This window comes from Shewanella sp. SM71, from assembly GCF_025653905.1.
In the GTDB taxonomy this organism is placed as follows: domain Bacteria; phylum Pseudomonadota; class Gammaproteobacteria; order Enterobacterales; family Shewanellaceae; genus Shewanella; species Shewanella oncorhynchi.
The window spans coordinates 1-230,686 of record NZ_JAKKRW010000002.1 but is presented as its reverse complement, the minus strand read 5'-3'; the positions used below and the strand labels follow the sequence as shown (position 1 = coordinate 230,686).

At 45.4% G+C, this 230,686-nt stretch carries 205 protein-coding genes, 1 other RNA gene, 6 pseudogenes and 1 riboswitch (1 of these 213 cut by a window edge); of the genes and pseudogenes, 99 read left to right on the top strand and 113 right to left on the bottom strand.

Features of this window, described 5'->3' with window-relative positions:
• Positions 1-1,722: the end of a formate dehydrogenase subunit alpha gene (gene fdhF / locus L5L97_RS03505; RefSeq protein WP_263183280.1), read on the top strand. 2,544 nt of this gene lie to the left of the window's left edge; only the last 1,722 of its 4,266 coding nucleotides appear in the window; its start codon lies off the left edge, out of view; its stop codon occupies positions 1,720-1,722.
• Between the two features lie 140 nt (positions 1,723-1,862).
• Here the strand turns inward: fdhF and L5L97_RS03500 are convergent, their stop codons facing one another.
• The 5 genes from L5L97_RS03500 to L5L97_RS03480 all read right to left on the bottom strand — a co-directional run bounded on the left by L5L97_RS03500 (position 1,863) and on the right by L5L97_RS03480 (position 8,096).
• The gene (locus L5L97_RS03500; protein ID WP_113939838.1) at positions 1,863-3,527 is read right to left on the bottom strand and encodes a methyl-accepting chemotaxis protein; all 1,665 of its coding nucleotides are present in this window, start codon (positions 3,525-3,527) and stop codon (positions 1,863-1,865) included.
• Positions 3,528-3,654: 127 nt separating this feature from the next.
• Positions 3,655-4,803: a chromate efflux transporter gene (chrA, locus tag L5L97_RS03495; protein WP_263183278.1), complete on the bottom strand. Its 1,149-nt coding sequence runs from the start codon at positions 4,801-4,803 to the stop codon at positions 3,655-3,657.
• Positions 4,804-5,003: 200 nt separating this feature from the next.
• Positions 5,004-6,176 carry a 23S rRNA (uracil(747)-C(5))-methyltransferase RlmC gene (gene rlmC, locus L5L97_RS03490; protein ID WP_263178514.1) on the bottom strand — a complete coding sequence of 391 codons (1,173 nt, stop codon included), beginning with the start codon at positions 6,174-6,176 and terminating at the stop codon, positions 5,004-5,006.
• A gap of 109 nt (positions 6,177-6,285) precedes the next feature.
• Entirely contained in the window at positions 6,286-7,461 is a 1,176-nt protein-coding gene (locus L5L97_RS03485) for a glycerol-3-phosphate dehydrogenase/oxidase (RefSeq protein WP_263178515.1), read from the bottom strand.
• A gap of 137 nt (positions 7,462-7,598) precedes the next feature.
• Positions 7,599-8,096, bottom strand: coding sequence for a MarR family winged helix-turn-helix transcriptional regulator (locus L5L97_RS03480; RefSeq protein ID WP_372833095.1), 498 nt, complete (start codon positions 8,094-8,096; stop codon positions 7,599-7,601).
• Positions 8,097-8,235: 139 nt separating this feature from the next.
• Here L5L97_RS03480 and L5L97_RS03475 point away from each other — a divergent pair, with 139 nt between their 5' ends.
• From L5L97_RS03475 to L5L97_RS03465, 3 genes are all read left to right on the top strand, one after another.
• Positions 8,236-8,661, top strand: coding sequence for an organic hydroperoxide resistance protein (locus L5L97_RS03475; RefSeq protein ID WP_263183275.1), 426 nt, complete (start codon positions 8,236-8,238; stop codon positions 8,659-8,661).
• 275 nt (positions 8,662-8,936) lie between these two features.
• Positions 8,937-10,370 carry a cytochrome C biosynthesis protein gene (locus L5L97_RS03470; protein ID WP_263145197.1) on the top strand — a complete coding sequence of 478 codons (1,434 nt, stop codon included), beginning with the start codon at positions 8,937-8,939 and terminating at the stop codon, positions 10,368-10,370.
• Positions 10,371-10,456: 86 nt separating this feature from the next.
• Entirely contained in the window at positions 10,457-10,642 is a 186-nt protein-coding gene (locus L5L97_RS03465; protein WP_106651481.1) for a cytoplasmic protein, read from the top strand.
• Positions 10,643-10,645: 3 nt separating this feature from the next.
• On the opposite strand, the gene L5L97_RS03460 is transcribed toward L5L97_RS03465, so the two are convergent.
• Together L5L97_RS03460 and L5L97_RS03455 are read right to left on the bottom strand one after the other, a co-directional pair.
• Complete coding sequence (locus L5L97_RS03460) at positions 10,646-11,113, bottom strand: serine hydrolase (RefSeq protein WP_372833098.1); 468 nt, start codon at positions 11,111-11,113, stop codon at positions 10,646-10,648.
• Between the two features lie 252 nt (positions 11,114-11,365).
• Complete coding sequence (locus L5L97_RS03455; protein WP_105250113.1) at positions 11,366-11,683, bottom strand: hypothetical protein; 318 nt, start codon at positions 11,681-11,683, stop codon at positions 11,366-11,368.
• Positions 11,684-11,850: 167 nt separating this feature from the next.
• Between L5L97_RS03455 and L5L97_RS03450 the strand changes: the two genes are divergently transcribed.
• On the top strand, positions 11,851-12,168 hold the full coding sequence (locus L5L97_RS03450; RefSeq protein ID WP_263183272.1) for an ankyrin repeat domain-containing protein: 318 nt from the start codon (positions 11,851-11,853) through the stop codon (positions 12,166-12,168).
• A 119-nt stretch (positions 12,169-12,287) separates the two neighbouring features.
• Here the strand turns inward: L5L97_RS03450 and nqrF are convergent, their stop codons facing one another.
• From nqrF to L5L97_RS03420, 6 genes are all read right to left on the bottom strand, one after another.
• Positions 12,288-13,505, bottom strand: a complete 1,218-nt coding sequence (nqrF, locus tag L5L97_RS03445; protein ID WP_105250115.1) for an NADH:ubiquinone reductase (Na(+)-transporting) subunit F — start codon at positions 13,503-13,505, stop codon at positions 12,288-12,290.
• A 77-nt stretch (positions 13,506-13,582) separates the two neighbouring features.
• A complete protein-coding gene (nqrE, locus tag L5L97_RS03440) occupies positions 13,583-14,191 on the bottom strand; it encodes an NADH:ubiquinone reductase (Na(+)-transporting) subunit E (protein WP_105250116.1) in 609 nt (202 codons plus the stop codon).
• A gap of 9 nt (positions 14,192-14,200) precedes the next feature.
• Positions 14,201-14,821: an NADH:ubiquinone reductase (Na(+)-transporting) subunit D gene (locus tag L5L97_RS03435; protein WP_028761892.1), complete on the bottom strand. Its 621-nt coding sequence runs from the start codon at positions 14,819-14,821 to the stop codon at positions 14,201-14,203.
• The gene (locus L5L97_RS03430; RefSeq protein WP_131523704.1) at positions 14,818-15,624 is read right to left on the bottom strand and encodes a Na(+)-translocating NADH-quinone reductase subunit C; all 807 of its coding nucleotides are present in this window, start codon (positions 15,622-15,624) and stop codon (positions 14,818-14,820) included. The genes L5L97_RS03435 and L5L97_RS03430 overlap by 4 nt, the downstream gene beginning before the upstream one ends.
• Complete coding sequence (locus L5L97_RS03425; protein WP_113939793.1) at positions 15,614-16,846, bottom strand: NADH:ubiquinone reductase (Na(+)-transporting) subunit B; 1,233 nt, start codon at positions 16,844-16,846, stop codon at positions 15,614-15,616. Before L5L97_RS03425 ends, L5L97_RS03430 begins: the two co-directional genes overlap by 11 nt.
• Entirely contained in the window at positions 16,846-18,219 is a 1,374-nt protein-coding gene (locus L5L97_RS03420; protein WP_263183268.1) for a Na(+)-translocating NADH-quinone reductase subunit A, read from the bottom strand. Before L5L97_RS03420 ends, L5L97_RS03425 begins: the two co-directional genes overlap by 1 nt.
• A 454-nt stretch (positions 18,220-18,673) precedes the next feature.
• On the opposite strand from L5L97_RS03420, the gene L5L97_RS03415 reads away from it, so the two are divergent.
• From L5L97_RS03415 to L5L97_RS03405, 3 genes are all read left to right on the top strand, one after another.
• On the top strand, positions 18,674-19,714 hold the full coding sequence (locus L5L97_RS03415) for an NADP(H)-dependent aldo-keto reductase (RefSeq protein WP_263183266.1): 1,041 nt from the start codon (positions 18,674-18,676) through the stop codon (positions 19,712-19,714).
• Between the two features lie 353 nt (positions 19,715-20,067).
• On the top strand, positions 20,068-20,841 hold the full coding sequence (ompV, locus tag L5L97_RS03410; RefSeq protein ID WP_317629544.1) for an outer membrane protein OmpV: 774 nt from the start codon (positions 20,068-20,070) through the stop codon (positions 20,839-20,841).
• A gap of 21 nt (positions 20,842-20,862) precedes the next feature.
• Entirely contained in the window at positions 20,863-21,321 is a 459-nt protein-coding gene (locus L5L97_RS03405) for a CC0125/CC1285 family lipoprotein (RefSeq protein ID WP_028761861.1), read from the top strand.
• Between the two features lie 261 nt (positions 21,322-21,582).
• Here L5L97_RS03405 and L5L97_RS03400 read toward each other — a convergent pair whose 3' ends face one another.
• The 5 genes from L5L97_RS03400 to L5L97_RS03380 form a co-directional block, all read right to left on the bottom strand.
• On the bottom strand, positions 21,583-22,875 hold the full coding sequence (locus L5L97_RS03400; protein ID WP_263183263.1) for an ATP-binding protein: 1,293 nt from the start codon (positions 22,873-22,875) through the stop codon (positions 21,583-21,585).
• On the bottom strand, positions 22,872-23,576 hold the full coding sequence (locus L5L97_RS03395) for a response regulator transcription factor (protein WP_263180371.1): 705 nt from the start codon (positions 23,574-23,576) through the stop codon (positions 22,872-22,874). The genes L5L97_RS03400 and L5L97_RS03395 overlap by 4 nt, the downstream gene beginning before the upstream one ends.
• A gap of 1 nt (position 23,577) precedes the next feature.
• Positions 23,578-23,967: a DUF3019 domain-containing protein gene (locus L5L97_RS03390; RefSeq protein ID WP_263180374.1), complete on the bottom strand. Its 390-nt coding sequence runs from the start codon at positions 23,965-23,967 to the stop codon at positions 23,578-23,580.
• A 9-nt stretch (positions 23,968-23,976) separates the two neighbouring features.
• Positions 23,977-24,816 carry a MipA/OmpV family protein gene (locus L5L97_RS03385; protein ID WP_028761859.1) on the bottom strand — a complete coding sequence of 280 codons (840 nt, stop codon included), beginning with the start codon at positions 24,814-24,816 and terminating at the stop codon, positions 23,977-23,979.
• Positions 24,817-25,095: 279 nt separating this feature from the next.
• On the bottom strand, positions 25,096-26,796 hold the full coding sequence (locus L5L97_RS03380; RefSeq protein WP_219234440.1) for a methyl-accepting chemotaxis protein: 1,701 nt from the start codon (positions 26,794-26,796) through the stop codon (positions 25,096-25,098).
• Between the two features lie 347 nt (positions 26,797-27,143).
• Between L5L97_RS03380 and L5L97_RS03375 the strand changes: the two genes are divergently transcribed.
• The 4 genes from L5L97_RS03375 to L5L97_RS03360 all read left to right on the top strand — a co-directional run bounded on the left by L5L97_RS03375 (position 27,144) and on the right by L5L97_RS03360 (position 31,639).
• Complete coding sequence (locus tag L5L97_RS03375) at positions 27,144-28,493, top strand: aminotransferase class V-fold PLP-dependent enzyme (protein ID WP_263183259.1); 1,350 nt, start codon at positions 27,144-27,146, stop codon at positions 28,491-28,493.
• Positions 28,494-28,593: 100 nt separating this feature from the next.
• Positions 28,594-29,040: a SufE family protein gene (locus L5L97_RS03370; protein ID WP_028759335.1), complete on the top strand. Its 447-nt coding sequence runs from the start codon at positions 28,594-28,596 to the stop codon at positions 29,038-29,040.
• A gap of 176 nt (positions 29,041-29,216) precedes the next feature.
• Entirely contained in the window at positions 29,217-30,383 is a 1,167-nt protein-coding gene (locus L5L97_RS03365; RefSeq protein WP_263183257.1) for a dipeptidase, read from the top strand.
• A gap of 83 nt (positions 30,384-30,466) precedes the next feature.
• The gene (locus tag L5L97_RS03360) at positions 30,467-31,639 is read left to right on the top strand and encodes an AAA family ATPase (protein ID WP_263183254.1); all 1,173 of its coding nucleotides are present in this window, start codon (positions 30,467-30,469) and stop codon (positions 31,637-31,639) included.
• 19 nt (positions 31,640-31,658) lie between these two features.
• Here the strand turns inward: L5L97_RS03360 and L5L97_RS03355 are convergent.
• Both L5L97_RS03355 and L5L97_RS03350 read right to left on the bottom strand, forming a co-directional pair.
• Positions 31,659-31,844 (bottom strand): annotated as a pseudogene (locus tag L5L97_RS03355) (cupin domain-containing protein); the annotation flags it as partial.
• A gap of 264 nt (positions 31,845-32,108) precedes the next feature.
• A complete protein-coding gene (locus L5L97_RS03350; RefSeq protein ID WP_263139544.1) occupies positions 32,109-32,237 on the bottom strand; it encodes a cupin in 129 nt (42 codons plus the stop codon).
• Between the two features lie 180 nt (positions 32,238-32,417).
• On the opposite strand from L5L97_RS03350, the gene L5L97_RS03345 reads away from it, so the two are divergent.
• Positions 32,418-34,817, top strand: coding sequence for a toxin-antitoxin system YwqK family antitoxin (locus tag L5L97_RS03345; protein WP_263183252.1), 2,400 nt, complete (start codon positions 32,418-32,420; stop codon positions 34,815-34,817).
• A 179-nt stretch (positions 34,818-34,996) separates the two neighbouring features.
• Here L5L97_RS03345 and L5L97_RS03340 read toward each other — a convergent pair whose 3' ends face one another.
• Entirely contained in the window at positions 34,997-35,371 is a 375-nt protein-coding gene (locus tag L5L97_RS03340) for a PH domain-containing protein (protein WP_105250128.1), read from the bottom strand.
• 201 nt (positions 35,372-35,572) lie between these two features.
• Entirely contained in the window at positions 35,573-37,489 is a 1,917-nt protein-coding gene (locus L5L97_RS03335) for a peptidase U32 family protein (RefSeq protein ID WP_263183251.1), read from the bottom strand.
• Between the two features lie 202 nt (positions 37,490-37,691).
• On the opposite strand from L5L97_RS03335, the gene rluA reads away from it, so the two are divergent.
• The 3 genes from rluA (at position 37,692) to L5L97_RS03320 (ending at position 42,762) form a co-directional block, all read left to right on the top strand.
• Positions 37,692-38,369 carry a bifunctional tRNA pseudouridine(32) synthase/23S rRNA pseudouridine(746) synthase RluA gene (gene rluA / locus L5L97_RS03330; RefSeq protein ID WP_028761728.1) on the top strand — a complete coding sequence of 226 codons (678 nt, stop codon included), beginning with the start codon at positions 37,692-37,694 and terminating at the stop codon, positions 38,367-38,369.
• A gap of 95 nt (positions 38,370-38,464) precedes the next feature.
• On the top strand, positions 38,465-38,926 hold the full coding sequence (asnC, locus tag L5L97_RS03325) for a transcriptional regulator AsnC (RefSeq protein ID WP_006080290.1): 462 nt from the start codon (positions 38,465-38,467) through the stop codon (positions 38,924-38,926).
• Between the two features lie 206 nt (positions 38,927-39,132).
• Complete coding sequence (locus L5L97_RS03320) at positions 39,133-42,762, top strand: S8 family serine peptidase (protein WP_263183248.1); 3,630 nt, start codon at positions 39,133-39,135, stop codon at positions 42,760-42,762.
• 49 nt (positions 42,763-42,811) lie between these two features.
• Here the strand turns inward: L5L97_RS03320 and L5L97_RS03315 are convergent.
• The 5 genes and pseudogenes from L5L97_RS03315 to tkt form a co-directional block, all read right to left on the bottom strand.
• Positions 42,812-44,002: pseudogene (locus L5L97_RS03315) on the bottom strand (IS4 family transposase).
• Positions 44,003-44,118: 116 nt separating this feature from the next.
• Positions 44,119-45,186, bottom strand: a complete 1,068-nt coding sequence (fba, locus tag L5L97_RS03310) for a class II fructose-bisphosphate aldolase (RefSeq protein WP_028761627.1) — start codon at positions 45,184-45,186, stop codon at positions 44,119-44,121.
• A gap of 221 nt (positions 45,187-45,407) precedes the next feature.
• Positions 45,408-46,583, bottom strand: a complete 1,176-nt coding sequence (locus L5L97_RS03305) for a phosphoglycerate kinase (RefSeq protein ID WP_263183246.1) — start codon at positions 46,581-46,583, stop codon at positions 45,408-45,410.
• Between the two features lie 134 nt (positions 46,584-46,717).
• On the bottom strand, positions 46,718-47,734 hold the full coding sequence (gene epd / locus L5L97_RS03300; protein WP_105250098.1) for an erythrose-4-phosphate dehydrogenase: 1,017 nt from the start codon (positions 47,732-47,734) through the stop codon (positions 46,718-46,720).
• 116 nt (positions 47,735-47,850) lie between these two features.
• Complete coding sequence (gene tkt, locus L5L97_RS03295) at positions 47,851-49,845, bottom strand: transketolase (RefSeq protein ID WP_263183245.1); 1,995 nt, start codon at positions 49,843-49,845, stop codon at positions 47,851-47,853.
• A gap of 445 nt (positions 49,846-50,290) precedes the next feature.
• Here tkt and metK point away from each other — a divergent pair, with 445 nt between their 5' ends.
• The 3 genes from metK to L5L97_RS03280 all read left to right on the top strand — a co-directional run bounded on the left by metK (position 50,291) and on the right by L5L97_RS03280 (position 53,111).
• Positions 50,291-51,442, top strand: a complete 1,152-nt coding sequence (metK, locus tag L5L97_RS03290) for a methionine adenosyltransferase (RefSeq protein WP_028761631.1) — start codon at positions 50,291-50,293, stop codon at positions 51,440-51,442.
• Between the two features lie 155 nt (positions 51,443-51,597).
• Positions 51,598-52,083 (top strand): hypothetical protein, encoded by a 486-nt coding sequence (locus L5L97_RS03285; RefSeq protein ID WP_263183243.1) that lies wholly within the window; start codon positions 51,598-51,600, stop codon positions 52,081-52,083.
• 521 nt (positions 52,084-52,604) lie between these two features.
• A complete protein-coding gene (locus L5L97_RS03280) occupies positions 52,605-53,111 on the top strand; it encodes an Imm26 family immunity protein (protein ID WP_263183241.1) in 507 nt (168 codons plus the stop codon).
• A 291-nt stretch (positions 53,112-53,402) separates the two neighbouring features.
• Here L5L97_RS03280 and L5L97_RS03275 read toward each other — a convergent pair.
• A pseudogene (locus L5L97_RS03275) lies at positions 53,403-54,481 on the bottom strand (IS3 family transposase); the annotation flags it as partial.
• Between L5L97_RS03275 and L5L97_RS03270 the strand changes: the two are divergent.
• A complete protein-coding gene (locus L5L97_RS03270; RefSeq protein ID WP_263182005.1) occupies positions 54,411-54,755 on the top strand; it encodes a GNAT family N-acetyltransferase in 345 nt (114 codons plus the stop codon). The pseudogene L5L97_RS03275 and the gene L5L97_RS03270 overlap by 71 nt on opposite strands.
• A 38-nt stretch (positions 54,756-54,793) precedes the next feature.
• Here L5L97_RS03270 and L5L97_RS03265 read toward each other — a convergent pair whose 3' ends face one another.
• Entirely contained in the window at positions 54,794-55,144 is a 351-nt protein-coding gene (locus L5L97_RS03265) for a hypothetical protein (protein WP_263182003.1), read from the bottom strand.
• Positions 55,145-55,205: 61 nt separating this feature from the next.
• Entirely contained in the window at positions 55,206-55,748 is a 543-nt protein-coding gene (locus L5L97_RS03260; RefSeq protein ID WP_263182001.1) for a GNAT family N-acetyltransferase, read from the bottom strand.
• 168 nt (positions 55,749-55,916) lie between these two features.
• Here L5L97_RS03260 and L5L97_RS03255 point away from each other — a divergent pair, with 168 nt between their 5' ends.
• Positions 55,917-56,933, top strand: a complete 1,017-nt coding sequence (locus L5L97_RS03255; protein ID WP_263181999.1) for a GGDEF domain-containing protein — start codon at positions 55,917-55,919, stop codon at positions 56,931-56,933.
• Positions 56,934-56,969: 36 nt separating this feature from the next.
• Here L5L97_RS03255 and L5L97_RS03250 read toward each other — a convergent pair whose 3' ends face one another.
• Positions 56,970-57,200, bottom strand: coding sequence for a hypothetical protein (locus L5L97_RS03250; protein ID WP_028759411.1), 231 nt, complete (start codon positions 57,198-57,200; stop codon positions 56,970-56,972).
• Positions 57,201-57,271: 71 nt separating this feature from the next.
• On the opposite strand from L5L97_RS03250, the gene L5L97_RS03245 reads away from it, so the two are divergent.
• Positions 57,272-57,688, top strand: a complete 417-nt coding sequence (locus tag L5L97_RS03245) for an META domain-containing protein (RefSeq protein WP_113939802.1) — start codon at positions 57,272-57,274, stop codon at positions 57,686-57,688.
• A gap of 72 nt (positions 57,689-57,760) precedes the next feature.
• Here L5L97_RS03245 and L5L97_RS03240 read toward each other — a convergent pair whose 3' ends face one another.
• Both L5L97_RS03240 and L5L97_RS03235 read right to left on the bottom strand, forming a co-directional pair.
• The gene (locus tag L5L97_RS03240) at positions 57,761-59,095 is read right to left on the bottom strand and encodes a dicarboxylate/amino acid:cation symporter (RefSeq protein ID WP_263181997.1); all 1,335 of its coding nucleotides are present in this window, start codon (positions 59,093-59,095) and stop codon (positions 57,761-57,763) included.
• Positions 59,096-59,304: 209 nt separating this feature from the next.
• Complete coding sequence (locus L5L97_RS03235; protein WP_113939800.1) at positions 59,305-59,601, bottom strand: hypothetical protein; 297 nt, start codon at positions 59,599-59,601, stop codon at positions 59,305-59,307.
• A gap of 213 nt (positions 59,602-59,814) precedes the next feature.
• Between L5L97_RS03235 and L5L97_RS03230 the strand changes: the two genes are divergently transcribed.
• Complete coding sequence (locus tag L5L97_RS03230; RefSeq protein ID WP_028761639.1) at positions 59,815-60,258, top strand: GNAT family N-acetyltransferase; 444 nt, start codon at positions 59,815-59,817, stop codon at positions 60,256-60,258.
• 109 nt (positions 60,259-60,367) lie between these two features.
• On the opposite strand, the gene L5L97_RS03225 is transcribed toward L5L97_RS03230, so the two are convergent.
• Together L5L97_RS03225 and L5L97_RS03220 are read right to left on the bottom strand one after the other, a co-directional pair.
• Entirely contained in the window at positions 60,368-61,663 is a 1,296-nt protein-coding gene (locus L5L97_RS03225; protein WP_028761640.1) for an aromatic amino acid transport family protein, read from the bottom strand.
• Between the two features lie 451 nt (positions 61,664-62,114).
• A complete protein-coding gene (locus tag L5L97_RS03220; RefSeq protein ID WP_263181995.1) occupies positions 62,115-64,679 on the bottom strand; it encodes an acylase in 2,565 nt (854 codons plus the stop codon).
• 258 nt (positions 64,680-64,937) lie between these two features.
• Between L5L97_RS03220 and yjjX the strand changes: the two genes are divergently transcribed.
• From yjjX to L5L97_RS03200, 4 genes are all read left to right on the top strand, one after another.
• The gene (yjjX, locus tag L5L97_RS03215; protein ID WP_263181993.1) at positions 64,938-65,498 is read left to right on the top strand and encodes an inosine/xanthosine triphosphatase; all 561 of its coding nucleotides are present in this window, start codon (positions 64,938-64,940) and stop codon (positions 65,496-65,498) included.
• 4 nt (positions 65,499-65,502) lie between these two features.
• A complete protein-coding gene (locus L5L97_RS03210) occupies positions 65,503-66,552 on the top strand; it encodes a bifunctional helix-turn-helix transcriptional regulator/GNAT family N-acetyltransferase (RefSeq protein ID WP_263181992.1) in 1,050 nt (349 codons plus the stop codon).
• A gap of 238 nt (positions 66,553-66,790) precedes the next feature.
• Positions 66,791-69,253, top strand: a complete 2,463-nt coding sequence (locus L5L97_RS03205) for an ankyrin repeat domain-containing protein (protein ID WP_263181990.1) — start codon at positions 66,791-66,793, stop codon at positions 69,251-69,253.
• 161 nt (positions 69,254-69,414) lie between these two features.
• Positions 69,415-69,660, top strand: a complete 246-nt coding sequence (locus tag L5L97_RS03200; RefSeq protein WP_263181989.1) for a hypothetical protein — start codon at positions 69,415-69,417, stop codon at positions 69,658-69,660.
• Positions 69,661-69,974: 314 nt separating this feature from the next.
• On the opposite strand, the pseudogene L5L97_RS03195 reads toward L5L97_RS03200, so the two are convergent.
• The 4 genes and pseudogenes from L5L97_RS03195 to L5L97_RS03180 form a co-directional block, all read right to left on the bottom strand.
• A pseudogene (locus tag L5L97_RS03195) lies at positions 69,975-70,757 on the bottom strand (serine hydrolase domain-containing protein); the annotation flags it as partial.
• Positions 70,758-70,784: 27 nt separating this feature from the next.
• Positions 70,785-71,075: a hypothetical protein gene (locus L5L97_RS03190; RefSeq protein ID WP_105250069.1), complete on the bottom strand. Its 291-nt coding sequence runs from the start codon at positions 71,073-71,075 to the stop codon at positions 70,785-70,787.
• A 30-nt stretch (positions 71,076-71,105) separates the two neighbouring features.
• The gene (locus tag L5L97_RS03185) at positions 71,106-71,675 is read right to left on the bottom strand and encodes a class I SAM-dependent methyltransferase (RefSeq protein WP_263181987.1); all 570 of its coding nucleotides are present in this window, start codon (positions 71,673-71,675) and stop codon (positions 71,106-71,108) included.
• Between the two features lie 5 nt (positions 71,676-71,680).
• Positions 71,681-72,091, bottom strand: a complete 411-nt coding sequence (locus L5L97_RS03180; RefSeq protein WP_105250071.1) for a hypothetical protein — start codon at positions 72,089-72,091, stop codon at positions 71,681-71,683.
• Between the two features lie 497 nt (positions 72,092-72,588).
• On the opposite strand from L5L97_RS03180, the gene fccA reads away from it, so the two are divergent.
• From fccA to L5L97_RS03160, 4 genes are all read left to right on the top strand, one after another.
• Complete coding sequence (gene fccA, locus L5L97_RS03175; RefSeq protein WP_263181986.1) at positions 72,589-74,382, top strand: fumarate reductase flavoprotein subunit FccA; 1,794 nt, start codon at positions 72,589-72,591, stop codon at positions 74,380-74,382.
• 257 nt (positions 74,383-74,639) lie between these two features.
• On the top strand, positions 74,640-75,629 hold the full coding sequence (locus L5L97_RS03170) for a 2-hydroxyacid dehydrogenase (RefSeq protein WP_105250073.1): 990 nt from the start codon (positions 74,640-74,642) through the stop codon (positions 75,627-75,629).
• A 68-nt stretch (positions 75,630-75,697) separates the two neighbouring features.
• A complete protein-coding gene (locus L5L97_RS03165; RefSeq protein ID WP_263181984.1) occupies positions 75,698-76,435 on the top strand; it encodes a dienelactone hydrolase family protein in 738 nt (245 codons plus the stop codon).
• Between the two features lie 51 nt (positions 76,436-76,486).
• Positions 76,487-76,774 carry a hypothetical protein gene (locus tag L5L97_RS03160; protein ID WP_263181983.1) on the top strand — a complete coding sequence of 96 codons (288 nt, stop codon included), beginning with the start codon at positions 76,487-76,489 and terminating at the stop codon, positions 76,772-76,774.
• Positions 76,775-76,911: 137 nt separating this feature from the next.
• Here the strand turns inward: L5L97_RS03160 and L5L97_RS03155 are convergent, their stop codons facing one another.
• The 3 genes from L5L97_RS03155 to L5L97_RS03145 form a co-directional block, all read right to left on the bottom strand.
• Positions 76,912-77,070, bottom strand: coding sequence for a hypothetical protein (locus tag L5L97_RS03155; protein ID WP_263181982.1), 159 nt, complete (start codon positions 77,068-77,070; stop codon positions 76,912-76,914).
• Positions 77,071-77,464: 394 nt separating this feature from the next.
• Positions 77,465-77,908: a hypothetical protein gene (locus L5L97_RS03150; protein ID WP_263181980.1), complete on the bottom strand. Its 444-nt coding sequence runs from the start codon at positions 77,906-77,908 to the stop codon at positions 77,465-77,467.
• Between the two features lie 16 nt (positions 77,909-77,924).
• Entirely contained in the window at positions 77,925-78,470 is a 546-nt protein-coding gene (locus L5L97_RS03145; protein ID WP_006080363.1) for a mechanosensitive ion channel family protein, read from the bottom strand.
• Positions 78,471-78,576: 106 nt separating this feature from the next.
• Here L5L97_RS03145 and L5L97_RS03140 point away from each other — a divergent pair, with 106 nt between their 5' ends.
• The 4 genes from L5L97_RS03140 to ahpF all read left to right on the top strand — a co-directional run bounded on the left by L5L97_RS03140 (position 78,577) and on the right by ahpF (position 83,607).
• Positions 78,577-79,320 carry a spermidine synthase gene (locus L5L97_RS03140; RefSeq protein ID WP_263181979.1) on the top strand — a complete coding sequence of 248 codons (744 nt, stop codon included), beginning with the start codon at positions 78,577-78,579 and terminating at the stop codon, positions 79,318-79,320.
• An 89-nt stretch (positions 79,321-79,409) separates the two neighbouring features.
• Complete coding sequence (locus L5L97_RS03135) at positions 79,410-80,945, top strand: leucyl aminopeptidase (protein WP_263145213.1); 1,536 nt, start codon at positions 79,410-79,412, stop codon at positions 80,943-80,945.
• A gap of 357 nt (positions 80,946-81,302) precedes the next feature.
• Positions 81,303-81,872, top strand: coding sequence for an alkyl hydroperoxide reductase subunit C (gene ahpC, locus L5L97_RS03130; protein ID WP_263181978.1), 570 nt, complete (start codon positions 81,303-81,305; stop codon positions 81,870-81,872).
• Positions 81,873-82,035: 163 nt separating this feature from the next.
• Positions 82,036-83,607, top strand: a complete 1,572-nt coding sequence (ahpF, locus tag L5L97_RS03125) for an alkyl hydroperoxide reductase subunit F (RefSeq protein ID WP_113939822.1) — start codon at positions 82,036-82,038, stop codon at positions 83,605-83,607.
• A 72-nt stretch (positions 83,608-83,679) separates the two neighbouring features.
• Here the strand turns inward: ahpF and L5L97_RS03120 are convergent, their stop codons facing one another.
• The 6 genes from L5L97_RS03120 to brnQ all read right to left on the bottom strand — a co-directional run bounded on the left by L5L97_RS03120 (position 83,680) and on the right by brnQ (position 89,622).
• The gene (locus tag L5L97_RS03120; RefSeq protein ID WP_212599771.1) at positions 83,680-84,120 is read right to left on the bottom strand and encodes a GNAT family N-acetyltransferase; all 441 of its coding nucleotides are present in this window, start codon (positions 84,118-84,120) and stop codon (positions 83,680-83,682) included.
• A gap of 34 nt (positions 84,121-84,154) precedes the next feature.
• Positions 84,155-84,490: a hypothetical protein gene (locus L5L97_RS03115; protein ID WP_263181976.1), complete on the bottom strand. Its 336-nt coding sequence runs from the start codon at positions 84,488-84,490 to the stop codon at positions 84,155-84,157.
• A gap of 11 nt (positions 84,491-84,501) precedes the next feature.
• Positions 84,502-86,226 (bottom strand): single-stranded-DNA-specific exonuclease RecJ, encoded by a 1,725-nt coding sequence (recJ, locus tag L5L97_RS03110; RefSeq protein ID WP_263163785.1) that lies wholly within the window; start codon positions 86,224-86,226, stop codon positions 84,502-84,504.
• 94 nt (positions 86,227-86,320) lie between these two features.
• Complete coding sequence (gene dsbC, locus L5L97_RS03105) at positions 86,321-87,046, bottom strand: bifunctional protein-disulfide isomerase/oxidoreductase DsbC (RefSeq protein ID WP_105250085.1); 726 nt, start codon at positions 87,044-87,046, stop codon at positions 86,321-86,323.
• Between the two features lie 140 nt (positions 87,047-87,186).
• Entirely contained in the window at positions 87,187-88,089 is a 903-nt protein-coding gene (gene xerD / locus L5L97_RS03100; protein ID WP_212599768.1) for a site-specific tyrosine recombinase XerD, read from the bottom strand.
• A 120-nt stretch (positions 88,090-88,209) separates the two neighbouring features.
• Complete coding sequence (gene brnQ, locus L5L97_RS03095) at positions 88,210-89,622, bottom strand: branched-chain amino acid transport system II carrier protein (RefSeq protein WP_212599767.1); 1,413 nt, start codon at positions 89,620-89,622, stop codon at positions 88,210-88,212.
• Between the two features lie 528 nt (positions 89,623-90,150).
• Here brnQ and L5L97_RS03090 point away from each other — a divergent pair.
• The 6 genes from L5L97_RS03090 to L5L97_RS03065 all read left to right on the top strand — a co-directional run bounded on the left by L5L97_RS03090 (position 90,151) and on the right by L5L97_RS03065 (position 100,492).
• Positions 90,151-90,867, top strand: a complete 717-nt coding sequence (locus L5L97_RS03090) for a tRNA1(Val) (adenine(37)-N6)-methyltransferase (protein ID WP_263181974.1) — start codon at positions 90,151-90,153, stop codon at positions 90,865-90,867.
• 236 nt (positions 90,868-91,103) lie between these two features.
• Positions 91,104-92,363 carry an ATP-dependent RNA helicase SrmB gene (gene srmB, locus L5L97_RS03085; protein WP_105250089.1) on the top strand — a complete coding sequence of 420 codons (1,260 nt, stop codon included), beginning with the start codon at positions 91,104-91,106 and terminating at the stop codon, positions 92,361-92,363.
• 362 nt (positions 92,364-92,725) lie between these two features.
• The gene (locus tag L5L97_RS03080; protein ID WP_263181973.1) at positions 92,726-93,937 is read left to right on the top strand and encodes an efflux RND transporter periplasmic adaptor subunit; all 1,212 of its coding nucleotides are present in this window, start codon (positions 92,726-92,728) and stop codon (positions 93,935-93,937) included.
• Positions 93,937-97,128, top strand: a complete 3,192-nt coding sequence (locus L5L97_RS03075; protein WP_263181971.1) for an efflux RND transporter permease subunit — start codon at positions 93,937-93,939, stop codon at positions 97,126-97,128. The genes L5L97_RS03080 and L5L97_RS03075 overlap by 1 nt, the downstream gene beginning before the upstream one ends.
• A 228-nt stretch (positions 97,129-97,356) precedes the next feature.
• Positions 97,357-98,064 (top strand): TatD family nuclease-associated radical SAM protein, encoded by a 708-nt coding sequence (locus L5L97_RS03070; protein ID WP_263181969.1) that lies wholly within the window; start codon positions 97,357-97,359, stop codon positions 98,062-98,064.
• Positions 98,065-98,254: 190 nt separating this feature from the next.
• Positions 98,255-100,492 carry a PAS domain-containing protein gene (locus L5L97_RS03065; protein ID WP_263181967.1) on the top strand — a complete coding sequence of 746 codons (2,238 nt, stop codon included), beginning with the start codon at positions 98,255-98,257 and terminating at the stop codon, positions 100,490-100,492.
• Here the strand turns inward: L5L97_RS03065 and L5L97_RS03060 are convergent.
• From L5L97_RS03060 to L5L97_RS03050, 3 genes are all read right to left on the bottom strand, one after another.
• Positions 100,473-101,876 carry a hypothetical protein gene (locus tag L5L97_RS03060; RefSeq protein WP_028761621.1) on the bottom strand — a complete coding sequence of 468 codons (1,404 nt, stop codon included), beginning with the start codon at positions 101,874-101,876 and terminating at the stop codon, positions 100,473-100,475. The genes L5L97_RS03065 and L5L97_RS03060 overlap by 20 nt on opposite strands.
• 95 nt (positions 101,877-101,971) lie before the next feature.
• Positions 101,972-102,526: a hypothetical protein gene (locus L5L97_RS03055; protein ID WP_263181965.1), complete on the bottom strand. Its 555-nt coding sequence runs from the start codon at positions 102,524-102,526 to the stop codon at positions 101,972-101,974.
• Positions 102,519-103,268, bottom strand: a complete 750-nt coding sequence (locus L5L97_RS03050) for a transcriptional regulator (protein WP_105250092.1) — start codon at positions 103,266-103,268, stop codon at positions 102,519-102,521. Before L5L97_RS03050 ends, L5L97_RS03055 begins: the two co-directional genes overlap by 8 nt.
• Positions 103,269-103,697: 429 nt before the next feature.
• Here L5L97_RS03050 and L5L97_RS03045 point away from each other — a divergent pair, with 429 nt between their 5' ends.
• A complete protein-coding gene (locus L5L97_RS03045; RefSeq protein ID WP_168824862.1) occupies positions 103,698-104,519 on the top strand; it encodes a cytochrome C in 822 nt (273 codons plus the stop codon).
• A gap of 10 nt (positions 104,520-104,529) precedes the next feature.
• Positions 104,530-105,048, top strand: coding sequence for a hypothetical protein (locus L5L97_RS03040; protein ID WP_173497322.1), 519 nt, complete (start codon positions 104,530-104,532; stop codon positions 105,046-105,048).
• Positions 105,049-105,241: 193 nt separating this feature from the next.
• Here L5L97_RS03040 and nhaD read toward each other — a convergent pair whose 3' ends face one another.
• The 12 genes and pseudogenes from nhaD to L5L97_RS02980 form a co-directional block, all read right to left on the bottom strand.
• Positions 105,242-106,711, bottom strand: coding sequence for a sodium:proton antiporter NhaD (gene nhaD, locus L5L97_RS03035; RefSeq protein ID WP_105250095.1), 1,470 nt, complete (start codon positions 106,709-106,711; stop codon positions 105,242-105,244).
• A 232-nt stretch (positions 106,712-106,943) separates the two neighbouring features.
• Complete coding sequence (locus L5L97_RS03030) at positions 106,944-107,681, bottom strand: YdiY family protein (protein ID WP_028761626.1); 738 nt, start codon at positions 107,679-107,681, stop codon at positions 106,944-106,946.
• Between the two features lie 194 nt (positions 107,682-107,875).
• A pseudogene (locus tag L5L97_RS03025) lies at positions 107,876-109,185 on the bottom strand (IS4 family transposase).
• A 127-nt stretch (positions 109,186-109,312) separates the two neighbouring features.
• On the bottom strand, positions 109,313-110,083 hold the full coding sequence (locus tag L5L97_RS03020; RefSeq protein ID WP_006080287.1) for an ABC transporter permease: 771 nt from the start codon (positions 110,081-110,083) through the stop codon (positions 109,313-109,315).
• Entirely contained in the window at positions 110,080-111,018 is a 939-nt protein-coding gene (locus L5L97_RS03015) for an ABC transporter ATP-binding protein (RefSeq protein ID WP_263181964.1), read from the bottom strand. Before L5L97_RS03015 ends, L5L97_RS03020 begins: the two co-directional genes overlap by 4 nt.
• 203 nt (positions 111,019-111,221) lie before the next feature.
• Positions 111,222-111,752 carry a hypoxanthine phosphoribosyltransferase gene (hpt, locus tag L5L97_RS03010; RefSeq protein WP_028761726.1) on the bottom strand — a complete coding sequence of 177 codons (531 nt, stop codon included), beginning with the start codon at positions 111,750-111,752 and terminating at the stop codon, positions 111,222-111,224.
• Between the two features lie 7 nt (positions 111,753-111,759).
• Entirely contained in the window at positions 111,760-112,419 is a 660-nt protein-coding gene (locus L5L97_RS03005; protein ID WP_263163829.1) for a flavin prenyltransferase UbiX, read from the bottom strand.
• Position 112,420: 1 nt separating this feature from the next.
• Positions 112,421-113,815 (bottom strand): UDP-N-acetylmuramate:L-alanyl-gamma-D-glutamyl-meso-diaminopimelate ligase, encoded by a 1,395-nt coding sequence (gene mpl, locus L5L97_RS03000; RefSeq protein WP_263181963.1) that lies wholly within the window; start codon positions 113,813-113,815, stop codon positions 112,421-112,423.
• A gap of 447 nt (positions 113,816-114,262) precedes the next feature.
• Positions 114,263-114,901 carry a hypothetical protein gene (locus L5L97_RS02995; RefSeq protein WP_263139557.1) on the bottom strand — a complete coding sequence of 213 codons (639 nt, stop codon included), beginning with the start codon at positions 114,899-114,901 and terminating at the stop codon, positions 114,263-114,265.
• A gap of 169 nt (positions 114,902-115,070) precedes the next feature.
• Positions 115,071-115,937: a sterol desaturase family protein gene (locus L5L97_RS02990; protein ID WP_263163832.1), complete on the bottom strand. Its 867-nt coding sequence runs from the start codon at positions 115,935-115,937 to the stop codon at positions 115,071-115,073.
• 131 nt (positions 115,938-116,068) lie between these two features.
• Entirely contained in the window at positions 116,069-117,100 is a 1,032-nt protein-coding gene (locus L5L97_RS02985) for a DUF2804 domain-containing protein (protein WP_263163834.1), read from the bottom strand.
• A 215-nt stretch (positions 117,101-117,315) separates the two neighbouring features.
• A complete protein-coding gene (locus tag L5L97_RS02980; RefSeq protein WP_372833719.1) occupies positions 117,316-117,840 on the bottom strand; it encodes a porin family protein in 525 nt (174 codons plus the stop codon).
• 227 nt (positions 117,841-118,067) lie between these two features.
• Between L5L97_RS02980 and L5L97_RS02975 the strand changes: the two genes are divergently transcribed.
• The 4 genes from L5L97_RS02975 to L5L97_RS02960 all read left to right on the top strand — a co-directional run bounded on the left by L5L97_RS02975 (position 118,068) and on the right by L5L97_RS02960 (position 121,342).
• Positions 118,068-118,634, top strand: a complete 567-nt coding sequence (locus L5L97_RS02975; RefSeq protein WP_105250136.1) for a YajG family lipoprotein — start codon at positions 118,068-118,070, stop codon at positions 118,632-118,634.
• 29 nt (positions 118,635-118,663) lie between these two features.
• Entirely contained in the window at positions 118,664-119,248 is a 585-nt protein-coding gene (locus L5L97_RS02970) for a peptidylprolyl isomerase (RefSeq protein ID WP_028761870.1), read from the top strand.
• A gap of 73 nt (positions 119,249-119,321) precedes the next feature.
• Entirely contained in the window at positions 119,322-119,642 is a 321-nt protein-coding gene (locus L5L97_RS02965) for a hypothetical protein (RefSeq protein ID WP_028761869.1), read from the top strand.
• 284 nt (positions 119,643-119,926) lie between these two features.
• Entirely contained in the window at positions 119,927-121,342 is a 1,416-nt protein-coding gene (locus tag L5L97_RS02960; RefSeq protein WP_131523725.1) for an AmpG family muropeptide MFS transporter, read from the top strand.
• Positions 121,343-121,465: 123 nt separating this feature from the next.
• Here L5L97_RS02960 and L5L97_RS02955 read toward each other — a convergent pair whose 3' ends face one another.
• Positions 121,466-121,951 (bottom strand): YajQ family cyclic di-GMP-binding protein, encoded by a 486-nt coding sequence (locus L5L97_RS02955; RefSeq protein ID WP_006080274.1) that lies wholly within the window; start codon positions 121,949-121,951, stop codon positions 121,466-121,468.
• A 155-nt stretch (positions 121,952-122,106) separates the two neighbouring features.
• Here L5L97_RS02955 and L5L97_RS02950 point away from each other — a divergent pair, with 155 nt between their 5' ends.
• From L5L97_RS02950 to L5L97_RS02935, 4 genes are all read left to right on the top strand, one after another.
• The gene (locus tag L5L97_RS02950) at positions 122,107-122,469 is read left to right on the top strand and encodes a VanZ family protein (RefSeq protein WP_105250138.1); all 363 of its coding nucleotides are present in this window, start codon (positions 122,107-122,109) and stop codon (positions 122,467-122,469) included.
• A 50-nt stretch (positions 122,470-122,519) separates the two neighbouring features.
• Positions 122,520-123,476, top strand: a complete 957-nt coding sequence (locus tag L5L97_RS02945) for a ketopantoate reductase family protein (protein WP_263181961.1) — start codon at positions 122,520-122,522, stop codon at positions 123,474-123,476.
• A gap of 350 nt (positions 123,477-123,826) precedes the next feature.
• A complete protein-coding gene (locus tag L5L97_RS02940) occupies positions 123,827-124,165 on the top strand; it encodes a P-II family nitrogen regulator (protein ID WP_105250140.1) in 339 nt (112 codons plus the stop codon).
• Positions 124,162-125,475 carry an ammonium transporter gene (locus tag L5L97_RS02935; protein WP_263181960.1) on the top strand — a complete coding sequence of 438 codons (1,314 nt, stop codon included), beginning with the start codon at positions 124,162-124,164 and terminating at the stop codon, positions 125,473-125,475. Before L5L97_RS02940 ends, L5L97_RS02935 begins: the two co-directional genes overlap by 4 nt.
• 89 nt (positions 125,476-125,564) lie before the next feature.
• Here L5L97_RS02935 and L5L97_RS02930 read toward each other — a convergent pair whose 3' ends face one another.
• The 6 genes from L5L97_RS02930 to L5L97_RS02905 all read right to left on the bottom strand — a co-directional run bounded on the left by L5L97_RS02930 (position 125,565) and on the right by L5L97_RS02905 (position 131,801).
• A complete protein-coding gene (locus L5L97_RS02930) occupies positions 125,565-127,085 on the bottom strand; it encodes an EAL domain-containing protein (RefSeq protein ID WP_263181958.1) in 1,521 nt (506 codons plus the stop codon).
• A gap of 160 nt (positions 127,086-127,245) precedes the next feature.
• Complete coding sequence (locus tag L5L97_RS02925; protein WP_219250387.1) at positions 127,246-128,118, bottom strand: DMT family transporter; 873 nt, start codon at positions 128,116-128,118, stop codon at positions 127,246-127,248.
• A gap of 188 nt (positions 128,119-128,306) precedes the next feature.
• The gene (kdsA, locus tag L5L97_RS02920; protein WP_105250144.1) at positions 128,307-129,155 is read right to left on the bottom strand and encodes a 3-deoxy-8-phosphooctulonate synthase; all 849 of its coding nucleotides are present in this window, start codon (positions 129,153-129,155) and stop codon (positions 128,307-128,309) included.
• A gap of 58 nt (positions 129,156-129,213) precedes the next feature.
• On the bottom strand, positions 129,214-130,461 hold the full coding sequence (locus L5L97_RS02915) for a DUF819 domain-containing protein (RefSeq protein WP_105250145.1): 1,248 nt from the start codon (positions 130,459-130,461) through the stop codon (positions 129,214-129,216).
• Positions 130,462-130,617: 156 nt separating this feature from the next.
• Complete coding sequence (locus L5L97_RS02910; protein WP_113939759.1) at positions 130,618-131,406, bottom strand: SirB1 family protein; 789 nt, start codon at positions 131,404-131,406, stop codon at positions 130,618-130,620.
• The gene (locus tag L5L97_RS02905; RefSeq protein ID WP_263181957.1) at positions 131,406-131,801 is read right to left on the bottom strand and encodes a SirB2 family protein; all 396 of its coding nucleotides are present in this window, start codon (positions 131,799-131,801) and stop codon (positions 131,406-131,408) included. Before L5L97_RS02905 ends, L5L97_RS02910 begins: the two co-directional genes overlap by 1 nt.
• Before the next feature lie 119 nt (positions 131,802-131,920).
• Here L5L97_RS02905 and L5L97_RS02900 point away from each other — a divergent pair, with 119 nt between their 5' ends.
• Positions 131,921-132,334, top strand: a complete 414-nt coding sequence (locus L5L97_RS02900) for a GNAT family N-acetyltransferase (RefSeq protein WP_263181955.1) — start codon at positions 131,921-131,923, stop codon at positions 132,332-132,334.
• A gap of 134 nt (positions 132,335-132,468) precedes the next feature.
• Here L5L97_RS02900 and prmC read toward each other — a convergent pair whose 3' ends face one another.
• The 3 genes from prmC to hemA are packed head-to-tail and all read right to left on the bottom strand — an operon-like array spanning position 132,469 to position 135,676.
• A complete protein-coding gene (gene prmC / locus L5L97_RS02895; RefSeq protein WP_113939044.1) occupies positions 132,469-133,317 on the bottom strand; it encodes a peptide chain release factor N(5)-glutamine methyltransferase in 849 nt (282 codons plus the stop codon).
• A 2-nt stretch (positions 133,318-133,319) separates the two neighbouring features.
• Positions 133,320-134,411 carry a peptide chain release factor 1 gene (gene prfA, locus L5L97_RS02890; protein ID WP_131523734.1) on the bottom strand — a complete coding sequence of 364 codons (1,092 nt, stop codon included), beginning with the start codon at positions 134,409-134,411 and terminating at the stop codon, positions 133,320-133,322.
• A 14-nt stretch (positions 134,412-134,425) separates the two neighbouring features.
• Positions 134,426-135,676, bottom strand: a complete 1,251-nt coding sequence (gene hemA / locus L5L97_RS02885; RefSeq protein ID WP_028761678.1) for a glutamyl-tRNA reductase — start codon at positions 135,674-135,676, stop codon at positions 134,426-134,428.
• 253 nt (positions 135,677-135,929) lie between these two features.
• On the opposite strand from hemA, the gene lolB reads away from it, so the two are divergent.
• The 3 genes from lolB to L5L97_RS02870 all read left to right on the top strand — a co-directional run bounded on the left by lolB (position 135,930) and on the right by L5L97_RS02870 (position 138,490).
• Positions 135,930-136,574, top strand: coding sequence for a lipoprotein insertase outer membrane protein LolB (gene lolB, locus L5L97_RS02880; RefSeq protein ID WP_173242897.1), 645 nt, complete (start codon positions 135,930-135,932; stop codon positions 136,572-136,574).
• Position 136,575: 1 nt separating this feature from the next.
• Positions 136,576-137,430 (top strand): 4-(cytidine 5'-diphospho)-2-C-methyl-D-erythritol kinase, encoded by an 855-nt coding sequence (gene ispE, locus L5L97_RS02875; RefSeq protein WP_173242894.1) that lies wholly within the window; start codon positions 136,576-136,578, stop codon positions 137,428-137,430.
• A 112-nt stretch (positions 137,431-137,542) separates the two neighbouring features.
• On the top strand, positions 137,543-138,490 hold the full coding sequence (locus L5L97_RS02870) for a ribose-phosphate pyrophosphokinase (protein ID WP_006080255.1): 948 nt from the start codon (positions 137,543-137,545) through the stop codon (positions 138,488-138,490).
• Positions 138,491-138,675: 185 nt separating this feature from the next.
• On the opposite strand, the gene L5L97_RS02865 is transcribed toward L5L97_RS02870, so the two are convergent.
• Positions 138,676-140,538: a methyl-accepting chemotaxis protein gene (locus L5L97_RS02865; protein WP_173496755.1), complete on the bottom strand. Its 1,863-nt coding sequence runs from the start codon at positions 140,536-140,538 to the stop codon at positions 138,676-138,678.
• A 439-nt stretch (positions 140,539-140,977) separates the two neighbouring features.
• On the opposite strand from L5L97_RS02865, the gene L5L97_RS02860 reads away from it, so the two are divergent.
• Genes L5L97_RS02860 through L5L97_RS02850 form a run of 3 tightly spaced genes read left to right on the top strand, consistent with a single transcriptional unit; the run spans position 140,978 to position 143,048 of the window.
• The gene (locus L5L97_RS02860; protein WP_113939254.1) at positions 140,978-141,511 is read left to right on the top strand and encodes an RNA polymerase sigma factor; all 534 of its coding nucleotides are present in this window, start codon (positions 140,978-140,980) and stop codon (positions 141,509-141,511) included.
• The gene (locus L5L97_RS02855) at positions 141,511-142,095 is read left to right on the top strand and encodes an anti-sigma factor (RefSeq protein ID WP_219250392.1); all 585 of its coding nucleotides are present in this window, start codon (positions 141,511-141,513) and stop codon (positions 142,093-142,095) included. The genes L5L97_RS02860 and L5L97_RS02855 overlap by 1 nt, the downstream gene beginning before the upstream one ends.
• Positions 142,092-143,048 (top strand): DUF4097 family beta strand repeat-containing protein, encoded by a 957-nt coding sequence (locus L5L97_RS02850; protein WP_219250393.1) that lies wholly within the window; start codon positions 142,092-142,094, stop codon positions 143,046-143,048. Before L5L97_RS02855 ends, L5L97_RS02850 begins: the two co-directional genes overlap by 4 nt.
• A gap of 71 nt (positions 143,049-143,119) precedes the next feature.
• Here the strand turns inward: L5L97_RS02850 and rsuA are convergent, their stop codons facing one another.
• Positions 143,120-143,872, bottom strand: coding sequence for a 16S rRNA pseudouridine(516) synthase RsuA (rsuA, locus tag L5L97_RS02845; protein ID WP_263182010.1), 753 nt, complete (start codon positions 143,870-143,872; stop codon positions 143,120-143,122).
• Between the two features lie 78 nt (positions 143,873-143,950).
• Between rsuA and L5L97_RS02840 the strand changes: the two genes are divergently transcribed.
• The 5 genes from L5L97_RS02840 to L5L97_RS02820 all read left to right on the top strand — a co-directional run bounded on the left by L5L97_RS02840 (position 143,951) and on the right by L5L97_RS02820 (position 148,937).
• Positions 143,951-144,505 (top strand): sugar O-acetyltransferase, encoded by a 555-nt coding sequence (locus tag L5L97_RS02840; RefSeq protein ID WP_198571876.1) that lies wholly within the window; start codon positions 143,951-143,953, stop codon positions 144,503-144,505.
• A gap of 261 nt (positions 144,506-144,766) precedes the next feature.
• Positions 144,767-146,851 carry a M13 family metallopeptidase gene (locus tag L5L97_RS02835; RefSeq protein WP_263181954.1) on the top strand — a complete coding sequence of 695 codons (2,085 nt, stop codon included), beginning with the start codon at positions 144,767-144,769 and terminating at the stop codon, positions 146,849-146,851.
• 192 nt (positions 146,852-147,043) lie between these two features.
• Complete coding sequence (locus tag L5L97_RS02830; RefSeq protein WP_131523742.1) at positions 147,044-147,829, top strand: RelA/SpoT domain-containing protein; 786 nt, start codon at positions 147,044-147,046, stop codon at positions 147,827-147,829.
• A 169-nt stretch (positions 147,830-147,998) separates the two neighbouring features.
• The gene (locus L5L97_RS02825) at positions 147,999-148,406 is read left to right on the top strand and encodes an SMI1/KNR4 family protein (protein WP_113939053.1); all 408 of its coding nucleotides are present in this window, start codon (positions 147,999-148,001) and stop codon (positions 148,404-148,406) included.
• 30 nt (positions 148,407-148,436) lie between these two features.
• Positions 148,437-148,937: a DUF4447 family protein gene (locus tag L5L97_RS02820; protein WP_131523743.1), complete on the top strand. Its 501-nt coding sequence runs from the start codon at positions 148,437-148,439 to the stop codon at positions 148,935-148,937.
• A 128-nt stretch (positions 148,938-149,065) separates the two neighbouring features.
• On the opposite strand, the gene L5L97_RS02815 is transcribed toward L5L97_RS02820, so the two are convergent.
• A complete protein-coding gene (locus L5L97_RS02815; protein WP_113939055.1) occupies positions 149,066-151,651 on the bottom strand; it encodes a TonB-dependent receptor in 2,586 nt (861 codons plus the stop codon).
• A 242-nt stretch (positions 151,652-151,893) separates the two neighbouring features.
• Between L5L97_RS02815 and L5L97_RS02810 the strand changes: the two genes are divergently transcribed.
• From L5L97_RS02810 to L5L97_RS02795, 4 genes are all read left to right on the top strand, one after another.
• Entirely contained in the window at positions 151,894-152,433 is a 540-nt protein-coding gene (locus tag L5L97_RS02810) for a PH domain-containing protein (RefSeq protein ID WP_113939056.1), read from the top strand.
• A gap of 151 nt (positions 152,434-152,584) precedes the next feature.
• Positions 152,585-153,859, top strand: coding sequence for an Nramp family divalent metal transporter (locus L5L97_RS02805; protein WP_263181952.1), 1,275 nt, complete (start codon positions 152,585-152,587; stop codon positions 153,857-153,859).
• Between the two features lie 141 nt (positions 153,860-154,000).
• Complete coding sequence (locus tag L5L97_RS02800; RefSeq protein WP_168824742.1) at positions 154,001-154,465, top strand: DUF1456 family protein; 465 nt, start codon at positions 154,001-154,003, stop codon at positions 154,463-154,465.
• A 268-nt stretch (positions 154,466-154,733) separates the two neighbouring features.
• Positions 154,734-156,422 (top strand): NAD-dependent malic enzyme, encoded by a 1,689-nt coding sequence (locus L5L97_RS02795; protein WP_263181951.1) that lies wholly within the window; start codon positions 154,734-154,736, stop codon positions 156,420-156,422.
• Between the two features lie 132 nt (positions 156,423-156,554).
• Here L5L97_RS02795 and L5L97_RS02790 read toward each other — a convergent pair whose 3' ends face one another.
• A complete protein-coding gene (locus tag L5L97_RS02790; protein WP_105250165.1) occupies positions 156,555-156,989 on the bottom strand; it encodes a DUF3069 domain-containing protein in 435 nt (144 codons plus the stop codon).
• Between the two features lie 32 nt (positions 156,990-157,021).
• A complete protein-coding gene (locus L5L97_RS02785; protein ID WP_105250166.1) occupies positions 157,022-157,546 on the bottom strand; it encodes a phosphatase PAP2 family protein in 525 nt (174 codons plus the stop codon).
• Between the two features lie 220 nt (positions 157,547-157,766).
• On the opposite strand from L5L97_RS02785, the gene L5L97_RS02780 reads away from it, so the two are divergent.
• A complete protein-coding gene (locus tag L5L97_RS02780; RefSeq protein WP_372832218.1) occupies positions 157,767-159,623 on the top strand; it encodes a diguanylate cyclase in 1,857 nt (618 codons plus the stop codon).
• Here L5L97_RS02780 and L5L97_RS02775 read toward each other — a convergent pair.
• Positions 159,620-160,417 carry a substrate-binding periplasmic protein gene (locus tag L5L97_RS02775; protein ID WP_263181947.1) on the bottom strand — a complete coding sequence of 266 codons (798 nt, stop codon included), beginning with the start codon at positions 160,415-160,417 and terminating at the stop codon, positions 159,620-159,622. The two genes, L5L97_RS02780 and L5L97_RS02775, sit on opposite strands and share 4 nt — an antisense overlap.
• Before the next feature lie 174 nt (positions 160,418-160,591).
• Between L5L97_RS02775 and queG the strand changes: the two genes are divergently transcribed.
• Positions 160,592-161,794 (top strand): tRNA epoxyqueuosine(34) reductase QueG, encoded by a 1,203-nt coding sequence (gene queG, locus L5L97_RS02770; RefSeq protein ID WP_263181946.1) that lies wholly within the window; start codon positions 160,592-160,594, stop codon positions 161,792-161,794.
• Between the two features lie 105 nt (positions 161,795-161,899).
• On the opposite strand, the gene metE is transcribed toward queG, so the two are convergent.
• Positions 161,900-164,170 carry a 5-methyltetrahydropteroyltriglutamate--homocysteine S-methyltransferase gene (gene metE / locus L5L97_RS02765; protein ID WP_263181945.1) on the bottom strand — a complete coding sequence of 757 codons (2,271 nt, stop codon included), beginning with the start codon at positions 164,168-164,170 and terminating at the stop codon, positions 161,900-161,902.
• A gap of 199 nt (positions 164,171-164,369) precedes the next feature.
• On the opposite strand from metE, the gene L5L97_RS02760 reads away from it, so the two are divergent.
• A complete protein-coding gene (locus tag L5L97_RS02760; protein ID WP_105250171.1) occupies positions 164,370-165,275 on the top strand; it encodes a LysR family transcriptional regulator in 906 nt (301 codons plus the stop codon).
• Between the two features lie 80 nt (positions 165,276-165,355).
• Here the strand turns inward: L5L97_RS02760 and L5L97_RS02755 are convergent, their stop codons facing one another.
• The 3 genes from L5L97_RS02755 to L5L97_RS02745 form a co-directional block, all read right to left on the bottom strand.
• Positions 165,356-166,084 carry an HDOD domain-containing protein gene (locus L5L97_RS02755; protein ID WP_105250172.1) on the bottom strand — a complete coding sequence of 243 codons (729 nt, stop codon included), beginning with the start codon at positions 166,082-166,084 and terminating at the stop codon, positions 165,356-165,358.
• Positions 166,085-166,363: 279 nt separating this feature from the next.
• A complete protein-coding gene (locus L5L97_RS02750) occupies positions 166,364-168,325 on the bottom strand; it encodes a TonB-dependent receptor (protein ID WP_263181943.1) in 1,962 nt (653 codons plus the stop codon).
• Positions 168,326-168,433: 108 nt separating this feature from the next.
• Positions 168,434-168,669: riboswitch (cobalamin riboswitch) on the bottom strand.
• Positions 168,670-168,803: 134 nt separating this feature from the next.
• A complete protein-coding gene (locus tag L5L97_RS02745) occupies positions 168,804-170,246 on the bottom strand; it encodes a hypothetical protein (RefSeq protein WP_263181941.1) in 1,443 nt (480 codons plus the stop codon).
• 234 nt (positions 170,247-170,480) lie between these two features.
• Here L5L97_RS02745 and rihA point away from each other — a divergent pair, with 234 nt between their 5' ends.
• The 3 genes from rihA (at position 170,481) to azu (ending at position 173,139) form a co-directional block, all read left to right on the top strand.
• Positions 170,481-171,437: a pyrimidine-specific ribonucleoside hydrolase RihA gene (gene rihA / locus L5L97_RS02740; RefSeq protein WP_263181939.1), complete on the top strand. Its 957-nt coding sequence runs from the start codon at positions 170,481-170,483 to the stop codon at positions 171,435-171,437.
• A gap of 19 nt (positions 171,438-171,456) precedes the next feature.
• The gene (rbsK, locus tag L5L97_RS02735; RefSeq protein ID WP_263181938.1) at positions 171,457-172,368 is read left to right on the top strand and encodes a ribokinase; all 912 of its coding nucleotides are present in this window, start codon (positions 171,457-171,459) and stop codon (positions 172,366-172,368) included.
• A 294-nt stretch (positions 172,369-172,662) separates the two neighbouring features.
• On the top strand, positions 172,663-173,139 hold the full coding sequence (gene azu, locus L5L97_RS02730) for an azurin (protein ID WP_263181936.1): 477 nt from the start codon (positions 172,663-172,665) through the stop codon (positions 173,137-173,139).
• Positions 173,140-173,226: 87 nt separating this feature from the next.
• Here azu and L5L97_RS02725 read toward each other — a convergent pair whose 3' ends face one another.
• The gene (locus L5L97_RS02725; RefSeq protein WP_263181935.1) at positions 173,227-174,411 is read right to left on the bottom strand and encodes a DUF3103 domain-containing protein; all 1,185 of its coding nucleotides are present in this window, start codon (positions 174,409-174,411) and stop codon (positions 173,227-173,229) included.
• A gap of 380 nt (positions 174,412-174,791) precedes the next feature.
• Positions 174,792-175,094 carry a DUF3622 domain-containing protein gene (locus L5L97_RS02720; RefSeq protein ID WP_105250177.1) on the bottom strand — a complete coding sequence of 101 codons (303 nt, stop codon included), beginning with the start codon at positions 175,092-175,094 and terminating at the stop codon, positions 174,792-174,794.
• Positions 175,095-175,464: 370 nt separating this feature from the next.
• On the opposite strand from L5L97_RS02720, the gene L5L97_RS02715 reads away from it, so the two are divergent.
• Positions 175,465-176,742, top strand: coding sequence for a glycerophosphodiester phosphodiesterase family protein (locus L5L97_RS02715; RefSeq protein ID WP_263181934.1), 1,278 nt, complete (start codon positions 175,465-175,467; stop codon positions 176,740-176,742).
• Between the two features lie 89 nt (positions 176,743-176,831).
• On the opposite strand, the gene L5L97_RS02710 is transcribed toward L5L97_RS02715, so the two are convergent.
• A complete protein-coding gene (locus tag L5L97_RS02710; protein WP_028759331.1) occupies positions 176,832-177,398 on the bottom strand; it encodes a phosphoribosyltransferase in 567 nt (188 codons plus the stop codon).
• Between the two features lie 284 nt (positions 177,399-177,682).
• Positions 177,683-179,449, bottom strand: a complete 1,767-nt coding sequence (locus tag L5L97_RS02705) for an alkaline phosphatase D family protein (protein WP_263181933.1) — start codon at positions 179,447-179,449, stop codon at positions 177,683-177,685.
• Between the two features lie 255 nt (positions 179,450-179,704).
• On the opposite strand from L5L97_RS02705, the gene L5L97_RS02700 reads away from it, so the two are divergent.
• Entirely contained in the window at positions 179,705-180,130 is a 426-nt protein-coding gene (locus tag L5L97_RS02700; RefSeq protein WP_263181931.1) for an HPP family protein, read from the top strand.
• A 98-nt stretch (positions 180,131-180,228) separates the two neighbouring features.
• On the top strand, positions 180,229-180,834 hold the full coding sequence (locus L5L97_RS02695; RefSeq protein ID WP_263181930.1) for a DUF4274 domain-containing protein: 606 nt from the start codon (positions 180,229-180,231) through the stop codon (positions 180,832-180,834).
• 27 nt (positions 180,835-180,861) lie between these two features.
• Here the strand turns inward: L5L97_RS02695 and L5L97_RS02690 are convergent, their stop codons facing one another.
• Positions 180,862-182,223, bottom strand: a complete 1,362-nt coding sequence (locus L5L97_RS02690) for an MATE family efflux transporter (RefSeq protein ID WP_263181928.1) — start codon at positions 182,221-182,223, stop codon at positions 180,862-180,864.
• 412 nt (positions 182,224-182,635) lie between these two features.
• On the opposite strand from L5L97_RS02690, the gene L5L97_RS02685 reads away from it, so the two are divergent.
• Positions 182,636-183,553: an alpha/beta hydrolase gene (locus L5L97_RS02685; protein ID WP_263169455.1), complete on the top strand. Its 918-nt coding sequence runs from the start codon at positions 182,636-182,638 to the stop codon at positions 183,551-183,553.
• An 83-nt stretch (positions 183,554-183,636) separates the two neighbouring features.
• On the opposite strand, the gene lgt is transcribed toward L5L97_RS02685, so the two are convergent.
• On the bottom strand, positions 183,637-184,416 hold the full coding sequence (gene lgt / locus L5L97_RS02680) for a prolipoprotein diacylglyceryl transferase (protein WP_263182009.1): 780 nt from the start codon (positions 184,414-184,416) through the stop codon (positions 183,637-183,639).
• A gap of 216 nt (positions 184,417-184,632) precedes the next feature.
• On the bottom strand, positions 184,633-185,103 hold the full coding sequence (locus tag L5L97_RS02675; protein ID WP_113939074.1) for a cupin domain-containing protein: 471 nt from the start codon (positions 185,101-185,103) through the stop codon (positions 184,633-184,635).
• Between the two features lie 398 nt (positions 185,104-185,501).
• Here L5L97_RS02675 and L5L97_RS02670 point away from each other — a divergent pair, with 398 nt between their 5' ends.
• Positions 185,502-186,410 carry a GGDEF domain-containing protein gene (locus tag L5L97_RS02670; protein WP_263181927.1) on the top strand — a complete coding sequence of 303 codons (909 nt, stop codon included), beginning with the start codon at positions 185,502-185,504 and terminating at the stop codon, positions 186,408-186,410.
• Between the two features lie 160 nt (positions 186,411-186,570).
• On the opposite strand, the gene L5L97_RS02665 is transcribed toward L5L97_RS02670, so the two are convergent.
• Positions 186,571-188,760 (bottom strand): OsmC domain/YcaO domain-containing protein, encoded by a 2,190-nt coding sequence (locus L5L97_RS02665; protein ID WP_263181925.1) that lies wholly within the window; start codon positions 188,758-188,760, stop codon positions 186,571-186,573.
• Between the two features lie 258 nt (positions 188,761-189,018).
• Positions 189,019-189,249: a hypothetical protein gene (locus L5L97_RS02660; protein WP_113939077.1), complete on the bottom strand. Its 231-nt coding sequence runs from the start codon at positions 189,247-189,249 to the stop codon at positions 189,019-189,021.
• A 285-nt stretch (positions 189,250-189,534) separates the two neighbouring features.
• Here L5L97_RS02660 and L5L97_RS02655 point away from each other — a divergent pair, with 285 nt between their 5' ends.
• Both L5L97_RS02655 and L5L97_RS02650 read left to right on the top strand, forming a co-directional pair.
• A complete protein-coding gene (locus L5L97_RS02655) occupies positions 189,535-191,199 on the top strand; it encodes a methyl-accepting chemotaxis protein (protein ID WP_263146578.1) in 1,665 nt (554 codons plus the stop codon).
• Between the two features lie 200 nt (positions 191,200-191,399).
• Positions 191,400-191,579 (top strand): DUF6435 family protein, encoded by a 180-nt coding sequence (locus tag L5L97_RS02650; protein ID WP_263181923.1) that lies wholly within the window; start codon positions 191,400-191,402, stop codon positions 191,577-191,579.
• 31 nt (positions 191,580-191,610) lie between these two features.
• On the opposite strand, the gene L5L97_RS02645 is transcribed toward L5L97_RS02650, so the two are convergent.
• Complete coding sequence (locus tag L5L97_RS02645) at positions 191,611-192,027, bottom strand: ribosome recycling factor family protein (RefSeq protein ID WP_173496738.1); 417 nt, start codon at positions 192,025-192,027, stop codon at positions 191,611-191,613.
• 430 nt (positions 192,028-192,457) lie between these two features.
• Complete coding sequence (locus tag L5L97_RS02640) at positions 192,458-193,345, bottom strand: LysR family transcriptional regulator (RefSeq protein WP_263181921.1); 888 nt, start codon at positions 193,343-193,345, stop codon at positions 192,458-192,460.
• A gap of 99 nt (positions 193,346-193,444) precedes the next feature.
• On the opposite strand from L5L97_RS02640, the gene L5L97_RS02635 reads away from it, so the two are divergent.
• The 3 genes from L5L97_RS02635 to L5L97_RS02625 all read left to right on the top strand — a co-directional run bounded on the left by L5L97_RS02635 (position 193,445) and on the right by L5L97_RS02625 (position 195,381).
• Entirely contained in the window at positions 193,445-194,068 is a 624-nt protein-coding gene (locus tag L5L97_RS02635) for a short chain dehydrogenase (protein ID WP_212599698.1), read from the top strand.
• A 151-nt stretch (positions 194,069-194,219) separates the two neighbouring features.
• Entirely contained in the window at positions 194,220-194,465 is a 246-nt protein-coding gene (locus L5L97_RS02630) for a DUF3297 family protein (protein WP_006080205.1), read from the top strand.
• Positions 194,466-194,850: 385 nt separating this feature from the next.
• Positions 194,851-195,381, top strand: coding sequence for an SMI1/KNR4 family protein (locus tag L5L97_RS02625; protein ID WP_173496734.1), 531 nt, complete (start codon positions 194,851-194,853; stop codon positions 195,379-195,381).
• Between the two features lie 189 nt (positions 195,382-195,570).
• Here the strand turns inward: L5L97_RS02625 and thrS are convergent, their stop codons facing one another.
• Positions 195,571-196,809 (bottom strand): threonine--tRNA ligase, encoded by a 1,239-nt coding sequence (thrS, locus tag L5L97_RS02620; protein WP_263182007.1) that lies wholly within the window; start codon positions 196,807-196,809, stop codon positions 195,571-195,573.
• Between the two features lie 238 nt (positions 196,810-197,047).
• On the opposite strand from thrS, the pseudogene L5L97_RS02615 reads away from it, so the two are divergent.
• Positions 197,048-197,116, top strand: a pseudogene (locus L5L97_RS02615) (DUF3297 domain-containing protein); the annotation flags it as partial.
• A gap of 60 nt (positions 197,117-197,176) precedes the next feature.
• Here the strand turns inward: L5L97_RS02615 and L5L97_RS02610 are convergent.
• On the bottom strand, positions 197,177-197,992 hold the full coding sequence (locus tag L5L97_RS02610; RefSeq protein ID WP_263181919.1) for a substrate-binding periplasmic protein: 816 nt from the start codon (positions 197,990-197,992) through the stop codon (positions 197,177-197,179).
• 351 nt (positions 197,993-198,343) lie between these two features.
• Here L5L97_RS02610 and L5L97_RS02605 point away from each other — a divergent pair, with 351 nt between their 5' ends.
• The 4 genes from L5L97_RS02605 (at position 198,344) to L5L97_RS02590 (ending at position 202,905) form a co-directional block, all read left to right on the top strand.
• Complete coding sequence (locus L5L97_RS02605) at positions 198,344-199,258, top strand: nuclease-related domain-containing protein (protein WP_263181918.1); 915 nt, start codon at positions 198,344-198,346, stop codon at positions 199,256-199,258.
• 173 nt (positions 199,259-199,431) lie between these two features.
• Positions 199,432-200,349: a hypothetical protein gene (locus tag L5L97_RS02600; RefSeq protein ID WP_263181916.1), complete on the top strand. Its 918-nt coding sequence runs from the start codon at positions 199,432-199,434 to the stop codon at positions 200,347-200,349.
• Positions 200,349-200,801 carry a hypothetical protein gene (locus L5L97_RS02595; RefSeq protein ID WP_263181915.1) on the top strand — a complete coding sequence of 151 codons (453 nt, stop codon included), beginning with the start codon at positions 200,349-200,351 and terminating at the stop codon, positions 200,799-200,801. Before L5L97_RS02600 ends, L5L97_RS02595 begins: the two co-directional genes overlap by 1 nt.
• Entirely contained in the window at positions 200,791-202,905 is a 2,115-nt protein-coding gene (locus L5L97_RS02590) for a hypothetical protein (RefSeq protein WP_263181914.1), read from the top strand. The genes L5L97_RS02595 and L5L97_RS02590 overlap by 11 nt, the downstream gene beginning before the upstream one ends.
• A 311-nt stretch (positions 202,906-203,216) precedes the next feature.
• Here the strand turns inward: L5L97_RS02590 and gcvP are convergent, their stop codons facing one another.
• The 6 genes from gcvP to L5L97_RS02560 all read right to left on the bottom strand — a co-directional run bounded on the left by gcvP (position 203,217) and on the right by L5L97_RS02560 (position 211,253).
• Positions 203,217-206,105 (bottom strand): aminomethyl-transferring glycine dehydrogenase, encoded by a 2,889-nt coding sequence (gene gcvP / locus L5L97_RS02585; protein WP_263181913.1) that lies wholly within the window; start codon positions 206,103-206,105, stop codon positions 203,217-203,219.
• A 122-nt stretch (positions 206,106-206,227) separates the two neighbouring features.
• The gene (gene gcvH / locus L5L97_RS02580) at positions 206,228-206,617 is read right to left on the bottom strand and encodes a glycine cleavage system protein GcvH (protein ID WP_011845766.1); all 390 of its coding nucleotides are present in this window, start codon (positions 206,615-206,617) and stop codon (positions 206,228-206,230) included.
• Between the two features lie 25 nt (positions 206,618-206,642).
• Complete coding sequence (gcvT, locus tag L5L97_RS02575) at positions 206,643-207,737, bottom strand: glycine cleavage system aminomethyltransferase GcvT (protein WP_263181911.1); 1,095 nt, start codon at positions 207,735-207,737, stop codon at positions 206,643-206,645.
• Positions 207,738-207,990: 253 nt separating this feature from the next.
• Complete coding sequence (locus L5L97_RS02570) at positions 207,991-209,214, bottom strand: FAD-dependent monooxygenase (protein ID WP_263181906.1); 1,224 nt, start codon at positions 209,212-209,214, stop codon at positions 207,991-207,993.
• A gap of 42 nt (positions 209,215-209,256) precedes the next feature.
• Positions 209,257-210,498, bottom strand: coding sequence for a 2-octaprenyl-6-methoxyphenyl hydroxylase (gene ubiH, locus L5L97_RS02565; protein ID WP_263181905.1), 1,242 nt, complete (start codon positions 210,496-210,498; stop codon positions 209,257-209,259).
• 179 nt (positions 210,499-210,677) lie between these two features.
• The gene (locus tag L5L97_RS02560) at positions 210,678-211,253 is read right to left on the bottom strand and encodes a UPF0149 family protein (RefSeq protein ID WP_105252998.1); all 576 of its coding nucleotides are present in this window, start codon (positions 211,251-211,253) and stop codon (positions 210,678-210,680) included.
• Positions 211,254-211,488: 235 nt separating this feature from the next.
• Here L5L97_RS02560 and L5L97_RS02555 point away from each other — a divergent pair, with 235 nt between their 5' ends.
• From L5L97_RS02555 to L5L97_RS02545, 3 genes are all read left to right on the top strand, one after another.
• A complete protein-coding gene (locus L5L97_RS02555; protein ID WP_105250206.1) occupies positions 211,489-211,791 on the top strand; it encodes a cell division protein ZapA in 303 nt (100 codons plus the stop codon).
• A gap of 117 nt (positions 211,792-211,908) precedes the next feature.
• Positions 211,909-212,089, top strand: a non-coding RNA gene (gene ssrS, locus L5L97_RS02550) — 6S RNA.
• Between the two features lie 9 nt (positions 212,090-212,098).
• A complete protein-coding gene (locus tag L5L97_RS02545; protein WP_263181904.1) occupies positions 212,099-212,797 on the top strand; it encodes a 5-formyltetrahydrofolate cyclo-ligase in 699 nt (232 codons plus the stop codon).
• A gap of 137 nt (positions 212,798-212,934) precedes the next feature.
• On the opposite strand, the gene folM is transcribed toward L5L97_RS02545, so the two are convergent.
• Positions 212,935-213,681, bottom strand: coding sequence for a dihydromonapterin reductase (gene folM / locus L5L97_RS02540; protein WP_263181903.1), 747 nt, complete (start codon positions 213,679-213,681; stop codon positions 212,935-212,937).
• A gap of 253 nt (positions 213,682-213,934) precedes the next feature.
• Here folM and L5L97_RS02535 point away from each other — a divergent pair, with 253 nt between their 5' ends.
• Positions 213,935-214,333 carry a thiol-disulfide oxidoreductase DCC family protein gene (locus L5L97_RS02535; protein WP_263139676.1) on the top strand — a complete coding sequence of 133 codons (399 nt, stop codon included), beginning with the start codon at positions 213,935-213,937 and terminating at the stop codon, positions 214,331-214,333.
• Positions 214,334-214,436: 103 nt separating this feature from the next.
• Here the strand turns inward: L5L97_RS02535 and mdh are convergent, their stop codons facing one another.
• Entirely contained in the window at positions 214,437-215,372 is a 936-nt protein-coding gene (gene mdh / locus L5L97_RS02530) for a malate dehydrogenase (protein WP_105250210.1), read from the bottom strand.
• 294 nt (positions 215,373-215,666) lie between these two features.
• Between mdh and argR the strand changes: the two genes are divergently transcribed.
• Positions 215,667-216,137 carry a transcriptional regulator ArgR gene (argR, locus tag L5L97_RS02525; protein ID WP_006080175.1) on the top strand — a complete coding sequence of 157 codons (471 nt, stop codon included), beginning with the start codon at positions 215,667-215,669 and terminating at the stop codon, positions 216,135-216,137.
• Positions 216,138-216,284: 147 nt separating this feature from the next.
• On the opposite strand, the gene L5L97_RS02520 is transcribed toward argR, so the two are convergent.
• Positions 216,285-216,917: an NAD(P)-dependent oxidoreductase gene (locus tag L5L97_RS02520; RefSeq protein WP_219233867.1), complete on the bottom strand. Its 633-nt coding sequence runs from the start codon at positions 216,915-216,917 to the stop codon at positions 216,285-216,287.
• Positions 216,918-217,023: 106 nt separating this feature from the next.
• Between L5L97_RS02520 and L5L97_RS02515 the strand changes: the two genes are divergently transcribed.
• On the top strand, positions 217,024-217,926 hold the full coding sequence (locus L5L97_RS02515) for a LysR family transcriptional regulator (RefSeq protein ID WP_263181902.1): 903 nt from the start codon (positions 217,024-217,026) through the stop codon (positions 217,924-217,926).
• Between the two features lie 73 nt (positions 217,927-217,999).
• Here L5L97_RS02515 and L5L97_RS02510 read toward each other — a convergent pair whose 3' ends face one another.
• From L5L97_RS02510 to L5L97_RS02490, 5 genes are all read right to left on the bottom strand, one after another.
• Positions 218,000-218,935 carry a Dyp-type peroxidase gene (locus tag L5L97_RS02510; RefSeq protein WP_173496718.1) on the bottom strand — a complete coding sequence of 312 codons (936 nt, stop codon included), beginning with the start codon at positions 218,933-218,935 and terminating at the stop codon, positions 218,000-218,002.
• Positions 218,936-219,183: 248 nt separating this feature from the next.
• Positions 219,184-220,896 (bottom strand): gamma-glutamyltransferase, encoded by a 1,713-nt coding sequence (ggt, locus tag L5L97_RS02505; protein ID WP_263181901.1) that lies wholly within the window; start codon positions 220,894-220,896, stop codon positions 219,184-219,186.
• Positions 220,897-221,041: 145 nt separating this feature from the next.
• Entirely contained in the window at positions 221,042-222,121 is a 1,080-nt protein-coding gene (locus L5L97_RS02500) for an ABC transporter ATP-binding protein (RefSeq protein WP_263181900.1), read from the bottom strand.
• A complete protein-coding gene (locus L5L97_RS02495) occupies positions 222,121-223,752 on the bottom strand; it encodes an ABC transporter permease (protein ID WP_263181899.1) in 1,632 nt (543 codons plus the stop codon). Before L5L97_RS02495 ends, L5L97_RS02500 begins: the two co-directional genes overlap by 1 nt.
• Positions 223,753-223,828: 76 nt before the next feature.
• Complete coding sequence (locus L5L97_RS02490; RefSeq protein WP_263181898.1) at positions 223,829-224,836, bottom strand: Fe(3+) ABC transporter substrate-binding protein; 1,008 nt, start codon at positions 224,834-224,836, stop codon at positions 223,829-223,831.
• 220 nt (positions 224,837-225,056) lie between these two features.
• On the opposite strand from L5L97_RS02490, the gene L5L97_RS02485 reads away from it, so the two are divergent.
• Positions 225,057-225,458: a hypothetical protein gene (locus tag L5L97_RS02485; RefSeq protein ID WP_263181897.1), complete on the top strand. Its 402-nt coding sequence runs from the start codon at positions 225,057-225,059 to the stop codon at positions 225,456-225,458.
• A 14-nt stretch (positions 225,459-225,472) separates the two neighbouring features.
• On the opposite strand, the gene L5L97_RS02480 is transcribed toward L5L97_RS02485, so the two are convergent.
• The 3 genes from L5L97_RS02480 to L5L97_RS02470 form a co-directional block, all read right to left on the bottom strand.
• Positions 225,473-226,069 (bottom strand): glutathione S-transferase N-terminal domain-containing protein, encoded by a 597-nt coding sequence (locus L5L97_RS02480; protein WP_131525196.1) that lies wholly within the window; start codon positions 226,067-226,069, stop codon positions 225,473-225,475.
• Positions 226,070-226,161: 92 nt separating this feature from the next.
• On the bottom strand, positions 226,162-226,911 hold the full coding sequence (locus L5L97_RS02475) for a ferredoxin--NADP reductase (RefSeq protein ID WP_105250220.1): 750 nt from the start codon (positions 226,909-226,911) through the stop codon (positions 226,162-226,164).
• Between the two features lie 124 nt (positions 226,912-227,035).
• Positions 227,036-227,653, bottom strand: a complete 618-nt coding sequence (locus tag L5L97_RS02470) for a DUF5610 domain-containing protein (protein ID WP_263181896.1) — start codon at positions 227,651-227,653, stop codon at positions 227,036-227,038.
• A 226-nt stretch (positions 227,654-227,879) separates the two neighbouring features.
• Between L5L97_RS02470 and L5L97_RS02465 the strand changes: the two genes are divergently transcribed.
• The 4 genes from L5L97_RS02465 to L5L97_RS02450 form a co-directional block, all read left to right on the top strand.
• Complete coding sequence (locus L5L97_RS02465; protein ID WP_263181895.1) at positions 227,880-228,497, top strand: SixA phosphatase family protein; 618 nt, start codon at positions 227,880-227,882, stop codon at positions 228,495-228,497.
• Positions 228,498-228,508: 11 nt separating this feature from the next.
• On the top strand, positions 228,509-229,999 hold the full coding sequence (locus L5L97_RS02460) for an FMN-binding glutamate synthase family protein (RefSeq protein ID WP_263181894.1): 1,491 nt from the start codon (positions 228,509-228,511) through the stop codon (positions 229,997-229,999).
• 151 nt (positions 230,000-230,150) lie between these two features.
• Positions 230,151-230,360, top strand: a complete 210-nt coding sequence (locus L5L97_RS02455) for a hypothetical protein (protein ID WP_105250224.1) — start codon at positions 230,151-230,153, stop codon at positions 230,358-230,360.
• Between the two features lie 151 nt (positions 230,361-230,511).
• A partial coding sequence (locus L5L97_RS02450) for a transposase (protein ID WP_263148818.1) occupies positions 230,512-230,686 on the top strand: 175 nt, incomplete at its 3' end.

The window sequence follows — 230,686 nt, the reverse complement described above, 5'->3', positions numbered from 1 at the left end:
TTTGTCAGAAGCATACTCGGCACCAATAACATCGACCATTGCGCCCGTCTGTGCCATTCATCCACAGTCACAGGGCTACAGCAAAGTATCGGCAGTGGTGCCATGACCAATGACATTCCGAGCATTCAAGCATCGGATGTGATTTTTATCATAGGCTCAGACACCAGCAGTGCTCACCCGATCATCGCCTCGAAAATTAAGCAAGCCGTGGCTTTGCATGGCGCGAGACTAATGGTGGCCGACCCTAAACGTGTTGCCATTGCCGACAGTGCACAGCTTTATGTCGCCCACAGACCCGGCACTGACGTCATGCTACTCAATGCGATTATGGCGGAAATTATCCGCAACGACTGGCAGGATAAAAGCTACATTGCCGCACGCACCGAAGGCGTGGATGCTCTCTATGCTGAACTCAAAAAAGTAGATTACAGCCTAGAAAACGCAGCCTTGATAACAGGTGTTAAAGCCGAAGATATCGCCCGCATCGCACGCACCATAGGTACTGCCGACAAAACCGCAGTCTACTATGCTATGGGCATTACCCAGCACACGACGGGACACGACAATGTCACCGCCATATCTAATCTACAACTTCTATGCGGCAATATTGGAGTTGAAGGAGCGGGGATTAATCCACTGCGGGGACAAAGTAATGTGCAAGGTGCCTGTGATATGGGCGCACTACCTAACTTCTTCAGTGGTTACCAAAAAGTCACTGACATTCATGCCAGAATGCGTTTCGAGGCACATTGGCAAACGCCGTTATCGGGAGAAATTGGCGTGACCGCAACCCATATGATGCATGATATTTCCAAAGGGAAAATCAAGGCTTTATATGTAATGGGCGAAAACCCCGTATTAAGCGACCCAGATCAAGCCCATGTGCTTAGGGCGCTTAATGCAATCGACTTTTTAGTGGTGCAGGATATCTTTCTCACCGAAACCGCCGAGCTTGCCGACGTGGTTCTGCCCGCCGCAGCCTTTGTCGAAAAACGCGGTCATTTCACCAATACTGAACGACGAGTGCAGCGACTCGAACAAGCCCTGCTACCGCTAGGTGAAGCCCTGCCCGATTGGCAAATTGTCCAAGCCATTGCCAATGCGATGGGTGCCGCTTGGGATTACCCTAATGAAGAAGCGATTTGGCAGGAAATCAATGAGCTGACACCACAATATCGCGGCATTACTTGGCAGCGATTAAGCACTGGAGTTGACGGTAAAATTCCCCAAGGTATTCAATGGCCTTGCCCAGATGAAACCCATCCGGGAACGCCCATTATGCACCAAGGCCAATTCACCCGCGGCTTAGGTAAGTTCACGCCAGTGAGTTATCGCTTACCCGCAGAAATGCCCTGCAGTGAGTACCCGCTCACCCTCTCGACCGGACGTTTACTGGAACAGTTTCACACAGGCACCTTAACCCGTAAAACGGCCGGACTTGACTTACTCGGCTCGCCTAAAGTAATGATTTCAGTCTATGACGCCGAGCAACTCGGCATAGGCAATGGCGATAAAATCAAACTCACTACCCGTCGCGGCGAAATTGAAATCGACGCCTTTGTGACGAAAAGAGCCCAAGCTGGCGTGCTATTCCTGCCCTTCCATTTTGTTGAAGCGGCGGCGAATAAACTTACCATCAATGCGCTCGATCCTGTCGCTTTTATCCCAGAATATAAGGTCTGCTCGGTAAGGGTTGAGCGGGTTGCCGAGAAAATTGATTAGAATGAACTGACTAGGCTGAATTGACTAAAGTAGATGGATTAAGTGCTCTTCAAAAAGGTAAATAAGCCAAATAAAAACGGGAGACCTTAAGTCTCCCGTTTTTAATCAAGATTGCTGCAATTAAATCTTAAACTGTCACACTAAATCTTAAACTGGCCAACTAACTTGCCCAAGTTAATGCCTTCTTCCGAGACTGTCATACTGATCCTGGCGGCATCTTCGCTGGAATGAAGTAACTCGTTTACAATCTCTTGGATGGCATACACGTTACGGTTAATTTCTTCGGTTACTGAGCTTTGCTCTGTCGCCGCGGCCGCAATTTGGGTACTCATATCATTAATAGCCGTTACCGCTGAAGTGACTGAGCCTAAACTATCGGAAATCGTGCGAGAAGAATCCACCGAACGTACACAGCTTTGTTGACTCTCTTCCATGGCTTTCACTGCTTGGGTCACTAGCTTATGCAGTGCCGATAACATCTCGTTAATTTCCAACGTGCTGGCTTGAGTTCGACTGGCTAAATTACGCACCTCATCGGCGACCACAGCAAATCCACGACCTTGTTCACCAGCACGGGCCGCTTCGATGGCGGCGTTCAATGCCAATAGGTTAGTTTGCTCGGCAATACCGCCAATAACAGAAAGCACGCTGTTGATCTTCTGTGATTGCTCGCTGAGTGACTTTATACTGCCTGCCGCATTGTTGATTTGCGACATTAAAGACGCAATCTCCTCAAGCGAAGCATCAACACAGCGCTGAGCATTTGCCACATCACCAGTAGCAGCGTGAGTCGCTTCGGCTACTTGAGTGGTATTCTTAGCCACTTCGTTCGCAGTGGAGGACATCTCAGTGATTGCAGTCACCACCTGATCGGTTTCATTGTTATGACTCACCAACTGGCTCGACATGACTTTAGTTTGATCATGAATCGCATTGGCTGCCGTTTTTACTTTAGCCGTCGCAGTCGCGACATCGCCGATAATATGCTGAAGTTTATCGACAAAGAGGTTAAAGGAGCGCCCAAGTTGGGCAATTTCGTCTTCACCTTTTACGGTAAGTCGCTTGGTTAAATCCCCTTCGCCCTTAGCAATATCATTTAAGTTATCGGCCATATTCTTGATTGGCACGACCATACGGTGGGCGGCAATCATAATGATAAAGCCAGTAATACCCGTAAGGAAAAGCGCTATCAGCAAAATCGCGAAGGATTTTTCTGCCATTTGCTCAGTCACTGTCTCGCGATAATCTTCAACAACAGCTTCAATATCATCGATATATGCCCCAGTACCTAACATCCAGTCAGTACCAGGGATCATCATGGCGTAACTGATTTTTTCAATCTGTTCATTAGTATTAGGTTTTTGATAGTAATAGGAGAAACTACCATCGCCACGTTTAGCGGCATCGAGCAGACCGACGATAATTTTAGTGCCGCGAGGATCTGTCATATCCATTTTATTTTGCCCTTCTAAACTCGGTATGAGGGCATGAAAAATATTTTTCCCTTGAGAGTCATACATGAAGAAATAACCCGCACTGCCAAAACGTATGTCTCTTAGCGCTTGATTCACATTCCCTTGTTCTTTTAACGATAATTGGTAATTCACTATACCAGCGGCAATTTCGGTAGCTTCTTTAATTTGTTGTTTACGTTCACCGACGAGCTTAGATCTAAAGGTAACCACCTCATCGGCAAGCGCATTTTGCTCGACATAATAAGAAACCGACATCAACACCAATAATGCGAGGATCAAAGGAAACAGCGATAGCAATAATAATTTATTGCGCAAACTCAACTTAGACATACTTGAATGCTCCAAAGGATTACAACTTGTATCTTCGGAGTATAGCTAAGATTGTTGTATTTCTATGCGCTTAAAGTAACAAAATCTTAATCTTGCTCAATAAACATTCGATTAATAACGACTCAGTTCAAAGCATATTAAGCAGCACACCACATACACTAAAGCCTAATACCAGTTGTAGCATAGGTGGTTTAAATAACTTTAATGCACCAAAACCGAGCAATACCAAGGCCATATCTTTACCTGAGAATACCGCCTGAGAAAACACGGGTTGATAAAGTGCTGCGGCAAGTAAGCCAACAACACAGGCATTCACTCCCGCTATAGCGCCAGCAATTTTTGGTCTTGCGGCAATCGCATGCCAACTTTTCAACCCCACCAGCATGAGTAAAAAACCGGGTAAGAAAATGGCTGCGGTTGCGATGCAAGCTCCCATGAAGGGCTTATCTAACATCACTTCAGCGCCTAAAAAGGTCGCAAAGGTAAACATAGGTCCTGGCACTGCTTGGGCAAAGGCATAACCTGTCAGAAAACGATCGCCACCTATAGTATCACCCACCGCAGTTTCCAACAGAGGTAGCACAACATGACCACCACCAAATACTAAGCTCCCTACGCGATAAAACTCACCGAAGATCCAAGCTTCAGAGCCTAAATCCACGATAAAAAAACTGCCGATGAGTAACACAAAAAAGAGCAGTAAATATATATAATTCAATTCGATAGGTGCAAGCGGTGCAGTGTCATCTTGCGTCGCACTCAATTTATATATACCGATAGTCGCAGCGCCGAGTAACAGCAAGATTTGCGTCCACATCGATGGCGCAATCAAAATTGCCGCGGCACTGACTAACATTAATAGGCGTGCGGATTTGCGTTGGCAGAACTGTTTAAACATGGCGAGAACGGCATCGGCAACCACAACGACGGCCATTAACTTAAGCCCATAAATCATCCCTTGAACATAATGATTGGCGAGCCAAGCCGACGTTGTTACCGCCAGTAAGTACATCAAAATAAAGGAAGGTAGTGTAAAACCGGCAAAAGCAGCAAGCGCGCCAACAAGCCCGCCTCTTTGATAACCAATGGCGAAGCCCACTTGGCTCGACCCTGGCCCCGGCATAAATTGGCTTAAGGCAACCAGACTGGCGTAACGCTTATCATCGAGCCAACCGAGTTCATTTACGAAGGTCTGGCGAAAATAACCAATGTGCGCCGCAGGTCCGCCAAAACTCATCAAGCCCAAGGTAAAAAAGCGTAGGAAAATCTGTAGCATAAATCGCCGCCCATCAATGCATAAAGTGCTGAAGATTATGCCACTAAAAAGACACTTTGATGAAGTTTCACGCGAGCAGCGCAGATAAAAGTATTGCAAAGACTCTACATGGTAGAGTCCTTATGATTGTTTGAGCGGACTTCAAGAGTCGTAAAGCGAGTGAACACAAATGCTTAGTGATAAATTGATGAGCTAAAAAATTAATCCTTCACCAACATGACTAGTACTTCGAAGTGATCCGTGTGGGGGAATAAATCAAATAGCTGCACTTTGGTTAAGTGATAGCCTTGAATATGTTCGAGATCTTTCGCTAAGGTTTTGGGATTACAGCTTGAATAGAGAATCGCCTTAGGGGCAAACTCGCTTAAAGACTGACATAGCGCCTCGCCAATACCGCGCCTCGGCGGATTAACTATGATCAAATCCGGCTTATCGGCAGCGCTTTTACCCTTAGCAAAGTCGGTGGAATCGAGCGCCATAAATTGCACGTTTTCGAGCCCCATCATCTGCGCTGACATTTGCGCGCAGGCAATCGCTTCAGCTTCAATTTCAATCCCTGTGAGGGTAATGTCATTGGATGCACAGTGCAGTCCGAAACCGCCTACACCACAGAAGAGATCCCATAACGAATGAGGTGAAAACTCGGCAACCCATTCACGGGCAGTTTGATATAACTGAGCCGCAACGTGTGGATTAGTTTGGAAAAAGCTTTTAGGCCGAATGAACAAAGGCACATGATTAAAACGTTCTTCAAGCCTAGTATTCTCAGTTAAGAAAATCTCTTCATCACCCTCAAGTATTGCCATATGAACCGGTTGGATATTGACTGATACCACTTTTATTTGCGGATATTCAGCTAATAATGCAGGTAATTCACGTTCGATACGTTCGATACTATTGGTGGACCGCAGTACAAACCGCAGTAGATATTCACCACGCACTTGGCTGCGGGTCAGCAGAATAAATTTAAGTTCACCCTTGGCTCTATCTACCCGATAAGGAGGAAGTCCAGCCTGCTGCACAAAGCGTGTTAAGCGATGTAATAAATCTTGCATATCAGATGGATATAAAAGGCAGTCGCAAAGATCTACCGCCTCGCCACTTGGGCCCACAATCCCCAACACAGGCGCATGGGCGGCGCCTAAGGCCACCATTTTAGCTTTATTACGAAAGCCGCTGTCCTCGCCAATTACCGGCGGCTGAAAAATATCGGGCAAATTAGCTGGGATAAAAGGCGCGAGTAGTTGCTGTAAAGTTTGAGTCTTAACCGCCACTTGCTGCACCATAGGCTGTTGTATATGCCGGCAAGAAAGGCACAGACCTTGGTTAAAATAACCACATTGCTTGACGGTATTTACAATAGCAGCACTCACGGCAGATCCTAGATATCAGTAAAAAAGCGCCACACTGTAGCGGTTTTACAGGTAAAAATCACCTTGAAGCATATTCAAATCAGCATCAAGTGCATAATTCTCGGCGCACTCAAGATAGGGTGAGTTTATCAACATCAGCAATAGACTGCCGCTTACCTATGGCCTTTTCAATCCATTCAAGCACTTCGGCCGAGGTACTGCGAAACGTCGTTAACTTACCGCCATATAAACTGAGTATTCGCGGATGGGAAATCGATGTTTGCATTAAGGTATCTCGCGGTCGCTCAAAGGCTTGGCTATTTTGCTTAGGCAAGACCCGAATACCACAGAAAGTTTTGGTTATTAGCGCCTTGAGCTCATCAATATCCGGCGTTAGTGGGAAATAATGTTTGTAGATCCCCAGCAGATAATTAATTTCAGATTCGGTCGCCTCAGGCGGCTTATCTAAAGAGGTTAATTCAGTTTCTGTGGTGCCGACTAAGGTTTGACCATACCAAGGCATCACAAATATTACCCGTTTATCGAAGCATGACTCTAAGTACAAGATGCCATCGGGCGCAGGAATATCCAGTAACACATGGGCGCCTTGCACCCAATCGAGTTCAACACCCGCAAGTGGGGGCAAGACTTTGCTTAAAACAGCATTTACCCAAGGACCTGCAGCATTAATCACAAGCTTCGCTTCGGCTTTATGGATTTCGCCCCTGTGGCTAAAACTCAGCTCACAGGTCTCGCGCTTGTGTTCCAACTCAAGAAATTCAGCCTCGGCATAGACTTCAGCGCCCAGTGCCTGCGCGCTGCGCGCCACCGCTTGAGTGAGCAATTTATCGTCGGTCTGCGCATCCCAGTACTGAAATACGGCTTTTAATCCAGAGAGTTTTAATCCCTTGAAACGATGCCAATGCACAGCAGGTACTGACACAAATTGGCCTAAAGGATCAAATTCACTCAGCAGTGCATACATACTCAGTCCTGCGCGTATGGTCCAAGGACTGCGCTGACTGTTGTCGTACACGGGAATATAAAAGGGCACAGCTTTAACAAGTGATGGCGCAAGATTGAGTAAATGTCGCCTTTCAAGCAATGATTTGCGGACTAAATTAATTTGTCCGGTTTCTAAATAGCGTAAACCACCGTGGATAAGCTTGCTGGAATTAGCTGAGGTTTGGCCGCCAATTTCGCCCTTTTCAATCAGCAAGGTGGAATAGCCCGCTGCTGCTGCATATTGGGCAATGCCGACACCGCTGATCCCACCGCCAATAATGGCTACATCGAAACAGGCCATAACTTACTCTCGCTAACCTTCAATAGACAACTGACCCGCTGAGCCTCAAGCATACAACCCATTACACTCAGTCGAACCGCGAATAAGCGTTAATATGTCAATAAGTTAATCTTAGATCAAATCTCGACGATAAGAGTTTAATCAATACTGGCATGCAATTGCTTAAGTGCTTGATCGCACATGGCCTTTAAGGCTTTTAGTTCGCTCGCCTCGCCGCCGACTTTACAACGCATCAAATGAGGAATTTCACTTGCCTGTGTTTTGAGGGAAAGTCCTGCAGGCGTTAAGGCCAGCACTCTCACGCGTTCATCCTGCTCGCTACGCCCGCGAGTCACTAATCCTTTAGATTCTAGCCGCTTCAGCAATGGCGTTAACGTGCCTGAATCGAGGAAAAGTTTATCGCCTAAGGTTTTGACACTAATCCCCTGCTCTTCCCATAGCACTAGCATGACTAAGTACTGCGGATAGGTTAGATCTAATTTGTCCAACAAAGGCCGATAGGCACGCACCATAGCATTCGCGGCACTATAAAGTGAGAAGCACACTTGATTCTCAAGACATAAGGCATTCTCTGTGCTGGCATTTTCGGCCATATCAACAGGATTAATACGGGTATTGGGTTGAAGCGTTGCCATAGGAAGATCCGACAAATTAAATATATTGCGCACAATATACTTGCATTCACACCAAAGATCGAATTATAGTTTATCACAATTGAATTGCGCGCAATTTAAATCGATTTACTTAATCCTTAACCTCAGAAGGTCTAATACTATGAAAACACTTTATGAAACACGTGCCACAGCAAAAGCGGGTCGTCAAGGTCAAGTCAGCACTGATGATGGTTTACTGGATGTCGCTTTAGCCTATCCAAAAGCCATGGGCGGTAGCGGTCTCGCCACGAATCCTGAACAACTGTTTGCCGCAGGTTATGCCGCCTGTTTCTCAAACGCCATTCTGCACGTCGCAAAAATCGGCAAAGTGGATATTACCGAAGCGCCAGTCAGTGCGGTTGTTGGGATTGGTGCCAATGACGCCGGTGGTTTTGCATTAGCGGTTGCCTTAGAAGTCAGCTTAGATTTACCGCAAGAAGCCGCAGAAGCCCTAGTGCGTCATGCGCATCAAGTTTGTCCGTACTCGAACGCCACGCGCAATAATATCGACGTGAAACTTAGCGTAAATGGCGTAACGTTAGGCTAACCATAACCCATCATCGACACCTGTTGATAACGTCAGAAATAGAGCACCCTCGGGTGCTTTATTCTTTATTAGCCAATAACGACTCAAGCTGAGAGTGAGTGTGCATCACACCATTTCACAGGGAGATAAACTGGTTTCAGTTCCCAAAAAATTATTATTCGCGAGTTAACTAACACTTCTTAATATCTAATTTAATCAAAATGATTGATTTAAGTAGAGTAAGAGATAATCGAACCGTTTGACGATACTTAAACCCACTCTCTGTGGGAGGCGCTATGACAAAATATCTATCGAAATTATCTCTCTTTTGCTCGCTATTATTCCTCTTTGCCTTTTCTATCCCGAGCTGGGCCGAGACAACACCCTCAAGCTCAGCGGATCGAACGTGGCATTATGTGAATGCTCAGGGTGAACTCAAAATTAAGCTGTATTTCTTTTGGTCAAAAACCTGTCCGCACTGTGCAGAGGCCCATCCGTTCATTGATTCATTACCGCAAAAATACCCTTGGATAGAACTCGAATCCCATAGAGTGTCAGATCCCGGCGTACAGGATATTTGGCAAAATATTGCCTCCAAAACCAGTACTGAAGCACGCTCAGTACCCTATATGGCAAGTTGTGAAAAGGCCATTGTGGGATATTCAAGTGAAGCGGTAACGGGTGAGTTTTTAGTCAATCGACTGAAGAATTGTTATTTATCCCTTGGCGGTAAACTGAGCGACGCTGACCTCCCCACCAAAGGAGCCACCAGCACAACCACAAGCGCTCAAACTGATGCACCGCTCTTTGGCACTTGTGGCACGGATACTGGTGAAGGCACCTGTGATGCCACCAGCTTAAGCGAGTCCGTTGCAGAGGCAGAAGTTCAGCCCGTTGAATTACCTTTAGTGGGAGTAGTGACACCTGAGACTATGTCTCTGCCGTTACTCACCTTAGTGCTCGCAGGTGTCGATGCTTTTAACCCTTGTGCCTTCTTTGTGTTGCTATTTTTACTATCGATAATGGTTAATGCCAAGAGTCGCAGCCGCATGTTACTTGTCGGCGGGATTTTCGTATTCTTCTCCGGCTTTATCTATTTCCTGTTTATGACGGCATGGCTAAACATCTTCCAACTGCTGGGGGCAGGCAGTGATGGCGGTATGATCATTTTAGCGGCGGGTTGTTTAGCTTTGATCGCAGGAGCCATCAATATCAAAGATTACTTCTTTACTAAGGGAGAAGTGACACTATCGATGTCGGCAGAAAATCGTACGAGTCTAATAAAACGCATGGGGAAACTATCCAATTCCAGTAACTTAGGCGCGTTACTCATAGGTTCTACCGTATTAGCTATCCTCGCCAATGCCTATGAGTTACTTTGCACCGCAGGCTTCCCAATGATCTACACCAGTGTGCTATCTATGCACAATCTGCCAGACATTGAACGCTATATGTATTTGGTTTTATACAATATTGTTTATGTGATCCCGCTGGCTATTATTGTTATCGTTTTCAGTGCGACCTTAGGCAAACGTAAGTTAACCGAAAAAGAAGGCCAAACCCTGAAACTTATGTCAGGCGTGATGATGTTGGGTATGGGTATCGCACTGGTTATTGACCCAACAGCACTGCAAAATGTGAGCCTGGCACTCGGATTGATTTTAGGCTCGCTAGGCGTTACAGCAATAATTGTTATCGGCCGCAAACTGCTCACGGCCAAGGCAAAATAATTGCAAATTGGCAAATTCATGTGTAACGACTAAAGTTAACCGTGGGTTTGCCGATAAAAGGATCCAGCTTACAATTGAGGTTAGTTATGTCAATTTCACTGAATACACAAGCTATCGCACCGAATCTAGAAAATGGTGCAATTGGCGTTAAGGTTGCTCAGTTAGCCAAAGAGCAGCAAAAAGCCGAAGGTCAAATCGCGGTAGATTTAATTGCAGCTGCGGCGCCAAAACCCGTAGGCAATGCAGGCCACAACATCAACACCACGGCCTAATTGTTAGCAATACAAAATCAAAAAAAGCGCTCTGATTATCAGGGCGCTTATTCCCTTCGAATCACCAAAAAGATAATGATTAAGCGATAGGTTTAAGTCGAGTTTCCCCGCATCGAGTGCCTGCAATATCAAGGTTGCGGTGATTTGTTTAGAGAGCGATGCCATCACAAAGCGCGAATCTTGACTAATACCTTCGCCCTTTTGCAGTTCAAGCTGCGGCTTGCCCTGCTCAAGCAGGATAACACTGCCACTATATGGCTGCGGCGAATCCTTTATCGCGGTTTGGGTTAAGGTCTTAATCTCCGCCACCCTCGATACTGAAGATGCGGTTTGGCTTTCAACGGCAATCGAGTTACTGCCTTGCCCAATTTGCTCTTGTTCAGCACCTGTTTCTAATAACAGACCAAAACTATTGGCACTTAGGAATAATAAAAAACCAGTCAACAGGGTACTGATAACACTCAAACGCATGGGTTATCCTTAACGTAATTAACAAATAATGCTGCCTGCTAGAAAAAAGCAAGCTTATCACAAGCGCTTTTTATGGATAATACAATTTAATCTTTACAATTGAATTATAAAGGAAATATTCCATATAAAAATGACACAACAAAGTGATACCTAGGGCGACGAAGCTAATCCGAGCCGTATAAACCAAGTGGCAGTCTGCCCCAGTTTGTAGACTGAATATCTCAAGTTGAAGCTAATACACATTCAAAATGGCTATAAAACGACAATAGTAATAATTATCGCACCTAACATATATAAGCCTGCAGAAAGTGATATCGATTTTAGCGGGCTAAACTCCTCAACTTCCAACGTCTGTATATCTTCAATTTTGACTAGTTGCCCTTCTCCCTCGATCTGCTGTTCCGTTGCACTTTCGACTTGAAATTCCATTTGTTCGCCAGATATTGTGGTGACTTTGACCTTTTCACCTATGTAGCTGGATACCGATTGAGAATCCAATTTAACTTCATTGAGTGAAGAGCATGCGCTGAGGGAGAAACAGATAAGTGATACTACTGCTAACTTTTTCAAACAAGCCTCCTAATCCTACAACTATTACATCCATGATAAGTTATACCTGTAGACATAAGCATTTAGGTATAAGCTATTCAGCTTACGGAGTTTCGCCCACAAGTTAAAGAAACCTAGGCTAAATCCACTTAAATTAAATCCTTTGGATGAGGTTAAATAGCTATCAAATGAGCACTGAACTCATCGATGCGGTTAAAGCCAAAGATACGCTTGCTGTAAAGCGTATTATTGCCAATGGCGCTAATCTTGAAGGCGTGGACAATGGCGGGATGACGGCACTCTTGCATGCCTGTGAGTTGCAGTCTTTTGAACTGCTCAAATTATTGGTGGATGCGGGGGCCAATGTGAATCATCCAAACTCGCAGGGGTATCATCCGCTCGATATTGCTTACTGGCAGGGTGAGTTTCGCATGGGACGCTATACCGCTGAGAGTGAGCGCATGGTGAGCTATTTAACCCGCCACGGCGGCAAATCCTTTAGCTAGGTGAGGTGCTAAATAGCATCAAGATGCGAAAGCTAAAAACTGCGAAATGATAAAAAGCCCTATAAACAAAAATCGCGTTAAGCTGGGCCTAACGCGATTTTTTATTACTCACTTACAACCTAATCACCAAAGTCATCGAGTAGGATATTTTCTGGCTCAACGCCTAGGCTTTCAAGCATCTTAATCACTGAAGAGTTCATGATTGGAGGACCACACATGTAGTACTCGCAGTCTTCTGGTGCCTTATGATTTTTAAGATAATTCTCATAAATCACATTATGAATAAAGCCAGTGTAGCCAGTCCAATTATCCTCAGGCAATGGCTCAGATAACGCCACATGCCAGACGAAGTTGTCATTCTCTGCCGCTAGAGCATCGAAATCCGCTTGATAAAACACTTCACGGGTCGAACGAGCACCGTACCAGAAGCTCATTTTACGTGTGGTTTTCTTACTCTTAAGCTGATCGAAAATGTGTGAACGCATTGGTGCCATGCCGGCACCGCCGCCGATAAACACCATTTCTGCATCGGTTTCCTTCACAAAGAACTCACCGAATGGCCCTGAAATGGTCACTGTATCGCCCGCTTTCAAGTTGAAGATGTAAGATGACATCTTGCCCGCTGGCACATTGGCCGATGGTGGCGTCGCAATCCGCACGTTCAGCATAATGCGGCCCTTTTCATCGGGATAGTTGGCCATAGAGTAAGCGCGCAACACTTCTTCATTGACGGTCGAGACTATATCAAACAGACCGTATTTGTCCCAATCGCCACGGTATTTTTCAGGAATATCAAAGTCAGCGTATTTCACCACATGGGCTGGCGCTTCAATTTGAATATAACCCCCTGCTTTAAAGCGAACATCTTCACCTTCGGGTAACTCAAGCAATAGCTCTTTGATAAAAGTTGCCTTGTTATCATTAGAGATCACCTGACATTGCCACTTCTTCACCCCAAAGATTTCTTCGTCGAGTTCAAGTTCCATATCGGTTTTCACTGAGACTTGGCAGGCGAGACGACAACCTTCTTTAGCCTCTTTCTTGGTGATATGGCCCATTTCAGTCGGCAGAATGTCACCGCCGCCCGATTTGATTTTCACTCGGCACTGACCACAGGTTCCGCCACCACCACAGGCAGACGGAATAAAAATACTCTGACTCGCCAAAGCGCCGAGTAACTTATCACCCGCGGCAACTTGAATGCTTTTTTCGGCATCTTCGTTGATGCTGATCGTCACTTCACCCGTAGCCACTAATTTCTTTTTGGCGATTAGAATCACTATCACCAATAGACAGACCACTAGCGTGAACATGCCTATGCCAATTGCCATTTCCATCGTATTACCCTTTTCTAGCTCTTTTCTAAAAAGAATCTGGTTTCACTTTCTCAATTCTTGGCTCGCCTACTGTAGCGTTACAGCGAGATCCCTGAGAAAGACATAAAGCCCAGCGCCATCAAGCCTGTAGTAATAAAGGTGATACCAATACCTTGTAAGCCTTCGGGAATCGCGTTGAATTTCATTCTTTCGCGCAGTCCCGCCAGCAGTACAATCGCCACTGCCCAACCAAGACCCGAGCCCATCGCAAACACCACTGACTCACCGAAGTTGTAATCACGGTTCGCCATAAAGATCACCCCTGCAAAAATCGCGCAGTTCACTGTGAGCAAAGGTAAGAAGATCCCAAGGGAGTCATACAGACTAGGAATGTACTTATCCAAAAACATTTCAAGGATTTGCACTAACGCCGCAATCACACCAATGAAAGTGATCAATTGCAGGTAACTTAAATCGATACCGGGTAATCCCGCCCAAGACAGTGCGCCAGGTGCGAGCACTTTGACGTAAATCAGCTGGTTTAACGGCACGGCTAAGGTCATCACCACAATCACAGCGACACCTAGACCAAAGGCGGTTGACACCTTTTTAGACACGGCCAAGAAAGTACACATGCCCAAGAAGAACGACAGCGCCATGTTGTCGATAAAAGTGGCCTGCAAAAATAGATTTATATAGTGTTCCATATCTGCTCCTTAACCCCGTTTCCGCTGGATCACATTGATAGTCCAGATCAACACACCAATCAGGAAGAAGGCGCTCGGTGGTAACTTGAACATCTCGTTTGGCAAGTACCAGCCGCCATTTTCGATGGTGGTGAACACAGGGTGACCGAATAAATTACCCGTCCCTAACAGCTCGCGTACAAAGGCAACGCTGATCAAAATCAAGCCATAACCTGTCGCATTACCAAGCGCATCGACGACCGCTAAATGCGGTGGATACTTCATGGCGAAGGCTTCTGCACGGCCCATGATGATACAGTTGGTGATAATTAACCCAACGAATACAGAAAGTTGCTTAGATAACTCATAGGCTACATCCTGCAGAACCATGTCGACGATAATCACCAAGGAGGCGATAACCGTCATCTGCGCGATAATCCGCACACTGGTCGGGATAAAGTTACGAATGGCAGAGATAATCAAGTTAGAAAACACCAACACAAAGGTCACTGCGAGCGTCATCACCACAGCGGTTTGCATTGAGTTACTGACCGCCAGTGCCGAACATACGCCCAGCACTTGCATCGCGACGGGGTTATTGGCAAACACTGGCCCCGTTAACATGTCACGCATGGATAAAGTGTTGCTCATTTTGCCTCTCCCAACTCACCTTGCAATTCACCCTGCGCTGCCGACGCTTTAAGCTGGTTGAAGAAGGTTTGAAAACCTTCAACGCCAAACCAAAACTCCATTGCGCGCTGCACGCCGCGGCCCGTCATGGTCGCGCCACTTACCGCATCCACACCGTGAAGATCGCCTTCTTTAACGCCACCCTTTACAAGACGTATCGCAAATTTGCCTTTTTCATCAAATAATTGCTTGCCCTTCCACAGCGATAACCAATGGGGATCGGTCACAAAGTCGCCGATACCAGGGGTTTCACCGTGCTCGTACACGACTAGCCCTTTAATGGTGTTGAAATCGGGTTCAACCGCCACATAACCGTAGATCATCGACCATAGACCTTTGCCATAGAAAGGCACAACCACGCTGTCTAACTTGCCGTTGGCATCGAGCACTTTAAACACGCGGGCATCGTTCGCACGGGTTTTAATCTTGGCGATATCTTTTTTCGGCGCACTTGAAGTCTCAGGATTAATTGCCGCCATACGCTCATCGAAATCGAGGACGTTAGCGTCTGAGTCCACCTTACCTGTGTCTAGGTTGATCAATAATGGCTTAACAGATTTAGCAAAAATCTCTCTAAACTCATTGCCCTGACCTAAGTTCACATCGGCGGCCATCAACACATAGCGCTGCACTTCGTCACGTTTTTTGGCGACTTTACGTTCTTTCAATATGCCTGCTGTGCCTGTGATCATAAACGAGCACAGGAGGCAGAGCGTGATGGTGAAGATCATGGTCCCCACCACAGTATCTTTCTTAAAGACCATGACGTTTTAATCTCCGTTTGATGTTGGCGCGGGCCACCAGATAATCGAACAGCGGCGCCCAAAGGTTGGCGAACAGAATGGCTAACATCACACCCTCAGGCATTTTGGGGTTAGCGACACGGATAAGCACAGTCATAAAACCAATCAAAGCACCGTAGGCAAACTTGCCTTGGCGAGTGTACGAAGTGGTTACAGGATCGGTGGCCATAAACATCATTGCTAGCGCAAAACCGCCAGTGACAAGATGCCAAGTCCACGGCATTGCCATCATTTGATTGCTGCTAGAACCGATGTAATTACACAGCGTTGCTGTCGCTATCATGCCCAGCAACACACCGAGCACAATGCGCCAATCCGCTAAGCGGCTGATCAGCAATAATGAACCGCCGATCAAAATCGCTAAGGTGCTGGTTTCGCCAATCGCGCCCACGGTAAAGCCAAAAAAGTTGTTCCACCAGTTAGGATCGCTAAAGGCGCTAAACCAAGAGTAATCGGCAAAACTCAACTTGCCCGCTGCAGTTTGTGCCAGCGCTGTTGCACCAGAGAAACCATCAACGGCAACGAGCTGTTTAATGGTTGAAACTTCAGATGGATAGGCGAAGTAGATAAAAGCCAAGCCCGCCAACGCAGGGTTAAGGAAGTTATATCCCATGCCGCCAAACAGCTCTTTAGCCACAACCACACCAAAGGAAATCCCCATGGCCACCAGCCACAACGGTGTCGATACTGGCAAGATTAAGGTAAACAGCAGGGCCGTCACGAAGAAGCCTTCATGCAACTCTTGACCACGAACCCGCGCAAACACCACTTCCCAAAACAAACTGGTGAGCAGTGCTGTCAGGTAAATCGGCAGATAAAAACTAAGACCATAGAGGAATAAACCTAATATCCCAGTGTCTTGGCTAAGGCTGCCAAACAGGGTATTAAAGATTTCTAACTTCCAAATATCTGGCGTCGATAATCCGCCCGCGAGCGCAAGCTGTGCCTGTAGGCCAATGTTATATAGACCGAATAAAATGGCGGGCAGTAAGCACAAACCGACTAGCGTCATGGTACGTTTCACGTCAATCGCGTCACGCACATGCACTTGGCCCTTAGTGCTACGACCATTGGCAATGACGAGTGAGCGCAAAAAGCCCTTCATCGACTTACCCGTTGCGTAGTACTCTTGTTGTAAATCAGAGGCGTCCTGTAAATCAGGTTTTTTCACTTGTTTGGTCATTAACCTTCCCTCTCAATAACATCTAGACAGGCACGTAATTCTTTACCAAAGTCATATTTGCCGGGACATACGAAGGTACACAGCGCCAGATCTTCTTCATCTAACTCCAATGCACCTAAGGCTTGCGCCTCGTCGGTATCACGCACCACTAAGTCTCGAACGAGTAAGGTGGGTAAAATATCCAGTGGCATCACGCGATCTAACTGACCAAAAGCCATCATGGCGCGAGCAGAACCGCCCTGATGAGTCGTAAACTCGAACAATTTAGTCGCACCAAACAGACGTGATGTTACGGCACGAGTGATGGAGAATTTGTCAGAACCACCGCGCACCCAAGGGAGAACATGGTGCTGCGAATCTTCGCTCAACACTGATACTTGGTTGTGGAATCGGCCTAAAAAGTCATGTACGCCCGCCGCGGTATGGCCAGATAACACAGATCCCGATACCACGCGGTTATGGCCAGGTTTGATTTCATCACTCACTAAGGCACTTAGCTCAGCGCCCAACTGAGTGCGCAGTAAACGCGAGTTCAGCACGCTCGGGCCACCTAAGGCGACGATGCGGTCGGTATACAACTCACCGGTTTGGAATAACTTGCCGTAGGCAATCACATCTTGATAACCGATATGCCATACCTGACGCTCTAAACTCACTGGCAAGGTAAAGTGAATATGAGTGCCTACTAAACCCGCAGGATGAACACCATCAAAGCGGCGCACCTCAAGTTGTGGTAATGCTTCTTTAACAATCGCTTCGCCCTTATCCTGGCACAGGTAAACCTTGCCTTCGGTTAAACGGCTCAACACCAGCAAGCCAGCTTTAAAAGCCTCAGTTTGCTCGGCGATAATCAAACGGGGATCAGCGGCCAGTGGATTAGTATCGATAGCGGTGACGAAAATACCTGCTGGCGTGCTATCGAGCGCAGGCACGCGCGAGAAAGGCCTAGTACGCAGGGCCGTCCATAGACCGCTTTTCACTAATTGCGCCTGAACGGTTGACCTTGCTAAAGCGGCGATGTCTTGATGGATATCGAAGGAAATCTGCCCATCGCGGTTTTCACCGTCATCACAACGAATGACGACTGATTGTAGAATTCGACGCTCGCCGCGGTTAATTGCTACGACTTGGCCACTAGCAGGTGCAGTGAACAAGACTCCAGGCGTTTTTTTGTCTTCAAATAGGGCTTGGCCCTTTTGAACAAAATCACCCTCTTCGACCAACATCGTCGGCTTAAGCCCAACGAACTCTTCTCCCAGAACAGCCACTTGGGATGGCTTAGCACCGAGTTCAATGACCTGTCGCGGCTCACCAACAATCGGCAAGTCGAGGCCTTTTTTGATCGTTACAATTTGGTTTGAAAAATCTGCCATCACAAATATCAACCATGAAAAATTTTTAGATAAATTTAGGGTAGAGATTTGTTAACGCAGATTCCGATATTGGCGTCACATTCCGCTGCAAATTCGTAAGTTAGATACGTAAATTTACGCAATTTTGTGACACAGATTCACATCCTTACTTGCTGCAATCTGCAAATGTAGTTTTATAACAATTTATTCATAAATACGTCATTACTGATTTAGTAGTACCTAAGGTTTACAAAAATAAGCCAAAATCTCCATTTCAGTGCTGTAAAGCGATAAAACTGTTAAAAGTGCAACTCAGCGAACAAACTTCAACCAATGGCATGCCTCAAAATGGGGCAGGATGGCTAAACTTGCTGGCTATTTTTAGCGCACTAACATTTCAACCTATGGTTTAACCTTTGCTTTACAGCAAAAGCTTGGTAGCCTCAAACTAAGAGAGTTTCCGTAGGAGAAATAGATGGAATACAGACGCATACCGCATTCTAATCTTGAGGTCAGTAAAATTTGTTTGGGCACTATGACTTGGGGCGAACAAAATACCCAAGCCGAAGCGTTTGCACAGCTGGACTACGCCATAGGCAATGGCATCAACTTTATCGATACGGCGGAAATGTATCCCGTACCACCTAAGCCGGAGACCCAAGGGGAAACCGAGCGTATCCTAGGGCAATATATTAAGGCCCGCGGTAACCGAGACGACTTAGTGATCGCCACTAAAATTGCCGCACCGGGGGGTAAAAGTGATTACATTCGCAAAAATATGGCGCTGGACTGGAACAACATCCACCAAGCGGTCGATGCGTCTTTAGCACGCCTCCAAATAGACACTATCGACCTTTATCAAATCCATTGGCCTGACCGTAATACCAATTTCTTTGGTGAACTGTTTTACAATCAACAAGAGCATGAACATCAAACGCCGATCCTCGAGACCCTAGAAGCGCTAGCCGAAGTGATCCGCCAAGGTAAAGTGCGCTATATCGGGGTGTCGAACGAAACGCCTTGGGGCTTGATGAAATACCTGCAACTCGCCGAAAAACATGGCTTGCCGCGTATTGTGAGTGTGCAAAATCCCTATAACTTGCTTAATCGCAGTTTCGAAGTCGGCATGAGCGAAATCAGTCACCGCGAAAACTTGCCATTACTGGCCTATTCGCCACTGGCCTTTGGCGCCTTGACGGGAAAATATTGCAACGACCAATGGCCTGAAGGCGCGCGCCTGACCTTGTTTAAGCGTTTCGCCCGCTATACAGGTTCGCAAATGGCTCTGGAGGCTACAAAAGCCTATGTCGATTTGGCCCGCGAGTTCAAACTCACGCCCGCACAAATGGCGTTAGCTTTTGTTAACTCACGTAAGTTTGTCGGCTCCAATATCATAGGCGCCACCGACTTATATCAACTGAAAGAAAACATCGACAGTTTAAAAGTCACCTTATCGCCAGAGCTATTAGTACGATTAAACCAACTGTCCGATCAATTTAGATTACCTTGTCCTTAGCCCCTAGGCTTAGTCGGCAAGTTGTTTGAATGACTGACCAATAGCATCGGGTCAAATCCCCCTGATGCTATTGATTTCAAATAGCTTTAGAGGCATAACTTTTACCTTTATATCACCTCATCAATGCGCTCTCTCCTCCATTCAATCAAAAGCTACCTATTACTTAGTCTTCTTTATCTTATCCCTGTGGCTTAGCAAAAGGTCATCGTCTTCAGCTCCACGAGCTCACCAGCGCCAGGCTATGCGAGAAGGCTGCAATACATGGTCTAGGTTACATTCGGATACAGAGTCCTTTTAAGAAGTGAAATATAGTGGCATCACAGTCACTAGACAGATGTCTTAAGGATAAAAAAATGAAAAAACTTTGCTTTGTAATCACAAGTGTTTTGATGTCAAGCCACGCTCTTGCTGAAAGCAATACCTACATTCGTAACGGTAATATCTATAGTCATCAAGATCAGTTCTTTGCTGGCGCAGGTGTTGCTACTGGTAGTCAATTTTATAAGGGTCAAGATCACCAGACAGGTGCCTATCTCAATGGCGGCTACCACGGTGAAGACTTCAACGCCGATCTGTCCGGCATCAACTACCGCTTTTTAGGCACGAACGATAGTGCCGTTAATTTCAGTATCTTTGCCGTTGCCAATCCCGGCTTTGATGCCGATGATGCGGATATTTTAACGGGCATGAAGGATCGCAAATTCAGTGGCGATCTGGGTTTAAACGCCGACATTCATTTAGGAAATGGCACGTTATCGACCAAATTCCAACACGATGTCACCAATATTTATGATGGTTTTCAGGCTGATATCACATATTACCATCCAATAAATGTAGGCTTCGGTGATCTGGTGCCTTATGCGGGTGTGCACTACTTCAGTAAAGACTTCGCAAACTACTACACAGGTGTGACGTCATCTGAAGCTACGGCGCAGCGCCCTGCCTATCAAGCCGACGGCACCTTTGCATATAAGCTAGGCTACGCTTTGGTTATTCCAGTCACTAAGCATTTAGATATTATTCAAGCCACAGGTTACTCGCACATAGGTGCCAACATGGCAGACTCTCCGCTAATAGACAGTAACAACCAGTGGGTTACTACCCTTGGCGTGAACTATAGCTTCTAAACAACCTGACGAGACAAGACCATGACACTTATCAGAAAAACGTTTTTATGTGCTGGATTAGCTCTGATGCTTTCAGCTTGTGCCACTTCCTACGATACCGAAAAGCAATTTTGGTCTTTCGGTAAAGGATTTGAAACCGCACAGATTGCACCCGATAGCTGGCAGATAAGCTTTGTTGGCAATACCAACACTGACCGCGCATTGGCCCGAAAGTACGTCATGCGTAAGTCAGCAGAGTTATGCAAACAAGCGGGTTATAACTACTTCACTTTTACTCACGAACAAACCGATCGTGATGCAATTGGCCAGTTTGGAGTAGGAGCGAGCGCGAGTAAGGATATCTTGTGGGGGAGTTCGACGATGAATCAAGAAACCTCTGTCATGGTCGAAGTCACAGGTTTACATAGCAAGCCAGAAAATGCGAGTTCCCGCATCTATGAAACAGATTACATACTTAACAATGTCAATGTGAAAAGTTAATTGCTCATCAAAAATGCACCAGTCTAGATTCTCGTTAGGTATCAAGGCTGGTGCGTTTTATTTATAAATCCCCCCTGTTCAGCACCAATTCGTTAGGCACTCATTCGTATAGTGAGTTGAGTCATTCTGCCTCTATCTCTAAATCAACTCAGCAGATTAGATTACGTAGGCCTAGCCGCATTGCTCGCTTCAGCTCATGTTAAAGAAACAGACAAAAACGGCTCAAACCTCGCATTATACCAATCGTATTAAACCCCAACTTTAAACTTCAGCCTTGAATTTTAGTGACATGCGAGCCCCACCTAAGTCAGGAGCACGGCCAATACGTAATGGGGACCCCATCCAACAACCAATTCTATCGACAATCGCCAGACCCATGCCATGACCGGAATTTCCCCGGCTGTGCTGACCACGCACAAAAGGTTTAATCACTTGAGTAGATTCCTGTTCATCTATGCCAGGGCCATCATCGTCAACGTGTAACCACGCAATCCCATCTTCCGATGCCAACGTCAGCCGAATCTTTGCCTTACCAAAACGCAGCGCATTATTGAGCAAATTATTCACCTGCATTGATAAGTACTTGGGATCTGTCTTGATCTTGAGCGCTGTGGGATAGGGAACCAGTTCAACTGAAAAATCGGGGTACACTTGACCTTGATACTTTTCGAGTAACCAAGCATTGAGCTCAATCGACTGCCAATCGGGCTGGATATTCGCCTCATCGAGGCGGGCATAGCTGAGCAGTGTCATGACCAACTCTTCCATAGTGTCCAGATCGCGGTTCAATCGCTGAAAATACTTCACCCTAAGTTGTTCGCTTTGGGTTTCTTCTAACGCCGCAATACCAAATCGCAGCCGCGCAATCGGAGTTTTTAAATCATGGGAAACTGCCCGACTAAGCAATTTATTGTCATCGATTAATTGCTGGATGCGATCTGCCATACGGTTGAATTCGCTTTCTATTGTGCCTATGTAGGACGCTTTACTGACCACAATTCGCTGCTGTAATTCTCCCATACCAAATGCTTGAGTCACCTTACTGAGATGAACCAGTTGGCGGATTAAAGGAGACACCCACACCAACAAAATCACCACCACACCGCCATAAAAAAGCATGGTATACAGCTTATTCGCGTTAAAACTCACATCGGCTGGCGTCACTATCTGGGTATTGATATTCAGCACCTGACCCGTTTTAGGCAATAAATAGTGCAAAGAGATGCCGTCATCGGACTCCAGCAATAATGATTCCCCTGAATAAAACTCTGTCTTTAGGGCTGAGGGTAAGACAAAATCCGCTTCATTCACCAAAGACAATTGATCTGCATTTCGCTGATTCCAGTTGTCTATAAACGCATTATTTGGGGCGGGATCGTTATCTAACGTTTGCGCCAGTGAGCCGCCCAGCAGTTTTAATGCCGCGAGGTGAGTTGCTGGGCTAGACGTTTCATTATCAGGATCAATAAGTGTTGCAAACTCACTTATCGACCAGCCTAGGCTGGCAATGGCCACCAGCACGACCAGCACCAGAGAAGTCATTAACTTCTTCATAAAGCTTGCTCGGCCTCATCGCGGCAAAACAAATATCCCTTGCCACGAATGGTTTTGACTTTATAGGGCTGACTCAACGCTTCCTGCAACTTCTTGCGTAAGCGCGATATGCGAATATCCACCGAGCGGTCTAGGCCATCGTATTCAATGCCCCGCAGTTGAGCCACCAATTCATTGCGACTCACTATCGTGCCCGCCTTCAATGCCAGCAGCCACAAGACATCAAACTCATTGGCATTCAAATCCAGCGGCTGTTTATCAATGGTGACTGACTTTGCCGTCGCATTTAACACTAAAGAATCAAACACTAATTGCTGCTTTTGCTCCTCATCACTCACTCGGCGTAACAGGGCCTTTATCCGCGCTAACAGCACCTGTGGTCGAATCGGCTTAGTGAGGTAATCATCAGCACCGGCATCTAACCCGCGGATTTCATCGCCGTCCTCAACGCAAGCCGTCATAAATAAAATGGGCCCAGTATAAAATCCCCTGGCCTCCTTACACACATCGAAGCCATTCTTAACGGGCATCATCACGTCGAGTAGCACTAAGTCAGGCATCTCATCGGCTATCATCTCTAAGGCAAAATCACCTTGGCTGGCCACTGTGACTCCGTAACAGTGATCCAGTAAATAATCACTGATCCACTCTGCCAGAGAGGTATCGTCCTCTACGACTAAGATATGCTTTGCAACTGACATATTAGAATAACCTCCAACCGGACTGACTCTGTTTAGGGGCCTTATAAACCCATGTCACGACCACTTTAACTTGTGCGAGCGGTTGTACATCATCATTACGGATAAGACTAAAAGTCGCCGTTTTATCCCCTTCAAAACTATATTGATATTCTTGCAAAGCTTTGCCAGTCCAGCAGGTTAACTGGTGCTGACGGTCTGTCAGTATGAGGCAGTACTCGCCGCTCGCGGGTGTCTGCCATCGGAACAATACATCTTGATAGCAAGTTTGCCCTTTATGCAGTGCAATGCAGCGTTCTGGGGTCGCGGTAAAAATAACGGCATCATCCTGACTCCAAACCAAAAAAGGCGCGCTCAGCATCACTACCGCTAACAATTGATAAAATCGATTCATGCCCTCCTCCTAAAACACATAGCTAAGAGAAGCATTAAAATACGATGTATAACTCGCTTGATTGAAGGGACTGTCGGTCACTTCTTGGGATAACACATTGAAGCGATACATGGCCCGAAAGACAAAATTTTCACTCAGCGGATAGGCAACCCCTAACTCCATGCCGTAACTGAAAGAGCTATCCGGCCGATACTCAGGAAAGCGTTCAGTGGCTTCTTCCTTACTGATCCCAAAAAGATAGCGATTCAAGGTGGCAGATGAGTAACCTACGCTCCCCAATACGTGAAAATTCCAATTACGAACCTGCCAGGACTTACCCAATCTGGCAGAACTTTGAATACCTTGATCATCATAATAATCAGATACTAACCTATACTGAAAAACATAGTTATCGCCCCAATAACGTGTGGCACGAAAACCGGCACCAACATAGAGAGAATCTTCCGATAGTAGATAAGCATTGCGGCCAGCTTCATCCAGCGTACTGGGATCCACATCAGGACGGGACCATGAACCTTGCAAGTTAGCCAATAGCAGTTCTAATGACCAATCCTCTGAACTCCAAAGATTAAATCCCAGATTAATGCCATCTTGAGATTGATGGATCATCTCAACAAACAGCCCTTTGTACTGGTACATGCCACTGACTAACAGCGACAACTGTGCAGAACCAGAATCCGTTTGCCGAACATCGACTTGATTAATCCCGTAAACACTCATGCCCAGCTCAAAATCACCGCCGTCAGCAAGGCGATTAGTTCCTCCAGTAACACTGCTCGCAATATCTGATGCTGCAGCGGTTCTAGGAAGAATGCTCAGCGTTAACACAAGAAGCCAAAGAATACGCATGCCCATTTAATTCACATTTTTAGTCGTTATTTAGCGCTACATATTACAACAGTTTGTTGCAAGTCACTGCACAACCAGTATCATTTTTACGGCAATTGTGTGTCGGATAACAAGATAGACCTATATCCCAAACAACTTGAATCCTGCATCTTCAAATTGTTTGAGGATATACTCACCTCACATTGAGTTAAGGCACAAATGAGGCTCAAGCTAAGATGAAGTGGCGCAGTTAAGTTAACCGCTGTCGTCGTTAGCACACTGAATTATGGGCTAATACATTTAAACAACTCGCACCTTAAACTGCTGCATCGTTTCCCTCAATGAATTAGCCTGCTTAGACAGTGACTCACTGGCTTTCGCGGTTTCGTTAGCGCTGCAGAGAACCAACTCACCCGAATCACGAATCGCATTAATGCGCTCACTAATATCTTCGGCGGTCACGGCTTGCTCCTCACTAGCGGTCGCGACTTGAGTATTAGCCTGAGTCAGTTCAGTTAAGGCATCTAAAATCTCAAATAGGTGCTGCTTGGCTTGATTAACGAGCAGTGACGATTCACTGATTTGCTTATCGTTATTGGCGAAGGATTCAACTGAAGACTTAGCATCTTTCACGAGTGTTTGGATAAGATCGCTGATCTCCTGCGTGGCCGTTTGACTGCGCGTTGCCAATGCCCGCACTTCTTCGGCGACCACAGCAAACCCACGACCTTGATCTCCAGCCCGCGCCGCTTCAATCGATGCATTCAAAGCTAATAAGTTCGTCTGCCCAGCTATCGCATCGACCACAGAAACAAAGTTGAGGATTTTTCCCGTACTCGCCTGAACCTGTTGAATAAGTTGATTCGAATACTGGGCGCTGGCAACCAACTGCTTCGAGATTTTTTCGCTCGCATCGACAACCTCGCAACTTTCTTTCACTTTATGCTCGGCTTGTCCCGCTGAGTAAGAAGCGGTTTCTGCACTACTCGCCACTTCAGTGATCGTTGCTGCCATTTGGGTCATAGAGGCGGCGACTTGGTCAGTGTTATCCTGCTGCCTCAACATAGCCTCACGATTATTCTCGGCCACCGCATTAAGCTCAGTCACCATAGAGGCAATTTCTTCACTTCGAGCAATCACTTGGCCAACAGTTTTACTTAAGGTCCACGCCATTTGATTCATACTGACGGTAAGTTCACCTAATTCATCCTTGGAATCGACACGTAACTCTTGGTTAAAGTTGCCCTTTTCCATCATGGCGGCAGAATTACGTAACCGATTGATAGATTTGACCATGTATTGACTGCAAGCAATACCAATCAATAATCCTATGACTAAAGACACTATCGAAATAATCGTTAAGCCATAAATGGCCCTAAGCTCTTCTTCCTCTGTTACAGAAACTGCAGCTTGAGTCATCAGCGCTAAACGTTCTACGAATTGACTTAGCTCAGCATTAAACACATTTTGCGCTTCCTCTAAAGATTCAACCCGCTTAGCCAAAGCGGTATGGTCTTCTTTTTGCTGAATTCCCGAAATAACGGTGCCAAGCAGGACTTTATAATCTGCAAAATGTTGGATGATCGTGTCAATATCTTGATTTAGCTGCTGTGTTTTCTCACGTACTTGAGGAGTTTTAGCGTTTTTTAATGCCTCTCCAAGCATGGTTTGAGTCGAGAGCAACTCCTTGCTAATGTCTTCATTGTGCTGAACAACATCCGCAATAAAAGCCGCTAGAATGAGTGGACTGGATACGGCGTCAACATCCGCGGCACGAAACGCTTTTTCTAGAATGACAGAGCTTTCAAGCTGCTTAATGGTGATGTCAGTCGATAGCCTGACTAATGGAATATTCTCTTCTGCAATGCCATGAATTTCCTCCGATACACGCTGCATCTTCAACAGACTAAATCCAGACAAAATCAAGATCAGCACTAACATCACCCCAACGAGGGCGATCATCTTATGTTTAATCCGTAAGTCTTTTAAAAGCTTCACCATAAAACTACTCTCCAGCAAAACACTGACAACGAAGGACGTCCAATTTAGGATAGTCGGAGTTTTAACTTTCGGTGGATGAATTAAGCGTAAAGTATTAGCTGAATTTAAAAGAAAAACTTAAACATTAGAAAAATCGCATCATAGCTAAGCTCAATGATGCGTTAGAGTCTAAAACCGTTTAAGGCGTGCGAAATATCTATTAGGCAACAGTTTGAACAGACCTTAGTGAAATTAGGCGTTCAATACCACTGTCCGATACCAACGCCTCAACAAACCGCTAAAACTTGCATTCACATGGCAGATCACAGAAGATCCCATGGCCTTTTTCATTGCCCTTAGCCTCGCCCATGACTCAACCTGCATCGCCTACGCCAAATACTGTGACTCACACAGCGACGAATACAATGGCTGACATTGAAACATCCCATGCCTCGGCGAATGCTATGCCTGATACCACAGTGACACTTGGCTCATCTGAAGCATATCAGCAAAATGCTCAGATTCGGTCGCAATTCCCAGCGTTAAATCAAATGCTTGATGGTTATCCCCTATGTTATCTCGACACAGCAGCCACCAGCCAAAAGCCGCAAATGGTGTTAGATGCCATGGCAAAGTTTTACGCTAATGACAATGCGAATGTACACCGTGCTGCACATCAGTTATCAGCGCGTTCGACCTTAAGCTATGAGAAAGTGCGCGATCAGTTGCAGCAATTTTTGAAGGCAAAACGCCGCGAAGAAATCATTTTTACCCACGGCACCACAGAATCAATCAACTTAGTCGCCTTTGGGCTGACTGCCCAATTAAACGCTGGCGATGTGATATTAATCGACGCCGCCGCTCACCACGCCAATATCGTGCCTTGGCAGGAACTGGCGAAATGCACAGGGGCAATCATTAAACCAATCCCGCTCTGTCAGGATTGCCGCTTAGATATCAACGCCTATAAAACCTTGCTCGAGTTAAAGCCTAAAATCGTCGCCCTATGCCATGTTTCCAACGCCCTAGGTACAGTCAATCCCGTGACTCAGCTAGTGCAGTTAGCGAAAAAACAAGGTGCCATCACCTTAGTTGATGGTGCGCAGGCAGTGGCGCATTTAACGCTGGATGTGACTGAAATCGATTGTGATTTTTACGTCTTCTCGGGGCATAAAATGTATGGTCCCACTGGTGTTGGCGTGCTTTACGGCCGTTTCGACGCGTTAGATAATCTCGCGCCACTATTAACTGGAGGCGAGATGATTAAACGCGTGAGTTTTGAGGCGACAGAATTTGGCAACCTGCCGAATCGCTTAGAAGCGGGCACACCGCCGATTGCTGAAGTCATAGGTTTGGGCGCGGCCATTACATTTTTACAAACCGAGCTCATGCCGCAGGTTCAAGCTTATGAAGCAGAACTAATTAACTATTTACAAAGCCAATTGCGCGCGCTCGGTGAAGTGCATTTATACGGCGCCTTTGATGACAATATCGGTGTAGTCGCGTTTAATCTTGCCAATGAACATCACCAAGATGTGGGCATTTTACTGGACCAACAAGGGGTTGCCGTTCGCTGTGGCCATCATTGTGCCATGCCATTAATGCAGAGTCTGAATCTTAAGGGCTGTTGCCGCGCCTCTATCGGTATCTACACCAATAAAGACGATATCGACCGCTTTATTGCCGCGTTAGCCTCAGTAAAAGACTTGCTGCTGTAATCCAGCATTTAGCCACTGATCTACGCCACTCATACGATGCTCAAAATAAGTTACGCTCAAGACAAGTTACGCTCAAGTAAGTGAGACAGGATTTAGCCCTATGACAGATTCAATCATGCCTATGCCAAATGAGGCCGATTTTCACTATTTAGTGCAAGATGCCGAAACCTTACTGGCGCGTTTTACGAATGCCCCTAACTGGCAGGAAAGATATCGTCAAATTATGTTGTTAGGGAAAGACTTACCAAGCTTAAGCCCTGAGCTTCGCATCGAGGCCGCTCAGGTCAAAGGCTGCGAAAGTGATGCGTGGATTTATCATCTAGAACAGGCTGGCAAACACTATTATTTAGCCGACAGCGATGCCCGCATCGTTAAGGGATTGATCGGATTATTGCTTGGCGCCTGCCATGGTAAAAGCCGCGCTGAAATCCAAGCATTTGATCCTACAGCTTACTTCAAACAATTGGGCCTAGAAGGTCAGCTCAGCCCATCGCGCACTAACGGCCTTAACTCACTGGCAAAAGCAATGGTTGAAGCCACTCGATAATCATAACCCGAGGGTTTTCATTTACTGCGACAAGCGATAATTGAAACCACTCGGCAACAACAAATAATCACAACTCTAGCTCAGGGGCAAAGGCCAAAAAAGGGATTTAATCAAAGACTTCTACGCCCTAAAAAGGTATAAAGAAGTTACATTTGCGTTATTGATAGGAACCGAGCATGCCCATCAAGGCAGTCAATCACTACCGTCGTACACTCCTTAAAGGTCTTGGCGCAGCAACTCTGTTAAGTCCACTCGCCAGTTTACCTAGCTTTGCCGCCGCACAGAGGCGGATATATGTCGATGGTTTATCTTTCCTTCCCGATGACTTAAGTGATGTAACTGCCGCTAAGCTCGATGCCTATCTTTGCGATATTTCGGCTATTGAGACCATAGAACAAGCCGATGGCACTCAAAACTACAAACGCACTTATAAAGCTTGCATGGAAAGCATTAAGCAGGCCGCTAAACGGGTAAGTGATCATCCCGATATTTTACTGCAAGGTCTGAGGGGGCGAGATATTCAACGTGCCCGCGACAGCCAGCGCACTGCGGTATACTTTCAAATCCAAGGCGCAGATTGTGTCGAAGAAGACAGTGAAGCTAACCAGTGGGCGCGGGTAGATGAGTTACATCAACAAGGGCTACGCGTACTGCAACTCACCCACCATTACGGTAATACCTTTGCCGGTGGCGCCTTAGACAGTGATTCCAGCGTCGGGCTCAATAAGCCGCTCACCGCACACGGACGTGAACTTATCGCCAAACTCAATCACGCCAATATCTTGATCGATGTGAGTCACTCCAGCGCTCAAACCGCTTTAGATGTCGCAAAAATCACTAAGTCACCCATAGTGCAAAGCCACGGCGCAGCGCGCGGCATAGTCAACCATGCCCGTTGTTCTCCCGATGAAGTGATCCGCGCCATCGGCGATAGCGGCGGCGTATTCGGCGTGTTTATGATGAGTTTCTGGCTCACCAATAATGCCGTGCCCACGATTGATGATTATATTCGCCAACTGGAATACGTTATGCGTGTTGGTGGAGTGGACTGCGTGGCAATCGCTAATGACTTCCCACTCCGTGGCCAAGAAAACCTACTGGCACTCGGTAATGACAACGCCAAAGGCATTAAAGAATATCAAGAATGGTGGTACAGCCTGAGGGCGAAAGGCGTGCTAGGTTTTGATGCAGAGCCAAGGCATGTCGTGATCCCCGAGCTGAATCATATCGATCGCATGAGCCGTATCGACGATGCCTTAGCCAAGGCACGCTTTAAATCTACTGACCGCGACCGTTTTATGGGTGGTAACTGGCAAAGAGTGCTCAACAAAGTGCTACTGTAAATGCCATTGTTTTATCGTCATGTTTAATTTACTTTGTCGATAAATTTACTGGTTTATCAGCTTGTTTCAGTCTTGGATATTCTATGCTGACCACACTCGCTATTTTCAATTATCGCTCTCTGCGTGAAATCGTCTTGCCCCTAGGGCAACTCAATTTGATCACTGGGGCGAATGGCAGTGGTAAATCGAATCTATACAAGGCACTACGTTTACTCGCACAAACGGCGCAGGGCGGCGTTGTCAATGCTTTAGCCCAAGAAGGCGGACTCGACTCCAGCTTTTGGGCGGGACCAGAAAACCCCACCAAAAGTATGCTAGCGGGCGACACCGCCATTGAAGCCACCGTCAGGCAAGCGCCAAGACGCCTAAAACTTGGCTTTGCCGGCGAAGATTTTAGCTATCTTATTGAACTCGGTTTACCCAAACCCGACGCCACCACGCTGTTTGGCTTAGATCCACAAATCAAGCGCGAAGCCATTTGGAACGGCCCTAAGTATCGACCCTCAACGGTATTGGTTGAGCGCCGTGGTCCTATGGTGAAGAGTCGCACTGCTGACGGACAAGGCTGGATAACCTTAGGCGCACACCTGCAAACCGGCGACAGTATTTTTACGGAACTTGCCGATCCAGAGCGCAGCCCTGAAGTGCTAAAGCTTCGCGATAGTATCCGCGCATGGCGTTTTTACGATCACTTCAGAACCGATGCAGAAGCGCCAGCCCGTCGTCCACAATTAGGTACAGCCACGCCAGTATTGCACCACGATGGGCGCGACCTTGCATCAGCAATTCAAACCATTTTTGAGATAGGTGATAAAGCGGCTTTTGATCATGCGGTGAGCGATGCGTTTCCCGGTGCAGAGGTTCGAATCGAACCTCAAGAGGGCGGCATTTTAGTGCTCGCATTTCATCAGCATGGTTTATTAAGGCCACTCAATGCCAGTGAATTGTCGGATGGCACCCTGCGCTATTTGCTGTTAATCGCCGCCCTACTGACCCCAAGACCGCCAGAGCTTATGGTGCTAAACGAGCCAGAAACTAGCCTACATCCCGACTTATTACCTGCGCTTGCACGCTTAATCGCTAAGGTATCGGAAGAGTGCCAGTTGTGGGTGGTTTCCCATGCTAATCGGCTTATTAATGCCTTAAGTCAATTTGAACACTGCAATACCTTGGCCTTAGACAAAACCTTAGGCCAAACGCAGATCCAAGGCCAAGACTTACTCAATACGCCCAGTTGGCTATGGCAGAATCGTTAACCTGTAGCCTTAACCCTAATCAATCGTAAAATACCGCAAGCCATAGGGTTTCTGAACTTATAGAAGTCGAAGCGACTCGATGTTTTTGATGGGGCGGAATCGTTAAGTAATCACCAGGAGTTAGCGTAACGGGTTCACCTTGTTCAAATTCAAGCGTCGCCTCGCCTTTGAGCAGCATCACCCATTCATGTTGAGTTTGATCGTATCATTGACCTTCGGGTAGATACCCAAACCACCTGAAGATGCAGGATTCAGCGGGAATTTAACGCACTTTAGGCAAGGCGGCTATTTGCAGACCTAGTGGACTAAGTTAAAAATAGCCAACACGGCATAAAGTGCGTTAAAACCCGCCGGGACGGAGCGCTTAGGGCACTCCACTTCCGTGTTGCATCAATTCAGAAGGTGGCCGACATTCTGTCATTGATGCGCCTTGAATTGAAGCACCCTAAGCGCTCTGAAACTCGTATCTTCAGGTAGCTTGGGTATATTGCCCATTGGAAACGATGCGCTCAATGGTCACAGTGTTATTGCCCGCCAGTTTTTCAAACACTTCGGCCGATAAATCTGTGGGTAATTTTGCAAAAAAGTTATCAAGCATTTTGTCTTTATTCCTCTGCTTTTATTAATGTGCCACTCTGATTAAACGGTATTTGGAGCAATCAAGCATTGAGAAACGAATCCATAAACCGCTATGATATGCGCACAGAAATACTCAGTTACCATGAGTATTCCTCAGATAAGCTTATTGTTTTACATATGGATATGGAGATTTCCCCCAATGTCGTTGTTTCGCGCACTCAAAGCCAAGTTATTTCCCTCAAACCAAACTAGCCGCGATCCAAAAGACATTCATCTTCAAACTGAATCACAAACACTCAGCCAAGAACAAGATTTAACGCAGGAGCCGTCAGTCGCTGTACCGCTATTCCAGCGCCACTTCAGCTTAAAAATCCATGCGACAAAGGCAGACGCAACTTCTTGCGAAGAAAATGCCGACCACGGCTTAACTCTCTATCACTACGATACGCCCCAAGTCATAGAACTCTTGGGCTGGGAAAACGTCAATGAATGCTGCGAATTCCACCATACCGAATTCGACCGCCTCGAAATCAGCAATCAATTCCCTTTCCCCGAGCAGAACTTTTGGCTCGACAAGGTAAAAGTGTGCAGTATCACCCCAAAAAAGAACAACCAAATAAAGGCGTTGTGGCAAGTTGAGCTTAACAATCTCGATGCATTATTGATAAGCCACTTTACCCTCGATGCAGACAATATAGTGCAAGGCGATATTCAAGATTACGCCAGCCTAACAGGCCAACTGCACCGCACTTTTCACCAACTCAATACTGAAGATGGTGCGGGTATACTTAGAATCATCACCCAAAGCCCAGGGCTTACCCAAGCCGTCGATTCAAACTATTTTGGCGAACGTAATGGCGTGACCCGCCAATTCAATGCCCTAGGTACCCTATTATTTGAAGGCAACTTTATTAATGATCAGCAACTTGGAATACAAACGTGGTACGACCATGAGGGCAAGATCAATCAAATAGAAGATCGCCATCCCCAAGGTCAATTTATTCAATACTTTTATGGCAATGGTCAGCTTAAAGAAACCGCCGAACAAGATAGCAATAGCCATTATATCAATACGTTAACTCGCTACTATGAATCTGGACAAATACAGCTTATCCGGCCCTTAGTGCAAGATGTTATCCACGGAATTGAAAAACAATATTACCCTGATGGTTCACTAGAAGCTGAAAGATATTACAACCAAGGCTATGAATATGAAGCCGTTTGGTATCATCCCAATGGAGCAATTAAACAAAAAGTGTGTAACGATGTGACGGGCAAAGTCATTGAAGAGTTTTACGACTCAGGTAAGCCTGCATGGCGTGATCCCTTCAATACCGAAGGCCAATTACATGGCGAACATGTAAAATGGTATCCCAATGGCCAAATTGAAGAAAAAATCTATTTTGAGGATGGCAAAGAACAAGGCATGGCCCTTTGGTATCATGACAATGGTCAACTCGCCCTTGAGATCTATCTTGAAAAGGGACTCAGGGAAGGTCTATTTAGAAGCTATTATAAAAGTGGCGTGCTTTCGGCCGAAGGCCAATATAAAAATAATCTCTCGGTAGCCCCTTTTATTGAATACCACGAAAACCAGCAAATTCAGATGTACTTACCGCACACACAGGGCAACCGTGATGGCACAGCTCGCTGGTTTTATGAAGATGGCACGATACGTACAATTTCTGAATATGAAGTTCGTGATGGCCAAGGCTACCTCAAAGAGTCCAGCTTTTATAATAACAAAGGGATCCTCAAATCCTATCAGAGTCACTCGAATACCCGCTGCGGCTATAATCTTGATAATAATCAAAGGGAATACTATCAAGAAGGTATTGCCGATACTCGCATCGAATACTATGAAGATGGCGCCATTCGCTGGTTACTCACCCGTACGCAAGGAGATTTATTTAGCTCTAAATCCTTGTTCCCTCAAGGTTTAATTTTAGAAACTGGCACAATCCAAATTACTAATGGTCGTTACCTCGATATCGGCCATTGGCAACGTTTTACGCCCCAAGGAAAAGTGTACCGCGAAGCCTGGCTAGATGAACAAGGCCAACTGATAGAAAGCCGTCACTACTTTGATTTTCATGAAAATATAGCAACTCAGGAAGATGAAGAACCTGAATGGGATAGCCCAGAAAATCCTAGTTATGACTATGATGAAGACGATGCTGATGGGCAAAGTAACGGACCAAATAACCGTACGGATGACAGCGAACATCATGCTCGCAATAGTAGCAATAACGCATATTTATCTCGTCAGAAGTATCACGCACCCAATGGCAATACCACGACAAAACAGCGAGAAGATAAAACAATAGCAGTAGATGTCGCCGCTCATACCGAAGAACCCATATTGGCTTATCACTTAAAATTTGATGATGAAAGCAAGCTTTATGCAATGAAACGCTATCATCCCAATCGCCAGATTGCCGAAGAAGGTAATTTACAAATTCAGGGACAGGAGCAATTCTGGGTCGGCATCCACAATCAATACGATGAGCAAGGCAAACTCAAGCTTTCCGAAACCTATACTATGGCCGGCGAACCGATAGAGCACTCCACTAGCACAAGTAGGATAGTGTTAAATTAATCAAGCAGATTTGAATCACACTCGATAGCGAGGATAGGTAAGCCCAGATAAAACTTGGCTTACCTTACTCACATTAACCGTCAGCTTGCGATAACAATTCCAAGCTTGATAGCACTAAATGAATCTAAGTCGCAGCACTAAAACTTAAGCCACGGCACTAAAACTAAAGTGCAAAAAAACTAAAGCGCAAAAGTGGCGATGGTCTTTTGAATACCCACAACATCCGTGCCACGCTTGAGCTCTTTTACTAAAGGTTCGCTCTGGCCTGAAATCCAAATTTTAAGCTCGGCATCCATATCAAAATGCCCTGTCGTTTCCACTTCAAAATGGGTAATGGATTTATAAGGTATTGAATGGTAAGTAACCTTCTTGCCTGTAAGTCCCTGCTTATCAATTAAGATCAGGCGTTTATTGGTGAAAATAAACAAATCACGGATCACTTTGTAGGCGAGTTTTAATTCTTCTTGAATGCCCATGATAGGCCTTAATTCCTCGGCTAATTCCTGTAAATCAACCTCAGCAGCATTACCGAGTAAACCGTCTAACAATCCCATTTTAATATCCCTTATTATTAATATTATTTTCAATAAGATATCTGCTCATTACCGCATGTGCAATATAGGGCTTTGATGAAAATATGGGAGTGGCGATGGTGAGAGCAACATCAATGAGAAGTAGGCTGTTATAGGCGCGCAGATGCAAGCTGAATAGGTGCTAGGAGCATTGCACTCGGGCAATGCTCCTAATGACAAATGTTAAAGGTGCTTCTGGCCTCGCACTTGACGGTTTTCGCCGACCACCATCATTTCGCATTTAGGGCAGTCGAATACCAACTTGAGCACATCATTGCCGATTTCAAGCACCATAGGATCGGCCTTGATCCCCGGCACTTCCTTCGGACACAGATTGAAGTTAAAGCGTAGGCAATGCTTAGTGATCATCAATGGCACGTCTTCGGTGACGCCATTTTTCTCATAGGTATCTTGGATTTCAATCACGCCATGGCGTTGATAAAAATCCTTAGCCTTTTCGTTGGCAACGTTGCCTAAGTAACTCAAATGCTTGACGGGATAGACTGCATCTTGATTATGCTTCCACGGCAGTGGACGCACATAACCTTGCACACGGGCAGCCTCTAGAGCGGCCACACCATCACGGCGCAGACCATTTAACACTGATGCGGGCAAGAACCAGGCTTGAGCCGTATCGATACTGATGCTTCGGGCAACAAAGTCGGTACTGCCGAGCTTACCCAGTTGAGTGCGGGTATTTTGTAAGGTCTTATCGACATCAGTCGCAGGCGTCTTCTCGACCACTAAATTCACTGTGGCTGTAAGGCCATAGATATCGGTCAATGTCAGTGCGAGTCCGTCTTGGGTGTCGCTCAACCGTAAATCGACGCCGATAATCCGCTTAGAAGATTCTTTCGATAGCAGGGCTTCGAAGGCTTGGTTATGGTTACGATATAAAGTCATGCCAACCTTTAAATCCTTTGGCACCTGCAATATATGCAGTTTTAACCCTTCGGCGCGGTTAACCCGCAGGCCTTGCAGCTTGTCATCGGATTGTTTTGCCATAGCAAAATTCGCGGGGAAAAACGCTAAGCCATCGCCGTTATTAAACTCATGGGTCGAGCTCACTTGGATAAAGTCTTTACCTATGCTGACCACTTTACCGACTTCTTCGCCTATGTATTTGGGCGAGCGAAAATCTTTAATTCCTTGGCTACGTTCGTTAACAAAGTAATCTGTACTGCCACGGTTAAAGGTCTTTTCAGGATCAGGGGTAAAACTATGTTCGCAGCGGCCGTGGGATGAAGCCTTAAACTCAGGGCGACGCGCCATAATCGCATCCAGCTTTTGGCGATAATGCGCGGTGACGTTTTTAACGTAACTTAAATCCTTTAAGCGACCTTCAATCTTAAACGAGCGAATGCCCGCATCGATTAGCGCCTCAAGGTTTTCGGTTTGGTTGTTGTCTTTTAAAGACAATAAGTGTTCATTCTGCGCTAATACATCCCCTTGCCGGGTTTTAAGATTACCCGGCAGGCGGCACATTTGCGAGCATTCACCACGGTTAGCACTGCGGTTACTAAAGGAATGGCTCAAATTACATAAGCCACTGTAAGCCACACACAAAGCACCGTGGATAAAGAATTCGAGCTGCATATTAGTATGCGCGGCGACATCACGGATTTGGCTTAAGCCCAATTCACGGGCAAGCACCACCTGAGAAAAACCAACTTGCTCTAAGAACGCCACTTTTTCTGGGCTGCGGTTATCCATTTGGGTGCTAGCATGCAGGGCAATCGGCGGCAAATTGAGCTGCAATACGCCCATGTCCTGCACAATCAGCGCGTCAGCACCCGCTTCGTACAATTGCCAAATGAGTTTTTCGGCGTCGGCCAGTTCGTTATCCATCAAAATGGTATTGAGGGCGACGAATACCTGAGCATGATATTGATGAGCATAAGTACACAGGCGCGCGATATCTTCAACACTGTTACCCGCCGTTGCCCGCGCACCAAACGCAGGACCACCTATGTATACCGCATCGGCACCATGGCGTATGGCTTCGATACCGTAGTCAGCATTTTTTGCAGGCGCCAATAACTCAAGACGGTTATGGACGTGAGAAACATTCTCGGGAGTGTATATCTCTGGCTGGCTCATGGCTTCACAGACTCAAAATGATCATTAACGAAAAGGACGGGAGTATAACAAAAACTCAAATACAGCTCTATCAGCAAATCATCAACTAATCCGCTTTACTTTTGTCAGCGAGGATAATGGCACAGCTGATCTTTGGCCTCACACTTGCGCCCTCAAGCCGAGCAGAGTATCTTTGCCCCGCATTGACGAATAGGCACTATTTATGACTGATTTTATTTACCAACCACCGACCACTCCTTGGCTCGATATTCTTTATCAAGATAAAGACATTATCGTCATCAACAAACCTTCAGGATTGTTGTCTGTGCCCGGTCGCGACCCCGCCCATTACGACAGTGTCTATGCTCGAGTAAAAGCTGAGCATCCCCATTGCCAAATCGTCCATCGCCTCGATATGGCGACCTCAGGCGTGATAGTTGTCGCCCTTATTCGTAGCGCCGAGCGGGAATTAAAACGTCAGTTCCACGATAGAGAAACCAGCAAGACCTATTATGCAAGGGTCGCAGGCCATGTCAAAAATGACACTGGCAGCGTTGATTATCCACTGATCTGCGACTGGCCAAATCGCCCTAAACAGAAAGTCGATCATCTTGTTGGCAAACCGTCTTTGACTCACTACCAAGTAATGAGCCGCGCCAAACGCTCAACGCTGGTTAAACTGATGCCAATCACAGGCCGCTCACACCAATTACGGGTGCATATGATGGCGCTAGGACATCCGATCTTAGGTGATGGTTTTTATGCCGACTCACTGGCAAAATCCTTAGCGCCTCGACTATTGCTGCATGCAGCAGAGCTCACCATCAAACATCCCTACTCGGGTGTCAGCATGACTTTTAGCGCAGAAGTTCCTTTTTGTGAGCCTTTGGGCGAACAATGATCACTAAAATCAAATAATACGGGCAAAATCGGTAGCAATTCCCCATAAAAAAACGTAACTTTATGACAATTCACTACGTTATAGAGAGTTTATTTATGGATACCGCATTTCAGCGCGATCAACTCGATAATCATATCCTCGAAGCCCTAATGCAGGATGCCCGCACACCCTTTGCCGAACTCGCTAAACGCTTTAGCGTTAGCGCCGGCACGATCCATGTTCGGGTAGAAAAAATGAAGCAAGCGGGGATCATTACAGGTGCGCAAATCACGGTAAACCCTAAAGCCCTAGGCTATGACGTTTGCTGTTTTATCGGTATCAACCTTAAAAGCGCTGGCGATTACCCCGCCGCTATCGCCAAACTCAACGCTCTCGAAGAAGTCGTCGAAGCCTATTACACCACAGGCAACTACAGTATTTTCGTCAAGGTCATGTGCCAATCCATCGATGGTTTACAGCACGTACTCATCAATCGCATTCAATCTATCGATGAAATCCAGTCGACAGAAACCTTAATCAGCCTACAAAACCCAATCGTCAGAGCGGTTAAGCCTTAAACAGGAAAAATAGCAAATACTTGCAAACAACATAACAAACCGCAAAGTGTGATTAACATCTTTTTTACCGCAAAAGTGTTAACCATACGATATATTTGTGTTACAACTTCATTGCTACCGCCAAAGAGCGCAGCAGAAACTATAACAATTCAGCTACAAGCACATTTAGTAAAGTGCTGAAAGCATTAATTGACAAGGAAGAAGTTGTGAAGACAAAACTATCGATCGCTATCTCCGCTGCACTACTCTCAAGCGCAGCTATTGCTGACACTGCAACCAAGTACAACACGACTAACCAAGCGACAGATCAGTACGCTGGCATCAGTGCTACAAAAAATGGAAGTAATGAGCAAAAACAAGCTGTTGCCTGGATGATAAAACTTAAAGCTCCTTCTGTTGCTCAACAAAGCCAATTAAAGGGTTTTAATCGACAATCGGTCATGAGCAATATCGAAAGTTCACAATCAAAAGTTAAAAATGCTATTCAGAACATGGATGCTGATATTAAGATTGTCGCAACCACCTCAAAATTAGTTAATTCCATTGTCGTTCAAGGTGATCATAAAAAACTCGCTGCTTTACTGAAAAATGCTGAAGTTGCCGACATTTTACCTATATACGACTATAAACTCGATGTTGCAGCAAGTGCGGAGTACATCAAAGCAAAAGCTATTATCGAAGCTGGTGTAGCCTCTGGTAAAGGTCAGCGTGTTGCTGTACTTGACACTGGCGTCGATTACACTCACAAAGCTCTAGGTGGTTCAGGCTTAGTTGCTGACTATAAAGCAGCTGTTGCTGCCAAAAGTGAAACACCAAACTGGCCTCAGGGCAAAGTAATTGGTGGTTGGGACTTCGTTAACAACGATCCAAATCCAATTGATGTCACAACGAACCACGGAACCCATGTGAGTCATTCAGTAGTTGGCACGGCGCCTGATGTAGAACTACTCGTGTACTCAGTATGTAACTCAGGCTGTTCGGGTATCGCCCAGTTAAATGCATTAGAAGCATCAATGGATCCTAATGATGATGGTGATATCACTGACCGTGTTGACACTGTTAACATGTCATTAGGCGGTGACTTTGGTGATACCGATGGTGGCGCAGTTCAAGTCTTAATTGATGAAATGGTAAAACTTGGGGTAAACTTGGTTATCTCTGCAGGTAATGATGGCTCAACACCTTTCGTGGTTGGCGGCCCAAGTACCACTAATAGCGCTTTATCAGTAGGCGCTATGACACACCCAACAACTAAAGCTGGCAAAATTGATGCAATGCTAGTTGGAGAGTCAATTACTGCTATTGGTGCAGGGTTTAATAAATCAAATACATACAGCTTCACGAATGCAACTGCCCCCATAATTTACCCTGCAACTAACAAAAATGGTTGTGTTGCTTACACTGAAGACTTAACTGGTAAAACGGTACTGATTGATCGTGGAGTTTGTGGCTTCGCTGTTAAAGTTCTAAATGCGCAGTTAAAAGGTGCTTCATTTGTCATAGTGGCAAACAACGCGGCCAACACAGCTCCAATTGTTATGGGAGGTGAGGACAACAGCATAACAATTCCATCTGTGATGATTTCAAAGGAAGATGGTGATGCAATTAAAACGGCGCTCGCGGCAGGTAACGTAGCGTTCAGCGTGTCATCTACTGAAGTCACGACGGCAGGAGCAATTGCAACCTTTACTTCACGTGGTCCTTCAATTGCAGGCACTTTAAAGCCGGAGATTACCGCTCCTGGTACTGACATATTAACTGCTCACCCAGGTTTAGGAGAAGGATTAACTCCAATAAGCGGTACCTCATTCTCAAGTCCAATCACAGCTGGTGCAATTAGTATCATTCGTGAGGCATTACCACATCGCAACGCGTTTGAAATTAAAGCCACAATTATGAACGCGGCAAACTTAGACGTAACGCTAGAGCCAAAAGAAATAAACCCAGACACTGAGTTGGCACCAATCAGTTATATTGGTTCTGGATTGGTCAATGTAGAAAAAGCCATTAACCTTCCTGTTGCTGCCTGGAATAAAGAGACTAAACAAGCCGCTTTAGCATTTGGCTTATTGGCTCTCAATAAAACAACTTCAATTACTAAAACGGTTTCTGTTAAGAACTTCTCGACAGCAGAAAAAACCTACACACTAAAAGTCGACCAACGTTTCCAGAATGACTTAGATTCTGGAGCACTAAGTTTTGCAGTACCTGCAAGCGTAACGATTCCAGCAGGACAAACTGTCGACTTTGACGTTACAGCCACAATAGATCCAACAAAACTGCCAGAATGGACTCTTACATCATCCTATGAGCTTGATGGGACTGCTGCAGATGCTTCTACTGCATTAACATTGTCAGAATACGATGGTGCGATCCAATTTATGGATGGCGAAGAAAAAGCACTACATTTGGTTTATCATATTCTGCCAAAAGCAGCGGCTGCAATTTCAGTTGCAACAGAAACCACTGCCGATGGCATAGTGCGCACACTCACCAACGTAGGCGCAACTTCAATTACAGATCCATTTACGGCTCCACTTATTGCAACTAGCCCTGTTGATAATACAAAACGTCATGACTTGCTCAATGCATCGAGTGAACTGTTATTAAGCAGCTCATGTGATGCGGGTATTGCGATATATAACACGCTACAAATGCGCGATCCTATTATCCATCCTCTAGCGGGTAACTATTCAGTCGATTATGATCTTAACAATGATGGAGTTTGGGATTACACAGCAGCAACGGCGAACTTAAACTGGTTCAATGAAGCATATCCAAGATCTATCTATGGTTTAGTTTCTAAATATGGTACTTCGTCTGGAACATTAGAACCTGTATTCCACGTGACTGGTAATGACTTCCTAACGAGTAAAGCCTGTTTTGAAGATTTAGGCTTAACTCAAGCGGATTTAGGTAAGACTATAAAGGTTCGCTTCCGCGTTGAGGATAGTGACTGGGCTCCAATTCCATCGGGTGATGAAGACAGCGTGGTGGCAACACTGATGCTTGATGGTTCAGGAACTTCTGCAATGCTAGTTGATACAGAAGGCAATGAAGTTACTGAACTAAAACCAGGAGAAAGTGCAACTTTAGAAACTCAAGTTGGCGATAATGCGATAGGCTTTATGTTCCTGTCTGATTCTGGTTCTATGTCCGTTGTTGCTAATACCTCTGACGAAGGTAACTCTGCTCCAACAGTAGCCGACGTGATGCTTTCAGTAGATAAAGGTGCTGCAGCAGGAACTGTGTTAGGCAAATTAACAGCAACAGATCCAGACATGATCACAAGTCCATTCTCCGAGTTTGTCACACTGAACTCTAATAGCAGCATGGTCGTTGTCGATAAAGATGGAACAGTGCATTTAAGTACTGATGCTGTAATTAACCAACAGAGCACAACAATGGAAGTTGAAGTTATTGCACTAGATACTATGGGTAATGCTTCAGCGCCAGCAAAAGTCACTGTCATGATTAATAATACCAAACCAACCGTTGCACCTACGGGCATGGCAAGTACTGAAGGGTTTGTTGTCACAGCTAAGGCCAATGCTAAAGATGCAGATAAAGACACCCTAACCTATAACTGGGTACAAACAAGTGGTATTAAAGTCACATTTACTAATGGTGGAGACAGCATAAACTTCTCAGCTCCTAGCGGTGACCATGTTCTTACTTTCTCTGTTACAGCCTCTGATGGCAAACTTGAAAGTGATCCAGGTACAGCAACCATCACAGTTAGTGCTAAGAAAACAGAATCTTCAGGTGGCGGTGCTCTAGGTTGGCTAACCGCCTTATTGTTACCACTGGCGGCAATGCGTCGTCGTATGAAGTAACGAGAAGTTAGACAGTAAAAAGGGAGCCTTAATGGCTAATGCCGTTCACTTAAGAGTGGACGGCATTTTCTTTGGTCTAACTGGAAACTTGTTTTTGCTCATTTTAAGGACTCTTGGATAAGCCCTTTCCCGTTTACCATCCAACTTAAATTGCCGTGCATTGCGTTCTATATCCAATACGTCTCTCGGGACATTCCTCGGTGCTTGTGATGACAGTTGTGTCAACTTGAAGATGATATAACTCGTCGCATCCCGAAAACTCAGTTGATTGGGGTGGACCGATGGCAAGCTTTTAGCCATCAGTAACATCTTATATCGGATGAGATTGTAGGCCAGTAGCACGCCCCAAAGCTCTTGAGTCACCAACTCCGGCAGTTGGCTGCGGAGCGTAAAACGGCTCTCCAACAGATGTTGTTTCATCTCTCTGTAGCCCTGTTCTATTTCCCATCGATGGGCATATAAGTCGACGATGTCTTTGTAGTGGTCAACTAAATTTGTCATGTTTTCCCAGCGTTCGAACCACCTCATATTGAGTGCCTTTCTTTAATGGCAACAACCAGTGGCTATCAGGTTGCGCTTGCTGCCAAGCGTGCAGAAGGCCGAGCGAGTAAAATCCTCGGTCAAATAGGGTTAGGCTGTGATTGGGAATGCTAGGAATGAGCTGAAATGCTAAGTTCATTTCATTTTCGACAACCGAATCAAAGGCGCTGTTGACCAACAAATGGCGGCTTAACTCCATCAAGCAAACCATGCGAATTTGCGGATAAGCCGCTTCGCCTGAAGCGCTTGCGGTACGCGCAAAGGCGGCTTGATTTTGGACACTATCGGGCGTCCGCCACACTGCACCGTCAACACCATACAAGTTAAGACCGCATCAATGAGGGTGTTCAGCTCTCGCGTGCCAGGTATTAGCGCTGCGACTAAACACTTCTCGAATAACCTCACTGCCCAATCGTTTACGCGCCTAAGTCTCGGCGCTGCGCGCAACATAATCAATCTCTTGCGGCAAAACAATGTCGAGTTTGTTGATGAGTGACCGAACAGACTCCCCTCGGAACAAAGCCATTCCGATAACGGCCCAAATCATCGCATCCATCGGTAATTTACGTCGTCTTAACGTCGCAACGCCCTGAGAGTCCAAACAAGATTGAATTAACTTAGGTTCTAACACATCAGCTAAGCAGGTGAATTCGGTTAGGCGGGTAATATGAGTGCGGGCGAGTACTTCTGAGAGTTGCATAAAAAAATCCGATGACATGAGGTCATCGGATTTTGAGCTTTCAGCGAGATCGTCAAGCGATCTGTCTTAACTGATCGGCATTACGCCTTAGCGGTTTTTTATCTCAGTGATAACGCTTACATATTGATCTTAGGATCTAACGCGCCAGACTGGTACGCTTTATACATTGCTTGTAAAGACAATGGCTTAATCTTAGATGCTTGACCTGCACAGCCGAAAGCTTCATAGCGAACCGTACAGATATCGGCCATGGCTTCCATTGATGCTTTCAGGAATTTACGTGGATCAAATTCACTTGGGTGTTCAGCTAAGAATTTACGAACGGCACCCGTTGATGCTAAACGTAAGTCGGTATCAATGTTGACTTTACGTACACCGTGTTTGATACCTTCTACGATTTCTTCTAATGGTACACCGTAGGTTTCTGGGATCTGACCACCATATTGGTTGATGATCTTTAGCCACTCTTGTGGCACAGAAGATGAACCGTGCATCACTAAGTGAGTATTAGGAATACGCGCATGAATTTCTTTGATGCGGTCGATACGCAGTACATCGCCCGTCGGTTTACGACTGAACTTATATGCACCATGGCTAGTACCGATAGCAATCGCGAGTGCATCAACATGGGTATCGGCAACGAAACGCGCCGCTTCTTCAGGGCTAGTCAGCATTTGATCGTGACTTAAAATACCTGATGCACCAACACCATCTTCTTCGCCAGCTTGGCCAGTTTCTAAGCTGCCTAAACAGCCGATTTCACCTTCAACTGACACACCACACGCATGGGCAAATGCCACTGTACGACGGGTAACATCAACGTTGTACTCGTACGATGCAGGCGTTTTTCCGTCAGCCATCAAAGAGCCGTCCATCATGACTGATGACATGCCTAATTGGATAGAACGCTGACAAATATCAGGATCGGTACCGTGGTCTTGGTGAATACACACAGGGATATCTGGGTACTGCTCAAGAGCCGCTGCCATCAAATATTTTAAGAACTGTGGGCGAGCGTATTTACGCGCGCCAGCAGAAGCTTGCACTATCACAGGGCTGTCTGTTGCTTCAGCAGCCTGCATGATGGCACGCATCTGCTCTAAGTTGTTAACGTTAAACGCAGGCACACCGTATCCATGTTCTGCTGCGTGATCAAGTAGTTGTCGTAGGGAAATTAACGCCATTTTTAACTCCAATAATAGGGTGATATCTATCACCGAGGTCGCTATCGTTTGGATGGATTTTTATACCCGCATTCAACTCTGTACCTTAATTAAACAACTTAAATTAAGTACCTTAGATGAATACGGGCGGTTTTTTTATAATTTTTTACTTTTTATCAAAGCTTTGATGTTATCAGAGCTTATCGCAGCGTCTTATGCGCCGCGTTTTTAAAACTTAATGATTAAGCGCCGCGCTTTTCTAACATAGCCACAGCCGGTAATTCTTTACCTTCGAGGAACTCGAGGAAAGCACCGCCGCCAGTCGAAATGTAAGACACTTTATCGGCAATACCGTACTTATCAACCGCAGCCAAAGTGTCACCACCGCCTGCGATAGAGAACGCTTTTGAATCAGCAATCGCTTGGGCGATACGCTTAGTGCCTTCACCGAATTGGTCGAATTCGAACACGCCCACAGGGCCGTTCCACACGATAGTACCAGCAGATTCGATGATTTTAGCCAGTGCTTCAGCGCTATCTGGACCAATATCGAAAATCATTTCGCCATCAGCGACTTCGCTAACCGATTTTAACGTCGCAGTCGCAGTTGGGCTAAACTCACCTGCAACGACTACATCGGTCGGCACAGGAATATCGGCGCCACGGCTCTTAGCATTAGCCACTAAACGCTTAGCTTCGTCGATCAAATCCGCTTCATACAACGATTTACCGACATTGTAGCCCGCCGCCGCAATGAAAGTATTGGCAATACCGCCGCCAACCACTAACTGATCAACGATACCCGAAAGACTTTCTAGCACGGTCAGCTTAGTCGACACTTTAGAGCCACCGACAATCGCCACCATAGGACGCGCAGGATTATCTAATGCCTTGCCTAAGGCATCTAATTCTTGTGCCAGTAATGGACCGGCACAAGCGATTGGGGCAAACATGCCCACGCCATGAGTCGATGCTTGGGCACGATGTGCAGTACCGAAGGCGTCCATCACATAGACATCACACAGCGCCGCCATTTTTTTCGATAAGGCTTCGTTGTTCTTACCTTCACCCACGTTGAAACGCACGTTTTCGAACACAACCACTTCACCCACGGCAACGTCGACGCCGTCTAAATAGTCGGTCGCTAAACGCACAGGACAAGACAGGGCCTTTGCCAAATAATCGACCACAGGTTGCATAGAATATTCAGCATTGTATTCGCCTTCGCTCGGACGACCTAAATGCGACATCACCATCACAGCCGCACCTTTTTCAAGGGCCAACTCGATAGTTGGTAGAGAGGCGCGCAGACGTGCATCACTGGTGACGACGCCATTGCTGACAGGGACATTGAGATCTTCACGGATAAGCACGCGCTTACCTTGTAGATCCAGATCTGACATATTGATAATTGCCATGGTAACGCTTCCTTTTATAATCAAAAAACAAACTGTTTCACACATAGCCGGTATGAATTGACTGCCGCTCGGCGCTCGACATCCCGTCGAATGGGCATAAATTCAGTGACCCACAAGTGAATAATCTACTTTTATCAGCCTCGCTTGGCCGCGATCATCGCCAAACTCGTATCTAACATACGATTGGCAAAACCCCACTCGTTATCGCACCACAGGAGTAACTTAACCAACTGACCGGCGCTCACGCGGGTCTGGGTACCGTCAACAATACTGGAGCGCGGATCATGGTTGAAATCACATGAGACTAAGGGCTCATCAGTATAGCCTAAGATGCCGTTAAATCGCCCATTGGCGGCTGATTCCAGCACCTGATTGACTGTGGCAATATCGACGGTTTTTTCTAAGGTCACGGACAAATCGATGGCGGTCACGTTGATGGTGGGCACGCGCACCGAAATCGCTTCAAACTTATTTTTCATGTGCGGCAAGATCCGCTCAATACCGCGGGCAAGCTTAGTGTCGACAGGAATAATCGATTGACCAGCAGCGCGGGTTCGACGCAAATCATCATGGTAAGCATCAATCACTTGCTGATCGTTCATCGCCGAATGGATAGTGGTAATGGCACCGCTTTTAACGCCAAAGTGGCGATCGAGCACATCGATCACAGGCACGATACAGTTAGTGGTGCAAGAAGCGTTGGAAACGACTGTGTGTTCGGCGCGGAGTAAATCGTGATTCACACCATAGACAATCGTGCCATCGACATCCGCTGAGGATGGATGGCTTATCAGCACTTGTTTAGCGCCAGCATGAATATGGGCTTCGCAGCTTTGACGATCAACTAATACGCCTGTGGCTTCATAGACAATATCTATGTCCATCTCGTGCCAAGGGAGTTTTGCCGGATCGGGCTCGTGGAGAATTTTTATCGCATCGTCGCCAATCAGCATATGATCATCAACAAGCTTCACTTTATGCGCAAACCGACCGTGGGTTGTGTCGTACTGGGTCAGATGAATAATGGCTTCAGGTTTAGCTAATTCATTAATCGCGACAATCTGCATTTGCTGCCGTTTTCCAGACTCATATAAAGCTCGGAGAATAGAGCGGCCGATACGGCCATAACCATTGATAGCGACTCGGATCATTGAGGTCTCAATTTCCTCTTAATACAAAAACGGCCTGCAAACGATTGCAGGCCGCATTATACAGATTAACACTTAAAAAGTTTAACCTTTTGTATTGAATCTAATCCCTTGAGCCATTAGCCCAATGATTTTGCAGCATTCAGCACATTTTCAACGGTGAAACCGAAGTGATTCAATAGCACGTTACCCGGTGCAGACTCACCAAATGTGGTCATGCCTACAACTGTACCTTCAAACCCGACGTACTTGTACCAGAAATCGGTATGCGCCGCTTCAATAGCCACACGTTTAGTCACAGCACGTGGTAATACAGATTCTTTATAAGCAGCATCTTGCTTATCGAACTCAGTTGTCGATGGCATAGAGACCACGCGAACGTGTTTACCTTGCTCAGTCAGTGCAGCGGCTGCATCCATTGCCAATTGTACTTCGCTACCAGTTGCGATCAGGATCAGCTCTGGTGTACCCGCACAGTCTTGCAGTACATAAGCACCTTTAGCCACATTAGCTAATTGCTCAGCGGTACGCGCTTGCGCTTTCAGGTTTTGACGGCTGAAGATCAGTGACGTAGGTGCATTACGGCGCTCAATCGCAGCTTTCCAAGAAACTGCCGTTTCTGCCGCATCACATGGACGCCATACGGCCATATTTGGCGTCATACGCAGGTTAGCTAATTGCTCAACTGGCTGATGCGTTGGGCCATCTTCACCTTGACCGATAGAGTCATGGGTATAAACGAAGATGTTTTGAATGCCCATCAGCGCCGACATACGAACTGCGTTACGAGCATATTCCATGAACATCATGAACGTTGCGCCATAATTGATGAAACCACCATGCAGCGAAGCACCGTTCATAATGCCACTCATGCCGAATTCACGCACGCCGTAGTAAATGTAGTTACCGGCTGGATCGTCTTGAATACCTTTAGAGCCAGACCACAGTGTCAGGTTAGAACCCGCTAAGTCAGCAGAGCCGCCTAACAGTTCAGGTAACATGGCACCGAAAGCACCGATGGCATTTTGTGAAGCTTTACGGCTCGCAATACCTTCGGCTTTGTCCTGTGATGCTTGCACGAATGCCTGCGCTTTTTCTTCGAAATCAGCAGGTAATTCACCTTTCAGTACGCGGCGCTCGTATTCAGCAGCCAGTTCTGGGTAAGCTGCGCTATAAGCCGCAAACTTCTCGTTCCATGCCGCTTCACGGGCCGCACCGGCTTCTTTGGCATCCCAACCCGCATAAACGTCAGCAGGGATTTCAAATGGTGCGTATGGCCAGCCAAGGAATTCGCGGGCTGCTGCAATTTCCGCATCGCCTAATGGCGCGCCGTGGCAATCGTGGCTGCCAGATTTGTTGGGTGAACCAAAACCGATAATGGTTTTGCAGCAAATCATGGTTGGTTTATCAGTAACTGCTTTCGCCGCTTCGATAGCAGCACGGATTGCCGCACTATCGTGACCGTCAACACCGGCAATCACATGCCAGCCGTAAGCTTCAAAACGCTTTGGCGTATCATCGGTAAACCAGCCTTCAACATGGCCATCGATAGAAATACCGTTGTCATCCCAAAATGCGACCAGTTTGCCTAGACCTAAAGTACCGGCTAATGAACAGGCTTCGTGGGAAATACCTTCCATCAAACAGCCGTCGCCGACGAAGCAGTAAGTGTAGTGATCAACGATATCGTGACCATCACGGTTAAACTGTGCCGCTAAGGTTTTTTCAGCAATCGCCATACCGACAGCATTGCTGATGCCCGCGCCGAGTGGACCCGTTGTGGTTTCAACACCAGGGGTGTAACCGTATTCTGGGTGACCCGGGGTTTTTGAATGCAATTGACGGAACTGTTTTAGCTCTTCAATTGGTAATTCATAACCAGTCAGGTGAAGTAAAGAGTAAATCAGCATTGAACCGTGACCGTTAGAGAGGATAAAACGATCTCTATCTACCCATTTCGGATTGTTCGGGTTGTGCTTAAGGAAATCATTCCACAGCACTTCAGCAATATCTGCCATACCCATTGGGGCGCCGGGATGGCCTGAATTTGCTTTTTGAACTGCATCCATACTTAACGCACGGATTGCGTTTGCGAGTACTTTACGGGAAGACATGCTCTCTCCTGCTTGTTTGTGGGGTCTAGCGGGCAATTTGGATGCATATTTTCCCCTACATGCCAGTGTGACGCAAACTAAAATTGCCATTCACTCAGCAAAAGATGGCCGAATATGTACCCAAACAACCTGAAGATGCAGGATTCAGGTAGCTTGAGTATATAAGTCGCAGAAATAAGCTAGTCACTTTGCTAGCGTTTACTTGAGAGGGCATAGCAAGGATCACTTGTAATGGAGAAATAAATTTCTCAAAAACATAGTAAACTTAATGCTATGAAATATAAGTAAAATAATCTATTTATGACGGAGCGTAGTCGTTTTCAGGTCACAATCTGAGAGGATTTTTTATTATCGGGGGTGATCGGCAATCGGATTTAAACTAAAATAGCCGTCTAGATGTAGATGCTTCTACACGTTTGAATGCTAACGACGAGATTTTCCTACTATGGCAAAGCACTTGTTTACTTCTGAGTCGGTCTCAGAAGGTCATCCCGATAAGATTGCAGATCAGATTTCTGATGCTGTGCTAGATGCAATTCTGGCTCAAGATCCAAAAGCACGCGTAGCGTGTGAAACTTATGTCAAAACCGGCATGGTATTAGTGGGTGGTGAAGTCACTACCTCTGCCTGGGTTGATATTGAAGAAATCACCCGTAAAACGGTGCGTGAAATTGGTTATACCCATTCAGATATGGGGTTTGATGCAGACTCGTGCGCAGTATTAAACGCCATTGGTAAGCAATCACCCGACATCAATCAAGGTGTAGACCGCGCAGACCCTGCAGAGCAAGGTGCTGGCGATCAAGGGTTAATGTTTGGCTATGCCAACAACGAAACCGACATTCTGATGCCTGCACCTATCACCTATGCTCACGCATTAGTGAAACGTCAGTCTGAAGTGCGTAAAAATGGCACGCTACCTTGGTTACGCCCAGATGCGAAAAGCCAAGTCACTTTTGCCTATGATGATGGCAAAATTGTCGGTATCGATGCAGTTGTGTTATCGACTCAGCACAGAGATGACGTTTCACAAGCCGACTTAATTGAAGGCGTGATGGAAACCATCATCAAGCCAGTATTACCGGCTCAATGGCTAAACAAAGACACTAAGTTCTTTATCAACCCAACTGGCCGTTTTGTTATCGGTGGTCCAGTAGGCGATTGCGGCTTAACGGGTCGTAAGATCATCGTTGACACTTACGGCGGCATGGCCCGTCATGGTGGTGGCGCATTCTCTGGTAAAGATCCATCAAAAGTGGACCGTAGCGCAGCATACGCTGCCCGTTATGTGGCAAAAAACATAGTTGCAGCAGGTCTTGCTGATCGCTGTGAAATCCAAGTGTCTTACGCTATTGGTGTGGCAGAGCCGACCTCTATCAGCATCGAGACCTTCGGTACCGGTAAAGTATCTGAAGAAGTGCTGATCAAGTTAGTACGTCAACACTTTGAACTGCGCCCGTACGGTTTAACGGCCATGCTAGATTTAGCACGTCCAATTTATCAAGCGACCGCCGCTTATGGCCACTTTGGTCGCAGCGAATTCCCATGGGAAGCGACTGATAAAGCCGAAATATTGCGCGCTGACGCGGGTCTATAGTCTTAATTCATTTCAATTTTTACACTTAAGACCCATAAAAAACCGCTACCCAGCGGTTTTTTTATGTCTGACATTTAGTTAGATTAATAGTGCTAAGACAAATATGGCAAGATAAAAAGCAGCATATACACAGACCATTAGAGTGCACTGACCCCATGACCGATAACGCCATCTTATTACAGCAACTTCAATCTTGTGCATGGGCAGCCAACGTAGGTCAGCCAGAGGAAACAGCAAAGACATACGGCACATTAGAGGAGATCGCCGCTTTTCTTGAATCCGATCCTGAAGCCTTTTTTGAAACACCTTACGAAATCCAATATGAAAGCCTGTGTGTAACTGATCATGACTTGGCAAATTCGTTAAAAACAAAGGCAGTAGTAAATGATGTGCATGCTTGGATTTCTGACAGCGAAATCGATGAAATTTCTAAGTCAGCTTACCTCGCCACTTGGAAAATTATTCCCGTTGCAGAAATATGCGCGCTGACATCCGATGACGCTAATACGCTCGCAACACTGCTCCTAGCTGACGTTAAACTTTCAGCCTTTACGAGTGAACGCCTATCTTGGTATCTCTGTGGAAGAATCCCCTTTGGTTATATTGGTACTTATCCAAACGGACAATGGCTGATTCTTTAGGCTTATACGCTAGTGTAAAAGCGAGAAATAGGGTGTCCCGTTTCATTTTTTGATGACTCTCATTCTAAGCCATTTTAGCCAGAGCAAATTGTAGGCAAACTGAAAGTGCATTATGTTGTTTTATACTGGGTGGCTGTTTATATGTTTATTAATCCATAGAAATTTTAATGAGAAACTTACGAGTTAGAGCAAAGGGTCTATCACGTTTATGCATACAAATTCAGGAAGACTGGGCGTGGTTATGAGCTTGTAGAGGTTGAGAGCGATCTTACTCATGCACAAGTCAGAGGGTATGAACAAGCGGATATTGAACATTACAAAATGTTAGATACTTCTCAGCATGGAGTCTACACAGAAGACGGTAAATTTAATGCTGGAGCAGGCAACCGTGCTCGCTCTTACGACCCTAGCAGATTGAATGATCCTAATGATGAGAGGGCCAAAGCGTTTGATGAAAACTATAGAAATAGAATGTCAACACATTCATCTTCGAAGAAAAAATGCTAACTTCGTGGGGGCGTATGAAAAAGATTGATGTAGGTACTTGTTTTTACATTCCGCTTGAAAGCGGTGAATTTGGCTTCGGATACATTGTTTATGATGATCGGTTTCTCATCGTGAATATATTTGATTTTAAATCAAACAGTTGTAAGAAAGTTATCTCTGCTTTTGATAGGCCACTTTTGATTGAAGGGTGGCTAATTGATGTGGTTGTTTTCGCTAAAATAAAAAATGCAATGCACCCAAAGTGGGAGTTACTACGTAAAGTTATATATGACAACCCTAAGTTCCCTGTAAACCCTATAGTAATATATGGGCTGCCAAGCAGGCTCAAATGCCTAAATTATGTAACTGGCGACACGTTTGACGCTACGGATAATGATATAAATATTTATCCTAGATTTATCACGAGGCATAGTGATTATTACTCTGCTTTCGTGAGGTTAAAGTATTCTGGTGTTCAGTTTGATAATCTGCGGTTTGATGAAAAGCTTGATTGCTATATACCAGTTCTCAATGGTCTGTAATTTTTTGCCATGGCAAGCCTGTGTGAGTGGATATCAGCAAATGCTAAACTCCTAACAATTAAAGTTACAGCTCCCCCTGCACTACTTTCCAACACATTTCTGTCCCATATTAAGTTTACTGATATTTTCTATATGATTTAAAAGAAAAAAATCCACTTTAAGGAAGAAAATTAAGTGAACTTTGAAGTTATTCATGAAGAAAATAACGCGATTGTGGATGCGCTGGTAGACGGCGTTCGTCAATATAATGCAGTGCTCTTAGGACCAGAGAAATCAGTACCTTTGTAGTGGTCAAGTAAAATTGGCCACGGTTTTAGAGTCATTCCAATATAAACGTTCTGACTCATTTGGCGTTAACCCACCATTATATTGATGGGGTCTGGTCTCACTGTAATATCCAGTGATGTAATTTGTGATCTCTTTATCTGCTTCTGTAAAATTCCCATAACCATTGGCGGGTATCCACTCAGATTTCAAACTTCTAAAGAAACGCTCCATTGGTGCGTTATCCCAACAATTCCCGCGRCGACTCATACTTTGCTCAATCTGAAGACGCCATATTAATTGTCTGAATTTCAAGCTCGTGTAATGYGAACCTTGATCGCTGTGATATATCACATTCTCAGGCTTACCCCTTAACTCAAATGCCATTTTCAAAGCTTTACAGGTCAGCTCACTATCTGGTGATAATGACAAAGCCCATCCAACAGGTTTGCGGGAAAATAAGTCAAGAACAACGGCTAGATAGGCCCAACGATTACCGACCCAAACATATGTCACGTCGCCACACCACACTTGATCTGGTTGAGTTACTGCAAACTGTCGATTAAGCGTATTGGGGATTGCAACATGCTCTTGTGTCGCTTTCCGATAAGAATGCTTAGGCTGCTGACAGCTTAATAACCCAAGCTTTTTCATTAGATTACGGGCTCGATAACGACTGAGACCAATCCCTTTATTAGTCACTAATTGAGCTATCGTTCGAGCACCGGCAGAGCCATGACTAATACGATGTGCGGCCTTCACTTCACTGCATAAAATAGTAAAGTCTGCATCAATATGTTCTTTTCTTTTTAGCCAATACTTATAGCTACTTCGATGCACTTTGAATGCATTACAAATTGTGAGAATAGAGTGGCTCTGCTTGAGTGCGCTGATTAGCATAAATTGTTCATCGAGTCTGACATCAAGAGAGCGGTAGCCTTTTTTAGGATAAGATTGTGCTCCTCAAGACGAGCTATTTGCTTCTTCAGCTCACGGATTTCAATTTGTTCAGGGGTAATCGGAGATGCTTTTGGTGTGCCACCCTGGCGTTCTAGTTTTAACTGTCTCACCCATTTATCCACTTTAACTGTCATTGCACGTGATGAAGCTGGCAAGTTGATAGGTGGTGTGGGTGGCCGAACTATCTATAAAAACTTCTTAATCAATGTCGTCTGGGTTGATGACCAAACCAGAGGCACTGGGCTTGGGCATAAACTGATGGCACTTGCCGAAGCTGAGGCGAAACAGCGGGGGTGCTTGGTAGCTCAAGTGGATACCTTATCGATTCAAGCACCTGTGTTTTATGAAAAACAAGGGTTTGAGATCATAGGCACTGTCACCACTGACCCTCAGCGCATCTTTCTGATGAAGAAGTATTGATCAAAAAAGCGATTGAGAAACGGACTGAATTAACACACTCAGCAATGATCGAAATGGGCGTTTTGCATGCAAAGTAGACCGATCTGCTCTTGGGATAAAATAGCGCATTCTAACGCGCTCTTGGAGTTTACACGGCTAAGTTCCTTATCGGTCAGTCGCGTTATCGTCGCCGAATAGGCATTGGTTCGGCCACAATCGAGCCAAATATCCCCTACTTCTACCCAATAATGCTGCGCTTGCTTTGAATCGGAAACAAACTCGACTTCAAATCCCCTCGCCTCACACCCATGGTGAGCGCACTCAGATAAGACCAATCTCAAGTTGTCCCAAGCCGATAAATTGACCTTGGCATAAGTCGCTAATAATGACTCAACAAATTGCACATGCATGTATTTATCTCCGTTATTGATATCAGTAGAGATTTAACCCTTAATTCTTATCGTCGAACAACTAAGCTTGGGTCTTTGCCGCCATTAAATAATAATCCCTTGCCGAAACGGTGAAAAAATCCACAACCTGCATGTGCGCTTTACCCGAGTGAGCGGCAAAGGAACGTTCATTATCTTCGGCAATAAAGGTCAACATATAGCTAAAATGCGGAGCAACTTGGCGACGAATTTCACAGACTAATGCCTCGAAAATCCCTTGCCCACGATAGGCTTGCTGCACCCAAATCGGCCCGTATTGGCAGGAATTGGCCTTAGTTAGTTTAGGTCCATCCCAATCGAGTTGCCCCAAACGATTCAACAAATTGCGGTAAATAGGCCAATGTTCGAAAAATCCCCAACGGCCTGCAATCACATAACCGACGATCTGCTGCTCAACCTGCACCACTACAATCCAATGGTGCAGCACTAATTCGCTCAGTTCACTGTGGGAAAAAGCTTGCCCTTGCAATCCCATATTGGCGGAGGCTAATTCGTCATTAAGATGTTTTTTCTCTAGCATCGCTAATAAATCAACATCTTGAGGTAAGGCTAATCTAATTTTCACAGTGTTCTCACGGCATCATCTTGGCTTTAGGCCCAATTTAAGGCCGTCAGTATACTCGGTTGGATTAATAGGCACAGCTAGAACAAGGTATTATTTAGTGCCTTGATTTGCTAAATCCCCTTTTATTTCCCAAACTTAATGAATATTTAGCCCTAGTTAGGCGTTTGTATGTTGCCCGAAACCATTAATCCCAACTTGAGTTTACTTGATAGCGACAATCAACAAGTGAATCTCACTCGCTGGATGCACCAATGTGAGCTCATCAAAAGCTATTACAACGCTAACACGGTTTTTATATTCCAAAAGACCAGCGCAGGATTTGAGATCATTGTCAGCGCAATCACTGAAACACCACAATTTACCGCGGGCACTTTATATCCACCAGCACTCGAACTCTTCAAACAGATACAAAACAGCCAACCTGATGGTTTATATCAAAACCTCGGCAGCTTTATGTTAGAGGATTTACCAAGGGATTTTGATGGCATTCAGCACATTCTCTCGCGCCCTATCGCTTGGCCGGATGGTAGCCAATTTGGTGCCCTGTGTGTACTCAACCCGCATATAACAGAGCCACTAGTCAATGCCGCTATGCTCGAACCATTTCAGATTTTACTACAACAGGAATTATCCCTTCTGTGTCAGAACCATAGAATTGAATCCCTTTCGATGCGCGATCAAGAAACGGGCATGCTCAACCATTACGGCTTCTTGATGATGGCACCAAGGCAGCTCAATTTAGGCCGCCGCTTTGGCGCCCATGCAGGTATCATCTTCTTTGAATTACTGAGCACGGATAACACTCCAATACCACTCGAAAATAATCACCACAGACTGTTAGGCAAGTTAATCCAAGATACGATAAGAACCGCTGACGTTGCCGCCCATTACAACAGCACTCAATTTGTGGTACTTGCTTTTGTGGATGGTGAACGGGATGTTCTACATATTATGAAGCGAGTAGAAAAGCAGCTAGAACAACAAAACCATCAGCTAAAACTCGATGTGAGCTACAGTTTTTTTACCCCAGAATCCAGCGCCAAACTTGCACCTATGATGGAACTCGCGCGGGGCAAACTCGATTCAATGCGCCCACCTGTATCCCAAGCCGCAGACACGCCAGTAGAACCCGCCATTGACTCAAGCTTGTACGATAATCCCGCCGCAGATTCGGCAGAGCTTTGATTTAATGAAATTTAGACTTAATTAGACAGTACAAAATTACTTGGAATGCTCATCTTGGCGCTTCGCCCATTGGATAAACAGCACCACAGGATAGGGCGACATTAAGACCAACCCTAAACCAATCAGACTTGAGATCAATAACATGCCGCTTATCTCTAGACTCCATTGCGTCAACATATAAAACCCAAGTCCACAAACTAGCATCAATACACCTAACCAATGTAAAAACTTCAACAAATTCAGAGTACTTTTAAATGAGCCTGTCATATAAACCCCTTTAGATCTTACGAAAAACTTGTCACACTATGGCCATAATCATGGAAAAAGGAACCGCAACGATGTTAAAACAAACATTCATTTTAGGTGCATTACTCTTAGGCATCACCGCCTGCCAAAGTGCCGATATAGCACCAAATGATACTATTCCATTAGAAGGCCGCTGGCACATTGAAATGGTTCAAGGCCAACCGACTATCGATTACAGCCCAGCGCAAATTACCTTTGAGGCCGAAGGTAAATTACATGGCAACAACAGCTGCAATAACTTTTTCGGTCAATATACTCAGCAAGGCGAAGAGCTTAAGCTATCTCCTGCCGGTAGCACAATGAAAGCCTGCGTGGATGCCCTAATGCAGCAAGAGCACAAAGTGATGCAAGCTATGCCATTAGTTACCAAAGCAAAATTAGTGCAAGGCCGACTTACCTTACTTAACAGCGACGACAAGCCAGTGTTAGTGTTAAGCCAAATGAAGTAACCATAAAACTTGTCAGCATAAAAAAACCGCCAATGGCGGTTTTTTAGTTAACGAACTAGCAATAAAAGCTCCCTATGCTTTGACACTCTTAGCCGCTGCAATTTCGAGGGCGATATTCTGTTCGGCTATTACGGCGCTTTGATCTATGTCGGCATTATAATGCGCCATATCCAACTCATCTTCAGACTTTGCAATGACAGTCGTCGCCACTAAGTCACCGGAGACGTTTACCACAGTACGCACCATATCTAAAATACGGTCAATTCCCGCAATCAATGCCACCCCTTCTAAGGGAAGCCCTACGGTTGTGAGTACTAAAGTCAACATCACTAAACCCGCACCGGGCACACCCGCAGTACCAATAGAGGCCAACGTCGCCGTTAAAATAATGGTGAGATAATCGACGACAGTCAGGTCGATACCAAACGCCTGTGCCACAAACAGCACTGTGACCCCTTGGTATAACGCTGTGCCATCCATATTGATTGTGGTGCCTAGCGGTAACACGAAGCTAGAGATCTTCTTATGAACCCCCAAATTTTCACTCGCACACTTCATACTCACAGGAAGCGTGCCCGCAGAGCTCGATGTGGTAAACGCCACTAACATGGCATTGCTAATCCCTTTAAAAAACTGCAGCGGGCTTAACTTTGCAAATCCGCGCAGTAAAAAACTATAGAATCCAAGCACATGAATAATACAGCCAAGATACACAGCAATAATAACTTTGATCAGTGGCCAGAGCATATCAATCCCATACTCCCCCGCTACCCAAGCCATTAGCCCAAATACACCGTAGGGTGCGAGCTTCATCACCATGTCGGCCATTTTATACATGGCCTCAGCTAAACTTTCGAACACTTTAATTGCAGGTTTGCCATGCTCGCCAATCAGCACTAAGGCGATACCTAAAACAATCGCAAATACTATAACTTGCAAAATTTGCCCGCTTGCTAAAGCCGCAATAGGGTTCGTCGGCACTATGTCGATCAAAGTATCGACTAAAGAAGGTATTTCTTTGGCAGTTTGAGTCGCGCCTTCTGCCAATGACAAACCTAAACCTGCACCGGGTTGAAGAACATAACCGACAATTAAACCGATAGTGATCGCGATAGCCGTGGTAAAGAGATAAAACGCAAAAGATTTAAAACCAATACGCCCCATCTTGTTCGTATCTTGCATCGAAGTAACGCCCACAATCAGTGAGCAAAACACCAATGGCACAATCAGCATCTTAATGGAATTAACAAACAAGGTGCCTATCGGCTTTAAGTGAGTCGCTTGCTCGCCGAAGATGATGCCCACTAAAATACCTAGCACCATACCGATAACAATTTGCAGCCACAGCGGCACTGACATCCAGCGAGACCAAATACGGCCTAATGCTGACGACTTTTGTTTTGTCATATTGATAACCTTGAATTCGAAACTATGATGGGGCAAAGACCAAAACTAGCGCGCTAGTTTCTCAGTCTAAATGGGGCAATCGCCGAGTCTAGCAGAGGGGTTTTAATCGAGGGATGATCTGGGTCACGTTGAGCTAAACCGCCTTAAAATCAGTAATATTAGCCACACAAACTTTGTTAAATTGGCCGCTGAGATGTTAATTTTCCTGCTTAAGCATCAAAATATTCTGTGACTTTTTTTGGTGCTATTTGCTGACGATAAAGCGACGCAGGCGGTTGCTCACGCTCAATCAAATAACTCCAATAATCGTCATCAAAACCACTGAAAATAAAGTCGGACTTACCGTTAGCTTTTAAGACCAACCACCACCAAACTAAACCCCATAAACCGAAGCTCAACAGCGTTAAAATAAAATGCAGACGATGATTTATCTGTTCATCAGCAGCAATATCATAGACGGGTAAAATCTTAAGTTTATAGCGGCGAGTAGACTTAATAAATCCCATCATTAACTCACTTAGTTCAGCGAAAGGACACTAGAGATAAGCCTAGAAGATAAGACTTTAGTCGTACAAACATCCACAGCAATAAATAATATCAGTGCCTAACCTGCCACTGCCAAACTCGTTATCCCTCGTCGTTCCATGCTAAAGTGAATCACAAAATGTTGTTTACTAAACAAGAGCGGTATTGCCAAATAACCGCCTAGGAGTTGTAGTATGTTGATTCGTAAAGCTAAGGCTCAAGACCTAATCGCCTTAGTGCAGTTTAATCAGGCCATGGCCCAAGAAACCGAAGGCCTAGCCTTAGATGAAGCGACACTGACTCGAGGTGTGGGCACGCTACTTGAGAGCCCGCAAAAAGGGTTTTACCTGGTCGCTGAAATCGCAGGTGAGCTAGTCGGCTCGCTCATGGTGACATTTGAATGGAGCGATTGGCGTGCGAAGGATTATTACTGGATCCAGAGTGTGTATATTCGCCCGCAAAATCGTCGCCAAGGCATCTATGCCAAACTCTACAGCGAAGTCAAACAACTGGCCGAAGCTAATGGTGGTGCCGCCAGCTTCCGTTTATATGTCGAGCAAGAAAACCTCGCCGCACAGCAGACCTATCAAGCGTTAGGGATGAAGCAGAGTTACTACTTAATGTACGAAGAAAAATAAGTGATTCAAATCTTATACGTAATAAAAAAGGATCGGGCCAATAGCACGATCCTTTTCTTTTTACGACTCACGATTCACATTCAAACCGCGTTCCTACTAAGATTAAAACTTAACGAAAGAAGCCAAACAGAATAGCCGTCATTGCCAATAAACCCGCTATAACCACGAAGATATTGCTGATGCGACCACGGTGCGCTTTTAATGCTGGCACTTTGTATACAGCGTACATAGGCATCAAGTACAGGATAGCCGCGATAATTGGGCCACCTAAAGCTTCAATCATATTCAAAATACTTGGGTTTTTGATTGCCACGGCCCAAATCGTCACAAACATAAACACCAGAATAAATTTGTTGATTTTTTGCTCTGAAATGCCTTTTTTATTCGTGTCTAACTGCTTAACAATAATCCCCTTCATGCCTTCTGTCGCGCCCATGTAATGGCCAAAGAAAGAAGACACAATCGCGATAAAGGCGATTAATGGACCAAAGTAGCTCACAAAACCACTTGAATGCACGTTGGCGAGATAAGACAAAATCGGTAGATTCTGAGCTTTCGCTTCGGCCAATTGTGCTGGCGATAATGACAGCACACAAGAGAACACAAACAACATCACAAAGCCCACTAACATCATGGAAGTATTACGTAAAATAACATCAGCTTTGCGAGAAGCATTCGCGCCATGGTCACGTTTCAATGACACAGAAAACTGTGAAATCGCTGGAGAATGGTTAAAGGCAAACACTAAAACTGGAATCGTTAACCAAACTGTGCCTAAAAATGCACCCGCTTCTGGTACAACGAGTAAAGCATCCATTTTCCATTCAGGGATCAGGTAGATAGACATAAAGGCCAAAATACCCACCAGCGGATACACCAGCAATTGTGTCACTTTGAGCATGAATTTCTCACCTGCGACCATTACAGCCATCATACCGAGGATCAATACACCCGATAGAATGAAGCGTGGTGGCGATGCCATGCCTAACTGATTGACGATAAAGCTATCAACAGTGTTGGTAATACCTACACCGTAAATTAATACAATCGGATAGATAGCAAAGAAATACAGTACGGTAATGGCTTTACCCGCGCCAACACCAAAATGCTCTTCAACTACTTGAGTAATGTCGCTACCAGGAATGCTTGATGAACAAACAAAACGAGATAAACCACGGTGGGCAAGATAGGTCATAGGACCAATGATCACTGCCATTAACACAAGAGGCCAAAAGCCGCCCATGCCCGCATTGATAGGTAAAAATAAAATTCCAGCGCCAACGGCAGTGCCGAACAAACTCAACATCCAAGTCGTGTCTTGGCGAGTCCAAGGTAAGTGTTTCGTTGAATCTAGATTCTGTGTGCTTTGAGGTGTTCCAAGAACACTGGTCGCATCTTTTTGCATATAAAAGTTACCTTACGGTGTGACTAGCATAATAAATTCGCGCTAAGGATAACCAAAAAAAGCCCATAAAAGTTGATCTGACACGGCTTTATGTAAGGGAATTTCATAATAAACTGATATTGAGATCTAGATCGCTGATTTAATGTAATAAGTTTTCAATACAGCATCAAAACATATACATAAAAAGCCACTTAAAAATACAAGATATTCACCTCAAGCCAAATCCAGTGACATTGCATAAGCGCCGAGAAAAACAGCTAACCGGACATGTGTCACAAAAATCAACAAAACAAGACGCGTCACAGCATACTCACGTCTAAGGTAGATCGAGATCACAGTCGTTAATGTTAAATTTTTACAAATCGCTATCAGTCGCAAACACGCATAAAAAACGGCTCATCCGGATTCAACTCCGAAGTGAGCCGCTAACGATTAAAGCGCAAAATCTAACTTATGGTTTTTGTAGTGTCAGCTCAGTTGTCGACACTACAGCTGGGGCTATGTCAGCCTCTTTGAACAACAAAGGACGGAAGCTTTTAGCACTCGAGTACAAGATACTTTGATCGGCAAACGCAGGCGTTAAGATATTACTCGACTCAGAGTAAGTTAAAATCCCCCGCGCCACAGGCCCCTCGTCGGTAAAGTTCACCGCCATCATCCAACTCGAACCGTAACGCACTTGGTACCCTTTCGCCGTTAAGCCAGAACTCATTGCCTTGCCAGTAACCACATCCATCGCAGCTGCGTATTTGTGCTGCGGGATCAAAGTGTCATCCCCCGACAAACTGGTTGAAAACACGTTGAATCCACCTTCAGCATTATGACTACCCGGCCAAGGTAAACGCGACCCGCTTGGCGTTCCATCTGGCAGCGATTTCTCCACAAATTGCACATCCCCTAATGGCGCATCTAAGGCAAAGCCTGCGGCCTCAAGGTTAAGCGCACTGTGCGCCAAGGCCTTTAAGGCACTACCATCCGTAGTCAAGGTTTTAGGTGTCGTTGCCGCATTAGCGGGATCGAATCCTTGGGTCAACATGGTTGTTTGGCTGAATAGATGGGCAAATTCACGTAGTAAAGCACCACCTTTACTGTCGTTATCTTGCTTACCGTTCCACGCCTTTAATGCCGCACAAGCCGAAGAGACATCCTTAGATAAACTCGCCGACACCACCACAGGAGTACTGCCTTGGGCATCACACTGGGCAATCAAGTCAGGCAGCACTAACTCGGCGAGATAACTGCGATTCGACAGCACAGCCGCTTCGAGTTCTTCCAAGCTGAACTTGCCATCAGCCCCCGCGGCGTCCTGCATTAAACTCAAGCCCATCCGTGTCCGCAGTGATAGCTGTCCAGCCTCTGCGCCGTACATAGGCGAGAAGTAAGTCAGCGGTTCATTCAAGTTAGTCGACCAAAAGGAGTCATTGGAGTTTTGCACAAAGTCGCTGCGCTCAAGCTTGGGCGCACGCTCATAGGGCGTTGGACCATCGAAGCTAAACAGTGAAGTGTTACCGGGTAAAATCGTAAATCCGGCTTTTGCCTTAGCCGCTTTAATATCCGGTGAGGTTTTTAACAACACAACTGCCGATTCAGATAATCCTGGCACAGTTGAGTCGTCGATATAGAAAGCATTGCCCTCTTTATCGGCGTACATAGTGTTATTGAAGATAACGCCATCGTAGTCCTTAAATGCCTGTTGGAACTCTTCTTTGTTCGTCGCCATGTTCATGGCTAACCAATGGTCAACAGGGTCCATAGTCCCCATATTGGCATCTTGGATCATAAAGGCACTGCCATCATCCCAACCAAAAGGCGCTAAAGCGGGTGGAGCTTCGACCATAGGGCCTTTGGCCGTAGTATAAATATCTTTCTCGGCGACCAGCATGCCCGCAGGACCTGCATTCACTAGAACCGACACTGTCTCTTTGGTGATCGGCATAGGTTTACCATCAAACAAATACTGCATCCGATCACCCGAGACTAACTCAAGGTTATACATCACAAAATGCTCAGCAGTAGAGAAGGTATGAGTCCAAGCGAGATCTTTATTGAAACCAATATTAATCGGTCCTGGCATACCCACTAACGAGCCGCCCATCATATCTAAATGCCCTGGGATCGTAATATGGGATTGCCAAAAACGCAGGTTACCCGTATGCGGGAAATGCGGATTACCTAGCACCATGCCCTTACCATTTTCGGTTTTATCCTTGCCTAAACCCCAACCATTTGAACCTAAATCGCGGGGATTGGTCTCTGGTGTCGTGATACGAGCCGCGCGGGCAATCAACTTAGACTGCATATCGGCCACAAACGCAGTTTGGTCTTGGCTAGGCGCTGGCCCAACGATACGCGGCATGTATTCCTGTGCATCTCCTGGGTTAGCGTAAAAAATCAGATCGAGAAAGTTAGCTGCGCCCGGTAATAAGGCGATAGAAAACAAATAAGTCACCACATCTTCTGGCACTATGGGTTTCACCCAAGGCTGACCGCCACAGAAAGGTTCTGCCGTTTGTGTGCCCGCTTCAACATCAGCAATATATTGGTTATAACCAGAGGTAAAACCTTGGATAAGTGCCCGAGAATTTTCACTAAATTTCGGCCATTTTTCTTCGGCTTGCGCTCTGATCTTTAGCGCTTTATAGGCAAAATCTGAGATAAGGTTACCGTTATCTTCCGCCGTGGGTTGACCCGTAGTGAAGTCAATCGACGCATGGGGTCCAAAGTACATAGAACGCTGTGAGTTCGCCTTGATAAAACCATCGGCTAATACACATAAGTTGTCCTGTGCCTGCGCATAACCGCTACCAAAACCTAAACTTTCTAAGTTGTCAGCTTGGATATGCGGCACGCCATAGGTCGTACGGCGAATACTGGCTTTGAGTAAACCATTGGGGGCAAAAGCTTGCAGTTGAGTTCCAGGTTCGGTAGGCGTAGTGCTATCTTCGCTATCGTTACAGCCGGTCAGTATTACACCGCAGGCCATTCCCATAGCAATCACGAGTTTGTTGAATTTCATTATTATTATCTCTTGGTTTTGGTTCCTTCAATGACATAGCCTTACTGCCTATTCCAGCCCAAATTACTGAAGGAGCAATAGTTGCATGTCGCTTCCTAGTCCCTAAGGCTGGCTATTGCCTCCCCTACTGTTGGCTTTTTTACTGAGCTTCGCCGACGACTGTGGCAGAATAGAAAACCCAAACACTTAGACACCTCAGACCATTTAAGCAATGATTCAAACGAGCGTCCACATTAAAATCCAAAATAAATAACTTATATGCAACAAAACATTATTAAGATAAAAGTGGGTTCTAAAAACCCAGTAAAAATCAACGCGGCAACTAACGCCATGGCACAGCTGTTCCCTGAGAGCATCATAGAAGCCAGCGGTATGGATGCCCCTTCTGGTGTTGCGGCGCAGCCAATGACAGATCTCGACACTCGCCAAGGGGCGATCAATCGGGTGCGCTATTGTCAACAGCAGGACCCGCAAGAGACTAAAGCCGACTACTATTTTGCGATGGAAGGCGGTGTCGATTGTTTCGACTTTGGCCCTGCCACATTCGCCTATATCGCGATTGGCCATAAAGACCAGCTTGCCATTGGCCGCAGTGCGATTTTACCTTTACCAATGCAAGTTTATCGAGCATTAGAAGCGGGGGAAGAACTCGGGGATGTCATGGATAGGTTGTTCAATACAATCAATATTAAGCAAAAAGGCGGTGCCATAGGTTTACTCACCCACGGCCATGCGACCCGTGAAAGTAATTACACCCAAGCGATTATTCTCGCCATGACGCCATTATTGAATCCTGATATTTACACAGTAGATTGTTAGTAATATGTTGCAAGAGGAATTAAAGCCCGCTAACTTAGTTGTGACATGCAACCAAACCTATTCGACTATGGCTCAAACAGACGCACCATTGGCTCAAGATCCCGCGAAGCCTGTGACTCAAACTAAGCAAACGACTGAGTCAGGCTCATCCGCCCAACTCAGGCATTTGTCTCGCTATCTGGTGAGAAATTTAGGCATGCTCAACGCCGCCTTTGGGGATTTACCCCTTTCGCCCGTGCAAGCCCATGCCCTGTTTGAGATAGGCAAGCAGCCCCTGACCATCAAAGAGCTTGCAAGCAAACTCAGCATTGATAAGTCCAATGCGAGCCGCGCTATCAAGCATTTGATCGATAAACATCTTGCCCAGAGTCAGGTGCACCCACGGGACAGTCGCTGCTTAGTTGTGCAACTGACACCTGCGGGTAAGAAGTTACTCGTTAAATTGGATACTCAGCAGAATCAATTATTCCAAGGGATCTTAGCCCAACTGACTCCATTGCAAACTTCACAAATCGAAGAGGCCCTCGTGTTATATAACCAAGCCGTACATAACGCCAAGCAGCAAAGTGGTTGCCACATTCGCCAAGCCACAGCCCAAGATGATGCCGCAATTGCCAAAGTCATCCGCGATGTTTCGGCCGAATACGGCTTAACCGCGGATAAAGGCTATAGCGTGGCGGACCCGACCTTAGATTGCCTAAGCCAGATTTACTCCCAAGCGGGCGCCAACTATTGGATTATTGAATTAGAGGGCCGCATTTTAGGCGGCGCCGGTATTGCGCCTTTAGCTAACAATGATGGCGTCTGCGAACTGCAAAAAATGTACTTTATGCCAGAAATCCGCGGCAAAGGACTCGCAAAACGCGTAGCGTTAATGGCACTCGATTTCGCCCGCGAAACGGGTTATCAAAGCTGCTATTTAGAAACCACCGCTGTACTAAATGAAGCCGTAAAACTCTATGAGAAATTAGGCTTTGTACATCTGTCAACTCCCCTAGGGAACACAGGCCACGACGCCTGCGAAATGCCGATGCAGCTAGATCTTAATCAATAGGATATGAAGCAGAATTCCAATCAAAGTAACAATGCCAAACAGCCATGATTAAACTTGTTTGGCATTATCAATTTGTATCAGCAAATGTTATTCAGCAAGATGATTTTAATTATCAGTCTTAGGGCATAGTTTTTCTTAACTTAAATGCATTAAAATATGGCAATTTACCTCACTCAATTTTTAATAAATTGAAAGGCGTTTGATACCATTTTGTTAACGGCATTAAATAGGGAACATTATGCTCAGTTGGATTTTTAGTGATAAGAAACTCACACTTCGGGAAATATGCCTAGATAACACGCTTTCGACCTCGGCTAAAATAAAGAAAGTTGATCAATTTCTTGCCGATAGTGGAGATCTCAACTTTATTGATCTCAATATTTCGCCCTGCAATATATTAGTTCCCCTATCTTGCAGTCCTCAGTCCGATTTAGTGCTTATAAAATACTTGCTCAGCAAAGGCGCTAAAATTGAATGTAATAGTTTCAGTGCCTTGCATTCGGCTATTGAATATAACAACTCAGAACTCGTTACCCTATACCTAGACTCTAGTGCCAATCTTTACTTTCAAAATCAATATAGTAATTGCTGGCTCAACTATCTATTTCATCCTAATCCGCAATATATCTATCAAGACCATCAACGTAGAGACATGATCGACCTTCTACTTGCAGCTAACTTAGATATCAATAAACCGGTGAGCTTTTGGACTAATGGTGAATTAAATCACCCACTAGAAATATTATATGATGAACGCAATAAAGATCTGTTCCTGCATATCATTAATAAAGATATCCCATTAGACATTGGCAAATTAAGCCTAATTGAAAACATTATTTCTTCGAGCGAATTTTGTGGAGTAGAAACATTTTCTCCCTTAGTTAAACGCTTCCCTGCATTTAAAAAGTCACGCTATATTATGGCCAACGATAGCAGCTTCTGGGATGATGCTAATTTACTCGAACTATGCGTTTACGCTAAAGCGCAAAACTACACTGAATACCTGTTAGACCATTATCCGCAGCTCAAAGCCGATTCTCACGCCAAAAGTTTGGTCTATGCGGCATTGATCTCAGAATTTGACCTTAGGATTATCGAAAAACTGATTAAGGCCACCGTCGATATCAATCGCATCTATAGGATGACACCGCCTGATGCCGACCATTCACCCTTGCTCAACCAATATATTAATAATGCCCAATTTACCGATCCGAATAAACGGAGTTACATCTACCAAGCCCTTGAACTGTTGCTCAAATATGGCGCTAATCCAAATGCCGAATTTGTGAATACGGGTAAATCCTATGAGATGTTAGTCTGGTCGAATTTACGACTATTGGTTTATCCAATGGTCGAAAAGAAAACCTTTCTGCCCGAGTTTTTCGATCTGTTCCTGCAATATGGTATGGATATCAATAAAAAATTTGGGGCGGTGGATGAACCAACCTTACTCACTCTCTGCCAGCGTGGTTCAGGGAAAGAAGATCAAGCAACGCTTATCCAAGTGATGGAATATCTGCTCACCAAGGGGCTGGATTTAAGCCTCACCAATATCTACAACACTAACTATGTGTCCGCGGCGGCCATCTCCTGTCGAAGCCAACTACTTGAATGGCTCATTCACCAAGGCGGGGATATTTTTACCCATTGCGGTCACGATAACTCGCCCATTCTACACAAGGCGATTTCGACCTACTGGTGGGATGAAATTACCGGCCCTATGCGGCGAAAAACCGTAGAACTATTACTGCGCCATGGAGCAAAGTTAGAAGAATTCTCAGTAGATGAGCAATTTACGCCATTAATGTGCGCCAGTTACTACGGCGCACAGTCCTGCGTAGAGACGCTACTCGAACATGGCGCCAACCCCAATGCCATCAATGCCGAAGACACCACGCCAGCCCTTTGCGCTGTGATAGGCGGCAGTTCAATCGAGTTCCCCCGCTTTGAATCAACGGCGGTGCGGATCTTAAGACTTTTGCAGCAATATGGCGCCGACTTAACCGTGACCAATAGCTTCGACAATAGCCCGCTAATAGCGGCTATTGAGCAAGAATATAAAGAGATTTTCGAAGCGCTGCTGCAGATAGCCTCCTACAGTGAAACTCAGCTTGAGCAAGCACTCAGCAAAGCCCTGCCGCAAAGCTATTTCCAGCGCCGCCTGCTACAAACACTGGGGCGCGAGATACCGCCAGCCCCCACAACCATAGCCCACAATCGCGCAATACCAGCAACAGCTTCGAGCAATGCCGATCCTATGACGGCCAATCCGCAAGCATCTGAGGTGAATGTGACACCTGCGCCCGTCAAGCAAACCAAATTAGAGGTGAGTAATGCGGCGGCAAATCGAGATCAAATCCCAACGCTATTCGATCTCAAAACCAAAGTGCAGAGCTTTTTTAAACTGATCGCCACCGATCCGACGATCACAGTTGAACAACTCAATTCGGTGAGAGTCCTTATTGATCAATTGATAGAAAAGCTCGACAACTTTAGCTTTTTCCGCAATCAAGCGACAAAGGCCGAATTTGAGGAAGGTGTTCAGGAATATATCGATGAAACCGTCGAAGAAATTAACGAAATTATCGAGGATGATTATCCAGCGCTTACCGAAGCCTTAGTCGATTCAGTTTGGACTATTTTGCAGTACTTTAGGGTTGAGATTGATATCGAGACCGCACTTAGAAAGCGCTTTTGGTAAATGTAAGTCACAGATTAACGTCTCTTTGTTAGGGACGTTAATCATTAAAATAGAGTTTAAATTCTCTGTTAGCTAACAAACTTACACCCTTAACTAAAGAAAATGGCTCTTTAAAAGACACCAGTGCCGATAAAATCTATTCAATGAGGAGATTCAACCATATGAAACATCAAGTACTATTTGTTATAAAATCAACAAGTAAAGATGAAAAAACAATTCATAATAAACTCAAAGAATTTCTAGCATTAATAGATAGAAAAACATCTACAGCTAAGAACCCTACTATGCTTGAGAGTTTTTTACCATTCAGGATAAAACATTACCATTGGAATCTAAATAAAGAGACAGGCACATTCATTAAATTATTCCCCAATGTAGATCTTGATGAAAATACTTTCGCACCATAAAAACCTGAATGAAGCTGGTTATTGAGTATCATTTTCCACCAAGATTTTCCTGGATACGAAAGAATTAAATCCGAAGATTATATAATTAGCTTGTTAGACTCATTGAACTATGAATATGAAATGATATATGAAACAGATAGTCGTGATTCAATTAAATATGGCGACATTAAGTAGTAAAAGACTCTATTTATTCCCTTAACGCGGGAGATAGTAGCCATTATCTCCCGCAGAAACTATATCTTAGTAATCTTTTAAGTACCAAAGTACCGTGCTTAATATCAGCATAAGAGCACTTATGTCAGTAGTCAGTTTACTCAAATCACTGGTGAAAGTGATGTTTTAACAAGCAGTAACTGGCTACGAATGATTTGACGTATCTGATTATGCAGTTCAAATACTCGAGCGCGATCATTAAGATTTAGCGATAGATTTTCCAGCATCACCAGATCCAAATTAAATTCGGGATAATGTAGTGTCATCGACATATAGCCAGATAAATAGCCCGTATGACTGTATTCGACGAGGCCATCGTCCTTATTGATCCTCACCCCATAGCCATAGCGCATATTCGGCCATAAGAATTGGATCTCGGTATACGCCGTTGTCATCCGTTGATAACTCTTTGCACTCATCAACTTGCCAGAATGTAATAGATGCTGAAAGGCGGCATAAGCTGGCGCTGAGGTAATTAATCCCCCTGCGGGCAACAAAGCTTCATCAAGCACTAAGTCAGCAGGGGCAATCACCTCGCTTTCCTGTAAACCTACGGCAAGTGAAGGCACTTTGGCGCGAATAGTCTCAATACTGCCAAGCTCAGCACTCAGGCCATTAAGCTGGTATCGCGTTGCAAACTGCGCCACTTGCTCGGCAAAGGATTGGTGATTGACCTTCTCAAGCACTTGCCCAAGCAGTGAATAACCGAAGTTGGAGTATTCAAATTGGCTACCCGGCTCGAATCGATTGGCCTTACCCAGTTTATCGACACCCGATGTATGAGTTAGCAGTTGGTGCAGCGTAACCCGCGCGTCATATCGACTGGGATTAAGTGCATCCGCACTTGGATTTACACCTGCATCCATGCCTTTTATCGCCTTATTTGTAGTTCTCTAAAACGTCAGGCGAATTTAAGAAAAAGCGTTACCATTCACGTGCATAATAGTGAATGTCCACACTACAAACGCCAGAGGGATATGCACTAAGGCATAGAAACACTGATCGAGTCGCCCCATTCCTTTTGCTAACAAAATCAAATATAAATGTAATCCAATCACCAAGGGAAATAGCGCTAACAGCGGATAGAGTGCGACAGGGTTTGCATCGGAAAATAAGCTGTGACTGAATAAAGCCCACGCCACCATAAAGGCGGTCGTCAACGGCGGCGTTGCAATGCGATATTGCTCTGGATAGGGAAACATCCTACGACCTCTGAGTCTCAATCAATAAATTTACGTTGTAGGTTTTCGCGCAATCAACTGGGCTTTATAACTGCTTTGAGTGGACTGCGGATCACATAATCGACCTTCAAAGTAATGTAAAGATTGCCAGTTAGCAAACACTGATTTGAGTTCATTTTCAGTAAGTAAGAAATCTGGGTTGCGTGGCCTACCTATCTGCGCCTGTTGCGTTGTAAAGGTTTCATAGACGATAAGGCCTGTTCTCTTAACCGCCTTAGCAATTTGTGGCAGTAATGGGCGATGCAGATAATTAAATACTAAGACAATATCGTACTCTTCAACCGGCAATAATGGTCCTGCCTCTGCTTCTAAATCCCTTTGTAATTTGTAAGCATTAGCCTGATCAATGTGTGACATGGCGGACAAATCTCGATCGATAAAAGTCACTTCAGCCCCTCGCGCTAAAAACCACAAACCATTACGCCCAGAACCGCATGCAAGATCGAGCACCTTAAGTCCATCGAAGCAACTCAAGTCTAAGTTAGACACAGATGGATTAGGCCAAGCGAACTCTGTGATTAACGCGGCAGGCGTTAAAGTTGACGTATGGGTTACAGACATATCAATTAGCCCTTAATTTCTTTTTTCGAGTCAATTTGCCGACGATGCACAATAGAATAATGCCTGAGCCCTGCAGGACCATGGGACACGATCACTGACAAAAAAAGTATCACGATTAACAGCTCAGGTTTGTAATGAGCCAGCGGCACAAACAGGCCAAGCAAGCCTATTTTTACTAAAGTTAACACTCCCTTAAGCTGGATCAGCCAGCGCCAATCCCGTGCGATTTCCCACAACATTAATATGCTGCCCGTCGTCATCGCGAGATACCAATAACTCAACCATTGCACTTTATTTACATCTAATAAAATGCCACCACCAACACCTACTATCCCTAAAATATGTAATGCCCTTAAACTGGTTTTACTCAAACGTTGAAACCAAAAACGTTTTTCAGATATGCCTTGTTTGTGCATTACAACCCCTTAAGAATCAATTGCGTAACATTTAATTAAAATGATAATATAATTTTATACAATAAAGGCTTTTGAAATAACATTATTTATAGAATATATAAAAATAAATAAGCCATCTCCTCAATATACAAGATTAAATTATAATATCTATAAAATACAAATAGATAAAACACACCACCAAAGCCATAATTTATGCCATTTTTATTTTATAAAGTTAAAATCAATCCATTCAATATGTTAACTCACGCATGTTATACCGTATTGAAGCAGTGATTAGTCTCAACTTCATTAATATTTCCCATCCGATTGCACATTTTAAATATGTTATTTTCGCTGTAACAAAGGTTATGTGATCTGAACACACATATACCTCTTTAGATAGTGCTAAATTTGCAAATGGAGAATGCTCTAACAGTGCGTGAGCTGCGTAAAAAATAAATATCACGCCAGATGAATAACCCTTATTAAGTAGATGAATGTACGGCGGAGGAACTATCATGTTCACAAGAAATATTCAAAAAACAGCACTAGCCATGCTGATCTCTGGCGCTATGGCAGGTACTGCCTATGCAGCACCAGAAGTGCTAGCCGATTTTCACGGTGAAATGGGTAGCTGCGACAGCTGCCACGTATCAGACAAAGGTGGCGTCACCAACGACAACCTTACCCATGAAAATGCTCAGTGTGTTAGCTGCCACGGTGATTTAAAAGAACTGGCCGCCGCTGCACCTAAAGATAAAGTATCACCCCATAAATCTCACCTAATTGGCGAAATTGCTTGTACTAGCTGCCATAAAGGTCATGAAAAATCAGTCACCTATTGCGATGCTTGTCACAGCTTCGGCTTCGATATGCCTTACGGTGGCAAGTGGGAACGTAAGTTTGTGCCTGTTGATGCAGACAAAGCTGCTCAAGATAAAGCCATTGCCGCTGGCGCAAAAGAAACCACTGATGTCGTGATCATAGGTTCAGGTGGTGCAGGTCTTGCTGCAGCCGTTTCAGCCCGTGATGCAGGCGCTAAAGTTATCCTGCTTGAAAAAGAACCTATCCCAGGCGGAAACACTAAACTTGCTGCTGGCGGTATGAACGCTGCAGAAACTAAGCCACAGGCTAAACTAGGTATCGCAGACAAGAAACAAATCATGATCGACGACACCATGAAAGGTGGTCGCAATATTAACGATCCTGAATTAGTCAAAACCTTAGCCAACAACTCATCAGACTCTATCGATTGGTTAACCTCTATGGGTGCCGATATGACTGACGTAGGTCGTATGGGTGGCGCAAGTGTTAACCGTAGTCACCGTCCAACAGGCGGCGCTGGCGTGGGTGCACACGTAGCACAAGTTCTATGGGACAATGCAGTGAAACGTGGTACTGACATCCGCTTAAACAGCCGTGTAGTACGTATTCTTGAAGATGCGAGCGGTAAAATTACCGGCGTATTAGTGAAGGGTGAATACACAGGTTATTACGTGGTCAAAGCTGACGCTGTCGTTATCGCAGCGGGTGGTTTTGCGAAAAATAACGATCGTGTAGCTAAGTATGATCCTAAGTTAAAAGGCTTTAAAGCGACTAACCACCCAGGTGCTACAGGTGATGGCTTAGACGTGGCATTGCAAGCGGGCGCGGCAACTCGCGACTTAGAGTTTATTCAAGCTCACCCTACTTATTCACCTGCTGGTGGTGTGATGATCACCGAAGCGGTACGTGGTAACGGTGCGATCGTGGTTAACCGTGAAGGTAACCGCTTTATGAACGAAATCACCACCCGTGACAAAGCGTCTGCCGCGATTCTGCAACAAAAAGGCGAAAGTGCTTATTTGGTATTCGATGACTCTATCCGTAAGAGCTTAAAAGCCATCGAAGGCTATGTGCACCTGAACATTGTTAAAGAAGGCAAAACGATTGAAGATTTGGCTAAACAGTTAGATATTCCAGCGGCTGAACTCGCTAAAACAGTGAAAGCTTATAATGGCTTTGTTAAATCAGGTAAAGATGCTCAATTTGAACGTCCTGATTTACCACGTGAATTAGTTGTTGCACCTTTCTACGCTCTCGAAATCGCGCCAGCAGTTCACCACACTATGGGTGGTGTTGTGATCGATACTAAAGCCGAAGTGAAGAGTGAAAAAACGGGCAAGCCTATTGATGGTTTATATGCAGCAGGTGAAGTCACAGGTGGCGTTCACGGTGCTAACCGCTTAGGTGGTAATGCTATTTCCGATATCGTTACTTATGGCCGTATCGCGGGTGCATCTGCAGCTAAATACGCTAAAGACAAAAAGTAAAATGCAATAACGGAGGGTTAAAGGACTAACCCTCAGCTCATATAGTACGACTTTCAATATGAGAGCCCTAGCTTGAACACTTCAAGTAAAAGCAGTCAATCAATAAGCGAGCCGTCAGGGGCTCGCTTTTTTATTCCCAATTGATGATAAAGCTCACTCTTTTAAAGGGGAATTTTCTAAGGCTAAGGACAAAAAGCCCTAACTCACTTACACTCTTTGCCAGATAATTACATCAGCAAACCCGTTAGGTGACTGAAATGAGAATTGGATTTTTTAGCGCGAAACATTACGACATGCAGCACTTTAACCGCACAAATGCTGCGTTTGGTGCACAAATTGAGTACTTCGATTATCGCCTCTGCATGCAAACAGTGAAGCTTGCCGAAGGTTTTGAAATTGTCTGCGCCTTCGTCAACGATTCACTCTGTGAAGAAGTTCTGGTCGAACTCGCTAAGGGTGGCACAAAAATTATCGCCATGCGCTGCGCTGGATTTAACAACGTCGATTTAGTTGCCGCTAAACGCTTAGGCATGCAAGTCGTTAACGTACCAGCTTATTCTCCTGAATCCGTGGCCGAACATACAGTCGCACTGATGTTGACACTGAATCGAAAAATCCACAAAGCTTACCAACGCACCCGCGATGCCAACTTCTCCCTCGAAGGCTTAGTCGGCTTTAACATGTTCGGCAAAACCGTCGGCGTGATTGGTACAGGTAAAATCGGCGTAGCAACCATCAAGGTATTGCTCGGTTTTGGCTGTAAAGTCATTGCCTTCGATCCCTTTATCAATCCGGCTGTCATCGCGCTGAATGTTGAATATCAAGATCTCGACTCTATTTATGCCAACAGCGATATCATCAGCTTGCATTGCCCGTTGACCGCGGATAACCGTCACTTACTAAACCAAGCCAGCTTCGCCAAGATGAAACCCGGTGTCATGGTGATCAACACCAGCCGCGGTGGTTTACTCAATGCTTTCGACGCAATGGAAGCATTAAAACTGGGACAAATCGGCTCGCTTGGGCTCGATGTATATGAAAACGAAAAAGGCCTGTTCTTCGAAGACAAATCGAATGAAATTATTCAAGACGATGTATTCCGTCGTTTATCAGCCTGCCATAACGTGATTTTCACGGGTCACCAAGCCTTCCTCACCGAAGAAGCCCTAGGCGCCATTGCCAAAACGACCTTGAGCAATATAAAAGCACTATGTGCCGGTGAACTCTCAGGTAACGAATTGTTTTAACTGACAGATAAAATCCTGACTGCTAAAGTGAGGCTTCAACGTTTGAAGCCTCATAGAGGAATATAAATATGTTAGTGACTCAGGAAATTCAGGATATCTCCACACCTTCAGGGCTAATGCGCACCTATATCTATCGCCCAGAAGCACAGGGAATATTCCCAAGTATCATCTTTTATTCCGAGATATTTCAGCAAACTGCGCCCATCGCCCGCACCGCCACTATTCTTGCTGGCCACGGTTTTGTGGTGTTAGTACCCGAAGTGTTCCATGAACTGAATCCTTTAGGCACTGTGCTGGCCTATGATGAATCAGGTAAAGATAAAGGTAACGCCGATAAATTTGCCAAACCCCTAGAGCACCACGATAGCGATACCCAAGCACTGATCGATTTTGCCACTCAACAAACTTACTGCAATGGCAAAGTTGGCTCTATGGGTGTGTGTATCGGCGGCCACTTAGCCTACCGCGCCGCACTCAACCCCGCTATTTTAGGTGCATTTTGCCTCTATCCAACCGACATTCACTCCAACACCCTGCCCTGCGCCTACGGCAATGACTCACTGAGCCGCAGCGGTGATATTAAAGGGGAATTAGTGTTAGTGTTTGGTAAGCAAGATCCCCATGTATCTGCGGAAGGCCGAGTGTTAATCCACCAGCAATTAATGGCGCTGAACCGTAACTTTACTTGGCTTGAAGTCAACGCCCAACACGCCTTTATGCGTGATGAAGGCGAACGCTATGATCCCGCACTCGCACTGCAAATGTACCTGCAAGCGATAGCGTTTTTTCAAAGAATACTGCACTAGTTTATAAATTAAACATAAAAAATATTAAATACTTAAGGAAAGAGTAAAAAAATGAAACCCTATAAAAATTTATCCTCAAAAAACCTAGCATTACTATTAATGATTACCCGAGTAACAACCGTTGTTTCGTTATTAGCCGTCGTGCTTTCATTAATTGGCCTAGCGAGTCAGTTTTGGATGACACGTGGATTTAGCCTTAACTTTTGGTCGACAGTGGGCATAGCTACTCTTATCCCCTCTCTACAAGTGCTTTTTGGCTCTGGTATCATAGCTGCTATCATAGCATTTGAAGAATCCTACCGCCAAAAGTCTGAAGCCTTTATCGCCTCGTTAAAATAGCGTTCAGTAATTATCAAAAATACACCTAACGATCTAACTTTTTAAAATCAAATGAATCACTAAAACCTTAACTAATATTATGGTTTTAGTGATTCATCCTTTCATATATTAAACTGCTAGTAAAAAGCAGATAATCACTATTCAGAATATATTTCATCGATAAAGCCATCTAAAACACCTATCTGCAAAAGGGGAAAACCTTCACCCCAAGAAATATCATATCCAATGGAAATGGCATTTGAACCTAGCTTACCAACACCAAGGCTGTATTCATTATTTGCATTAACTTCGATCAAGCATGGCAACAAAAATGTCCAAACATTGGATGAGGAGAGCTCAATATCTGCAGGAACAATGTCAGAAGAGGTAAGGAAATGAATAATCCTAGCAGTTGCATCTTTTCTAATCTGATCGGCATTATTGATGAGTTTATCGAATGCCTCACATTGGGATACTGTTGGTCCCTCTTTTGTCCCCCAAATACGTATGAGAAAGCCATCCCCTAAATAAGGTATATCTAATTTCCTTTCCCAGATTTTTGATTAACCTTTTCCTGAAATATCACCAAAAGGAAAAATGCTTATTGACTTTGCAAACATACGAACTCCATATAACTAAGATTGCCAACCATGACCAGAACTATCAAGTTTATTCAAAATTATATACGCGTATTACTCTGACTGTTCTCTATTACAAAGCAGTCATTATCTCCTTTAATTCTCGTGAATATTTCTTGCTGCCTGGTACTCTTATTTTTTTAAGGTAACGTTCTAGTTCATCTTGCTTTTCAATTAAGAGGCAGAACTCAATAATATATATCACCAAGAAATTTTTATAAAAAGGCAGTGTTGCGATAACATCATCATTGCTCTCTTGCTCATCTGGTGCATCAATAAAAGTATCAATCTTTTTATCGAAGAAACGAGTAAATAGTGTCATGTTCGATGACACTATCTTCTCCATCTCTAAAATAGAAAACTCAGCGGCGTTTATTTTTTGTGCATCATAGGCTAATAACACTTTAGGTAGATCACATTCATTCACATTTACTTTGCTATTCTTTTTTGCATAGACGAGTAATGAACTATAAAGTTCAGTATCAATCAATTTGCCAACATCTTCTTCAATGACCATGTATCTATATCCTTTGTTACTCAGGATCAAACTTCTTTTTGCCTTCGAGTAACGCCTGACGTTCGGCTAAGGGGGTTTGATCGGCCAGCTTTAACACTGCCTTTTGCAGCATGAGGTTATTAGGATAAGTGATGGTATCGCCGTTATCGCGATGGATCAGCACATGGAATAACGCGATTTCGATGATCACGCCGCTAATATCTTCATCCTTATCAACCACCCGAATGCGCTCGCCGATACGGTAGGGAAACACGAAAAAGATCAGCACGCCAGCAGTTAAATTACTCAATATCGACCATTGAGCAACCAATGCAACGCCCATCACCGCAAAGGCAGATGACACAAATAGCGACACATCCTGATAGCCCAGTCCGAGCGAGACCGCCATCAAGGACAGAGTAATAAAAAACATCACATAGGAAATAAAACGGGTCACTAAACTGGTCCGTGCAACACTCACTTGCTTCATTTGCGCGAGTTTTCTAACCCAATGGGTTAAGGCGCGCTGTAAAAAGAGAAACACTGCAAGATAAATACAGGCAAGCAGGATTTGATTTGTCATAATAGCGGCTCAATTAACTAAAACTGTCTGAATTCTAACTTTTTTGCGCGAGCAGTTATAGCCCGTGCAAACAAGCCAAACAGCTAAACCGAGTAATTAATCCAATATGGCCGATTCGACCCTCTTACATGAAACCCAAGACGCACTAGGCCCGATTCGTGTAATCGATTACGACGACTCACGGATCCTGTCCTTTGGGGATAACGATGAGCAGAGTAAGATCCTCAAGGCGGCGCCCCATATTCCCCAGCACACTTATGTGCAAGCCATGCTGTTGGTTTTACTGTTTTGTAAGCCCAAGAGCGCTATTGTTTTAGGTTTAGGCGGCGGCTCGATTATTCACTCACTGCGCAATTTCGACGCGGCAATAAAGTTAACAGCGGTGGAATTACGCCCCGCGGTGATTGAGTTAGCTAAGCGCTATTTTCAGCTGCCGATAGGTAAAAAGCTCAATCTTATCAATGATGATGCTATTGCTTTTTTAGCTGCTGACGATCATAAAAAAGTGGATGTAATTTTTGCCGATATTTATACAGCCAAAGGCGTTGAAACAGGGCAGCTTTCGCCAATATTCCTTGAGCAGTGCACTAACCTCATCAAACCCAATGGGTATTTAGTGCTGAACTGCTGGAAAGAACATAGCCAAAATCGCGAGTTGTTAGCCGACTTACAACAACACTTTGCCCATGTGAACGCTTGTCTCACAGGCGGCGGGAATTGGGTGATTTTTGCGAGCCAATCGCCACAGCTTTTAGGCACCTCGGCACTTAAAAGTAGTGCTCAATCTTTATCGCAACAATTGGGTTTTGCCCTTGATCGATCATTGACACGCTTTGGGCCTTGGATTTAATACTAATATCAGCAAAATAGCGTAAATTAGTTAACCCTAAGGCTGAGCTTTGATATTCTTCTCACACTTCCATGATATGAGCTGTCACCATGAAAAATAATAATAAATTGATGTTAAGCGTTATGGCGCTGGCGTGCCTTAACTCTCTCAATGCTAACGCCGAAAGTTTTAGTTTTGACACTCGTAGCTCACTGAATTCAGATACATTAGTGCTATTCCAAAGTGCTGATTCTACTACCTATGGGATCGACTTTTTACCTCAGTCGACCCAAGATCAATTAAACCTAGCAACGGCGGATAATATTTTTTCCGGCAAACGGGGGGAAATCCTCGAGATTTTGGTACCCAGCGAAATTGATGCTAAACGGGTCTTACTGGTCGGCATTGGCGATGCAAAAAACTTAACGCCCGGCGACATTAATACCATCGGTGGCAATGTTGCGGCTAAACTCGATACGGTTCCCCAAGCCACAGTGCGTGTACTCACCCAAGGCTTAACTGCCGCGCCGCTATTTGCCTCTGAGCTTGCCCACGGAATTGAACTACGCAGTTATCGTTATACTCAGTTCAAAGCGAGCCCCCGTGCCGAGAAGAATTACCAAATCGCTGTCGATGATTTAAGTCGCAACCAAAAACACCATAAAAATCTGCAAGCGGTTGAAGCGGGTGTGTTTTTAGCGCGCGATCTGACAAACGCACCTGCAGACATTATGTATCCCGACAGCTTTGCTAACGAAGCCAGAAAACTTAAATCCCTCGGCGTTAAAGTCACGGTATTAGAAGCCAAAGATATCGAACGTCTACAACTGGGCGCCTTAGCTGCTGTAGGTAAAGGCAGCGAGCGCCCACCTAAGTTAGTGGTCGCCCATTGGCCTGGTAGCAAAGACGCGCCAATCGCACTGGTCGGTAAAGGCATCACCTTCGACTCGGGTGGTTACAATATTAAGGCGACAGGTACTTCAATCGCGCGGATGAAGTCAGATATGGCGGGTGCAGCCACTGTGCTTGGCACTATTAAAGCCATGGCGATTCAAAAAGCGCCAGTCAACGTAGTAGCAATTATGCCAATGGCGGAGAACATGGTATCGGGTCATGCAATGATCCCAGGTGATGTGATTAAAACCGCCCAAGGTCTCACCGTTGAAGTGCTCAACACCGACGCCGAAGGTCGCCTAGTGCTGGCCGATGGCCTCTGGTATGCCAGAGAAAATTATAAGCCATCGGTGATTATTGATGTTGCGACACTGACTGGCTCAAAAGTGAGTGCGTTAGGCAATGTTTACGCAGGCTTGTTTACCGATTCTGAGCCTTTAGTGCAGCAGCTAACTTATGCAGGTCAACAGGTTGGCGAAAAGGTCTGGCGCTTACCGTTAGATCAAGCCTATGCGGATGAGCTTAAATCCACTATCGCGGATCTCACAAACACAGGTAAAGAAGGCAGCGCGGGTGCTTCCTCTGCGGCCATGTTCTTAAAACGCTTTGCGGGCGAACAGCCTTGGGCACATTTGGATATCGCGGGCAATGCCTTAACCGCCACTGATACCGCTGTTGTTCCTGCGGGTGCAACAGGTTACGGCGTGCGCTTACTCAGCACTTGGTTAACTCAACCCAAAGCACAGAACTAGAACCTAGAACCTAGAACCTAGAACCTAGAACCTCAGTATCTTGTTTTAATTGTATTTACACTTTAAGGGATATCATTGATATCCCTTTTTTATGCTCGAAATTTATCTTATCTCAATCACCAAAGACCAGCCGACTAAACCCAGACTACACCCAATCACGCCAAACCCGCAGCAGTCGTAGAAAAACCGATTGAGTCCGACCTAATCGCATCACCATTCGACTAAACCGATTAGGATAATAGTTTTTATCCGTTATCTTAATTTTAATCGAGTCGGTAATATGCTTCACATCGACAGGACGCAAGCAAATGTCCTCGTTATGAACTTAAGCCATCATCAACTAAATGGAAGCATAAAATGACTCAATCAATTATCAACAGCACAATCAAACCATTCAAAGCCACTGCATTCCACAATGGTGAGTTCGTTCCAGTAACTGAACAAGACCTGTTAGGTAAATGGTCTGTTGTCTTCTTCTACCCAGCAGATTTTACCTTTGTTTGCCCAACTGAATTAGGCGACATGGCTGATCACTACGAAAAACTGCAAGAAATGGGTGTTGAAGTTTACTCAGTATCAACAGACACTCACTTCACTCACAAAGCATGGCATGACACGTCAGACACCATCAAGAAGATCAACTTCCCAATGCTGGCTGACCCAACAGGCACTATCAGCCGTAACTTCGGCGTGATGATTGAAGAAGACGGTTTAGCACTACGTGGTACTTTCGTGATTAACCCAGAAGGCCAAATCAAGGTCAGCGAAGTTCACGATTTAGGCATCGGCCGTAGCGCTCAAGAGCTAGTTCGTAAAATTCAAGCAGCTCAATATGTTGCTACTCACGATGGCGAAGTTTGCCCAGCTAAATGGCAACCAGGTGACGAAACATTAGCACCGTCTTTAGACCTCGTTGGCAAAATCTAATTTAGCCTGCAAAGCGTCAACCCCGCCAGTCTAGCGTCCCAAGCTGATTGGCGTTACAGCCAACACAGTTGTAGCGCCACGCAGCAAAGGATTAAGCCCGCCCCTGCAAGGGCCTAGACTGGCCCCCTTATTTCTCCCTTTTAAGCGATTTTGGAGTCATCACATGTTAGATGCGAATTTAAAAAATCAACTGCAAACCTATCTGCAAAACCTCAAGAGACCAGTTGAACTTGTCGTGTCTGCAGATGAGAGTAGAAAGTCTCAAGAATTAAAAAGCTTAGCGCAAGACATTGTCAGCCTATCTTCTCTGGTGAGCCTGAAAGAAGTTCAGGGCGAACGCATCCCGGCGATGACAGTGATTAACCCAGAGCTTAATACGCAAATCAGCTTTGCTGGTCTGCCTATGGGTCACGAATTTACCTCACTCGTGCTGGCATTACTGCACACGGGTGGACACCCAATCAAACTCAGCGATGATATTATTGAGCAGATCCGCAATCTGCCAGGCAAATATGCCTTTGAAACTTACGTCTCACTGACCTGCCAAAACTGCCCAGACGTAGTACAGGCACTGAACATGATGGCGGCCATTAACCCGAATATCACCAACGTGATGATCGACGGTGCCCTGTTCCAAGAAGAAGTGACCAGCAAAAACATTATGGCTGTGCCTTCTGTCTACTTAAATGGCGAAGTGTTTGCAGCCGGCCGTATCAGCATTGGCGAGATCCTCAATAAACTGGATACCAATGCCGCAAGCCGTAAGGCCGATGAAATTAATGAAAAAGCGCCATTCGAAGTCTTAGTCGTTGGCGGCGGCCCAGCCGGCGCAGCAGCAGCCATTTATGCAGCACGTAAAGGACTTCGCACCGGTATTGTTGCCGACAAGTTTGGCGGACAAGTGGCTGAAACCGTCGGTATCGAGAACTTTATTTCGGTCAAAGCGACCGAAGGTCCAAAACTAGTGGCAAACCTTGAAGCCCATGTACGAGACTACGAAGTCGACATCATGGACAACCAAAAGGCAGTGTCGTTATCAACAGATGGCTTGTTCGAGCTTGAACTGGCAAGCGGCGCTAAATTACGTAGCCGTACCGTATTGTTAGCCACAGGTGCCCGCTGGCGTGAGATGAACGTCCCGGGCGAGAAAGAATACCGCGGCAAAGGCGTCGCATACTGCCCACATTGTGATGGCCCGTTATTTAAGGGCAAGCGTGTGGCGGTGATCGGCGGCGGTAACTCAGGTATCGAAGCGGCTATCGATCTTGCCAACATAGTAGAACATGTGACTGTGCTGGAATTTGATAAAACCCTGCGCGCTGACGATGTACTGCAACGTAAAGCGGCTTCTATGGGTAACATTAAAATCATTACCCAAGCCATGACCACTGAAGTGACTGGCGATGGTACTCGGGTTAATGGCCTGAACTACACAGACAGAGCCACTGGCGAGAGTCACCATGTCGCACTTGCAGGTATCTTCGTGCAGATTGGGCTAGTACCGAATGCGGAATGGTTAAAGGGCACTATCGATTTAACCCCAAGGGGCGAGATCATAGTCGATGAGCGCGGACAAACCTCAGTCCCAGGTATTTTTGCCGCAGGTGATGTCACTAACTCACCTTTCAAGCAAATTATCATTGCCATGGGCAGCGGCGCGACCGCATCACTGGGCGCATTTGATTACTTAATTCGCCACAGCGATGAAGAAACCGCCGCGACCAAAGCCGCTTAAGGCTTAACTCGTCAACAGACATCAAAGCTAACGCAAAAAAATAGCCAGCATTTGCTGGCTATTTTTTTGATGTTAACTAAGCCATTGATAAGGCTTAGCAGGCCTAATTTGCATTAGCATTTCAGGGGTATCGACCGCTTTAAATCCAAACTGGGCGTAGAGTCCATGGGCATCACGGGTGGCTAACATTATCCGTCTTAAACCTTGTAATTCAGGATGTTCAAGAATTGCTGTTATCATCAACTTGCTTAAACCTAAGCCGCGGTGCGACTCAAGTACAAACACATCGGCAAGATAGGCAAAAGTGGCTTTATCTGTGATTAAGCGGCCAAAAGCCACTTGTTGATTGTCCTTATCAAATACCCCAAAACACAGGCTATTGGCTAGCGCTTTTTGTAGCAGCGCCTTTGGCATGCCCTGCGCCCAATAACTATTACTAATAAAGCCATGGATAACCTCAAGATTCATTTCAGCTTGATCTGTACTGACTCTGTATCCTGTTTCCTGCTGCATTTTCCTTTCTCCGAAATTTTTCGTTAACGTCAGTTCAGGTGTTATTGGCACTCATAAATATCATAAATGCCATCGCTAATAACACCACTTTAGCTAACGAATACAAAGCCCCCGCTAAAGTACCACCGCCATGATAACTAAAGGCTAAGTGGCGATTGATTTCATACTTAAAGGATTTAGCTAAATAACGGTAAGCGAGAAAGTAAAACAAGGAGGCTGCGGGCCAAATCCCCATAAGCAGCATTTGCCCCTGAGCCTTAGTGGTGAGTAAGGTTGAGATAAACGGTATGCTTAAGCAGACAACATATATCCAAGCAAAACGCTTAAGTAACTGGCGGATTTTTTTATCGGATAATGATTCCAACTTCACTCCTTGTCATCTTACATAGCTTCGATTTGCTCAACCATAAGTTGCAGCGAAAAATTGCCGCGATACTCATTCACATCGAGTTTATACACAACACGAGCATGATTAATCGTCGCATCTGGCCAAGTGTGCAAATCCACATTAAAGGCAATGGCATCGAGCATCACAGTGCCGCATTGGGTTTCGAGTACGAGCTTAAGGTGGCGCTCACCGACAAGACGTTGTTGCACTATCGTAAAGTAGCCATCGAATAACGGCTCTTCGAAAGCTTGTCCCCAAGGTCCCGCATTACGCAGTAACTGAGCCATTTCAAGATTCAACTCTGCGGGAGTGAGTTCGCCATCGGACCAAAGCTCGCCCGTTAACAACTCAGGTTTAAGCTGCTCACGCACCGCATCATCATAGGCTTTGGCAAATGTCGCAAAACTGCCCGCTTTGAGCGATAAACCCGCCGCCATTGCATGACCACCAAATTTGATAATCAGTCCCGGATGGCGAGTGTTCACTAACTCCAATAAGTCGCGCATATGCAAGCCTTTGATCGAACGCGCCGAGCCTTTAATTTCACCATTGCCCGCATCGGCAAAGGCAATCACGGGTCTATGGTATTTGTCTTTAATGCGCGAGGCCAAAATCCCGATCACGCCTTGATGCCAATCCTCTTGAAATAAAGCAATCCCCCAAGGTAACTCGGCTTCGTTAAGCTTTAAGTGCTCTAGGCTTTTTAAGGCTTCCTGCTGCATGCCGACTTCCAGCTCACGGCGTTCTTGATTCAATCCGTCAAGCTCTGCCGCCATGCGCCGCGCATACATCATGTCTTCGCAGAGTAAGGTTTCGACCCCAAGTGCCATTTCATCCAACCGGCCTGCGGCATTAAGCCTTGGGCCCACAGCAAAACCAAAGTCAGATGCGACAATGCGCGCCGGATTTCGCTTCGCCACTTCAAGCAACGCAGTAATCCCCACACGGCAACGCCCGGCTCGCACGCGCTGTAAACCTGCTTCAACCAAAATACGATTATTGGCATCGAGTGATACCACATCGGCAACGGTGCCGAGGGCAACGATGTCGAGTAATGTGCCTAAATTAGGCTCAGCAATACCATGGGTTTGATACCAGTTTCGCGTCCGTAATTCAGCCCTTAATGCCGTCATCAAATAAAAGGCCACGCCGACACCCGCTATCGATTTGCTGGCAAATGGACAGCCCGGTTGGTTAGGGTTCACTATCGCATCGGCAGCGGGTAACTCATGTCCGGGTAAATGATGGTCGGTAATCACCACTTGCATACCAAAGGCTTTGGCCGCCGCAACACCGTCAATTGATGAAATGCCATTATCAACTGTGATGAGTAGCTCAGCCTGTTTGGAGGCCGCAACTGCAACAATTTCAGGGCTTAAGCCGTAGCCGTAATCGAAGCGATTGGGGATCAAATAATCCACTTTCACCGCGCCCATCATCCGCAGCGCCAACATACACACACTGGTCGATGTGGCGCCGTCTGCGTCAAAGTCACCCACGATCAAAATCGACTTATTAGCCTGCATTGCATCGGCGATAAGCACCGCGGCTTCGGGCAACCCTTTCATGGTTTCAGGTCTTAATAGACCCTTAAGGACAAGCTCGCATTCGTGGGTGAGCGCACCACGGCGAGCGTAAAGCTGCTTCAATAGCGGCGAAAGATGAGCGGGTAAATGGCTATCATCAACGGTTGGGCGACGGACTATCTTATGGATCAAGGGACTCAAACTCTCATGAAATCGTGGCAATAAGATAACAAAAAGGTGAGCCTTAAGCTCACCTTTCGTGGGATAAATTTTACATTTTAGGCTGTTACTGACGTGCCTCTAAGGTGCGTAATAAGTCTTCAGGCGGTTGATAACCAGGGATCATATTGCCATCTTCTAATACGATTGCAGGCGTACCATTGACACCAAAGGTTGTGCCTAACGCATATTGTTCAGCAATTTTAGCATCACATGTTGCCGCGGCAACTTTGCTGCCCGCTTTAGCATCAGTCATGGCTTTTAATGGATCTTTAGCACACCAGATAGCTTGCATCTCATCGGCATTAGCTGATGGCACACCCGCGCGCGGGAAGGCTAAGTAACGCACTGTAATACCAAGTTTATTGTAGTCAGACATTTGGCTATGCAATTTACGGCAATAACCACAGCTAACATCGGTAAATACAGTGACCACGTGTTTTTCGTTTTTCGCTTTATAGACAAGCATATTCTCTTCAAGCGGCTTCATCATTTCTAAACGCGGACCCGCTAATGCGGCTTCGGTTAAGTTTTTCATGCCCTTATCGATATCATACACACTACCGTGGAATAGTTTTGAACCATCACGGCTAATATAGAGCACGCCGCGGTTGGTCATGGCTTGATACAAGCCCTCAATTGGTGAGTCCTGCATAGAAATGACTTCAACATCTAACATCTCACCGAGTTTTTGCTTAATCGCAGCGGTATCGGGAGACGTCGCAGTAGCAGCGCTGGCAAGTGGTGCAACTAGGAGGGCAAAAACTAAGGATAATGCTGGGGTCAACTTCATGGGACATCCTATAAATTGTGTCGCTACAACGAGATATTGGGGCCGTTCTAACTCGAGATATTCAATAGACCCTGTATAGGGGCAAAAAGTTACAGACAAGCCGCGCGGAAAGCAAATTTATGCTGTAACTAAATCCTTTTTTAGCCTCTAGGATGATGCTGTTGATGCAATTCCTGCAATCTTGCCCGTGCGACATGGGTATAAATCTGTGTCGTCGATAAGTCGCTGTGACCTAATAACAGTTGGACAACCCGCAGATCGGCACCGTGATTGAGCAAATGAGTGGCAAAAGCATGTCGTAAAGTGTGCGGTGATAATGCAGTTTCAATCCCCGCACGCAGAGCATAAAGTTTAATCCGATGCCAAAAAGTTTGCCGCGTCATCATCTGCCCGCGTTTCGACGGAAATACCACATCAGATTGTTTATTACCGAGCAACTCTTGGCGAGCAAATTTCATGTAGCCCTCCACTTCGGTAATAGCCAATTCCCCCAGCGGCACAAGACGCTCTTTGCCACCCTTGCCCACAATACGTACTAAGCCTTGGCGCAAACTCATTTGCTCCATGGTCAAGCCGACAAGTTCACTCACCCTGAGGCCAGTTGCATACAAAAGCTCTAGCATTGCCTTGTCACGGCATTCGACGGCATCATCCACATTGGGCTCAGACAGTAAACGGTCAACCTGCGACTCACTCAGAGAATCCGGCAAATGACGCGTTAACTTAGGCGACTCGACTAAGGCCATAGGATCGGCTGAAATCTGCTTGATCTGCACCAAATAAGTATAAAAACGCCGTAAACTGCTGAGCAGTCGAGCGCTACTGGTACGCGCAAAATTCTGCTCAACTCTAAAGGCCAGATATGCCCTAACATCGGCCTGAGAAACCGCAAGTAACGTCACTCCTTGCTGACCTTGATAACGATCAAAATGGCGTAGATCGGTACGATAGGCCGATAGCGTGTTATCACTCAGTCCCTTGCTTGACCAAAGATCATCAAGAAAAGCATCGATAAGTGGATCTGGCATATAGGTTTTAGGCACAAATACTCCATAAAAAAACGGCGTAATCAAATGATACGCCGTTGATATTAATTTAAATATGTCTAAGCCTGCATAAGCTTAACTGAGTTAAGCATAAAGACGAGAACTCGAATGCAAAGCCTAGGCTGCAGCCGTTTGACCACGGCCACGACCGAATACTAAACACAGTGCAATCGTCGCAATGGTCGGCAATAACCAAGCCATACCTTCTTCATAGAGTGGCAGCTTAGATAACACTGGAGACATAACATTCACTATATGGATAAAAACCTGTGCTAAGCCATTAATGGCTTGACCATCAGCGTCAGTCAAACTTTTCGCTGCCACTTTAAGACCATCGAAGATGCCGAAAAACAGTGCCACGCTCAGTACTGCACGATGTGCAAACTGTGGATTCGCAAAATAAGCGGTCAGGAAAGTCACAACCACAAGAGCAATAGCCACAGGATAAATCGTCATTAATACGGGAATACTAATAGCAATCAACTGACTTAGGCCCACGTTCGCAATCACAGCGCATATCAAGCTTAAAAAGACCACGAGGAAACGGTAAGACAGTTTAGGCATCAGCTCATTAAAGAACTCAGAACACGCACTCACTAGCCCAACCGCAGTGGTCAAACAAGCTAAAGTCACGACTGATGACAACAAGACTGAGCCTAGTTCACCAAACTCGCGGGTCACGTAATTTGTTAATATTTCGCCACCATTTTTAGTGCCGATAGCGATATCGCCAGCGGTTGCACCTAAAAAGAACAAGGACACATACACAAAAGTTAAACCAGCGGCGGCAATAAAGGCTGCACGGATTAGATACTTAGTTTGATCACTGGGTTGGTCAATGCCCTTTTTACGCAGGATATCAATAATCAACATACCAAACATCAAGGATGCTAACGTATCCATAGTGTTATAGCCTTCCAAAATACCTTTGGTCAGCGGATGCTGTTGGTAATCCCCCACTGCTTGGCCCACTTCGGATGCAGGTAAAAACAGCACTGAAACGGCTAATCCGACCAACAAAATCAATAAAATAGGCGTTAATACTTTACCTACGCTATCGAGCAACTTACCAGGGAAAAGCGCCAGCAACATAGTGACAGCGAAGAAACCTAATGTGTATAGCAGTTGCGTCAGGTTTAATTCCAAACTGCCCAGCAAAAACGTTGCCGTAGTGTCATCGATAAATGGCTTAGCGCCAATCTCGTAAGCCACTAATCCCGTACGCGGCGCAGCAAAAGCAGGGCCGATAATAATGTAAATCGCGACGGCCAATGTCGTTGCTGCAAATACTGGCAGCATAGCCATAACCTTACCTTGAGCCTTAGCGACAGCAATCAGTCCAACTAAAGGTAAACCTACGGCGGTAATCAAAAAACCCAACATGGCGAGGGGCATATTTTCGCCCGCTAACATACCCGCGAATGGTGGAAAAATTAGGTTTCCCGCACCTAAAAAGAACGCAAAGGTCATAAAACCTAAGCCTAATGTATCTCCGATACTCATCTGATTGTCTTGCACTGGAAGCCCCATCTTGTCTTATTGTTTTTTTACAAACTTAAGTGATTATGTGTCGATTAGCCATAGCTAAAACAAAGCCCATCCGGAGTGCAAATCTATGTTTACACAATTCCGTGGTAAATATGTTCGATATCTGCCGAGTTTATAAACGATGGCGAACGTTTATGTAGCCTAACTGACGACTAATTCACCAACAAACTCGTTTACCTATCCGTTAATCTTAAAAGTGATTAAAAATGGGGGCGAAACTAATACCAGACTTAAAGCATCAATACAAGACAACAAGTCCGTTCAGGCAAAAAAAGCTAAATAATGCTAATTAACTGCTAATAAAAGGTTTCTAAGGCAATAAATTAAAGCGTTAATTAAGTGAAATCAGTATTACCACGTAAAATAGTAAATGATTTGGCGACACAAATTCATACAGCTAGGACAGATGCGACTGTTTAAAAACATTAGCTAAAAACGAGGGCTAGAATTAGAATATTGCGCGCCCAATATTGGGCCTAAATCACTTTAGAACGGCAAAATTAACTCCCCATGGCATTCACTTTTAAACAATTTCATATCGATGACATGAATTGCGGCATGGCCGTAGGCACAGACAGCGTCGTCCTTGGGGCATGGGCACAACTGACCACCGCGAAATCAATCTTAGATATAGGCGCAGGCAGCGGCTTACTCAGTTTAATGGCCGCTCAGCGCAGTCAAGCACATATCACCAGTGTCGAATTAGACACCAATGCCGCCCACGCTTGCCAACATAACTTCCACAATAGTCCTTGGGCTAATCGACTGACCTTAGTCAATAGCAGCATCCAAGATTTTTGCCAACAAACTGAGTATCAAGGGTATTTTGATCATATAATTTGTAATCCCCCCTATTTTGAGCAAGGCACGCAAGCGATACAATCCCAGCGCGCTATGGCCCGCCACACAGATAGCTTAAGCTTTACCGCACTACTCGATGCCATTCATGTGTGCCTAGCACCGCAAGGAAAGGCAAGCCTCATATTACCAATGCAGAGTATGGCCCGTTTCGACGAAATATTAACGCACTCTCAGCTCAATTTGATTGAAATAACCAACCTTATCAGCATTGTAGGGAAAAGCGCTAATCGAGTACTCTGCGTACTCGCCCACAAGACTCATCCACAAATGGCTCCAAAGCTCAGTGATATCACTATTCGTGAAAGTTCAGGCCAATACACACAAACCATGGTGCAATTGGTTCGAGATTTTTACCTTAAATACTGATATCGAGTCCAATCCTGACACATTAAGTAAAGCTCGCTAAGTTTGGCAAATTTAACGAAAGGTCCAATTTCTCACAAATTAAATGCTAATACATTGACCTAAAAGTAATTAACTTATGCCAATTACCATAAAACTTTACTGACACAGAAGATAAACACAGGAGATCTAGATAAGTTATTTAAGTTAACCGCCATAACCTTTATAATGCTTCGCTATTATCCGTCGAGACGCTGCGCATGCAATTTGAAGATTTCCAGCTTGACCCTAGCTTATTAGAGTCGCTTAATGCCATGGGGCATCATTCACCCACTACGATTCAGCAAGAAACGATTCCTTACGCCTTAGAGCAAAGAGATATTCTTGCGCGCGCCCCGACAGGAACAGGTAAAACAGCGAGCTTTTTACTGCCATCGCTACAACATTTGATCGACTTCCCCCGTCGTTTTGCGGGACAAGCAAGGGTGCTAATCCTCACGCCAACCCGTGAGTTAGCTAGCCAAATCCACCGTTATGCGAGTCACCTAGCCACGGGCCAAGGTTTAGATATTGCTATCGTTACTGGTGGCGTTCCTTATGGACCACAGGAAGAGGCCTTAGCAGGCAACGTCGATATTCTGGTCGCGACCCCAGGCCGCCTGATGGAATATTTAGACAAAGGCAATTTCAACGCCCAAGAAGTCGATATCTTAATTATCGACGAAGCCGATCGCATGTTAGACATGGGCTTCTCTTCTGTGGTGCAAGCCATTGCTATTGAGGCCCAAGGCCGCAAACAGAACATGCTGTTTTCTGCCACCTTAGAAGGCGGCGGTGTACAACGTTTTGCCCGTGAAGTGTTAAACGACCCGATTGAAATCGATGTTGAAGCCCCTCGCAGTGAAAAAGCCAAGATCCACCAATGGATCCACTTAGCCGATGATAAAGAGCATAAATTTGCGCTGTTGTGTCATCTGCTACGCCAAGAGGATGTCAAACGGACTATCGTATTTGTGAAAACCCGCGACATCGTTTCTAGCCTAGAAGGCCAGTTACTTAAAGTCGGTATTCCCTGCGCCTTTATGCGTGGCGATATGGAACAGAAGAAACGCTTCCAAGCCTTGAGTCGCTTTACTAAAGGTGAAGTCAATGTCTTGTTGGCGACCGATGTGGCTGCACGCGGTATCGATATCGACGATATCACCCATGTGATCAACTTCGATATGCCACGTTCTGCCGACACTTATATCCACCGCATTGGCCGTACTGGCCGCGCTGGCGCAAAAGGTACCGCGATTTCGCTTGCCGAAGCCCACGACATGCGTATCGTCGGTAAAATCGAACGTTATATCGAGCAACCGTTGAAACGCCGCGTGATCGAAGAGCTGCGTCCAAAGAATAAAGAAGCGCGCACACCGGGTAAGAAAAAAGCCAAAGTGAAAGCGAAAGAAGCTGCGAAGAAAACGAGCAAGAAAGAAGCGGCAAAGAAAGCGAGTAAAATCGCCCGTAAGAAAAAATAACACCCGCTTAAATTCACCAAACTAAAGCCGCTATATGCGGCTTTTTTATTACCAAAATATAACTTACGTGGGTGATTTTACTAAAAATATCCTGCTATGTTTAATTATATAGAATGAAATGCGGCGGATTTAGAGCGGTTAACCCCAATGCGTATTCATTCTTATTTCAATATATTCCAATCACCTAACTGAACCTTTCATCACCTTTCTGCTCTAATTTTCGCCCAAATATCGATGCATGATGCGCATATCTGTCGCGGCATCACTTTTAGAAACATTTAATTTACAAAAATAAATTTATTGGCGTGGCCGACTCTGCTACTTTAACCCCATTACGCGATTAGCATGGATTTAACCATTATATGATGAAGACCCTACTGAGGAGACTGTCTCCTTTTCTTATTCTGCTGCTGTTTGTCTTTGGCGCAGCCTTATTAATGCAAACGAAGGAGGCGCCAGAACAAAAACCTGAAGAGATGCCCATTCCTATCGTTGATGTCACGCAAGTGACTCAGCAAACAGTATCGCTAAACTTACCTTCCTACGGCGTGGTTACCCCAAAGTATAAAACCCAACTCGTAACCGAAGTTCAAGGCAGAATGCTCACTATCTCCCCTCATTTTGTTGCAGGTGGCATAGTCAAGAAAGGCGACCAATTAGCGCAAATCGAGCCCTCTGATTACGAGGCTGACTTAATGCAAGCCGAAGCGACGCTGGCCCAAGCCACCGCCGCACTGAACGAAGAAATAGCCCGTGGTGAAGTCGCTAAAATCGAATTCAAAGGCTACGACAAGGGCTTGCCCCCAGAGTTAGGTCTACGTATCCCGCAACTCAAAAAAGAACAAGCTAACGTAAAATATGCACAAGCAGCACTGGCGCGCGCCCAACGTAACCTTGAGCGCACAGTTATTCGCGCGCCCTTTGATGGCATAATCAAAGTTAGAAATGTCGATTTAGGTCAATACGTTAGCTTAGGCACTAATCTAGGTGAGCTCTACGATACTAGCGTTGCCGAAATCCGCTTACCCATTTCTAATGATGATTTAGCCTATTTAGAGTCTGTCGACAATCCCGATACCCAAGTCACGCTTAGCGCCTCTTTGGCGGGCAAAGAAAATACTTGGGAAGGTAATATTATCCGCAGTGAAGGTGTTATCGATGCCGAAAATCGCATGGTGTATTTAGTCGCAGAAATCAAAGATCCCTATCTGCGCGCGAATAAAGTGCCAGGTAGCTTACCACTTAAATACGGCAGCTTCGTCAATGCAGTCATCAAAGGTCGCACTGTCGATGGCATAGTCAAATTGCCCCGCCATGTGGTTCGTAACGACCAAGTCGCGCTAGTCAACGACAAAAATATCATTGAAATGCGCCAAGTAAATGTAGTTCGTAGTGATTTAGAAAATGTGTTCATCAAAGACAGTCTAAAAACGGGCGAACGCGTCGCTACGACCCACTTCAACAGTATGGCAAATGGGCAAATGGTCAAAATCTTAGGTGAAGCGGCCTTGCCCACTGAGACACCAAAAGAAAATACTCCTGAATCGAGTCTTGCGGCCGCTGGAGTCAAATAATGGACACTCAAAAAGGGATCTTAGCTTGGTTCGCCCGCAACAGTGTAGCCGCGAACTTATTAATGTGTGTTCTGCTCATCGGCGGCCTGTTCAGCAGTATTTTGATTAATAAAGAGGTTTTTCCTTCTTTCGAACTCAATTTATTAAATATTTCCGTCGCCTATCCAGGTGCGGCGCCACAGGAAATCGAAGAAGGCATCAACATCAAGATTGAAGAAGCCATCCAAGATATCAACGGCATCAAGAAAGTGACTTCTGTGGCTAGCGAAGGCGTTGGCTCGATTACCGTTGAAGTTGAAGACGGTTACGAAGTGCAGACCATTCTCGATGAAGCCAAACTGCGGTTAGATGCAATTTCAACCTTCCCAGTGAACATCGAAAAACCGAATATCTCTCAAATCAAACCTGAGAATAACGTCATTTGGGTTTCTGTTTATGGCGATATGACACTCCACGATATGAAAGAATTGGCTAAGTCGGTGCGTGACGATTTAACCCAACTCCCCGCTGTAACCCGTGCGAAAGTCACAGGGGTGCGCGATTATGAAATCGGTATTGAAGTTTCTGAGAATAAGTTGCGAGAGTACGGTTTGACCTTCTCGCAGGTCGCATTAGCAGTGCAAAACTCTTCCTTAGACTTACCAGGCGGCTCTATTCGTGCTCAAGATGGCGATATCCTATTGCGCACCAAAGGCCAAGCCTACACGGGCGATGACTTTGCCAATATAGTCGTCACAACTCGCGCCGACGGTAGCCGCGTGATGCTGCCACAAGTGGCGACCATCAAAGATGATTTCGAAGAACGTTTGGAATATACCCGCTTTAACGGCAAACCCGCTGCGATTATTGAAGTTACCAGCATTGATGATCAAAACGCCTTAGACATTGCAGACCAAGTCAAACAGTACGTCGAGCAGCGCCGCGCCACACTGCCAGCTAACGCTCAACTCGATACTTGGGGTGATATGACCCACTATCTCCAGGGCCGCTTAGACATGATGATGTCGAACATGTTTTACGGTGCCTTGTTGGTGTTTATCATCTTAGCCATGTTCCTCGATCTGAAGTTAGCATTTTGGGTCATGATGGGGATACCCGTGTGTTTCCTCGGCACTATGTTGGTCATGCCACTCGAACCTTTCTCCATGACGATCAACATGTTGACCCTATTCGCTTTTATCTTGGTGCTCGGAATAGTGGTGGATGATGCCATTGTCATCGGCGAGAGTGCCTACACAGAGGTCGAACGCCACGGTCACTCGGTTGAGAACGTGATCCGCGGCGCGCAAAAAGTGGCGATGCCCGCGACCTTCGGGGTCTTAACCACAATTGCGGCATTTATTCCCATGTTAATGGTTTCTGGCCCTATGGGGATTATCTGGAAATCCATCGGTATGGTGGTCATCCTCTGTTTAGCCTTCTCACTGGTAGAGTCTAAGTTCATTCTGCCAGCGCATTTAGCGCACATGAAGTTTAAAAAACCTGGCGCACCAAAGGGATTCTTTGGCCACCTAAAAGCCAATTTTAACGACAGAGTGCAATACTTTATTCACCACAGTTATCGCAACTTTCTCGAGCGCTGTATCAAACACAGATACAACGTGGTCGCGGCCTTTATCGGTGTATTGATTCTGTCGATTGCCTTAGTCGCCAGTGGCAAAGTGCGCTGGGTATTTTTCCCAGACATTCCCTCAGACTTTATTCAAGTTGAGCTTGAAATGGATGAAGGCAGCTCCGAAGGTAACACCTTAAAAGTGGTACAGAGCATAGAAGAAGCCCTGTACAAGATGAACGAAAAAATGGAGAAAGATAACGGTTATCAAGTGGTGAAGCACAGCTTTATCAATATGAGCTCCCGTACCTCGGCCTTCATTTTTGCAGAACTGACGAAAGGTGAAGACCGTGAAGTCGATGGCGTGACGATTGCTGCGGCCTGGCGTGAACAATTACCCGAGCTTTTGTCGGTCAAAAAACTCAGCTTTAACGCGAGCACCAACGATGCCGGCGGCGATATTTCCTTCAGATTGACCTCGAGTGACCTCGATGAGCTGTCCGCAGCCTCTAAAGAATTGAAGCAAAAACTCGCCAGCTATGAAGGCGTGTACGATATTGCCGACAACTTTTCATCGGGCAGCCATGAAATTCGCCTCAAGATACGCCCAGAAGCAGAAGCCCTTGGCCTGACGCTTTCCGATTTAGCTCGCCAAGTACGTTATGGTTTCTACGGTTACGAAGCCCAACGGATTTTGCGTAATAAAGAAGAAATCAAGGTGATGGTGCGCTACCCATTAGAGCAACGTCGTACTGTAGGTTATCTTGAAAATATGCTGATCCGCACGCCAACAGGCACTTCGGTTCCCTTCTCGACCGTGGCACAAATTGAAAAAGGTGAATCCTACGCCTCAATTACCCGTGTTGACGGCAAGCGAGCGATTACCATCACGGCAAATGCCAACAAAAACATCGTTGAACCTTCAAAAGTAGTGCAAGAAATCCAAAAAGATTACCTGCCACAATTGCAGGCCAAGTACCCTAAAATCCAAACTGCACTGGACGGTGGCAGTTTGGATGAACAGAATGCCATGGTCGGTTTGATGCAAGGCTTCTTCTTTGCGCTGTTCACCATTTATGCTTTGATGGCCGTGCCACTTAAATCCTACAGTCAGCCGTTAATCATCATGTCTGTGATCCCCTTCGGGATTATCGGCGCCCTGTTTGGTCACTTGATTCAGGGACTCGCGATGAGCGTGTTAAGTCTCTGCGGCATAGTGGCATTAGCGGGAGTGGTGGTGAACGACTCCTTGATTTTGGTGGACTTTGTGAACCGTGCGCGGGAGCAAGGGCAATCGGCCAGGCAGGCGGCGGTCGATTCAGGCTGTTATCGTTTTAGGGCGATCATCCTGACGTCACTCACCACCTTCGTCGGCTTAGTGCCTATTATTCTCGAACGTAGTTTGCAGGCGCAAATAGTGATCCCTATGGCGACATCCCTCGCCTTCGGTATCCTGTTCTCGACCGTTGTGACGCTAATTTTAGTACCCTTGCTGTACATCATACTCGACGACGTTAAGCGCACTAGCAGCCGCTTCTTCCATTGGTGGTGGCAGCCTAAAAAAGACCATGAAGTGGACTTTACACCTGAGCATTTAGAGCCGCCAGTCCCCACTGACTATAAAAAAGACTATCTATAGGAAGTAAACTAGAAGCAGTTAATCAATATATTGAACCTTAAAAAGAGAGCTTAGGCTCTCTTTTTAATCCTCAGTGCGAGTCAATAACCTCTCAATCATCTATGTCATTTTGAGTCTGCCGCGAGTGGCTTGAGCTTTCAAGTTGCGATCTAGTTGACAGTTATCGCATCAGGCTTTCGCTACACTGTGTCTAAGTCGTCAGCTATCGTTAGAATGAAACCCATCATTATGTCTGAGCATCTGCACAAGCAAAATATTGATAAACCACAAGTTGTCACCACAGAAACCCTAGCGAACGGTCACATAACAGATGAAGTTTGCACGAATGAAACCTGTGCGACTGAAACGCTTGTCTATGATATTCGTCGCAGTCGCTACCTTAATATTACGGGTCGCTGCACCCTGCGCTGCACGTTTTGTCCAAAACATAATGGCAGTAAACAGATCCACGAATATCAACTGGCACTGTGTCACCAACCTAAGCCCGAAGAAATTATTCCACTGCTTGGCGATGTTAAAGACTTCGAAGAATATGTGTTTTGTGGCTATGGTGAACCGACCTTAAATCTTCCAACCTTGCTGGCGGTGGCGAAAGAAATTAAACAAAGAGGCGGACGAGTACGTATTAATACCGATGGTTTAGGTAATTTAGTCCATAGGCGCAATATTTTGCCAGAACTGGCCAACTGCGTTGATAGTTTATCCATTTCCCTCAATGCGGATAATGAAGCCGCCTATATGGAACATTGTCGCCCCAAACTCGCCGGTTCTTATGCCGCCGTACATGCTTTCATCGCATTAGCGCCACACTATATTGAAACGGTACAAGTTTCAGCCATCGAAGGATTAGCGGGTGTTGATATCGACATCTGTCGTGAACAAGTTGAATCCTACGGCTGCGAATTCAAGCATCGCATATTAGGCGCCTTAGGCTAAACGACATTCTAATACAGCCAAAATCGACTGAAATACCCAAGCAGATAACACTGTCGATTACGTGAGTGGTACATGTGTGAATCGTCTTAACTTTTACTCAAGAAATCTTGCTGAGTAACTTGGCACTGTCGTAACAATTCTTTCGTGTTAACATAGCGAAATTAACAGTTCACCCACTCATAATCGGTTCATGCTGAAGAATAACCCAAGCACGTATCCCGCTGCGCCACTGCTCTCTTTAACTCAAGGGATCTATTGGTCGCATCAACGCTTACTCGCTATTGCAAGCCAGCTTTCTATGCTGGTGATTGGCATGATTATTTTAACTCACTTAATCATTACGTTAGGTGAACGACGCCTGCAAGAAGAGTGGGCAACGCAAAGATACAGTGAACTGCAAACCATAGGCTCATTGATCGCAGATAAAGTGTCTTTTCAGCAATTTCGAACCCAAATTTTCGCCAATGGGGAACTGCTAAAACAATACTTAAGCAATCCTACCGCCAAGCAACAACTTAAATTGCAGGAAAACTGGCAAGATCTAGTAAAACATATTCCTGAGTTACTCGGCATTGCACTGTACGATCCCCAAGGTAACTATAAATTCTCAACGCCCCCTAATTTCAATAAAGATGCCTTACCACCGACCTTACTTGGAGCGAGTCGGAGCATGGGTGGCAAGGAGGTCTATACCTCACCGCTGGAATTTGTTCCGATAGACGGCATGCTTGAACCTTATATGTATCAAATGGCGTGGCTCGAGAAGCCCGATCAGAGTTCTATCGGTTATCTGGTGACGTACAACTCTATGGTAAAAATGCTGGAGGCCATAAAACCAGCCTTTTCGAGCAATAAGTCCCCTATGTTAGTGCTGGATACTCAAGGATTACTCTATGCTGGCGCGAGCGATCTCGCCCCTCTAAGCAATATGCCAGAGACCTTAGGAGCAAGTTTAAGACAGAGCTATCCGGCCCTGTGGCGCGATATGTCCATGAGCAACTTTGGACAATTCCACGGTGAAGAAGCCACTTATGTTTACCTTAAAATCGAACTCACAGCCCAACCTGAGACTCACAGAGAATATTTTTTACTCTCCTATGTGCGCAACTCAGACATAGCTGCTCGTTTCTCACAATGGCAAAACATTGTCATTGTGGCATCGTTAATATTAACGGTTTTAGCCGCTTGGGTTGTACTACTCAGCCACATGTATCGCTTACAACAGCGTTCACGCCAATACAGTATTGATGTTGCTAATGGCTTATTTAATAGTGACATCGGCTTTATGATGGTCAACGAAAATGCCAGAGTCATCAGTGCCAATACTAAAGCGGCACAAGCGACCTTAGTACCATTAGATGAACTGACAGACCGAAGCCTACAGCGTACCTTATGCCTCGATGATAAAACCTACACGGAGTTAATGGAGCAGGTACATAAAACCGGTCAATGGTCTGGTGAAATCAGTCTAGAGAGTATCGATGGCCCTACTTTACGCGTTCATATCCGCCAAGCACCAAGGGCGAGCCGAGGCTCACCACATCTATTAATCACCCTTGAGGACATCAGTGAGTTAATCAGCAGCAAACAAAATGCTTTTCTCAGTGAGCTTTTATGCGATAACACAGTCGCGACAGCCCTCACAGATGCTAACGGTAAACTGATTAAAATCAATCCTGTATTCGATGCGTTAATGCAACTCAATGGCGATTTAAATCAAGATTTAGCGTCATTACTCGCGAATGATTTAGGCAATCAATGGCAGAGGATCAGCGCCCAAATTGCCATGCAAGGTCAGTGGCAAGGGCAAATTCTATGCTCACCTAAACAGGCGCATTCCAATTGTTTGCAAGCCACATTGAAGGGCCATGTGGCTGCCGATGGTGAGATTGATTATATCGTCTGCACTTTAGAGCAAGCCGCCGAGCGTGGTCGAGGCACAGAGAAGCGTAACCTTGTACCCCATCGCAGTACTATTCTGCTGAATTTGGCAGATTTAGAACGTTACTTTAACTCTCTGCCGCCACCAAGCCGTCTCAGTTCAAGCTTACTGTTAATGGATATCAATCCAGAGGGCATGCTAAGCCACATGAGTGATATCGACCAACTGGCAAATCGTCAGCAAGAAATAGAAGTGCAATTATTGCTTGAAATTCCAGCTAATTATCAAATTCTGCATTGGCAGCTAGGGAAGCTCATTGTGATGTTACCTGACACAGACGCCACCCATGCGCACAACTTTGCCCTCAATATGATGGAAAAGCTCAATGGTAATGGCTTAGGGGAAGGTATTAGTATTGGTATTGCGGGTTATCAAGAAGGCCAGACATTAGAGCAATATTTGAATAATGCCGAAGTCGCCCTAAAACGGGCGAAGCAAAATAACGATCAGAATATCGGTCAAGCCTTTACTCGTCATCAATCGTAGATTCGGGTGCATTAACTGAGTCAGGCAACTGACTCTGGGTAATTTCTATGATTGCCGAGCGGTTCATGGTGATTTTATAGCGGATATACTGCGGGGCTTCGCGCCCATCACGCAACACTAAAATCAGGTTGACTTGATAGCGCCGCTCAACCGATTCATAACTAATTTTGCCTTCAACTTCCTTATAAATCTTCGCTTTACCCCGTTCTAAATAACGGGCAAAAGGCACTAAGCTAAAGCTCACTTGCTCTTGAATAGTCGAATATCCCGCTTGAAATTCACTCTGATTCACCTTAGTGGCGATTTTATAGTGCAGAATTTCCGCATCGACCTTATTTTGGCTATGTCTGTGCTTTAGAATGTCACTGACTTTTTCGGGTAGATCTTGCTGACGCATAAACTCAAGCCATACCAACTGCTTAGCGATAACCGCCTGACTCGTAGTATCCCGTAAAATGCGGCTCCAACGTGGTCGACCCCGCTGAATAAATCGCCACATGGCATTGCGCACATCGTCCTTAAAGATTTCCCTGAAACCGTAGATCACGGCTAAGGTCAGCACTAGCGCAATAGTAAAACCACTAAAGGCGCCCTGCGCTTGAATTATCAACGCAGACACCACCAACATCACTAACGCGGTTGCCAGTCCTGTCGTAAACTTTTTAAGGCCAATCCCTAAAGGCTTTAACTCTTCTTTGAGTACCACACCTTGTTGGATTAAACGGCGCAACAACAACATCTTGTTAGAGATACGGTTAGGATCTTGCTTAGTTTGCGCAGAGTTGTACTTATGCTCATCACGATAGGCACATTCATTACGGCAGAGCGTGAGTACCCGCTCTAAAATATCGTTGAAATCACTGGTACGAGTGGCATAAGCGAGCACTTTGAGTAACTGCTGCTCACAAAACCAAGACAAGTAGTTATCAGCATTTTCAAAGTAAGATTTCCATTTAGGATCACCTGGTTCGTTACGACGAAACTTTTTCAGCAACTGGGCAATTTGTTCGCGTAATTCGTCGAGGGCAAAATAAAAATGGGTTACATCTGTGATTTGATTGAGTTCTTTAACATCGTTTTCAACCGCAACCGCAAACTGATAGGCGAAGAGATTTAGGTACAACCTGAACTCTTCAACAGTACGGCGATTTAAACTGGCAAAACGCCCCTGCACCAGAGGTAAGTGCAAGCCTTCTGAATAGTATGAGCGACGTCCAACTATTGAGCTGTAGTAGTACTCTTCTTCATTGAGCGTGCGCGAACCTATGCCCATTTCCTTAGGTAAAAAGAAATAGAGATCAAGCTGACGATTATCGCCCTTTTCCATCTGATGGCTGAACTTAATCGACAGGGATTCTTCTTGCTTTACACGTATCTTAGACACAACACCCTTTTCATGAATCCCTCACTGGAGACTCACCACAGTAATCACAAATCAATGAGCACTAATCTTAACTGAAATAAACTCAAATTCACTGATTAAATTCGACTATTTACGATTCTGCATCCACAAATGGTATTGCTAGGCTGAAAAAGGACCACGGCATAATCTTTGGTATCATCCATATCTAACACCTCGATACTGAGATTGTGCATTTCCGAGTCATTAAAATGTAAGCTGCTGATATAGGATAGATATTTCATATGTTCTGGCCAATTTTTTTGCTTTTCAATTTCAGATTCCGTTTTCGTTTTAACGGTAACTTTATAGGTCATGCTATTGGCCTCAATACTGTCGACTTTGCCTTGCATTAAAATATTGCCCGCACTCGTACCGTCAATATTAAAGTAACGATAATTGATCTGCGTATTGTCAGCGGCAATCAAAACATCCACGAGTAGGTAAAATTTACCGTCACTGCTAACACTCGCGCTGCCGCTAGAATTGGCACTAGAATGGCGGTCGAATAATTCAGAGCTGCAATTTAAAATCATCGTCTGATTAGTAGCCGACTGTTTGTATATCACACCGCAAGCCATAATCAATGCCGACAAGATAACAATATTAATCGTCCACTTTAGCCATTTAGCCACAGATGTTAACCTCCTGCAGCCAAGCAGCATCGATGAAGGTTTTCGGTCGAGTGAAATCACTGATTTTAATATTACGGATCACTGACTGACCGAGTTTTTCGCCTCGAAAAGTAATATTAAGCACTTGTTTATCATGGGACAAAGAAGCATAAACATCAGCCCAATCACTTTGACCGCAGGCGATTAATCCTGCACTTAAGCGCTCACCTAATTCGAAGAGTAAGGTGTTATTAGTATTGGAATCAGCAAATAAGTGTAATCGCACTTGCTGGCCAGAAGCCAAAGGTAATATTGAGGTCATAAGTGCTTGGGTTGGCTTGCTGTGATCCGTATGATTCAAATAAAACACCGAAAACGCTAACATAAACCCGAATAACACTAAGGCACTCCACAAAGGCACTGTGTGCAATCTGAGGTAATTAACACCTCTAAACTCAGTCCCATTAGATGGTTGGAGTAAATAACCTTGGCCTTTCACGGTTTCAATCAAGCCCTCATATTGAGGTCCAAGAAAGCTGCGAAGCATAAAAACAGCACGGGCCACAGAGGTATCAGTTAGCGGCGGATGCTTTCCATCCCCCGTCTTCAGCATATGCTTAGAAACCAACTTACCTTGATGCTCAACAAGCAAATTAAGCACTTGTAACTCGGCTCGAGGAAGATGCCAAGATTCATCGCGAGACAACTCAATCAGTATGCCTCGTTCCCGATCAAACCTGCAGTCTCCCAATTGCATCAACATCCACTCAACTCCATAAAAACACAAAGTTAAGTCTATGCAAACTAACTAATGATTAATGTGATCTTGCTAACCCAAGTCAGCAAATAGTTAATTTTCGTGAGACGACCCCCACGTTCAGCGCTATTAGGCAAAAACATGCGTTAGCTCACAGGAATAAATGCCATTTAGCACATGGTAAATTCGGCATAAATTTACATAAATATAATAAATATCGGGACGATGAGCACCTTGCAATCTGTTTAGTTAATTAAAATGCAGAATTTAAGTCGGTTAATTCTATTGTAGTGATGCTATTTACCGCTCATGTAAAAGGCAAATATCCTCCGGCGTAAATCACAATATTTATCTCAAGCATGCTTAGAATTTACGCCATCAATTTATCTTTAGCATTTGATAAATAGAAGTAATCCTACATAGAGGAAATACATAATGAGCATAAATAGACGTCAAGCATTAACCCGTATTATTGGTATTAGCACCGCTGCGGCAGGTGCAACACTCATGGGGACATCGGTTCTCGCGGCAACGAATGCCGATGGTCAATATCAATTAGCGATAGGTGAGAAACTTAAATACGTTCCACTTGATGCAATGGCAACAGCAAAACTGGCCTATGAAACGGGTGGTGGTTGTATGCACCAAGTTTTTCATGCCGTTGTGACTATGCTAGCCCAATCTAATAGTGCCGATGCAGACAAGTTCAAAACAATCCCAACGGCATTAGCCGCCTATGGTTTTGCAGGGGTAACGGGCCAAGGCACACTCTGCGGTAATCTTAATGCGATAGGCATGTTAGTGAATATTTTAGATGACATTAATGGTCACAATAACGCCGTGATAGCCAATACCTTCCGCTACTACGAAAATACAACGCTCCCTTTATCTTCACCTGAATTTGTTACTGGTATTGGCTCGACAGCAGAAAAAACGGCTCTTGTGGGCAGTTCATCAAAAGCCAAGAGCGTGTTATGCCACTCATCTATCAGTAACTGGTCAAAGGCTTCTGGCTTACCATTCGCGAAAAAAGGTGAACGCTGTTACCGCTTATCCGCGTCTATGGCTTATTACTTAGTCGATGTATTAAATCGTGCCTATCAAGGGGAGAATATCGGCGCCCTTGTTGGTAGTAAACCAACACCAGATGCACAAGATTGCCAAACTTGTCACGGTAGCACTAGCACACTAGGCTCAGCGGCAAGTGTAAAAACAGACATGGAATGCACCACTTGCCATACAGGGCATTTCAATTAAGGAGACTGTGATGAAATACCCATTACTCACATTGACCCTCGCGACATTAATGCTCGTAGGATGTGGCAGTGACAGCAATAACACTGAGCCTGAAACGCCGCAGCCACCTCCCGTCGAAAATGCAGTAAACATTGATGAAGCAACGCAAATAAATCTCAAGCTTGAGCAATTTGACTCGAGTACAGGGACAATTCAATTTTCACTGACGAATGCGCAACAAGAAGCGATCACTGCAGCAAAAACCTATGATATTTACTATTTTGGGTTCCCCGACAAAGCCAAGGAATCCTCGAATCCGAAGGCATGGAAACACTGGCATGTTACCCAAAATTATCGTTGCCAAAGTCTTGGAGAATGCAGCGGTAAATTAACCGAAGTCACAAGCGGTCAATATCAATTTGAGATAGCAGGCTTAGATTGGGCTCAGCAGGATCCAAGTGGTTCAGTGGCACAAATTAAAGTCGCGATTCAGATCTACGGCGCAAAAGCCAATAACGAGCTGGATTTAATCCAAGTGCTACCGCAATAATCCTTCCAATGACATATCCAAACAAATAGAGGCATCCATCGGATGCCTCTATTTTATTCATTGATATCTAGACGTTATGCGATTGAATTTTGTTAGATCGATGTTGTTCGCTAAATAATTCGCGATATTATCCGCTACAAAACGACTCACAAACGTCAATACAGCCCAAAAGGTGAATGAGCAGTACTTTTATTTAGAACATCGCAGCATTGAGCCACATATGTACTAAAATGCTCGCGATATAACCCAGCGCAATGACAGGTGTCCAACGCAAATGGGCACCAAAGGTGTAAATCCCCCTCGCTTGTCCCATTAACGCGACCCCTGCAGCACTGCCAATTGACAATAAACTGCCCCCAACTCCTGCGGTTAACGTTACCAGTAACCATTGGCCTAAGGCCATCTCAGGGTTCATCGTCAACACAGCAAACATCACCGGAATATTATCAACAACCGAAGACAACAGACCGATAGCCACGTTGGCATAAGTCGTATCCCAATTGGAATACAAAGCCTCAGATACTAAGCTCAAGTACCCCATAAAGCCAAGGCCACCCACACATAGCACTACACCATAAAAGAACAACAGGGTATCCCATTCAGCGCGGGAGATTCTGCTAAACACATCGAAGGGCACCACACTACCAAGCTGCTGAAGACGCTGCTCGTCCTGACGCAATTCAGCCTTTGCACGTTCGCGGGCAACGGAACGATTGAAGGTTTTACGCAGATAAAAACCAAAGAATTGTAAGAAACCTAATCCCGTCATCATACCCAATACAGGCGGCATACCTAAGAAGGAATGAGCACACACTGCCGTAGCGATTGTGAGTAAAAACAACGCAACAATTCGCTTAGCACCCGGCTTAGTATAAACATGCTCTTTTTCTGGCTCTGGCACGAAATGTGGGATAAACACACTCATAATGGCAGCGGGTAATGCAAAGTTCACTAAAGCAGGAATAAACAGATGGAAGAAATCGCTAAAGTGCACTAATCCTTTTTGCCACACCATTAAGGTCGTGATATCACCAAACGGACTAAACGCACCACCCGCATTAGCCGCAACAACAATGTTGATACAGGCTAGGGTGATAAACTTGCGTTGCCCTGCCCCCACCTTCATCACCACGGCACACATCAATAGCGCAGTCGTTAAATTATCTGCCACGGGTGAGATAAAGAACGCCATAAACCCTGTCAACCAAAATACGGTTCTTAGACTAAACCCACGGCCAACAAGCCAACCACGAATGGCATCAAACAAATTTCGCTCTTCCATAGCATTGATATAAGTCATTGCCACGAGTAAGAAGAGTAAAAGCTCTGCATATTCAAGCAAGTTATGTTTGAATGCCGCTTCCGACACTTCAGACATACCATTTTGTACATACACAAAACCTATCATGCCCCAGATAATCCCTGCTGCGACCAGCACAGGTTTCGACTTGCGTAAATGTAACGACTCCTCAGCCATCACCATTATGTATGCAAGCACAAACACAAAGACGGCAACATAACCCACACTCGATGCGGTTAAATTAAGCCGTTCTATCCCTTCTGTCATAGCCCATGCTGCAGGTGAGAATCCGCTCAATATTGCAACGCAGAATAGACTCCAGAACGCCATTCCACTGCCTTTAAACAACCGCTGTAATTTCATTAAAGTTCATCTCTACGTAGGAAATTAGTCGAAAATTACCATAGCTTCGGCATAGTAAATGTTGATAAAACGCAACTTTCTATGCATTACCCTATAACCAAAGGCGTTTAAAACATTAATTTTTGTATAACTACAGCGATAACTAATAAAGAAACATTTAACTTAGTCTAAAAAGAGCCAATAAAAAAGCACCTCAAAGGTGCTTTTTAGTTTCTAAATCAGTGTCACAGCATTAGAAGGAATATAACAAGGTCATATTGGTTTCTGTATCTGTACTTTTCTTATTATCCAACGGCTCGCTGTTGTAGCGCACAATAATGGCAAACTTCATTGCTAATGCGCCGATAATATTCGCCGTTAACGAAGTTTCAGAGCGGGCATCGAGCTTATCACCGTAATCGGCAACGAAACGTTGTTGGAATTTAGAGGTGTCAGTGATTTCGGTTTCAAAGTTGATCACACCGTGAGCAACGACGCTGTCATTGGTGTCATGGCCTTCGATAAGTGCTTGCTCTGTATCAAGACGCTGATAGATATAACCTGGACCGACTTCGACATCTAAAAAGGTCTTACTAGTATCATAGAATCTATAACCATAACCCGCTGCGCCAGATAGCGTGTAATCATAACCTGTGAACGGATCAACTTCATAATTACCGTTAGCAAACAAGTAGCTACGATCTGTCATCTTGTAGTTACCTTGTGCGCCCGCTAAATAGCGTTTCGCGGTAACAGAACCTGTATCCTCTTTATATAAACCTTCGAGTAAGTACTGATTCTCCCAATCGCCAAGCTCATGCTTAAGATTTAAACGCCCTTTGAATGATGAGGTTTCAGTGTTACCTGTGGTTAAGGTTGCACCAAGCTCAGCTTCACCTGCGAATGTCTCATCGCCTTTTACAAAATCGGCCCCAGCTGTCGCCATAAAAGGTGCAGTCATTAATAGTGCTGCGGTCAGTACTTTCTTCATGTTTATCCGTTCCTGTTCCGTTAAATCCAATCCCTATAAATATCTGTTCGTCCCAGCGATGCTGAATAAGCACATATTAATAAGGGTTAGTATTTTCCCCTGAAAATCTGCGCGATATTAACATTTACGATTAAAAAATGAAAATTGCAGCTATTTTAAGTATAAAAAAACCGCTTTAGCGTAATGCCGTTCACTTAAGAGTGGACGGCATTTTTCTTTGGTCTAACTGGAAACTTGTTTTTGCTCATTTTAAGGACTCTTGGATAAGCTCTTTCCCGTTTACCATCCAACTTAAATTGCCGTGCATTGCGTTCTATATCCAATACGTCTCTCGGGACATTCCTCGGTGCTTGTGATGACAGTTGTGTCAACTTGAAGATGATATAACTCGTCGCATCCCGAAAACTCAGTTGATTGGGGTGGACCGATGGCAAGCTTTTAGCCATCAGTAACATCTTATATCGGATGAGATTGTAGGCCAGTAGCACGCCGAGTCACCAACTCCGGCAGTTGGCTGCGGAGCGTAAAACGGCTCTCCAACAGATGTTGTTTCATCTCTCTGTAGCCCTGTTCTATTTCCCATCAATGGGCATATAAGTCGACGATGTCTTCGCTGGGGTAACGCATCGGGTCAGTCAACGAGGTCAAAATGGCGACTGACTTACCTTTCACGGTCTTAGTGAGTAAACGCCCTTCAAGGGTATCAGGGAGCTGCGGCCATTTCTTTCTGGCCTGAGGCGTCGTGGTGAGTTTCACCCACTGGTCATGTTTTCCCAGCGTTCGAACCACCTCATATTGAGTGCCTTTCTTCAGTGGCAACAACCAGTGGCTATCAGGTTGCGCTTGCTACCAAGCGTGCAGAAGGCCGAGCGAGTAAAATCCTCGGTCAAATAGGGTTGCTGTGATTGGGAATGCTAGGAATGAGCTGAGATGCTAAGTTCATTTCATTTTCGACAACCGAATCAAAGGCGCTGTTGACCAACAAATGGCGGCTTAACTCCATCAAGCAAACCATGCGAATTTGCGGATAAGCCGCTTCGCCTGAAGCGTTTGCGGTACGCGCAAAGGCGGCTTGATTTTGGACACTATCGGATGTCCGCCACACTGCACCGTCAACACCATACAAGTTAAGACCGCACCAATGAGGGTGTTCAGCTCTCGCGTGCCAGGTATTAGCGCTGCGACTAAACACTTCTCGAATAACCTCACTGCCCAATCGTTTACGCGCCTGAGTCACGGCGCTGCGTGCAACATAATCAATCTCTTGCGGCAAAACAATGTCGAGTTTGTTGATGAGTAACCGAACAGACTCCCCTCGGAACAAAGCCATTCCGATAACGGCCCAAATCATCGCATCCATCGGTAATTTACGTCGTCTTAACGTCGCAACGCCCTGAGAGTCCAAACAAGATTGAATTAACTTAGGTTCTAACACATCAGCTAAGCAGGTGAATTCGGTTAGGCGGGTAATATGAGTGCGGGCGAGTACTTCTGAGAGTTGCATAAAAAATCCGATGACATGAGGTCATCGGATTTTGAGCTTTCAGCGAGATCGTCAAGCGATCTGTCTTAACTGTTCGGCACTAAGCCTTAATGGCTCCCTTTTTCTATTACGCTCTAAAGAAATATGTCTAGGAACGCAGGCCTATTCCGCGCGAGACTAAGTAATACGCTAAGGTCCAAAGTGCGACGCAGAAACCGATCATAATGGCAATGGATAATGGCACGCTGATATCGGCGAAGCCTAAAAAGCCGTAGCGGAACACGTTGATCATATAGACCACAGGGTTAAGTGCCGACACGCCTTGCCAAAATGGGGGCAAGAGTGACAGGGAGTAAAATACGCCGCCAAGGTAAGTTAATGGGGTAAGCACAAAGGTGGGGATGATACTAATGTCGTCGAAGCTTTTAGCAAAAACAGCGTTAATTAAGCCACCCAATGAAAATAACACTGAAGTTAAAAACACTGTCATCACCACTAAACCTGCATGATGTAAGCTAATGTCGACAAAGAACATGGCCACTAACGTCACTATCAGGCCAACACACAAACCGCGCGCCACGCCGCCACCTACGTAGCCAGCAATCAGCACATAATGGGGCACAGGTGCCACCATCAACTCTTCTAAATTACGTTGAAACTTGGCACTGTAAAATGAGCTAGCGACATTCGAGTAAGAGTTAGTGATCACCGACATCATGATCAAACCAGGGGCGATAAACTCCATATAAGATACGCCGCCCATTTCTCCAATCCGGCTGCCGACTAAGTTACCAAAAATCAAAAAATACAAGGTCATGGTAATCGCTGGCGGGACTAAGGTCTGGATCCAAATTCGCGTAAAACGATTAATCTCTTTACTTAAAATACTTTTAAAGGCAATAAAGTAGAGCTGATTCATGCTGAGGCTCCCTGAGTTTTCTTCACGAGTTCGACGAAGAGTTCTTCTAACCGATTAGACTTGTTACGCATCGATAGCACTTCAATATTGGCTGCGCTCAATTGGCTAAAGACATCGTTAAGATTATGCTCTTTCGCTACATCCACCTCTAAGGTATGAGAGTCGGTTAAGCGACAAGCCATGCCATCGAGCACAGGGGCCGTTCCAGTATCGCGACGAAGATCGAGAATAAAAGTCTCCATATTCAGCTTACTCAGCAACGCCTTCATGCTAGTGCATTCCACTAAAATACCTTTATCGATAATGCCGATATTACGGCAAAGCATTTCCGCTTCTTCAAGGTAATGAGTGGTCAGGATGATCGTCACGCCCTGCTGGTTAATTTGTTTGAGAAACTCCCACATAGAGCGGCGCAGTTCAATATCCACACCTGCGGTAGGTTCATCTAAAATCAATAATTTAGGTTCGTGCATCAGGGCGCGCGCAATCATTAACCGTCGCTTCATGCCGCCGGATAATTCCCGCGAAGGGCTATTGCGCTTTTCCCACAGATCCAGTTGACTTAAGTATTTTTTGGCACGCTCAAGGGCGATAGGTTTTGGCACACCATAGTAACCCGCTTGATTCACCACAATTTGCAGCACGGTTTCAAACTGGTTGAAGTTAAACTCTTGTGGCACTAAACCAATGCAGAGCTTGGCGTGTTCTAGCTGCTTATCAATATCATAATCAAAGACTTTGACCGTACCTGAACTCTTCTGCACTAAGGAGCTAATAATACCAATCGTGGTGGATTTACCCGCACCATTGGGGCCTAGCAAGGCAAAGAAATCCCCTTGATTGACGGTGAGGCTGATGCCTTTGACCGCTTCGACGCCGCCTTTATAGGTTTTTTTAAGCCCTTCGAGTACCAGAGCATGGGTAATATTCGCCATATTTGTACCGATCCTTACACATTAGAAAGTAATAAGATGGTGCTAAAAAACACAATTACAATGATGGGTTGCAGAACTAAAGCAAAAAAATAGCTAATTGATTGAAAAGACAATCTTTAATGATTCAATCATTAATACTTTTTATATTGCCGCAAAAAGCAAAACTCCCGCCTGCTGCGGGAGTTTTAAACTGTATCGGACACTTAATCGAGTGGTACGACTTTGGCGATATAAGGTAGATTGCGATACTGCTCGGCATAATCAATACCATAACCTACGATAAACTCATCAGGGATAGTAAAACCGATAAAATCGACCTTCACATCCACTTCACGACGTTCAGGTTTATCCAGCAGGGTGCACAGTGCAAGGCTCTTAGGCTCCCGCAGTAACAACATCTCGCGCACTTTGCTTAACGTATTACCTGAGTCAATCAAGTCTTCCACAATCAGCACATCGCGACCGGCGATATCTGATTGCACATCTTTCAGCACTTTCACATCCCGTGAGCTGGTCATAGTATTGCCATAACTGGAAACCGACATAAAATCGATTTCAACATGGCCTTTAATGCGGCGACACAGGTCAGCCATAAAGACCACAGAGCCTTTTAACAAGCCTACCATCAGCAGACGTTCACTGTGGGCATAATGGGCATTGATTAGCTCGGCCATTTGATCCAATTTCTGGCTTATCTCTTCAGCAGAGATCATCACTTCGGTGGTGTGTTTCATATAAGTCTCAATTGTCGAGGTCGCGGTTAGACTGTTTGTCATAACCCCAGCGACTCGTTAATGCATGGTCAACGCCCAAATGATCGAGAATTCGAGCGACCATGAAGTCTACCAGATCTTCTACCGATTTGGGATTGTGATAAAAGCCGGGTGCAGCGGGCATAATGGTCGCGCCGAGGCGAGAAAGGCTTAACATATGCTCTAAGTGTATGGCACTAAAAGGAGTTTCCCTCAGTACTAGGATAAGTTGGCCGCGCTCTTTAATCACCACATCGGCGGCGCGTTCGAGTAAATTATTACTCATTCCGGTAGCAACTGCCGCTAACGTCCCCGTTGAGCAAGGACAAATCACCATTTGTTTAGGTGCAGCGCTACCCGATGCAGGCGGTGAAAACCACTCATCTTTGCCTAATACCACTAACTCGCCAGCAATAATCACGCCTTTTTCGTGCAGCAAAGCCAACAGCTGGGCATGGGCTTTGTCACTGTTGGCGCTTAACTGTAAGCCGTGTTCCGTCGCCAATACCACTCGAGCGGCACTGGAGATCATCATAAACACTTGATATCCCGATACCAACAGACACTCGAGTAACTTAAGCCCATAGGGAGCACCCGAGGCGCCCGTCCAAGCTAAGCTAATCGCCTTAGTCGACTTTGCGTAGGCCATCTTAGCTAACCTGCTCTACAGTTGAAGCCTGTTCTAATGCGGCCAGCAGCTTCTTATGTAACCCACCAAAACCACCGTTACTCATCACCACTATGGTGTCGCCTGCTTTGGCGGTTGCTGCGACTTTCGCGACCACATCATCAATTTGATGTAACACAGTCACAGGGATCACCGCCGCTTCCATAGCTTCTTTCATATTCCAGTCGATGGTATCGGCTTGATATAAAAAGGCTTCGTCGGCTTGCATCATAGAAAAAGCTAAGGTGTCTTTATGGACACCGCTCTTCATGGTATTTGAGCGCGGCTCGAGTACCACAGTAATCTTGCGCTGCCCAACCTTAGCCCGCATGCCTTTTAACGTGGTCGCAATGGCCGTCGGATGGTGGGCAAAATCGTCATATACGCTCACACCGTTAACGGTTCCGAGTAATTCGAGTCGACGCTTAGGTGGCATAAACTTAGCTAAAGCTTCAATTGCAGCACTCGGCTTAACGCCCACGTGGCGTGCGGCAGCAATGGCCATCATGGCGTTTTCAATATTGTGTTGACCAATCAAATCCCATTCGAGAATGCCTTGAGATTCGCCATCAAAAAATACTTCAAAGCGATGGCAATCATCACTTAACGCTTTGCCATACCAACCGCTGGTCGATTCGGCTAAATGATAGGTTTCTTGCTCACTCCAACAACCCATATCAATCGTTTGCTTAACAGCATGGGAATCGGCGGGCCAAATGATCTTGCCTTCACCAGGAACGGTGCGAACTAAGTGGTTAAACTGTTTTTGAATCGCAGCCAGATCGGCAAAAATATCGGCATGATCGAACTCAAGATTGTTGATCACTAAGGTACGCGGATGATAATGCACGAATTTCGAACGTTTATCGAAGAAGGCACTGTCGTATTCGTCGGCCTCAACCACAAAGAAAGCGGTCTTACCTAAACGTGCCGACACACCAAAGTTTTGCGGTACGCCACCGATTAAGAACCCAGGCTCATAACCACAATCATCTAAAATCCAGGCTAACATGCTAGATGTCGAGGTTTTACCGTGAGTGCCAGACACTGCCAGCACCCAACGCTCAGGCAAAATATGATCGGCTAAAAACTGCGGGCCAGAAGTATAAGGGATGCCAATGTTCAACACAGCTTCCACACAAGGATTACCCCGGCTCATGGCATTACCAATGACAACTAAGTCAGGATAGTGCCCAGCTTCACCCAGCTGGCTAGGATCAAAACCTTGAATAAGCTCAATGCCTTGGTCCTCTAGTTGCGTGCTCATTGGAGGATAGACATTGGCATCCGAGCCCGTCACTCTGTGCCCTTTGGCCCTAGCCAATAACGCTAGACCACCCATGAAGGTTCCACAAATCCCTAAAATATGTACGTGCATACCGCTCGCTCTGATGTGTTGAATTCACCGCCATTCTAATCCATCGGGCGACAGATTGGCAGGTAACAATCGGTGAAAAGCACTGCAATCGCAAATGACAGTTTTTAAATCCGTAGATTTCACATTTGAGCTGCAGAACTGAGATTTTTAGATAACAGGTCAACTAACACAAGGCCGAAAACTGTCGCAATGCAGGGTACTATACCCAAACAACCTGAAGATGCAGGATTCAGCGGGAGTTTAACGCACTTTAGGCAAGGCGGTTATTTGCAGACCTAGCGGGCTAAGTTAAAAATAACCAACGCAGCATAAAGTGCGTTAAAACCCGCCGGAACGGAGCGCCTAGGGCACTTCACTTCCGTGTTGCATCAATTCAAAAGGTGGCCGACATTCTGTCATTGATGCGCCTTGAATTGAAGCACCCTAGGCGCTCTGAAACTCGTATCTTCAGGTTGCTTGGGTATAGCGTAAGTCACGGTAGAGCTGAGCGTGCTGGCTACGGTGACGACTAAATAAGAATTGACGTAACGCTTCACGCTCTTCGGTTTCGGCCTGAAACTTAACGAAAGCCAGACCTTTCTCGCTACGAATAGGCTCGATATCGACGCGCATAGTCTCGCCATTGGGCAATTGTAATTGCAGATCTTTACTGCCTAACAATTGTTTAAATTGCTGCTGTGATTTAGCACGAATGGCCATGCCAGAACTAGATAGCGAGGCAACAGACCATTGCTCACCTTGATCGTGGTCGAATATCCACACATCATCGGCTTGAGTTAACCGCCAACTGCGCTCCACTCCCGAGGCATCTAGCACTTCAGGTACACCTAAAGTGGGTTGAAACTGACCAAAGTCATCCACTTTCATCAGTAGCGGAAACCAGAGTTTATAGGGCCCGACTTCGGCCAATAGAGTGAGTTTTGCCTTACCGAGAATCGAGGCGATAACTTGCGGCACTTCAGTTGTGACTGTGAGCACATGATTGATCAGGGGATCGTTAGTCAAGGCAGTGCCCACACGAGTCGGCGAAAAAAGTTCGCTAAAACAAGCAAGCTCCTCCGCGGATAATCGAGGTTCATCCATCATGATAAGTCCTCCCGAGTTAAATTCCTTACCCCAAAAAGTACCACCAAAGTATGGGATTGTACATTTTTACACCAAAACAGTGGCAAAAAACGGAATATAGGCTAGCAAGGCTAAATTCAAGACTCTATTAGCCATTTGCGCTATTTAACTTGGAAAATGCAGTGGATTGTTATTCCTCGCTTTTTAAACTGCTGGAAGGTGGAGCAAACAAGATACGCAGTCGTTGTTTAACACTCAACCCTGTCGCTGTGACCTCTGCAAACATGTCTCGCCATTCACTAAAAGTCACTTTAAAGGGATTAAAACTATTCACTGGCTTAGTTATGCCGTAAATCACAGTATCTACCTCGGGCTCAAAAGTGCCAAACAGCTTGTCCCAAATAATCAGCACACCCGCATAGTTTTTATCTATATATTGGGGATTACGACCGTGATGCACCCTGTGATGTGATGGAGTATTGAAGACCCATTCCAGCGGTCCGAGTGATTTAATCGCTTGGGTATGCACAAAAAATTGCAATCCCAGATTGAGTAATACCACAAACACCACCCAGTTTGGATCGAAACCTATGACCACCAGCGGTAACCAAAATACCCACATGCCTGCAAAGGGATACATTAAACTCTGACGAAACGCAGTGCTAAAATTCATATTCTCAGAGCTATGGTGCACCACGTGAGCCGCCCACATCCAGCGGACTCTGTGGCTCGCCCTGTGGAACCAGTAATAACAAAAGTCCTGCGCGACCATCAAAGCAATAAAGCTCAATGGGCCCATTTCAATATCGAGTAACTTCCAACCAAAAATCGCCAAATACAGCTTAGCGATCAACAAACCAGTGAGTAAATCAGCACCTTGATGCATGGCCGCGAGGCTGAAATTACACAGCACTTCTTGGCCGCGATAACGTGCACTTAACGGTAGCCTTTGTCTTTTATCGCCAAAGTACCATTCCAGCAAAATACACACGAAAAACAAAGGTGCGAGCACCAGCAGTAACAATTCTGGGTGCTGGATCAGCGAGGCGATATCCATATAAGATCATCCTGTTCTATTTTTATTTTATGGTTATTTTTATTGTTACTTTTATAAAAATTCTGACTGCATTCTATAAACCGCATTCAACGCCACAACGCAGGCAGCTGCGATCCGTTAGTCGCCGTTAGCTACCAGCGGGCATAGTGATCTTCGGCGAGCCCCAGAACATTATTTATCTGGTAACTGTGTCCTTGATTATCGGTAATCATGCCGCTGAAATGACCGATGAATTGGCGAAAATTACTCTTAAGCAAGAGCAAATTACGCTTTTCACTGCGACAATTGCGCGCCGCAAACTGCAAATCCACTTGGCCATTTTGACTGTAGACTCGCCAAACCTCGGCGCCGAGCGTGGCATGGCGATCAAACTCAAATTGCACTGGTCCGAGTAAATGACGTTCACCATTAATCCAAAAGACATTTTCAGTAGCCCCAGTTTCATTGACACCCGCCGCTAAATTAAGTCCCATAATGCCCTCATGGATCCGCGCGTTAATTGACGCCCAGCGCCAACTGGTATCACGGCGCATGTAACCCGCCGAAAAGTCATAGCCTGCTAAAGCTTGATTCAGCGGCTGCGGCTCATGACCCACAGTCAAACTACCTTTAACGGTCAAACCATTATGCTTTTGTGTGTAAGTCCAGCCGTTGTATCCAGTAGGACTACACATAGCCATAGGCAAACTTAAGGGGGCTGAGTGTAAAGTTACATCGGCTTGAATGTTTTTAGTATCAATGATTAACCGCCAACCGCCCTCTACAATTTCAAAGCTTAACTGCGCCCCTTTACGGCCAATACTACTTCGCCCCTCGGCGGGCGATGGCGTCATCTGATAGCCAAACCTCAAAGGTTTTAACCAATCAAGCTGGGTGAGTGTGTTGGTTTTTATATCGTATAAATAACAAAAAGCACTGCCGACGTAGGCAATATCGGCAAGCGCGATGCCTAGGACATAACGCGGCGTGACCAAAGAGACAAACTGAAATTGTTTATAATCGAAATGCTTAGCCCACGCTGAAGCAGGTTTATCCATGGTATCAAAATAGGTAAAGTCCGCTAAACCTAGGGTTTTGACTATGCCATCGAAATGACCAAAATGGGGTAACCCCTTCGAATTGATCAGGCTATCTGGGGCGATTTGCGTTGCTATCGTTAACATGGCTAAGCCTTACAAAAAAGACGCGGGAGCATCTATGCTCTCTCATTCTAAACATCGAATTTTTACTCTAACCTGTCCCCCATTGCATTAAAAGAGTGCAAGGACAAAATGTTGTTATTTTGTTGCCAGTCAATATTCGGTTTAATGTTTTAAATTCCTTGTTTGTAAAACGATTAAAGCGCCTAAAGGCGCTTTAATCGTTGGATAAGGAGAGATTAGAATCGGTAACTAATACCAAAGTTGATCCCCTGTAATTCAAGCTCTTTCATCGGGATATATTGGTATTCCAAATTCAAACCAAATCCTGACTTAAATCGATATTGCCAGCCTGCGGCGCCATAAAAACCGACATCATCCGAGTCCATATCCTGTTTATCTATCTCATAGCTGACTTGAGTATAAGCAGCGCCTAATTTGGCATACAGGCTGTTACCACGAGACAAAGCATACTCACCGTAAGCGGCGGTTCTAACACCTTGGTAACGTAAATCTTTTATCTCACTGATGACGCTAACAAGCGCACTCGCCACTCCACCTGAACCCGCTAAATAACCCGCCTCAAACCCAAAATGCTCGTTGAGCATATAGCGGTAATATAAGTCGCTGGTTAAGGTGTCACCCGCATCATATTTACCGTTCTTAGTTTCAAACTCTTGGGTACCGTAACCTAAACTACCACCCAGTATATGGGCAGAATCGCCCGCGAGCGCATTGGAGCTCATCATGCCTGACGCCAGCATCAGGCCAACAAATAACGAAGTGAATGATATTTTTTCCATATTTAACCTGCCTTCCATGCCTTGTAACTATGCGAATAAATGATGTGAATGCACAGAAAACACGGATGTGAATAATGAGCACAAGATATTAGCAATAAAAGCTGTACCTCAACTGAATCACGGTGTTCTGTGGCATCAAAAGTGATTTCTGGTATGCTGTAGCCACTTTTACTTGTACGAGAGATCCCATGAAACGGCTATTACTGACCTTGACTTTCCCCCTGCTGTTCGCGGGCTGTGCCAGCCAAAATCCGACTCATATGGCTTTCAGCCCTCAAGTGCCCAATATCAGCCAACAAACGGCGCAACTTGTACCTATCGCTCTTGAAACGGTAGATACACGCACAGTCGATTATGTTGCTCGTTTTATTGAAGAAGGGACAAAAACACGTTTAGTTGGCCCGAGCGAACCGCCTAAACTGTTACTCGATGAAGTATTCCGCGCAGGTTTTGCTCAAGCGGGCTACCAAATCGACCCAAGCGCAACTAATTCAGTGCAAATTCAATTAGAAGAATTGCAAATGGATATCACTAAAAAGACCTTTGGCTATGAGGCAAAACACAGTGTGTTAATCGCAGTTCAAGCCAAAAACTCCACCCAAGAGCTGGTTAAACGCTATAAAGCCAAAGGCACTTTAAAAGGTCCTTTAACGCCCGATTTTGCAACCTTAGAACTGGATATGAACAAATTGCTCGGCCAACTTACCGGCGAGATTCTAAACGATCCTGAGCTTAATCAGTTTCTACAAAAATAACAGCGTCAGTTTATTATAAGGAAATCAATATGCTCCGTTGGATATCAGCCCTCTTACTCATCTTTATGAGTCATCATAGCCTCGCACTCGACATTCAGGCCGATACCTTGTATCCCAGAGTCGAATTTGATACTAGCTTAGGCAAAATCGTGGTCGAGCTAGATAGAACTCGTGCACCAATCACTGTCGATAACTTTTTAACTCATGTCGTTAAAGGCGAATACGACAACACAATATTTCACCGCGTGATCAGTGACTTTGTGGTGCAAGGCGGCGGACTCACCCCCAAGTATGAAGAGCTCCCCGAGGGTAAGCCGATAGTCAACGAATCAGGAAATGGCCTAACAAATAGCATGGGCACTATCGCCATGGCACGTGAAAACGAGCCGCACTCAGCCACTCGTCAGTTCTACTTTAACGTAGCCGACAACACTAAACTCGATCCCTCTAAACGTCGTTGGGGTTATGCCGTATTTGGTGAAGTGATTGAAGGTAAAACCGTCCTCGAAGCTATGGCTGTCGTTGAGACAGGAACTAACACTAAGCTCAATTGGCCCGATGTTCCTGTTACCCCTATCATATTGAAAAAAGCCAAATTATTACCAAAACAGTAATCAAAATATAATTTCGAGCAAAAGCGCTAATTTTGCATCTATACTGTGATAGTAAACAGAAAGGAGGCAAACGATGACGGCAACTGAGTTCATCGATAATAAAGCGCCCCAACTCGCCTTCTATGGAAAAGCGTTTTTGAGTGAAGAACTCGACTTCCATGAAGTGCAACTTTACTTATGGGACACGTTAGAAGAATGGCAGCAACTGAATTCGACTGGCGAAGCGCAAACTGAAACTGAAAAAGTGTTTTGGCACTTGCTCCACAGCTTTAACAGGTGGCCTGACTGTGTGATCCGCGGTAATCAATATCTGCGTAAGCAAGTAAATGATTGCTGTGACTACCTGAGTTTAGGAGGCCGAGTGCCGCAGGGATGCATCGGGATAAGACCTTAAGTTCAGCATTCCTATCGATAAAAAATGGCCCTGTAATAGGGCCTTTTTTATTTCGTAAACCAATTCCTCGTGTGTACATTATTACGCTCTCCTTACTATCAAGATCTATGCTAGCGATAAAGATAAGCGGTAAACTTTTAGCTACAAGCAGTTAACTCTCGAGCCATATTCAACCATCTTATAGTGCTAAACGGGACTCCAAAGTAAAAGGAATACCATTAGCCCTTGAACCCTATGGCACCTTACCCGTAAGCTAAGCGGATTAAACACTTAGACTCATGCCTATGTCCGCAACAGGTTTTATTCAACGTACACTCGATGCCCTCAGTGTCTATTATCACAAGCGGGTTTTGATCCTGTTATTACTGGGTTTTTCTGCTGGTCTACCATTAATGCTGGTATTTTCAACGTTATCCTTTTGGTTGCGTGAAGCTGGTGTTGATCGCACTTCAATCGGTTATTTCAGCTGGATAGCCTTAGCCTATGCGTTTAAATGGGCTTGGTCACCCTTAGTCGATCGGCTTTCATTGCCGCTGCTAACTCGATTTCTAGGCCGCCGCCGTAGCTGGATGCTGTTCGCTCAGTTGTTATTGGTTGGTGCCATCTTAGGCATGTCTTTTAGTGACCCTCTCAAAGATCTCGAGCGCTTGGCACTGTTCGCATTAATGGTCGCCTTTGCCTCAGCCACCCAAGATATTGTTATTGATGCCTTTCGGATTGAATCAGCCCCAGAAAAGATGCAAGCCGCACTAGCAGCGGCCTATCAAGTGGGCTATCGCAGCGCCATGATTATCGCCACCGCAGGCGCACTCACCATAGCGGCTTGGGTTGAACCCGGTAACACGGCATACAACTTAGTGGCATGGCAAACTTCTTACCTGATTATGGCAGGATTGATGTCTGTTGGGATTTTGACCACGCTTTTTAGCCGCGAACCCGAAGTCGATACCCGCGCCGCCGATGCCACTGAATTAGCGCTAAAACAACGCTTAAGTGCACGTTATCCTAGAATTATCGCAGCGGGCATATCTTGGGTATATACGGCCAGTATTTTACCCTTTATCGACTTTTTCAAACGCTATGGCCGCAGCGCTATCCTCATCTTATTACTGATTTCTTGCTACCGGATCTCGGATATTGTGATGGGGATTATGGCGAACGTCTTTTATGTGGACATGGGATTCACTAAGGAAGAAATTGCCTATTTAAGTAAAATCTATGGCCTGATCATGACCTTAGTCGGCGCAGCCTTTGGCGGCGTTCTGTTAGCTCGCTTCGGAACTATGAAAATCCTTTTCCTCGGTGCCTTACTGGTTGCCGTAACCAATCTGCTATTCGCGTGGCAGGCAGTGATTGGCTACAACGTGCCCTTTTTAACCTTTGCTATTTCCGTGGATAACTTCAGCGCTGGGATAGCCACGGCGGCATTTATTGCCTATCTCTCGAGTCTCACTAGCAACGGCTACAGTGCAACGCAATATGCCTTACTGTCTTCGATTATGTTGCTTTTCCCTAAATTTATCGCGGGCTTCTCGGGCGCTTATGTCGACGCATTTGGCTATGTGAACTTCTTTGTCGCTGCCAGTGTTATTGGCTTTCCAGTGTTGTTTTTGGTTGTCTTAGTCAACAAGTATGCCCCGCATCCAAGCACATCATTAATGGATGATTCGTCAAAAAGTGCACCAACAAACTCGGATTAAGGTCTCATAGCACTTATGTCATCAATATAAAAAAGCCCTCACACCTTAGTGTGAGGGCTTTTTTATATTTAAAGACGAAATGGCAAACGCGATACTGCATCACGTTAAACCAATTCTGCTCGATTAATCTTTAAAGTTATCAAATTGGAAAGGCTGGCCTAACTCAGACTCACGTGCCAACGCCATGACAGCTTGTAAATCGTCACGTTTTTTACCTGTAACTCGTACTTTCTCGCCCTGAATAGACGCTTGTACTTTAAGTTTGCTGTCTTTAATTAGCTTGACCAGTTTTTTAGCAATTAAGGTTTCTATACCTTCTTTAAACTTCACTTTTAGGGAGAAGGTTTTACCGCTGTGGATGGCTTTCTCATCGACTTCCATCGAAGACGGATCCACATTACGTTTGCTCAGTTGCATACGTAAAATGTCCACTAATTGTTGGCATTGGAAGTCATCTTCAGCGGTTAACGTGACCACATGATCCTTATATTCCACGTCAGCCGTTTTACCGCGAAAATCGAAACGTGTCGCCAGCTCACGCTTAGTATTATCAACCGCATTACGCAGTTCAACTTCATTCACTTCTGACACAATATCCATTGAAGGCATAGTTTTTATGTCCCATATCAAATTAATATGCAGCTAGTTTACCCACACACAAGCCTAAGTTGAAGGTAAAGCCTAGAATAAAAGCGTAATCATGGGTGACTTTAGCCACACATTTTCCTATCATTGCCCCACTCTAAGCTAATACAAACATATTTGTGATAACTAAAAATACCCTATTTAAGCTGGCTTTAGCCGTAGCCTTTGTCGTGATCAGTTATCTGGTATTTTCCAGACCAACCTATTCGCAAAGTATTCCGAATATCGACAAGGTAGGCCATCTTGGAAGCTTTTTTTGCCTCTCCTATCTCACCTATCTTGCTTTCAAACCTAAGTGGTATTGGTTATCTCTCACACTGGCAAGCTACGCCATTTTAATTGAGTTGGTGCAATCACGTTTGCCCTACCGTAGCGCTTCTGTGGGTGATGTTATTGCCGACTTTTCGGGTATTGCACTGTTTTACTTTTGCAATTGGGCCTATGGCAAATACTTCCGCGCAGCGCAATTGCGAGAAGATTAACTCAGGCGCTTCAAACTGGTACTGATGACCGATACCTTAAGGCTACAGATATGACTCATGCTGTGAACATAAATCGCGTGGTGGATATTGCGATTTTAGGTGCTGGTGCCGTTGGGCAGCTTATTTGCCACCAACTGACTACAGCGGGCATGGGTGTTGGTCTTATCGGCCGCGATTCAATTGCATCTATACAGCAGACACTTAGCGTCACTCCATTAGCGCTGGCCAATGATAATCAACATAAAACACAAGCACTCCAGTATTCTGTGCCTATCTTAGCGGCCAATGCGCTCGTTAATATCCGCCTCGTGATTGTCTGCGTCAAAGCCTATCAAGTGCTCGATGCACTTTTGCCCTTACTTAACCAACTGCCCAGACAATGCCACATTTTGTTGTTACACAATGGAATGGGACCTCATTTAGCCCTAGCGCCGCTAATTGATGCGCAAGCTGATGACAGAGGGCTAAGCCTAGGGACAACTTCCCAAGGGGTGTTACGTCAAGCCAGTTGGCAAATTAGGCAAACTGGACAAGGGCTAACTCAATTTGGGCATTTTGCAGGTACAGAGCTCACTGAGCATTATCGCAATGCTTTACTGGCGGCTATCCCCAACAGTGAATGGGTGGATGCCATTGTGCCTTGTCTATGGCAGAAACTCGCCGTTAATGCCGCGATTAATCCGCTTACAGCACTATATCAATGTCCTAATGGCACACTCGCCGAGCCAGGTTTTAGTGACATGATTAAAGGCATTCTCGACGAGTTAGTCACGGTTGCCACACTCGAGGGCGTGCCTCTCGATAAACAATTGTTACACGACAGGGTCTATCAGGTGATCCGCCTCACTGCGGGGAATTTCTCATCGATGCACCAAGATATTGCACACCAAAGACGAACTGAGATAGACCAAATTAATGGTTATATCTGTGAGCGTGCACAAGCGCACGGTTTAAGTGCACCAGTTAATGCTGACCTCTGGGCGCGCGTCAAACAGCTAGAAGCTTAAGCAAGAAAACTCACATAACAAAACTAAATATAACATTATGTTTAATTGATATAATTTTTAATTTTTTGCTAAATCCCCACTTTTTATTTACCGCATTAAAACGCGAATTCCCCTAGTGCCATACTCACTCGGCTTTTGCCGCACTCATGCTAGTCAAGCAAATTTAACTTGCACCAACAATACGCACCAAATCAGGGCAGATTAACTTTGCCTTGCACCGTTTTACATCAAAATTTTAAGCTATTTCGGTGCATTTTAATGTTAACGCAATGATAATAAATGCTTTATCTATATGGCCTAATTCCTGCTTTATTCCAATAAATTAAGTCTGCAGCTTGTTGGAGAGAAAATTGAAACTGGTCACCGCAATCATTAAACCATTCAAATTAGACGATGTACGTGAAGCTTTAACCCAGCTCAGCGTCCATGGCATGACAGTCACTGAAGTACGTGGTTTTGGCCGCCAAAAGGGCCATACGGAATTGTATCGTGGTGCTGAATATGCAGTGGACTTTTTACCTAAGATTAAACTCGAAGTTGCCATTCATTCCGATCAAGAAGATGCCGTTATTGATGCCATTATTGCTGCAGCCCATACGGGCAAAGTGGGTGATGGCAAAATCTTTGTGACTTCGTTAGAACAAGTGGTGCGCATTCGCACTTCGGAAGAAGGAGTTGATGCCTTATGATGCTTGTGAGCTTCAGACTCAGTATTAAATACCTATTGATATTATTCAGTATATTGACGATGAACGCCGTCGCCGATGATGGTCAATTTAGCGCTGCAAATACAGCGTGGATCTTAAGCTCATCCGCATTAGTGTTGTTGATGACCCTGCCAGGATTAGCCTTGTTTTACGGCGGTTTAGTTCGCAGTAAAAACGTGCTTTCAATATTGATGCAATGCTTCTCTATTGCCGCCCTAGTGTCAGTTTTATGGTTCGGGCTAGGTTATTCACTCGCATTCGACACAGGTAACAGTTTCATCGGTGGCTTAGACAAAGCACTACTGTCAGGTATTGGTCGCGATAGTCTTAGCGGGGATATTCCCGAGCCGCTGTTTATGCTATTTCAAATGACCTTTGCCATCATAACGCCAGCCTTAATCATCGGTGGTTTTGCCGAGCGAATGAAGTTTTCAGCTGTGCTTATCTTTTCAGGTGCTTGGTTATTACTGGTTTATGCGCCGATCACCCACTGGGTTTGGGGCGGTGGCTGGTTAGCACAGCTAGGACTGTATGATTTCGCAGGCGGAACCGTGGTGCATATCACCGCAGGGGTTGCTGCGCTCGTGGCAGCTAAAGTGCTAGGTCCTCGCAAAGGATTTTTAAACTCGGCGATTATGCCGCACAACCTGACGATGACTGTCACAGGTGCGGGCATGCTGTGGGTGGGTTGGTTCGGTTTTAACGGCGGCAGTGCGCTAGGCGCTAACGGCACCGCTGCCATGGCGATTCTAGCCACTCATCTCGCCGCTTCTATGGGCGCGATGACATGGGCGGCAATTGAGTGGATTAAGTTTGGTAAACCCAGCGCCCTTGGCATAGCCACAGGCATGGTAGCCGGCTTAGGCACTATCACTCCCGCCTCTGGTTATGTTGGCCCAGCAGGCGCCTTAGTCATAGGTTTACTCGGTGGGATCGTGTGTTTTTACTCAACGGTTTATATCAAACAGAAACTTAAAATCGATGACTCCTTAGACGTTTTCCCCGTGCACGGCGTCGGCGGTATTCTTGGTACTCTTTTGGCAGGAGTCTTTAGCTCGACCCAATTAGGCGTTTTTAGCGGCTACGGTTTTGCGACGATGAACAACACTATGATAGACCAACTTGGGGTACAGATTATCGGGGTTGCGGCGACATTCACTTATACTGCGGTGGTCACTTGGTTGCTGTTTGTGATCATCCGTAAGCTACTTGGCGGCCTTCGCGTCAGCACAGAACAAGAAGTTAACGGCTTAGATTTATCGGAACACGAAGAAACGGGTTATAGCCTTTAATCAGAACCTCGAGCCAGAACCTTTAGTTAAGACAGTTGAATAGCCATAAGGGTACCAAGGCGCCCTTATGGCTGACTTACATCATGATGCTACTTTTTGAAATGTTCGACTAACCATAACTTTAAATCCGCCAACTTCATCGGCTTAGCAAAGAGATAACCTTGTAAAAAATGGACTTGGCGACTGGTCAAATAATCTGCCTGCTCCTGGGTTTCAACCCCTTCAGCCACCACCACATAATTCATCTTATGGGAGAGCTCAATAATGGTATCGAGCACGTGGGAAGTCACGGAATCCTGCCCTATGGTATCGATGAAGCATTTATCGATTTTCAAGTAATCTAATGGCATAGTTTGTAACAAAGATAAGGTTGTTTGCCCAGTACCAAAGTCATCGATAGCCACTAAAATCCCCAACTGGCGTAAGCTTTCAATGCGCAGGCAAATATCCGGCGTTAATAATTGCCGTTCGGTGATTTCGATTAAAGGCTTAACGCCAATACGATCCAAAGAATCCCGCAGATGAATAAATTTCGACTCGATATCATCTTGGGTGAAATGCTCTGGCGCCACGTTGAACGCGACTCTAAAGCCCGATTCAACCTTCATATTAGCAAAATCTTTTAATGCCTTTTCGAAGATATAATTGGTCAATGGAACAATCAGCTTGCTCTCTTCGACGATAGGAATAAACAAATCAGGCCGTACTAAGCCCATTTGTGGGTGCTGCCAACGCACTAATGCCTCGACTCCTTTGGCCTTGCCGTCCTCAGCACAGATCACAGGTTGATAAACCAAAAAGAACTCTTCGTTCTCTATCCCGCTACGAATATCATCAGCAAGGGAGTGACGAGATAACCGTGAATAGAGCACAAACAAGATAGAACCCGTAATCAAAATAATGCTAAAGGGTAATGAGATGGCAAAAAATATCCAAAAAAAATGCCTAAAAAAAGCAGGTGACATTTCTAGTAACACCGAAAAACGATGATCCTCAGAATCTAAAGTCATTACCTCATTTTTGATAAACTCGAGTGATTCAGGAATCGTTTTACCATTGATGGATAAAGCGACATTGATAACTGCGCTAGGAAACACATCGGGCTGTACAAAGGAATCTAATAAATATTGTCCTTCTATAATGACAGCAGCGCCGTGTTTAGATTTAGGGTCCCATTTAGATGACACTATCGCGGGCACCTCAGGCATAAAAGGCGTGCCCGTAATAATAAACTGGTTAGATATTTCAAGATTTTCGGTAGCACTAACAATGCTCAGGGGAGTATCAATATCACCGGTTTTAGAAGAGCAATAAACATGTTGTGAATCATATATTAAAGCCGAGCGAAAGTAGGGTTGGAACAACATATAGTTGTATAACTCTTGACACTCAGAATCCTTCAATGCCAATGCATAATGGCTGATTTCATTAGCATGGGACACCAAAGTATCAATATGACTCACATAAATAGCCCCCACACCTTTGACTTTATCTTCAACAAAATACTGTGCAGAGAGATAACTTGCGACAGCAGCAATTCCAATTGGAAACAATATGACTGCCAGCCATTGCCATAATGGCAGATTTAATTTTGCTAACTTTTTTCGCATATATCCTTAACTCACACAGCGCTCGGTTAAAAATGGTATCAAAATCTATGGAGCAAGACGTGTGTATATTTGTATCTCAGCGAATGTTTGCTTGATATAAATACACTGAATCGAGTTCTATTTTAGTCTAAAAAACCAGCATACCTTCTATTAATTTAGTCTATTCCCACATCACCAAAATAGCGGCGATAGCGATCAAGACTAACCCTAGCATATCTTTTATCTTTACTTTTTCCTTCAGCCAAAAGGTGGCAATCAAGATCATAAAGAAAACTTCAACTTGGCCTAAGGTTTTAACATAGGGCACAGCCTGCAACGACATAGCACTAAACCAACCGATAGAACCTAAACAACTGGCGGTACTGGTGAGTAAGGTTAGCTTAGGTCGCTGCCATAACGCGGCCAGTGTGGATTTATCCTTAAGTAACAGATAACTGACTAACACTAAGGTCTGTAGACTAATCACGAATAACAGCACCCAAGCAGCGCTATGGGGGAAACCCACATTCAAACATAAACTCGCTTCTCGTACCCAAAGCGATGTCAGCGCAAACGAAGTACCGCAAGCCAAACCAATCAATACCGTATTGAGCGACAGACTTCGCAGGCCTTGTTTGGCACTCATGAGAAAAATTGCCACACCACCCAACAACACTCCCGACCAACCTAAAAGGGATAAATGCGTCCCAAAAAACACTGTGCCTAACACAGCCGCGACCACAGCTTCACTCTTGGCTAGCCCAGCACCAACGGCAAAGTTCTGTTGCTTGAACAATTTCACCATCAAGCCCGTCGCGAGGATTTGCATCGCCGATGCTCCGAGAATAAAACCGATAAAACGATCGCTAAAATCGGGGATTCCGACATCCTGCCAAAGATATAAGCTCGCCAGATACACGGCGGCAATCGGCCCAGCCCAAATAAAACGCGCTAAGGTCACGCCCGCAACACTCACTTCTTTACTCAGCTGGCTTTGAAACGCATTACGCCAAGCCTGCATAAATGCCGCCAGCAAAGTGAGTAAGATCCACATAAAGGTATTCCGTAAAGAATCTGGTCGGCTATAAAAACAAGATTGTTAGGCAAAGCCCATCATAAAACATTAATGTTTCAGATAGCTACGGGGCTATACCAATCACATTCCTCGACTGAAAAACAAAAGCCCCGAACGAGTCGAGGCTTTAGGATTAAGTCACTAATTCATTAAGTCTTAGCTTGCGATTACTTACTGGTATCGATTGGCTCGAAGGATTTAACCAAATCGTCGATCGCTTTCATTTGCTTCAGATAATTTTCTAACTGATGCAAAGGCAGCGCACATGGGCCATCACACTTAGCGTTATCAGGATCAGGGTGCGCCTCAATGAATAGACCCGCTAAACCCAGCGCCATACCACTGCGCGCTAACTCGGTCGCCTGTGCGCGACGTCCACCCGCTGAATCTGCACGACCACCAGGGCGTTGCAGCGCATGGGTCGCATCGAAAATCACCGGATAGCCAGATTGCTTCATCTCGTCCATACCCAACATATCAACGACTAAGTTGTTATATCCAAAGCTTGAACCACGTTCACACAGGATGATCTCGTCATTACCCGCTTCGTTAAACTTAGTGATGATATGGCGCATTTCATGTGGTGCTAAAAACTGTGGCTTTTTCACATTGATGATAGCGCCAGTTTTTGCCATCGCGACAACCAAATCAGTCTGGCGTGCTAGAAATGCAGGTAACTGAATAATATCAACTACTTCTGCCACTGGCGCACACTGATGCACTTCATGCACATCGGTGATCAAAGGTAAATTAAAGGTCTTTTTAATCTCTTCAAAAATCTTTAAGCCTTCCTCCATACCTGGACCGCGGTAAGAGTTGATCGAAGAACGATTCGCCTTATCAAAAGACGCCTTAAATATATAAGGGATCCCCAGCTTTTGAGTCACTTCGGCGTAGGTTTCAGCAATCGACATAGCGAGATCGCGAGACTCAAGCACGTTCATGCCACCAAACAACACGAAAGGTTTATCGTTGGCAATCTCGATTGAACCTAGGTTTATGATTTTATTACTCATCGCAACTTCTCTCTAAAATGCTGGAACCTTTCCCAGCGGTGAATAGGAGCTAAGGCGGTTATACCGCAACTAACTGTAAAATTTGACCACAAATCCATGCCATATAGGTTCCTAACGCATAACCTAATACGGCTAACAGTACGCCCACGGGTGCTAAAGCGGGGTGAAATGCCGCCGCAACTACAGGGGCTGACGCAGCGCCACCCACATTCGCTTGGCTGCCTACGGCCATATAAAATAACGGGGCTTTAATCAGCTTAGCCACCAGTAACATAAAGCTTGCGTGAACGATCATCCACACAATACCAATTAAAAAGTACAATGGCGTATCGAGCACCTTACTCACATCCATATGTAGACCAATGGTCGCAACTAAGATGTAAAGGAATGCTGAAGCCACTTTTGATGCCCCCGCCGCCTCTAAATGACGCACTGGGCTGAATGACATCGCCAAACCAATCGTTGTGACTATTACCACTAACCAGAAGAATTTAGAGGTTAAACTGTAATCTGCGGTCCAAGGATAGTTCACTTCAAAAAATGGCCCCAGAAAATCAGCGGCGATATGAGCAATACCTGTGATACCAAAGCCTACAGCGACAATCAGCATAAGATCGCGCAGATTAGGAATGCGTGCATTTTCAGCGTGATACTTTTCAACTTTATCTTTTAACGCTTCAATAGCAGAAGTATCCGCACCGGTTTTAGCATCGATCTCTTTCGCTTTTGAGGCTAGAAACAGCAGCACTGCCATCCAAATATTGGCGACTATCACATCGACTGTCACCATCACAGAGAAAATATTACCGCCCACGTCATAAATCTCTTTCATTGCAGCTTGGTTTGCGCCCCCACCAATCCAGCTCCCCGCTAAGGTCGTCATACCACGCCATACCGCATCGGGGCCATCGACCCCAATTAAAGAAGGTTCAATAACCGACACCAGCAACAAGGCGATAGGGCCGCCGATAACGATACCGACAGTGCCGGTTAAAAACATGATCAAAGCTTTCGGACCTAAACTTAAAATAGCTTTTAAATCAACGCTTAAAATCAATAAGACTAAACAAGCTGGCAGCAAATAACGGGATGCAACAAAATACAGTTGTGAGGTATTACCATCGATTACCCCAAAGGTGTTCAATAACGATGGCAAGAAATAGCACAATAAAAGGGCGGGAATAAAACGATAAAACTTCTGCCAAAAAGGATGACTACTGCTACTGGTATAAAATACAAAACCTAGAATTGTCGCGAGTATTCCTAACGCCGTGGCATCGTTCGTCACTAAAGCCGTGCTTGTCATGCTAATTTCTCCCTGTCGATACAGTTATTATTTTTATTAGAGACTTAACTTTTAAGTCCCTGGGTCAAACTTTCATCTGCCCAGTGTTATTATTTTTGCGGATTGAATTCGTTAATAAAAGTTGAATAAATAAGAAGAGCCCCGAAAGGCTCTGCTTTAGTGATAAACCTCGGCGTGTTCGTTTAATTCTTTGAGCTGCATCTTCACTATCTCGATCACGGGATCGTGAGGACTATTATCAACAAAATGCTGCAGATCGGCGGCGGCCACATTAATACAACCCAACTGCTGTGCAATAAACGCCCGCTCACGATTCAAATGCACATCGTCAACATGCCATTGCAACAGCAGACTGCAACACTCCATCGCTGCCTCAAATTGATGCGACACTATGCAACCCGCCTTAAGCTCATGCAGCATACGCGTCAGCAGTTTTTTCACCGTTGCAGGCTTTAAGTAACTTGCCTTAAGCTCAGCAGCATTACCTAACTCGCCGCGCACTAACACGTGCAACTGGTGACGGGTGAGTTCCTTGCCCGTTAAAGGATCCAAATAACTCACTTCACCGCCAATCTTACAACGCAGCACCGTATTGCCAGGTAGCAATATGGGGTCGAGTTCAAGATCTAACTGCTTCGCCAGCAACATCAATACCGTCGCCAGCGTTGTACTATTACCTTGGCGACTAATTAAGCAAGTACCTAAATCTGCCGCCTCTGTACTGAAGTAGTTCTCACGAACACAAAAACCTAAATCCTCGTAAAACCAATGCAACAGCGCATTAAAACGCTGTTGTTGATCAACCAAGTAATGACTTAATACGGCTCCCGCCATTTCAAACCAAGCCCATTTAGCGGCTTCAAGTTTAGAAAATCCAAGGTGCGCACCTACATCCAATGCCGACTCGGGCAATGAAATGCCATCTTGCAGAGTGTAGTTACCCATTAACCCAATAATACCGCTTGTTTAAAATGAGCCAATTTAGCAGCATAAACCAACCAACCTATCGCGCCTAAGTAAGCAAACACTTTAAACAATTTGTTTCTATTCACTTTTATGGCAATGGCGCCTAGGACAATGTAAGCAACTACAGCACCGATTTTTTCGGTCATCCAAGGATCCACAAAAGGAAATTGCTGGATCATAAAACACAAAGTTAAGCCCGACAGCAGTAGGAAAGTGTCGATAACATGGGGCGCTATCTTGAGCAGCTTCTTCTCCATCAGAGCCGATTGGCGCAGATGCAGGACAAAGCGCACGGTGAGCAATAACACGCTCAACGCGATAAAGGTAAAATGCAGATGTTTAACCGCAGGATATAGACTGTAAAAAGTTTCCATTACGATACTTATGGCCAGTGACAAAGGCGCTAGTTTACCCTAATCCTTGGCGGCATACCAATGCCTATCAGCCTAGATATTCAGAGCTAACATCATAAAAAATCAAACGAGAAGTGACGATGAATTTAAGCTTAATTAACGATGAATCAACCGAGTTCGCCGACGCTGTAAAACAAAAAATTGTCGAGTTCAACCAAGTCCAATGGCAGGGGCTTAGCCGTAAAAATCTCGGACTCAAACTACAGGACTCCGAAGGTAAACTGTTAGCAGGGATCAGTGGTAAAACGTTCGGCAATTGGTTGTTAATCGAGTATCTGTGGGTCGATGATTCTTTAAGACACCAAAGTATCGGCACGCGCTTATTATTAGCCGCAGAAAGCCAAGCAAAGGAGCGCGGCTGCCAATTTGCCCTACTCGATACCTTAGATTTTCAAGCTAAGCCTTTTTATGAGCGCCACGACTATCGCGTGCAATGGGTACAACAAGCCTACCCAGAAACCGGCAGTAAATTTTTTATGGTAAAAGTGTTGTGATGTTTAAGGTTTGGGATCTTCATCTTACACCAACTTAAGGTCGCCCTATGGAAAACAAAAACGCCATTGGTAATAAGCAATGGCGTTCGATAAATCGGTATAACTGGATAAATATCTTCACTTAAAGCAGCGTGTTATTCTGCCCATTTACCCATAGTGCATCTGTCATTACTGCCAAAGTCTCGCACTGTCGCGACATTCTCGTAGCCCAGTTCGATAAGCTTAGCTCTGAGTTTTACAGCCTGTTCGAAACCATGCTCGAGCAGGATATAGCCGTTAGGCTTTAAGTAATCTCGGGCAGTGTTGGCAATATAATAAAGATCGGCAAAGCCTTCCTCGGCGGCGGTTAACGCGCTTTGGGGCTCGAAACGCACGTCACCTTGGTGCAAGTGTTCGTCAGCTTCATCAATATAGGGCGGATTTGAGACGATTAAATCAAAGTCCCGCGACTTTACGGCACTGAACCAGTCACTCTGGAGAATTTCGACCTGTGGCAGCTTTAAGTTCTCACGATTCGCGATAGCCAAAGCCACGGCATCATCGACTTTATCGACCGCGGTGATTTGCCATGACTCACGCTCAGACGCCAACGCCAGCGCAATTGCCCCAGTACCAGTGCCTAAATCGAGCACTTTGGCGTAGGTGGAAAGCGGCATGTTCAATGCAGTTTCAACCAAAATTTCCGTATCAGGACGCGGGATCAAAGTGGTGTCGTTGACGATAAAAGGCAACGACCAAAATTCGCGCTCACCGACAATATGTGCCACAGGTACGCCTTTTTGGCGTTTCTGTACCATTTGCTGGAAGCGTTTCCACTGTTCAACCGTTAGGGATTTTTCAGGCCAAGTATACAAATAGCTGCGGCTTTTATTGAGGCAATATAACAACAAAACCTCTGCATCCAGATGAGCGGATTCAGAGGTTGATGCTAACTGCACATAAGCCCATTGCAGGGCTTCGGCTATGCTAGATTGATCTGACAAAATTACCCCTGCTCGTCAGCCAGTGCGGCTAACTGATCGGCTTGATGCTCTTGCATCAGAGGCAATAAAATAGCATCGAGATCGCCTTCCATCACTTCGTTCAAGCGATATAAGGTCAAGTTGATGCGGTGTTCGCTCACGCGGCCTTGCGGGAAGTTATAAGTACGTACACGTTCGGAGCGATCGCCACTGGCAACCAGACTACGACGGGTCGATTCTTCGGCGCTACGGCGTTTTTCGTCTTCAACAGCTTGAATACGTGCGGCCAGTACACTCATGGCTTGGGCACGGTTCTTATGCTGCGAACGTTGATCTTGGCATTCCACCACGATCCCAGTAGGAATATGGGTGATTCGAATAGCTGAGTCAGTTTTGTTAACGTGCTGACCACCTGCACCTGATGAACGATAAGTATCGACTTTCAGATCGGCTGGATTGATTGAAATCGCTTCCGCTTCAGGCACTTCGTGAAGTACCACAACAGTAACCGCTGAAGTATGCACACGTCCTTGGGATTCGGTTTCTGGCACACGCTGTACACGGTGGCCGCCGGATTCAAACTTAAGTTTGCCGTATACGCCGTCACCGCTGACCTTCATGATCACTTCTTTAAAGCCACCATGTTCGCCTTCGTTACAGCTCATGATTTCAATCTGCCAGCGATTCGCTTCAGCATAACGGCTGTACATGCGGAATAAATCACCGGCAAAAATAGCCGCTTCGTCACCGCCTGCACCAGCGCGGATCTCAACGAACGCATTTTTATCGTCGTCAGGATCTTTTGGCAATAATAGAATTTGCAATTCGTCTTCGAGCTGCTCGAGTTTGGCCTTAGCGGCCTTCATCTCTTCCTGCGCCATTTCACGCATTTCAGCATCGTCTTCTTCCAGCATTTCTTTGGCAGAATCGAGATCGGCCTGCGCTTGCTGATAGGCTTTAAAGCCAGCAACAACGTCTTCTAACTGGGCATATTCTTTCGATAACGCACGAAACCTGTCTTGATCGGAAATGACGCTAGCATCACCCAGCAAAGCCATGACTTCTTCATTGCGCTCGAGCAAGCCTTCCAGCTTGCGGATAACGGATTCCTTCATTTAACTCGCTAACCTTAGTTTTTATCTAATCCAAGCGCTGATCTTAACTGACCGAGAGTATTCAAATCGCCCTGACGACTCGCTGCCGTGAGGGCCTGTGTCGGTGCGTGGATAAGTTTATTGGTCAGGCGATTGGCTAGTTCAATCAATACCTGCTCAGTGTCTGAACCCTGGGCTAATTTATTCAGGGCGCGTTCCACTAACTCATCTTTTACCGCCATGCTCTGGCTGCGATACTCGCGAATACTGTCGACCGACTCTAAAGAACGGATCCAATCCATAAATAAGAAAGATTGTTCTTCAGTAATTACTTCAGCTTGCTCGGCGGCTTCTTTTCGAGAAGCCATATTCTGTTCAATAATGCTATGCAGGTCGTCCACTGTATACAGAAACGCGTCATCCAAATCGGCGACTTCCGGCTCAATATCCCGGGGAACTGCTATATCAACCAATAACATAGGTTGATGGCGACGCTGCTTTAGCGCTTTTTCGACCATGCCTTTACCTAGGATAGGCAGAGGGCTGGCGGTAGAGGATATCACGATATCGGCTTTTGGGAGATAATCTGGTATCTGCGCCAGTGTAATTGCTGTTGCGCCAAACTCCTCGCACATGCCTTGGGCACGTTCTAACGTCCGATTTGCTACGACCATTGAAGCCACGCCGTTGTCTTTAAGATGCTTTGCAACCAGTTCTATGGTTTCACCTGCGCCAATCAACAGTACTTTAGTGGTCGATATTGATGAGAAAATATGTTTCGCCATGCTTACCGCGGCAAATGCCACAGAAACTGCGGCGGCGCCAATTTCAGTGTCAGTGCGGACTTTCTTAGCGACTGAAAAAGTATTCTGAAAGAGTCTATCTATGGTTAGCGCAACCGTACCAGCCTCTTTGGCCTTAACGAACGCTTGCTTTACTTGACCGAGAATCTGCGGCTCACCAAGGATCAAAGAATCGAGCCCAGAGGCTACGCGCATCAAATGCCTGACGGCATCTTGACCGTGATAGTTATAGAGACAAGGTGCTACATCCTCATGATCTAGGCCGTGATATTCTTCAAGCCACGCAATAATGTCGGCCTCATCGCCGTTGTTGCAATACAACTCAGTGCGATTACAGGTCGAGACAATAACGGCTTCACCCGAGCGTGTACGACTGGCCAGACTCTTCATAGCGTCATGAATTTTGTCCGGAGAGAAGGCGACTTTCTCACGCAGGTCTACCGTGGCTGTTTTATGGTTAATACCGATTGCTACAAGGCTCATCTGACTCTTTCTAGATTCTTGGCGACTCTCTTAATAAGGGCATTCTACTGAATTGGCCCAACTAAAAACAGAATACGCTTAACAAAACCGAATAAAGGTCTAACTTCTTACCTAAATTTTCTATCAATAATAGGTAAGGCAAAATTTGCCCCAAGGGAGCAAATCTAAGTGACCGCCGATGGAAATTTTACGTTTGGCATTGGTATTCTTTCCAAGCCCTCGTATCATAAGGACTTTGGTATATCAGTCATAGATGAATAATTTGAAGCGCCTCACAAAAACCATTTTCTCTTGTTTTACCTTAAGCGCCCTACTCTTGCTGGCGGGGTGTGAAACCTTGCCGCCGATGACTGACTTAAGCCCAATCACAGTCAATGATGCGCGCCAAGCCAAAGCTTGGGAATTACAGGGAAAACTAGCGATAAAAACTCCCGACGATAAACTCAGTGCCAATATCTACTGGCGCCACAGTGAAGATCGCGATGAACTCACACTCACGACTATGCTAGGTACAACTGTGTTGACGCTTAATTCAACCTCGAACTCTGCCCATTTACATATCGATGGCAAAGATTTTCGCGACGATAATGCCCAGCGTTTACTCGAGCGCGTCAGCGGTTGGTCCATCCCCTTGGCCGATTTACCTTTGTGGATCACTGGTCAAGTTGGCCTGAATGATCAAGTACTTGAAAGCGATAGCCAAGGCAAACCTAAACAGCTCACGAACACTCAAACCCCACCGCCTTGGCAGGTCACATTTTTAAGTTGGCAATCCCAGAGCGGCGCCAACGTGCCCCATCAATTAAAGCTTGAGCGTGGTGACTTACAACTCAAACTACAATTGAATCAATGGCAAGCCCTCGGCAAGCCTGCAATCATACTCGAAGAGAAACCTTAGCATGCCCGCAGCAATTTCACGCCATTGGCCAGCACCAGCCAAGCTTAACTTATTCTTACACGTGAATGGTCGCCGCGCAGATGGTTATCATGAACTGCAAACCTTGTTTCAGTTTATTGATTACTGTGACATGCTCGATTTTAAGGTCACTGAAACCGCAGAACTGATTTTGCACTCCAATATCTCTAATGTTGTCGCCGATAGCGATAACTTAATTCTGCGAGCCGCAAAATCATTACAACAAATCACAGGCTTTACTGGCGGCGCCGAAATCTGGTTGGATAAACGTCTACCCATGGGCGGAGGTTTAGGTGGCGGCTCGTCAGATGCTGCCACCACCTTAGTGGCACTGAACACGTTATGGAACACCCAATTATCGACCGAAGAACTGGCTAAAATCGGCCTTAAATTGGGTGCCGATATTCCTGTTTTTATTCATGGTTTCGCCGCTTTTGCCGAAGGTGTAGGTGAACGCTTGCAAGCGGTAAATCCGAGTGAGCCTTGGTACTTAATCATCGCACCCGATGCCCATGTTTCCACCGCTGAAGTATTCCAAGATCCACTTTTACCACGTGATACCCCGAAACTGGCCATAGATACCCTAATGAACCAACCTTGGGCAAATGATTGTCAAAAACTAGTCGTTTCTAAATACCCTCAAGTTGCCAAGGCATTAGGCTGGCTGCTAGAATATGCGCCGTCGAGAATGACAGGAACAGGCGCATGCGTGTTCGGGGAATTCACACAAAAGCAACAAGCTCTCGCAGCCTTGGCGAAATTACCGTCTGAAATGCAAGGATTTGTTGCACAAGGGATGAATCTTTCGCCGCTCATCACGCGACTCAGTCACCCTTAAACTACTTTCTTCTAGAGTAACCACTTAACGATAACGCCTCGGGTTCCTCCCGTCCCTACATCGTCGTTACTCTAGCCACTAAAATATAAAGCAAACGCCTGAGGTTCATACAGTGCCCGACATCAAGCTCTTTGCTGGGAACGCCACCCCCAGTCTCGCTAAAAAGATAGCCGATCGTCTATTTTGCAAACTCGGAGACGCAGTGGTTGGTCGTTTCAGCGATGGTGAAATCAGTGTCCAAATTAACGAAAATGTACGTGGAGCCGATGTGTTCATCATCCAATCCACTTGTGCGCCGACAAACGACAACCTGATGGAACTCATCGTGATGGTTGACGCGCTGCGCCGTGCATCTGCTGGCCGTATCACAGCTGTTATTCCTTACTTTGGTTATGCTCGTCAAGACCGTCGCGTTCGTAGCGCCCGTGTACCTATTACTGCAAAAGTGGTTGCCGATTTCCTGTCTAGCGTGGGTGTTGACCGCGTTCTGACCTGTGACCTGCACGCTGAGCAAATCCAAGGTTTCTTCGACGTTCCTGTTGATAACGTATTTGGTAGCCCAGTGCTGCTAGAAGATATGTTAGCGAAGAACTTAGATAATCCAGTCGTTGTTTCTCCAGACATCGGTGGTGTTGTTCGCGCTCGCGCAGTAGCAAAACTGTTGGATGATTCTGATTTAGCGATCATTGATAAACGTCGCCCACAAGCGAACGTTGCGCAAGTTATGCACATCATTGGTGATGTTCAAGGTCGTGACTGCATTATCGTTGACGATATGATCGACACAGGCGGCACTCTGTGTAAAGCGGCTGAAGCCTTAAAAGAACATGGTGCGAACCGCGTATTTGCTTACGCAACTCACCCAGTCTTCTCAGGCAAAGCGGCTGAAAATATCGCTAACTCAGTGATTGATGAAGTGATTGTGACTGACACTGTTCCTTTAAGCCCAGAAATGTTGAAAGTGGCTAAAGTGACTCAGTTAACTATGTCTGCGGTACTGGCTGAGGCAATTCGTCGCGTAAGCAACGAAGAGTCTATTTCTGCCATGTTCCGTCACTAATAGTTCTGTTACTGAACGTTCTGACTAATCTGAGTGGTTCCAATGCACAGCTTACTGTTTTAACGAATCACTAAGCTTGCAGAGCTAACCACTCAGACATAAAAACGCACTCCTCGGAGTGCGTTTTTGTTAGTGTATTTTTTAAGCCAGCTTCTGATCATCAGATGTAAACTGGCTTCTACACATTAGATTTTAAAATTACTCACCGCACGGAATAAGAACTCAGCCTGCGCCTTAAGCTCATCCGATGCGGACGCATTTGCATCTGCCGCATGGGATGACTCCTCAGCGATATCGCGGATCACCACCACGTTCTTGTTCACTTCAGCCGCCACCATACTTTGCTCTTCAATAGCCGCCGCAATTTGAGTGCTCATGTCCATAATATTACGCACGTCGTTATTGATAAGCTTCAATAAAGCGCCAGCACTTGCCGCTTGTTCAGCGCTTTCAACGCCTTGTTTTTGGCTAGATTCCATCAATTGCACAATCGATCGGGTACGCGTCTGCAGCGTTTGAATGATGTTAGCAATCTCTTGGGTTGACGATTGCGTCCGCATCGCTAAGTTACGCACTTCATCGGCAACCACAGCAAAACCACGGCCCTGCTCACCCGCACGCGCCGCTTCAATCGCGGCGTTCAAGGCTAAAAGGTTAGTCTGCTCAGCAATGCCGCGGATCACATCTAACACGCTACCGATAGTCTCGCTGTCACGTTCCAATTCATTAACGACCGCTGCAGAGCTATTCAACTGCTCAGCAAGTGACTGGATTTTATGTATCGTTTGCTCAACCTCTAATTGACCACTTTGGGCATTATCGTGAGTCTGACCCGCTTTTGATGCCGCTAATTCGGTTGTTTTAGCGATTTCCTCAATCGTTGCGCCCATCTCAGTGATTGCTGTTGCGACCATGTCGGTCTCATTAAGTTGTTGGCCCACACCTTCGGAGGCGAGCATGGCATTTTCTGAAACACGTTTACAGGAAGTGTTAATCGTTGCGACCGACTCAATCACTTGCTCAATCAGCTGTTGGAAGCTACTCACCATGCTATTGAAATGCTGTGCAATTTCACCAAGTTCATCTTGGGTGGAGGCATCGCACCTCAATGTCAGATCTTTACTCACCTCGATGCGAGAAATGATCTGCGTGATACGCTCAACAGGCGCGATAATACTGCGGATAATCAAGTAGGTAATGATTGATAGTAGTAACGCAATAAAGATAAACACAGTAATACCGACATTAACACTACTACTCTCAGCATCATCAATGGCCTTAAGAGCCAAATTTTTCAAGTCACTCGTACTGCTCTCAGTTTGCTGGTTTGCAGCTAAAACTCGCGCCATAGTACCGTCATTTTCGGTCAAACCAAGCTGCTGTTCCTTATTAATTAAGCTTTTGAAATCCTTTTGATATTGAGTAATAAGCTCTTCAATTTTTCGTTGAGTATCAATATCGATACTCGAGGCATGAAGCTTGTCATTAAACTTACTAATATTAGTATCGAAGGTTTCGACATAACTTAGCTCACGACGCAGCATAAAATCCTTTTCGTTACGCCTAAGTTGCAGCATTGCGGCTTCGAGTGCGGGCTGATCAAATTCTTTGAGTAGCGTTTCAACGTTATGCACCGCAGCTCGTAACGTACCGTACAAACCTGTTTTAGGTGTTAAGCCAATCTCTTGTTGTAGCTGCACCACTTCAGAAAAAGCGGCTTGATACTGATTTAAATTACGGTCAAAACTTTCAAGTGAGGCAGTCGATACCCCATATTCTTTAAAGACTTTCTCTAACTCAGGGACAATACTGTCGATTGCCATGTGGCTTTGCTTATGCAGCTCGACATATTTCAAATCCTTGCGAGCGAAAAAGTCCTTTTCATTTTTACGCAAAATTAAGACGTCGCGCTCTAAATCAAGCACACTTTGAGCCGCGTTAGAAAGTTCCGATTTCACCGAATTTGAATAGAGTTGTAATCCAAACATGGCAATTAGTGCCGAAATAGACACTGCAGCACTGAGTAACAACTTTGAGCGGATTAGCATAGAAAGTCCCCGAATATATAATCTATCTTAAAAAGATAGCTGGAAATTAAGCCTTTAACAGCGCAAACATAGCAATACATTAAAAGTTCACATCAAATACTTTGATAGCTTGTCGATTTAAGCTCCCATACTGTGAGTACCGCATTATTTTTAACTTAGTTCTTCAGGGTGATACCCTACCGTTACTACAAAGTATTTCGTTTTAATTACGTTAAATATACCGTCTCAAAGCAGATGTAAGTGTCATAATATCAATTGATATAAAATGAATTACTTCATTAGCTTAGCAGTACTTTTTCGGGCGAATTCTACTACAAATTACAAAAATGTTACGCTGGATAATTGATCTAAATAAAATATATTTTTTAAGGTTCCAAACCTTTTGTAGCGCCCACTGCGTCAAAACTACAACACTCAATCATTATGGCAGGAAATTACAGTGACAGCAGGGATCCTCCCACTCAATGGCTCAATGTCTGACTTTGAACTGGTCACCTTAGCGAGCCAAGGAGACAGAACTGCCTTCAAGTTGCTGTATCAAAGCCATTACCAACGTATTTACGCCCTATCACTGCGCCTTTGCGGCCATAGCGCTATGGCTGAAGAAATAACCCAAGAGTGTTTTATTTTAGTGTGGCAGAAGTTGCCACAATTTCGAGGTGAGAGTCAGTTTTCCACTTGGTTACACAGTATTTGTGTCAATCAAGCATTGAGCAGCATTCGTAAACAAAAGTCCTTTTGGTCACGATTTATTCCGCTGGAACAAGAAACAGAACCCTTAAGCTCTGATAGCAGCTATAGCGGATTAGATAAGTTAATTTTCAAACTGCCAGAACGCGCTCGCATGGTTTTCGTACTCTGTGCAATCGAAGGTTATCAACATGATGAAATCGCTGACTTACTTGGCATTGCCGTCGGCACCAGTAAGACCCAATACCATAGAGCTAAGCAACTACTACAGGAGATGCTGTAATGACGTTAACGCCGCTTTCCCGTGAACAACAGCTTGAGCAATTGATTAATAGCGCGCCCAAAGAGATGTCGCCTACACATGATCTGTGGCAAGGCATTGAAAAACGCATGGATAAAACGCTGATACCCCAAACGTACAAATCCCAGAAGAGTCACGCTTGGGCGATAGCGGCTTCGTTTATTATTCTAGCGGCATTGGGATATACCCAATTGCCCTATTTCAACTCATTCATAATGCAGCAGACAGAGCTTGCCCAGAACCAAGCTATGCCAGAGCAACCAGAGGATGTGGCCTTACATTTATTACTCACCCAAATTGCAACATCACACCAAGCGCAAGTGGACAACCTAGAACAGGCGCCAAATGCGCTAATGTGGCAAACGAGCAGCTTCAGCGCACCCGTTGAGCAAGGTTTAACTGAGCTAAGGCTCGCGGCAACACAGATTTACCAAGCTTTACAAGCGAATCCAACCGATAAACAACTTTGGCAACTGTGGCTTTGGGTGCAGCAGCGTGAGCTCGACCTATTACAACAGGGCCAAAAATTACCCATTAGAAACTCGACACAAGGAAACACCCTATGAGTAACCTCAATCTCACTAAAGCTAGCCTATTGGTTTCGACACTCTGTTTAGGCTTAATGGGCAATGTGTTAGCAGCACAAAGCGTTGATAAACAGTTAAGTGTCAGCAGCGACACTCAACTGCAGATCAAAGTCCAACGCGGTGATGTGACCATTCAAACATGGGATAAGAGTGAAGTGAGTGTCACTGGCACATTAGATGAATTGAGCGAAGGCTTTGTGTTTGAGCAACAGGGAAATAGTCTCAATATCGAAGACAAAATGCCTCGCCACTATAATGGCAATAATGACAAAGGATCACAGCTCACCATTAAAGTCCCAAAAACGGTTAAACTCAGTGCAGATACCATATCTGCCAATCTGCAAGTTGCCGAAACTCAAGGTGAACTAGATTTGAATACGGTAAGCGGCAATATCAACGCCAACAACTTAAGTGGTAAACCTGAGTTACATACAGTCTCTGGTGATATCACGACCAAAGCACTTGATGGAAAAATCAAATTAGAAACCGTATCCGGCACGATTCAGGACACTGACAGTAAAGGAGAAATGAATTATCGCCTCGTTAGCGGTGACTTAAAAAGCCACACTCAAGCAGAAAAAGTCACGATTGAACAAGTCTCAGGTGAAGTGAATGCTAACTTTAGCGTCACCAAGGAAATCGAGCTCAGAACCGTCAGCGGAGATTCACAAGTATCACTCGCTAAAAACTTCAACAAAGCAAATTTTGAAAGTGTGAGTGGCGATATTACCGTGATCTTTAATGATGTTCCCGATGCCAGCTTCAACTTAGATGGTGGTCCTGGTGGAAAAATCAACAACGGTTTAACCCAAGATGTACCGCAAAAACAAAAATATGTACCAAGCACAGAGTTATCATTCCAAACAGGCTCTGGTGCAGCCAACGTGAAGATGAATACCATCAGCGGTCATCTGATTTTAAAGAAACAGTAATAAAAGCTATTTAGCACAAATAAAAATGCCGCCAAAGTAAAACTCGGGCGGCATTTTTTATATCAAAGTCATCAGACTGAAGCTATCTCTTCAGGCGTCAAATATCGCCATTCACCCAGTGCTAAGGAGGGGTCTAATTCAATTTGCCCTACACTTTCACGATGCAACCCTTGCACATGATTGCCCACAGCGGCAAACATACGCTTCACTTGATGATACTTACCTTCGGTGATGGTTAATCGCACTAATTGTGGATCAATAATCTCCAGTAACGCCGGCTTAGTTAGACCATCTTCACCGCGCAATTCAACGCCAGCGGCAAATACCGCAATCAAACTAGCATCCACTGGCTCATCGAGTTGCACTAAATAGCGTTTGCCACATTCTTTCTTCGGTGAGGTGATCTTATGCGACCATTGGCCATCACTGGTAATCAACACGAGTCCTGTAGTGTCAGCATCTAAACGACCAGCAATGTGCAAAGTTTCTGGCTTAGGCACATCCACTAAGCTCAATACCGAAGGGTAGGTTTCATCTATCGTCGAGCAAATAGTGTCTACCGGTTTGTTAAGCATTAAATAACGCTCGCCCACTAAGACAATCGGCTCGCCTTCAAGGCAAACACACATACCTTCAGTCACTTTAAAACCCGAGTCTTTAACGACTAAGCCATCACAAGTAATATCACTGCGATGCAGGGCTTTTTTCGCTAATGAGCGAGTCAGTGAGGTACTCTCACAGATAAATTTGTCTAAACGCACGTTAATACTCAACTTCAATAAAGAAAACTGCCGTATTATGAAGCCGACCCGTTCAAAGGGCAAAGAATTGCTGCTCAACGCGACCTGTGTTTCTATATTAGCCCTTACGCATTGACAGTAATCACCATAGGGAAAGATGCTATGACTGAATTCCAAAAGATGATCACAGGCCAAGAATATGATTGTCTTGACAGCGAACTCTTAAGTTTAAGAACACAACAGCAGCGACTGAATCGACAATTAAATCAAACGATTGCTCAAAATAGTACTGAGTACACCCAACTCTGCCAACAACTTCTGCCCCTTAAATCGCCAGTCGCAACTATCTCCACGCCGATTTTTATCAGTTATGGCATCAATCTCACTCTTGCTGACAGAGTGTTCATCAATGTCAATGTCACCTTGCAGGATAATGCCCCCATTTTTATTGATGAACAGACTATGGTCGGCCCCAATGTACAGTTTTATACCTCAAGTCACCCACTTGATGCCGAGCTACGTTGCTCAGGTTTGGAAACCGCTAAAGCGATTCACATCGGTAAACGGGTATGGATTGGCGGCGGCGCAATCATAATGCCAGGAATCAATATTGGTGATGATGCCGTCATCGGTGCTGGCGCCGTAGTGACTAAAAATGTCGCAGCCAAAACAGTGGTTGCAGGTAACCCTGCAAAACTAATTAGGCAACTGAATTAACCCTATTTTAAAATGATAAATCGAAGTGCTCACTTACCTGAAAAGGCCTGCATACGGTAACTTTGCAGCTACTGACTTAAATATGCTCACTGGTAACCTTTAGTTACATATCACTCAAGATAAATCCACGATAAACAGTGTAATGACCTTGTTTCGATTCCTAGTAAGGCATTAACATAGTTCATTGCGCCTGAAGCAATCCCATTTTGCCAAAATAACAGCCCCAATAATGGGCACAATAATAAACTCGAAGGAAACAACATGAGAAAAGTACTCATTGGGGGACTGTGTGCCTCACTTATCGCAGGCCTGACTGCCTGTAATGACAAGGCAGCCGAAGTTAAAGCACCTGAAACTGCTAAAACAGCCACCGCAGCGGCAGTGATTCAAGCACTAGGTTCTGGAATTGAATTTGCTAATTTTGATAAAGCGATTCGTCCACAAGACGATTTCTATAAATACGTTAACGGCACTTGGCTAAAAAACACTGAGATCCCATCCGATCGCACTAGCATTGGCGCTTTCTACGATTTACGTGAAAAATCACGTGACGACGTAAAAGCCATTATCGAAGAAGTGGCTGCAACGCCCAACCTCGCCGTTGGTACAGACGAGCAAAAAGTGGCCGATTTATATCGTTCATTTATGGATACTGAGACACTCAATAAACTGGGAGTCACACCAATCCAAAGCGAATTTGATGCTATTAATGCCTTAAAAGATAAGAATGAATTAGTGAAGTACTTCGCCCACAGCCAAATCGCTGGCGCGGGTACCCCAATAGCATTTTATATCGATATTGATGCAAAAAACTCTAGCCGTTACGCAACTCATCTCTATCAATATGGCCTAAGCCTGCCAGAAAAAGACTACTACTTTAACGAATCAGAACGCTTCGTTAATATCCGTAAGGCATATGTCGCCCATATCGAAAAAATGTTTACCCTTGCGGGTCTTGCTAACCCGAAAGCCAGTGCTGAAGCTATTTTAGCCTTAGAAACGGCGATTGCTGCTAAGCATTGGGATGTGGTTGAAAATCGCGACAGCACTAAAACCTACAATCTATTTCAAGTCAAAGATCTGCCAACACTGGCACCAGATATCGATTGGGCTGGCTACTTAGCCGCTCTTGGCGCTGACAAGCAAACCGATATCATAGTTAACCAACCTAGCTATATCCAAGGGTTAAACGAAGTTTTAAAAACGACTGAGTTAGCCACTTGGAAAACCTATATGCAATGGCAAGTGCTGACGCACGCGGCGAGCAATCTGAGTGAAGCGTTAGACAATGAAAACTTCGCTTTCTTCTCTAAGACATTGAATGGTCAAGAAGAACAAGAACCTCGTTGGAAGCGTGGCGTTGCAGCCGTCAATGGCGTTCTTGGTGAAGTTGTGGGTAAAGTGTATGTCAAACGTCACTTCACTCCAGAAGCCAAAGACCGTATGCAAGCACTGGTTGAAAACCTGCGTGGTGCTTACGGCGACAGCATCAAAGAATTAACTTGGATGAGCGACAGCACTAAAGTGGCTGCTGCGGATAAATTAGCAAAATTCAACCCGAAAATCGGTTACCCGAACAAATGGGAAGATTACAGTAAGCTGACCATCAAGGCAGACGACTTAGTCGGTAACGCTATGCGTGCCAGCGAAGTTGAACATGCTAAATCATTAGCCAAACTGGGCGCGCCAATCGATAAAGACGAATGGCACATGACGCCACAAACGGTTAACGCTTACTACAACCCAACCATGAATGAAATCGTGTTCCCTGCTGCAATTCTGCAACCACCCTTCTTCAATTTGGCGGCTGACGATGCAGTCAACTACGGTGGTATTGGTGCGGTAATCGGCCACGAAATGGGCCATGGTTTTGACGACCAAGGCGCTAAATTCGATGGCGAAGGCAACATGCGTGATTGGTGGACAGAGCAAGACTTGAAAGAGTTCTCTGCTCGCGGCCAAGCGCTGATCGCACAGTACGATGGTTACGCAGTGTTTGATGATCTGCATGTTAACGGCAGCTTAACCTTAGGCGAGAACATTGGTGACTTGTCAGGTGTGACTATCGCTTATCGTGCTTATAAGAAATCGCTTAACGGTAAAGATGCACCCGTTATCGATGGCTTAACGGGCGATCAACGTTTCTTCATCGGCTTCACGCAAATTTGGCGCGCAAAAGCTAAAGAAGAAGCAATGCGTAACCGCGTAGCGACCGATCCACACTCACCTGCGGAATTCCGCGCACTGGGTGCACTATCTAACATGCCTGAGTTCTACACTACGTATGATGTAAAACCTGGCGATGCCATGTATATCGCACCAGAGAAACGCGTAAAAATTTGGTAAGCCAAATTTAAATCACTGTTCAGCGGCATAAGCTGGCCAACAATGGCGCTCACTGTTACAGGTGGCGCCATTTTTATTTCCTTAAACCACTGAGATGAACAAGTCTTCATGGTTGGTTCAGCTTTAATTAAGCAATAGAAGCCTATGGTGGGTGCGTGACCTGAATAACTCACCCATAAGGAAGTAGGCCGCATGACTAAGTTATTTCGTACTTTTTTTATTTTTCTACTCTTATTATCAAGCCGCGCTGGTGTAGCAAATCCTCTCGACATTAGTGACAGTAAAGCAGAACGTGGTAATTACAGTGCAAGACAGGCATCAAGCCATGACCTACAAGGTCTATATGCACTCAGCAGTCAGACCTTCGATGCGCCTCATCAATCCTCGAATGACTTATCCGTGCTCCATCACCAAGCCTATGATGCACAAGCTGAACTCGCCCAATTACTCACCAAGATTGCCCATTATTCACAGGCACAAGTGATTGTTCCGCCAGTAAAGAGTTACCAAAGAGCTGCCGATAAAGTGGCCACAAAATTTAACGGTGATGCCAGCCAAATTACCGACCTTGCAAGGGCAAGTATTGTGACCGACAGCATTCAAGATCTGATGCAGGCCTACCAAACTTTGAATGAGCACACCCAAGTTGTGAAACAAAAAAACCGCTTTGCTGAACCTAAAGCCTCCGGCTATCGCGATCTCAATCTACTGGTACGCTTACCCCAATCAGGCATGATTGCTGAAGTGCAATTACACCTACAGGATATCGCTGATATTAAAAATGGTCCTGAACACAAGGTATATGAAAAAGTACAGAGGATTGAGGCCAATGCTCGTAAACAACAACGTTCACTAAGTGAGTTTGAACTCGCGCAGATTGCCCAATTACGTCAAGAATCACATAAGTTGTACCACAAGGCATGGCTTAACTATAAACGGGTTGATGAAGCCAGTTTATTAAGAGCCTCAGTCGCTTAACTAAAAAGCTTCCACTCTTGCGCTGGTTATCTGTAAAGGTACCAGCGCTTTTTTATATTTTACAGCGCCTGAAACATCATCTTAATAAGGTGTAAAAAAGCACTCTCTCGCATCAAAGTGCCATTTGAGTATATAATCCCGCGCCATAGCCCTATAAGCAGGAAATGCCATGCACGACATTATTGAGCAACTCCAAGAACGCAGCGAAACTGTTCCTGTACCACTCGAATTACCTACATTTGAGCAGCTCGTCGAAGTCGAAGAGCAAATCCTGATTTCATTGCCAAGGGAGCTAAAAGAATACCTGCTGTATGCCAGTGATGTGATTTACGGCACGATAGAGCCAGTAACAGCATCGGATCCCTACTCGCACACCTACCTGCCCGAAGTGACTTGCTATGCGTGGTCCATCGGTATGCCAAGGGACATGATTGCCATATGTCAGCAGGGTGATGCTTTTTACTGTATCGACCAAGATGGTCAAGTACATTTCTGGAAAAACGGCGACTTTACCGATATCTATTGGGAGTCGTTTTGGGAATGGGTTGAAGAAATCTGGTTAAAGATCAAATACTAATTTTACTTTTATTGCATTGAGAACACGATTATGTATAAGAACATTGGCTTGAATGCCATCGAAATGAGCTACTTACGCCAGTCACTCAGCTTAAGCGCGGCTCAAGTTGGTGCTCTGACTAACCATAGCGAAGCCGATGTACTCGCCTGGGAAAGCGGTGAACAACTGGCACCTGAGCTGGCGCAAAAGAAACTGCTTGATATTGATGACATCATTGAGATGCAAGTGCTCAACACCTGCGATGGTATCGAAGAACTATTTAAGAAAGAACCTAAGCGTCACTTAGCCTTCGTGGTCTACCCCACTCAAGCGGTTTACACACAATACAACCCCGAATTCTTAAGTTCACTGCCTTTTACTGAGCTGTACAACACGGCAGCTTGGCGCATTAAGAAAGAGTGCAAACTGGTCCTAGAAGTCGACGTCAGCCTAGTGGCTCTCGACGTGGATGCCTACAAAGCCTTCCGTGAACCGACCAAAATGAGTGAAAGCCGCGAAAGTCGCGCAAAGTGGGCAGCGACTCAGTTATAAACTCAACCGTCACAAGTTTTAACCCTATAAAAATAAAGGCCAATATCATTATTGGCCTTTTTTATTAGAGATCACACCACCCATCATAAATGACGCGCCATTCCGAATGAAATGACGCTAAGCGGTAGTTAGAAGTTCATCGTGAATTTAGTGTAAATGTATCGGCCCATAGGATTATGTACTGAAATAACATAGCCGTAGAGATCCGTATCACCGTCACCGATAGCAAATGGTGGCTCTTCATCAAATACGTTGTTCACGCCTAGTGTCAGCTTGAACATTTCATTGAAGCGATAAGTACCAGACATGTCGACCAATAATTGAGAGTCGATCATACGAGACTTATTACTTTCAAAATCAAGTACACCATCGAAATTGATATCTGGGGTATCTTCAAATTCACCGATGTAACTCAAATTAATATTGGCGGCAAAATTATCCATAGTCCAGTTAGTGGTGAGTAACCAGCGATGTTGAGGGAACTTATACTCACCCGTGTAATCCAGACCATCTTTCTCAAAATTATGTAAGTAGCTGTACTCTAAGCCAAACTTCAAATCCCCATAGCTATCTAGCTCAAAACCATAATGACTAGAGACATCCATCCCTTGTACATCTTGAGAGCTTAAGTTGATAAAGCTTGAATGGATAATACTGATCGGACCTAAAGTTTGACCTAGCTGTGGCGCTAAGCGCTCGCACACTGTGCTATTTTGATCGTTACAATTTGCAGTATAGATATCGCCTAATGGCTGTTTATCAATTTTGTTGTCTTGCGTGATGCTAAAGATATCAAAACCCACATCAAACGTCTGACTCGGCGCCCAGATCATACCGACGTTCCAAGTTTCGGATTCTTCAGCATCCAGCTCAGAGTTACCTTCAAATTCAGTGTTGTAATCTAAGGCTTCACAATCAACATTATCGGCAGCGCAACGGTAAGTATCGACAAAGAAACTACTTTCGCGAGATGGACCAAGACCTATCTGCGCTAACGAGGGTGCACGGAAGCCCGTAGACCAAGACGCGCGCGCCGTTAGCTCGTCAGTCACTCCCCATTGAAAGGCGACTTTAGGGTTAGTCGTTGAACCAAAATCGCTGTAATGATCATATCGACCAGCGAGTTGCAACTCGAAGTTATCCGTGACTGGAATAGATAATTCCATATAAGCGGCATATTGCTCACGGGATGCCGCCGCAGAGACAGCTTCAGTACCAAAAATCAATCCACGTTGGAATTGCTCATCGGGCACATCACTGACATCTTCTTCGCGATATTCAGCTCCCGCCGCCATCATGATGTCGCGACCAGCCAAGGTAAATGCTTGACCAGATATGTTAGCCGCATAAGATGTCATGTTTGACAAACCTTGGCGTACTAAACTGGTGGTAATAGCGTCAATGACCTCTTGTGAGTTCATCGTGCCGCCGAAAGGATTGTAACGACCCGCATCAATTTCACGTTGCAAATAATCTGTTCTTACCCAGCCTTGGCTGCGATCACCCGTTTGAGTCGACTCACTGCGACCTTTTTGAACAGAAGCTTCCCAATCCCACTCTTTTACTACACCGCGTAAACCAGCAACTAAACGTAAACTATCGGATTCAATATCCCAACGTCGCGCCCCCGCATCAACCGTACGGAAGCGACCAATTTCAATATCTTTCCCCCAAGGATTATTCGGGTGAGATCCAGGTACAGTTAAACCAGCATCCTCGTCAAGTGGTGTCGGTGCTCCACCTGCGATTGAGGTATTGTGCTGCGCCGCTAACTCTAAAAATGCTGTTAAATCATCATTAAAATGATAGTCAAATTGGCCAATAGCCCCTACGCGCTCCGCAGCCGGCGCAACAAAATTGTATGAGCCGTACTCAAATAAACAACTTCCACTCGCGGTTGCACTATCAGCAGGACAAGCAGGATCGATAGTTTTAACACCATCAACATAGAAATACCCAGGAAAACCACGGGAAGAACGAAAATCTTCACCACCATAAGGTGATTGATTTGAAACACCAAAACGTCCTAAATCAGTCGCAGCTAAAGTATCATTTTTGAAATAGTCGAGGATAACGGAAGCACTGCCCTTATCGGACTTCATCCCCCACACCATATTCGCTGTCGTTTCATCGTAGCCAGTGCCTGAAGCATCACCGTATCCAAGATTGACCTCAATGCCTTCAATATCTTTTTTCAGAACAATGTTAACCACACCCGCGATCGCATCAGAACCATAAATAGCCGATGCACCGTCCTTCAGTATGTCGATACGTTCAATAGCTGATACCGGAATATTATTGATATCAACAAAGGAATTAGTGATACCTTCGGCAAAAGCACTCGCCGCAACACGACGACCGTTAATTAACACTAAGGTCGCGTCTGGGCCTAAACCACGTAGACTGATAGATGCGCCGCCGTTGGCGGTTGAATCTTGGCTGTTTCCTCGGGTAGAAAACGCGCCAGCACCATTGGCAGGCATGCGTTCAAGTAATTGCTGCAGGTTATCAAATCCCATATTGGCAATATCGTCTTTACTGATCGATTGAATAGGGGAAGGGCCTTCAATATCGGTACGTTTAATACGGGAACCCGTTACTTCAATACGTTCAACTTTTTCTGCACCTTTATCGGCAGCATGGGCCACTGTTGGCGCATATGCCATAGCAATTGCGATTGCACAAGCACTGGGTAGAATCTGAGGTCTGTTCATACATTTCCCTTGTTTTATTTATCTCATTAAAATTATTTTAACAATAAGAAAACCCTAAATTAACAATACACAAGGTAATGAGTTACAAACCAAAGTCAATGGCAGAGAAATAAAAGTTAAGCTTTTGTTACATTTGAGGCAGTGTATTTTCCTCATACGAGAATCAAAGAAGGTCTAAGCACTAAAAATTCAACCTACAAGACAAGTCGCAGTATTTGAATATCAGAATTAAAGGAAGAAATATGGAAGACAAGATTATTTATCAAGCAGAGTTTGAAACCCATTTAGGTTGGTATTGGTTGCTTTCAGGGGCCGCCTATTTCAGCCTAAGCATAATAGGTATTCCCTTGTTATTACTTTGGTTTCCAATAGGGCTGTGGGGGACTCGCCGCTATATTAACAACATGAGTGCCGAGCTCACCAGCAATAAACTTATTGTCAGGAGGGGCATATTAACTCGTACTGAAAACACTGTGCCTTTGGACAAAATTACCGATATGGCATTGATCCAAGGCCCAATTATGCGCCTATTTGGTCTGCATAAACTCACGGTAGAAACCGCAGGGCAATCGGGCGCAGGCGCATTGATAAGCTTAGTCGGCATAGTCGATGCGCCTCGATTTAGAGCCCGCGTATTAGAACAAAAAGAACGGCTTACCCAGCCCTTGCACCCAATAAGCCCATCGGCACAGCCAGATAATACGCTGTTACAAATCGTAGTCGAAATGGCTGCAAGCTTAAAACGCATTGAAACTTTACTCAGTCAAAAATTAAACAGATAAATTGAATAAAACGACTTTTAGTTCAATCACTTTACCTTTAATGTTGAGCCACTCACTTAGCGTTAGCGCGGCTTTAACATGAGCGCAGCCTTAACATGAGGGAGTGTTCGATTCCCCAGATTAATTTTCAACAGGCATTTTTAATAACGACATGACAGAATCTTCAGTAACTTCTCCTTCATCCTCTTGGATGACACACCTAACTCTCGGCATTAAAGCCATGGGCCCAGGTGTTCTTATGGCCGCCGCGGCGATTGGCGCATCCCATTTAGTCGCCTCGACTCGGGCGGGCGCCGAATTTGGTTGGCAACTAGCTTGGGTTATTCTTGGGGTGAATTTACTTAAGTATCCCTTCTTTGCAGCTGGCGCACGCTACACAGCTGCCACAGGGGAGAGTCTACTGCACGGCTACCAAAAACAGGGCCGAGGTTACTTACTGCTGTTTACTGGGCTCAATGTGATCGCCGCCATTGCCAGTACTGCAGGGGTGTGCATGTTAACCGCCGCTATGTTGACCCAATTTATTCCGCTCCCCATCGATTGGTTAGCCCTACTGGTATTGCTGAGTTCATTGGCTTTACTGATTTTAGGCCATTATCAACTGCTTGATAGACTCACTAAGATCATCATGTTCGCCCTAACCTTAACCACATTAATTGCCGTGGCCTTAGCTTGGGATCATGCTCAACCATTAGCGAGCAATTTTGTCTCTCCTTCACCTTGGCAATGGGCCCATGTGGGATTTCTGGTCGCCATGATGGGTTGGATGCCAGCCCCGATTGAAGTCAGCGCTTGGAATTCTCTCTGGCTGCTCGAAAAACAAAAAAGCCAAACAGTGACGAAAGCGCAGGCGCTACTCGACTTTAACTTAGGCTATATCATCACTGCGATCCTCGCGATCGTGTTTTTGTCCTTGGGCGCCTTAGTGATGCACGGCAGTGGCGAACACTTTTCAGATTCCGGTGCGCAGTTTGCTAATCAATTGATTAATCTTTACAGCCAAGTGATGGGCGGCGAGAGTCGTTATCTTATTGGTATTGTGGCATTTCTGTGTATTTTCAGCACAACAGTAACAGTGATCGATGGCTATAGCCGTACCTTAGATATGGGCTGGCAGTTACTCACCTCAAAGACCAGTTCAGATAAACGCCTCACTGGGATTATGCTCGCCATCAGTGCCTTTGGCTTATTGCTGATCCTCTTCTTTAAAGGTGCACTCTTACCGTTACTCGAGTTTGTGATGATCTTGGCCTTTATGACCACAGTCATTTTTGCTTGGTTAAATTACCGCTTAATGACCAGCAAACAGCTTCCCGAGACAGACAGATATGGGACTAAGATGAAACTCCTCTCTTGGTTTGGCCTGATTTATCTACTGATTTTCGCGGCACTGTTTATCTATTGGTACAACATCATTAAAGGTTAATTGCCCAGAATGTTTATGCCGGAGCAATAAATGGCCTTAACTAACTGCCATTAAATTCCCGCTGAATTCTGCAATTAAGGTGGTTTGGGTATATAATGCGGGCTCTTAAACCAGATAGCGCAGCCGCGCCAAGAGATTACCATGATTAATAATGATATTTTGCGCCGTTTGCGCTTCGTGTTTGATTTTAGCAATGCAAAAATGATTAAAATTTTTGCTAAAGCTGGAAGAGAAGTGCCTGTCGAAGAGATGATTGATCTTCTACGTAAAGAAGAGGAAGAAGGTTATAAAGCTTGTAACGACACGACCTTATGTCAGTTTTTAGATGGTCTTATCATAGAGAAGCGCGGTCTACGTGAAGGTGCAGAAATTCCAGCGCCCGTTTCACGTTTAAACAACAACCTCATCTTTAAAAAGCTGAGAGTTGCCCTCGAAATGCGTGAAGAAGACATAGTAGCAGCTTTGGCTTTAGCCGAAGTGCAAATGTCAAAATCAGAGCTAAGCGCCCTGTTCCGCAATCCAGACCACAAGAATTTTAAAGAGTGTGGCGATCAAATACTGCGTAACTTTATTCGCGGCTTATCACTTAAGTATCGCGGCGTATAACGCTAAATCTATGACATCAAACGCAGCTTAGGCTGCGTTTTTTTACCTCTACGTTTATCTATACTAAGCTTGCTTGAATACACACAAGCGTATCGCAATTTCACTTCAACAACCTCAAAAATCCTGTTTTAAACAGCTGACTTTTTTACTGCTGCAAAAAAAACCACAAATACCTCGTTCCACGGACAACAAAGATCACATTTCATGATAACCTTACGTGACTTACAGCACGTATTGACCACTTAAACAATAACTCAAAAGGTTACCCATGGACGATAATAAACGCCCCCTCTATCTTCCGTTTGCAGGACCTGCCATTCTTGAAGCCCCACTGATTAACAAGGGCAGTGCATTTTCTGAAGAAGAGCGTATTTTCTTTAACCTCGAAGGCTTAGTCCCCTATGCCATTGAAACGATTGAGGAGCAGGCTTCTCGCGCCTACGATCAATTTAGAAGTTTCAATAACGACTTAGACAAGCATATTTACCTACGTAATATCCAAGACACAAACGAGACCTTATTTTATCGTTTAGTGCAAAATAACATCAGCGAGATGATGCCCATCATCTATACGCCGACGGTAGGTTTAGCTTGTGAACGTTTCTCGAAAAACTATCGCCGCAACCGTGGTTTGTTTATCTCCTATCCGAACAAAGATAGGATCGATGACATCCTCAATAACTCGACTCGTCAAAAAGTTAAAATTATCGTAGTCACTGATGGTGAACGTATTTTAGGTCTTGGCGATCAAGGTATTGGCGGCATGGGGATCCCTATCGGTAAACTGTCACTCTACACTAGCTGTGGCGGTATCAGTCCAGCTTATACTCTGCCTATCACCTTAGACGTAGGCACAGATAATCCGCAGTTGTTAGAAGATCCTATGTATATGGGCTGGCGCCATCCGCGTATCGGTGGCGAAGAATACGCCGAGTTTATCGAAGCCTTTATGCAAGCTGTCCACGTGCGTTGGCCGGATACTTTGATCCAGTTCGAAGACTTTGCCCAAAAGAATGCCATGCCGATCCTAGAGCGTTATAAGGATCGCTATTGCTGCTTTAACGATGATATTCAAGGTACTGCTGCGGTTGCCGTTGGTTGCTTGCTCGCCGCGTGTAAGGCTGCGGGCACTGAATTGAATCAACAACGTATCGCCTTCCTCGGTGCTGGTAGTGCCGGTTGCGGTATTGCCGAAGCTATCGTGGCACAAATGGTGTCTGAAGGGATCAGCGACGAGCAAGCTCGCACTCAAGTGTGTATGGTTGACCGTTGGGGCTTATTGCTGGACAACATGCCTAACCTGTTGCCATTCCAGCAAAAATTGGCGCAGAAATGCACCAACATCCAAAATTGGAGCAATTTCAGCGACAATATTTCACTGCTCGATGTGGTTAACAACGCCAAGCCGACAGTGCTGATTGGGGTATCTGGCGTTCCGGGTCTCTTCACCGAAGAAATCATCCGTGCTATGCACAGCCATTGTACTCGGCCGATTATTTTCCCTATGTCGAACCCCACCAGCCGCGTAGAAGCGACACCGAAGGACATTTTGCATTGGACCTCAGGTCAAGCACTCGTCGCTACGGGCAGCCCATTCGAGCCTGTGGTTGTCGATGGTGAAACCTATGAAATTGCCCAGTGCAACAACAGCTTTATCTTCCCAGGTATTGGCTTAGGCGTATTAGCTTCTGGCGCACGTCACGTATCCGATGCCATGCTGATGGCTTCAAGTCGCGCACTTGCCGAATGTTCGCCACTGGCAATCGATGGTACAGGTCCACTACTGCCTAAACTGGAAGATATCCATGCGGTGAGTAAGCATATTGCTTTCGCCGTAGGTAAAGTCGCAGTTGAACAAGGGTTAACGCTGCCAATGAGCGATGAGATCTTACAGCAGTCGATTGAAGGCAATTTCTGGAGTCCAGAATATCGCCGTTACAAACGCACTTCGTTCTAAGCATAGCGTTGCCGCGACTTAAGTTGCAGTAAAACAGCTTAGTTGAGCGTTTGTGCTAGCCAGCAAAAAGCCCGTTACTTTGCAGTAACGGGCTTTTTCATTTCAGGCACAGTTTTTCATTTCAATAGAACACTAAGGTGCCATCACCTGTTTAAAGCTATTGAGCAAAGCGCGATCGGTACGCGCTTTCTTCAACTTACGTAGGCTTTCTTTGAGCGATTCATCGGCTAAGCGCGTAAAAATGCCATTATATTCTTGCTCTTGGATTGCACTATCGGTATCGGCTTGCTCAGAAATTTCTTGGGCGACACGACTCAATTGCAACCAAGCATTCGCGATATAGAAACCGTGGAATGCGGCTTGTTCCATTAGATTACGTGCACTGGCAGGTAAAGATGCCCAAGCTTGGCTAAATTTACCTTCCCTGTCTTCCAACAGTTCGGCACACAAACCTTGGTACGCTGCTAATAAGTCACCCGGTAATTTAGCCATTGGTAATACTTTATTCGCAACATTGTAAGAAATCTGCTCGGCAGTTTCGCGGTAAACAGCTGATAATTCGCTCATAAAAATCTCGATTCACATCCCAAAAAATAGTCTTAAAACTGACCACTCACATATAAACCATAAACGCCGTTACCCGCAATCGGCGTAACTGTAATCCCCTCATAGGGTTGAGTAAAATACCAACCCGCCAGCGCTCCAATCGCCGCGCCAGCTAACACATCCTCGAGATAATGTTGGTCGCTCGCCACTCGTGTGTAACCCACATAAGATGCGGCAACATAGGCAGGTAAACCATATTGCCAACCATAGCGCTGCTGAATAAACGTCGCCGCCATAAAGCTGTCTGAGGTATGACCCGATGGAAACGAATCATCGCCACTATCGTCTGGCCTGTCTTTACTCACACTATACTTAAGACCTTCAACAATTAACCGACTCGACACCGCTGCCTGAATTAACTGCCAACTACCATCATAACCCTCTTCATAAAACAAGGTCGCACCCATCGCAGTAGCGGGTAATAATAAATGCAATACATCGCCAGAGGTTTCTAAATCTGAGCCTGCCCAACTAGTGCCACTCATCATGAATAATGCAGCACAGAGTAATTTCTTCAAGGGTGATTCCTTTGTGGGATAATAACCAAGGCGGAGTTTATACCTTGATCATTAACCGAATGCAAAATTGCTATACATCTATATTAAAAATGAACAAACAAGTTATGCTAAGCTAATAATTAGCTATTGATTTTAATTCGAACAGGAATCTTTTTTGCTACATCAACTTAGGTATTTATCATTCTCCTTATTGCTGCTTCTACTGCCGCTCAGCAACGCTATGGCAGAAGAAAAGACTCAGGTTGATAAAATATTTGCAAGATTTGAAAGCGGCGTCCCTATGACCCGTGAAGAAATCGAAAGCAATCTAGCGTTATTAAGCAAACTAATTTCGACTGACGATGTCACCCGTCATGAAAAGCTACAACTGCTCAAATGCTGGGATCAGAATACAGAAAACGACACAGCTATTGCACTGGCACTTAAAAATACTAACCAAGCACTGAGCAATATTCCGCCAACCGCCTCCCCCCATTTCATTACCGACCTCACGCTCTGCCACTCTTGGTTTCTGCAATTAAGTGGTGATATGGATGGCGCGATGGAAGGCTATAATCTCAGTGTTAAACGTGCCTATGAGCATGAAGACCTTAAGCTAATAGCCGACTCGCGCAGCATTCGCGGCGCACTTTACTCTTATATTGGCGATTTTTCTGCGGCATTAGACGATCTCGTCACAGCGCAAGATCTCTATGAATCACTCAATTTAAGCGGTTGGGCTAACATTAACCTTGCCGATGTTGCTACCAGTTTTAGACGTTATGGCGATCCCCAAAGTGCAATCCGCTATTACACCAAACTCAAAGCTCTCTATCTAAAAAACAATAACCAAGAACAGGCAATGTATGTCAACTCGGACATTGGCCTTGCCTTAGATGAACTCGGTGAACATCAACAGGCCGTAGATAATTTCTTAGTAAGTTATCAATACTTCAAGGAACATCAGCAGGAAAAAGTGGCAGCAACTATGGCAACGAATATTGCCTACAGCTTAATCAAACTCAATCGTCTAAACGAAGCCGAAAAGTATTTAATCGAAGCCGATACTGTTATTAATGAAAAAGATCTGACCGATTACAGCTTCATGAAGCTTTTTATGGCCGATATAAAGTTTCAACAAGCTCGCTATAAAGAGGCGCTTACCGAACTTGAGCAAGGGGAAAAAGCCTTTCGCACTCTGCAGAATAATCGGGGACTCACTCAACTGCTGCAGCTTAAAAGTAACATATATGTGGCTATGAATGATTTATCTGCCGCCTACGGAGCGCTGCAAGAATTTGTTACCCTAACAAAAAAAGTCGATGGCAATTCTCTCTCCCATCATACGACAGAATTAAAGGTCAAGTTTGATACCAGTCGGATTGAATCTGAAAATCAACGCTTGATTGAAAACCAAAACCTTAAAGAACAAGAGCTCGCGCTACTCGAAAAGAACAAATCACTGCAACACATTATCCTATTACTAGCGGGCTTTATCCTGACGATAGTGTCTATATTCGCTTATAAACAAGTACATAGAAATCGCCAACTGCAAGTTATTGCCCTCACAGATTACCTTACCAAACTCCCTAATCGTCGGCATATTTATGCCCAAGCCGCGAAATATTTTCAGCAAGCCTTAAAACATCAAAGCCCTTTTTCAGTGATTATTTTTGATGCGGATCACTTCAAAAAAATCAACGATAACTTCGGCCATGAATTAGGCGATCGCGCCCTTATGACCATTGCAAATGCAGGCCGAGCCTTATCGGGTAATAAAGATCTCGTTGGCCGCATCGGTGGTGAAGAGTTTTTAATCCTATTGCCTAACACTGATGCCACAGGTGCGTTAGCGCTGGCGCATCAATTGCAGAACCATATTAGCCGCCTTAGCGCACAGAATTTACCAGCAGAACTCAAATTAACCGTTAGTGCTGGTGTCGCCACTTTAGAACCACAAAATAATACGGAAGATGCATATCAAGATAAAGATTTTGCCACCCTGCTAAAGCGGGCCGACAATGCTCTTTATGAGGCTAAAAATGCGGGCAGAAATTGTTTGAAATCAGCCAAGAATGAGGCTTTAAGAGAGAATTAAACGGCCTTATGCCAAAACACTTGATGTTGTAATGGCGGTGGCAAAGTGCCAAACCATGTCTGATACAGACGACTAAATTCACCTGAGTCTTTCATTTTCTCAAGCTCTGTTTGCCAACTGATAACGGTTTCCGCCGACGTCCCTTTAGAAAAAGCTAAATAGAGATTAATCTCCGATACCACAAACACTTGGCGGATATCTGTCTCACTCGCGCCAACCTCTTCGAGTATCTGCTTTACCGCAAGATCCGCTTGGCACCAAAAACGAATTCGAGAAAACAGCAACTGTTTCGCCGATTGCTGCGGAAAACTCGCCACCAGCAAATTATCCACGCCCGCTTGTTGTAGCAACTGCGCACCCGCCGATTCCCGATAAACCCCCACAATATCTGTCGATTGAAGTTCAGCAAGTTGATCGAGAGCGATGGGATCTGCCGCCCTTGCGTACAATGCAATTTTGCTGGTCGCAATAGGACCGATAAAATCGAACTGCTCAGCTCGCTCATCATTAATTGACGTAGCAAAAAGTAAAACGTTCGCAGAGGTATTGGCAATTGAATACGCCCGAGCCCAAGGTAACACATCGATTTTTTCACTCTGACCCAGTCTTGATTGCAAGGTATTGACTAAGTCCACCGCAAAACCTTGCGGCACACCATTTTGCTCGTAACTCATGGGAGGCCAAGCTTCGGTCACCAATTTCAACTTGTCAGGCGCCGCAAAAACAAGATTAGGCATCAGGCCTAATAAGCTCATCGCAAGAAAACACGCCCTAAGGGGAAACGCACTCAGCATACGAATACCAAACGATAAACATTAGACCTAATCATAGACTCAATCCCAACTGCAAATAAACAAATACCCCAAAGAAAATATCGCCTCACGCCCCCTTCTGAGTAAACTCGTCCTCAATAAGTGAAAACTGCTATCATATTGCCACCTAGCCAAGAGCCTCGCTGCAATCAATTCATGTCAACTTTAGCCAATCAAACCCCAAGCCAATCCTATGCCAGCATGCTGTCGCGGCTCGCTCTTCAAATTAAAACGTGGGGAAAAGCACTCGGATTTGCGCAGGTTGGCATTTGCGATACGGATTTAACCGCTGAAGAAGCCAAACTCCAAGCATGGCTAGACAAAGGTTTTCATGGCGAAATGGCCTATATGGCTACCCATGGCATGATGCGCGCTCGCCCGCAAGAACTGCATCCGGGCACAGTGCGGGTGATCTCCGTACGGATGGACTATTTACCACCCGAAGCTGGCTTTGCAACGAATCTCACCGATCCCAACTTAGGTTATATTTCCCGTTATGCAGGAGGTCGCGACTACCACAAGTTGATCCGCGCTCGACTTAAAAAGCTGGGAGATCAAATCAGTGCAGAGCTAGTTTCTCTCGGTTTCGATGCCGCTGACTTTCGCCCCTTTGTTGACTCAGCACCAGTACTTGAGCGCCCCTTAGCCGAAAAAGCCGGTATAGGCTGGACAGGTAAACACTCACTCATACTCAACCATGAAGCTGGCAGTTGGTTCTTTTTAGGTGAGCTACTGATCAATTTGCCGCTACCAGTGGATATTCCCATTCAAGAAGGCTGTAACACTTGTGTCGCCTGCATTACCTCCTGCCCAACGGGTGCAATCGTAGAACCTTATGTAGTCGATGGCAGACGCTGTATTTCCTATCTCACCATTGAACTGCAGGGCGCTATTCCTGAAGAATTTAGGCCACTCATGGGCAATCGCATCTATGGCTGCGATGATTGCCAACTCGCGTGTCCCATCAATCGCCAAGCGCCGCTGACTGAAGAAACTGACTTTCATATTCGTCCGCAGTTAAAGCAACCTGACCTTCTCAGCCTTTTTGCTTGGAGCGAGGCCGAGTTTCTTAAACAAACTGAAGGCAGCGCCATTCGTCGCATTGGACATAAACGTTGGCTACGTAATATTGCAGTAGCACTGGGTAACGCTCCCGCAAGCCCAAGCATTGTTGCCGCACTTAACGCCCGCAATCACAGCGAAGATATCGATGAGATAGTGCGTGAGCATATTGAATGGGCGCTTAATGCCCAGCAATCGCGCCTTGCTGAAAGCGCTGCAACTGAACAACAAAAAGCCCGCCGCAAAACCGAACGTATGGTGCGCATTATCGAAAAAGGCTTACCGCGAGATGCTTAAGTCAGTCGGCAATAAATAAAAGACAACGGATGCATAAGCATCCGCTGTTACTAATTCAACAAACTCAATAAGCTCAGTAAAAAAATATTTCACTCAAGCATAATATTAACCAAGGCGGCGACGTAGTTCTCGCGTGGCATCGACCATGTTTTTCAGTGCGGGTTCGACTTCATCCCAAGTACGGGTTTTTAGGCCACAATCTGGATTGACCCACAGCTGACGTACGGGCACTTTTTGCGCCGCTTTCTCGATTAAGTGCACCATGGCCTCCACACTTGGGGTGTTTGGCGAGTGAATGTCATACACACCTGGGCCGATTTCATTGGGATATTCAAAATCTTCAAAGGCGTTGAGTAACTCCATCCGTGAACGCGAAGTCTCGATAGTAATCACATCGGCATCCATGGCGGCAATCGCGGCAATAGTGTCGTTAAACTCGCTGTAACACATGTGGGTGTGGATTTGAGTCTCATCAATCACCCCAGCAGCGCTGAGTTTAAAGGCATTCACCGCCCAATCTAAATAGGCTTGCCACTCACTTTGTTTCAATGGCAGACCTTCACGGAAGGCGGGCTCATCGATTTGTATAATGCCAATGCCGGCATTTTGTAAATCCACCACTTCATCACGAATCGCCAGCGCCAGCTGAGTCGCAATCACATCGCGGCCGATATCTTCACGGGCGAATGACCAATGCAGAATCGTCACAGGGCCAGTCAGCATGCCTTTTACAGGCTTGTCGGTGAGACTTTGGGCAAACTCGGCCCAATCAACCGTCATCGCCTTTGGACGACTAACATCACCATAGATCAACGGCGGCTTAACACAGCGTGAACCATAGCTTTGCACCCAACCATTTTTGGTAAAGCCAACGCCCGCAAGCTGCTCACCAAAGTATTCCACCATATCGTTGCGCTCGGCCTCACCATGAACCAGCACATCGATACCGAGTTTAAGCTGGCGGTCGATAGTATCGCGGGTGACTTGTTGTAATTGCTCTGTATATTGTGCATCACTCAGATCGCCCTTGCGCCAACGACTGCGTAGTCCACGGATTGCAGGTGTTTGTGGGAAGGAGCCAATGGTGGTGGTCGGCAACAGAGGTAAACGGTATTTCTGCTGCTGCACTGCTTGGCGTACGGTGAAATCACTGACGCGCTCATAATCGGCAGATGTCAACGCGGCAACGCGGGCAATCACTTGACTGTCGGCAGCCTGCGCTTTCGCCTCGCGGCGCGCCAAACTGGTTTGCACAATCTCTTTTGCCGCGATAGATTCAGGTGCCAGTAGCAATTGGCGCACATTGGCCAGTTCAAGTAATTTTTGCTTCGCAAACGCGAGTTGTTGACGCAGCGCGGGCTCAAGCGTGGCTTCCACATCTAAATCCACAGGGCTGTGCAGGAGTGAGCAAGAAGTACCGATCCACAAGCGATCTCCGAGATCACGGGCAACCGCGCCTATGCGTTCGGCAATCAAATCCGCCTCTGCCGCCCACACGTTGCGACCATTGACCACACCCACCGACAAAATTTGATCTCGACCAAGCGCATGGGCAAAGACTGCCAATTGATCCGGCGCTGTGACTAAATCGACATGCAACCCCGCGACCGGCAAGGCCGATACCAGCGCTTGATGGTGTGCGATACCGCCGTAATAACTGGTAAGAAGGATCTTCACCTTCGCAGTGCTGAGGGCTTGATACGCCTCAGTCATCGCCGCTTGCCATTCGCCATCCAATTCCAATGCGAGAATGGGCTCATCGAGCTGTACCCATTGCACTCCCAGAGCAGCAAAACGCACCAAAATGTCAGCATAAGCAGCTAATAAATTGGGTAATAAGCTTAACTTATCAAACTCTTGGCCCACGGTTTTAGCAAGGAACAAGTAGCTAACAGGGCCGAGTAGCACAGGTTTTGCTTTATAACCTAAGGACTGCGCTTCGCTAACTTCATCAAAGAACTGCTCATAGGCAATCGAAAACTCTTGGTTTTGGCTGAGCTCAGGTACCAGATAGTGATAGTTAGTATTGAAATACTTGGTCATTTCAGAGGCTGGCGCATCTTGGCCCGTTGGCGCTCTGCCGCGGGCAACACGGAATAAAGTATCGAGATCGATTGCCCCTTCACCACGATGACGATCAGGAATGGCATTTAAAGTCGCGCTTAAGGTCAGCACTTGATCATAAAAGGCAAAATCACCTACGGGAACTTGCTCAATGCCAGCAGCAGCTTGCCACTGCCAATGGGTGCGGCGAAGTTCACTCGCCACTTCACGTAATTGTGCCTGAGTGCTCTCACCACGCCAGTATTTTTCTAAGGCAAATTTCAATTCACGACGACGCCCAATACGGGGAAACCCAAGACTATTTAATTGCATACTCTATCTTCCTTTATTTGAGATAAGCCATATTCGGCACTTACACCCACCAGATTGTTTTCTCTTGGCACTTTTCAGCACTTCAGCCTGATAAATAACAATGGGCGTCTGGACGTCTAGAAGTTTATTGTGTTAGTCTCTATTCCAGCAACCGAATTGATTTCAAGCACAACATGAGCGAAATTCACTTGGAGTGAACATGATCGAACTAAGACACCTGCGAACCTTAATGGCCCTGAAAGAAAGCGGCAGTTTGGCGGGCGCAGCCAAAAAACGTTTTGTCACTCAATCCGCCCTCTCCCACCAGATTAAGGAGCTGGAGCAAAGGATTAACTCGCCCATTTTTGTGCGTAAGAGTAAGCCACTGTCATTCACCCAAGAAGGTGCACGCCTGCTGCATCTGGCCGAAGAAATTTTGCCTAAGGTGTTAGAAACCGAGACAGATTTGAAGAATGGGCTGGAAACCGAAACCAATCAGTTGCGTGTCGGCATTGAGTGCCATAGCTGTTTTCGCTGGTTAATGCCTGTAATGGAGCAATTTAGGCAAGATCATCCGGCAGCCGAGTTAGACTTGTCGAGCCGTCATCTGTTCGACTCGCTCAATGCCTTAGAAATGGGTGAACTGGATATTGTATTAACCTCAGATCCTGTGCCTGGGCATTCACTCGCCTACCAGCATTTGTTTGATTTTGAAGTGAAGTTAGTGGTTGCTAAGGATCATCCTTTAGCGAAAGAAGCCTATGTCACCCCTAAGCAATTAGCACACTTGCCTATTATCAGTTATCCAGTGCCGTTGACGCGTTTAGACATTTATCGCCACTTTTTAGAGCCTGCGGGCATAGAGGCGGGCGAGCAAAAAACCTGTGATTTAACAATGATGTTATTGCAACGCATCGCCTGTAAAGACGGCATAGCCGCACTGCCAAGCTGGTCGATTAATGAAGGACATGGACTGAGTCTCGCTACGGTAAAACTCGGCCAAGAAGGTCTGAAACGACCGCTATTTGGTGCCTATCGCCGCCACAGTGCTAACTCTGCATTGATCCAAAATTGGTTACAACTGGTGGCGAGGGAAGGTTTATCCCGCCAGCAGAAGACGAATTAATGCGGGTGAAATTGACTAAAAAAGCCTGCGAATGCAGGCTTTTTTATTGAGTCAAATGACTATTTCATAGCATCGACAAATTACAGCGGATTCATCAACAATCCACGCATAGACAAGACACGGCGCAGTATCAACCCTGATGAATTAGGATTACGGGTCTGACGCAAATTATGGGCGATCATAAATTCTTGACGCAGATCCTGATCGAGATCTAACGCCTCGAACGCTTCGATGGTTAAGGTCTGTTGTTGATTATCAATCAATGACTTAATCACACTTAAAGGAAATGACTGTTCGGCATTAGCATTTAAATAGGCAAATGCGGTCAGTGCGATAATTTGGCCGAACACACTGAACAGAGCTAAGGTTTGTACTTCGTCAGCATCAACCTCCACACCTTCCATATCCGCTAAGCTATCTACCGCATCCGTTGCAATATCTTCAGTCAGCTTCCAATAACCTTGGACCAACTTTTTATAGGGCTGTGGCAGTTCATCGAGGCGTTCTTTTAAATAGAACGTAAAGGCGTAGCGATAGATATTAACTTGACCTAAGCGGATCAAAGCTTCTTTCAACGAGCGAGTTTTGTGATTTTCCACTACAGCAGCCTGTGCGGAATTACTGCGCATAAGCATGTGCGCTGCCAATGCGGGATCGCTCGAGATAATGTCAATCACATTACGAATGTCGCCTTCAGCAAGGATCGCTTTTTTGAGTGGAATTAGAATCCCTCGGCGGCCAATCACTTGCTCTTCGTTCGCTATGATAGCTCTAACTTGAGTAAAAACCTGTTGCTCAAGATCAGTCATAAGACACTTTACACCTGTTTATTAACAATAAGATGATTCGGTTACAGCTCACATCATACCTAAAATACTAAGAATTTCAGCAATAAACAGCAGAGTAAAATATAAATTACTCCTATTTAGTGATGACTGCCCGCTAACACTATAGATAACGACAATTAAACCACTCTACTAAAACGATATTCAAGACTATACCTATTTTAAGATTTATTCTTTGAACTCAGCGTAAAAACTAAAAAGCCAGACTGAGTCTGGCTTTGTTATTAGATAGCTCATTAATATTTAGAAGCGGTAGCCCACAGTGAAACGAATATCACGGCCTCGACCTGAGTAATAACCATTATATGTTCCACCACCATAATAGCCTGCGCTAACATAATCTTTATCGAATACATTATCGATACGCAGACTGGCAAGCCAAGCATCACGATTATAATTCAAGGCTAAATTACCAAGCACGTAACTTGCTAGCTTATCACCTTGATTAGCGTTATCGCCTTCGATAAAACGATCCCCCGTGTAGATAGCTTCGGCAAATACTTGGAAATGCTCAGCAAAATCCATGCTGACATAACCGCGTCCCGTGTGTTTTGCCACCCAAGACAGCTCTTTGCCATCGTTAGCACCATCGGTAAATTCGGCGTCGGTATAGTTATATTCCAGCCCTAGCTGCAGCGCTTTAGTGATCTGCCAATCCCAATCGGCACCCGCGCCATAACGACGAGAAGCGTCAGCATTGACGTTTGCACCGTTGAAATTTCCACCAATGGGTTTAACTGCACTCGAGTCATAAACAATTTCATCCTCTAAATCGAGACGATATAGGCTGACTCGCAGAGTTTGACTAGCGACAGCCCAATCCCAACCCGCCTCATAGGAACGGCCTGTTTGCGGCTTTAAGCCAAATACGCCCGGCGATGTATAAGCTTGCTCATCCACTTTGGCAAAACGGAAGTTATCATCGGCGCGCACATAGAGTCTGTGCTCCGCAGTTGGGCGGTAATTTAAACCCAGTTCGAATGCGTGGGCATTTTCGTCTAAATCCATGCCATTAGGATAGACATTGCCATCGACTAACTCATCGGTCACTCGTGCATAACGACCACCCACAACGTAACTTAAAGTATGGCTTAAAGGCACTGTAGCTTGTAGATAGGCGCTTTGCATTTGCTGCACATTACTGCGCGCCATAGTGTCAAAATCAGCCTTGCCACGGCTGATGTCTAAACCTGTGACTAGGTTTAGCTCGCCTTGACGCGTGCTGTAATTCGCTAACGCTTTAGGGCTAAACATTAACAGTGAGCGTGTGTTATGGCTGTTCGCCCCCCAATTAAGAGAAGACACTAAGGTATCGCTGTAATCTAAATCCGCCGCCAGCGCCCAGTTTTGATTAAGCTGATGCTTGTAACCCGTTCGCGCCGCAGTGGTCATCTCGTGGGCATACTCTACCTTATTTGATGAAGCACGGGGATCGTCTTTAAATTGCTTTTCAGTAAGCGAGCCCGGATTTTCACGATCGTTATCGTAGTAGCTGGTTTCAACAAAGAACGAGTCTGTGGCTGTTTTATATTGAATGCGGCCAAGAATAGAGCCGGTTTCGTTGGCATTATGCTGGCGATAGTTGTCACCTTGGTTGTAACTACCGGTGAAAAAGTAACGCCAATCTTTGTTGATCGCGCCAGACACATCACCACGACCTTCATAGGTATCAAAGCTACCGCCAGATAACTGCACGCTGCCGCCAGTATTTTCAGGGGACTTAGTGACAATATTAATCACCCCGCCCACGGCTTGATCGCCATAAAGTACACCTGCACTACCCGATAAAATTTCAATACGATCCACTTGATTAAGCGGAATGGCATTAAGGCTAGGTGCGGCGATATCGATATTATTGAGACGACGACCATCAAGTAAAATCAGCGTGTTATTAACGGCAGTGCTGGCGCTAAAACCACGCATAGCAAAGCTAGTTCCAATATTGTTATCCGAAATTTGAATACCGCTTTGACCGCGTAAGACGTCGGTCAAATTAGTCGCGCCACTCATTTCAATAGCCGCGGCATCAATCACATTCACATTGGCGGCAATATTTAACGGGGTCTTATCAGAGCGGCCGATCACGACAAGATGCTCGTCGACTTTAGCTGTGCTGGTATCGTCAGCCGCCATAACGGGCGCGATAATTGAAAAACTGCAAAGGCTGCCGATCAGCAGCGCGATTTTTGTTGGATTTGTTCCCATTTTACCTTTAACTCCTGCAAGGAAAACGGGGCATTGACGCCACGATACCGTTAATTCAGTCGTAAATACTGACGGTGATTATCGCATTTTGAGATCTGCCCACCGAAATCTCAAAAACACCTTTAGGGCCGGTCTCCGGACTTAGGCTATGTTAATCCATTAAAAGTTAGATTAACGCGAGACTGACCTTTCACATTCTGACTTTCGGGTTCAGTCTTGAACACACCAATCAAACGCGGTCTTCTCTCACCTTTTACCGTTGCGGGGGCAGTGCCAGAATTTCACTGGCTTCCCGATTATCTCACGACACTATCATCGTAAGCACCACAGAAGGTTGACTCAAAATTAGGTTCAAAGGGCGTACAATCTGTTAACGCCCAACAAGGCTCAGAGCATATCAGACCTGAGCGCGCGCATTATAGACGTCTATACGGATGAAAGTCCATTAATCTCAAGTTAGCGAGAAAACTCACATGAGCTAGAAAACACCATCCCAGTTTTTTGCCGCAGGTTTTGGTCTGTCTTTGCTCAAAATCGCCTGACGCTGCTCAGGGGTTTCGCATTGGGCAACGGGAGTAAAATCCAGCGGTTTAATCACTAACGAGTCAGCAGGTTGCACTGGCGACTTGTCGAACATTGGCAAATTCATCGACCAAGAGACCAGCTCCCCCTTTTCGCTGATGCCAACATAACCGTCATTTGCGCCATCTAACCAAGTAAGGCGCGGAATACGTGCAATCAACTTCTCCACATTTTCACGGTTGGCGCGATAACCAACAGGCACCACTTTGCCATCGGGACGCGTAAACACAAAGGAGGCAGGCCCTTGGGTAATGATGCTGCCTTCCTGCCAATATTTATCAAGAATCTCTTGGGCATAGTGAAACCCAAACATATGAGCGTAATCAGTATCGTCGGCCACTATTTGCGGCACGGCCTTATCCCGCAGTAATAAAAAGCCTGAGCCAATGCTGATAATCTCTTTTACCCCTGTGATATTGGTTTTTTTAATCCAATCGACACCACAGTTAATCCCATCGCCCCAAAAATGCGCATCCCCCGTAGGACTTAAAATCGCAAAGGCACAATTGTTTGCCGTCATACTCGCCACATCCTTTAAGGCGCTGCGGATCGAGTAAGCATCACTGCGCCAACCCCAACTCACCACAGTGCCGTCCTTTTTCAAGGCGGCATAGGTGTGTTGAAAATATTCGATCTTCGCCACATCCGTAAGCTGCGGGAGTAACTTTTTCATATTGGTCGACTCTTCAACCTGCCCCCAAATCACAGCACTGCCCTCTTTTTTGAGGGCGACAAAACTGCGTCCTCTGGCGAAGATATCGACAACATCAACTAATTGATCCTGCACATGTAAGCTATTGCCGCCGTAGGGGCCATAACCCCAAGTGTGTACCTTGCCATTAGCATCAAGGGCCGCAATGGCCTCTTGATTAGCGAACAACTTGGTAATATTGGTCATGCGGTTTTGCAGGGCTTTGTCGAGGCTCAATTTCCCTACATTACCCCAGTAAACCACAGTGCCATCTTGACGTAGCGCGGCAAACCCGTCCTTAACTGGGACGATTTGCTTAACTTGCTTAAGCTGCCCCGTCACCTCGCGGCTATCACCACCAGCATAACTGTCGCCCCAAGTAATCACCTCACCAGATTGTGTTAACGCCGCAAAGGCCGAACTGTTGGTGACTACAGTCTCGACTGTGGGTAAATCACAGGGAATATGGCGATACTGTGGACTCGGATTTTCCTTAAGTTGGAGCAGTTTGCCGTTATCAAACTGTAGCAATGACTCGTTATTACTTTCCACAACGGCCATAGGTTGAGGATCGCTACAGCCAGAGATCTGCATGGCAACCATGCCCGCGAGTAAAGCCTTAGGCCAAGTGATTCGATGAGTGAGCATTACTTATTTCCTTGTATTTGCTTGGATATGTCATTCAATGTTGTGCAGCGGACAGAGCGAGAATGGATTTACCTAACATCGCCTAGTGTCAAAAATGGGCAGAATTCTAGCAGCTTGTTGATAAAAAGACGAAAATGCTCACAGTTTACTCTGCAAGTCCCCTCCACAGGCTAGCGCCTAACTGATGGCATGCTATTCTAAGCACCCATCAGCGCTGTTTAAAGGAGTAACAGTATGACTCGCCCTATTATTCTGGATTGCGATCCCGGCCATGACGACGCTATTGCGCTCATTTTAGCTCTCGCCCATCCAGAGCTGGTTCCACTGGCCGTCACCACCAGCGCCGGTAACCAAACGCCGGATAAAACGCTCAATAATGCCCTGCGGATCTTAACCTTATTAAATCGCAGTGATATTCCTGTCGCTGGCGGCGCCGTCAAGCCATTAGCTCGCGAATTAATCATTGCCGACAATGTTCATGGTGAAACCGGACTCGACGGCCCTGCATTGCCAGAGCCCAGCTTTGCGCCACAAACACTCAATGCCGTAGAACTGATGGCCAAGAAAATTCGCCAAAGCGATAAGCCAGTAACCTTAATTCCCACAGGGCCACTGACTAACATCGCCCTTTTACTGGCGAGTCATAGAGAGTTACACGATAAAATTGAGCGCATTGTGCTGATGGGCGGCGCAGCCGGTGTCGGCAATTGGACACCTGCCGCCGAGTTTAATATTTTTGTCGACCCAGAAGCCGCCGATATTGTCTTTAAATCCGGTATTCCCATCACTATGTGTGGGCTCGATGTGACTCATCAGGCGCAAATCATGGATGAAGACATAGAACGCATTCGCGCGATTCAAAATCCAATTGCTCAGTGCGTCGCCGAATTATTGGATTTCTTTATGATTTACCACAGAGATCCTAAATGGGGCTTTATTGGTGCGCCATTGCACGACCCCTGCACTATCGCTTGGTTGCTTAAACCTGAGCTATTTGAGGCGCAAGATTGCTGGGTAAGTATTGAAACCCAAAGTGAGTTGACCTTAGGCATGACAGTGGTCGATCGCTATCAGCTAACAGGTAAAGCCGCCAATGCGACTGTGCTGTTTGGGATCGATAGGCAAGGCTTTGTCGATTTACTGGTAGACAGTTTACGCGTCTATGATGCAACTTATCTCAATCGCAGATAAAAATGACAGTGAGTCTTCTATGAGCCAGATACTCGTTATCGGCAGTGCAAATGCCGACCATGTGATGAAATTTGAGTACCTGCCCGCTGCAGGGCAAACCTTAATGAGCCGAGATTACCGCCTCGAACAGGGCGGCAAAGGGGCCAATCAAGCCGTCGCCTGCGCACGCTTAGCCAAATCAGGTTCACGCACTGATTTTATCTGCCATCTCGGCCAAGACAGTATCGGCGATAATATGCGTCAAAGCTGGATGAATGATGGCATCAGTGCGGAAGGGATCCGCCAAATAGCCGGACTGAGCACAGGCACTGCCATGATTTTTATCGGTGATAACGGTGAGAATACGATTGGCGTTGCCGCAGGTGCCAACGCCAGCCTTTCACCCGATGACTTAGAAGCTCATTACGCCCTGTTTGCTAATGCGGAGTACTTGTTAACACAATTGGAAACGCCCGCTGCCACAGTGGCAAAGGCGCTGCAAATAGCCAAGAATCTTGGCGTGACGACTGTACTAAATCCTGCTCCAGCGACGGCACTTGGCCAAGATGTACTCAAGTGGGTAGATATTATTACCCCCAATGAAACCGAAGCAGAAGCCTTAACGGGAGTTGAGATCAACCATCTTGATGATGCACAAATGGCAGCGCAACTTCTCCACCAGCAGGGAGTAAAGATTGTGGTCATAACCTTAGGTAACCGTGGCGCATATATCAGCAGCCCAGGTTTTAATGGGCTAATACCTGCGTTTGAAGTGCAGGCCATAGACACAGTCGCCGCAGGGGATACCTTCAATGGCGCCTTAGTTGTGGGCTTAAGCGAGGGCATGTCGATTGCTGCAGCCGTGGGATTTGCCAATGCAGCCAGTGCCATTACTGTCACTCGCCCAGGTGCACAACGTGCGATTCCCTATCGACAGGAGCTTTCGTACTAAAAACGTAAGACGTTCTGAAGTAGACGCCCTGCGTTAGAACCTACAAATTATCATTTATAAATCAAACATATAAATAATAACTTCTGAGTACTTAGTTCACTCCAACTAAGTACTCACCTATGTTTACCGCTAACAATTTTGCCGCCAATAACAATGTAAGCTTTCAACCGAAAGTTGCATATACATAATTTACACGCTGATTTCATTCCCATTTAATGAAGATTGCTTATGCTGGCAGGTGCATGTCCGAGTCAAAACGGCTCGGCTACCCTTGTTCAAATAAGGAAGTACCAGATGAAAGCAAAAAGCACAGCTTTACGTAACGTGACCAGCACTGGCCTAATCGGCCTAGGATTATTATTCGCTAGCCAAGCGAGTGCCAACGAATGTGAACTGAAAATTGCCGCCACTGATGCAATGCAATTTGACACTAAAGAGCTGTCTGTACCTGCAAGCTGTAAAGAAGTGACCTTAACCTTAACCCACTCAGGCACCTTGCCAAAAGCAGCCATGGGCCATAACTGGGTATTAACTAAGGCAGCCGATATGTCAGCAGTAGCAACTGAAGGCATGAGCGCCGGTCCTGATGCAGCCTATGTCAAAGCCGGTGATACGCGCGTTATCGCACACACAGATTTAGTGGGCGGTGGCGAATCAACGTCGATCACCTTTAGCACTGCCGGTATGAGCGCCACCGAAGCCTACCAATTCTTCTGCAGCTTCCCAGGTCACTGGGCGATTATGCAAGGCAGTTTCAAGTTAAAAGCTTAAAGGAATGGCTTAGCCTCACCTTAAGTTAGTCAATAAAAAAGCGGATCTTAGGATCCGCTTTTACATTTCAGCCATTGCACTAATCCATCATGGTCTTGGTTGGATGACTAATGGCGCAAAGCTCGTCATCGCATTACCGTTAGCGCCGTTCAAGTTAGGATATTCAACCCCTTCCTGTAAGGTGTAATACACGTCGACAAAGTCATCGTCATTGGTGAACCAAGCATCCGGCATCACACTTAAAATACCATTGGTGATTTGCGGGATCAGCGCATAACCCTGAGCTTCAGGATCGGGGATCGACTTTAAGATCTGCTCCGCCGCTTCCAACAACTTAGTGGCCAACACTTTATAGTTAGTGCCATCGTCATGCTCCATTAGGATCATGTCCGCAGCCGCCCAACGATAACGCTCCCAATGTATGATGATTTGATTCGGATAATAGGTCGTATCCGCATAATCTAAATAGGGCATTTCGACGATATCGAGCACAGGCTCTTCACGGCTTGGATCAACCCCAGTCACTATGCCGTAAATTTCGGCACGACCAGAAATCCACGGCTCATGGTCATCCTTCAAGGATATCTGTTTGATCACTGTGGTTGAAATAGGCTTGTCTGCCACCACCTGTGTTTGCGCACGGCTCAGTAGTGCGCCCTCTTTTTTCGCTGACTGCGCCTCGGCAAATGTCGCCCGCATCACCTCTAAGCCAGCCACAAAGGCTTTTTTACTATCGATACCAACCACAAACACCGGCTGCTGCGGCAGGTTATACACGTCTAATTGATGCACTTGCCCATAAATATCAAAGGCTTCAATATAATCCCACTGACGCTCGTCACCATCGGGCTCATAGGCAAATAGAGGAGACTCACCTTGCTGCCATGGGGTTAACATGGTTTCATCCGCCAGACGCACTTGCACCAGAGAATCTGCTTTGGCACTTAAGCCCTTCACTCGGCGAATTGATGCATCGGCTTTGGTGATCACATGATCATTGAGCCTATGTTGGGACAGAATCTCATCGGCATTCACTGCTAACTGATACTGGTTTATTTCAGTCTGTAAGATAGGCGCAAGCTGCGCATATTGATGGCTTAAATCTAACGCCAATGCCCGCTTAGTATTGGTTAACTGCGCTTGTGCATCCAAAGTCGAATCCTTTAGCGACGCTTGTAGTAAGCGTAACGCCTCTCCATCTAAGGCTTGGCCATAACTCAGGGTTGCCGAAGCCGACAAACACAGCAATAAACTGGATTGAAGTAGTTTCATAGGAGTTCCCTTACCTTGATAAAGTTAAACGTGCGTTCGAATTCCTTACATATGAGCACAGAGCAGCATCTAAGTAAATCAAATGATAATAGTTATCGTTAATTATTAATGGTATAGAGTACGTAATCCCGGCTAAATACGATAAAAACAAGCTAATGACAGCATCAACAGATCAGTCCAGCCGAACAGTGTGTATGAAGATAAACGAGGAAATAGAATGAAATGAATTGATATGCACAGTTTCGCGAGCGACAAAAACACAAAAGGCAGATCTTAAGATCTGCCTTTTGCTGTTCATCGCCAGAGTGACGTTTCAGAACGCTTTGAACGCTCCCTTACGATCACACTGGCTTGATAAGACAAGGTTAAACGAATGAGTGTTACTCTTCGTCGAAATCATCTTCATCAAGATCTTCGGCATCAGTAGCCGCTTCAGCCGCTAATGCTGCGGCTAATTTTGCTTTAGCTTGTTTCTCTGAACGACGTTTATTGCGCTCAGTTAACGTACCTAAAAACACTTGTAATTCAGTTAAGCCCCAAGCTTGCGCTTCGGCTTCGGTCGCAAAGCCATCATGGCTCTTAGACACAACCGTTTTAGTTGATGTCATGCGACGAGTAATTTCAGTTTTCCAACCGTTGTCGCCCTGTGTCACGCGAAAATCGTATTTTTTGCCCTTGCTCATTCTGCTCTATTTCCTAAATGATGCTTGTCACGTTTGTCTTATCAAGCGAACCAAACGCTCATCATAAAACAAAAGGAGCGCAGTGTACTTGATTTCGGCCCAGAAAGATCGCCCAGATGAAAATATTCATGCCAGTTTCATCGACTCGCTCAGTGGAGTCAATGCTCACATCTAAAGCAACACTGTGCATATATCCCGACCGTCCTCTGTCTAAGGCAGTTTATCGCAAGCTAGCGTGCCTTAGATAATCGTCGTGCAAACGGTATATATTCTTGTTTATGTCATACAAATAGGCTTTTTCAGTCACATTAACACTTTAGAGTTTCTGATTAATATTAATAATTTACATCATTACTCATAGGTAAATCTGATGAAACTACGCCCTATTTCGTCGCTCTCACTCGGCCTGTTAATTGCCACGAGCGCTTTATTAGCCGGTTGCAATAATGACGATGATAACGCCGCTATCACGCCACCCACCAGCAAATCCGTTCCTGCTCAAGTGGGAGAAAGACCCTTATTCCTCGTTCGTCAAATGCAAGACAGCACACTTAAAACCCGCTTAGAACAATGCACCACTGACAGTTTTTATCGCAGCGAATTTTCTATCGGTCACCGTGGCGCGCCAATGAAATTCCCTGAGCATACAAAGGAATCCTACCAAGCGGCTATCGATTCGGGCGCAGGCATAGTCGAGTGTGATGTCACCTTCACCGCCGATAAAGCTTTAGTTTGCCGCCACTCACAGTGCGATCTTGCCAGCACGACCAACATTTTAGCCATACCCGAACTTGCCAATAAATGTTCGAGCCCATTCATTCCTGCCGATCCCGCCAATGGTATCAGCGCATCGGCAACCTGTTGCACTAGCGATATCACCCTCGCCGAATTTAAAACTCTCAAGGGTAAGATGGAAGGCAACAATCCGAAAGCGACCACTGCGGCCGAATTCATCAATGGTACCCCAAGCTGGCGCACCGATCTTTATGCTGACAATGGCACCTTGATGACCCACGCTGAAAGTATTGAAATGTTTAAAAAAGCTGGTGTAAAGATGACGCCTGAGCTAAAAGCCGCCAGCGTATCTATGCCCTTCGATGGTTTTACTCAGCAGGATTACGCGCAAAAAATGTTAGATGAATACACGGCGGCGGGCGTCGATGTTTCGCAGGTATTCCCCCAGTCATTTATTTTGGATGACATCAAATATTGGGTCGCCAACGCCCCTGAATTTGCGAAGCAAGCCGTGTTTCTCGATGACAGATACGATTATAACAGCGCCTTTGATCCGCAGAATTCTGCCACTTGGTCACCATCAATGGCGGATTTAAAGACCCAAGGCGTCGAAATTATTGCGCCGCCACTCTGGGTATTAGTCGCCTTAGATGCGGATAAGAAAATCATTCCTTCGGAATACGCTAAGGCCGCTAAAGGCGCTGGGCTTAAGATCATCACTTGGTCGCTGGAGCGATCTGGTTTATTAAAAAATGGCGGCGGCTTTTACTTTCAAAGCATTACCGAAGCGATAGATAATGAAGGCGATACCTTTGAATTACTTGATGTACTTGCGAAAGATGTCGGCGTGATTGGAGTGTTCTCCGACTGGCCCGCCACTGTGACTTACTATGCTAACTGTATGGATTTATAAGTCATCGATATAGAAAACAAAAAATGCGTTAACGATTAATCGTTAACGCATTTTTTTTATTGCGAAAATAATCTATATCTCGCCGCGAGCTATTTAAACAGGTGCTGGATATTCTTTAAATCGCCCTTACCTTCGGCAATTTCTTCAGGCGTTAAACCTGTGACTTCGTGCGGGAAAACTAACCAGTCTTCAGAGGCATGAATGTAATAGTCGGGTTTTAAAGGCACTGCGGTATTTTTTGGCTTGTAATAAGGGCAAGCGATACGGATATCGGTTGGCATATTTAGGCGCATCAGTTGGCTGAGTTTTTCTTTTAATGCATGAATACTACGGCCAGAGTCAAACACGTCATCCACAATCAACAAACCGTCACTCGCGTTCGCATTTTCAACGATGTAATGCAGACCATGAACTTTGATTTCTTTGCTTTGTTTGTCGGTGCCAATCCCATAATAAGAAGAGGTACGCACGGCAATGTGATCGGTTTCAACTTGTTTAAAATCGAAAAACTCCTGTACCGCGATCCCGATTGGAGCACCGCCACGCCAAATACCCACGATAAATTGCGGACGAAAGCCACTCTCATACACTTGCGAAGCTAATAAAAATGAATCTTCCAGCAATTGCTGCGCGGTAACAAAATACTTTTCTGACATGACACAGTCCCCATCACATTGATTTTATTCTTAGGTCGTTAAAGCTTATGACCCCTGTAAGGTCTGTTCGGCGGGTAAAGGTTCCCAAAACACTAGAACAGCTTTGCCTTAGCAAGTGTAGGCAGCCGCCGAATTTTGGGAGCGAATTTTATACCAAAAAAATGCGATGTGCTGCAGTAATAGTAAGAACTTGCGTGACAACAGACATTTATTTTGCCTTTTAAAGCCAAAAGCAACAAAAAGGCCACCCTAAGGTGGCCGATAAACAAGCGAACAATACCGCATTAAACGATAGGCGTAATCACATGCTCGCCTACTTTTGCCTTAGCGCTATAACCACGGGCCGTTGCGACTTGGAAATCCTTCGACAAAATGGTATCCACATAATGCCAGTCGCTGCGCACCTCATCAGCGGTAAAGGTGAGCGTCATAAAGCCTCGGTCTTTTAAGTTAGCGTACTTAAGATCTGGCACTAACTCGACGATTGCCGCCTCGGTCGCGGGGATCTGTTCCGCTGGCAGATTCAAGTAATATTCAAGGCCTGGCGATGATACTGAGCTAGTCGCAAACTCAACACCCACAGTATCGCCTTGCACGTCTTTAAGCTCGTTTGCCCATGCATTATGGGTGTCACCCGCGATCACAACTAGGTTAAGATTTTTCGATTTAGCCGTACCTAAAATCACTTCACGCTCATAGGCATAACCATCCCAAGCATCTAAGTTGTACGGGATTGCAGGTAATTGCAGCAGTCCGATAACTTCTGGCGTGAGTAAGGCTTGATTGGCTTGAAGATATTGCAGCTCTTGGGCAGTAAGCGTGGGATCATTTGCCGCCGCACGGGCCGCTAACTTAGCTAAAGCCCCTAACATAGCAAATTGAGGAATGCTCATCTGCTGAGTGGCAATCGCAGCAGGCAATGACATCTTACCCATTAATACCTGCTGTCCCAGTACTTGCCACTTGCCTGTCGACTGTAGCAATGTGCCCTGCAGCCATAATAATTGCGTCAGCCCCAGCATAGTGCGAGTGGTCGAAGTGACATCAGCAAGGAAACGCTCTCCCGCAAACGAACCCGTGGTAGGATCCATATAATCGGCATAATCGAGCTGTTTATCACGGGCTAATACGCGAGTATCCAACATATGCAGATCGACGAGATTGCCGTAACTGAAGCTGCGGTAAATCTCTTCATGGTTCCCTTCACGCCATGGGCGAATCGGTAACCACTCGAAATAAGCTTGTAGTGCCGCTTCTTTACGAACGGCAAAATCCCCTTCGCCTTCGTTGTGATTCTCGGCACTATCACGCCAAGTATCATTGGCCACTTCATGGTCATCCCACACTGTGATAAAAGGCACTTTTGCGTGTAACTTTTGCAGACTCGCATCGGTATGGTACTGACCATGGCGAGTGCGGTAATCACTCAACGTCAGCAACTCATTGGCGGGTAACACTTCACGGCCCAATTCGGCAGCATGCTCACTGGCATAACCACCGCGGGCATATTCATAGATGTAATCGCCTAAATGCACCACAGCATCTAAATCATCCTGCGCCGCCGCTAACTCATAGACGTTAAAATAACCGGCAGGAAAGTTAGCACAGGACATCACGGCTAATTTGACTGAGCTAACGTCACCCTCAGGCAGAGTGCGGGTTTTACCCACAACTGAGGTTTTATCACCCGTCATAAAGCGATAAAAGTAGGTTTGCCCGGCACGTAAACCACGGGCATCAATCTTAACCGTGTAGTCACGGCTTGCATTAGTGACAGTCTCACCTGTAGTCACTAATTGACTAAAGGCCGCATCGCTTGCCACTTGCCAACTCACTTTTACATCGCTCTCAGACTCAGGCGTGACACGAGTCCAGAGGATCACGGCATCGACTGCCGGATCGCCACTGGCAATCCCATGTAAAAATTGCGCGGGTACAGAATTATCATCATTACTATCACTACAGCCCATCAAGCCGTAAGAGATCACAGCAACGCCAACACCTTTGGCCGACATAGCCAAAAAGTCACGACGAGTTACGGTACGATTCATTATTATTATTCCTTGTTAGAAAAGGCTTCACTGGTATGAGGTCTAATGAGACCCCGATTGTGAGACATCACTGTTACACATTTGTGACACCTTTGTCAGCCTTTTATGATTTCTATCAATTCAAATACTTATACTGAATGGCGTACTTTATTTAAGCAGGGCTAGCGCAGCGAACAAGGAAGCTGCTAACATCGGTGCAGGCTAACGCAGCGTGTTAAATGCACGCCTAAGAATGGCAAGAAAAGGAATTTAACAATGAAAGTCAGCGATATTATGAGTGATCAAGTCATTTGCATCAGCGATGGCGCCAGCTTGAAAGATGCCCACCATCTGATGCAAACCCGTGGCGTACGCCACTTACCTGTGATATCTGAAATGGATGGCACCCTCGTTGGCGTACTCACCCATAAAAAGATGATCGCCAGCGTGATGACTATGTTGAATAAATACGGCCAAGGCGCGCTCGATCGTAAGGAGCGATACACGCCGATCAAAACCGTGATGGACCAAGACTTTCAGCATCTTACCGCCGACGAGCCCTTAACTGTGGTGGTGGAATATTTTATCGAAAACAAACTCGGCTGCTTGCCCGTTATCGATGTTGATAAAAAGGTACTCGGTATCGTCACTTCATCCGACTTTATTAAGCTGTGCCGTACCCTGCTGCAACAGCAAGCGTAACGTTTTACGCTCCTTTTATTCTATGTCAGCCTTTTACTACGTAAAGGCTGGCGTTGTATTTTTTATAAACTGTATTTTCTATAAAAGAAAGGATTCCCTTGGCTAAATTACTCTCCCAGGAACAATTTATTCGCGCCTATGAATGCGCAGAATTTGGCTGTTTTGCCAATCAACAACAACTCGCCAAATTACTCGCCAATCCCGATTACGACTTTTTACATCAAGACAGTACCTACTTTGGCAAAGCGGCGACACAAATCACCTGTATCAGTGACTTACAAAGTATGGAGGAATTGCATTTTGTCGCGGCCAACTTGAATTGGGATAACGATGATCCCGACATGGTCAGGGCGATTATCGAACATCCACTCTGCGACGCAGGTACCGCCTTATTACTCTACTGGTACGGACAAGGCTTTTATTACTCCACGCCAGAGACGCTCGATACACCTTTTGGACAGCTATTCAAAACCATAACCGATAGATTTGTTGCGCGCGGCTATGCCAGTTATAAAATCCATTTTGACCCGATTAAAGAATGTTTTATGCCCTCATTAGAAGACGTTCTTACTAGAGGATGCCAAATTCCAGGGGCTATTTTTGCCCCTTATAGCACTATGGAAATCGAAACCTATGAAGGGCACCCAAGGTATCTACAATTTAAAAATGAACTGCTGAAATCGGGTAAATGGGGCAAACAATAAGCGTTGATCTTTTGATATCAGAACAGTTTAAGCTGGGGTTACTGGCGGAATACGCGTAAAACGCTGCCAGCGGCACGAGCGCCAGCGATACACCATAATCAGGCCGCGGATCCATTCATCTGCCGCAACGGCAAGCCATGCTGCAAGCACGCCGTAACCTAAATGCAAGCCAAAGAACCATGCCAATAGCACGCCAATGCCCCACATGCTAAAGAGGCCAACCCGCACAGGGAACGCCACATCACCCGCGCCTTTTAATGCCGAAATTATCACCAGATTAAATACTCGCCCTGTTTCGAGCGCGATTGAACCTGCCAGCAATAACGCTGTTAGTTGGATGACTTCTTCGTTTTCACTTAGCCAGCCAACAATAGTGAATCGCTGCCAGTAGAATACTAAGACGATACCAAGGGAAACCATAAAGCCCACCAAACAGTAACGCTGCACCCGAGTGGTGATTTCATCGAACCATTGTTTACCCACATAATATCCGGTCTGGATTTGCGTCGCCTGCCCAAGTGCGACTGCAAAACAATAGATAAAACGGCTAATGTTCAAGCCATAGGTGTAGGCCGTGAGCGATAAAGTGCCCATCTGGCTGATAAAGTAGATGATGGTCATCTGAGCCACATTGTAAGACAGCATCTCGCCAGCATTGAGCAGGCCAATACGCATCACACTCCAATAAGTGCTGCGCGGTAAGAGCTTAAGTCTTTGCAGTGGCAGCGGGATTTGCTTATGCCGGATCACCATCAGCATGATAAACGCACCGATGATCTGGCTGGTCACTGTCGATATCGCCACTCCTGTTACCCCATAAACAGGTAAACCAAAGGGTGAATACAGGGCAATATAATTACCGATCACGTTCATTAAGCCCGTGCTCGAGGTCACTAACATGGCCGAGCGGGTAAAACCGTAACTACGCAAAATAGCGGCGAAGGCAATGTTCATCACTAGCCCTATGCTCAAGCTGCCGCAAATCACCAAATAGTCATATCCAAAACCAGCCACATCGTGCTCAAGTGCAAATAAGCCGATAATGCCCTTAGCACCAAAGAACATAGATGCGCCCATGACCAAGGCTAATACCAAACTCAATACGACACTCGCCACCCCGATATCGACAGCCTGCTGCGGTTGGCCTGCCCCATTGCTTTGGCTAATCAAAATACTTGCGCCCGTACTCACCATCATGGACATGACCATCATGAAGAACATCAACTGAGTCGTGAGTCCCACTGCGGCAACCGCATTATCGGAATAATGGCTCAGCATAAAGATATCGCTGATCCCAAGCAGAGATTGCAGCAAGGTCTCGATAAAAATCGGCCACGTCAGGGCAACTATGCCCATACGCTGTTGCAATGTTTTGGGTGCTTTTGCCACGAAAGATTCCTGCAAATAGAGAACGAATAACGAGTGTGGTCGCTGGCTCAATGTGTCGCTCAAACAGCATCTTGGCAACCTATATTTTAGCCAAGAGACTGAAACCCACTTTCACAAATAGACATCAAAGTGCTATCGAACGCACAATCAGGCGGACATTTAAGCGCATTAAGCCTGACAGTCAATTAAGTTGGTAATTTTCTTACAAGACACCCTACAACTCAATCTGTAATAGTGAAAAAGATGCCGACTGCAACCGTATTCATTACTGAGTTAATACCAAAGTTAATTTCCGCAATCATGATAGAGCTCATGGGTGAGTGTGAATCTAGGCTACCAATTCAATTAAGCTGCCGATAAACTCAGCCCATTGCAGAACAGCCGAGCGCACTAAAAATTGAGGGAGTATTAAATGAGCCAACTCTATTTAGAAGAGGGAATTAAACAATTGGTTAGCGAGTTTATCGCGGCGGGTTGCCCATCGGTGCGAGAGCAAACCATTGAGCAACGTAGGCAAGGTTATATCGCCAGCACTGTACTCGCAGGTGAGCCTGAAGAGGTGTTCGAGGTTAGATCTATTTCCATCGAGGGGGCAGAATTAACTCTGTTTAAACCCTCGGCGGCAGACAATTTACCTATCGTCATTTACTACCATGGTGGCTGTTTTATCAGTGGCGGCGTTGAAACCCACAATCAACAACTGCGAAAACTCGCCAATGATTCTGGCGCACTGGTGATCGCCGTTCGCTATCGCCTCGCCCCAGAACATGTTTATCCCGCAGCCCACGACGATGCCTGCCATGCCGCAGAAGTCATCTATCAACATTGCCACCAATGGGGCGGTGATAACACCAAAATCACCCTAATGGGCGACAGCGCCGGCGGCCATTTAGCCCTAGTCACTTGCCTGCGTTTAAAAGCCAAAGGGCAATGGTTGCCACACAAACAAGTGCTTATCTATCCTATGCTCGATGCCACCGCGAAGAGCCAAAGCTATAGCGACAATGGCGAGAAATACATCATCACCCGCGACACCTTGCTCACAGGTTTCGATCTGTATTTAGATTGGCACCCCAGAACCGATGCAGAAGCCAGTCCACTACGCCGTGATGACTTAGCAGGCTTACCCGAAACCCATATCATCACCGCCGAATTCGATCCGCTCGTCGATGAAGGTGAACAGCTATTTAGGAATCTATTAGAGGCTGGCGTCAATGCCCACTGCCGTCGTTATCTTGGCGTCATCCATGGTTTCTTCCAACTCTCGGGCGTGAGCCGTTCCGCTCGGGATGCCATGGTGCAGGTGACTAATATAGTGAAGAGAGCCTAACGTCATACTTGATGATTAATTCATTCATAAAAAAGGCTTTCTATCAAGATAGAAAGCCTTTTTTAACCGTTTGATATTTAAATTTAAACGGTTTTCTTTCGATACGCCAAGAACAACAAGACTATACCTACGGCTAAAAACGGTAAGCTCAGAAGTTGTCCCGCACTTAAGAAAGTTTCAGAGTAAGCCGCTTGGCTAACTTTAATCGACTCAATCGCAATTCGCGCACTAAACACCGATACCAGAAACAGGCCGAAAATAGCCCCATGTCTTTGTTTAATCTGCGTGTATTGATACAAAGCATACAGACCAATAAAGATAGCTAAATAAGCGAAAGCCTCATAGAGCTGTGCTGGATGTCTTGGCAACATGTCGACACGGGCAAATATAATGCCCCAAGGTTGAGCCGTAGGATCGCCTAAAATTTCTGAGTTGGCAAAGTTTGCCATACGCACAAAAAAGCCAAAAATGGCGGTGGCGATAGCGAGTCTGTCCAACAAAAACAGGAAGGGTAGCTTCACTTTACGTTGGTAATAATACAAGGCCAGAATCGCGCCTAAACCACCACCGTGGCTGGCAAGTCCGCCTTCCCAAATCGCCAAGATCTTAAGCGGATGAGCAAAGTAATAAGTCGGATCGTAGAACATACAATGGGCCAAACGCGCGCCCACAATAATGCCAACCACACAATAAATCAGTAAATTATCAAGGGACTCAAGATCGAGATTTTCCTTGATATAAATCCGCTTCATCACCTGAAAACCAGCAGTAATAGCAAGAGCAAACAGGACTCCATACCAATGTATTTTTAGTCCCATAAACGAGATTAATACAGGATCGAGCTCCCACACTAAGTGTTCCAAATTCAATTACTCCATAACACTTGGTACATAGAGGTACGCCAAAAAGCATGTTTTACGTGGTTAAACGCCAATAGACAAGCCTTGTCGCGGGGATATCTTACTATTGAGTCAAATTTAATGACTCAGAGCGACCTTGGTTTTGCCGAATGAGGCAATGCCAACCAAGTTACCATTTAACAAATCAACTAGCTAAATTTAACTGACTTTAGCCCCCCCCTAACGGCTCAGACGTTGGATGATGTCACTATGCTGTGGATATTGGGCTAACAAAGTTTGTTGGCTAAACAGCTCAAAATCATCAAAGGTAAAACCAGGCGATACCATGCAGCCCACTAATGAAAAACCATCTTGATTCATGGCTGAACCAAAGATACAGCCCTTAGGGACTAAAAACTGTGGCCGCTCGCCCGCAGCTAAATTAAGCCCTAATTGCGCCGTCGTGAGCACCCCATCAGGATCAATCATGTAAATCGTCAGCGATTGCCCCGCATGGAAATACCACATTTCATCAGCTGTCAGACGATGGAAATGGGAAACCTCTCCCGTACGCAGCAAAAAATAGATACTGCTCCATAATGCCCGAGTCTGATCAAATACCGTTTCTGAACGATAGGATGAGCGGTAATAACCGCCTTCAACATGCTGCTCTAGCGCTAAATGTTCAATAAAATCATCTGCAGTATGCATTATAAATCCCTGTGTAAAATTAAAACCACAATTAAGGCCCTAGATTCTACTCGAAAATCATCTGTCCACTAAACACCGCAATGAAGCTTTTTGAACATAAGCACAAACGCTAAAGTTCAAGACATCACGACTGACTCGATACGATCGCAGGACTTAGGTTTTAAGCCTCAACAGGGATACAACTCTGCGCCATCGAACGCTCTGATGCCTTGGTAAAATCGCGACGACAAATAAATTGTACGGCATATTGTTATGGTTTGTTGTTACCCACAAAAGCGGCTAAATTGTAATGAGTTCGCAGGATGCATTCGCGGCTAAAGCGCCAAAGAGTAGTTTATCTATGATAACTTGGACACGCGGACTTAAGGTTGGGTGATTTTCCACAGGGATTTTAATCGATGATCAAAATAGAAGAAATGGCTTTAGTCCTTGATGCACTTCCTGATCCTACTTTTGTTCTGTCAAAAAGTGGTAAATACATTGCCGTCTTCGGTGGTAAAGATGACCGTTATTACCACGATGGTAGTGGTCTAATCGGCTTGTATCTTAGCGATGTGTTAAAGGCTGACAAACTCAATTACTTTTTACAGGTTATCGAAAGTGCATTAACCAGCCGAAAATTACTGATCGAAGAATATGAATTGAGCAATAAAGATGTCAAAGGCTTACCCGATATAGGCCCTGAACAACCCATTTGGTTTGAGGGACGCATTCAAGCACTAGACTTTCTGGTTGATAATGAGCCTGTGGTGCTTTGGGTCGCCAGTAATATTTCCAAACGGCATGAGCTTGAACTGCAACTACGTCAGCTAAGCGATACCGATCAGCTGACAGGGCTGTATAACCGTCGCCGCTTAGAACGTGATTTAACCTTTCAATTCGATATATTTCAGCGCCACCGTATTCCCACCTCAATCTTGATCCTCGATTTAGACCATTTAAAGTCCATCAATGATCAGTTGGGTCATTATGCTGGCGATCAAATCATCATCGCGGTTGCCGAAACCTGCCGAACTCAATTTAGAAAAACCGATAGCGCGTATCGTTTTGGTGGCGATGAATTTGTGATTGCCCTACCTGGGGTAGAGCATTCGCAAGCGGTTGAATTTGCAGAATACCTCTGCGATTGCTTTTACACTGAGCTGCAAAAATATGCGGTCAATGGCTTGTTTGCTACCGTAAGCATTGGAGTCGCTTCTATCGAACCATTGGATAAGTCCTATGAAGAAACGCTTAAGCGGGCTGATGCCGCCTTGTATCAAGCTAAACGTAACGGCAAAAATCGAGTTATATCAAATACAGCCTAAGCGGGCTGAACATTTCAAACCACACATAGCAATAACAAGCGTCCTTAATAAGTGATAGCCACAAGTGCTCATAAGAAGCGAGAATCAAAAGAGCAACAAACAAAAAAGCGAACCAAAAGGTTCGCTTTTAAACACATTAAGCTAATGCCAAATAACAGAATTAATTCAGGTTTTTCGCAGCTTTACGGGCTTGATGCAGCTTCTTATAGCTTTCAATCAATCTTAAATGCGGCTCAATGCCTTCGAGCTGCATGCTGGTCTTAGTTAAACCATAAAAACGCACTTTACCTGTGATTGAGCCAACGACGTTGTCCATCACTTCTTTACCGAACATACGGTTGAAGTTATGGATAAAATCATCAAGTTCTAACTCTTCATCTAAGGTCACTTCCAGCACAGCATTCATGGCTTGGTAGAACAGGCCACGTTTAACGGTATTGTCGTTAAACTGTAGGAACTCACCGACCAGCTCAATCGCGTCTTCGTGTGCACCGAGTGCCAAATAAATCAGGATCTTAAGCTCAATAATCGTCAGTTTTCCCCACACGGTATTTTCATCAAATACAATGCCGATTAAGGTGCGAATATCCGTGTAGTTATCGAGTTGGCTTTCTTCTAAACGGTTGACCAAATTAGCCAATTGCTTAGTGCTTAACGAATGTAGATTTAAGATATCTTCACGGTACGCCAGCGCCTTATTGGTGTTATCCCAAATCAAGTCATCAACTGGATAAATCTCAGAATAATCAGGAACTAAAATACGACACGCCGATGCGCCTAAATCGGTAAACTCGGCGATATACACCTCTTTACCTAACGCTTCTAAGATCCCAAACAGGCCGTCGGCTTCTTCTTCGCTGGTGCCAGAAAAATCCCATTCGCAGAATTCATAATCAAATTTACTGCTAAAGAAGCGCCATGAAATCACTCCTGTTGAATCAATAAAGTGCTCAACAAAGTTTTCTGGCTCGCTGACCGCCATGCTGTTAAAGGTCGGTTTTGGCACATCGTTTAAGCCTTCAAAGCTACGGCCTTGCAGCAATTCAGTTAGGCTGCGCTCTAACGCCACTTCAAAGCTTGGGTGCGCGCCAAAGGAGGCAAATACGCCACCCGTTTTCGGGTTCATCAGGGTGACGCACATCACAGGGAACTGGCCGCCGAGTGAGGCATCTTTGACCACAACCGGGAAACCTTGCTCTTCTAAGCCGTTAATGCCTGCGAGGATGCTTGGGTACTTTTCTAGTACAGACATGGGCACATCGGGCAGGACAATTTCTTGCTCAATGATTTGGCGTTTTACAGCGCGCTCAAAAATCTCTGATAAGCACTGCACATGGGCTTCTTGCAGGTTATTACCCGCACTCATGCCATTGCTTAAGAACAAGTTTTCAATCAGGTTCGACGGGAAGTAAACCGTTTCACCGTCAGATTTACGAGTATAAGGAATCGCACAGATACCGCGCTTAATATTGCCCGAATTAGTATCAATCAAGTGCGAGCCGCACAGCTCGTCGTCTGGGTTATAAATCTCTAAGCAATAGTCATCGAGAATACCCGCTGGCAGCGCATCGTCTTCCTCTAACGCAAACCACTTTTCATTGGGATAATGCACAAATTCGCTATTGGCGATTTCGGTACCAAAGAATTGATCATTATAGAAAAAGTTGTTATTCAGACGCTCAATAAACTCGCCGAGTGCCGAGCACAGCGCGCTTTCTTTGGTCGCGCCTTTACCATTGGTGAAACACATTGGCGAAGCGGCGTCACGAATGTGCAGTGACCACACGTTCGGCACTATGTTACGCCATGATGAGATCTCTATCTTCATTCCAAGATCGGCGAGCATGCCCGTCATATTGGCAATGGTTTGCTCCAGCGGCAGATCTTTACCCAGAATAAAGGTGCTCGATGCGCCATTAGGCTGACCCATCAACATGGCATTGGCGTCTGAATCTAGGTTCTCAACGGTTTCAATTTTAAATTCTGGGCCAGTTTGCACCACTTTTTTAACGGTACAACGGTCAATCGAGCGCAAAATACCTTCGCGATCTTTCTCCGAAATATCTTCGGGTAACTCAACTTGAATTTGGAAAATCTGGTTGTAGCGATCTTCTGGATCGACAATATTGTTCTGCGACAGTCTAATGTTATCCGTTGGAATATCACGGGCTTTGCAATATACCTTCACGAAATAGGCCGCACACAGGGCTGACGACGCTAAGAAATAGTCAAACGGACTAGGGGCAGAACCATCACCTTTGTAGCGGATTGGCTGATCGGCGGTCACGGTAAAATCATCAAACTTGGCTTCAAGTCTAAGATTGTCGAGAAAATTAACTTTGATTTCCATTGAATATGATTTCCACTAAATATGCGAGTCTGTAGCAGCCCATCGACCAAGTCGCGTCATTGGTAATGAGTCATTAAGGGTGAATTATCGGTGTTTTTGGCCCATTAGTCTTGGGTTAATTATGTTAAAAACCATAATCAGGCCATTTACGGCTGAGCTTGACGGTTTGAATAGCAGGGTTAAGCGAGTACTTAGATTGAGTTTCAAGAAGGCGAGGAAACCAATGAGTCGCAGAGTAACACTCTGCGCAAAAACACATTATGGATGTTTTTCAGTTTCTCGCTTAACCAACAGAAAGGTTAAATACATCTTAGTCGGTAATGACAAGGCCATGCCAAAGGCGACACACATAGCGCTGATAATAATCCCTTGCACGCCCATCGCCTCAACAGTTTCATTAAAGTTATGTAAGTAGATGCCCAACGCAATAAGACAAATGCCTACAGTAATGCAGATTTTCAGCGTTAGGATCAACTTTTCATTCGTCACAACCCTGCCCTTACTGTTCGCCACTATCTACACCAGGCTGCACCAGCTCTAGCTAATTTTGCATCAATTTTAGCTAATATAGTGAACTCATTGGGCCCATATAGTGTTGATAAAGATCAAAAGAAAGGCCTAGATTCACAGCATAGTTAACAATTTTGGAATAAATCAACAGCGCGCATTTTATCGATTTCCATTACATTTTTGTTAACTTAAACACTTAAGAATGCGGGAAATTAGCTATACTGCCCTGCAATAAAAGAGATGTTCATCATGGAGTCGTCAAGCATGTCTAATTTCAGCCTACGTAATAAATTACTGCTGTTGTCGTTATTCCCTTTAATTTTTACCTTGTTCGTACTCATGACAGTTTCTTACTATGTCGAAAAAGACGCCCTTGCAGATGAAGTGACGACCTTTAGAACTAAGCTCATCGGTGAACGTAAAACACAAATAAAAGAAGCCACCGAAATTGCCGCAGGAATAGTGCAGTATCAGTTGTCTTTAAAAGAAAATGGCAATGTAAACCAAGCGCTACGTGATATCCGTTTTGGCAGTTCTGGTTACTTCTTTATTTACGACTCCCAAGGTAAAAACCTGTTCCATGCCGTCATGCCCAACCTCGAAGGGCAAAATAAAATTGATATGACAGATCCCCGCGGCACTAAAATCATTGTCGGTTTACTCGATGCCGCTAAAAAAGGGGACGGTAACTTCTCGTTCTACTTTCAAAAACCCAATACCAATGAGCAAATTGAAAAAATCGGTTACTCCATGATGATCCCTGGCACTGACTGGATGCTAGGCACGGGAGTCTATATCGATGATATCGACACTGTCGTTGAGGATTATCGTGCGACGGTCACTGAGCAGATGATCGAAAAATCCTATGCCATTCTGTTAATTGCGCTGTTACTCGCCGCGATTACTGTCGCTGTTATTCTGATCACTGCCCAACGTATGGTCGCGCCCATTAAAAATATGGCGAATAACTTAAACGATATCGCTAAAGGCGAAGGCGATTTAACCAAACGTCTTATTGTTAAAGGTGAAGATGAAATTGCACAACTAGGTCAATCCTTTAACCTGTTTGTCGATAAACTCCAAACCATCATAGGCGATGTGGCAAACGCGACGGCTAAAGTTAAAACCGCCGCCAACGCGATTCACGATCAAACCAAAGTCATGTCGAGCCAACTCATCAGTCATAACAATGAAACTGATCAAGTGGTTACCGCCATCACTGAAATGTCAGCCACCGCCAGCGAAGTAGCGCAAAATACCACGCAAGTGGCTGAAGCGACTCACGCTGCCACTGGCGATGTAGCCAATGCCCAACGCTGCGTCGATGCTTCTTTAGAAGAAATTTCGGCACTCATGGCGCAAATCAACAATGCGGCGGGCAGCATTCAATCCTTGAGCGAACAGTCTAAAAAAATCAACAACGTGCTGTCAGTGATTGGCGGTATTGCTGAGCAAACTAACCTATTGGCATTAAATGCCGCCATCGAAGCTGCCCGCGCCGGAGAACAGGGCCGAGGCTTTGCCGTGGTGGCCGATGAAGTGCGTAACTTAGCGAGCCGAACGCAATCAAGCACTTTAGAAATCAATGAGATGCTATCTGAACTGCACAAGCTTGTCGCATTGGCAGTAAAAACGATGGAAGAAAGTCAGCAAAGCTGCGTGCGCTCGGTAGACTCTTCCCGTGCAATTTCTGAAAGCCTTGGTTCAGTGACATCGGCGGTCACGGCCATTAACGACATGAGCACCCAAATTGCGACGGCGGCCACGGAACAAAGCTCTGTAACCGAAGAAATCAACCGTAATGTGTTCGCCATCCAAGAGATTGTGAATGAGTTACTCCATTCCAGCGAAGATGCTGCCAGAGTCAGCCAGACCGTGTCGCAGGAAGGTATTAACTTAGGTAAGCTCGTCGGTCAGTTTAAGATTTAAAAATATTTTCAATGGGTTGCAAGCTAGATAAGACATAGCAACCCATTGGTTTGCTGAAAATGTAAGATAAGGTCTCAGCCTTGCTGAGGCCGATGGCAGTGGAATTGAAGGATTGTGGGATTTTTTAATTTCAAAAAGTAAAACTTAAATCCCATTGCCTACGTATATAAGTCCAAATACCCAATCCAATAGAAATGGCCATGTTCTCAATATTTAAGAAAAATCCCTTAAAAAAATTAACTCAGCAATATAACGCCAAGCTTGAACAAGCTATGCATGCCCAGAGAAAAGGCGATATTAAATCCTACTCAATGCTGACCGCTGAAGCCGAGCAAATCGAAAATCAAATAAAAGTGTTAGAAACAACAAGCCATAAATAAACCTTCAAAGCAAAAACACTCAGCAGACAAACTACCAAGAGTCAGCTTGAAAACGTGCCAATCTGGCCTCTGTGACTGTGCATTGAGTCAATTGCATCAACTCACCTAAGGTAATCGCAGGATTGTCTGTGATAAGCCGAATCAGCTTAGCGTCTAATGGTTCAAGTTTGTCCGCATGTTGCAGCAAGGCTGACTCCAACTTTTTGATAAGATAACCAAACTGGCCATCTTTAGCTGTTAACTGCTGCGCCAGCAATGGCTCACTTTGTAAATGCGCACAGCAGGATTGGATCTTGATCGCCGCGCCAACCATGCACCAATTTCTCGAACGCCGCACACGCTTAAGCTCGCAATCATATTGAGCTGCAATCGCTTGAGCTTGTTTAACCGCCTCCCGCCCAATTCGATGAATCAGCGAGGGCAGCGAGATACTAATGTCGTCGTTCATAACGCTTGGTTCATCGCCGCTCTTTTATGCCTGCATGGGAAAAGCCTGCTCGACTTTACATTCAAATACAAAAATTCAATGCACGGCAGTGTACTCTGACTCACTTTATTCTAAAAGCTCCGCCCCCTGCCGGATAAGATTTGATGCGATGACGCTTTGATACCAATCGTATTAAATATCTGTTCATTCAGCGGGAGTTCAACGCGCTTTAGACAAGGCGAAGGCTTGAAGGCATAGTGGTGCTCTGTCGAAAGCCTTAAACGCAGTATAAAGCGTGTTGAAACCCGCCCTTCGGGAGCCTCACAGGCATCCCACTCCCGTGTTGCATTGACTTAAAAGGGAATGACCATTTCTGCGTCAATGCGCCTTGGATTGAAATGCCTGTGAGGCTCTGAACTGATTAGATATTTAATGTGATTGGTATGACTCATTAACCCACATATTTTGAGTGAGTTTCGCACCAAGTTTGTAGCTTATGTTGTAAATCGCGCAGCTTCTTTGGGTAATGGCTCTGCTTGGCATAAACCATATACAACTCATGTGGATAGCATTGCCATTGGGGAACGAGCAAAGTGAGTTTGTGCTGAGCGATATCCTCCTCTACCAAATAATAAGGCAGGCTAGCGATACCTGTACCACTCAAAGTAAGAAGATGTGTAGTGGCATAGTTTGAACTGCACAGTGCAGGCTCAAAAGTGAGCGTGAGACTGTCCCCCGCGAGTGGTTCAAACACCCACTGTGTTTCGCCCGAAGACAATAGACGATAATGGCGTAAATCATCAGGGTGACGAACTTCTGCGGCTGCGGAATGTGCGGGCGAAACCACTAAGACATGACGAATTCTGCCAAGATATCTGGCGATCAGATTATCGCTGTGCGCAATGCTTGTTCTTAAGGCGAGATCAAACTTACCGAACTCAACATCTTGAACATTCTGCTCAAAACACAGTTCGAGTTTCACTTGAGGATACGCAGCAATAAACTGAAGCAGCATAGGACTCAGCAATTTTTTGCCCAGTTCCGTTGGAGCTGTGAATTTTAAAGTGCCACAGGAGTCCTGCGTTAAATCCTGCACTAAACGTCCAGCTTCATTGGCCAGCCTCTCGATTTCGCAGGCTTTACCATATAACGCTTGCCCTGCTTCGGTCATTGATACTCGCCGCGTGGTTCGGTGGAGTAATTGACAACCCATTTCATCTTCAAGGGATTTAACATGGCGCGACACTAAGCCTTTAGATGCGCCGAGTTGTTCAGACGCAGCGCTAAAACTGTGCATTTTGGCAACCAGCATAAATGACTGCAGATGAGTGAGATTCATCAATTAAGCCTATTAACGAAACAATGTAGTGATTATATGCGCTTTTTCTATTTAATTAACCAGACTATCCTCAATTCGTATTCAATTTAGGAGCATGTCATGAAAATAGTCGTAGTGGGTGCATCAGGCACAATCGGACAAGCCATAGTCCGCTTATTTCATTCAACTCAGCATGAAGTTATTCAGGTAGGGCGAACAACGGGGGATGTCCTGATAGACATTCGGGATGAACATTCACTCCATCAAGGGCTAGAAAAAATCGGTAAAGTCGATGCAATGATTTCGGCCATGGGTGATGTCGTGTTTAAACCCTTTAACGCTATGACTCAAGCAGACTGGTATACAGGGCTCCAAAGTAAGTTATTGGGGCAAATACAGTTAGTGCAAATAGGTAGCCAATACCTCAACGCTGGGGGCAGTTTTACACTGACCAGTGGCATTATTGCCGATGTCCCAGTAAAAGATGGCATCAGTGCCGCCACAATCAATGGCGCACTTGAGCATTTTGTTACCGCCGTCGCGGGTGAATTACCTGCGCAGCAGCGGATAAACATTGTCAGCCCAACGGTATTAAGCGAGTCATTAGCGAGCTATCAGGACTATTTTCCCGGTTTTAGTGCAATCAATGCCGACATATTAGCCAAGGTTTATTTGCGCTCAGTCATGGGCAGAGAAAACGGCCGAGTGCTGAAAGCCTTTTCCAGCTGCGGCACAGTGTCTTAACAGCAGTGTCCTAACAGCAGTGTCCTAACAGGACAACCTAACCTTGTAACGCAAGGCGCGTAATCAGTCACTGTTAAAGTCTTGAGCGTTGCGCTGGGATTGCCTACAATAGCGCACGCTTTTTCACTATAGACAACGACAGATCACGACCATGACCGACACAACATCATTACCTGCTTTACCGGATCGCCTTTCCGTTAACCCACGCAGCCCACACCATGTGGCAGAAATTTTCGAGCACGATATCGGTATTAAGCTCAACGGCAAAGAGCGTTTTGATGTCGAAGAATATTGCATCAGTGAAGGTTGGGTAAAAGTGCCAAGCAAATCCTTAGACCGTCGCGGCCAACCTCTTTTGCTCACAGTAAAAGGCACAGTTGAAGCCTTTTATCGTTAAGCTTTAGCGCAAAGAGCAGGATCATAACAACGGCCAATCTAATTGGCCGTTTTTGTTTGCCCAGCAGCAAGTGATACTAACTCAATACTACTTGCTGAAACTGCACCAGTGTACTGGCCTACTATTCGGAACAGCTATTTAGTCGATTTTTGGCGAAATGGATTAAATCAAATAGCATTATGCATGCCTACTTATTTGAATATCATCAAGTTTATTTGGGGATTCGCTAGAGAAAGCGTTAGAGAGAGGAGAAATAGTTGATGTCTCGGTAACTCCAATATATAAAGGTCCTTCCAGAATATCGGCAGGTATAACAGTAAATGCTCAAGATAGTGATGGTTTCTTTGAAAGCATTGCTCTTCTTAATCCTCGTGGAATGTAGATCATGACCCTATCAGTATTAAATAGCATTTTAACTCCCCCTAACTTCCCTAATGAATCTGGGATTGGTAAAGTTTGGCCTTCTATAGATGAAGGTCTTAGTTTTCCCAGGGATTACATTGCGTTTATTAATCGTTATGGCACAGGAAGAATTGCCGATTTTATAGCGATATTCAATCCATTTACTACGAATTGTGACCTTGATTTTTTTGAGCAGAAGAAATCAATCATTGAGGATTTCAATTACCTTAATAATGAAGACCCAGAGTATTTTAAATATAACCTCTATCCAGAAATTAATGGCCTTTTACCAATAGGCGTAACGGATAATGGTGATTGCATATTTTGGGTTGTTTCCGATCTAAAAGACAGTGAGACATGGGGCACTGCAATAATCGCATCTAGATCGCCAGATGTAGAATATTTTGATGAAAATATAACCTCTCTATTGACTGGTTTATTGTTAAGAAAAATAAGATCAGGATCATTACCTAATAGTTTTCCTCCTAAAAATGTTACCTTTGAAAAAATTTAAACAAAAAATAAATGGTCATCCGCAATAAATCATGGACCGCCACGGCCAACCACTGCTACTCACAGTAAAAGGCACAGTTGAAGCCTTTTATCGTTAAGCCTTAGCGCAAAGAGCCGGATCATAAAATGAGTAAAGGCTAGCCGTGGGAACCCTAGCTAGCCTTAGATAACAAACACAGTCTTCCTTAGGTTATTGTTTGCGCACTAGTTTATCCGCAAGATAGTCAGCTAATTCAGCAAGAGGGATATGAGTCATCACACCGTCTTTGCGGCACTTAACTGACACACACTTCTCGGCCTCTTCTTTATCCCCAACCGTTAAGATATAAGGCACTTTTTGCTTGTGAAAGCGTTTCATTTTGCGGGCAACTGAGTTTTGACTGATATCAACCAACACTCGCATGTCTCGTGCTAAACATAGTGCGGCTAACTGACGGACAAATTGGCTGTTTGACTCATTTACAGAGGCAATAGCAACAGGTACAGGATGTAACCAAACAGGAAGGTTACCCTGTGAGACTTCCAAGAGAATCCCCAACCAACGCTCGATAGAGCCATACATAGCTTGGTGCATAATCACTGGCCGTTCGAATTCACCTTGCTCATTTGTGTACTGAACATCGAATCTTTCAGGCAAATTAAAATCAAACTGGATAGTGCCACACTGCCAGCGTCTTCCCATAGAATCTGTCAGTGACAGTTCAATTTTGGGACCATAAAAAGCCCCTTCACCAGCTTGATACTCAGCATCAAAGCCCTCAATCTGGCAGGCTGAATCCAATAGCTTTTGTGCTCGGCACCATTGCTCATCGCTGCCTAATGCCTTCTCAGGTTTAGTCGATATTTTTACGTCTAAATTATGGTAGCCGTAATCACCATAAACCTGCTTTGCACGCTGGAGAAAACCACGTATCTCCTCCTCTGCCTGAGACCAACAGCAAAAAACATGGGCATCATCCTGAGTGAACTGGCGTGCGCGCAGGCAACCATTTAACGAACCGGAGGATTCATTACGGTGCACCAAGCCAAACTCAAATAGCCGCAGAGGCAAATCTCTATGGCTATGTACTCCGCGCTTAAACAGCAAAATATGGGCAGGACAAGACATGGGTTTTAAAACATATTCATCGATGTTTTCCTTTCCGCCACCGAAAAACATGTTCTCTGCAAACATGTCCATATGCCCAGACGTTTGCCATAACTCCTTCTTCATAAAAACAGGCGTGTTCACCTCTTCAAAACCATTTCTACGGTACACGCGCCTCATGTGCTCTTGAATATCTCGAAATAATGCCCAGCCATTAGGGTGCCAAAAAATCATGCCCGGCGCCTGTGGTTCAGAGTGAAATAGGTCAAGTTGTTCTGCAATTTCGCGATGTGTTTTCATCATTCTCTCCTGAGTAAAATCTGAGTAAAATCTGAGCGAAATACAAAACCAAGGTATAAAAAAACCCTCTGGCGATTTCGCTCAGAGGGTTTTTTTAAAGACGCAAAAAACTACCCCCCGAGAATTCTCGTGGTGGTAGTGGTGGTGTTAATTGCGCTTACGTATATTTTTTTCATGCGCCAGTAATAACAAATCATCCCTATCGCAGCAAGCATTTTGTTTATAAAAAAAATAAATGGCAGACAAAATAAAGACAAAATAAATGGCCATCCATAATGAATTATTAGACCGTCGCGGCCAACCTCTTTTGCTCACAGTAAAAGGCACAGTTGAAGCCTTTTATCGTTAAGCTTTAGCGCAAAGAGCGAGATCATAACAACGGCCAATCTGATTGGCCGTTTTTGTTTGCCTATTCTACTTCTGCGGCTAAACCATAGGCCTGGTAAATCTGTTTTACACGGCCCGATGCAGCCATATCAAGCAGCGCCTGATTAAGTTCATCGAAAATAGCAGCATGGGTAGAGTTACGGGACATACCAAAATAATGTTCGATCCGATTCGACTGACGGTAATCGGCATAGCTAAAACGATCGTAACCGAGCTGCTTGAAGGCATTCTCAATGGCGGCACGATCGAGCACCACCATAGTGTCAAAACGCCCCATGATAAACATGCGAGCCATGTTTTCATCATCGGTAGACTCAATTTTACGAAGCGCGGGATCCGTATTAAAACGCTCAAAATAAACTGTGCCCCGTTTAACCCCTACAGTAAGCTGATACAAATCCTCATAGGACTTAATCCGTCCTTCCTCGCCAGCTTTTACGAGAAACAAAATATCGCGAGTCTGAGTGCCGATAGGACCAAGAAACCGTACAAATGCCTCTCGCTCTTCGTCTCGTATCGTGCGCGGCACAATGTCGACCGTGCCTACCCGCAACTCATGAATGCTGCGAGCAAAAGGACGCGCGCTCCATTCGACGCGATAACCGACCTTAGCCGCCGCTTCCTCAAGAATATCCTTTAACGGACTCGTCATAGTATTAGTTCGCTCATCAAGCACCATCTCAGGAGGACGATGCCGAAAATCGGCACGCAACACGTTAGAAAAAGTAGCCGATTGCACCTCAGCGGCGACAATGATGTCCGAGAAAAAACCACAACCAAGCACACACAGAATTGCGTAAACAGAAGGCAACGAAACAAGGATACTTTTAAAATACATAGAGATGCCCGCAAATTTATATATTGCATTTAGCATAACTCAAAAAATCGAAAACTAAAGTGCATAAAACATAGGCCCAGCCTGTAATTGTGATAAAGCGCATTGATTAAACCGTATAGAGCGGGTTAAAGTGTGACCACAAAGTAAAAAGTGTGACCACTCAGGAAAATGCAGGGCAAACTCGAACTCAATCATCGAGCACGCCATTTAGGGAAGAAGAAGCAAATCAGCAATGTGCGCCCAAACTCTAAGCAGACAAGTCTGCCACCACTTTCCAAAATAATAAGTACATTTTATTAGCGGGTTATGTCATCGGGTTAACTATTGACTCGCATTACTTCAGGGACGTAAATGACCGATTTCAGCAGCATTCTTTTATCCTACGGGATACTTCTGTCTGGCCTTCTTGTCACAGTGGGTGTGATGTATGTGTTGCTCAAACATCGCGATACAACCGTCAAGCTGCCCGTTGATCGTGAGCAACTGACCCGTATCCCCGCCTATGGCTTACAAGAGCAAATCCATGATCTGCAATTAGATTTAATCGGCTGCATGATGATGGGACTATTGATTGTTTGCCTTCCATTTGCCGCCAGCAGCATCCAAGCGCATATCACAGTCGGAAAATTCCCTTGGTTATTAAGCATCACAGCATTAATGGGCTTAACCTATTGCGGCTTTAAAACATGGAAAAACTTTTCAAAGCTCACCAAATTACGCCTAGGGCATACAGCAGAAATCGCCACAGCCAATGAACTTATCGGCCTACAAGCCTTGGGTTATCAAGTGTTTCACGATGTCCAAGCCGACGGCTTTAATATCGACCATCTTGTGGTAGGCAAAAATGGCGTATTTGCCATTGAAACCAAAGGCCGCCATAAACGGAACAAAGACCTACTCCAAACCAATGGCAATGGCTCTGGTTCTGATAAAAAAGGTTATCAAGTATTTTATAAAGACGGGCGATTAAACTTCCCCTCATGGACAGAAACCAAACCAATCGAACAAGCCGAACGCCAAGCCAAGTGGGTCAGCCAATGGTTAACCAAAGCCACAGGAACACCAGTAACATCAACCCCAGTACTCGTATTCCCCGGCTGGTTTGTCACAAGTCAATCAAAACCGCCGTTTCCGATCCTCAACCACAAACAATTAGTCGGCACCATCCCAACACTCAGAACCCAAGCACTTACCCAGCAACAAGTAGACACCATCATCTACCAAGTCGCCCAAAGATGCCTGAGTAAAAGCGAGGTAGGGAAATAATTAAAATGAAATGCTCACGTTTATTCCACTTACTCTATGAAGGAAAATTAAATTGGAAAACGATGAAACTTTAACTAATAGAAGCTTGGTATAATTTATATTTAACTTTGACGGTACTAAAGACTTAACAGTGAAATGACACTGCAAAATAATAATTACAGGATTAAAAGTATATGTTTCAAACTGATATTGGTCCATTAGATGGAGACAAATGGGAAAGTCTGATTCAGGTTATTTATAAAAAGAGGTACGACTCTTATCAAGACATGATTGCCTCACCAGGTGATCTTGGAATAGAAGGTTTCGTTCTCGATGAAGGAATTGTAATCCAATGCTATTGTCCAGATGAAAACTATGACACAAAAACATTACATGAAAAACAACGAGATAAGATAACTAAGGATATTGGGAAACTGCTTTCAAATCAAGAAGATTTACGCAAACATATTGGTGATACAAAAATTTCTCAATGGGTATTTATCACACCTAGAATAGCTAAGCATGATATTTATGCTCATGCTCGAACCAAGGAGTCTGAAGTAAAATCTGCGAACCTTGATATTATCGCTGATGACTTTAAGATTCTTATAAAAGATCTTGGTTTTTATATTCATGATATAAGAAATTTACAAGTAATTAATGGGGAACAACTTAGTTTTTCAGATTTTAATGGTGAAGAAATATCTGAACCAAAATTAGGTACTGTTTATGATGACAATATTCACAACAAAAACAAAATAAGAAGTATTATAAACAAAGAATACAAACCTACTAATCATCATCGCCTTAATGATATTACTAAAAAGAACTATCTAGAAGGATATGAAATATTAAGAAAAATTTTTAATCAATCACCAGAGCTGTATGAGAAAATTGCTAAATTAGTTAATAATTTTGAAGATGATGTAGAAGAGTCATCTATGACTTGGGAAGATAACCCTCAAAAATTAGTTCAATGGGTAGAAGATAAATTATTGGATAGATTCTCTAAAGAACCACACATATCAGCTATATCTCATGAAGATCTTGTATCAATTACTAAACATATGATAGCAAGATGGATAGCTGAATGTCCAATGAGGATTGAGTAATGAGCAAACTATTATTTTCTCGAAAAAAAACTGCTGTGCTACCAGAACTAAGACCGATGTACAAAGTAGGAAAAATACTCTTAATACTTAAGATTTGTTGTAGCGGAGGAAAAGCAAGTCTCCTAAAACTACACTTATTTAACTGGGCAATGTTAGAGTCACAACGCTTACAAATATTACTCCGTTCTGCTGAGGAGAAAGAATTATTGCTTGGTGTATGGGGGATAGACCCATCGTTAAATATGGCACTAAACTATGCAATATCTGAAGATCTTCTCTGCAGACTGCAAAATGGGAATTATAAGCTAACATCAAAATCAGAATCATTTATTTCCGGCTCTGATCTTATAAATTTATTTGATAATGAATTTAACATACTAAAAAAAATAGATAAAAAAATAACTGAAACTATGGTTACGCAAGCAGCGAAGAGGTGGGTAGATGAAGTTTAATAAGTTATATGTAAAACTAACTGACCCTGACAGTCAAAATTATGGCTATATTATAGAGTTTAACTCAGGCCTAAATATAATAAGAGGTGATAACTCATCAGGTAAGAGTACACTTGTAAACTCATTAATATATAGCCTTGGTATGGAAGAGATAATAGGCTCAAAAGGAAATACAGCCTTACCATACGCTTTAAAAGAAAGATTCGATTTAGATGGAAAAGAAAAACGAATTTTAAGCTCAACTGTATATCTAGAGATAGAGAATAAATTTGGTAAAACAATTACATTAAAGCGAGCCATAAAATCAGAAGATGCCAATACTAAGCTGATTCAAATCATTGAAGGCGCATATTTAACCAGTCCTTCACTAAATAATCTTAAAAGTAGGTATACATTCTTACATGATGCGGGTTCTGCTCAAGATGCTGAACATGGATTTTTTGCTTATTTAGAGAAATTTCTTGGATTAGAGTTACCAAGTTTAATTGATAACAAAGGAAAAGAAACTAAACTTTATTTACAGTCAATTTTTGCTGCGCTAATAGTAGAGCAAAAAAGAGGCTGGACAGATTACATTGCGAATATTCCATATTTTGGAGTGAGCGGAATGAGGGAGAAAGTGGCCAGTTTTATTTTAAATCTAGATAATTTCAGAAATAAAAAGATTCTTAACGAATTACAATCTGAACGTTCAACACTAATAAACAAATGGTCAGAGACGGTAACAGAGCTAAAGTTCTCTGTTGAAAGTAAGTATTTATCCATATCTGGATTAAATAGAACACCATCAATAGATTTTGACCCTAGGCTAATAACAGTAAGTGAGAAAAAAGGATCAGAATCAAAATCAATTAAAGATATTAAACATGAACTTAACGATGAGTTCATGAAAATTGTTAAACTTGAAAAAAACCAATTACAAGATGAACCAACTGATTTAATTCATGATATCGAAAAAGTACAAAACAGGATAGACGAGCTACTAACAATCAATGGAATGTGTAGTAGCAAAATAAAAATAAACGAGTCACAACTAAAACAATACATTGAAAGCTTAAATAGTATTGAAAAGGATTTAAATTCAAATAAATTAATAGAGAAACTTGTCAGGTATGGTGCTAATGAGGCAGAACTAGACTTCGTAAGAGGAAAGTGCCATACATGCATGAATCCAATTGATGACATTTTACTACCACCTGATAGCATCTCAATGCCAATGTCTTTAGAAGAGAATATCACACATCTAGATAACCAAAGGAAAATGACAAAATCAATCCTTGAAGGCCTAGAAACTAGCATTGAATCAGATAGAGGTCAGTTATTAACAATTAATAGAGAAATCATAAAATATAAGTTGGAACTGACTTCTTTGAAAAGAGATATAAAATCTACAAATAGTATTAAAGAGGCTGACATTAGAAAAAAAATTACTATTGAAAATAGAATTTCAGAAATTGAAAAAATTGAAGAAAAATTTGGAAACAGTATCAATACACTCATAAACATGACTGAGAGATATAAAATATTAAATGGGAAAATTTCTGAATTATTAAAAACCACTGTCACAAAAAGTGATTGGTTAAAAATCAACACCTTTTCAAATGAATTTAAAAATTTAGCAAAAAAATTTGGTTACCGTAGTGCAGATGTTAATGAGATAGAAATAAAACCAGATACACTATTGCCATATTTAAAGGACCTTGAGTTAAGAGAGAGTCTTGATACACCTACAGAGGTTGCTACAAAGAATAACAGCACAGATATAAAATCAGATTCTTCTGCAAGTGACTTTGTAAGATTAATTTGGTCTTATTTAATTTCCTTGTATACGGCTTCGAACGCCACAGGAGGAAATCACCTTGGACTGCTACTATTTGATGAGCCAGCCCAACATTCAATGAGCACGAAAAGCGTTAATAGGATGCTTGACACCTTAGCAACTACAAAAGGTTTACAAAGTATTGTTGCGGCATCATTTGATGAAAATGAGGAAACATATTTAGCTTCTGTTTTAGGACTAAATGTTAATAGTTTTAAACTTATACGCCTACCAAGAAAAATTATTACTAGGATAGAACCACAAAGAATATCAGGACAGGCATAACTCTTCACTTAATGGTTACACCAGAACTGGCATTGTTGCACCAGTGACCTTCTAAAACATGGATGTTTTAGTAGAGCCTACAGGGATGTATCCACGGCGTGTCACTGGTGTAACAGTGCTAAAGCCTGCGGCAGGCAATTGGGGAATACCGTAGCCAGAAGCCACAATAAAGCTATTTCGCACCATTCAATTCAGCAGAAACTACTTCAACAAAAACACAACTAAACCCTAAATTGCTGGCAATAAAAAAGCGAACCGCTAAGGGTTCGCTTTCATCAAACGTTAGAACTGAATAACGTACTATTCAGCCCTTATTCGTAGTCTGATAATGGTGCGCATGAACACATCAAGTTACGATCACCGTACACATCATCGATACGATTCACGGTTGGCCAGAACTTGTTAGTGCGCACTGATGCACTTGGGAACACGGCCACTTCGCGGCTGTATGGACGCGTATCAAACTCTGGGTCCATGATATCGGCCATAGTGTGCGGTGCGTTGTGCAGCGGGTTGTTGTCCGCTGGCCATTCACCCGATTCTACTTTGGCGATTTCGGCACGGATTGACACCATAGCGTCGATGAAACGATCGAGTTCCACCTTAGACTCTGATTCCGTTGGCTCAATCATCAGGGTTCCCGCAACAGGGAAGCTCATGGTTGGCGCGTGGAAACCGTAGTCATTCAAACGCTTAGCGATATCCATTTCGGTCACGCCTGAGGCTTCTTTCAGTGGGCGTAGGTCGATAATACATTCGTGCGCGACGCGATCATTACGGCCACGGAACAATACTGGGTAGTGTTCAGACAACTTCTTCATCACGTAGTTAGCGTTTAACAGCGCAGTTTGGGTCGACTTTTTCAGACCTTTTGAACCAAGCAGCTTAATGTACATCCAGCTGATCGGCAGAATGCCAGCGCTACCGTAAGGTGCAGCTGAGACGGCGCCGTTGTTGTCGCTCACGCGGCCCGGTTTCACCACAACGTGACCCGCAACAAATGGGGCTAAGTGTGATTTCACGCCGATAGGGCCCATACCTGGACCACCGCCGCCGTGTGGAATCGCGAAGGTTTTATGCAAGTTAAGGTGTGATACGTCGGCACCAATAAAGCCAGGAGACGTTAAGCCGACCTGAGCGTTCATGTTAGCGCCGTCTAAGTACACTTGACCGCCGTGCTGATGCACTATGTTGCAAATTTCGCGGATAGATTCTTCATACACACCGTGGGTCGATGGGTAAGTGATCATGATGCAAGACAGGTTTTCAGCCACTTCGGCGGCTTTCGTCTTCAGATCTTCTAAATCGACGTTACCTTGCTTGTCACAGGCCGTCACCACCACTTGCATACCGGCTAATTGCGCCGATGCAGGGTTAGTACCGTGGGCAGATTGCGGGATCAAACAGATGTTTCTGTGCGCATCGCCGCGTGACTCATGGTATTTCTTGATGGCTAACAAGCCAGCGTATTCACCTTGAGCGCCAGAGTTAGGTTGGATACACACAGCGTCGTAGCCTGTGATGTTCACTAACCAAGTCGACAACTCTTCAATCAACTGAGTAAAGCCTTTGGCTTGATCCAGTGGGCTGAATGGGTGCATGTTGGCAAATTCTGGCCAGCTCACAGGGAGCATTTCAACCGCTGCGTTTAACTTCATGGTGCAAGAGCCCAGTGAAATCATCGAGTAGTTAAGTGCTAAGTCTTTGCTTTCGAGACGTTTGATATAACGCATCATCTCGGTTTCGCTTTGATAGCGATTGAAGGTTGGGTGGCTTAAAATCGCATCTTGGCGCACGAGTGCCGCCGGAATCGATTGGCTACCTTGGCTCACGATTTGCGCGTCTAACGCGGCAACATCTAAACCATGGCCGGCACCTAAAATCACATCGAACAGGGCTTCGATATCTGTGCGCAACGTGGTTTCGTCTAAGCTCACGCCCACAATACCATCGGCATCGAAACGTAGATTCATTTCAGCAGCCAGTGCGCGTGCATTGACGGCAGCAACATCTAAGCCTTTGATGCTAACAGTATCAAACCAAGTGCTGTTGACTAAGTTCACGCCCTTCGCTTTTAAGCCTGTCGCTAAAATGTCGGCGAAACGGTGAATGCGTGACGCGATAGTTTTCAGGCCATCTGGGCCGTGGAATACGGCGTAGAAAGACGCCATATTCGCTAACAGAATTTGTGCAGTACAAATGTTTGAGTTGGCTTTTTCGCGGCGGATATGTTGCTCACGAGTTTGCATTGCCATACGCAGTGCGCGGTTACCACGGGCGTCTTTTGACACACCAATGATACGGCCAGGCATAGAACGTTTGTGCTCGTCACGGGCAACGAAGAAGGCCGCGTGTGGGCCACCAAAGCCCATTGGCACGCCAAAACGCTGCGCACTACCGAATACCACATCGGCGCCCATAGCGCCCGGTGATTTCAGTAATACCAAGGACATAATGTCGGCGGCGACAGTCACAACCACATTCTTCGCACGCAGAGTTGCGAATAATTCAGTGAAGTCAGTGATTTGACCGAAACGGTTAGTATATTGGAACAAAGCACCAAACAGCTCATGGTTAACGGCCTCAGATGCAGGGCCAACCACGACTTCAAAACCAAAACACTCAGCGCGGGTTTTCACTACGTCTAAGGTTTGCGGGAACACATCATCGGCAACGAAGAAGATATTGGCTTTTTTCGCTTTAGAAACGCGCTTTGCCAGCGCCATCGCTTCGGCAGCAGCAGTTGCTTCATCTAACAAAGAAGCAGAAGCCAAATCTAAACCCGTTAAGTCCATCGACACTTGTTGGAAGTTTAGAATGGCTTCTAAACGGCCTTGGGCGATTTCTGGCTGATATGGCGTGTAAGCCGTGTACCAACCTGGGTTTTCAAATACGTTACGCAGGATCACGTTTGGCACTTGAGTGCCGTAGTAACCCATGCCGATATAGCTCTTAAATACTTGGTTTTGTTTCGCTAAACCACGAATGTAAGCAATTCCTTCGGCTTCGCCGCAGGAATCACCAATGCTCAGATCTTGGCTTAAACGGATCGACTCAGGCACAATTTGCGCGGTCAGATCGTCCAGAGACTCAGCACCAACATAGTTCAGCATGGCTTGCTGTTGGCTGCTATCTGGGCCGATATGACGACGTAGGAATAAATCGTGCTGTTCTAACTGAGTGAGGGTTTGCTTGGTCATGATAAACCTTGTTCCAGATTTGCCGAAATTCAGAACTGTAGGGTACTGATTAACGGACTGTTGTTATGTCAATCTTGCGCTAAAACAAACGAAGCCCCTTAGGGCTTCGTTAGCGTCGACGATTATTCTTCGTCGATGACAGCTTGGTAGCCTTCAGCATCCAGCAGAGCGTCGACTTCTGATTCGTCAGAAGGCATTACGCGGAAGAACCAGCCTTCGCCGTAAGCACTGCTGTTAACGAGTTCTGGCGAATCTTCCAGCGCTTCGTTCACGGCAATCACTTCGCCAGAAATGGGGGCATAAATGTCAGACGCCGCTTTTACTGATTCAGCTACAGCACAGTCTTCACCCGCAGTCACAGTGTCGCCAACTTCTGGGAGTTCAACGAAAACCATGTCACCTAACAGCTCTTGGGCGTGCTCAGTGATACCTACTGTGTAGCTACCGTCTTCTTCCTTGCGGATCCATTCGTGTGAAGAGGCGTATTTCAGTTCTGTCGGAATATTGCTCATTGTTCTTGTTCCTTGTTCCGTTTTTTTAAAATGCTTGTTTACCGTTGCGCACAAAGTTTGGCGCCACTACTCTAACAGCCACACGTTTTTTACGCATTTCGACTTCCGCAGTATCCCCAATCGAGCTAGGAACACGTGCCATCGCAATAGAATAGCCCAATGTTGGCGAGAAAGTCCCGCTGGTGATCACGCCTTGTTGCTCTACACCGGCTGTGTCGGTGAAAAATACTGGCATATCATGGCGTAACACGCCCTTTTCTTCCATCACTAGACCAACAAGTTTGCTGGTTCCGGCATCGCGAAGTGTTTCGAGGGCTTTACGGCCGATGAAGTCACGGTCGTTTGGTTCCCATGCAATAGTCCAGCCCATGTTGGCGGCCAATGGGTTGATGGTCTCGTCCATGTCTAAGCCGTAAAGATTCATACCAGCTTCGAGACGCAGCGTGTCACGGGCACCGAGACCACAAGGTTTAACCCCTTGATCTAACAATGCTTGCCACAAGGCTTGAGCTTCATCTTCTGGGACGATAATTTCGTAGCCCGCTTCGCCTGTGTAACCCGTAGTCGCAATAAACAGTGAGCCAGCTTGCTTACCGAAGAAAGGTTTCATGCCTTCGATGGCGGCGTTTTGCTCGGCACTGAACACGGCAGCGGCTTTCGCTTTTGCGTTAGGACCTTGAACGGCAATCATCGCCAGCTCAGGACGCTCAGTCACAGTGACATCAAAACCTTGGGATTGCTTGGCGATCCAAGCGAGATCTTTTTCGCGGGTCGCTGAGTTCACTACCACGCGGTAGTTAGTGTCAGTGAGGTAATAAGTGATGAGGTCGTCGATGATACCGGCATTGTCATCTAACATGCCGCTGTATAAGGCTTTACCTGGCACTTTAAGTCTAGCCACATCGTTCGCCAGCAACTTACGTAGAAATGCACCAGCGTCGCTACCTATCACATCAACCACAGTCATGTGGGATACGTCGAACATACCCGCGTCTTGACGCACAGCGTTGTGTTCTTCGATTTGTGAACCATAGTTGAGGGGCATATCCCAACCGTGGAAGTCGACCATCTTAGCGTTTGATTCTAAGTGCTTGTTAAACAGAATAGTTTTGTTAGCCATTGTTATCCCTTTTTGCGGCCTTTTTCAGGTCTCTGCCTAGTGTAGGGTGTAGATACTAGGGTCTAAAATGCGGCGAAATTATACCTTGCGTCACAAATTTGTATACAGGAGATTTTTCTAATCCGAAGCCATTGCCATTAGATTTTCTCATCTTCAACATGTAATTTTTTTACATGCGAAGGCCAGATTTGCGCACTATAGTACCAATGCGCTGATATTTTGAGCGATTAAGTTCACATTAGCGCAACCTAGGCTAACGGCACAACTTAGGCAGTGCCGACTTATTGCCCATGGCCTGTTGTATGAACACTGTTTTCAGCCCAGCGACATTATCAACGAGATTTAATCCCAGATCGCGAATCACCTTTTTGACTGGGTTTGAACCTTCAAATAGGCGTTTAAAGCCCTCCATCGCCGCGATCATCTCCATTGCATCGGCTTTGCGCCAACGTTCAAGTGCACGCAGCTGCGCATAATCGCCGATATCTTTACCCGCTTGCTGTAATTCGCTGATCACTTCGATAATGCTGGCCGCATCTAAAAAGCCGAGGTTCACCCCTTGGCCAGCCAGCGGATGAATAGTATGGGCAGCATCGCCTGCTAATACTAAACGGTGACGGGCAAAATGGCGGGCGTAACGCATCCGTAATGGGAAGGCTTGGCGCTCGCTTTCAAGCTGACAGATCCCCAAACGACCGTCGAAAGCCGCGGTTAAGTTGCGCTCAAATTGCACTTTATCCATTGCCAATAACTCAGTGGCACGCTCGGGCGGCACCGACCAGACGATAGAGCAGAGATTGTCTTCATACAGAGGTAAAAATGCTAACGGGCCGTCCTGCAAAAACACTTGGCGGGCGGTGGCAAGGTGTGGCATTTCGGTACGAATAGTTGCGACGATTGCGTGGTGGCCGTAATCCCAAAAGGTCAGCGGGATCTTGCATTGCTCGCGCACCCAAGAGTTGGCGCCATCGGCGGCTATCACAAGTGCGGCACTGACACTTTCTATTTCAGAATCGACGCCATTGGCAAGGGTCAACCAAGCTTCGCGCTCACCAAAAGCAATGCGCTCTATGCGTTGGTTTTGAATATGGGTGATATTGTCAAACTCACTGGCGCGTTTGGCGAGGGCAAAGCTAATGGCATCGTTTTCGATAATCGCGCCGAGACTGGTTTCGCTGATGCTGTTGGCATCAAAGGCAATTTTACCGAAACCGTCTTTATCCCACACCGCCATTTTTTGATAAGGCGTGGCGCGGGAAGTGTCTAAATAAGCCCATGCCCCTAAGTTTTCTAACAAGCGCTGGCTCGCCTTATTGATGGCGCTCACCCGTAAACGCGGCTCGCCGCTCACGGCCTCAGTGTGGCCCGCATCGATAACGACGACATTCAGATCGGCCTGCGCCAATCCAATCGCGGTGGCGAGTCCCACCATGCCGCCACCCACAATGGCGATGTCATAGGCTTGTGAACTTAACATGGGTACATCCTTTTCGCGTTGCGATACCAGTAAATTGCTGAGTTATTTCCAGCCCATTGCCTTTTGAGCGACGGGGGTTTTCAGTGGCGGAAACCAAGACAAGAGCCGTAATCCTAAGTTACGCCCCAGCGCCATCGGCCAATATTGGTTTGAAAAGCCACGGACTAAAAATTCGATATTTCGGATAGTGCTGTTTCTGTCGTGCTCGCGGGCATTAAGGTACGCATGGGTCACCGCGGCGGAGCCGATATCTTCGCCCTGAGCTAGCGCCGTTTGGATCACCTCAAGCAAACTCACCACATCCCTCAACCCTAGGTTAAACCCTTGTCCCGCAATCGGATGCAGTGTCTGCGCCGCATTGCCGATAAACACACATCTGTGATGAATTGGCCTTGGCATATAGGACAAATTAAGCGGATACGCATGGCGCGCGCTGACATCGATAAACGTGCCCGCACGATAACCAAAGGCCTGTTGCAGCGCCGCTAAAAACTCAGCCTTAGGCGCGTCTTGCATCTGTTTAGCCCGCACATCATCGAGCGCCCACACGAGAGAAAAGCGAGGTTGACCTTGGCTATCAGCCATAGGCAATAACGCTAATGGACCCGTTTGGGTAAAGCGCTCATAGGCCCAATGTTTGTGAGGCCTATTGGTTGGCAAATCGGCGGTTTGAATATTGGCAATAATGGCCGTTTGTTCGAAGGCCACTTGAGTCACGGGCAAATTAAAACTGCTGCGCACTTTGGATTGCAAACCATCGGCTGCGACCACAAGTTTGGCTTGAATTCGCTCGCCCGTATCGAGCACTAAGGTGTGACCTTCAACGGCGGGTTCTACTTGGGCAAGCTTGGCGGGGCAATAGAGTTTGACACTACTCTTATTCAACTCGTTAAACAGCACTTGGCCAACCCGTTCAAGCTCAACCACTTGGCCTAGGGCATCTAAATGAAACTGCGCCGCATTGAGTTCTGTCATGCCAAAGTGGCCGCGATCCGACACATGGATATTTTCAATCGCCGTGCCCAAATGGGCGAGCTTTTGCCATAAACCTAAACGGGATAATTCGAAAATAGAACCATGGGCGATAGCAATAGAGCGGGCATCGAATCCGGGGTGTTGCTTATCGGGAAGGTGCGCTTCGATTAAGGCGATAGAAAGTGGCCGAGCTGCGGATAAAGAAAGACGCGCGAGAGCTAACGCTAGGGTCGCCCCCGCCATCGCACCGCCTACAATCGCGATGTCGACGTGTTGAACTGAAGTATCCATGTGATTTGTGGCCGTCATGGGGATCTCATTCAAGCTTTGGCATAACACTAAGGCATGTAAACATAAAAGATGTAAACATCAATGCTATGCACTCAAAAATACCAGTGCTATGGACTCAAAGGCAGGTTTGCCCACCTTTGACATCTAATTAAGCCACTACTGTGTTAACTTATTGAACATTAAACAACCGCGGTAAATTAATGCACAACCGCAGTATCGTCAGCCTCGCCATGGGGAAGCTCAGGACCAAACTCCGAGTAACACATGATGGCTGCAATACGTACAAACTCGAGTAATTCAGTGTAAGCGGCTTCGGATTCTTCATCGTCGGCAACATCAAATTCCACTTGGGCAATTTCCGCCAAGTCTTTGATCACTTCACGTACTTCTGCCGAGGCTTGATTCAGTTTCGGCTGAATAATCGCCATGCCAGTCAAAAAACTCTGGGTCCACAGGGACAAGGCTTCAACACGTTGGCTGAGCGGCTCTTCTTCTTCGGGCAACAGCGGCATGAAACCAAATTCAAAATCCACTAAACGCGTCACTGAATCGTTAAACAAATCACACACTAATTGGTGCAACTGCGCTGGCAAAGGTTGACCATCGTTCATCAGGTCGAATAAAGGCTTGATCCAAGTGTCGCCAGTTTGCTCTACACCACCGCAGATTAAACCGACTAAAGCACCGTGAACTTCTACCGGATGCTGGCCGATTTCAGCCGCATCTAAGGCGAGTTTTAAGCTGTCGATACGTAACGAAGGAGGGGTTGCCATATCAGATCCCAATAAGATTTTTCCAGCAGCAATGCTAGCAGAGATAAAGACTTGAACCAATACTGAATCCCAATAATGGCGAAATCGGCCACGCCCTGATAAAAAACTATCCAACTGCTCACACAAACAGCAAACAAAACCGTCAAAGACCAATCCATTTGCGGCTTACCTTGCACTTTTAAGATCAGCCCTATATAGTCCGCCCTAAGAGGCTAACGAAAGGATCACCCGCGACATGAGTAACAGTGCTGTTGAAATTACCCTACTTGGGCGCACCTACTCTATCGCTTGCCCGAAAGGTCAAGAGGATGCCTTACGTACGGTAGCGTTGGGAGTTGAACAACAACTCAGTGCGTTAAAAACCCGAACCAATAGCCTAAGCCGTGAAGAAATTGCGATTATGGCGGCGCTGAATATTGGACACGAGTTGTTCCAAGAAAAGCAAAAAAATAAGCACTACATGCAACAGATGGACGACAGGATCAGCTTGCTGCAGTCGACCCTCGAAAGTGCCTTAGTTGAGCGTTCAACTAAATAGATTTAAACTGTGCACCTTAGTGATTTAACACTCATTGAGTTAAACCAACTGACGCACAGTGAATGGCTAAACTGGCTTATTTAAATAAACCAATGCTTTAGCGATTCAATACCGTTTTGCTCCCTGGGATGCATGCCAACTGGTAATGTCCCTGTGCCGATAATTTTGAAATTAGGGTGAATGCTTTACTGACATTGTGCATGCTCGGCTTGTACCGAGAAGCCTTAGGAGGTAATCATTTACCCGCCTTGAACCTACGGTTCAAGGGCTACACCGGTAGCGGCATTCTGGGGAGCATCTTAATTCTATGTCTACATCTTCCAAACTTTCTCATTTGAATGCCCAAAGCGACACGGCGAACCTTGCCGTAGAAGTCGCTGATGCCGTAGATGTTGCAAGCTATGCGGCAAATATCGCACTCCATACAAAAGAAAGCCGCAATCTGTTACGCAAAGCCATTCGCACCGCCCGTAAATCTCTCTCCGAAATAGAACAAACCCAAGCAAGTTTAAACGCCTGCCAGCGAATGCTCGATGCATTGCAGGCCAACAAAGCGCAACATGTGGCATTATATCTCACCCATGATGGCGAACTCGCCACGCCACCGCTTATCGCTGCGCTGTGGCAAATGGGCATAAACACCTATCTGCCTAGGTTACATCCCTTCAATGCCGGACAATTATTATTCCTGCATTACACCGCAGACACCCCCATGCAACCCAATCAATTCGGCATCTTAGAACCTAAATTAGATGTGCGCACCATTATCCCAGTGACAGAGTTAGATGTGGTTATCACGCCCTTAGTGGCTTTTGATTTAATGGGGAATCGCATGGGCATGGGCGGCGGCTATTACGATAGGACGCTGGCAAACTGGCAGCTTAAAGGTAAACCTTTGCCTATGGGTTACGCCCACAACTGTCAGCAAGTGACGAGTTTACCCTGCGAGTATTGGGATGTGCCTTTGCCATTTATCATCACTCCAAGTCGGGTACTGACGTTTTGAAAAAGAAGGATCTAGAAGCTAGGGCGCTTCGCTGCTAGAAAAAGCAGAGCGTTGCTCCATAACGACTTCTTCTTGAATCTAGATTCTAGAGCCATGCAATGGCGCTCTAGAGGCCGCAGGCCGTTCTATATTCGTCTTTATTTCAAATGCCGGCCACCATCGACATTATGGCAGCGACCACTGACGTAGCGGCTATTTAGCAGATATTCGACTAAGTCGATAATCTCCTCATTCCCCGCCTCTTTCGGCAACAGCGCTTTGGCTAAGGTTTTTTGCTGATAGGCAACGTCATCTCCTGCATTAAATAGGATCATCGCCGGCGCAATCGAATTCACTTTCACCTCGGGCGCAAATTTGGCGGCAAAGGATAGCGTCATATTGTGCAGCGCGGCTTTACTGGCGGCATAGGCGATATGCTTCTGACTGCCCTTCTCTGCCACATAGTCAGTAATATGAATCACATCGCTCGCACCGATTTCATCGCCAGCAGCGGCACGTAGCTGCGCCTCTAAGGCCAAGTTCAACTGATAGGGCACGCTCACATGCACTTGCATCATCCGCTGCAGCACTTGGCTCGGTGCAAAAGTGGCACTCTTGAAAGGCTCATTCTTTGTAAGCACAGGATCCGGCAGCCAGTCCGAGGCATTGTGAATAATGGCGCGAATTTGCGGCAGCTTAGCTAACTCATCAATCAAGGATCGCACTTGAGTATCGTCATAAAAATCACAGGGATACAGAGTCGCACCTAAGGCGTTCAGCTCATCTATGCTAGCGTAATGGCTGCGATAGGTACCAATCACCTGCTGACCTTGGGCGAGAAAATGTTTGGCTAAGGCGTAACCGATACGCTTACCCACGCCTGTGATTATGATGGGAGATGTCATACCTATCCTTTTGAGTCGTTATTGGTCAGGCTTTACCTTGTTCGCTTAAAAATCAGCAATCAAGTTAAACTGATGAATAACCAAGATGTTACTGCACTCATTTGAATTTAACCTAACAAAAAGCCCAATGAGATGCTGATCCGTTCTACAATCGCTTCGATCTAAAACCCTTTATTCTGCGTATAGGGTAGAAGAAAACCAAGCTTGAGTACTCACTTCAAGTATTGTGATCAAGTCATCAGAGGTAATACCGATGGAACTGCGGATTTTTTACGATGGAAATTGTCCATTATGTAGCGCCGAAATGCGTCAACTGAAAGCGCGCGATCCGAAGAACTTGATTGCGCTTGAGGATTTAAATGCGCCAGACTTTAGTAAGCGCTTCAGCCATATCGATAGAGACTACGCTAATACGATTCTCCATGGCGAAACCGCAACGGGCGAAGTGTTACTCGGGTTAGATGTCACTTGCAAAGCGTGGGCACTGACAGGAACACGCGCTTGGATCCAACTATTACGCCTGCCCGTGATTAAAACTGTGGCCGATTGGTGCTATCTCAGATTCGCAAAAAACAGATATCGCATCTCTTATTTACTGACGGGCAAAGCCCGCTGCGATGATAACTGCCAAATTCCCACTAAGCGCCGCTGATCGACTGAATTCGCCTGGTAAAATGTAAAACCCAGGCATAAAAAAACGGAGCTCAATGGCTCCGTTTTTAATTCGTCATAATCTAAAAAGATTATCCGAAAGATTATTTAACGAAATCAACGCCTAGTTTGATATCGCCTTTCAGCGTATCTAACATAGAATCACGAGCGTTAGCTTCGAATGCACTCACTTCACCGTAAGGCAGTACTTTTTCAATACCGTTTTTGCCTAACAGCACAGGTTGTGCGAAGAATTCAGCATGCTCGCTGCCGCCGTCAACATAGGCGCATTCAACGATGTTAGCTTCGCCTTGCAGACCACGAACCAGAGACAGACCGAAACGGCAAGCCGCTTGACCCATAGACAGAGTCGCGCTTCCGCCACCGGCTTTAGCTTCAACCACTTCTGTACCCGCGTTTTGGATGCGAGTCGTCAAACTTGCCACTTCTTCGTCAGTGAAAGTCGCGCCTTCAACTTGAGACAGTAATGGCAGAATAGTCACGCCGCTGTGGCCGCCGATCACATTCACTTTAACGTCAGCAACGTTCAGGCCTTTTAATTCGGCGATGAAAGTTTCAGAGCGGATCACGTCTAATGTCGTGATACCGAACAGACGGTTCTTATCGTAAACACCCGCTTTTTTCATCACTTCTGCAGCGATAGCTACGGTCGTGTTGACTGGGTTAGTGATAATGCCAACCAAAGCCGTAGGGCAAGTTGCCGCTACTTTTTCGATCAGGTTGCGAACGATACCCGCATTGATATTGAACAGATCAGAACGATCCATACCAGGCTTACGCGCAACACCAGCAGAAATTAGAACAACGTCAGCACCCACGAGGGCAGGCGTTGGATCTTCACCAGCAAAACCTTTGATTTCAACAGCAGTTGGAATGTGGCTCAAGTCAACCGCAACACCCGGAGTTACCGGTGCGATATCATATAGAGACAATTGTGAACCCGCAGGCAATTGAGTTTTTAACAGTAGGGCAAGAGCCTGGCCGATACCACCAGCAGCACCAAGTACAGCAACTTTCATAGTTATCTCCGTTATTTCTCGGATATGTGTGACATGGATCTAATTTGCGTTGGCGTCACATTACTGGAATGTCACAACAATTTCAATTATCCCTTAGTCGTGGGACAAAAGAATTCCGGAATAACGTAGAAGCAATGTAGAACAATTACTCAAATTGGGATTTTTACGCCCCCTACAAACGCTTAACCACTGGGGCTTAGTGAATTTTTATTCAACCAATCTGGTTATTTGTTGACAATTTTTCTAAAAATATTCAAAATGGGCCTGTTTTTTTGAATAACGAATAATAATATTATGCAAACGACCAAGAATCAGGATGACCTTGTTAGAATTTTTAAGTCGATTTTAAAAGAAGAGCGCTTTGGCTCTCAGAGTGAAATCGTCACCGCCTTGCAAGCTGAAGGCTTTGGTAATATTAACCAATCGAAAGTGTCACGCATGCTCAGCAAGTTCGGCGCAGTGCGGACTCGCAACGCTAAGCAAGAGATGGTGTATTGCTTACCAGCCGAATTAGGCGTACCCACCGCGGGTAGCCCACTGAAGAATTTGGTACTCGACGTCGATCACAATCAAGCTATGATCGTCGTGCGAACTAGCCCAGGTGCCGCGCAGCTGATTGCCCGTTTATTGGATTCTATCGGTAAACCAGAAGGCATTTTGGGTACGATTGCCGGTGATGACACTATCTTTATTTGCCCATCGAGCATCCAAGATATCGCCGATACCTTAGAAACCATCAAATCTTTATTCAATTACGCAGAATAAAAAAACAGGTCAGTGAGCTGACCTGTTCTATTTTATCTGTACATTTTGAAGTGCAATACCGCGCTGGTTATTTGGCCATTGTCCCGATTACGTTACACATTCCAGCACAATATCTAACTCACAATATCTAACTCAACTATAACGATATCAGTAAGCCACACTGATGCGCTGGTTTGGGTGAGTGCCCTTTTCGGCTTCATCTACCATGGCTTTTGCGTAATCGGTTACAGAGATACGGCTTTGACCATTAGCATCGGTAAAGAAGCTGTCGCCACCAAGACGGTACGGGCCTTCACTCTCACCGGGATAAATCTCAGCGGCTGGGCTCACAAAGGTCCAATTGATTGCCGTTTGCGCCGCACGGAATACCTGCAAAGCTTCACCCTGAGCTAACGCCTCATCTTTATATGCTGCTGGGAAATCTGGACTAGAGACCAGCGTCACACCCGGCGCCACTTCTAAACTCCCAGCACCACCGACCCACAATAAACGTGACACGTTAGCGTTAGGCAGCACATCCAGTAAATGCTGAACCGTACTCGCCACTAGACCATGATTTTGTTGGGCGCGGCCACCAACGGCGGCAATCACGACATCTACGCCAGCAAAGGTATCGGCGACCAATGGCTGCTCTAAATCCACGGCACGTACTGCCACGTCAGCCACGGATAACTTACTTGGATCACGCACTAACGCTGTCACTTGATGTCCACGACTCTGTGCTTCTTTTAAAATTGCACCACCGATCCAACCCGTTGCACCTAAAATTGCGATTTTCATTTCATTGTCTCACTCAGATGATTTACATTGGATCCAGTTTACTTGCAGTTTTTCACCTAATAAACATCAATAATTGAGCATGATTGTTTCAATATAGGATACTAATGTGGATAAAATTGCCGCTATACGCAGTTTCGTCGAAGTCGCAAACTGTGGCAGCTTTACCAAAGCTGCCGAACATTTAGACCTCAGCCGCCTGCAGGTTTCCCGTCATATTCAAGAAGTGGAGCAGTGGTTGAGTTTACGCTTATTACACCGCACCACGCGCAGCGCCAGCTTGACTTTGCAGGGTGAGGAAGCGCTACAATTTTGCCAGCGGATCTTAAGTGAAGTTGCTGCCATGGAGAGTCGTGCCCACAGCCATAACAGTGAACTGGTAGGCAGTATTCGTATCGCTACGCCTATTGGCCTTGGGCAGCACAGTCTGTTTTATGTCGTTGATCGCTTTATTAAAATTCATCCTAAGGTCAACATTCAACTGGTGATGTCGGACAGTTTTGCGCAATTGGTAGATGAGAGAGTCGACGTGGCGCTACGCTATACCGAGCAACCCGATGAGAATCTCATTGCTCGGCGTTTGATGACCATAGATGCGGTACTTTGCGCGGCGCCGAGCTATCTTGATAGCGCAACGCCACTCCTCGAACCCATTGATCTGCTAGCCCACAACTGCCTCATACACTCAGCGCAACAAAACTGGCCTTTTCTAAAAGAACTGCAAGCCGAGCACGTCAAAGTTACAGGGAATCTTAAGGCTAACGATATGGGAGTGTTGGTCAGTGCGGCGCTACGTGGACATGGCATAGTGCGGTTACCCTGTGACTTGGCTAACCAATACCTTGCCAGTGGTCAGCTCAAAGAAGTCTTACCCGAATTTACGACACCAGGCCAAACCCTGTGGGCGGTATATTTGTCCCGCAGTTATCAGCAAAATCTAGTGCGCGCCTTTATCGATTTCACCGCCCTGCAATGGCAGCTCGATATCAAAAAATGGGTTCCCGCGCATTAGCATAAAAAAACGCACTTAGGCGTTAGCTTAAGTGCGTCTCGATTGATACTAATTCGGCTTGATTATAGAAAGCTTATTCGTCGAACTGCAGCATAAAATCCAATGCAGGGGCAAAGAAAGATGAACCTGTCATCGCCTTAGTAAAATGCATCAAGTGATCATGATTGCCTGCGCCATCACCAAACATCATGCTATGCAGCATCTTTTCAAAATGTTCTGGCGTGCGGCAGTTAGAGATAAACATTAATCCCTGCTCCTTCAGCGAACCATAGGGCATACTCTGACGCAGGATCTCCATTGACTTACCATCGGCATCTTTAAGATTAACGCGCTTGATATGGCTGGTCAGTGGCTTATCTTCAGATTCATACTCGATATTATCTTGCTTAGTTCGACCGATTATATCCTCTTGTTTTTTAACTGGTAATCTATGCCACTTACTCAAGTTATGGGCATATTTTTGCACATGAATATAGCTGCCACCCTTAAACTCAGGATCCTCATCACCCACAAGTGCCACTTCCTGGCGGTGGCGCCCCTTAGGGTTTTCGGTGCCATCGACAAAGCCGGTTAAATCACGGCTATCCATAAATCTAAAGCCACGCTCTTCTTCAACTAACTCCACTAAGTCTTCAAACATTTGGCTGATTTCATTAGCCACTAAATGCAGAATGTCGTAACGATCACTGCGAATATGCACGAATAAATCATATTCAATTGCAGGCGCTTCACGACTGCCCACTTGCATCGCAGGGAAAGGTTTAAGCAGTTCAGGGCGAGCAGTAGGATAGAGGCTATCCCAATAATTAGCACCAATACCAACAAAACCATTGAATGCACTGTCGGAATATTGATCTGTCAGCTCATAAATATACTGCGCAACGTTGGCAAGACAGGGACGTAATTGCGACTCGACATTGTCATTGGCATTAAACATCAAATAGACACTGTGTAAGTTCCCCTCTGCACACACACCCAACTGTTCACGCGGCATATTTTGAATATCCATTTGGTTATCACCCTTTTTCTAAATTCATTTTCGGCAATATTATCCGCAACTTTACCTAAAAATGACATTAACTAACGCACAGTTTGCTCTGATCTGTTTATGATAATGCCAATAGCGGAGCATTATCCCACCCCAGACCCTTAAACATAAAAATTGACGAGACCATTAAAGTCTCGCCAATCAGTTAAATCGAATCAATGACGTCAGGTTCACTCAGTGTTGAGTTTACCTTAGCATTTATCTTAGTGTTAATAGCCTGCGGCGTGACCATCCTTGCGACTCTCAGAAGCCGCACGATATACGCCGGTTTCGGCATTAAATCCAATGGCTTGATAGCCACCAAACTCCCCAAGTCCATCACGCAGTACATGGCCTTTCTTAATCAACTCACGACGGGTTTCTACCGGAAAACCTGATTCCAAACTGACGTAGCCGCCATCCTTCATCACTTCGCCTGTGGGCTCGGTTGACCCCATATGCAAAATTCTGGGGGCATCGCCCGCTTCTTGCAAGTTCATTTTAAAATCAATCAGATTCATTACAATCTGCGCGTGCATTTGTGGCTGAGTCGCGCCGCCCATCACCCCAAAGCTCAGCCAAGGTTTACCGTCTTTGGTCACAAAAGCCGGAATAATGGTATGGAATGGACGCTTGCCCGGTGCGTAGGTATTAAAACGCCCTTCCGTTAAATCAAACATTTGCCCGCGGTCTTGCAGCACAAAGCCGAGATCCGGTGGTGTCATCCCTGACCCCATACCACGGTAATTACTCTGAATGAGTGACACCATGTTGCCATCTTTGTCAGCGGTAGTCAGGTACACAGTATCGCCATGTTGCAACGCTGGATTACCCGCATCGACACTCTTGGCGGTTTTTGTAGGGTCAATCAACTTAGCGCGATCATAGTTATATTTCTGTGAGATAAGCTCGGTAACGGGCACTTTATTAAAGGCCATGTCGGCATAAAACTTAGCTCTGTCGGCAAAGGCGAGTTTCTTTGCTTCGACAAATAAATGCACATATTCAGGACTATTAAAGCCCATGGCAGCCACATTAAAGGGCTCCATGGTTTTTAAGATTTGTAGCGCCGCAATGCCTTGACCATTAGGTGGCAGTTCCCACACATCGTAACCACGGTAGTTCACCGAAACGGGATCTATCCAGTCGCTAGTATGGCTGGCTAAGTCATCATAACTTAAATAACCACCTTGGGATTTCATGTACTTATCAATACTTTTGGCAATATCACCTTTATAGAAAGCATCGCGGCCGCCCTTGGCAATTTTCTCATAGGTGTTAGCAAGCGCGGGATTTTTAAAGATTTCCCCTACGGTAGGCATCTTACCATTAGGCATATAGGTTTCTTTAAAACCGGGGAATTTAGCCAGTTTTTTACCACTGCCATCAAGGTAATAGGCAATCAACTCTGACACTGGGAAACCATCACGGGCGTAATGAATTGCAGGCGCGAGGTTATCAGCCATAGCTAATTTACCAAACTTATTATGCAGCTCATACCAACCGTCCACAGTGCCCGGTACAGAAACCGGCAAAGGTCCAAGCGGCGGTAAATAGTCTAATCCGAGGGATTTAAGCTTTTCTAAACTTAAGGATTTGGGACTGCGCCCCGATGCATTAAGACCATAGAGGCGTTTATCTTTTGCGATCCAGACGATAGCAAATAAGTCCCCACCGACACCCGACCCCGTTGGCTCGACTAACCCTAACATGGCGTTAGCGGCAATCGCTGCATCGACCGCACTGCCGCCCTGTTTGAGTATATCAATAGCGACTTGCGTGGCTAAAGGCTGACTGGTCGCCGCCATCCCTTGGGTTGCATACACTTCTGATCGCGTTGCGAAGGCTTTACCTGTGATCCTATCCATGGCCATCACTCCTGAAGACGATATTGCCGTTGCTACAATAACGAGGGTACAAATTGAATTTATTGTTTTTATCATAATTCCTCCAAAACCGGAGGATAAAAGTAGCAAGGATGGTCGAAAAGATCACCAACCAATACCGCATAGACCCAAGTTAAACGTAAGCAAAAATGTCGTACTTTAGTTGGCTATGCCATATCAGCATTGAATAAATACTCATCGCTTAGATTGGGTCCCCACAGTTTGAATATGCTGAAGATTCAAACAACACGAGCGAATGCGGCTCAGTCGTTACCCCAACTTTTTGGCCGATAGTGAGCTGCATCATTTGGCTACGCACCTCCACATAATAAGCATGGGAAGCGGCTTCAATTTTGACCCAATAATGACAAAAGGCGCCTAAGAAACGTCGCTCAGTGATAGTACCAACGCCCTGTTCATCGGCGCTGAGCGTCAATTGCTGTGGTCGCAAGAATACTGTTCCGCTGAACTCACTCGGCAAATTTAATGGCGTAAGGCTGGTTAAATGGCCTATGGGAGTGACAACACTGTGCCCATCAAACACTGCTGCAGGTAAGTAATTACCGCTACCTAAAAAGTCCGCCACATAGCGGCTGTTTGGGGCGGCATATAAGGCTTCGGCACTACCATGCTGCACTATGATGCCTTGATTAAAGATGGCTAAAGTATCTGCAAATACAAAGGCTTCATCCTTGCTATGAGTAACAAACACCGCGCTGACATTACGCTGTTTTAAGATGCTGCGAATTTCCGCCATCATCTCGTAACGCACTTGGGCATCAATATTAGAAAAAGGCTCATCAAGCAGCAATAATTGCGGCTCATAGGCAAGTGCCCGCGCAATCGAAACTCGCTGCTGCTGACCGCCAGATAATTCATGGGGATAACGCTGTGCCAACCCTTCAAGTTTGACCAAGGCTAGCATTTCATCCAAACGTGCCTGACGTTCTGCGCCCGACAATCTAGCCACCCCAAAGAGGATATTTTCCGCCACAGTCAAATGAGGGAAAAGCGCATAGTCTTGAAAAATCATGCCGATGCCGCGCTGCTCACTAGGTACAAACTGGCTATTGCCACTCACTATGCGGCCATTAATCTGGATTTCACCTTGGCTTATGGCCTGTAATCCAGCAACCGCACGTAATAAGGTCGTCTTGCCACAACCGCTTGGGCCTAACAACGCCAGGATTTCCCCTTGGGCGAGCGTTAAACTCAAACCTTTAAGTACTTGCTGGCCCTGATAATCGCTATGAATTTGCTTAAGCTTGAGCGTACTTGTCATCAGCTGTGATGCTCCAATGAACGGTTTAAATAAATAAGCGGCACTAAACCCACTAGTACAATCACAATAGCAGCTAATGCGCCGTGCTCGAGTTTTTCATCGGACGCAAACTGGAATACATAAGTTGCAAGATTCTCAAAGCCGATAGGCCGCAGCAATAACGCAGCGGGCAGTTCCTTCATGCTTTCGATAAACACCAATAAAGCGCCCGCAAACAATCCCTTAGCAAGTAAAGGCAAATGCACCCGCCGCAAAAGTTGCCGAGGAGTTTGCCCCATGGTCAGGCTCACCATGTCTAGCGATGGCGAGATGCGTTTATAACTGCTTTCAACACTGCCAATCGCAATTGCCACGAAACGTACACAAAAAGCAAAAATCAATGCAATCACACTGCCTGTAAGGATAAGACCAGGACCTGCTATGCCGACAAGATCCGCCAGATCGTTAATCGCAAAATCTAGCATAGTTAAAGGCACTAATACCCCAATAGCCAGCACAGTGCCTGGTAAGGCGTAGCCCGTCGAAGCTAACCGTGAGGGCAAAGCATCACTCTGTCTTGGGCTTATCCGGCGAACGAACATAAGCAGTAAGGCGATTAAGCAACAGAGTAAACTGGTGATCAGCGCAAGACTGAGGCTGTTAAGACTCAATTGCCAAAAACTCTTATCCCAGCTTTGTTCAAAGTAACCAATCGCATAGGATAATAAAATCCCGAAAGGTAACAGAAAGGCTAATAGCAATAGCATGCCGCAAAAGCTCAGTGCGACCAAGGTTTGAGTCATCGAGAGTCGATACAAGTCAGTGACTTGTATACGTGATTGTTTTTGGAATAACTGCTGTTTACGACGGGCAAAACGCTCAAATCCAATCAGGCTAAACACTACCAGCAAGATAATCGCCGATAACTTAGCGGCGGCGGTCAAATTGCCATAACCCAACCAAGTGTCGTACACGGCTGTCGTTAAGGTAGGCACGGCAAAATAGTTAACCGTTGCAAAATCAGCGGCCGTCTCCATCGCCACTAAAGCCACCCCAACGGCGAGCGCAGGCCTTGCCATAGGCAAAGATAAACGCCAAAAACTTTGCCACGGTGAACAGCCCATAATGCGCGAAGCATGCGCCAAACTTAAGGATTGCTCCATAAAAGCGGTACGTGCCAAGAGATAAATATAGGGAAACAATACCAGCGACAACATACACGCCGCACCGCCTAAGGTACGAATATCGGGGAAGAAATAATCCTGCGGTGAGTCCCAGCCAAATATCGAACGAAGACCGCGCTGCACTGGCCCCGCATAATCGAGTAAATCGGTATAGACGTAGGCAACAATATACGCAGGCATAGCAAGGGGCAATAATAGCGCCCATTGCAAATATCGCCTGCCGACAAAGTCACAACGAGCCATCAACCAAGCGCAGGGTAACGCAAGTAATAACGCCCCCAGACTCACCCAGAAAATCAGCAATAAACTATTAATGATATATGTCGGCAGAACCGTTGCCATCAAGTGCCCAAACACGGCTTCGTCAGGCTGAAAAGCTTGAAATATCAACGCAAATAGTGGCAATACCAGCAAGGCGGCCACGGCATAACCAGCAAGCGACCAGCTTCTGGCTAATCCTAAAATCATGTCAATCCTTAAAACGTCACAGCGCCAATCACTGGCGCTGATAACCTAAATCTGCATTTTGTCGCTAGCACTGGAGCTAGAGATCAAACTGCACTTCATCTAATAGCTTAACCGCCGCTTGGTGATATTCTGCCAACTTAAAAATGGGCAATTGATCTGACTTAAACTTACCCCATGAAGCCACTAAAGATGAAGGTGCCACATCGGCTTTCACTGGATATTCCATATTCACATCGGCATAAGCCTTCTGAGCCACATCGGCGGATAAGAACTCCATCAATTTAATCGCATTGGCTTTATTAGGCGCATGGCGAGTTAATACCATGCCAGACACATTCACATGGGCACCGCGGTCAGCTTGGTTCGGGAAGTTGAGCGTCACAGCTTCGGCGATCGCCTTTTGCTCAGGATCCTGCAACATATTGCCGTAATAGTAGCTATTACCAATGGCGATCTCACACACACCTTCTTTTACTGCGGCAATTTGCCCCCTGTCGTTCCCCTGAGGTTTGCGGGCTAAATTAGTTTTCACGCCTTGTAACCAAGTTTTTGCCTCAGCTTCACCGTGATGAGCAATCATAGATGCGACTAACGCTATGTTGTATGGATGCTTACCACTGCGAGTACAAATCTTTCCTTTATATTTGGGATCGGCTAATTCTTCATAGGTCAATTGCTGCTGGCCTAAACGATCCTTGGCTGTATAGAGATTTCGCACCCGCATAGTCAGGGCATACCACTGGCCGTCGGGATCGCGATACTGCGCAGGAATATTACTCTCTAGCAGGGGATTTTTGACTGGAGAGGTTAGATCTTTATCCACTAATTCAACTAAACGTGAAAAATCAGACGTCAGCACAAGATCCGCTGGGGATAAACGGCCTTCACGGACGAGACGCTCGGCAATACCGTCTTTAGCAAATACCAAATTCACACCTATGCCAGTTTCTTCGGTGAAACGCGTCAGGATAGGCTCCACCAAGAAAGCTTGGCGATAAGAATAAACGGTTAATTTATCATCTGCATTCGCTGAATGCCCAATCGACATTAACCCAAAAACAGCCGCGCAAGTTACCCATTTCATTACCGAATTCTCCCCAAAGTGATGACGTGTTCTGCAAAATTAGAACACTAACGCATTAATGATAATGCTTATCAGTTTCGCAAGAGTAATAGATACGGAACTTGAGAGCAAGCAGCTAATTAACTTTATGTTTTTAATGGTATTAATCTGAAAATTTGAGATTATCTCAAATCAAACTAAACTGAACCTTAATTTGATTAAAATGCTTTCAGGAGGCGTTATGTTAACTGTTTTGCTGCTAGGCGTAGCCGCAATTGCGCTATTTGGCTTATTCAAACTCAATACTAGTCCCAAAAGACATAAACACTCTTCTCAAGCTGCAGATCCCAGTATTAATAAAACTCACAGTTTTCACAGTGTGAGCATAGTGAATAACGGCAGTTGTTGTGAGCAGATTGAAGCGCTTTCTGGAAAACGATTTTTATCGAAAGATGCGCCTGAAATTCCGATGGAAGAATGCACTATGGCAAACTGCCAATGCCGCTATCAACACCATGAAGACAGGCGCCAACTAGGCAATGATCGCAGAGTAGAATATGGGGTTACTCGTGAGTTATTCGGCGCTTTTGGTGAACAAAATCGCCGTGATAGGCCAAAAGGAAGACGCGCAACCGACGGTTGAGCATCCTCTGCGGATTATTGGGGACGAGTTTGAATAAATGCAGGTAAATCACGCATTTCACTGAACCAAAGTGCTGTCGCAGGTGCAACCTTACGCCAATCTAGCTCTGGATGTCTAAAATCCACATAATCGAGTAAGCAAATCAAGGCTAATTGCGGTGCTTGAATCGTGGTTTGGGTGATCACAGTTTGAAGCTCAATCTGCATAAGGCCGCGCAGCAGTGCTTGTTCAAAACGTGCAGTCCAAAATACTGATCTCACGCCTTCTTCTTCACGCATTTGCTCTTGGCGTAATTTCACCGCGCTATCGATTAAGCCTTTGACTAAAGAATACTGACACTCCAGCACCCAGTTATTATTTGAGATCCCAAACATCTTACGATCGCCAAGCTCTGCATCTAGGTAACGCATGATCACTTCACTATCGAATAGTGCTACACCATCGTTGGTAATAAGACATGGGATCTGTCCTAACGGGTTAGCATCGAGTAATTCGGCGCTGTTTTCAAAGGGATTAACTAACTGCTCTTCAATATTGTTAATCCCTAGATACTGGATTAAGGCTCTTACACAACGGGCATAGGGCGAAGCTTGAGAACTTAACAACTTCATCAAAAATTTCCTTTTGTTTGCATTAAACGCTATGGCTTTTTAGGGGCAAGAACGGAAACAAGTTTACTCTCGCCTTCTATGTAAAATTGAGATTACCAGTATTTTTCAACGGTAATTTGCCCAGGAGCACGGCGTAAATTCTTCACTAACCCTTTATCGAGTAAAGCGGCTTGCGCACCATTAATCATACCCGGATTGCCGCAGATCATAACTTGAGAGTCAGCTGCGTTTAAGGTTAGTCCTGCCTTTTTTTCGATTTCACCCGAGACTATCCCCTCGGGAATGCGGCACTGTAAAGCATCGGCAAAGGGTTTACGGGTCACACTCAAGACTAATGTAAATTGTTCAGGGTATTTGCGTTCTAAATTACGCAACTTATCAAGATATGCCAAATCCTGTGCCTCGCGCACGCCATACACAAGCACGACTTTTTCAAAACGCTCCCAAGGTTCATCGGTGTCGAGCATAGACAAAAATGGCCCTACTGCTGTTCCTGTGGCTAAAAACCACAAATGCTTCCCTTGGAGTTCACCCTTAGGAATTTCAGCTAAGGTCATAAAACCAGTCGCGGTTGAGGTAATTTCAATTTCATCGCCTATTGCAAGGTTGTGTAATTGAGGCGATAACAGGCCATCCTCTACCGCAACGGCGAGCACCTCGGCATAGGGTTTATCGGGAGAATTAACTAAGGAGTAGGCTCTAGCCACACGCTTATCATCTTGCATTTGACTTAACTTGATAAACTGACCAGGAATAAATGGAGCTAACTCGGCAGCAATGCGCAATGAGAATAACTTATCACTCCAATCAATACGTTCTATCACTTGTCCCCTAATCCACATAACTTGCCCTCAAGCGAAACGTTAAATAGGCTTCCAGCATAGACTTTTTTCTGCACAACAAAAACCCCTTATATAAGGGGCTTATGACTATAACGCTGAATATAGAACTGAAAATACTGAGGTATTAACTCGGACTCGATGCTGTCTCATCAGTCTTCTTGTTAAAGCTATCTCTAAAGGCTTGCAGCCCCTCTTGCACTAAGCTGTAGGTTTTATCGACACCATCGGCAATATCACCCTGCAATACTTTAAGGCCGGACAGAATATCTTTAGCCTCTTTAAAGCCATTGTCGATGGCACCGCCAATAATCCCCATAAAGCTATCGAGTTGTTCATCTAAGCTCATACCTGAATGTTGCTGCTGATGAATCCCAAAGAATTTAGTCGCAAAATTCACAATGCGATCAGCTGTGGCCTCTGGAGACATATCAACGCCATTATCATAAGCGGTTTGAGTCGCGTTTTCGCCCATAGTAGGCGCTAGCTCTTTGTTTATGGCATCAATAGCAGCACGATAGAGCAAGGTCATAGACTGATCGCCTGACTTAATGTTGACCTCTTGCTGCGCCGATAAAATCGCTTGATTCATTAATAACTTACTTGTCTGGTATGCCGTTTGCCTCGATGTGGCTTTCGCGTCCTTCGAATCACTCACGTCGGTGCTCTTAGACGCCGCGTTTTCAGCATATTTTTTTTGTGGCAAAGGAGTACTTTGCACTTGAGAGGGTTTATTGATTTCCATGATGACTATCCATTCAATTCGGGTCGACTTAATTATCGACCAAAATTTAACCAGCTTTAGTAATTTTTAGAATTGAAGTACCATCTGACCACAAGGCCATGATAAGGCCCACATAAATTAAGTGGGTTCATTCTTTAATAAGGTGCATAAAGCGCCAACCCACCGCAATGCAGATCATTACTATCGCTGAGCTTAGACATAAGCCAATAGAAAAGGATGTTACACCATGGCAGCAGGCCGCAGTTTGAGTCATTTCCGCTTTCACGGGTTTACACTAATCCTTAAGCACTATTTTAAGCATAATCTGGGTATCAATATAAAACGCTTTAGCCTGCTAACAAGCCTCGTCATATTCACTTGCCTCGGCTTTACTCCCATTAGCCAAGCTCATGCGGAAAGCAGACTAATTATTTTAGTCAGACATGCGGAAAAAGCCGACACGCCAGCCAATAACCCGCAGTTATCACCCAAGGGAGAAATGCGCGCAACATCACTGATCACTGCCTTGAGCCGCACGCCGCTTTCGCAACTTATTGCGACTCAATACCTAAGAACCCAGCAAACACTCGCGCCCATCGCCGAGGCTCGCCATTTACCTGTGACGATAGTAGAAGCAGCCAAACCTATCGAAGGACATATCCAACACATTGTTGAACAAGTGCATGCAGTAAAGGGCAATACACTCATCGTTGGGCATTCAAACACTGTCCCACTGATCATTAAAGCCCTTGGCGGACCAGAGACCCAAGCGATCAGCGAAGATGATTATAGCCAGCTGTTTTTACTCTCTCTTAATGATGACCAACCTGCGAGCTTGATCGCCACCCGTTACGGACAAGAATAAGGATAAATAACATGAGTGAACTCAATTGGTTTATGTGGGGACTCGATCTATTTTCAGGGCTGTTTTTGATTGTAATAGGACTCGCAGTACTCGCGGTTATTTACATGTATATCGCAGATAAAATGCAGACCAAACAAGCGGTAAGACATAACTACCCAGTAATTGGTCGCTTTCGGTATCTGTTCGAGAAACAAGGCGAGTTCTTTAGACAATACTTTTTTGCCCAAGACAGAGAAGAACTGCCATTCAACCGTGCAGAACGCAGTTGGGTTTACCGCGCGGCTAAAAATGTTGATAGAACTATCGCCTTTGGTTCGACTCGCCCCTTGGATACAGCCGGTACTGTTATGTTTATGAATACCGCCTTCCCAACCCAAGATGAAGAGATCACACCCATTCATCCACTGACAATTGGCACCAATTGCCGCCAACCCTATACGACTCAAGCCATTTGTCATATTTCAGCCATGAGCTTTGGGGCTCTATCGCGCCCAGCAATTACCGCCCTTTCCCACGGTGCAGCGCAGGCGGGTTGCTGGCTTAACACAGGTGAAGGCGGCTTGAGCCCTTATCATCTAAAAGGTGGCTGCGATATCGTCTTTCAAATTGGAACGGCCAAATACGGTGTACGTAATGAGCACGGACATTTAGACGATGAAAAGCTCAAGTCGATAGCCATTCATCCCGAAGTCAAAATGTTCGAAATTAAAATGAGTCAAGGAGCTAAACCGGGCAAAGGTGGCATTTTACCTGGGATCAAAGTCACGGCTGAAATTGCCCATATTCGCGGTATTCCTCAGGGTTATGACTCTATTAGCCCTAATGGTCATATTGAATTCAAATCCGTGAACGATATTTTGGATATGGTTGAACGAGTACGTGAAGTTACCGGTAAACCAACGGGCATTAAGGCCGTACTCGGTGACGTGCAGTGGCTCGAAGATTTATGTGATGAAATTGAACGCCGTGGCGAAGACTCTGCCCCCGACTTCTTTACTTTAGACAGTGCCGATGGCGGCACAGGCGCTGCACCACAACCTTTAATGGATTATGTCGGATTACCACTGAAGGAAAGCTTACCTATCCTAATTAATATCTTGATCCAACGAGGCTTACGTAAGCGCATCAAAGTCATCGCTTCGGGTAAACTCATAGTGCCATCAAGAGTCGCTTGGGCTTTGGCATTAGGTGCCGACTTCATCGCATCGGCCCGTGGCAATATGTTCGCCCTCGGTTGTATTCAAGCCTTACAGTGCAATAGAGATACCTGCCCAACGGGCATCACAACGCACAATCCCAAGCTACAACAAGGACTCGATCCTAGGGATAAATCGGCTCGTGTTGCTAACTATAATCATAATTTACACCATGACTTAGCCTTAATTGCGCACTCTTGCGGAGTGACAGAACCAAGACAACTCAAACCCTCACATGTCCGAATTGTACTCGATAGCGGTTTATCCATTTCACTCGATAAATACTATGCACATATGGATAAGTAGCCGCGAACCCTCGCGGTTAATGGCGAATACAACTTTCGTCTATATAGGGTTTACATAAGGTATATTTGAATGCGTATCACAAAAGAGGTAAGATCCGTGACGTGAGACATTATTCAAATGTCTTACCCACAATTGAACTTAAGGAAACACTTTGAAATCTAGCTTCGTAAGCCAACTGCCCGCCAGTAAAACTGTAAGCACTAGCTGTAAGAGCTGTAATCGCCTGACCGAGATCGAAGGTGAACTGGTGTGTTTTCGCGAAGGGCAGATCATTCGACTCACTTTGATAGATGAGTCAGTACCTAAATTGAATCTTTTATGTGAAGGTTGGAAAGCGGGGAAGCTGAACGGCGTAGCTTAATTCAGCCATATTTTATCTCTAGAGTCTCTCTAGAGCATCAAGAATAGAGGCTCACCTCTATTCTCGGACGTTCTCACTGTAGTGGCACACTAATTTTGGCCACCTAAATAGAGGTGATATTATTACCTCGTAGATGACTTTAGGTGAACACATGAGATCGACAACCAGAAAAACATTTAGTGCTGAATTCAAACTTGAAGCAGCCCAATTAGTCCTCGATAAAAACCATAGCATCATCGAAGCTGCAAAGGCGATGAACGTAGGTAAGTCCACTATGGATAAATGGGTGAGACAGTTAAAACTAGAACGCCAGGGTGGCACACCAA

What these genes read in the sequence shown, in the direction of transcription:
- L5L97_RS03500 (WP_113939838.1), bottom strand. Translation starts at nt 3,527, where the DNA reads ATGTCTAAGTTGAGTTTGCGCAATAAATTATTATTGCTATCGCTGTTT.
- chrA (WP_263183278.1), bottom strand. Translation starts at nt 4,803, where the DNA reads ATGCTACAGATTTTCCTACGCTTTTTTACCTTGGGCTTGATGAGTTTT.
- L5L97_RS03485 (WP_263178515.1), bottom strand. Translation starts at nt 7,461, where the DNA reads ATGGCCTGTTTCGATGTAGCCATTATTGGCGGTGGGATCAGCGGTGTC.
- L5L97_RS03480 (WP_372833095.1), bottom strand. Translation starts at nt 8,096, where the DNA reads ATGGCAACGCTTCAACCCAATACCCGTATTAATCCTGTTGATATGGCC.
- L5L97_RS03475 (WP_263183275.1), top strand. Translation starts at nt 8,236, where the DNA reads ATGAAAACACTTTATGAAACACGTGCCACAGCAAAAGCGGGTCGTCAA.
- L5L97_RS03470 (WP_263145197.1), top strand. Translation starts at nt 8,937, where the DNA reads ATGACAAAATATCTATCGAAATTATCTCTCTTTTGCTCGCTATTATTC.
- L5L97_RS03465 (WP_106651481.1), top strand. Translation starts at nt 10,457, where the DNA reads ATGTCAATTTCACTGAATACACAAGCTATCGCACCGAATCTAGAAAAT.
- L5L97_RS03460 (WP_372833098.1), bottom strand. Translation starts at nt 11,113, where the DNA reads ATGCGTTTGAGTGTTATCAGTACCCTGTTGACTGGTTTTTTATTATTC.
- L5L97_RS03450 (WP_263183272.1), top strand. Translation starts at nt 11,851, where the DNA reads ATGAGCACTGAACTCATCGATGCGGTTAAAGCCAAAGATACGCTTGCT.
- nqrF (WP_105250115.1), bottom strand. Translation starts at nt 13,505, where the DNA reads ATGGAAATGGCAATTGGCATAGGCATGTTCACGCTAGTGGTCTGTCTA.
- nqrE (WP_105250116.1), bottom strand. Translation starts at nt 14,191, where the DNA reads ATGGAACACTATATAAATCTATTTTTGCAGGCCACTTTTATCGACAAC.
- L5L97_RS03435 (WP_028761892.1), bottom strand. Translation starts at nt 14,821, where the DNA reads ATGAGCAACACTTTATCCATGCGTGACATGTTAACGGGGCCAGTGTTT.
- L5L97_RS03430 (WP_131523704.1), bottom strand. Translation starts at nt 15,624, where the DNA reads ATGGTCTTTAAGAAAGATACTGTGGTGGGGACCATGATCTTCACCATC.
- L5L97_RS03425 (WP_113939793.1), bottom strand. Translation starts at nt 16,846, where the DNA reads ATGACCAAACAAGTGAAAAAACCTGATTTACAGGACGCCTCTGATTTA.
- L5L97_RS03420 (WP_263183268.1), bottom strand. Translation starts at nt 18,219, where the DNA reads ATGGCAGATTTTTCAAACCAAATTGTAACGATCAAAAAAGGCCTCGAC.
- L5L97_RS03415 (WP_263183266.1), top strand. Translation starts at nt 18,674, where the DNA reads ATGGAATACAGACGCATACCGCATTCTAATCTTGAGGTCAGTAAAATT.
- ompV (WP_317629544.1), top strand. Translation starts at nt 20,068, where the DNA reads ATGAAAAAACTTTGCTTTGTAATCACAAGTGTTTTGATGTCAAGCCAC.
- L5L97_RS03405 (WP_028761861.1), top strand. Translation starts at nt 20,863, where the DNA reads ATGACACTTATCAGAAAAACGTTTTTATGTGCTGGATTAGCTCTGATG.
- L5L97_RS03400 (WP_263183263.1), bottom strand. Translation starts at nt 22,875, where the DNA reads ATGAAGAAGTTAATGACTTCTCTGGTGCTGGTCGTGCTGGTGGCCATT.
- L5L97_RS03395 (WP_263180371.1), bottom strand. Translation starts at nt 23,576, where the DNA reads ATGTCAGTTGCAAAGCATATCTTAGTCGTAGAGGACGATACCTCTCTG.
- L5L97_RS03390 (WP_263180374.1), bottom strand. Translation starts at nt 23,967, where the DNA reads ATGAATCGATTTTATCAATTGTTAGCGGTAGTGATGCTGAGCGCGCCT.
- L5L97_RS03385 (WP_028761859.1), bottom strand. Translation starts at nt 24,816, where the DNA reads ATGCGTATTCTTTGGCTTCTTGTGTTAACGCTGAGCATTCTTCCTAGA.
- L5L97_RS03380 (WP_219234440.1), bottom strand. Translation starts at nt 26,796, where the DNA reads ATGGTGAAGCTTTTAAAAGACTTACGGATTAAACATAAGATGATCGCC.
- L5L97_RS03375 (WP_263183259.1), top strand. Translation starts at nt 27,144, where the DNA reads ATGACTCAACCTGCATCGCCTACGCCAAATACTGTGACTCACACAGCG.
- L5L97_RS03370 (WP_028759335.1), top strand. Translation starts at nt 28,594, where the DNA reads ATGACAGATTCAATCATGCCTATGCCAAATGAGGCCGATTTTCACTAT.
- L5L97_RS03365 (WP_263183257.1), top strand. Translation starts at nt 29,217, where the DNA reads ATGCCCATCAAGGCAGTCAATCACTACCGTCGTACACTCCTTAAAGGT.
- L5L97_RS03360 (WP_263183254.1), top strand. Translation starts at nt 30,467, where the DNA reads ATGCTGACCACACTCGCTATTTTCAATTATCGCTCTCTGCGTGAAATC.
- L5L97_RS03350 (WP_263139544.1), bottom strand. Translation starts at nt 32,237, where the DNA reads ATGCTTGATAACTTTTTTGCAAAATTACCCACAGATTTATCGGCCGAA.
- L5L97_RS03345 (WP_263183252.1), top strand. Translation starts at nt 32,418, where the DNA reads ATGTCGTTGTTTCGCGCACTCAAAGCCAAGTTATTTCCCTCAAACCAA.
- L5L97_RS03340 (WP_105250128.1), bottom strand. Translation starts at nt 35,371, where the DNA reads ATGGGATTGTTAGACGGTTTACTCGGTAATGCTGCTGAGGTTGATTTA.
- L5L97_RS03335 (WP_263183251.1), bottom strand. Translation starts at nt 37,489, where the DNA reads ATGAGCCAGCCAGAGATATACACTCCCGAGAATGTTTCTCACGTCCAT.
- rluA (WP_028761728.1), top strand. Translation starts at nt 37,692, where the DNA reads ATGACTGATTTTATTTACCAACCACCGACCACTCCTTGGCTCGATATT.
- asnC (WP_006080290.1), top strand. Translation starts at nt 38,465, where the DNA reads ATGGATACCGCATTTCAGCGCGATCAACTCGATAATCATATCCTCGAA.
- fba (WP_028761627.1), bottom strand. Translation starts at nt 45,186, where the DNA reads ATGGCGTTAATTTCCCTACGACAACTACTTGATCACGCAGCAGAACAT.
- L5L97_RS03305 (WP_263183246.1), bottom strand. Translation starts at nt 46,583, where the DNA reads ATGGCAATTATCAATATGTCAGATCTGGATCTACAAGGTAAGCGCGTG.
- epd (WP_105250098.1), bottom strand. Translation starts at nt 47,734, where the DNA reads ATGATCCGAGTCGCTATCAATGGTTATGGCCGTATCGGCCGCTCTATT.
- tkt (WP_263183245.1), bottom strand. Translation starts at nt 49,845, where the DNA reads ATGTCTTCCCGTAAAGTACTCGCAAACGCAATCCGTGCGTTAAGTATG.
- metK (WP_028761631.1), top strand. Translation starts at nt 50,291, where the DNA reads ATGGCAAAGCACTTGTTTACTTCTGAGTCGGTCTCAGAAGGTCATCCC.
- L5L97_RS03285 (WP_263183243.1), top strand. Translation starts at nt 51,598, where the DNA reads ATGACCGATAACGCCATCTTATTACAGCAACTTCAATCTTGTGCATGG.
- L5L97_RS03280 (WP_263183241.1), top strand. Translation starts at nt 52,605, where the DNA reads ATGAAAAAGATTGATGTAGGTACTTGTTTTTACATTCCGCTTGAAAGC.
- L5L97_RS03265 (WP_263182003.1), bottom strand. Translation starts at nt 55,144, where the DNA reads ATGCATGTGCAATTTGTTGAGTCATTATTAGCGACTTATGCCAAGGTC.
- L5L97_RS03255 (WP_263181999.1), top strand. Translation starts at nt 55,917, where the DNA reads ATGTTGCCCGAAACCATTAATCCCAACTTGAGTTTACTTGATAGCGAC.
- L5L97_RS03250 (WP_028759411.1), bottom strand. Translation starts at nt 57,200, where the DNA reads ATGACAGGCTCATTTAAAAGTACTCTGAATTTGTTGAAGTTTTTACAT.
- L5L97_RS03245 (WP_113939802.1), top strand. Translation starts at nt 57,272, where the DNA reads ATGTTAAAACAAACATTCATTTTAGGTGCATTACTCTTAGGCATCACC.
- L5L97_RS03240 (WP_263181997.1), bottom strand. Translation starts at nt 59,095, where the DNA reads ATGACAAAACAAAAGTCGTCAGCATTAGGCCGTATTTGGTCTCGCTGG.
- L5L97_RS03235 (WP_113939800.1), bottom strand. Translation starts at nt 59,601, where the DNA reads ATGGGATTTATTAAGTCTACTCGCCGCTATAAACTTAAGATTTTACCC.
- L5L97_RS03230 (WP_028761639.1), top strand. Translation starts at nt 59,815, where the DNA reads ATGTTGATTCGTAAAGCTAAGGCTCAAGACCTAATCGCCTTAGTGCAG.
- L5L97_RS03225 (WP_028761640.1), bottom strand. Translation starts at nt 61,663, where the DNA reads ATGCAAAAAGATGCGACCAGTGTTCTTGGAACACCTCAAAGCACACAG.
- L5L97_RS03220 (WP_263181995.1), bottom strand. Translation starts at nt 64,679, where the DNA reads ATGAAATTCAACAAACTCGTGATTGCTATGGGAATGGCCTGCGGTGTA.
- yjjX (WP_263181993.1), top strand. Translation starts at nt 64,938, where the DNA reads ATGCAACAAAACATTATTAAGATAAAAGTGGGTTCTAAAAACCCAGTA.
- L5L97_RS03210 (WP_263181992.1), top strand. Translation starts at nt 65,503, where the DNA reads ATGTTGCAAGAGGAATTAAAGCCCGCTAACTTAGTTGTGACATGCAAC.
- L5L97_RS03205 (WP_263181990.1), top strand. Translation starts at nt 66,791, where the DNA reads ATGCTCAGTTGGATTTTTAGTGATAAGAAACTCACACTTCGGGAAATA.
- L5L97_RS03200 (WP_263181989.1), top strand. Translation starts at nt 69,415, where the DNA reads ATGAAACATCAAGTACTATTTGTTATAAAATCAACAAGTAAAGATGAA.
- L5L97_RS03190 (WP_105250069.1), bottom strand. Translation starts at nt 71,075, where the DNA reads ATGTTTCCCTATCCAGAGCAATATCGCATTGCAACGCCGCCGTTGACG.
- L5L97_RS03185 (WP_263181987.1), bottom strand. Translation starts at nt 71,675, where the DNA reads ATGTCTGTAACCCATACGTCAACTTTAACGCCTGCCGCGTTAATCACA.
- L5L97_RS03180 (WP_105250071.1), bottom strand. Translation starts at nt 72,091, where the DNA reads ATGCACAAACAAGGCATATCTGAAAAACGTTTTTGGTTTCAACGTTTG.
- fccA (WP_263181986.1), top strand. Translation starts at nt 72,589, where the DNA reads ATGTTCACAAGAAATATTCAAAAAACAGCACTAGCCATGCTGATCTCT.
- L5L97_RS03170 (WP_105250073.1), top strand. Translation starts at nt 74,640, where the DNA reads ATGAGAATTGGATTTTTTAGCGCGAAACATTACGACATGCAGCACTTT.
- L5L97_RS03165 (WP_263181984.1), top strand. Translation starts at nt 75,698, where the DNA reads ATGTTAGTGACTCAGGAAATTCAGGATATCTCCACACCTTCAGGGCTA.
- L5L97_RS03160 (WP_263181983.1), top strand. Translation starts at nt 76,487, where the DNA reads ATGAAACCCTATAAAAATTTATCCTCAAAAAACCTAGCATTACTATTA.
- L5L97_RS03150 (WP_263181980.1), bottom strand. Translation starts at nt 77,908, where the DNA reads ATGGTCATTGAAGAAGATGTTGGCAAATTGATTGATACTGAACTTTAT.
- L5L97_RS03145 (WP_006080363.1), bottom strand. Translation starts at nt 78,470, where the DNA reads ATGACAAATCAAATCCTGCTTGCCTGTATTTATCTTGCAGTGTTTCTC.
- L5L97_RS03140 (WP_263181979.1), top strand. Translation starts at nt 78,577, where the DNA reads ATGGCCGATTCGACCCTCTTACATGAAACCCAAGACGCACTAGGCCCG.
- L5L97_RS03135 (WP_263145213.1), top strand. Translation starts at nt 79,410, where the DNA reads ATGAAAAATAATAATAAATTGATGTTAAGCGTTATGGCGCTGGCGTGC.
- ahpC (WP_263181978.1), top strand. Translation starts at nt 81,303, where the DNA reads ATGACTCAATCAATTATCAACAGCACAATCAAACCATTCAAAGCCACT.
- ahpF (WP_113939822.1), top strand. Translation starts at nt 82,036, where the DNA reads ATGTTAGATGCGAATTTAAAAAATCAACTGCAAACCTATCTGCAAAAC.
- L5L97_RS03120 (WP_212599771.1), bottom strand. Translation starts at nt 84,120, where the DNA reads ATGCAGCAGGAAACAGGATACAGAGTCAGTACAGATCAAGCTGAAATG.
- dsbC (WP_105250085.1), bottom strand. Translation starts at nt 87,046, where the DNA reads ATGAAGTTGACCCCAGCATTATCCTTAGTTTTTGCCCTCCTAGTTGCA.
- brnQ (WP_212599767.1), bottom strand. Translation starts at nt 89,622, where the DNA reads ATGGGGCTTCCAGTGCAAGACAATCAGATGAGTATCGGAGATACATTA.
- L5L97_RS03090 (WP_263181974.1), top strand. Translation starts at nt 90,151, where the DNA reads ATGGCATTCACTTTTAAACAATTTCATATCGATGACATGAATTGCGGC.
- srmB (WP_105250089.1), top strand. Translation starts at nt 91,104, where the DNA reads ATGCAATTTGAAGATTTCCAGCTTGACCCTAGCTTATTAGAGTCGCTT.
- L5L97_RS03080 (WP_263181973.1), top strand. Translation starts at nt 92,726, where the DNA reads ATGATGAAGACCCTACTGAGGAGACTGTCTCCTTTTCTTATTCTGCTG.
- L5L97_RS03075 (WP_263181971.1), top strand. Translation starts at nt 93,937, where the DNA reads ATGGACACTCAAAAAGGGATCTTAGCTTGGTTCGCCCGCAACAGTGTA.
- L5L97_RS03070 (WP_263181969.1), top strand. Translation starts at nt 97,357, where the DNA reads ATGTCTGAGCATCTGCACAAGCAAAATATTGATAAACCACAAGTTGTC.
- L5L97_RS03065 (WP_263181967.1), top strand. Translation starts at nt 98,255, where the DNA reads ATGCTGAAGAATAACCCAAGCACGTATCCCGCTGCGCCACTGCTCTCT.
- L5L97_RS03050 (WP_105250092.1), bottom strand. Translation starts at nt 103,268, where the DNA reads ATGTTGATGCAATTGGGAGACTGCAGGTTTGATCGGGAACGAGGCATA.
- L5L97_RS03045 (WP_168824862.1), top strand. Translation starts at nt 103,698, where the DNA reads ATGAGCATAAATAGACGTCAAGCATTAACCCGTATTATTGGTATTAGC.
- L5L97_RS03040 (WP_173497322.1), top strand. Translation starts at nt 104,530, where the DNA reads ATGAAATACCCATTACTCACATTGACCCTCGCGACATTAATGCTCGTA.
- nhaD (WP_105250095.1), bottom strand. Translation starts at nt 106,711, where the DNA reads ATGAAATTACAGCGGTTGTTTAAAGGCAGTGGAATGGCGTTCTGGAGT.
- L5L97_RS03030 (WP_028761626.1), bottom strand. Translation starts at nt 107,681, where the DNA reads ATGAAGAAAGTACTGACCGCAGCACTATTAATGACTGCACCTTTTATG.
- L5L97_RS03020 (WP_006080287.1), bottom strand. Translation starts at nt 110,083, where the DNA reads ATGAATCAGCTCTACTTTATTGCCTTTAAAAGTATTTTAAGTAAAGAG.
- L5L97_RS03015 (WP_263181964.1), bottom strand. Translation starts at nt 111,018, where the DNA reads ATGGCGAATATTACCCATGCTCTGGTACTCGAAGGGCTTAAAAAAACC.
- hpt (WP_028761726.1), bottom strand. Translation starts at nt 111,752, where the DNA reads ATGAAACACACCACCGAAGTGATGATCTCTGCTGAAGAGATAAGCCAG.
- L5L97_RS03005 (WP_263163829.1), bottom strand. Translation starts at nt 112,419, where the DNA reads ATGGCCTACGCAAAGTCGACTAAGGCGATTAGCTTAGCTTGGACGGGC.
- mpl (WP_263181963.1), bottom strand. Translation starts at nt 113,815, where the DNA reads ATGCACGTACATATTTTAGGGATTTGTGGAACCTTCATGGGTGGTCTA.
- L5L97_RS02995 (WP_263139557.1), bottom strand. Translation starts at nt 114,901, where the DNA reads ATGATGGATGAACCTCGATTATCCGCGGAGGAGCTTGCTTGTTTTAGC.
- L5L97_RS02990 (WP_263163832.1), bottom strand. Translation starts at nt 115,937, where the DNA reads ATGGATATCGCCTCGCTGATCCAGCACCCAGAATTGTTACTGCTGGTG.
- L5L97_RS02985 (WP_263163834.1), bottom strand. Translation starts at nt 117,100, where the DNA reads ATGTTAACGATAGCAACGCAAATCGCCCCAGATAGCCTGATCAATTCG.
- L5L97_RS02980 (WP_372833719.1), bottom strand. Translation starts at nt 117,840, where the DNA reads ATGCTGGCGTCAGGCATGATGAGCTCCAATGCGCTCGCGGGCGATTCT.
- L5L97_RS02975 (WP_105250136.1), top strand. Translation starts at nt 118,068, where the DNA reads ATGAAACGGCTATTACTGACCTTGACTTTCCCCCTGCTGTTCGCGGGC.
- L5L97_RS02970 (WP_028761870.1), top strand. Translation starts at nt 118,664, where the DNA reads ATGCTCCGTTGGATATCAGCCCTCTTACTCATCTTTATGAGTCATCAT.
- L5L97_RS02965 (WP_028761869.1), top strand. Translation starts at nt 119,322, where the DNA reads ATGACGGCAACTGAGTTCATCGATAATAAAGCGCCCCAACTCGCCTTC.
- L5L97_RS02960 (WP_131523725.1), top strand. Translation starts at nt 119,927, where the DNA reads ATGTCCGCAACAGGTTTTATTCAACGTACACTCGATGCCCTCAGTGTC.
- L5L97_RS02955 (WP_006080274.1), bottom strand. Translation starts at nt 121,951, where the DNA reads ATGCCTTCAATGGATATTGTGTCAGAAGTGAATGAAGTTGAACTGCGT.
- L5L97_RS02945 (WP_263181961.1), top strand. Translation starts at nt 122,520, where the DNA reads ATGACTCATGCTGTGAACATAAATCGCGTGGTGGATATTGCGATTTTA.
- L5L97_RS02935 (WP_263181960.1), top strand. Translation starts at nt 124,162, where the DNA reads ATGATGCTTGTGAGCTTCAGACTCAGTATTAAATACCTATTGATATTA.
- L5L97_RS02930 (WP_263181958.1), bottom strand. Translation starts at nt 127,085, where the DNA reads ATGCGAAAAAAGTTAGCAAAATTAAATCTGCCATTATGGCAATGGCTG.
- L5L97_RS02925 (WP_219250387.1), bottom strand. Translation starts at nt 128,118, where the DNA reads ATGTGGATCTTACTCACTTTGCTGGCGGCATTTATGCAGGCTTGGCGT.
- kdsA (WP_105250144.1), bottom strand. Translation starts at nt 129,155, where the DNA reads ATGAGTAATAAAATCATAAACCTAGGTTCAATCGAGATTGCCAACGAT.
- L5L97_RS02915 (WP_105250145.1), bottom strand. Translation starts at nt 130,461, where the DNA reads ATGACAAGCACGGCTTTAGTGACGAACGATGCCACGGCGTTAGGAATA.
- L5L97_RS02910 (WP_113939759.1), bottom strand. Translation starts at nt 131,406, where the DNA reads ATGGGTAACTACACTCTGCAAGATGGCATTTCATTGCCCGAGTCGGCA.
- L5L97_RS02905 (WP_263181957.1), bottom strand. Translation starts at nt 131,801, where the DNA reads ATGGAAACTTTTTACAGTCTATATCCTGCGGTTAAACATCTGCATTTT.
- L5L97_RS02900 (WP_263181955.1), top strand. Translation starts at nt 131,921, where the DNA reads ATGAATTTAAGCTTAATTAACGATGAATCAACCGAGTTCGCCGACGCT.
- prfA (WP_131523734.1), bottom strand. Translation starts at nt 134,411, where the DNA reads ATGAAGGAATCCGTTATCCGCAAGCTGGAAGGCTTGCTCGAGCGCAAT.
- hemA (WP_028761678.1), bottom strand. Translation starts at nt 135,676, where the DNA reads ATGAGCCTTGTAGCAATCGGTATTAACCATAAAACAGCCACGGTAGAC.
- lolB (WP_173242897.1), top strand. Translation starts at nt 135,930, where the DNA reads ATGAATAATTTGAAGCGCCTCACAAAAACCATTTTCTCTTGTTTTACC.
- ispE (WP_173242894.1), top strand. Translation starts at nt 136,576, where the DNA reads ATGCCCGCAGCAATTTCACGCCATTGGCCAGCACCAGCCAAGCTTAAC.
- L5L97_RS02865 (WP_173496755.1), bottom strand. Translation starts at nt 140,538, where the DNA reads ATGCTAATCCGCTCAAAGTTGTTACTCAGTGCTGCAGTGTCTATTTCG.
- L5L97_RS02855 (WP_219250392.1), top strand. Translation starts at nt 141,511, where the DNA reads ATGACGTTAACGCCGCTTTCCCGTGAACAACAGCTTGAGCAATTGATT.
- L5L97_RS02850 (WP_219250393.1), top strand. Translation starts at nt 142,092, where the DNA reads ATGAGTAACCTCAATCTCACTAAAGCTAGCCTATTGGTTTCGACACTC.
- L5L97_RS02840 (WP_198571876.1), top strand. Translation starts at nt 143,951, where the DNA reads ATGACTGAATTCCAAAAGATGATCACAGGCCAAGAATATGATTGTCTT.
- L5L97_RS02835 (WP_263181954.1), top strand. Translation starts at nt 144,767, where the DNA reads ATGAGAAAAGTACTCATTGGGGGACTGTGTGCCTCACTTATCGCAGGC.
- L5L97_RS02830 (WP_131523742.1), top strand. Translation starts at nt 147,044, where the DNA reads ATGACTAAGTTATTTCGTACTTTTTTTATTTTTCTACTCTTATTATCA.
- L5L97_RS02825 (WP_113939053.1), top strand. Translation starts at nt 147,999, where the DNA reads ATGCACGACATTATTGAGCAACTCCAAGAACGCAGCGAAACTGTTCCT.
- L5L97_RS02820 (WP_131523743.1), top strand. Translation starts at nt 148,437, where the DNA reads ATGTATAAGAACATTGGCTTGAATGCCATCGAAATGAGCTACTTACGC.
- L5L97_RS02815 (WP_113939055.1), bottom strand. Translation starts at nt 151,651, where the DNA reads ATGAACAGACCTCAGATTCTACCCAGTGCTTGTGCAATCGCAATTGCT.
- L5L97_RS02810 (WP_113939056.1), top strand. Translation starts at nt 151,894, where the DNA reads ATGGAAGACAAGATTATTTATCAAGCAGAGTTTGAAACCCATTTAGGT.
- L5L97_RS02805 (WP_263181952.1), top strand. Translation starts at nt 152,585, where the DNA reads ATGACAGAATCTTCAGTAACTTCTCCTTCATCCTCTTGGATGACACAC.
- L5L97_RS02800 (WP_168824742.1), top strand. Translation starts at nt 154,001, where the DNA reads ATGATTAATAATGATATTTTGCGCCGTTTGCGCTTCGTGTTTGATTTT.
- L5L97_RS02795 (WP_263181951.1), top strand. Translation starts at nt 154,734, where the DNA reads ATGGACGATAATAAACGCCCCCTCTATCTTCCGTTTGCAGGACCTGCC.
- L5L97_RS02790 (WP_105250165.1), bottom strand. Translation starts at nt 156,989, where the DNA reads ATGAGCGAATTATCAGCTGTTTACCGCGAAACTGCCGAGCAGATTTCT.
- L5L97_RS02780 (WP_372832218.1), top strand. Translation starts at nt 157,767, where the DNA reads ATGGCAGAAGAAAAGACTCAGGTTGATAAAATATTTGCAAGATTTGAA.
- L5L97_RS02775 (WP_263181947.1), bottom strand. Translation starts at nt 160,417, where the DNA reads ATGCTGAGTGCGTTTCCCCTTAGGGCGTGTTTTCTTGCGATGAGCTTA.
- queG (WP_263181946.1), top strand. Translation starts at nt 160,592, where the DNA reads ATGTCAACTTTAGCCAATCAAACCCCAAGCCAATCCTATGCCAGCATG.
- metE (WP_263181945.1), bottom strand. Translation starts at nt 164,170, where the DNA reads ATGCAATTAAATAGTCTTGGGTTTCCCCGTATTGGGCGTCGTCGTGAA.
- L5L97_RS02760 (WP_105250171.1), top strand. Translation starts at nt 164,370, where the DNA reads ATGATCGAACTAAGACACCTGCGAACCTTAATGGCCCTGAAAGAAAGC.
- L5L97_RS02755 (WP_105250172.1), bottom strand. Translation starts at nt 166,084, where the DNA reads ATGACTGATCTTGAGCAACAGGTTTTTACTCAAGTTAGAGCTATCATA.
- L5L97_RS02750 (WP_263181943.1), bottom strand. Translation starts at nt 168,325, where the DNA reads ATGGGAACAAATCCAACAAAAATCGCGCTGCTGATCGGCAGCCTTTGC.
- L5L97_RS02745 (WP_263181941.1), bottom strand. Translation starts at nt 170,246, where the DNA reads ATGCTCACTCATCGAATCACTTGGCCTAAGGCTTTACTCGCGGGCATG.
- rihA (WP_263181939.1), top strand. Translation starts at nt 170,481, where the DNA reads ATGACTCGCCCTATTATTCTGGATTGCGATCCCGGCCATGACGACGCT.
- rbsK (WP_263181938.1), top strand. Translation starts at nt 171,457, where the DNA reads ATGAGCCAGATACTCGTTATCGGCAGTGCAAATGCCGACCATGTGATG.
- azu (WP_263181936.1), top strand. Translation starts at nt 172,663, where the DNA reads ATGAAAGCAAAAAGCACAGCTTTACGTAACGTGACCAGCACTGGCCTA.
- L5L97_RS02725 (WP_263181935.1), bottom strand. Translation starts at nt 174,411, where the DNA reads ATGAAACTACTTCAATCCAGTTTATTGCTGTGTTTGTCGGCTTCGGCA.
- L5L97_RS02720 (WP_105250177.1), bottom strand. Translation starts at nt 175,094, where the DNA reads ATGAGCAAGGGCAAAAAATACGATTTTCGCGTGACACAGGGCGACAAC.
- L5L97_RS02715 (WP_263181934.1), top strand. Translation starts at nt 175,465, where the DNA reads ATGAAACTACGCCCTATTTCGTCGCTCTCACTCGGCCTGTTAATTGCC.
- L5L97_RS02710 (WP_028759331.1), bottom strand. Translation starts at nt 177,398, where the DNA reads ATGTCAGAAAAGTATTTTGTTACCGCGCAGCAATTGCTGGAAGATTCA.
- L5L97_RS02705 (WP_263181933.1), bottom strand. Translation starts at nt 179,449, where the DNA reads ATGAATCGTACCGTAACTCGTCGTGACTTTTTGGCTATGTCGGCCAAA.
- L5L97_RS02700 (WP_263181931.1), top strand. Translation starts at nt 179,705, where the DNA reads ATGAAAGTCAGCGATATTATGAGTGATCAAGTCATTTGCATCAGCGAT.
- L5L97_RS02685 (WP_263169455.1), top strand. Translation starts at nt 182,636, where the DNA reads ATGAGCCAACTCTATTTAGAAGAGGGAATTAAACAATTGGTTAGCGAG.
- L5L97_RS02675 (WP_113939074.1), bottom strand. Translation starts at nt 185,103, where the DNA reads ATGCATACTGCAGATGATTTTATTGAACATTTAGCGCTAGAGCAGCAT.
- L5L97_RS02670 (WP_263181927.1), top strand. Translation starts at nt 185,502, where the DNA reads ATGATCAAAATAGAAGAAATGGCTTTAGTCCTTGATGCACTTCCTGAT.
- L5L97_RS02665 (WP_263181925.1), bottom strand. Translation starts at nt 188,760, where the DNA reads ATGGAAATCAAAGTTAATTTTCTCGACAATCTTAGACTTGAAGCCAAG.
- L5L97_RS02655 (WP_263146578.1), top strand. Translation starts at nt 189,535, where the DNA reads ATGTCTAATTTCAGCCTACGTAATAAATTACTGCTGTTGTCGTTATTC.
- L5L97_RS02650 (WP_263181923.1), top strand. Translation starts at nt 191,400, where the DNA reads ATGTTCTCAATATTTAAGAAAAATCCCTTAAAAAAATTAACTCAGCAA.
- L5L97_RS02645 (WP_173496738.1), bottom strand. Translation starts at nt 192,027, where the DNA reads ATGAACGACGACATTAGTATCTCGCTGCCCTCGCTGATTCATCGAATT.
- L5L97_RS02640 (WP_263181921.1), bottom strand. Translation starts at nt 193,345, where the DNA reads ATGAATCTCACTCATCTGCAGTCATTTATGCTGGTTGCCAAAATGCAC.
- L5L97_RS02635 (WP_212599698.1), top strand. Translation starts at nt 193,445, where the DNA reads ATGAAAATAGTCGTAGTGGGTGCATCAGGCACAATCGGACAAGCCATA.
- L5L97_RS02630 (WP_006080205.1), top strand. Translation starts at nt 194,220, where the DNA reads ATGACCGACACAACATCATTACCTGCTTTACCGGATCGCCTTTCCGTT.
- L5L97_RS02625 (WP_173496734.1), top strand. Translation starts at nt 194,851, where the DNA reads ATGACCCTATCAGTATTAAATAGCATTTTAACTCCCCCTAACTTCCCT.
- L5L97_RS02610 (WP_263181919.1), bottom strand. Translation starts at nt 197,992, where the DNA reads ATGTATTTTAAAAGTATCCTTGTTTCGTTGCCTTCTGTTTACGCAATT.
- L5L97_RS02605 (WP_263181918.1), top strand. Translation starts at nt 198,344, where the DNA reads ATGACCGATTTCAGCAGCATTCTTTTATCCTACGGGATACTTCTGTCT.
- L5L97_RS02600 (WP_263181916.1), top strand. Translation starts at nt 199,432, where the DNA reads ATGTTTCAAACTGATATTGGTCCATTAGATGGAGACAAATGGGAAAGT.
- L5L97_RS02595 (WP_263181915.1), top strand. Translation starts at nt 200,349, where the DNA reads ATGAGCAAACTATTATTTTCTCGAAAAAAAACTGCTGTGCTACCAGAA.
- L5L97_RS02590 (WP_263181914.1), top strand. Translation starts at nt 200,791, where the DNA reads ATGAAGTTTAATAAGTTATATGTAAAACTAACTGACCCTGACAGTCAA.
- gcvP (WP_263181913.1), bottom strand. Translation starts at nt 206,105, where the DNA reads ATGACCAAGCAAACCCTCACTCAGTTAGAACAGCACGATTTATTCCTA.
- gcvH (WP_011845766.1), bottom strand. Translation starts at nt 206,617, where the DNA reads ATGAGCAATATTCCGACAGAACTGAAATACGCCTCTTCACACGAATGG.
- gcvT (WP_263181911.1), bottom strand. Translation starts at nt 207,737, where the DNA reads ATGGCTAACAAAACTATTCTGTTTAACAAGCACTTAGAATCAAACGCT.
- L5L97_RS02570 (WP_263181906.1), bottom strand. Translation starts at nt 209,214, where the DNA reads ATGTTAAGTTCACAAGCCTATGACATCGCCATTGTGGGTGGCGGCATG.
- ubiH (WP_263181905.1), bottom strand. Translation starts at nt 210,498, where the DNA reads ATGACGGCCACAAATCACATGGATACTTCAGTTCAACACGTCGACATC.
- L5L97_RS02560 (WP_105252998.1), bottom strand. Translation starts at nt 211,253, where the DNA reads ATGGCAACCCCTCCTTCGTTACGTATCGACAGCTTAAAACTCGCCTTA.
- L5L97_RS02555 (WP_105250206.1), top strand. Translation starts at nt 211,489, where the DNA reads ATGAGTAACAGTGCTGTTGAAATTACCCTACTTGGGCGCACCTACTCT.
- L5L97_RS02545 (WP_263181904.1), top strand. Translation starts at nt 212,099, where the DNA reads ATGTCTACATCTTCCAAACTTTCTCATTTGAATGCCCAAAGCGACACG.
- folM (WP_263181903.1), bottom strand. Translation starts at nt 213,681, where the DNA reads ATGACATCTCCCATCATAATCACAGGCGTGGGTAAGCGTATCGGTTAC.
- L5L97_RS02535 (WP_263139676.1), top strand. Translation starts at nt 213,935, where the DNA reads ATGGAACTGCGGATTTTTTACGATGGAAATTGTCCATTATGTAGCGCC.
- mdh (WP_105250210.1), bottom strand. Translation starts at nt 215,372, where the DNA reads ATGAAAGTTGCTGTACTTGGTGCTGCTGGTGGTATCGGCCAGGCTCTT.
- argR (WP_006080175.1), top strand. Translation starts at nt 215,667, where the DNA reads ATGCAAACGACCAAGAATCAGGATGACCTTGTTAGAATTTTTAAGTCG.
- L5L97_RS02520 (WP_219233867.1), bottom strand. Translation starts at nt 216,917, where the DNA reads ATGAAAATCGCAATTTTAGGTGCAACGGGTTGGATCGGTGGTGCAATT.
- L5L97_RS02510 (WP_173496718.1), bottom strand. Translation starts at nt 218,935, where the DNA reads ATGGATATTCAAAATATGCCGCGTGAACAGTTGGGTGTGTGTGCAGAG.
- ggt (WP_263181901.1), bottom strand. Translation starts at nt 220,896, where the DNA reads ATGATAAAAACAATAAATTCAATTTGTACCCTCGTTATTGTAGCAACG.
- L5L97_RS02500 (WP_263181900.1), bottom strand. Translation starts at nt 222,121, where the DNA reads ATGACAAGTACGCTCAAGCTTAAGCAAATTCATAGCGATTATCAGGGC.
- L5L97_RS02495 (WP_263181899.1), bottom strand. Translation starts at nt 223,752, where the DNA reads ATGATTTTAGGATTAGCCAGAAGCTGGTCGCTTGCTGGTTATGCCGTG.
- L5L97_RS02490 (WP_263181898.1), bottom strand. Translation starts at nt 224,836, where the DNA reads ATGAAATGGGTAACTTGCGCGGCTGTTTTTGGGTTAATGTCGATTGGG.
- L5L97_RS02485 (WP_263181897.1), top strand. Translation starts at nt 225,057, where the DNA reads ATGTTAACTGTTTTGCTGCTAGGCGTAGCCGCAATTGCGCTATTTGGC.
- L5L97_RS02480 (WP_131525196.1), bottom strand. Translation starts at nt 226,069, where the DNA reads ATGAAGTTGTTAAGTTCTCAAGCTTCGCCCTATGCCCGTTGTGTAAGA.
- L5L97_RS02475 (WP_105250220.1), bottom strand. Translation starts at nt 226,911, where the DNA reads ATGTGGATTAGGGGACAAGTGATAGAACGTATTGATTGGAGTGATAAG.
- L5L97_RS02470 (WP_263181896.1), bottom strand. Translation starts at nt 227,653, where the DNA reads ATGGAAATCAATAAACCCTCTCAAGTGCAAAGTACTCCTTTGCCACAA.
- L5L97_RS02465 (WP_263181895.1), top strand. Translation starts at nt 227,880, where the DNA reads ATGGCAGCAGGCCGCAGTTTGAGTCATTTCCGCTTTCACGGGTTTACA.
- L5L97_RS02460 (WP_263181894.1), top strand. Translation starts at nt 228,509, where the DNA reads ATGAGTGAACTCAATTGGTTTATGTGGGGACTCGATCTATTTTCAGGG.